Consider the following 226,255-nt stretch of genomic DNA (forward strand, 5'->3'; position numbering starts at 1 on the left):
GCCGCCGACTCCGCGGGCCGCGCCGAGGTCGCGGGCGAACGCGCCCATGTAGCCGCCGCAGGAGCTGGCGACGCGCATGTCCAGCTCGACGAACCCCTCCACCGGGTGGCTCGCCAGGACGGCGAACTCCGAGACGGTCACGGGGCGGGAGGCGAGCACGACCTCCTCGCCGTCGCGGGCGCGGGCGTAGGCGCGGCGGCCGTCCACCTTGATCGCGCTGACCGTGCTCGGGACCTGCTCGATCGCTCCGGTGAGGGCCGCGATCGCGTCGGACACCGACTCCGGGGCGAGGGCCGCGACGAGTGCGGGCTCCGCCGAGGCGAGCACCTCGCCCTCCTGGTCGTCGGTGGTGGTGGAGGAGCCCAGCCGGATCGTCGCCTCGTACTGCTTGTCGAGGCCGACGAGGTAGGTGAGCAGGCGCGTCGAGGGGCCGAGACCGAGGATCATCAGCCCGGTCGCCATCGGATCGAGCGTCCCCGCATGGCCGACCTTGCGGGTCCCCGCGCGGCGGCGGGTCCGCGAGACGAGGTCGTGGCTGGTGATGCCGCCGGGCTTGTCCAGCAGGAGGATCCCGTTCGGAGCCGGGGCGGGGGTCTCGAGCACGGGTGCGAGGATACACGGACGGATCGGGAGTACCCCCGGGGTGGAGCCGGAGCCCTCGCCCGCCCGTCCTAGGCTGTCCGGATGAGGATCGCAGTACTCGGAGCAGGCGCCGTCGGCGGCACCATCGCCGCCCTTCTCGACCGCGCCGGGCACGACGTCGAGGTCACCGCCCGAGGCGACCACCTCACCGCGATCCGCCGGTCGGGGATCCGGCTCGACGGGGCGTGGGGCGAGCACACCGCCTGGGTCCGCTGCGGCGAGTCCCTCGACCTGGTGCCCGATCTCGCCTTCGTCTGCACGAAAGCGCAGGACGCCGAGGACGCGCTGCGCACCAACCGCCGCACGGTCGACGGCACCCTCGTCGTCGTCGTCCAGAACGGACTGGACGGGCTCACCGCGGCGGCCCGGCAGGTGCGCGACGCCCGGCTCGTGGGTGCTCTCGCCCTCTTCGCCGCGAGCCACCTCGAACCCGGCCGCGTCACCGTCACGGCTCCTGCCACGACCACGCTCGGCGTCCCCGGCCGCCCGGCCGACGACGACGTGCGACGGGCCGCCGCCGTGCTCGGCGAAGCGGTCCCCACCGCCGTCACCGACGACTTCACCGGAGCGCAGTGGACGAAGCTGCTGATCAACGAGGTCAACGCCCTGCCCGCGATCACCGGGCTCTCGGTCCAGGAGACGATCGACGATCCGGGGCTGCGGCGCGTCCTCGCCCGGTCGATGCGCGAGGCCGCCCGGACGGGCTTCGCGTCTGGCGTCCGCTTCGGCTCGCTGCAGGGACTCTCGAACACGTCCGTCCGCGCCCTGGCCGCCGCTCCCCTGCCCCTGGTCGAGCTGCTCCCCCGCCGGATGGCCGCGCGGATGGGCGAGGTGCCGAACCCCGGGTCGACGCTTCAGAGCATCCGCCGCGGAGTGCCGAGCGAGATCGACCACCTGGCCGGGGCCGTGGTCCGCACCGCTCACCGCGGCGGGCGCGAGGCACAGGTCAACCAGCTGCTGGTCGACCTGGTGCACGAGGTCGAGGGGGCGGGCGCCTTCGTGCCGCCGGCGGAGGTCGTGCGCCGCGCCGCCCTGGTCTGAGCCCGCGGCCCTGTCGGACGGACGCCGCCCGCGGCGGCGGCCTCCGTCCCGAGGCTCAGCAGGAGTCGGCGAAGAGGCGCCGGGGCTGCTCCGGATCGCGGACGTCGACGAGGATCCCCGCCAGCCGGCGCAGGTCCGTCGTGGCGCGGTACGCCGCGTCCACCGGCGGCTCCTGCGTGTCGAGGCGGATGCTGGTGCTCCACGCTCCGCGCAGCTCCGGCCGGAGGGCGAACTCGCCTTCGACGAGCAGCACCGCGTCGCGGCCGGCGGTCCGCCAGCGCGCCTGCCGCGCCTCGTCGCGCACCGCGTCGAAGCCCGCCAGCACGAACCCGGTGCTGCCGCCGAGGGTGAACGGATCGAGCAGCACGCGGCGCAGGAGCTCGTAGTCGTACCCGGCCGCGTAGGAGCGCTGCTCGTCGGGCACGGCGGGGTCGTCCCGATCGGCGCGGGGACGTCGGAAGTCGGCGAGGTGCGCGACGATCGCGTCCTTGCCGGCCCGGCGGAGCGCCTCCGCGAGGTCGACCGCGAACGCCGCGCTCACCGCGGGGTCGTCGCCGTCGATCCCGACCTTGACCCGTCCGCGCCCGTAGTTGTGCAGCACCTCCGCCGCGAGAGCGTCGAGCACATCGGCCTTCTGCGGAGCCCACCTGGTCATCCGCCCACGATACGCGCCGCCGCCTAGTGTGGGCTGATGCCCTCCGACCCTCTCGTCGACGCGATCACCGCCTGGTTCCGCACGAGCGCCCGCGACCTGCCGTGGCGCCGCGAGGGCTTCCCCGCCTGGGGCACGCTCGTCAGCGAGTTCATGCTGCAGCAGACCCCGGTGGTCCGCGTCGTCCCGCGTCTGGCGGAGTGGCTGGAGCGCTGGCCGACACCCTCCGCGCTCGCCGCCGTCCCGCCCGGCGAGGCGGTGCGCGCCTGGCAGTCCCTGGGCTACCCGCGGCGGGCCCTGCGCCTGCATGCCTGCGCCGTGGCGATCGCCGAGGAGCACGGCGACGTGGTCCCCGACGACGTCGAGACCCTCCTCGCGCTGCCCGGCATCGGCGACTACACCGCCCGCGCCATCGCCGTGTTCGCCTACGGGAGGCGGCACCCCGTGGTCGACACCAACGTCCGCCGGGTCCTCGCGCGCGCGGTCGACGGAGCGGCGGAGCCCGGCCCGCCCCGCGCGAGGGCCGACCTCGCCGCGATGTCGGCGCTGCTGCCCGAGTCGCTCTCCGAGGCGGCGGCCTTCAACGCGGGCGCGATGGAGCTGGGGGCGGTCGTCTGCACCGCCCGCGCTCCGCGCTGCGACGAGTGCCCGATCCGCGACCTCTGCCGCTGGCGGGCGGAGGGGTACCCCGAGCACACCGGTCCCGTGAAGGCGAAGCAGAAGCGGTTCGAGGGCTCGGACCGCCAGGTCCGCGGCCTCATCCTCGCCGAGCTGCGCGCCGCGCACGGCCCGGTCACCGCGGCCGAGGTGGAGTCTCTCTGGCCGGACGCCGACCAGCGCGGTCGCGCCCTGGCCGGGCTCCTCGCCGACGGCCTGGCGACGGGCGGCCCGGAGGACGGCTACCTCCTCCCCGGCTCCTGAGGGCCCGTCGACCGCCGTCCGCGTCGGAGGAGGCGGGTAGGGTCGGCGCCGTGACCGGTCGCCGCCTCCGCCTCCCCCGCCCCGACGCCGCCGTCGAGCGCGCCCTCGACGTCGACCTCGCCCAGGACGTCCAGCGCGCCCTCGCCGCGGTCCGCGTCGAGCACAACCTGCCCGGCCCCTTCCCGCCAGCCGCGCTGGCCGAGGCCCAGCACGCGGACGCCGGAGCGGACGACGAGGACCGCGTCGACCGGACGGACCTCCCCTTCGTGACGATCGACCCGCCCGGCTCGCTCGACCTGGACCAGGCCCTCCACCTGGAGCGCACGTCGGAGGGCGTCGTCCTCCGCTACGCCATCGCGGACGTGCCCGCGGTCGTCCGCACCGGCGGAGCGCTCGACGCCGAGACGCGCCGCCGCGGCCAGACCTACTACCTCCCGGACGGCCGCGTCCCGCTGCACCCCGCGGTCCTCTCCGAGGGGGCCGCGTCGCTCCTGCCGGACGAGACGCGCCGAGCGCTGGTCTGGACGCTGACCCTCGACGAGCGGGCGGAGCCGAGCTCGGTGCACCTCGAGCGGGCGCTCGTGCGCAGCGTGGCCCGGCTCGACTACGAGGGCGTGCAGCGCAGCGTCGACGCGGGCGATCCGCACCCCTCCCTCGCCCTGCTCCCCTGGTTCGGACGCGAGCGCCTGGCGCGCGAGGCCGAGCGCGGAGGAGCGAGCCTGACGCTGCCCGAGGAGGAGATCGTCGCCGTCGACGGCGGCTACCGGGTCGAGCGCCGCGCTCCCCTGGCCGTCGAGGGCTGGAACGCCCAGGTCTCGCTGCTGACCGGTATGGCGGCGGCGACGATGATGCTCGACGCGGGGGTGGGCATCCTCCGGACCATGCCCGAGGCCGACCCCGCCACCGTCGCGGCCTTCCGCTCCCGAGCCGCGGCGCTCGGCGTCCCGTGGCCCGAGGAGGAGGCCTACGGCGCCTACCTGCGCCGCCTCGACACCGACGACCCCGCCCAGCTCGCCATCATGTACGCCGCGGCGACCCTGTTCCGCGGCGCCGACTACACCGCCTTCGACGGCGCCCCGCCGGAGCATCCCGCGCAGGCGGCTCTCGCCGCGCCGTACGCGCACGTCACCGCGCCCCTGCGGCGCCTGGTCGACCGGTTCGGCCTCGCCGTCTGCCTCGCGGTGTCCCGGGGCGGAACGATCCCGTCGCAGCTGCGCGAGGCGCTGCCCCTGCTCCCGCCGCTCCTCGCCGCGAGCGACCGCCGGGCCGGAGCCGCCTCCCGTGCGGCGACCGCGATCGTCGAGGCCGCCGTCCTCCGCGGCCGCGAAGGAGCCTCCTTCAGCGGGATCGTCGTCTCCTCGGCGCGCACCCGCTCCTCGGTCCAGCTGCTCGACCCGGAGATCACCGTCGACCTCCCGGCCCCGCTCGAGCCGGGAGCCCGTGTCGTCGTCGTCCTGGAATCGGTCGACGTCGCCACGGGCTCCGCGGTGTTCGGGCTCGGCGCCTAGTCCTCGTCGTCCTCGCGGGGCTTCACATAGGGGTCGGCCTCGCCGGCGTAGTCCGCCTGAGCGGCGAGCGACTGCACCTGCGAGTCCTGGCTGCGCGCGGCGGCGAGCAGATCCTCGATGTGCTTCGCGTTCTCGGGCACCGCGTCGAGGATGAACTCGAGCGAAGGCGTGAGCCGGGACGTGATGTTCCTGCCCACCTCGGTGCGGAGCATGCCGGTGGCGGCCTTGAGAGCCGCGGCCGAATCGGCGCGCTCCTCATCGGTGCCGTAGACCGTGTAGAACACCGAGGCGTGCTGCAGGTCGCCGGTCACCTGGACATCGGTGATGGTGACGAAGCCGAGGCGCGGGTCGCGGAGACCGCGCTCGAGCCGCTTCGCGACGATCACCTGGATACGTTCGGCGAGCTTCCTCGCCCGGGCCGGATCTGCCATGGCTGGTCCTCACATCTCTCTCGGCGAACCGTTCAGCTCGCCATTCAACCACTCTCCGCCCGGACGACCGGTCGCGTCCGAGGGGGCCTTGCTTCTGGGGCGTGATGCCCCTCGACCGCGCGTCTGCGACGGCGCGGGTGGGGCGCGTCTGCGACGGCGCGGGTGGGGTGCCTCCTCGCGGCTCCCTGATCCTCGGGGATCGGGGGGGCGGGAAGGCTCAGGTGCTGGATCGGGAGCCGGACGTCGCCCGCAGGCTCGCTGCTCGCTCAGCGGGCGCAGTCACCGCTGCAAGAACGTCTGATCGGGGCCGGCCTCCCACGCCCGGAGGTGCGGAAGCGCACGCTGGAGGGTGCGCACCTCCGGGACACGGGCGGCCCCCGATTCCTCCCGCAGGGCGCGAGAGGACGAGAGTCCCCTCCCGATCCCGCACGAACAGCGCCGTGAGACGCCGGAAGGCCCGGGCGGACCCGGGCCTTCCAGTGGAGCGGATCAGCCTCGCGGCTTCTCCTTCATCTCGATCGTCTCGATCTCGTCGCCGATCTGGATGTCGTTGTACTTTCCGAGTCCGATACCGGCCTCGTAGTCCGTACGGACCTCCGTGACGTCGTCCTTGAAGCGACGCAGCGACTCGATGGCCAGGTTGTCCCCGACCACGACGCCGTCACGGATGACGCGCGCCTTCGAGTTGCGGGTGATCGTGCCGGAGCGGACGATGACACCCGCGATGTTGCCGAACTTGGAGGAGCGGAACACCTCGCGGATCTCGGCGACACCGGACTGGACCTCCTCGAACTCGGGCTTGAGCATGCCCGTGAGCGAGTTCTCGACCTCTTCGATCGCGTTGTAGATGACCGAGTAGAAGCGGATGTCCACTCCTTCTCGAGCAGCGCGCTCGCGGGCCTTCGGGTCGGGGCGGACGTTGAAGCCCACGATGATCGCGTTGTCGATCGTCGCGAGGTTGACGTCCGACTCCGTGATCGCACCGACACCGCGGTGGATGATGCGCAGCTGCACCGAGTCGTCGACCTCGATCTTGACGAGCGACTCCTCCAGCGCCTCGACGGCACCGGACACGTCGCCCTTGATGATGAGGTTGAGCGACTCGACCTTGCCCTCCTCGAGAGCACGGGTGAAGTCCTCGAGCGAGATGCGCTTGCGGGCCTTGGCCAGCAGGGCGTTGCGCTGAGCGGCTTCGCGCTTCTCGGCGATCTGACGGGCCGTGCGGTCCTCCTCGGTGACGAGGAAGTTGTCGCCGGCGCGGGGCACGGACGAGAGTCCCTGCACCTGCACCGGACGCGACGGCACGGCTTCGAGGACGGCGTTGCCGTTCTCGTCCGCCATCGCACGGACGCGGCCGTAGGCCGTTCCGGCGACGATCGCGTCTCCGACGCGCAGCGTTCCCGACTGGATGAGCACGGTCGCGACCGCACCGCGTCCCTTGTCGAGCTTCGCCTCGATCGCGACTCCGCGCGCCTCCTTGTTGGGGTTGGCGCGCAGGTCGAGACCGGCGTCCGCGGTGAGCAGCACGGCGTCCAGGAGGTCCTGGATGCCGGTGCCCGCGCGAGCCGACACGTCGACGAACATGACGTCTCCGCCGTACTCCTCGGCGACGAGCCCGAACTCGGTGAGCTGCTGGCGCACCTTGGCCGGGTTGGCGTCGGGCTTGTCCACCTTGTTCACCGCGACCACGATCGGCACGTTGGCCGCCTGGGCGTGGTTCAGCGCCTCGATGGTCTGCGGCATGATGCCGTCGTCCGCCGCGACCACGAGGATCGCGATGTCCGTGACCTGGGCACCGCGGGCTCGCATGGCGGTGAACGCCTCGTGACCCGGGGTGTCGATGAAGGTGATCGGGCGCTCGATGCCCTCGTGCTCCGCGACGACCTGGTACGCACCGATGTGCTGCGTGATGCCGCCCGCCTCGCCGGCGACGACGTTGGCGTTGCGGATCGCGTCGAGCAGGCGCGTCTTTCCGTGGTCGACGTGACCCATGACGGTGACGACGGGGGGACGGATCTCGAGGTCCTCGTCCGTCTCGTCGTCGAGCTCCTGCTCGAGGTCGAGACCGAAGCCCTCGAGGAGCTCCTTGTCCTCGTCCTCGGGCGAGACGACCTGGATCTTGAAGCCGAGCTCGGAGCCGAGCACCTCGAAGGTGGCCTCGTCGAGCGACTCGGTGGCCGTCGCCATCTCGCCGAGGGCGAAGAGGACGGTGACCAGGTTGCCGGGGGGCACCGGCACGCCGGTCATGGCCTCGATCTTGTCGGCGAAGTCCGAGATCGACGCGCCGCGGCGCAGACGGATGACCGTCCTGCCGTCGCCGCGGGGGACGCTGACGCCGCCGAGCGACGGGGCCTCCCTGAGCTCGAACTCCTGACGCTTCGTGCGCTTGGACTTCCGGGCCTTGCTCTTGCCGCCACCGCGACCGAAGGCTCCTGCGGTTCCACCGCCGGGGCCGCGACCGCGACCGCCGCCGCCACCGGGACGCGGGGCGAAGCCGCCACCGGCACCGGGAGCGCCGCCGGGGCGCTGGAAGCCGCCGCCGGCCGGACGACCGGCACCGCCGGGACGTCCTGCTCCGCCGCCGGGTCCGCCGGGACGCTGGCCGAAGCCGGCGGGGCGCTGGCCCATGCCGGGTCCGCCGGGTCGGGGCGCGCCGGGGCGCGGAGCAGCGGGGCGGGGGATGTTGCCCGGGGTCGGACGCGATCCCATGCCCTGCGAGCTGGCGAAGGGGTTGTTGCCGGGGCGCGGGGCGGCGGGACGCTGTCCCATGCCCTGGTTGCTGGCGAACGGGTTGTTGCCCGGGCGCGGGGTGCCGCCGGGGCGGTTGGAGCCGCCCGAGGCGCCGCCGGGGCGCGGGGTGTTCGCGGCGGGAGCCGGACGCGGGGTCACGGGCTTGGGTCCGCCGGGGGTCGCGCCGGACGCCGGCTTCTCGGCGGCGGCCGGAGCCGCGGGGGCCTCGGTCGGAGCCGGAGCGGCGGCCTCGGCGGGCGCGTCCTTGGCTGCCTGGGCGCGCTGAGCGGCCGCGGCCTCCTGGGCTGCCTGAGCCTGGGCCTGGCGCTCGGCGACAGACATCGGCGGTGCCGGCGCCGGAGCGGGCGGCTTGGCCGGGCCGGGCGTGGGCGCGGACGGACGGGCGCCGGAGGGGCGCGGGGCCCCGGGACGGGCGCCGGCGGCGGGGGCGGTCGGGGTCGCCGACGCTCCCGCGGAGGAACCGCCCTGGCCCTGGAGGGCCTGGCGGAGCTTGCGCGCCACCGGGGGTTCGATGCTCGAGGACGGGCCCTTGACGAACTCGCCGAGCTCCTTCAACTTCGCAAGTGCGACCTTGCTATCGACACCCAGTTCGGATGCGATCTCGTGTACGCGTGGTTTTGCCACTTCTCTCCTGTCTTGGGCCTGCACCCAAGACGGGGGCAGGCGTCACGAACGGACGGGTCTCATTTCGAGCCGCTCATCAGTCTTCGCTCATGATCAGTTCACGGGCCGTTCTGCCTGTTCTCTATGGTGTGATCGTGCGCTGCTCCGGCCCCTCCGGTCGAGGGGCCGAGCCGGTCGGATCGTGCGATGTACTGCTCCAGCTCGCTCGCGTCCACGCTCTCGCGTGTCCGGAACGCTCTTCCGAACGCGCGGCGCTTGACCGCGAGCTCGTAGCAGTCGGCTGTGTCGTGGAGCCACGCTCCCCGACCAGGACGGACGGCACGCGGGTCTACCGCGAGGACGTTCGAGTGGAGGACCAGCCTCAGAAGAGAGGCCCGGGGGGCGCGCAGACGGCAGCCGACGCACGTTCTGACGGCTTCCACTCTACTCCCTCCCCTCTGGGACCGCTCCCCCGCACGGCCGATGCTCGGGGATCACTCCCCGTCCATCACCGAATCGGGCTGGATGTCGATCTTCGCGCCGGTCAGCTTGGCGGCGAGGCGGGCGTTCTGGCCCTCCTTGCCGATGGCGAGCGAGAGCTGGTAGTCGGGGACGAGCGCGCGGACGGCCTTGAGGCTCTGGTCGATCACGAACGCGCTGGTCACCTTGGCGGGCGAGAGCGCGCTGGCGACGAAGGTCGGCAGGTCGGAGGAGTAGTCGACGATGTCGATCTTCTCGTTGTTGAGCTCGGCGGTCACCGCGCGCACGCGCTGGCCGAGCTCGCCGATGCAGGCGCCCTTGGCGTTCACGCCGGGCTCGGTCGCGCGCACCGCGATCTTGGTGCGGTGGCCGGCCTCGCGGGCGAGGGAGACGATCTCCACCACGCCGGACGCGATCTCGGGGACCTCGAGGGCGAACAGCTTGCGCACCAGCGACGGGTGGGTGCGGGACACCTGGACCGACGGGCCCTTGGGTCCGCGGCCGACGCTCGTGACGTAGACGCGGATGCGGCGTCCGTGGCTGTAGTCCTCGCCGGGCACCTGCTCCTCGGGCGAGAGGATCGCCTCGATGGAGCCGAGGTCGACGTGGATCATCCGCGGATTGGGGCCCTGCTGGATGACGCCGGCGACGATGTCGCCCTCGCGGCCCTTGAACTCGCCGAGCACGTGCTCGTCGGCGATGTCGCGCAGGCGCTGGTTGATGACCTGCTTCGCGGCGAAGGCGGCGATGCGGCCGAAGTCGCGCGGGGAGTCCTCGGCCTCGCCCACGACGGCGCCCTCCTCGTCGAGCTCGGGCACGAAGACCGAGACGTGACCGGTCTTGCGGTCGAGGTGCACGCGCGCGTCGACGGCGGTGGCCTTGTCGGCGTCGTCGGCCTGGCCGATGTGCTTGAGGTAGGCGGTCAGGATCGCCTGCTCGATGATCTGCACGAGTTCCTCGAAGGGGATCTCGCGCTCGCGCTCCATGAGTCGCAGAACGCTCAGGTCGATGTCCACGGGCGGGCCTTTCTCTCTATTCACTTGGATGCCGCGGTGGTGACCGCGGTCGTTCGCCTGCCGGGCTCTCACCCGGATCAGCCCTCAAGGGTACCCGACGCGGCCCAGGGTTCCACCCGCGGTTCCTGCCGAGGCACGGAGGGCCCCGCCTGCCGCGGGAAGCGGTGGCGGGGCCCTCGGCGTGTCGGGTCTAGGCGCCCAGCCGGGCGAGCGCCTCGGCGACCGGGAGCTGCTCGCGCTCGCCGGACCGGCGGTCCCACAGCTCGACGATCCCGTCTGCCGCTCCTCGCCCCGCGATGACGATCACGGGCACCCCGATCAGCTCGGCGTCGCCGAACTTGACGCCGGGCGAGACCTTCGGGCGGTCGTCGATCAGCACGTCGCGGCCGGCGGCCTCGAGGGAGGCACCGACCGACTCGGCGAGCTCGAGAGCCGCCGCGTCCTTGCCGGTCGCGATGACGTGCACGTCGAACGGCGCGACGTTCGCGGGCCACAGCAGTCCGCGGTCGTCGTGGGTGGCCTCGGCGATGATGGCGAGGATGCGGGTCACGCCGATGCCGTAGGAGCCCATCGTGACGGTGACCAGCTTCCCGTTCTCGTCGAGCACCTTCAGCCCGAGGACGTCGGCGTACTTGCGGCCGAGCTGGAAGACGTGGCCGATCTCCATGCCGCGGGCGGTCTCGATCGGGCCCGAGCCGTCGGGCGCCTCGTCGCCGGTGCGGACGTCCGCGACCTCGACGGTGGCGTCGCCGTGGAAGTCGCGGCCGGCGACCAGGTCGAGGACGTGCTGCCCGGAGACGTTGGCCCCGGTGATCCAGGCGGTGCCGTCGACCACGCGCGGGTCGAGCAGGTAGCGGACGCCGGTCGCCGACTCCTCGCCCAGGACGGCTCCCTCGGCCGACCAGGGTCCGATGTAGCCCTTGACCAGTCCGGGGTGCTTCGCGAAGTCCTCCGCCGTGGCGGCCTCGACCTCGGCCGGGGCGAACGCCACTTCGGCGCGCTTGAGGTCGACGTCGCGGTCGCCGGGCAGGCCGACGATCACGAGCTCGCGGGTGCCGTCGAGCGCGGTGAGCGCGAGGACGACGTTCTTCAGGGTGTCGGCGGCGGTCCAGGCGCGGCCGTCGGGGCGGGGCTGCGTCGCGTTCGCCAGGTCGACCAGGGTCTGGATGGTCGGGGTGTCGGGCGAGTCGAAGACGCGCGCCTCGGGCAGGCCCTCGACGGGCAGCGCCGCGGGGACGGGCGTGCGGTACGCCTCGACGTTCGCCGCGTACCCTCCCGCCGACCGGACGAAGGTGTCCTCGCCGACGGGGGTAGGGTGCAGGAACTCCTCGCTCCGGGAGCCGCCCATCGCTCCGGCCTCGGCCTGCACGATCACCTCCTCCAGGCCCCGACGGGCGAAGATCCGCTCGTAGGCGTCGCGCTGGCGCTGGTAGCTCGCGTCGAGGCCGGCGTCGGTGTAGTCGAAGGAGTACGCGTCCTTCATCGTGAACTCGCGGCCGCGCAGGAGGCCCGCGCGGGGCCGCGCCTCGTCCCGGTACTTGTCCTGGATCTGGTAGATCGACAGGGGCAGGTCCTTGTAGGAGGAGTAGAGGTCCTTCACGAGCAGCGTGAAGAACTCCTCGTGCGTGGGAGCCAGCATGTAGTCGGCGTCCTTGCGGTCCTTCAGGCGGAACACGCCGTCGCCGTACTCGGTCCAGCGGCCCGAGAGCTCGTAGGGCTCGCGGGGCAGGAGCGCGGGGAAGTGCACCTCCTGGGCGCCGGCGGCCTCCATCTCCTCGTGGATGATCCGCTCGATGCGGCGCTTGACGCGCAGTCCCAGCGGCAGCCAGGCGAAGACGCCGGGCGCCTGACGGCGGATGTAGCCCGCGCGGACGAGGAGGCGGTGGCCCGCGACCTCGGCGTCGGCGGGATCCTCCCGGAGCGTGCGGACGAACAGATGCGAGAGACGGGTGACCACGAGGGACGATCCTATCCGCTGCGCTCCCCCGGCTCGCGAGGGCGCCGGGACCCTCAGTCGGGGATCCGCGAGAAGACGACCGCTCCGCCCGTGCCGTCCAGCAGCACGTCGTCGGGGGTGCCGCCGATCGTCATCGGGCCGGAGAGGAGCGCCCGGAGCCGGATGGCCTCGGGGCTCGGCGTGTCGGAGCAGCTGTCGGATCCGGTCACCTCGTCGCCGGGGACCAGCACGCCGTCGTCGATCCGGTAGGCGGCGCTGACCACGAGGCAGCCCGTGCCGACGACCAGGGTCGGCGCACCCCCGACGCTCTCCGAGCGGAGGCGAACGCGGGCGTCCTCGACCCAGGCCGTGTACGGGGTCTCCCCCTCTGCCGCGGTCAGCACCCAGCGGTCGCAGCCGAAGGGGTCCTGCGGGGTGCGGCTGTCGATGCACTCGCCGGCCTCGGAGGACGGGCCGCTGCGGAGCGCGGCGACACCGGAGGCGAGGAGCGCGGCGGCGACGACCACGAGCGCGAGGCGCAGTGCGGGGCGGACCACGTCGATCCGCCCCGCGCCGTCAGTTCGCGCCGACGGTGACGACCGGGGCTCCGGTCGAGGTGTCGTCGGCCGGCATCTCGGCGGCCAGGCGGTTGGCCTCCTCGATGAGGGTCTGGACGATCTCGGCCTCGGGGACGGTCTTGATGACCTCGCCCTTGACGAAGATCTGGCCCTTGCCGTTGCCGGAGGCGACGCCCAGGTCGGCCTCGCGGGCCTCGCCGGGTCCGTTGACGACGCAGCCCATGACGGCGACGCGCAACGGGACGCTCATGCCCTCGAGGCCGGCGGTGACGTCGTTGGCGAGCGTGTAGACGTCGACCTGTGCGCGGCCGCAGCTGGGGCAGGAGACGATCTCGAGCTTGCGCTCGCGGAGGTTCAGCGACTGGAGGATCTGCAGGCCGACCTTGACCTCCTGCGCGGGCGGGGCCGAGAGGGACACGCGGATGGTGTCGCCGATGCCCTCGCCGAGGAGGATGCCGAAGGCGGTGGCGGACTTGATGGTCCCCTGGAACTCGGGGCCGGCCTCGGTGACGCCGAGGTGGAGGGGCCAGTCGCCGCGCTCGGCGAGCTGGCGGTAGGCCTTCACCATGACGACGGGGTCGTTGTGCTTGACCGAGATCTTGAAGTCGTGGAAGTCGTGCTCCTCGAAGAGGCTGGCCTCCCAGACGGCGCTCTCGACGAGGGCCTCGGGGGTGGGCTTGCCGTACTTCTGCAGGATGCTCGGCTCGAGCGAGCCGGCGTTGACGCCGATGCGGATCGACACGCCGGCGGCCTTCGCGGCGGCGGCGATCTTGCCGACCTGGTCGTCGAACTTGCGGATGTTGCCGGGGTTCACGCGGACCGCGGCGCAGCCGGCGTCGATCGCGGCGTAGACGTAGTTGGGCTGGAAGTGGATGTCGGCGATGACCGGGATCTGGCTCTTCTTGGCGATGATCGGCAGCGCCTCCGCGTCGTCGCGGCTCGGCACCGCGACGCGGACGATGTCGCAGCCGGACGCGGTGAGCTCGGCGATCTGCTGGAGGGTCGCGTTGATGTTCGTCGTCGGTGTGGTGCACATCGACTGGACGCTGACCTGCGCGTCACCGCCCACGAGCACCTTGCCCACCTTGATCTGGCGGGACTTGCGGCGGGGGGCGAGGGTCATGGGGACCTTGGGAAGACCCAGATTCACTGCTGGCACGCGCCCCATCGTACGCGCGCCGCGGGACCCCTCGTCCGCTCGCCGCACCTTCCCAGCCGCCGCCCCTCCTGCGCGCCTCGGAACCCGTCCACCGCACCTGCTCTCAGCCCGAGACCGCACGACGATCCGCGGTCGCCTCGCTCCCGAGCCGAACCGCCGATCCCGTCCGAGCGATTAACCGCAGACGCTGCCAGCCCGCTCCCTTCACAGAGCGGACCGCGCCACGCCGGTCAGCGACCGCCCTGCCACCCTCGAGGCGAACGGTGAATCGCGTCCCAGCGATTCGCCCCAGCCGTTCGCACCCCGCTCCACCCACGCCCCACCCCGAGAAGCCGACCGCGCCACGCCGGGCGAGGCCCGGCGTGGAATCCAACTCAGAACAGCGTGATCGGCTTGACGATGTCGGCGTAGATGAGGAGGGCGCTCATGCCGCCGAGGACGAGGACGACGACGTAGGTGAGCGGGAGCAGGCGGGCGATGTCGACGGGGCCGGGGTCGCGACGTCCGAAGAGCTTGGCGATCCGGCGGCGCAGGCCCTCCCAGAGGGCGCCGGCGATGTGGCCGCCGTCCATGGGGAGCAGCGGCACCAGGTTGAAGACGAGGAGGGCGACGTTGAGCGAGGCGAGGACGCCGACCATCGTCTGCACCTTGGACACGACGGGGAGCTGGTCGGAGGCGGCGATCTCGCCCGCGATCCGGCCCACTCCGACGACGCTGATCGGGCCGTTGGCGTCGCGCGCCTCCGAGCCGAACGCCGCCTGGGCGACGTCGATGAGGCGCTGCGACAGGTTGACGATCACATTGGCGACGCTGGCGATGTTCCACTAGACCGTCTCGGCCCCCGCAGTGACCGGCTGCTGCGCGAGGGCCGACGTGGGCGAGATGCCGATGAAGCCGACCGTCTGCGTCTCGATCGCACCGGAGGCGTCGGTGACGGGGGCGCCGTTCGCGTCGGTCACCGCGACCTCGTTCTCGGCCGGGGTGATCGTGAGGGTCAGCGGGGCGCCGTCGCGCTGGACGGACACGCTGAGCGGGACGCCCGCGGAGCGCTGGATGATCGGGGTCAGGTCGTTCCAGGTGCTCACCGGAGTGCCGTCGATCGCCGTGATCGTGTCGCCCGGCAGCAGGCCGGCCGCGGCTCCGGGTGCCAGCGGGTCGTCGGCGGTGCAGGTCGCGGTCGCGCGCTGCGACTCCGGGACCACGCACTGCGAGACCGCGGCGAGGGTGCTGGTGCTCTGCGGGATCCCGATGCCGCAGAGGAGGACGGTGAAGAGGACCGTGGCGATCACGAGGTTCATGAAGGGGCCGCCGGCCATGACGATCACGCGCTTCCACACGGGGAGCCGGTAGAACGCGCGATGGTCCTCGCCGTCGCCGATCGTCTCGGCGCTGGCGGCACGGGCCTCGTCGATCATCGTGGCGTAGGCGCCGCGCCGGGGCTCCTCGAGCTGGGCCTCGGAGGACGCCAGGCCGTTGAAGAAGCCTGTGCTCGACTCCGTGGGCCGGTCCCCCGGGTGCTTCGGCGGGTACATGCCGATCATGGCGATGTAGCCGCCGAGCGGGATCGCCTTGACGCCGTACTCCGTCTCGCCGCGGCGCCGGGAGAAGAGGGTCGGCCCGAACCCGATCATGTACTGCGTGACCTTGACCCCGAACAGCTTGGCGGGGAGCAGGTGCCCGACCTCGTGCAGGGCGATGGAGAGGGCGACGCCGACGGCGATGATGACGACGCCGAGGACGAAGAGCAGCACGGATTCCACCGACACACTGTAGGCCGGGCCCGCCCGTCCACGCTGGGGTGCGCCTGCACGGATCCGATGAACTCCGCGGCCGAGCGGATCAGCGGCGCGACGTCCGCCGACACGGATCCGCGGAGAAGGAGCCCGTTCGGATGACCCCTGGTCAGACTCCGGCGATCCGCTCGTCCGCCGTGCGGCGCGCCCACTCCTCCGCCGCGGCCAGCGACTCGCGGGTCAGCGTGCCGTCGATGCTGTGCGCGTCGACCACCGCTTCCACCGTCGCGAGGATGTCGAGGGAGCCGATCCGCCCCGCGTGGAACGCCTGCACGGCCTGCTCGTTCGCCGCGTTGAACACGGCCGGGTAGGAGGCGCCCGCCTCCCCGACGCGCTTCGCGAGCCGGACCGAGGGGAACGCCTCCTCGTCCAGCGGCTCGAACGTCCAGGAGTCGGAGCGGGTCCAGTCGAGCGGGACGCCGACCCCGGCGACGCGGTGCGGCCAGTCGAGGCCGAGCGAGATCGGGAGCCGCATGTCCGGCGGCGAGGCCTGGGCGATCGTCGAGCCGTCGACGTACTCGACCATCGAGTGGATCACCGACTGCGGGTGCACGGTGACGTCGATCCGGTTGTAGGGGACGTCGAAGAGCAGGTGCGCCTCGATCACCTCGAGCCCCTTGTTGACCAGGGTGGAGGAGTTGGTCGTGACGACCAGGCCCATGTCCCAGGTCGGATGTGCGAGCGCCTGCGCCGGGGTGACGTCGCGGAGGGAGGCGCGGTCGCGTCCCCGGAACGGCCCGCCGGACGCGGTCAGCACCAGGCGGCGGACCTCGCGGTGCTCGCCCGCGAGGAGGGCCTGGGCGATCGCGGAGTGCTCGGAGTCGACCGGCACGATCTGGCCGGGACCGGCGAGCGAGGTGACGAGCTCGCCGCCGACGATCAGCGACTCCTTGTTGGCGAGAGCGAGCGTCCTGCCCTCCTCGAGCGCCGCGAGCGTCGGGCCGAGCCCCACCGAGCCGGTGATCCCGTTCAGCACGACGTCCGCGTCGACCGAGCGGATCAGCTGCTCGGCCTCCTCCGCACCGAACGCCGTGTGCTCGACGCCGAACGCGGACGCCTGCTCGGCGACCGCCGCCCGGTTCGAGCCGGCGGCGAGGCCGACGACCTCGAACCGCTCGCGGTTCGCGCCGATGACGTCGAGAGCCTGCGTGCCGATGGACCCGGTCGAGCCGAGGATGATGACCCTGCGCATCCGCCCATCCTGGCACGGAGCACCCAGCGCCTCCCGGTCAGCTGATGGCGAGGATGTCGACCACGAAGACGAGGGTGTCGGTCCCGCTGATCCCCGCGTTCTGGTTGCCCTGGTCGCCGTAGCCCTTCGACGGCGGGATGGTGACCAGCACCTGCGAGCCGACGGTCTGGCCGACCACGGCCTCCTTGAAGCCCTCGATCACGTCGCCGGTGCCGAAGGCGGCGGGAGCGGGCTTCCCCCAGCTCTGGTCGAACACCTCGCCGGTGCCCCAGACCACGCCCTGGTACTGCACGATCAGCTGGTCGCCGTCGGCCACGGTCGCGCCGCTCCCCTTCTTGAGGACGGCGAGCTGCAGGTCGGCGGGCGGGTCGGTCGAGGGGATGGTGACGGTGGGCGCCCCGTCCTCGGCGAGCGCCACCGTCGGCAGGCCGTCGACCGGGGGCTGCGGCTCGCCGTCGGCGGCGGTCGGCACGATCTGCTCGACGTCGATCACCATGACGATCGAGTCGGTCGCGGCGATGCCGAACTGGCTCTGCCCGGCGTCGCCGAACGCGTCGGCCGGGGGAACGACGGCGACGACGCGCGAGCCGACGGTCGCGCAGTTGACGGCCTTCACGAGACCGGCGAGGTACTGGTCGGTGTCGACCTCGAAGGCCGCGCGGCCACCGGACGCGTAGCTGCTCGCCGAGAACTCGGCACCGCTCGTCCCGTTGTAGAGCGTGTAGTCGACCAGCACGGTGTCGCCCTCGGCGACCTCCTCGCCGGTGACCCCGATCGCCACGGAGCGGTCGGTGGCGTTCACGCTGACCGGGCTGGGGAACACGGTGACCGGCTTGGTGGCGAAGTCGCCGCTGGTCTGCACTGCGGCGGTCGCCTCGCCCTCGGTCGCGCAGCCGAGCGGGGTGGCGGAGGCGGACGGCGCTGCATCCGGCTCCCCGGGGGTGCAGGCCGCCAGGCTCAGGGAGGCGCCGAGGACGGCGAGGATCGCGAGGGTTCTGCGCACAGGGGCACCTTTCGTGACCGGCGGCGGCCGGTGGACGTTCGGGGATCGCCTCCATCCTGCACGGCGCGCCTCGCAACGCGCTGGGTGCGGGTCCTCGAACGGTCCCAGGCCTACCATCGGGGCATGCGTGAATTCTCGGTCCCCCAGTCCCGAGAGCTCGTCACCGAGCTCCCCGGCCCGCGCTCCGTCGCCCTCCAGGAGCGCCGCGTCGCCAGCGTCTCCCGCGGCGCCGGGACGCTCGCGAACATCTACATGGACCACGCGTCGGGCGCGGTCCTGGTCGACGTCGACGGCAACCGCCTGATCGACCTCGGCTGCGGCATCGGAGTGACCACCATCGGCCACGCGCACCCCGCGGTCGCCGCGGCGGCCGCCGCGCAGGCCGAGAAGCTGACGCACACCCTCTTCACCGTCACTCCGTACGAGAACTACGTCCGGGTCGCCGAGAAGCTCGCCGAGATCACCCCCGGGGACTTCGAGAAGCACTCGATCCTGGTCAACTCCGGCGCGGAGGCGGTCGAGAACGCCGTCAAGATCGCGCGGAAGTTCACCGGCCGCCGCGCCATCGCGACGCTCGACCACGCCTTCCACGGCCGCACAAACCTCACGATGGCGATGACCTACCGCCCCTGGCCGGAGCGCGCGGGCATGGGCCCCTTCCCGGGAGAGATCTACAGCCTCCCGATCAGCTACCCGTTCCGCGACCCCGAGGGCATGACGGGCGAGGAGGCGGCCGAGCGCACCATCGACTACATCACCACCCACATCGGCGCGCAGGAGCTGGCCGCGCTCTTCGTCGAGCCGATCCAGGGCGACGGCGGCATCATCATCCCGGCGCCGGGCTACTTCCGCCGCCTGTCCGAGTTCTGCACCGAGAACGGCATCGTCTTCGTCGCGGACGAGATCCAGGCCGGCATCGCCCGCACCGGCACCTGGTACTCCATCGAGCACCACGGCGTGGTCCCGGACCTCATCACGACGGCCAAGGGCATCGCCGGCGGCTTCCCGCTCGCCGCCGTCACCGGCCGCGCCGAGATCATGGACGCCGTGCAGCCCGGCGGCATCGGCGGCACGTTCGGCGGCAACCCCGTCTCCACCGCCGCGGCGCTCGCGACGTTCGAGGCGATCGAGTCCGAGGGCCTGCTGGAGGAGGCGCAGCGGGTCGAGCGCCTGCTGCAGGCGCGGATCGGCGACTGGGCCGAGCGCTTCGCGGTCGTGGGCGAGGTCCGCGGCAAGGGCGCGATGTGGGGCGTCGAGCTCGTCCACCCGGGCACGAAGAAGCAGTACCCGGAGGCGCTCACGGCGATCCTGAAGCACGCCACCACGAACGGCGTGATCGTCCTCGACGCGGGCAGCTGGGACAGCGTGCTGCGGATCATGCCGAGCGTGGTCATCAGCGAGGAGCTCATCGACGACGCCGCGACGGTCATCGAGGAGGCGCTCGCCCAGTTCGGCTGATCCGCCGCATGACCGGAGCGGCATGGACGCCCCGGTAGCTTCGTCGGAATGCGGATCGACGACGACCACGAGAGGCCGACTCCCCCGGGGATCGGCCTCTCCGCGCGTCTGGCGCGCCTGTCCATCGGCGGCGTCGGCCGGCTGGTCTACCGGCCGATCGTGGAGGGGCGCGACAACGTCCCGGCCGAGGGACGCGTGATCCTGGCGGCCAACCACCTCTCGTTCATCGACTCCCCGGTGCTGACGCTGCTCGCCCCGCGGCCGGTGCAGTTCCTGGCCAAGTCGGACTACTTCACGGGGACCGGCGTGCGGGGCGCCCTCTCTCGCGCCTTCTTCACGAGCGTCGGAGCCGTCGCGGTCGAGCGCGGCGCCGGCCAGGCCGCTCAGGAGGCGCTGGACCTCGGCCGGGCGATCCTCGAGCGGGACGAGGCGTTCGCCGTCTACCCCGAGGGCACCCGCTCCCGCGACGGGCGCCTCTACAAGGGCCGCACCGGAGTGGCATGGCTCGCCCTCACCACGGGCGCGCCGGTGGTCCCCGTCGGCATGATCGGCACGCAGGAGCTCCAGCCGGTGGGCACGAGGGTGCCGCGCCTGCACCGGATCACGGTCCGCTTCGGGGCTCCGCTGGACCTCTCGCGGCACGGCTCCGCCGACTCCGGCCGCGCCCGACGCCACGCCACCGACGAGGTGATGGCGGCCGTCCACGCGCTCTCCGGGCAGGAGCTCGCCGGTGCGTACAACGAGTCGCCGCCGACGACCACGGTCGAGCGCATCCGCCGGGCGCTCCCGCACGAGCGCCGCTGAGCCTCAGCGCGCGGACGCCTCCGGCTCGCGGGCGACGGAGAAGTTCACCGAGTTGGCGATGAAGCAGAGCCGGGAGGCCTCGGCGTGCAGCGTCTGGGCGATCGCCACCATCGACTCCTCGGCGACAGTGACGCGGGGCCGGAGGGTCACCGAGGTGAAGCGGCCGCTCTCCCCCTCCTGCAGCATCGAGCCCACCGCGTCGTCCGTGTAGCCGGTGACGACGACTCCGTTCTTGACCGCCACGTGCAGGTAGGAGAGGAGGTGGCACTGCGCGAGCGCCGCGAGGAGCAGCTGCTCCGGGTTCCAGCGGTCGGCGTCGCCCCGGAAGGGCGTGTCGGCCGAGGCGAGGATGGGCGCCGGGCCCTCCGCCGTGACGGTCAGCTGGCGCCCGTACTCGCGATAGCCGCTCGTGCCGGTGCCCCGGTCGCCCTCCCAGACGACGGACACCGCGTACTCGTGCTCGGACTTCATCGGGCTCCTCCTCGACGGCGGTGGATCAGGCCGGTCGCGCCGGTCTGGACCTCTGGACGCGGAACCCCCGCGGGTAGACTCCGAGGACCATGACAGACACGCTCGCCCCCCAGGTTCCCACGTCCGCAGTCCCCCAGGAGCGGCGCGTCGCGACCGAGATCCCCGGGCCGCGATCCCGGGCCCTGCACGAGCGCCGCCTCGCCGTCGTGCCCACCGGCGTCGGCACCGCGCTCCCCGTCTACATCGACCGCGCGCACGGCGCGATCCTGGTCGACGTCGACGGCAACAGCTTCATCGACCTCGGCGCCGGCATCGGCGTGACGACGATCGGGCACACCGACGACTCCGTCGTCGCGGCCGCCGCGGAGCAGCTCGCGCGCCTCACGCACACCCTCTTCACCGTCACTCCGTACGAGCCCTACATCCGCGTCGCGGAGCTGCTGGCCCAGCACACCCCCGGCGACTTCGCCAAGAAGACCGTCCTGGTCAACTCCGGTGCCGAGGCGGTCGAGAACGCCGTCAAGATCGCGCGCAAGCACACCGGCCGCCCCGGCGTCGCGGTGCTCGACCACGCGTACCACGGACGCACGAACCTCACGATGGCCATGAACTTCAAGGCGCTGCCCTACGGCCTGGGCTTCGGACCCTTCGCCAGCGACGTCCACCGTGCGCCGAGCTCGTACCCGTACCACGACGGCCTGTCGGGAGCCGAGGCCGCCCAGCGCGCGATCTCGTACCTCGAGAAGACCGTCGGCGCGTCCGCCCTGGCCTGCCTCGTCGCCGAGCCCATCCAGGGCGAGGGCGGCTTCATGGTCCCCGCCGACGGCTTCCTCCCGGCACTGCAGGAGTGGTGCACGGCCAACGGCATCGTCTTCGTCGCCGACGAGATCCAGTCGGGCATGGCCCGCACCGGCGCCTGGTTCGCCAGCGAGCACCTCGGCCTCGTCCCCGACCTCGTCCTCTCGGCCAAGGGCATCGCCGGCGGCCTGCCGCTCGCGGGCGTGACGGGCCGCGCCGAGATCATGGACTCGGCGCAGGCCGGCGGACTGGGCGGCACCTTCGGCGGGAACCCCGTCGCCGCCGCCGCCGCCGTCGCGGTCTTCGAGCGCATCGAGCGCGAGGGCCTCCTCGCCGAGGCCGATCGGATCGGCGCACGCCTGGGCGCGGCGCTTCGAGGCCTGCAGGAGCGCTACGACATCATCGGCGACGTCCGCGGCATCGGCGCGATGATGGCGATGGAGCTCGTGCAGCCCGGCACCGCCGGCACCACGAAGGAGCCGAACGCCGTCGCGGTCCAGGCGATCATCGACTACGCCGCCCAGCACGGGGTCCTCGTGCTGAGCGCCGGCACCTACGGCAACGTGGTCCGCTTCCTGCCGAGCCTCGCCCTCACCGACGAGCTGCTCGACGACGCCGTGTCGGTCATCGCCGACGCGTTCGCCACCCTCTAGGCGCGATCCTCCGAAGGCCACCGCGGGCGCCGAGGCGCTCCCCGGTGGCCTTCGGCGTCTCGGGGAGCGCGGGACCGGTCCACGCATCGGGCAGGATGGGGGGATGCCAGCAGGAACCTTCACCGTCGCCGAGTCCGTCGAGCTGGCCGTCGTCGAGCGATCCGGGTTCGTCGAGTCGCGCCACGCCGGCTCCGCCGTCCTCCTCGACTCCGAGGGCCGCGTCGCCCGCAGCCTCGGCACCCCGACGGCTCCCGTCTTCCCCCGCTCCTGCCTCAAGCCGTTCCAGGCCCTCGCGGTGATGACCGCCGGAGTCGAGCTGAACGGCGCGGAGGCGGTCATCGCCACCGCGAGCCACGCCGGCATCCCCCAGCACGTGGCGCTGGTGCAGAACCTGCTCTTCCGCGCCGGCCTGGACCACACCGCCCTGCAGTGCCCGGCCGACTGGCCCGGCGACTCCGGGACCCGCGCTCAGCTGCTGCGGGCGGGCGCGACTCCGGACCCGCTCTACATGAACTGCTCGGGCAAGCACGCGGCGATGCTGCTGGCCTGCGTGCAGAACGGCTGGAGCACCGAGGACTACCTCGAGCGGACGCACCCGCTGCAGCAGCACATCGTCGACACGATCGAGCGCCTCACCGGCGAGCGCGTCGTGGCCTCGGGGATCGACGGCTGCGGAGCTCCCGTGCACGCCCTTCCTCTGACCGCGCTGGCGAAGGGCGTCTCACGGATCGTGTCCTCCTCCCCCGCCTCACCGTTCGGCCTCTACCGCCAGGCCGGCGTCCTCACGGCCGCGATCCTCGAGAACGCGTGGGCGATCGACGGCCCGGGCCGGGACAACACCGTCGTGATCGAGCGCCTGGGCCTGGTCGCCAAGCTCGGCGCCGAGGGCGTGCTCGTGATGGCCTCGCCCGACGGCACCACCGTCGCCCTGAAGATCCTCGACGGGAGCCTGCGCGCCGCGACCGTGGTCGCGCTGAAGCTCCTGGTCGAGGCGGACGCGGTGGACCGGACCGCGGCGAACGACGTGCTGGTGCGGCTGAACCCGGTCGTGTCGGGCGGCGGGCGCCCGGTCGGCGCGATCCGCGCCTCCTACGTCTGACCGCACGTCCCGGCACGCCCTGAGCTACTGCTCGCGCGCGAGGCGCTTCGCCCGGGCCGCCGCGGAGACCTGCGTGATCACCACCACGAGGATCGCCAGGACGAACACCGCCGATGCGATGACGTTCGCCTCCGCCGGGATGCCGCGCGCCGCCGCGATGTAGATGAACTTCGGGAACGTGGTGACCGATCCGGAGTTGAAGTTCGTGATGATGAAGTCGTCGAAGCTCAGCGCGAACGAGAGCAGCGCCGCGGCGAGGATGCCGGGCAGCAGCAGCGGGAAGGTGATCCGCCAGAAGACCTGGTTCGGCGACGCGTAGAGGTCGCGTCCCGCCTCCTCCAGCTTCGGGTCCAGGCTCGCCACCCGCGCCTTCACGGTGACCACGACGAAGCTGATGCAGAACATCGTGTGCGCCAGCACGATCGTGACCAGCCCCTTCTCGGCGCCCACGCTGAGGAACTGCGCGGCGAGGCCGGCTCCGAGCACCACCTCCGGAGTCGCCATGGGGAGGAACAGCAGCAGGCTGATCGCCGACCGGAACCGGAAGCGGAACCGCACGAGCGCGATGGCGATCATGGTGCCGAGCGCAGTGGCCAGCACGGTGGCGATCACACCGACCAGCAGGCTGTTCCCGAAGGCGGTCATCACCTCTTCACTGGTCCAGGCCGACACCCACTTGTCGAGGGTGAACCCGCGCCAGGCGAGGTTGCTCTTCCCCGAGTCGTTGAAGGAGAAGACGAAGGTGTACCCGATAGGGATGAGCAGGAAGAGCAGCGCCAGCGCCGTGTAGACGCCGAGCCCGAGGCCCCGGAAGCGGCGGCGGCCCCGGATCGGGGCGGGGGGCGGCGCGCCGAGCGCCTCCTGGGCGCTCGCGAGCGGACGGTCGGCCGTCGCGGTCACAGGAGGTCCTCCGTTCCACTGCGCTTCACGTAGAAGCCGACGATGACCAGGATCACGGCCATCAGCACGATCGAGAGCGCGGCGGCCGCCGGGTAGTTCTCGAGCGTGAGGAAGTTCGCCTCGATCGCGTTGCCCACCATCGAGGTCTGCGACGAGCCGAGGAAGTCCCGGCTCGCGTTGATGTAGTCGCCCGCCGCGGGGATGAACGTCAGCAGCGTGCCGGAGACGATGCCCGGCATCGACAGGGGGACGGTCACGCTCCAGAACACGGAGGCGGGGTGCGCGTAGAGATCCGACCCTGCCTCCAGGAAGCGTACGTCGAGGCGCTCGAGCGTCGTGTACAGCGGCAGCGTCATGAACGGGATGAAGTTGTAGGTGATGCCGAAGATCACGGCGATCGGCGTCCCCGTGAGGTGGCCGTCGCTCGGCAGGACCGCCACGGCCTTGAGCGCCTGCACGAGCGGGCTCTCGTCCGCGAGGATCTGCTTCCACGCCAGCGTCCGGAGCAGGAAGCTGATGAAGAAGGGCGCGATCACCAGCGTGAGGAGCAGGTTCTGCAGCAGCGGCCAGGGCCGCGCCTTCACTCCGATGAAGTAGGCCAGCGGGTAGCTGATCACCAGCGCGAGCACCGTCGCGATCAGCGCGTAGCCGAAGGAGCGGAGCACGTGCGGCCAGTAGTCGCCCATCACCACGAGGTAGTTCTGCCAGGCGAACCCGGGGGCGTACTCGCCGATGTCCCCGTCCGGCACCTCGGCCTGGAAGGACGTGAGCACGAGCGAGATCAGCGGCGCCAGGAAGAACAGCAGCATGTAGGCGATGCCCGGCAGCAGCAGGACGAGCGCGACCGTCGACCGCCGGCGGACCGGAGCGTCCTGAGGATCCGCCTGCCCCGTGGCGAAGGCGGCGAAGGCCATGCCTACGCTCCCCCGCTGCGACCGGCCAGGAGCCCCCGGCGCTGCACGGCGATGGCGCTGGTGGAGTCGTCCGCCTCGAAGCGCGGGACCGAGCCCGGTTCGTCCGCGAGTCCGAAGCCGTGCTCGGTGCTGAAGCCGACCCACACCTCCGCTCCCTCGCCGACGACCGGCCCGAAGACCATGTTCTGCGCGAAGACGACCACCGGGCCCAGGCCCGGCATCCGGATCGTGTACTGGGTGCTGACCCCGCTGAAGGAGACGTCGACCACTCGGCCGGGCCCGAGCACGTTCCGGCCGGAGTCCGCCGGCGGCTCCTGCGTCAGCAGCAGGAGCTTCTCGGGGCGGACGCCGACCGTGATCTCCCCGCTCGTGCGGGCGCAGCGGGCGACGGGCACGACGATCCGGTGCCCGCCCGCGTCGACGGTGAGTGCGCGGTCGGTGCTGCCGACCACCTCGCGCGTGAAGAGGTTGGACTGGCCGGGGAAGTTCGCGACGAACGCGGTGCGCGGGAGCTCGTGGAGCTCCTCCGGCGCGCCCATCTGCTCGATCCTGCCCTTGTTCATCACCGCGACCGTGTCGGCCATCGTCCTGGCCTCCTCCTGGTCGTGCGTGACGTGGAGGAAGGTGAGGCCCACCTCCTCCTGGATCGACTTGAGCTCCAGCTGCATCTGCCGGCGGAGCTTGAGGTCGAGGGCGCCGAGCGGCTCGTCGAGGAGGAGCAGGGCGGGCCGGTTGACGAGGGCGCGCGCGAGGGCGACCCGCTGCTGCTGACCACCGGAGAGCTGCGCGGGGCGGCGCTGGGCGAGGTGGTCGAGCTCGACCAGGCGGAGCGCCTCGTGCGCCTTGCCGACGGGGTCGGCGATCCTCCGCCGCTTCAGGCCGAAGGCGACGTTCTCGAGGATCGACATGTGCGGGAACAGCGCGTACGACTGGAACACGGTGTTGACGGGCCGCTGGTACGTCTTCGTCTCGGTGACGTCCCGCCCGCCGATGAGGATCCGGCCGGCGGAGGGCTCCTCGAGCCCGGCGACCAGGCGCAGCGTCGTCGTCTTGCCGCAGCCCGAGGGGCCCAGCAGGGCGAAGAAGGAGCCCGCCGGGATGGTGAGGTCCAGGGAGTCGATGGCCGTGAAGCCCGGGTACTGCTTGCTGATCCCGACCAGCTGGAGGTCGGCGCCGCTCTCGGCGAAGGTCCCGATCGCCATCAGATGCCCAGGAGCACCTTCTGGAACTCGGCCTGGTACTCCTTCTCCTCCGCGGCGGTCAGGGTCCGGAACACGTGCGCCTGCGCGAGCGTGTCCTCGTCGGGGAAGATCAGCTGGTTCTCGGCCAGCTCCGGATCGATGCTCTCCATGACGTCCTTCGCTCCATCCACGGGGGTGATGTAGTTGACCCAGGCGGCCACCTCGGCGGCGACCTCCGGCTCGTAGTAGTAGTTCATCAGGGCTTCGGCGTTGGCCTTGCGCTCGGAGCCCATCGGGACCACGAAGGTGTCGTTCCAGAGTGCGCCGCCCGAGTCGGGGAAGGCGAACTCCCACTTGTCGCCGGCCTCGGCGTTGATCAGGGTGATGTCGCCGGACCAGCAGATCGCCGCGAGGGTGTCCTCGTTCTGCAGGTCGTTGAGGTACGCGTTCCCCTTGATGTTGCGGATCTGTCCGGCGTCGACCTGCTCGCGGAAGACGTCGATCGCGTTCATGTACTCGTCGTCGCCCCAGGAGCCGGCGATGTCCGTCCCCTGAGCGAGCATGATGAGCCCGATCGTGTCGCGCATCTCGCTCAGCACGCCGACGCGGCCGCGGAGCGACGGATCCCACAGCTCCTCGATGCTCGAGAGGCCCTTCGGCAGCTTCTCCCTGTTCCAGCAGATGCCCGAGAACCCCGCCTGGTACGGGAGGGAGAGCCGGCGGCCCGGATCGAAGTCGGGGTTCGCCAGCGAGGGGGTGAGGTTGGCGATGTTCGGGATGTTCGCGTGGTCGAGCTCCTGCACGTAGCCGCGGCGGACCAGGCGCGAGACCATCCACTCCGTCAGGCAGACCGTGTCGGCGCCGATGTACTGCCCGAGCGCGAGCTGATCCTTCACCTTGCCGTAGTACGAGTTGTTGTCGTCGACGGCGACGTTGTAGGTCACCGCGATGCCCGTCTGCTCCTCGAAGCCCTGGAGCGTGGGGTGGTTCCCGTCGTCGTCCTCGTCCATGTAGGCGGGCCAGTTGTCCCACACCAGGCGCGGGTCGCCGGCCGATCCGTCGGCGGCGGCGGTCGGAGCGGCACGGGTCTGCGGGGCGCAGGCGGCCAGGGCGAGGGTACCCGCTCCGAGGCCGATCCCGCCGAGGACCGCCCGACGCGAGAGGACCGCCCGGCGCTCGCGCTCGTGCGAGCGTGCCGCGGCGACGGCCCGGCGGAGGACGGGATCCCTCGGGAGGGGACGGGTCATGGCGGGGGCTCCTGACTGCGTCGGGGCTCGTGCCTCGAGGGCCGAACGTGGGGAAATACTGGCACAGCGCTCATCCGCCTGTCACGGCGAACGGAGGAGCACGCTCATCCGGAAACATGATCGTCACGAATTCCGCACCCGGCGGCCGTCTCGACCGCCGCTTCGGTCCCCGGAGGCCGTGCCGTCAGCGGGTGAGGGGCGGGCGTCCCGAGCCGCCGGCGGACCCGTCGACGCGCTCGACCGCCATCTCGACCGAGGAGAGCAGGATCCGGCTGCCGAGCTTCGCGCGGTAGCGGCGGCCGGCCTCGAGCGGGAGCGGCGCCTGGGTCGGCGCGACCAGCACGGACCCGTTGGCCGACCAGCGGTCCCTGACCCAGAGCCCGCCCTCGTCGAAGCCGAACTCGAGGTGGGTCTTGGAGAGGGATCGCGACGGATCCGGGATCGCGAGGATGTGCCGGAACGTCTCGTTGGGGTCCGGGAGCGGCTGGCGTCCGATCAGGCCGTTGCCGGTCACGATCGCGTGCTGCCCGGTCGCGAAGCTGAGGCGCACGAGCCCCTGCGAGGGCGGCGCCATCGGTGCGCCGGGGGCGGGACGCCGGTGCCGGCCGGGGGCCAGGCCCGGCAGCCAGGCACGGCGGGACGGGTCGAGGACCGTCGTGTCGCCGGAGGACGAGGGGCGGGACGCACCCGTCGTGGCATGCGCCGCCACCGACGAACCGCACTCGCCGCAGAGGATCGCCCCGGGAGCGAGGTTGGAGCCACACTTGCTGCAGATCACCGAGAACGCCCTTCCGCTCACCATCGTACCCAGCGCCGGCGCGGGGAGCCTCGAGCCGGCCGAACCCGACGCGAACCGGCAGGCGCAGGACCGTCGTACGGCCGTTCGGCGCGTGCGGGCGGTCCGGCGGCACCGCGACCGCGGCCGTCCCGTGCCGGAGCTCTGCTCGTCAGACCGGTGCGCCGGCCTCCTCGTCGCCGGTGACCGCGAGGACGTCGACGACGATCACGGTGACGTTGTCGCGCCCGCCGTTGTCCAGCGCGGCGTCGACCAGGGCGTCGGCCGCCTCCTGAGCGGAGCCGGTGCCGCTGAGCAGGTGGCCGACGCCGGCATCGGTCAGCTCCTTCGTGAGTCCGTCCGAGCAGATCAGCAGACGCGATCCGGCGAGGACGGGCACGAGCCGGTAGTCGGGGACGGGCGCCTCGTGGAAGCCGACCGCGCGGGTGATCACGTTGCTGTGCGGATGCACGTCGGCCTCGTCGCGGGAGATCAGGCCCGCGTCGACCAGCTCCTGGACGATGGAGTGGTCCACGGTGAGCTGCACGAGGGTCCCGGCGACGCTCAGGTACACGCGCGAGTCGCCGATGTTGAAGACGGACCAGTAGGGCTCTCCCCCGACCACCGTGAGCGCGATCCCGGTGACCGTGGTCCCGGTGCCGACGTCGGCCGTGTGCGACTGCCGGGCGATGTCCCCTACCGCCTCCCGAAGCGCCCGGTCGATCTCCTCCGCTCCGACGGTCGCGCCGAGCGCCGCGGTGGACAGGCGCGACACGACCGCGTCGCTGGCGACCTCTCCTGCCGCGTGCCCGCCCATCCCGTCGGCGACAGCGAAGAGCGGGCTCTTGGCGAGGTAGCTGTCCTCGTTCGCGCTGCGCACGTGGCCGGTCTCGGTGCGCGCGGCCCAGCCGAGGGTCACTTCGGCCGAGGGCGCGTCGGAGCTCCAGGCGGAGACGGGGACGGTGACGGACGCGCGGCTGCGGCCGATCTGCGTCATCGCTGCTCCTCGCATCCCCGTGGCCCGCGGCCGTCCGGTCCGACGGCCCGTGACCGCCGGCTCCAGGGGTGCCCTGCCGCCTCCCGATGGTAGTCGCTGACGGCCCTCCGCCGAGCCGGCCGCCATCGCTGTCGCCCGATGTCCGTCGCGCAGACGGGACCACGCTCCGACCACCGGATCCGATGCCGGAGCGAGCTCCGACGTGCGGATCCACTTGCCCGGGCCCCCGTGGACTGCCAGAATCGCCGCATGGCCCCGTCTCGCCCACCCTCTCAGCGTCCTGTCCAGCTCGACGAGGTGTCGAAGGCGATCATCGAGCAGCTGCAGGCCGACGGTCGGCGCTCGTACGCCGAGATCGGCAAGGCCGTGGGCCTGAGCGAGGCGGCCGTCCGGCAGCGGGTGCAGAAGCTCACGGAGTCGGGCGTCATGCAGATCGTCGCGGTGACGGATCCGATGCAGCTCGGCTTCTACCGCCAGGCGATGATCGGTGTGCGCGTCACCGGCGACACCCGCGACGTCGCGGACCGGCTCGCCTCCATCCCCGCCGTCGACTACGTCGTGCTGACAGCCGGCTCCTTCGACATCCTCGCCGAGGTCGTGTGCGAGAACGACGACGATCTGATCGCCCTGCTCAACCAGGAGATCCGGTCGCTTCCCGGCGTGCTCTCGACCGAGACCTTCGTCTATCTGAAGCTCCACAAGCAGTTCTACAACTGGGGAACGCGGTAAAAGATGACCACCGAGACAGCCTTCTCGACCTCCGGCCTCGAGTCGGGCGATCCCGTCCGCGGGACCGACGCGCCAGGGGGGATCGACGACGCCTCCCTGCAGAAGAAGGCGAAGGACCACCTCTGGATGCACTTCACCCGTCAGTCGACGATGGACTCCGGCGCGGGCGTGCCGATCATCACGCGCGGCGAGGGACACCACATCTGGGACAGCACCGGGCGCAAGTACTTCGACGGCCTGTCCGGCCTCTTCGTCGTCAATGCGGGACACGGGCGGCGCCGACTGGCGGAGGCCGCGGCGAAGCAGGCGTCCGAGCTCTCCTTCTTCCCGCTCTGGTCCTACGCGACCCCCTCGGCGATCGAGCTGGCCGACCGGCTCGCCGACCACGCGCCGGGCGACCTCAACCGGGTCTTCTTCTCGACCGGCGGCGGCGAGGCTGTGGAGACGGCTTTCAAGCTCGCCAAGCACTACTGGAAGCTGCAGGGCAAGCCGGGCAAGCACAAGGTCGTCTCGCGCTCGGTCGCGTATCACGGCACTCCCCAGGGAGCGCTCGCGATCACGGGCATCCCCGGGATGAAGTCGATGTTCGAACCGCTGGTGCCGGGCGGCTTCCGTGTCCCCAACACCAACTTCTACCGGGCTCCCGAGCACGGCGACGACCTCGAGGCGTTCGGCCTGTGGGCGGCGAACCGCATCGAGGAGATGATCGAGTTCGAGGGGCCGGACACGGTGGCCGCCGTGTTCCTGGAACCCGTGCAGAACTCGGGCGGCTGCTTCCCGCCCCCTCCCGGGTACTTCCAGAGGGTCCGCGAGATCTGCGACAAGCACGACGTGCTGCTGGTGTCCGATGAGGTGATCTGCGCGTTCGGCCGTATCGGGCACATGTTCGCCTGCGACGAGTACGGCTACGTGCCGGACATGATCACCTGCGCGAAGGGGATGACCAGCGGCTACTCCCCCATCGGCGCGACGATCGTCAGCGATCGGATCTACGAGCCCTTCCGCCACGGTCAGGTCGTCTTCCCGCACGGCTACACCTTCGGCGGCCACCCCGTCTCGGCCGCGGTCGCGCTCGAGAACCTCGACATATTCGAGGAGGAGGGCCTGAACGAGCGCGTGCGCGAGAACTCGCCCGTCTTCCGGTCCACGCTCGAGAAGCTGCTCGACCTGCCGATCGTCGGCGACGTCCGGGGCGACGGCTACTTCTTCGGCATCGAGCTGGTGAAGGACAAGGCGACGAAGGAGACGTTCGACGAGGACGAGTCGGAGCGGCTGCTGCGCGGATTCCTCTCGAAGGGGCTCTTCGACGCGGGGCTGTACTGCCGGGCGGACGACCGAGGCGATCCCGTCGTGCAGCTCGCACCGCCGCTCACCATCGGCCCGCGCGAGTTCGACGAGATCGAGCAGATCCTCCGGAGCGTTCTCACCGAGGCCTGGTCGCGGCTCTAGCGACCTCACGCGGCGCGCTCCCGCCGATCGGCGGCGAGTGCGGCCGCGACCCGGCGCGCACCTGCGTGGTGCGGATCGAGAGCGACGGCCTCGTCGGCGAGCCGTCCGGCCTCGTCGGCACGGCCCTCACCGGCCAGGATCCGCGCGAGGAGGACGAGCACTCCGGCTCGCTCGCTCGCGGGTGCGACGACGGCGGCACGGCGGAGCAGCGGGGCGAGCGCTCCCGCCGCGCAGGGGTCACCGCTCCGCGCCGACCGCAGCACGCGGTCCGCACCGCGGCTGCGCTGCACGGCCACGACGAGCGCAGCCAGGCCCGCAGGCCGGACCTCGGGATCGGGACCGGTGAGAGCTCGCCGGACGAGGTCGTCGACGCCGTGCAACAGCACGTCGGGCAGTTCGGCCCGCGGGTGGCGGTCGAGGAGACGGTCGACCGCGGCGGCCACCGCTCGCGGGTCGTCCCGGTCGCCGGCCTCGAGCCCGTCGTCGCGGCCGGACGACGGGAGCACGGCGACGCGGAGGGCGAGGCCGGGGAGCCGGCGCGCACGCTCCTCGAGGGCGGCGACGAGTCCCTCGCACGACTCCGGACCCGCCTCGCCGGGATGCACCAGCGCGAGTGCTCGCTGCACCCGCCCGAACCGGCCGAGCGCACCGAGGCTGGCCCGCGCGATCAGGGACGGATCCGCCCCCGACAGCTCGAAGCGGAGCGAGCCGCTCGGCGCGCCGGCCCGGAACGGGACGAGCACGAGGCTCGCCTCGGCCGCACACCGCCGGGACCCGTGAGCGGCGTGGAACAGGGCGGCGTCGTCGGGTGAGGCCGGGACACGCGAGGCGGGAGCGGGGCGGAGGAGGAGCGCTGAGGAGGTCATGCTGCGATCCTGCCGACCCTCGCACCCGCCGGGAGCGACGGCCCTCGGGATCATCGGAAGGATCTCGAGATCGCCGCCTGTGGAGGGAGAGGTCCCATCGACACCGAATCGCCGGCGCACGGATGGCGCCCTCCGGCCCCCAGGAATCCCTCCACAGGGACCGATCGGCCGAGTTCTGCACCGGTGTCCGATTCCCGCCGGTCGGTGGGGAGTCCCGCGGATACTCTCGACGCATGAGAACGACTCCCCTTCACGTCCGACGGACGACGAGCCCCCTCGGCCGCATCGAAGTGGGCAGCGACGGCGATGCGATCGTCTCGCTCGCCATCGAGCAGGCCGGTCTGCTCCCGCACGAGCACCTCCCGGAGTCGGACCTCCCGGTGCTCCTGCGGGCCGTCGAGCAGCTGGACGAGTACTTCGACGGGACCCGCCGCTCTTTCGATCTGCCGGTCGCTCTGCGCGGCACGCCCTTCCAGCTCGAGATCTGGCAGCGGCTCCAGGCTCTGGGCTTCGGGGAGATCACCTCCTACGGCGCACTGGGCACGGCCGCCGGTCGCCCCCGGGCGGGCCGGCCGATCGGCGGAGCGGTAGGTGCGAACCCGGTGCCGATCATCGTGGGCTGCCACCGCGTCCTCGCGAGCGACGGACGGATCACCGGCTTCAGCGCGGGCGAGGGCGTCGCCACGAAAGCCTGGCTTCTCGATCACGAGGGGATCCCCCACCGTTGAGCACGGCCGACGGACTCGTCGAGGGAGAGGACGGCCTGGTCCGCTGCGCCTGGAGCGGCGCGGATCCGGAGTACCGCCGCTACCACGACGAGGAATGGGGCACCCCGCTGCACGGAGATCGCCCGCTGTTCGAGAAGATCTCCCTCGAGGCGTTCCAGTCCGGCCTCTCCTGGATCACGATCCTCCGCAAGCGGCCGAGGTTCCGCGAGGCCTTCGACGGCTTCGATCCGGCCCGCGTCGCCCGGTACGACGACACCGATGTCGAGCGGCTGATGGAGGACAGCGGCATCATCCGGAACCGCGCGAAGATCATCGCCACCCGGGACAACGCCCGGGCCGTGCTCGCGCTCCTGGAGCAGAGAGGCGAGGGCGCGCTCGACGAGCTCGTGTGGTCCTTCCACGATCCGGACGTCGAGGACCGGGTGGTCCGAGCCGCCGACGTCCCTGCGACGACGCCCGGGTCGACGGCGCTCGCGCGAGCGCTGAAGGCCGCTGGGCTCCGCTTCGTCGGACCGACCACCGCGTACGCGCTGATGCAGTCGGCCGGAGTCGTCGACGACCACCTCACCGGCTGCTGGCGCCGACGCTGACGCCTACGACTCCGGCACGACGAGGTCGAGCTCTCCCGTGTGCCGGTTCTCGGCGAGCAGGAACCCGCGCCCGGCCGCCCACGCCGAGAGCTCGCCGAGCGACTCCGTCGCCACCCGGTCCTCCGCCAGCGCCCTGACGAAGCGTCCCTTGCCCTGCTTGTTGAAGTGGTTCAGCGACCGGAGTGCGCCGTCGGCCCCGCGCGAGCGGACGCGGACGAAGAACCGCCCCTCGCCCGCGGGAACCGGTCCGAGCGCCGCGTACGCCTCGCTCCGCAGATCGAGGACGAGCCCGTCGAGCGCGCTCAGCACCCGCCCGGCCTCCGCTGCCCACCAGCGCTTGAGCGACCTCCCCGGGACGCGGGAGTCGTGGGACAGACGGTATGCAGGGATCAGGTCGAGGGCGCGGATCGGCCCCCAGAGCGCGGACTGCACGATCGCCGTCCGACCGAGCACCTCCCGTGCACCGGGATCGAGCCTGCGCGCGTCGAGCGCATCGAAGAGCACCCCGTCGAAGCGGTCGACCGCGGGGAGGCCTGCCGCGGTCGCGAGCGCCGCGTTGCGATCGATCTCGCCGAGCTGACGCGGACCGAGCTTCAGCGCCCGGGCCGAGAGCTCGCGGTCCCCGGCCAGCGCGATCAGCGCCTCCGCCAGCTCGCGCCGCTTCGCGTGGAGCTCGGGGAAGGCGAGCGACTCGAGCACGAACGGCTCGTCGCCGCCGTCGCGCTTCGTCTCGGACGGTGGCAGCAGGACGTGCACAGGACTCCTTCGGAGAAGAGGGACGGGCGGCACGACGAAGGGGCCGGACGATCGCGATGATCGTCCGGCCCCTCCGTGCCGCGGTGAGCGGCGGTGTACTAGACCAGCGATGCCTGACGGGCGACCACGGTCACCACGTCGTTCTCGACGGACAGGAAGCCGTCGTCGGCCTGCGCGGTGAGACGCGTGCCGTCCAGGGCCGTGACGCGCACCTCGCCGGTGGCGAGGATCGCGAGCATCGGCTCGTGGCCGGCGAGGATGCCGATCTCGCCCTCGACCGTGCGAGCCGTGAGCTGCTTCGCCTCTCCGGACCACACCTCGGCGTTCGCGGACACGACGCTGACCTTCAGGGTCCCGGCCATGATCAGCCGTTCTCCTTCTGGATCTGGGTCCACTTCTCCTCGACGTCCGAGATCGAGCCGACGTTGAAGAACGCCTGCTCGGCCACGTGGTCGAACTCGCCCTTGGTGATCGCGTCGAACGACTCGATCGTGTCCTTCAGCGGGACGGTCGATCCCTCGACACCGGTGAACTTCTTCGCCATGTAGGTGTTCTGCGAGAGGAACTGCTGGATCCGGCGCGCACGCGACACCGTGATCTTGTCCTCCTCCGACAGCTCGTCGACACCGAGGATCGCGATGATCTCCTGCAGCTCCTTGTTCTTCTGCAGGATCTGCTTCACGTTCGTCGCCACGCGGTAGTGGTCGGCGCCCAGGTAGCGGGGGTCGAGGATTCGCGAGGTGGACGTGAGCGGGTCGACGGCCGGGTAGAGGCCCTTCGACGCGATCTCACGGGAGAGCTCGGTGGTCGCGTCGAGGTGGGCGAAGGTGGTCGCCGGCGCCGGGTCGGTGTAGTCGTCGGCGGGGACGTAGATCGCCTGCAGCGAGGTGATCGAGTGTCCGCGCGTCGAGGTGATGCGCTCCTGGAGCACACCCATCTCGTCGGCGAGGTTCGGCTGGTAGCCCACCGCGGAGGGCATGCGGCCCAGCAGGGTCGACACCTCCGAGCCGGCCTGCGTGAAGCGGAAGATGTTGTCGATGAAGAGCAGCACGTCCTGCTTCTGCACATCGCGGAAGTACTCCGCCATGGTCAGGGCCGACAGGGCGACGCGCAGACGCGTTCCCGGCGGCTCGTCCATCTGGCCGAAGACGAGAGCGGTCTTGTCGAAGACGCCCGCCTCCTCCATCTCGGCGATGAGGTCGTTGCCCTCACGGGTGCGCTCGCCGACGCCGGCGAACACGGACACTCCACCGTGGTCCTGCGCGACGCGCTGGATCATCTCCTGGATGAGGACGGTCTTGCCGACGCCCGCGCCGCCGAACAGGCCGATCTTGCCGCCCTGCACGTACGGAGTGAGCAGGTCGATGACCTTGATGCCGGTCTCGAACAGCTCGGTCTTGGACTCGAGCTGGTCGAACTGCGGGGGCTTGCGGTGGATCGGCCAGCGCTCGGTGATCTCGAACGACTCTCCGTTGATCTTCCCGTCGGCGTCGGCGTTGAGCACCTCGCCGATCACGTTGAAGACCTTGCCCTTGGTCACGTCGCCGACCGGGACCGAGATCGGCAGGCCGGTGTCGTGGACCTCCTGGCCGCGGACGAGTCCGTCGGTGGGGTTCAGGGAGATGGCCCGGACGAGGTCGTCGCCCAGGTGCTGCGCGACCTCGAAGGTCAGCTTGCTCGAGACGCCCTCGACCTCGACGTGCGTGTAGAGCGCGTTGTAGACCTCGGGGATCGCGTCGTGGGGGAACTCGATGTCAACGACGGGGCCGGTGACGCGGGCGATGCGGCCGATGGCCCCGCCCGACGTCCCGGTCGCCGCCTCAGGTGCGGTCAGTGTCATTGCTACTTCCTTCTGTGGTCTCACCGCTCCCGGAGGGCGGAGTCGAAACTGTGTGGAGCGGAGCCCTCTTACTTGGAGGAGGACAGGGCGTCGGCGCCGCCGACGATCTCGGCGATCTGCTGCGTGATCTCGGTCTGGCGGGCGTTGTTGGCGAGACGCGTGTAGGTCTTGATCAGCGTGTCCGCGTTGTCGCTCGCCGACTTCATGGCCTTCTGGCGTGCCGCGTGCTCCGAGGCCGCCGACTGCAGCATCGCGTTGAAGATGCGGCTCTCGACGTACACGGGCAGGAGGCGGTCGAGGACCGTCTCGGGGTCGGGCTCGAACTCGTAGAGCGGGTACAGCTCGCTGTTCTGCTCCTCGGCGCCCTCGACGACCTCGAGCGGCAGCAGCCGGACGACGGTCGGCTGCTGGGTGACCATGCTGACGAAGCGGTTGTAGACGAGGTGGATCTCGTCCACGCCGCCCTCCTCGTCATCGAGGTTGTACGACTCGACGACCGCGTCCGCGATCTCCTTCGCCGTCTCGAACACGGGCTGGTCGGTGCCGCCCGTCCAGACGCGGACGCTGGCCCGCTTCCGGAACGAGAAGTACGCGTTCGCCTTGCGGCCGACCAGGTAGAAGACGACCTCCTTGCCCTCGCTGCGCAGCAGCGCGGCCAGCTCCTCGGCCTCCTTGAGCACGCTCGAGGAGAACGCGCCGGCGAGGCCGCGGTCGGAGGTGAAGATCACGATCGCGGCCGTGTCCAGCTTCTCGCGCTCGGTCGTGAGCGGGTGCTCCACGTTCGAGTAGGTCGCGACAGCGGACACGGCGCGCGTGATCGCGTTCGAGTAAGGCGCCGCGGCAGCGACGCGGTTCTGCGCCTTCTGGATGCGCGAGGCCGAGATCAGCTCCATGGCCCGAGTGATCTTCTTGGTCGTCTGGGCCGAGCGGATCTTCGACCGGTAGACCCGGAGTTGCGCTCCCATGTGTCTCCTGTTGTCCTAAAAGTGGCGAATCGTCGGGGTGCCGCTGGTCAGCGACGGCCCTTGACGATCTTCTCCTGGCCGACCTCGTCGGCCGCGATGGCCTGGTGCTCCTCGCGCCCGACCGAGGCGAGCGGCTTGCCCTCACCGGTCTGGAACTCCAGCTTGAAGCCGTCGACGGCACGGTTGCGCTCGCCGACGGTGTCGTCGGAGAGCACGTTGGTGTCGCGGAGGGTGCTCAGCACCTGGGTGTTGCGGCCCAGGTAGTCCAGCAGCGCGCGCTGGAAGCACAGCACCTCGGGGACCGGGACCTCGTCGAGCTTGCCGTTCGTTCCGGCCCAGATCGAGACGACCTGCTCCTCGACGGGGTACGGCGAGTACTGCGGCTGCTTGAGCAGCTCGGTGAGGCGGGCGCCGCGGGCGAGCTGACGGCGCGAGGCGGCGTCGAGGTCGGAGGCGAACATCGCGAAGGCCTCGAGCGAGCGGTACTGCGCCAGCTCGAGCTTCAGCGTGCCGGAGACCTTCTTGATCGACTTGACCTGCGCGTCGCCGCCGACCCGCGAGACCGAGATGCCCACGTCGACCGCGGGACGCTGGTTGGCGTTGAAGAGGTCGGACTGGAGGAAGATCTGGCCGTCGGTGATCGAGATCACGTTAGTCGGGATGTAGGCCGAGACGTCGTTCGCCTTGGTCTCGATGATCGGGAGACCGGTCATCGAGCCGGCGCCGAGCTCGTCGGACAGCTTCGCGCAGCGCTCCAGCAGACGGGAGTGCAGGTAGAAGACGTCACCCGGGTACGCCTCGCGTCCCGGCGGGCGGCGCAGGAGGAGCGACACGGCGCGGTAGGCCTCGGCCTGCTTCGACAGGTCGTCGAAGATGATCAGGACGTGCTTGCCGCCGTACATCCAGTGCTGGCCGATGGCCGAGCCGGTGTAGGGGGCGAGGTACTTGAAGCCGGCGGGGTCGGAGGCGGGGGACGCGACGATGGTCGTGTACTCCATCGCTCCGGCGTCCTCGAGCGCGCCCTTCACCGAGGCGATGGTCGAGCCCTTCTGGCCGATGGCGACGTAGATGCAGCGGACCTGCTTGTTCGTGTCGCCCGACTCCCAGTTGGCCTTCTGGTTGATGATCGTGTCGATCGCGATGGCCGTCTTGCCGGTCTGGCGGTCGCCGATGATGAGCTGGCGCTGGCCGCGGCCGACCGGGATCATCGCGTCGATGGCCTTGATGCCGGTCTGCAGCGGCTCGTGGACCGACTTGCGCGACATGACGCCGGGAGCCTGGAGCTCGAGGGCGCGGCGGCCCTCGGAGGCGATCTCGCCGAGTCCGTCGATCGGGTTGCCGAGCGGGTCGACGACGCGGCCGAGGTAGCCGTCGCCGACGGGGACCGAGAGGACCTCGCCGGTGCGGGTGACCTCCATGCCCTCCTCGATGCCGGAGAACTCGCCGAGGACGACGACGCCGATCTCGTTCTCGTCGAGGTTCTGGGCCAGGCCCAGGACACCGTTGGAGAAGCGGATGAGCTCGTTGGCCATGACGCCGGGGAGGCCCTCGACGTGGGCGATGCCGTCGGCGGCGTCGATGACGTAGCCGACCTCGGTGGTGGAGGCCTTGCCCGGCTCGTACGACGAGACGAAGTCCTTCAGCGCGTCGCGGATCTCATCCGGGCTGATGGTGATATCTGCCATGGGAATTCCTATTCGTTGGGTCCGTGCGAGCCGAAGAGGTCGTCGGGGCCTGACCTGGATGGTGCGGGGGTCGAGGGCAGTGCCCTCTGAGGATACGTGCGCCCGTCAGGACGCGAGCTGGAGCTTCAGGTCGGACAGCCGTGCGGAGACGGTTCCGTCGATGACCTCGTCGCCGACGTGCAGGCGCATCCCGCCCAGGAGGGAGGGATCGACCACGACGTTGACGGAGACCGGTCGGCTGTACTGGCGCGTGAGCGCCGAGCGGAGCCGGTCGAGCTGCTCGGGGGCGATCGGTGCGGCGACCGAGACCGTGGCGAGGATGAACCCGCCCTGGTCGGCGACCACGCCTGCTGCGAAGCGGACGAGCTCCGGGATGCGGCGACCGCGCGGGTGCGCGATCAGCTGCCGGAGGATCGCCAGCGTCTCGGCCGCGGCCTTGCCCTCGAGGAGGCGCTGCACGAGCGCGACCTTCGAGTCGGCGGCGGCGAGCTTGCTGCCGAGCGCGAGCTCGAGCTGGGCGTCGGAGGCGACGACCTCGCCGAAGGAGTGGAGCTCCTTCTCGAGGTTGACGCCCTCCGGAGCGGACGACGCGATCGCGCGGACCCCGACCTCCTCGACCCCGGCGACCATGTCGCTCGGGCTCGACCAGCGGTGGCCGACGATCACGGTGAGCAGGCGCTTGGCCGGCTCGCCGAAGGGACCGAACACGCGGGCGACGAGAGCCTGCTTGCTGCTCGAGTCGGCGCTCGGGTCGGCGAGGGCCGCGCGCAGCTGCGCCTGGCCGTCGATGACCCGTGCGGCCTCGAAGAGCTGCTGGGCCGTGTCGAGGGACGCCTGACCGGCGAGGGCGGAGAGCTCCGCCTTCGCCGATGCGAGTGCCTGCCTGGACGCGCTGCCCATCAGTTGTTCGCCTTCTCCGAGGCCTCGAGGTCGGCGAGGAAGCGGTCCACGATCGCGGACGCCTTCGCGTCGTCGTTGAGGCTCTCGCCGATCACGCCGGAGGCGAGGTCGATGGCGAGGGTTCCGACTTCGGAGCGGAGCGAGACCACGGCGGCCTGACGGTCCGCCTCGATCTGGGCGTGCGCGTTGTGGAGGATGCGCTCGGCCTCGACCTGCGCCTGCTCCTTCTTCGCCGCCACGATCGCGTTGCCGTCGGCGTTCGCCTTCTCACGGATCACTCCGGCCTCGGCGCGGGCCTCGGCCAGCTGGGCGGTGTACTTCTCGAGGGCGGCCTCGGCCTGTCGCTGGGCCTCGTCGGCCTTCGCGATGTTCCCCTCGATCGCGGCGGAGCGCGCGTCGAGCATCTTCTGCAGGCGCGGCAGGACCAGCCTCCAGAAGAAGAACAGCAGGATGAGGAAGATCACCCCCGACCAGAAGAAGTCGTAGAACTCCGGGATCAGAATGACCGCGGGGACGTCACCTTCTTCCGCAGCGATGTTCACAGCGGTGCTGAACACGACTACGCCGCGAAGATGAAGTAGGTGGCGAGGCCGATGAGCGCGAGCACCTCGGTGAACGCGATGCCGAGGAACATCGTGGTCTGGAGGCGGCCGGCCATCTCGGGCTGGCGCGCCATGGCCTCGACGGTCTTGCCCGCGACGATGCCGACACCGATGCCGGGGCCGATCGCTGCGAGGCCGTAACCGACCGTCGCGATGTTGCCGGTGAGTTCGGCGAGAACGGTGACTGAGTCCACGAGTGGGTCCTTTCAGTGGGGTGATCGTGAGAACGGGCGGGAGCCCGTGAGTAGTGGGGTCAGTGCTCCTCGGCGACGGCCAACTGGATGTAGACCGCAGCGAGGAGGGTGAAGATGTAGGCCTGCAGCACGGCGACGAGGAGCTCGAAGAGCGTGAACGCACCGCCGAAGGCGAAGGTCACGACGCCGAAGAGCTTGAAGCCCGGGTCGATCTGGGAGCTGAAGAGGAAGAACTGCGTGGCCGAGAAGCACAGCACTAGCAGGAGGTGGCCGACGATCATGTTCATCACGAGCCGCAGTGCGAGCGAGAGCGGACGGATGATGAACGTCTGCAGCAGCTCGATCGGCGTGAGGATGAAGTAGATCAGGAACGGCGCTCCGGGCGGGAACAGGGCGTTCTTGAAGAAGCCCATCCCCCGGTCCTTGATGCCCGCGTAGATGAACGTCACGTAGGCGACCAGGCCGAGGAAGAGCGGCATGCCCACCACGGAGGTCCCCGCGATGTTCAGGAACGGGACGATGCCGGTCAGGTTCATCGAGATGATCGCGAAGAAGATCGTCACGAGGATCGGGAGGAACCGGCGCGCGTCCTTCTCGCCGAGGATGTCCTTGGCGATGGTGACGCGGACGAAGTCGAACGCGAGCTCGACGACGTTCTGGAAGCGGCCGGGGACGAGGCGCAGCTTGCGCGTCCCGAGCCAGAAGAACAGCATCAGTGCGATGACCGCGATGAAGCGGACCAGCATGACGCGGTTGATCTCGAAAGGGGTTCCCTCGAAGAGGAAACCGGGCGGGAAGAACTCGGAGATCGACGGGGTGTGGAAGTCACTCTCACCGGTCGAGGACGAGACCAACAGGGTCACAGCGTTAGCAAACAGCGCTAGCTCCTGGAATTCGGGGCGTGGCACGTTGCAGCCGACCGAATCGAATCATTCGGACGCAACGCTCTCGCGACGACGAAAGGTGGGGTTTTCCGCTCGGACGGCGATCGTGCTCGACGACCGCCATCAACGATGAGACGATCTGAGGACACGTTCGCCTGCGGGATTCGTCCCTACTGTAGCAACAGAACGGCCTGAGAGCCGAATCGTGGTCCTCTCAGGAACCGTTCGGCTCGTCCTCATCGAGCGATGTCGCTGACGTTCGGCATGCGCGAGCGCGAGACGACGAGGACGTCGATCACCAGGGACCCCAGGACGGCGACGATGATCGTGACGAACATCGCGGTGCTGTTCAGCCACGGCTGATCGCGCAGGACCAGGGCGGCGATCACGAACAGCACGAACTTGGCGAGCCACGTGCCGAGGACGACGGCGAAGAACCCGCCGATGTCGAGGCGGTTGGCGACGAGGATGCTCGCGGCGGTGAGGAGCACCATCACGCCGCCGACGATCGCGCCGAGGAGGGCTCCGATCGCGCCCTCTCCCCCGGCGGCGATCCCGCCGACGACGGTGCCGAGAACGGCCAGGGCGAGCACGAAGAGGCCGCCCACGACCAGCGCGCGGCGCAGGACGGGGACGGACGCGGGCTGCGGACGGGGGGTGGCCGGGGAGGCTCCGGTCATGATGCTTCCTTCCGCGCCGTGGTCGGCGCTGTCGTGTCCCGGTCGATCGGGAGTCCGGCCGGCGGACGGAGCAGCTCCGTCGAGGACGCGCGGTCGAGGGGGTCGAGGACGGGTGAGGCCTCCGCGGACTGCGCCGCCGCCTCGAGCCGCTTGCGGCGGCTGAGCGGGGCGAGCGTGACGACGGTGCAGACCAGCAGACCGACTCCGAGGAAGACGAGCGGGACCCACAGCACGTCGACCACGAACATCAGCAGGCAGCTGACGGCGACGACGGCGGTCCACGCGTAGAAGATCAGCACGGCGTGCAGATGGGAGTGCCCCATGTCGAGCAGGCGGTGGTGCAGGTGCTTCCGGTCGGCGCTGAACGGCGACTTTCCCGCGCGCAGGCGCCTGATCACAGCGAGGCCGAAGTCCATCAGCGGCACCACGAGTATCGCGAACGGCAGGATGATCGGGATGAACGCGGGCAGGAGCTCCTTCGCCGCGAGCTGGGCCGGGTCGATCTGGCCGGTGACCGCGATCGCGGAGGTGGCCATCAGCATCCCGATCAGCAGTGCGCCGCTGTCGCCCATGAACATCCGCGCCGGACGCCAGTTGATGGGGAGGAATCCGGCGCAGGCGCCGACGAGCAGGACCGCGATGAGCGAGGCCAGGTTGAAGTAGTCGGTGGGCGAGGTCTGCTGCACCAGCAGGTAGCTGTAGAGGAAGAAGACCCCGTTGGCGATCAGGGCGACGCCCGCCACGAGGCCGTCGAGGCCGTCGATGAAGTTGAGAGCGTTGGTGACCAGGACGATCGCGAGCACGGTGATGATCAGCGACATCCACGGCGAGCCGACGGTCAGGCCGCCGATCGGCAGGGAGACGATCTGCACGCCCTTCCAGGCGATCAGGCCGGCGGCGATCAGCTGACCGGCCAGCTTCGTGCTCCAGTCCAGGTCCCAGATGTCGTCGGCGACGCCGATGAGGACGATGAGCAGGCTCGCGCCGAGGATCGCGAGGATCGGCTCGGGATTGGCGAACACCAGCCGGAAGTAGGGCAGCTGGGAGGCGATGCCGAAGCCGACGAGGATCCCGAGGAACATCGCGATGCCGCCCAGGCGGGGGGTCGGCCGCGTGTGCATGTCCCTGACGCGGATCTTCGGGTAGAGCCGGTACTTCAGGCTCAGCTTCCAGATGACCCACGACAGCGCTCCGGTCACGAGCGCGACCGCGAGCGAGACGAGGGCGAAGGTGATCACCGGTTACTCACCCGGAGCGGAGTCGGTGCGGGCGGCGCCGGTGCCGGTGTTGGGCGTCGGCGCGTTCGTGCTCGACGAGCCCGTGTCCGGCGCATCGGCGGAATCGACGGGCGCGGAGTCGCCGGGCGCGGAGTCGTCCTGCAGGCGGGCGCCGGAGGCCCAGTCGGGGCGCGCGGTCGGGGTCCGCTCGAAGGCGTACGGGTCGCTGCCGGTCGCGGTCTCGGCGGGCTCCTGCTGGTACCCGGCCTGCGCCGCGCCGGCCGTGGAGGCGTCGGGCTCCGACGTCTCGGCACGAGGCGCGTCCGGATCCGGCAGCAGGTCTCCGACGACCTCGCGGATCCGCTCGGCCGACACGACGCCCTGGCGCAGGATGCGCAGGGTGCCGCCCTCGAAGCTCAGCGCTGTCGCGTCGACGATCGTCGAGGACTCGCTGGCGCCCGCGGGGCGGTCGCTGTAGCGCGATCCGGCGGCGCCGGCGTCGAGATAGACGTCGACGGAGTCGCCGAGCTGGTCGAACGCCTCCTGTGCGGTCGTGGCCGAGGGCTGCCCCGTGCGATTGGCGGAGGAGACCGCCAGCGGGCCGGTCTCGGCGAGGAGCTCGATCGTCACCGGGTTGTCCGGCATGCGCAGCGCCACGGTCCCGCGCGTCTCGCCCAGGTCCCAGACCAGTGAGGGCTGGGCGTGCAGGACGATGGTGAGCCCGCCGGGCCAGAACTCGCGCGCGAGGTCGCGCACCGCCTCCGGCACGTTCTCGGCGAGGGCGTCGAGGGCGGCCACGTCCCCGATCAGGACGGGCGGCGGCGACTGCCTCGTCCGTCCCTTCGCGTCGAGCAGGCGCTGGACCGCGGCGGCGTCGAACGCGTTGGCCGCGACGCCGTAGACGGTGTCGGTGGGGATCACCACGAGCTCGCCGCGGCCGATGGCCGTCCGCGCGAGACGGGTGCCGGTCAGGAGGTCCGTGTCGACGGAGCAGTCGTAGATGCGTGCCATAACGGGTCGATGATACCGGCGCGGTCCGTGTCCGGACCGGCTGCGGCGCGGCGGTCGCGTCAGCGCCGCCCGAGGCCGGGGCTCGGCGGCCGTCGCAGCGGCGCCCGACCCGCGCCGGCCGAGGCCGCCGGAGCGCTTCCGTGAGGCACTCGGCCCGGCGTGGCGGGCGCCTCCGCCGACAGGACGCCCACGAGCGCCACGGAGACGGCGAGCGTCGCGAGCGAGTGCTGATCGCCGAACCAGGTGGTGTTGTCGGCCATCCCGTGCAGGAACGTCCAGAGGACGGCGACGGCGAGCGCCCCGACGGCGACGGCCTCGTTCCGGGCGACCCGGAGGAGCAGGCGCACGACGGCGACGGTGGCGAGGAGGAGGAACGCGATGACGGGGAGCGCGATCAGGAGCCCGCCGTTGGTCCACGCGGTGACGAGGAGGTTGTGAGGCGGGCGCGGCTCGCTGTGCTGGGTGAACTGCGACCCGCGCGCCAGCCACAGCTCCTGCCATCCGCCGTACCCCAGCCCCAGCAGCCAGTTGTCGGGGAACGCGCTCGCAGCCAGGCGCAGGAAGTCGCCGCGGGCCCCGAGCGTGAGCACGCCCGCCTCCGCCAGCTGCGGGAAGGACACGGCGACGGCGTACACGGCCGTGATCCCGGAGGGGATGGTGATCATCCAGGCGACCGGACCGAGGCTGCGTCCCTTGAGTCCGCGGATCGCGGCGACCAGCAGGGGCAGGACGATCGCGAGGACGATCGCGGTCTTGGACAGCGTGAAGAGGGCGCCGACCAGCCCGGCGACGGCGACGAGCAGGAGGAGACTCCCCCGCTGCCGTCTCCAGACGGCGAAGGCCAGCGCGCCGGTCGTGGCCATGTACATCGAGGCGATGTTGCCGTTGAGGAAGAACCCTCCCGACTTCTCCTGCAGGACGTTGTTGAAGAACGTCGTGAAGATGTCCCGCACGTAGATGTCGGAGAACAGCACCGCTTCCGGCCACCGGAGGTAGGCGGTCTCCTGCACGGGATCGAGCTGGAAGAGGATCGTGAGCGTCACCTGGAGGAGGAACACGGGCGCCGCCCAGTTGAGGGCGCGGCCGACGACACGCCAGGCGCCGTCGCCGAGCCCGCGGACGGCCAGGTACGGAGTGAGGAAGGAGACGACGGAGACCACGTCGCGCAGCGCGGCCGCGCGTGCTCCGGAGTAGGTGAGCGCGAAGAGGGTGCCGGCGATCACGAGCAGGAACATGACCACGAACCGGTCAATCCTCCCGCCAAACAGCCGCGCCACGGAGTACGGGAGGAAGAGCAGGCTCCAGGCGACCGGAGCGGTGACGGGGCCCAGGGTGTAGAGCTGCACGACGCTCAGCGCCAGGAGCACCGCGAGGAAGACGAGGACGATCCGCTCGTGCCGCCGCTGAGCGGGATCCGCCGGCGCGCGCGACGGCCGCCCGCGGGTCTCCGGAGCGTCGGTGACGCGGGTCGCGGCGATGACGGAGGGACGAGAGGCGGTCGGGCGGCGGAGGAGGGCGTCGTCGGCGTGGCGGCCCATGTCAGAGCCGTTCCGCGGAGGTGCTGGTGGCGGCCTCCGTCTGGCGGAGCGGAGGAGCGGCGCGCCGATTCCGGGACGACGGGCCGACCTCTCGCGGCGGGAGGGTCGTCCGCGGGCGCCGGTCCGGGGCGGGAGGCGGATCGAGCAGCACGGGAGAGGCGGTGGCGTCGGCGGACGCGGGCGGGAGAGGGGATGCAGGTGGCATGTCGCGCCGACACTAATCGCGCGGCACGAGCCTCGACGGGCTTGGCGCGGAACGTCGATCCGCGTGCGCGCGGCGGCCCCGCGCCTCAGCCACGGGGGTCTGCCAGCAGCTCGTCCGCGCGGCGGGCGATGCCCGGCCAGCCGAAGTCCGCCGCTCGGCGCCGCGACGCCGCAGCGACCTCCGCGCGTCGCGGGGAATCGCGCAGCGAGGCGATGAGGGCGGGGAGCTCCGCGAGGACGGCGTCCGCGACCTCCTCCTCCGTGCCCGGCGGGACGAGGACGGATCCGTCGACCACTCCGTCGGAGGTGCGCAGGATCTCGGGGAGGCCTCCGCGCTCGACCGTCACGACGGGGATCCCCCGCGAGAGCGCCTCCACCACCACCATCCCGAACGGCTCGTCCCAGCGGCAGGGGTAGAGCAGGAGCGCCGAGGAGCCGAACAGCTCCAGCAGGTCCTCGTGCCGGAGGAACGGGAGCCGGCGCACGACGCCGGGCAGGGCGGCGACCGCCTCGTCGAGCGCTCGGACGTACGGGGTGGGCGTCGCGTCGTCCCCGAGGCCCGATGCGCCGGCGATGACCAGCCGCAGATCGGCGCCGTGCTCGGTCCGCATCCGCCTCACGATCTCGACGGCCTCGCGGGCTCCCTTCTCGGCCACCAGCCTCCCGGCGAAGACCGCCTCCGCAGTACCGCCGAGCGGCGCTGGCGGGACCTCGGGCGGAGGGACGACCCCGTTGTACAGGACGGCTGTGGCGATCAGGCCGTACCGGTCGACCGCCCGGGCGCGCAGGAACTCGCTGCAGAAGATCCACTCGTCGACCGCGTCGAGGTAGCGCCGGGCGGCGGCGGGATCGGGTGGCAGGTGATCGAGCAGGTCGTTGTGCAGGTGTGCGACGATCCGCCCCCGGTAGCCCAGGCGGCGCAGGCGCACGGCGTAGCGGGGGCGGTTGTGGATCCAGACCGTCGGGACACGGCGCAGCGACGGAGCGAGCACCAGCAGCCAGAAGCGGCCACCGAAGGACAGCCGACGCAGCTCGGCGCCCGGGTCGCTGTCGCGCCGACGCGCCAGGAGGAGTGCCGCGCGCCGCTGGACCGCGTAGATCCGCCGGTACAGGCGGTGCGGCCGGACGTCCACGCCCGGTGACGCCGACGACCACGTCGCGAGCACGGCGAACCGGACCGAGACCCGCAACACCGTCTCGCGGACCCAGGTCGCCCTGGCTCCCCCGCTGCCGTCGAAGAGCTCCTCGGCGGCCAGCACAACGGCGACCTCGACCGGGGCGGCGGAGCCGAGCCGGAGCCGGGCGGGCAGTCGCGACAGGACGAGCGATCGCGCCTCGGCGATGTCGCGCCCCGGCGTCAGGAGGGCGGTCGCTCCCAGCACGAGGCCCGCGAGCGCCAGCTCCACCGGGAGCAGCCGCAGGGGCGCGCCCTCGGGGAGCAGGCGGAGCAGGAGCAGCACGATCGCCATCGGTGCGGCGAGCAGCGGCCCCGCGGCGCACGCGCGCAGGAACGCGCCGAGGCGCACTCCGAGCACCACCCGCAGCACGGCGCAGGTGACGGCGAAGCCGAGAGCGCTCGAGAGCAGCAGCCCGCCGATCAAGCCGTCGAGTCCGAACAGCACTCCCCCGCCGACGATCATCGGGATCGTGATCGCGGTCTTCACGATGTTCACGATCAGCCCGAACCGCACCCGGTCCATCGCCATCAGGATGAAGCCGACCGGATTGCCGATCGCCCGCACCGCGCCCACCACCGTCAGCGCGCTCGTCATGCCCGCGATCCAGCCCCAGCCGGGTCCGTAGAACAGTCGCACGATCTCCTCGGAGCGCAGCGCCACCAGCATCAGCGGCGGGATGCTCGCCATGCTGAGCACCGCGGTGACGCGGAGGTGGTTCCGCGCGACGCGCTCACGGTCGTGCTGGATCGAGGAGAACACCGGGAACATCACCCGCGTCACGATCGGGTTGACCCTCGCGGGGAGGTTCACGGCGAGGTTGTATCCCAGGGTGTACCCGCCCAGCTGGGCCGGTCCGAGCAGGCGGCCGATCGCGAGCGAGCCGGCGTTCGAGCCCAGGTAGTTGACGATGCCGTCGAGGGTCTGGAAGACGCCGAAGGAGAGGAAGCGGGCGGTCTCGCGGATCCGGAACCGGAATCGCAGTCGGAACCAGCGCCGAGCCTGCACGAGGGCGAGCACGGAGCGCAGAGCCGCGGTCGCGACGAGCCCCCACGCGTAGGAAAGCGCCCCTGCTCCAGAGACCGCGAGGCAGACCGTCACGGCGAAGCCGCCGACGAGAGCGATCGTCTCGGACACGGCGACCGCTCGGAACCGGATCCCCTTCTCGAGCACCGCTCTCGGCACCTGCCCGGCTGCGCTGCCCACGAACACGAGCGAGGCGACGGTGAGGACCGGCGCCGCGGCGGCGGACCCGAGCAGGGAGGCGATCGGTGCGGCGCCCAGGAGGACGGCGACGGTGACCAGCAGCCCGACGGAGAGGTTGAGCCAGAAGACCGACGAGAGCTCGAAGCTGGTCGCCCGCCGGCGCTGGATGATCGCCTGGGCGACCCCCATTCCGAGGAAGATGTCGACGAACGCGTTGAGCAGCGCGACGATCGCGATGATCCCCATCTCGGAGGGGTCCAGCAGTCTCGCCAGGAGCGCGAACTGCCCGAGCTGCACGACGAGCGCGACGGCGAACGAGACCGCCGTCCAGGCGGTCGCGTCGACGGTGCTCCGGCGCAGGCTCACCTCTCCCGCCCGGCGGAGGCCGGACGGAGGTCCGGTCGTGGATCGTCGGCGCGGTGCTCGGCGCGGCTCATCCGCGATCTCCGTCCGTCGTCGTCGGCATCGATCGGCCGGCCGCCCGGTCGTAGAGGTCCTCGAGGTCGCGGATCCGCTCGGCGAGGTCGAACGAGGCGAGCACGCGCTCCCGCCCCTCCGCGCCCATCCGCTCCGCGCGGTCCGGGTCCCGGAGCAGGGCGGCGAGCGCCCCGGTCAGGCCGGGCACGTCCCCCTCCGGGACGAGCAGCCCGGTGACGCCGTCCTGGACCGCCTCCGGGACGCCGCCGTGGCGGTACGAGACGACAGGGACGCCTGCGAGCGCGGCCTCGAGGAAGACCATGCCGAAGCCCTCGGAGTCGCCTGTCGCCGCGGTCCGCGACGGTGCGCAGAAGACCGCGGCGCCGGCGAGGATGCGGGCGACCTCGGCGGGGGGCAGGGAGCCGGTGAAGGTCACCTGCAGGCCCAGCCGCGCCGCCTGCTCGACGAGCGCCTCCCGCAGGTGGCCGTCGCCGACGACGGTCAGGGGGACGTCGCGGATCGGTCCGGGGAGGGCGGCGACCGCCTCGAGCAGATCCGGAACGCCCTTCTTGTCGGTGAGGCGTCCGACGAAGACGATTCCCGCGCGCTCCGCAGCCGGTGCGGCCTCGGGGCGGGAGGTCGGGACGCCGATGTAGCCCACTCCGGTGCGCCGCGGGTCCGCCCCCAGGCGCAGGAGCCCGTCGGTGATGAAGCGGGAGACCCCGATCACCGCGAGCGCGGTGCGGAAGACGGCGCGGGCCTCGAGGGCGCGGTGAGCTCGGGCGAGGGGGCGGAGCAGGCGCGGAGCTCCGGTCGCGAGCGGCCAGCTGGTCACGTCGTAGCCGTGCCCCGTCACGACGAGCGGGAGGCGCCTCCTCCGTGCGTACCGCGCGATGAAGACGGCGTCGATGAGGAAGTGCGCATGGATGAGGGCGGGCCGGTGCTCATCGACGATCGCGTCGAGCCGTCGTGACACTCCGAGCCACCGCAGGAGGAGGGACCGCCGCCCGCGAGGGGTGATCGGATCGTGCAGGACGATGTCCGTGCGGTCGTGGAGGACGCCCGAGCCGGTGCGCTCGAGGCCCACTCCGAGGGCGCGCCAGCGCTCGAGTCCGTGCATCTGATTGCGGACGAACGTCTCGGAGTCCTGCAGCCACGCGCGCTTCCAGACCAGGACCAGCGGCCTCTCGCCGGCGACGCCGCCCGCGTGCTCAGCGGACGGCACGGCGCACCCGGTAGCGGAGGGCCGCGACCACGCTCGGCAGCACCCGCACGGCGTCGCCCAGATAGCGCCGCCAGAGCCTGCCGGGCTCCCGGCTGAGCCGGTGCGCCCACTCGAGACCGAGGCGCTGCACCACGAGCGGCGCCCGCGGGATCTCGCCGGCGAGGAAGTCCACGGCCGCGCCGACGCCGAGGCAGACCGCTCCCGTGCCGCCGACGGCGAGCAGGCGCTCGCGAACCTCCTCCTGCTTGGGGGAGCCGAGGCAGAGCGCGACGATGCGGACGTCTGCCGTGCGCAGAGTCGAGGAGAGGCGGGCGAGGTAGGCGTCGTCCGCGAGCTCGGCCGGCTCCGGCGAGAGGACGACCGGAACCTGGAGCCCGGCGAAGCGCTGCTGCAGCTCGGCGGCTGCGCGATCGCCGACTCCGGGGCGTCCGCCGATGAGAGCGACCGGCGCACCCTCGAGCGCCGCGCGGCGGCAGACCTCGGTGAAGAGGTCGATGCCCGTCACGCGGCTCGCCGTGCGGTGGCCGTACGAGCGGGCCAGCCAGACCAGAGGCGCCCCGTCGAGCACCACGAGGGACGCCCGGCCGTAGTACCGCCGGAACTCGCCGGAGTGCTTCCAGCGCACGAAGTGGTCGGTGTTCGGCGTGACGACCAGCTCGTCGCGGCCGCTCCGGGACAGCTCGAGCACGGCCTCCGCCGCCTCGTCGAGCGTGGTGATGCTGGCCGGCATCCGCTCGATGCGGCCGGTGATGTAGGAGGTCATGCCGGTGCTCCTCGGGGGTCGGTGCGGGAGGGAGGGAACGGAGCTGGTGTGCGGAAGGGGCCGGTCGCGGCCGCCTGCACGGGGACGGTCACGTCGTCCACCGGGTGCTCCTCCGATCGGAGAGCCGGCGGCGGGTGTCGTGCACGGCGTAGAGGATCCGGCTGAGCGCCGTGAAGGCGGCGGGGACGTGCTTGAGCACCAGCCCCAGGACGAGCAGCCGCGGCGACCGCGCGGAGCGGAGCACGCGGACGTCGCGCAGCGCCTCGGACCCGAGCCGGACGCCGGTCTCGACGAGCGCCGCGTCGGAGTTCTGGCGGATCGGGGTGAGCGCGACGGGGACGGCGTAGAACCAGGTCGTGAACCAGTCCGACAGCGGGCGCGGCACCTCCTCGAACGTACGGGCGAGCGCCGCGCGCATCTCCTCGGCGCAGACCAGGAGGTTCCGGAGGTCCGGGTCGCGCCGACGGGTGATCGAGGACGCCGTGTGGACGTAGGAGTAGAGGATCTCCGGCACGAAGAGCACCCGTTCCGCCGCCTGGACGGCCCGCAGCACGCCGACGAAGTCGGACTGGGAGCTCAAGCGCGGGAAGAGCTCCTCCTGCAGGACGGCGCGGCGGAGGAGCTTGTTCCAGAGGAAGCCGTGCAGGCGCCCGGACGCCATCCGCTCGAGAGCGAGTTCGGACGAGACCAGTTCGCGCCGGTCGAGGCCGTCGATCACACGTCCGGAGGTCGACTGCCGGGTGCGGTAGAGCGCCCGGCAGACGACGACGTCGGCCGCCGTCCGCTCGGCCTCGGCGGTGAGGGTCCGCAGGATCTCCGTGTCCCACTCGTCGTCGACGTCCACGAACCAGACGAACTCGGAGTCGATGCCGTCGAGGGCGCGGTTCCGGGCGGCAGCGACGCCGCCGTTCTGCTCGAGGAGCAGGACCCGGGCGTCCTCGCGTCCCTCGGCCCACTTCTCGAGCACCTCCGCCGTGCCGTCCGAGGACGCGTCGTCGACGAGGACGACCCGCGTCCCCGGTCCGAGAGTGAGTGCGAGCCGCGCGAGGAAGCCGTCGAGCCGGGCGATCGCGTTGTAGCAGGGAGCCACGACGGTCACCGAGTGCACGCCCCCGCTCACCGTCGGCCCCCGAGCTCGCGGTAGGCGGCGACGACGGGGCCGAAGACGGCGTCGGGCGAGGCGGCCTCGTCCACCCACGCCTTCGCGCGGTCGGCCTGCATCAGGAGCCCCTCGGGTCGCTCCAGAGCGGCGGCGAGGAGCTCGGCGATCCGCTCCCCGTCGGCGTCGGCGGGGAGCAGGAGGCCCCGACCGTCGGCGAGCAGCTCACCCACACCGCCGACGTCGGTCGCCACGACCGGGCGACGGCGGGCCATCGCCTCCAGCATCACGAGCGGAGTCCCCTCCCACCGCGAGGTCGACAGGAGGAGATGCGCCGCGTCCAGCGCTCCGGTCACGTCCGCCGACGGACCGGCGAAGTCGACCACTCCGGCTCCCCGGGCGCGCTCGCGCAGCACCGGCAGCATCGGACCGTCGCCGAGCCAGGTGCCGGTGACGGGCCGGACCCGGGCGAGGGCCTCGACGGCCGCGAGGAAGCGGACCGGGTCCTTCTGCTCCGCGAGCCGCCCGATGCCGAGGACGCGGACGACCGGCTCGGCGAGTTCCGGCGCGCTCGCGGGCTCCGCGGTGACGTTCGCCGGGGCGTTGCCGGTGACCACGACGCGATCCTGCGGGCGGCCGTAGCCCTCGACGACCATCCGCCCCACTGAGGCGGAGACGGCGAACACCCGCCGGGAGCGGAAGGAGAGCGCTCGCCTGTCGATCCCGGGCAGCTCGGTGTGCGCGTGCTCGACCACGGGGACACCGAGCGCGGCGCCGACGAGGAGGGCCAGCAGAGCCTCGCGGCGCTGGTGGGCGTGCAGGACGTGCGGGCGGAACCGGCGGACGGCGAGTGCGAGCTCGCGCAGATCGGCCGCGAAGCCCTGTCCGGGTCTCGGCACCACGAAGACGGGCGACTCCTGCGCGGCGCGGTCGCTGAGCGGCCCGGGACGCCCCCAGTAGGCGGTCTCGCAGCCGTGCTCGCGGCTCCACGCACACAGGGAGAGGGCCACACGCTGCGCGCCCCCGTCCTCGAAGGAGTCGAGGACGTGCAGGATCCGCAGGGAACGGGAACGGGCTGCCCTCATGAGAGCGCCCCGTCGGGAACCGCGCCCGGGAAGCGGACGTCGAGTTCGGCCAGGACGGCGTCGACGTCGCGGCCCATCGTCCCGGGGTCGACGTCGTAGTGATCGGCGAGGAGGTCGACGACCTCGTCCCGGGGCCGGCGCTGCCTGATCACGGCCTCGAAGACCGAGGCGGCGCTCAGCGAGAGCACGATCGGGGGCACCGACGGGCGGGACAGGTCGAGCACGTAGACCTGACCGTCCGTGCGCTCGACGGCGAAGCGCTGGGCCGGCGGCGCGCTGCCCCCCTGCGCCTCGGCGGAGGCCTCCACCGGATGCACGGCGCTCGCCGCGGGGTCGGACGAGGCCGGGAGGTCGCTCGCCGGCGCCGTGGCCTCCGCGATCGCCTCGAACGAGGACGCCGGGCCCTGCTCCTCGCTGCGGCCGCTCAGCGCCACCCGGGCGAAACCGGTGAGGGCGGAGGGGAGGCCTCGGAGCGCCCGCAGGGTCCGCTCCCCCCGGAGCCGGAGCCGACGCCGGACCGTCGTCGCCTCAGGATGGCTCGCCTCGAGATCCGCGCGGGTGGGGAAGGCGGCTCTCACCAGCAGGCCTCCCTTCAGGTGCCAGGGAGCGGACGCCACGGCGTGCAGCCAGTTGAAGGTGTGCCGGTCGGAGCTGCGGCGCACGTCCCAGAGCATCTGGGCCTGCCGGTAGCGCTCCTCGGGCGCGGCGGGGACTCCCCAGGAGGTGAGGAGCTCCGTCATCGGCGTCTGCGCGCCGAGCTCGACGGCCGCGTCGCGGATCGCCTCGCGCTCCTCGCTCGGAAGGCCGGCGGCGTGCGCCTTCAGAACCGCCAGCGCCGTGGTCGCCGAGGCGGAGCGCGCGCTGCGCAGCTGGTGCAGGGCGTGCAGCACGAGGTGGTGCGCGCGCCCGGGGATCCGCAGGGTCTCGTCGCTCAGCGGCAGATCCTCGGCGGCCGCCCAGAGACGGTCGAAGACGATCCGCTCCTCCTCGAAGGCACCCGGGAAGGAGCGGTGGACGTCGACGTCACACGGCCACGAGGGGTGGACGAGCGTGATCGAGTGGTCGACGAAGAGCGTCCAGCTGAGAGCCTCGGCGCGGCGGCGCCAGCCCATCGAGGCGAGCAGCCCGAGAGCCTCGTCGAAGCGCTCGGGGTCGACCCAGAGGTCGACGTCGGCCGACGTCATCGGCGCGCGGATCCCCTGGCGGTGCAGACCCTCGCCCTTCACCACGAGGCTGCGGACGCCGTGCGTCCGCAGGCTGTACTGCACCAGCACGGCGGCCAGGCGCAGGGCGACGGCGTTCCGCAGCATCGCGTCGGCGGAGGCGCCGACAGCCGGGACCGGTTCAGGCGACACGGACGCGTCCCTCCGCGAGGGCGAGGATCTCCTTGGCCGCGACGGACCACGGGCGCTCCCGCGCGAGCTCGGCGGCCCCCCGGGAGAGAGCCGTCCACTCGCGTCGGAGCCGGTGGAGGGCGTCCTCGTACTCCTCGCGCGTCGCGTCGTCGGAGAGGACCACGCCCGCCCCCGCCGCGCAGAGATCGGCCAGGACGCTCGACTCGATCGCGAGGACCGGCAGCCCGCTCGCCAGCGCGTCGAGTCCGGCGGCCGCGCCGGTCGTCGACGGCGTCAGATGGGCGTACGTGTGGGAGTGGCGGAGCACCTCGACGACGCCGTCGCGGTCCTGCTCGCCGACGGAGCGCAGCCCCGATGCGAGGTCGTCGGCGATCCCGCCGCCGTCGTCGATCACGGTGACGTACTCGGTGCCGTCCAGCCGGGCGAGGAGATCGAGCCGCTCGGCGCCCCGGTCGAGACCGGAGGCTCCCACGGCGGCGAAGCGGAGGGGCCCGTCGGGGGCGGACGGTGTCGGGAACGACGCGTCCGGCAGGCCCAGGGTCACGACCGTTCCCGCGAGGGCGGACGCGAGCCGCTCCGTCGGGGTGACGACGACAGCACCGCGGCGCTCCTCCTCGAACCGGAGGCGCGGGAGCGCCGGGAGGTCGTCGGCCAGGAGGACGGTCGTCGGAGCGAGCCCGGCGAGCTCCACGGCCGTCCCAGGGAGAGCCACCACGAGGTCGGGCCGCTCCGGGGCGAGCAGTCGGCGGGACCGGCGCGTGACGACGGCGAGCCCGACGGACCCGGCGCCCCTCCGGCCGGCGGGCTCGAGGAAGCGGGCGAGCACGCTGGGGCGGAGCTCCGCCCCGCTGAACCCCTCCGGGTCACCGGTCACCACGACCACGCGGTGTCCCTGGCGGCGCCAGGCGCGCTCGAGCGGAGCCGCGTGCCAGGCATCGAGGGCGACGATCCCGATGGTCAGCACGGGCGGACTCCCCCCGTCAGGGGGGATCGGCGGCAGGGACCGGGAGACGTACGGAGCGCGGAGTCCCGCTGGTCGATGACCTCGTGCACAGGGCGGTACCTCTCTCCGTCGCGGCAGGCGGAGCCGCGGACGTCGGAGAAGTTATCCCCGTGCCCGGCGGCCTCCGAGTGGGAGGCGCGATACGGAGGCGGGGGCGGCGTGCGCGCCGCTCACGGAGTCGGATCGCGTCGGTAGCGGTCGCTCGACCGTCAGTCCCCGCCACGGGTTCCGCGCCCGCCGCACCGGCATGCGGAGGCACCGCGGCGCCGCCGATAGAGTCGGCTCCGTGACCCTCTCCCCGCAGATCTTCACGCTCCCCTCGGCGGTGCAGCGGACCCCCGCCGCAGCTCCTCACCCGGGGCTGCTCCGATGAGGGGCATCGTCCTCGCGGGTGGTTCGGGGTCGCGGTTGTGGCCGATCACCAAGGGCATCTCGAAGCAGCTGATGCCGATCTACGACAAGCCGATGATCTACTACCCGCTGTCGACGCTGATGATGGCCGGGATCGACGAGGTCCTCGTGATCACGACCCCCGAGTACAACGACCAGTTCCGCGCCCTGCTGGGCGACGGGTCGAGCCTGGGCATGCGGATCGAGTACGCCGTGCAGCCCTCCCCCGACGGGCTCGCGCAGGCGTTCCTGATCGGCGAGGAGTTCATCGGCGACGAGTCGGTCGCCCTGGTCCTGGGCGACAACATCTTCCACGGCACCGCCCTGGGCACCGCCCTCGCGGCGAACACCACGATCGAGGGCGCCGTCATCTTCGCCTACCAGGTCGCCGACCCGCGCGCCTACGGGGTCGTCGAGTTCGACGAGCACTTCCGAGCCGTCTCCATCGAGGAGAAGCCCGAGCAGCCGCGCAGCAACTACGCCGTGCCCGGCCTCTACTTCTACGACAACGACGTCGTGGCGATCGCGAAGACGATCACGCCCTCGGCCCGCGGCGAGCTCGAGATCTCGACGATCAACGAGCGCTACCTCGAGGCGGGGCGGCTGAACGTCCAGGTGCTCGACCGGGGAACGGCCTGGCTCGACACCGGGACCTTCGATTCCATGATCGAGGCGACCGAGTTCGTGCGCGTGATCGAGCAGAGGCAGGGGTTCAAGATCGGCTGCATCGAGGAGATCGCCTGGCGCAACTCCTGGATCGACGACACCCGCCTCGCCGAGCTCGCCGCACCGCTGGTCAAGAGCGGCTACGGCGCCTACCTCCACCGCCTGCTCAGCCTCGAAGGCGTGAACGCGGGCCGCTGAGCCCGGCCTCCCCCGACCTTCCCGACCTCCAGGAGAACCCGTGCGGATCCTCGTCACCGGCGGTCCCGGCTTCATCGGCAGCAACTTCGTCCACCTGACGCTGCGCGAGCGTCCCGACGCGCGGATCACCGTGCTCGACAAGCTCACCTATGCGGGCAGCCGCGACTCCCTCGCCCCCGTCGCCGACCGCGTGCGGCTGGTCGAGGGCGACGTCGCAGACGCCGAGCTGGTGGACCGGCTGGTCGCCGATGCGGATCTGGTGGTCCACTTCGCCGCGGAGTCGCACAACGACAACTCGCTGCACGACCCGACGCCCTTCCTCGCGACGAACGTCATCGGCACCTTCGCGCTCCTGCAGGCGGTGCGCGCGCACGACGTGCGGTACCACCACATCTCGACGGACGAGGTGTACGGCGACCTCGAGCTCGAGGACCCCGCGCGCTTCACCGAGCACACCCCCTACAACCCCTCCAGCCCCTACTCCTCGACCAAGGCAGCCAGCGACCTCCTCGTGCGCGCCTGGGTGCGCTCCTTCGGCGTGCGCGCCACGATCTCCAACTGCTCCAACAACTACGGCCCCTACCAGCACGTCGAGAAGTTCATCCCCCGCCAGATCACCAACGCCATCGACGGCATTCGCCCCAAGCTCTACGGCACCGGCGCCAACGTCCGCGACTGGATCCACGTCGACGACCACAACACCGGCGTCTGGGCCATCATCGACCGCGGCGAGATCGGCGAGACCTACCTCATCGGCGCCGACGGCGAGAAGAGCAACCTCGACGTCGTCACCCGCATCCTCACCGCCTTCGGACAACCCGAGGACGCCTTCGACCACGTCACCGACCGCGCCGGACACGACCTCCGCTACGCCATCGACTCCACCCGCCTGCGCACCGAACTCGACTGGCGCCCCCGCTACACCGACTTCGACGCCGGACTCGCCGCCACCATCGACTGGTACCGCGCCAACGAGGACTGGTGGCGCCCCGCGAAGGCCGCCACCGAGGAGAAGTACTCCGCTCAGGCCTGAGGCGGCCCGCCGGCGGGGATCAGTGCGGACCGACTCCGGTCGACACCCGGCCGGAGGGCCGCGGAGAGTCGCACGGGCCGGGCGTCCGCTTCGCGCGGGACCGACCGGACAGGACGATGCGGAGCAGCTGCAGTGGCTCGAGGAGGTAGCGGGCCGCGAGCCGGCGCGGATCGCGCGCCAGGCGGAACAGCCACTCCACGCCCAGGGCGCCCATCCACCGCGGGGCGAGCGACCGCGTGCCTGCGATGTAGTCGAGGCAGCCTCCCCACGATCGCGAACGCCGCCCGCGGGGCGAGGTCCCGGTTCTCCAGGATCCAGCGCTCCTGGCGGGGCATGCCCATCCCGACCAGGACGAGATCGGCACGGGCGAGCGACTCGGCGAGCGGCCGCTCCTCGCCGATGCCGTGCCACTGCTGGTCGAATCCGTCGTACGCGAGCCAGGTCATCCGGGACGTGCGGGCGGCGACCGCCTCCGCCGCTTTGGCCGAGGACTCCGGCGTGCCGCCCACGGCGACCACCACCAGAGGCTCGTCGTTCTCGATCGGCGGGAACAGCCAGTCGGTGCTGTGTAGAAGGCTTCGCCGACGTCCGTCCAGGAGCCCGCGCCGCCCGCGGTGAGAGAGAGGCTCTGATCGCTGGGCCAGCCGACCTCCCCGACCGAGCAGTGCACCCCGTACCGCCGGCACCACTGCCCGAAGGTCGTCACCGCCGCCACGAAGACATGCTCGTCGGTGCCGCCCTGCTTGTCCGAGCGCAGGGTCGTGCCCGTGCCGCCGGGGTAGAAGTGCTGCGAGTACACGGTCCGGTCCAGCGGGTCCTGGATCCACGGCCCGTCGGGTGCGATCGCGGCGACCGTGCCCGTCGTCGCCTCCCGCATCCCCTCGACCCAGATCGTGTGCCGATCGCCGGTTCCCCGGACGGCCGACACCACGGCCTGCGTGTAGGCCTTGTAGGTCTCGACGGGGACCAGCGACCGCTTCACCTCGTTGAAGAGGTCGTAGGCGGCGATGCGTCCGTCGTTCTGGAACTCCGCCGCGAGCAGGGTCCAGACCCTCTGCGCCTGGGATACCGAGAGCCCGGATCCGAACCAGACGGTCCCCTCGGGCAGATCGCCCTGGCTCGCCGGATAAGTGCCGTTGTTGTGCAGGTCGAGCACGACCCGCATGCCGGCGGCGCCGATGGCGGCGATCTCGGTCCGGAGCAGCGCGACCGCCGCCGGATCGAGCCCCTTCGCCAGAGCGTCGTCGGTGCTCTCCCCGTCGGCCTGCGGCTGCAGGAGCGACCAGGGCACCGCGAGCCGGACCAGGGTGAGCCCGCGGTCCGCCAGGAACTCGTAGCTCTCGGCCGGATTCCCGGCGGTGCAGTCGACTCCGACGTCGACGCGCGACTGCAGATCGAACACGTTGACGCCGCGGAGGTAGGACCGGCCGCCCAGGTAGTCGTCGACCGAGCCGATGGCAGGCGCGGGCGACGCGGAAACGGACGACGGCGCGCAGGCCACGGGAGCAGTTCCGTCGCTCCGCTCGAGGAGCCGCACGGCGACTACGACGAGGGCCGCGACCACCACGACGGCCAGGACGATCAGCAGCGGGCGGCGGAGCCGACGGCGCGGCCGATCGCGTGCAGCGGCGATGCGAGCCTCCCGAGCCTGCCTGCCCGGTGCGGCCACCGGATCGCCGCTGAGGCTAGCAGAGCTCCGCGACGCCTCAGCGCACCGCCACCGTCGCGCGGTCGCGGCCGGTGAGGTCGCGCTGCGTGGTCGCTCCGCGCCAGCCGTCGGCAGTGCGCAGGGCGCGGATATCGGCGCCCTGCAGCCCGCCCTGCTCCATCACCAGCACTCCCCCGGAGCGGAGCAGGCGGAGGGCGGTCGCCGAGAGCGAGCGGACGACGTCCAGGCCGTCCTCGCCGCCGTAGAGCGCCGAGGGCGGGTCGAACAGGCGCACCTCCGGGTCGCGCGGGACGGCGGCGGCCGGGATGTAGGGCGGGTTGGAGACGACGACGGAGACGGTGCCGTCCAGCTCGGGAAGTGCCCGGGCGAGGTCGTCGAAGACGATGCGGGCGTTCTCGAGCCCGAGCCGCTCGCGGTTGCCGCGGGCCCAGATGAACGCCTCGGGAGCGTTCTCCACGCCGATCACGCGCGCGTGCGGCACCTCGTGCGCGAGCGCGAGCGCCAGGGCTCCGCTGCCCGTGCCGAGGTCGACGGCGATCGGCTCCGGATCGACGACCGCTCGGAGCGCGTCGATCGCGATCTGCGCGACGCCCTCGGTCTCGGGTCGCGGGACGAACACGCCGGGTCCGACCGCGAGCTCGAGCGAGCGGAACGGCGCGATCCCGGTGATGTGCTGCAGGGGCTCGCGAGCCGACCGGCGCTCGATAGCGCTCGCGAACGCCGCGGCGTGCTCCTCGTCGACGCTCAACCCCGTGATGAGGCGCGCCTGCAGCCGGCCGCGGCCGAGCCCGAGCAGGTGCCCGAGAAGCAGCTCCGCATCGACGTCCGGCGTGGGGACGCGGGCGGCGGCGAGGCGGGCGACCGCATCCGCGAGGAGGGTGCGCGCGTCGACGCCGGTGGTCACGAGGGTCACGCCTCCTCGGAGCCGATGTCGGCCAGGCGGGCCTCCTCGTCGGCCTGGATGGCGCTCTCCACCACCGGGTCGAGCGCGCCGTTCATCACGCCGTCGAGGTTGTACGCCTTGTAGCCGGTGCGGTGGTCGGCGATGCGGTTCTCGGGGAAGTTGTAGGTCCGGATGCGCTCGGAGCGGTCCATCGTGCGGATCTGCGTCTTGCGCGCGTCCGAGGCCGCCGCGGCGATCTCCTCCTGCTGGCGGGCCAGGATGCGAGCGCGGAGCACGCGCATGCCCGCCTCGCGGTTCTGCAGCTGGCTCTTCTCGTTCTGCATCGACACGACGATGCCGGTCGGGAGGTGGGTGATCCGCACGGCGGAGTCGGTCGTGTTGACGGACTGCCCGCCGGGACCGGAGGAGCGGTAGACGTCGATCTTCAGGTCGTTCTGATTGATCGCGACCTCCTCGGGCGCGTCCACCTCGGGGAACACGAGCACGCCCGTGGTCGAGGTGTGGATCCGCCCCTGCGACTCGGTCACGGGGACGCGCTGCACCCGGTGCACGCCGCCCTCGTACTTGAGGTGCGCCCACACGCCCTGCGAGGGATCGGTGGCGTTGCTCTTGATCGCGACCTGCACGTTCTTGTAGCCGCCGAGGTCGGACTCGTCGCGGTCGAGGATCTCCGTCTTCCAGCCCTTCGCCTCGGCGTAGTGGAGGTACATCCGGAGGAGGTCGGCCGCGAACAGCGCGCTCTCGGCTCCGCCCTCGCCGCCCTTGATCTCCATGATGACGTCGCGGCCGTCGTCGGGGTCGCGCGGGATGAGCAGGCGCCGCAGCTTCTCCTGCGCCACCCGCAGCGACTCCTCCAGCTCGGGGACCTCCTCCGCGAAGGCCTCGTCCTCGCGGGCGAGCTCGCGCGCGGCCTCGAGGTCCTCGCCGGCCTGGATCCAGGCGGAGTGGGCCGCCTTGATCTGGCTCAGCTCCGCGTAGCGCCGGTTGACCTTCTTGGCGCGGGCGGCATCGGCGTGGAGTGCCGGGTCGGAGAGCTGCGTCTGCAGGTCCTCGTGCTCGGCGAGGAGGACGCTGACGGATTCGAACATGGGGTCCTGGCTTCCGGAGGTGGTCGGGGTCGGGCTCATCGCCCGGGGACGCGAAAACGTCCGCGGCCGCCCCCGGTGACAGGGGCGACCGCGGACGTCGGGGCGCTAGTGGTGGCCGTTGCCGTGGCCGGCGGTGGCCGGGCCGACGGCCGACTTCGAGACCTGCATGAGGAACTCGACGTTGGACGAGGTCTCCTTCAGGCGCGACAGGATGATCTCGAGCGCCTGCTGCTGGTCGAGCCCGGCGAGGGCGCGGCGCAGCTTCCAGGTGATCTTGACCTCGTCGGCGCTGAGCAGCATCTCCTCGCGGCGCGTGCCGGAGGCGTTCACGTCGACGGCGGGGAAGATCCGCTTGTCGGCGAGGTGACGGGAGAGGCGGAGCTCCATGTTGCCGGTGCCCTTGAACTCCTCGAAGATCACCTCGTCCATCTTCGAGCCGGTCTCGATGAGCGCCGTCGCGAGGATGGTGAGCGAGCCGCCGTTCTCGATGTTGCGCGCCGCTCCGAAGAACTTCTTCGGCGGGTACAGCGCCGAGGCGTCCACGCCGCCCGAGAGCACGCGGCCCGAGGGAGGAGCGGTCACGTTGTAGGCGCGGCCGAGACGGGTGATGGAGTCGAGCAGCACGACCACGTCGTGGCCCAGCTCGACCAGGCGCTTCGCGCGCTCGATCGCGAGCTCGGCAACGGTCGTGTGGTCCTCGGCCGGGCGGTCGAAGGTGGAGGCGACGACCTCGCCGCGCACGGTGCGCTGCATGTCGGTGACCTCCTCCGGACGCTCGTCGACCAGGACGACCATCAGGTGGACCTCGGGGTTGTTCTGCACGATCGCGTTGGCGATCTGCTGCAGGACGATGGTCTTGCCGGCCTTGGGCGGCGCGACGATCAGGCCGCGCTGTCCCTTGCCGATCGGGGCGACCAGGTCGATGATCCGCTGGGTCAGCTTGCCGGGCTCCGTCTCGAGGCGCAGGCGCTCGGTCGGGTAGAGCGGCGTGAGCTTCTGGAACTCGACGCGCGCAGCGGCCTCCTCGACGGTCTGGCCGTTGATCGAGTCGACGCGGACGATCGCGTTGTACTTCTGGCGGCCGCCGCCCTCGCCCTCGCGGGGCTGGCGGATGGCGCCGACGACCGCGTCGCCCTTGCGCAGGTTGTACTTCTTGACCTGGCCGAGGGAGACGTAGACGTCGCTGACGCCGGGCAGGTACCCGGTGGTGCGCACGAAGGCGTAGTTGTCGAGGACGTCGAGGATGCCGGCGACCGGGATGAGGACGTCGTCCTCGCCGATCTCGGGCTCGAAGTCGTCGCCGATCGCTCCGCCGCGGCGCTTGCGGTCGCGGTAGCGGCTGCGGCGGCCGTCCTCGCCCTCGGCCTGCTGGCCGTTCTGGGGCTGTCCGGAGCCGTTCTGCTGAGGAGCCTGCTGGCCCTCGGACTCCGCGGCGCGCGCGCCCTGACCGTTCTGCGGCTGGGACTGCGAGGCGGGGCTCTGCTGAGCGTCGTTCTGGCGGTCGTCCCCTCGGTTGCGGTTCCGGTTGCTGCGCTTGAGACCGCGGCCGGTGCCCTGCTGGTCGCCGTTCTGCTGCTGGTCGCCGCCCTGCTGCTCCTGCTGGTCGCCGGAGTCGGAGGAGTCGGCGTCGTTCTCGGCGGGCGCCTGCTCGGCCTGCTCGCTCTGCTCGGAGGCGCCCCCGCGGCTGCGGCGGCGTCCGCGGCGCTCGCGCTGGCCGCCCTCGCGGGAGGAGTCGTCCGACTCCGGCCCGTTGGGCAGCTCGATGTCGATGACGGGCTTCGCAGCCTGGTCGGCGTCGCGGTCCTGCTCGATGACGGGGAGGTCGGGGATCAGCGACTCGACGCCGGTCCCGCCGGGGATGTTGAGGTGCTCGCCGGCGGCGACGGTGCCGCTGGAGGCGCGGCGCGAGCTGCGTCGGCGGGGCGCGCGCTCGGCGGGCTCGGCGACCGGCTCGGCCGCCGCGGGGAGCTCGAGCTCGACGGGGGCCGACTCGGCGGCCGTCGCGGAGGGCTCGTCGACGGTGGGCGCGGCCTGCTCGAGGACGTCGGCCGTGTCGGCCTCGGTGCTCTCGACGGGCGTCGGCAGCTCCGCCGGCGCCTCGGGCTGCGGAGCGGACTGCTCGGCCACATCGGCCGGCTCGGCCTCGACGCCGGTTGCGTCGACGTCCGGGGCGACCGCTGCGTCGTCCGGACCGACCGCGTCGGCGATCGCGGCGGGCGCGTCCTCGGCGGAGGCGGCGCGCAGGTCCGAGATGGCCTGGACCAGCTCGCCCTTGCGGAGCTTGGAGGCGCCGCCGAGGCCGAGCCGCGTCGCGAGAGCCTGGAGCTCGGCGACGCGCAGACCGGAGAGGTCGGCGGTGAGGTCCACGGTCGAGCCGTGGGTGTTGACGTCTGTCACTGGAGAGGGTTCCTTCCCCCCGGGAACGAGTGCTCACCGGGAGAGCTCATCGACCGTGCGGTGCCATCGCGTGTTCTGATCCACGCGATGCTCTCGGCCGCCGGGACCGACTGCCGCAGAGAGCGAGGAGAGGGCCCGGAGACCAGGCGCCGGTCTGCAAGAGGAGCAGGGGCGCCCTTCACACGATGTGATGGCCGTGGTTGTCGGGACGATCCGTCGGACAGATTCCGCTCGTTACGCGGTTCCTCGGGATGCAGTCCCCACTGTAGCACCCTTGAAGTCGCCGGCCAGCATGTGCGCGCGCCACGGCGTGGGGGCCTCCCGCTCCACCAGATCCGCGGCGGCGAGGCGCTGTGCGGGGTCGCTGCAGAGCACCAGGACGCTCGGTCCGGCACCCGAGACGACGGCCGCGTAGCCGTGCGAGCGCAGCAGCGCGATCAGCGCTGAGGTCTCGGGCATGGCGGCCGCGCGGTAGTTCTGGTGCAGCTTGTCCTCGGTCGCCGCGAACAGCAGCTCCGGGCTCTGGATGAGAGCGGCGATCAGGAGCGAGGAGCGCGAGACGTTGAACACCGCGTCCTCGTGCGGCACGCTCTGCGGCTGCAGCGAGCGTGCCAGCCGCGTCGACATGGTGTGCTCGGGCACGAAGACGACCGGGGACACGCCGCGGTGGACCATGAGCTTCTTGGAGCGCGGGCGCAGCGGCGAGTCGTCGGCGCCGGAGGCGTGCGGCTCGACCCATGCGATGGTGAGGCCGCCGAACAGCGCGGGCGCCACGTTGTCGGGGTGCCCCTCCATCTCGGTGGCGATGCGGAGGAGGTCGTCCGAGTCGAGCTCGACGACGCCCTCGAGCAGGCCCTTCGCGGCCATGATGCCGGAGACGATCGCGGCGCCGGACGAGCCCATCCCGCGGCCGTGCGGGATGATGTTGCGCGCGATCACCTCGATGCCGGGCATCTCCTGCCGCTGGTCGGCGAACGTGTACGCGATGGCCTGCACGACGAGGTTCGTCTCGTCGGTCGCCACCTCTCCCTCGCCGACCCCGTGCACGGTGACCCGCGCACCCGTGGCCGCGACGGCCGTCACGTCGAGCTCGTCGTAGAACGAGAGCGCCAGGCCGAGCGTGTCGAAGCCGGGGCCCAGGTTCGCCGAGGTGGCGGGGACCTTGACGTGGACGGTGCGGCCGACGGGAACCGCCGAGGTCATGCGCCGGCCAGCCCCAGCACATCCGCGATCGCGGCGGTGTCGACCGGGACGACGGTCGGCGTGATGTCCGCGCCGTCGGCCGTGCGGAGCGCCCACTGCGGGTCCTTGAGCCCGTGGCCGGTGACCGTCAGGACGACGGTCGCGTCCCTCGGGATCGCTCCGGCCTCGGCGCGCTCGAGGAGCCCCGCGACGCTGATCGCCGACGCCGGCTCGACGAAGACGCCGACCTCGCCCGCGAGGATGCGGTACGCCTCGAGGATCTTCTCGTCGCTGATCGCGCCGAAGTAGCCGTCGCTGACGGTGCGCGCGTTCAGGGCGAGCTCCCACGAGGCCGGGTTGCCGATCCGGATCGCGCTGGCGATCGTCTCGGGGTGGCGGACCGGGGCGCCGTGCACGATCGGAGCGGAGCCCTCGGCCTGGAAGCCGAACATGCGCGGGAGGCGGGTCGACTCGCCGCGCTCCAGCTCCTCCGAGTAGCCGCGGAAGTAGGCGGTGTAGTTGCCCGCGTTGCCGACCGGGACGATGTGGAAGTCCGGCGCGTCGCCCAGCACCTCGACGACCTCGAAGGCCGCGGTCTTCTGGCCGGCGATGCGGTCCGGGTTCACCGAGTTGACCAGGTGGACCGGGTAGTTCTTCGCGAGGTCGCGGGCGATGTCGAGGCAGTCGTCGAAGTTGCCCTGCACCTGCAGCAGCTGCGCGTTGTGCGCGATCGCCTGGCTGAGCTTGCCCAGGGCGATCTTGCCCTCCGGCACCAGGACGGCCGCGGTGATGCCGGCGTGCGTCGCGTAGGCGGCGGCCGACGCGGAGGTGTTGCCGGTCGAAGCGCAGATGACGGCCTTCGCGCCGTGCTCGACGGCCTTCGAGATCGCCATGGTCATGCCGCGGTCCTTGAAGGAGCCGGTCGGGTTCATGCCCTCGTACTTGACCCACACCTTCGCGCCCGTGCGCGCCGAGAGGGCCGCCGCGGGGATGAGCGGCGTGCCGCCCTCGCCGAGAGTGATGACCGGGGTTGCCTCGGTGACATCGAGGCGGTCCGCGTACTCGTGCAGGACTCCGCGCCACTGCTTGGCCATCTCAGGCTCCTTCAACTCGTAGAACGGACGTCACGGCGCCGACGAAACCATGGGAATGGAGGGCGGTGACGGTGGCCGCCAGATCGGATTCCGCCGCGGCGTGCGTGCCGATGACCAGGGTAGCGGTCGGCTCGCGCCGCTCCGCACCGCCCTGCTCCTCCAGCGGGTCGGCGCCGGGCGGGGTCTGCACCAGGGTCTCGACCGAGACGCCGTGGTCGGCGAAGACGCCCGCGATCTGCGCGAGCACGCCGGGGCGGTCGAGCACCTCGAGGGTGACCTGGTACCGGGTGGTGACGTGGCCGATCGGGAGGACCGCGAGCCCGGAGCTCGCGCTGGTCACCAGGCCGGGGCCGCCGACCACGTGGCGGCGGGCGGCCGACACGACGTCGCCGAGGACGGCGGAGGCCGTCTCGATCCCGCCGGCGCCGGCGCCGTAGAACATCAGGTCGCCGGCCGCCTCCGCCTCGACGAAGACCGCGTTGTTGGCCCCGTGCACGGCCGCGAGCGGGTGGGAGCGGTGCACGAGCGCGGGGTAGACCCGCGCGGACACGCCCTCCACGCCGGTCTTGGCGTCGGTCAGCCGCTCGCAGATCGCGAGCAGCTTGATCACGTAGCCGGAGTCGCGGGCCTGGTCGACCTGCGCCTTCGTGATGCCGGTGATGCCCTCGCGGTGCACCAGGGTGACCGGGACGTCGGTGTGGAACGCGAGGCGGGCGAGGATCGCCGCCTTCTGCGCCGCGTCGTAGCCCTCGATGTCGGCGGTCGGGTCGGACTCGGCGTAGCCGAGCTCGGTCGCGCGGGCGAGCGCGTCCTCGAGGCTCGCGTGCTCGGTGTCCATCCGGTCGAGGATGTAGTTGGTCGTGCCGTTGACGATGCCGAGGATGCGGTGGACCCGGTCGCCGGCGAGGCTGTCGCGCAGCGGCCGGATGATCGGGATCGCGCCGGCGACGGCCGCCTCGTAGTTGAGCTGGGCGCCCACCTGGTCGGCGGCCTCGAAGAGCTCGTTGCCGTGGGCGGCGAGCAGCGCCTTGTTGGCCGTGATCACGTCCGCGCCCGACGAGATCGCCGTGAGGATGTGGCTGCGGGCGGGCTCGAGCCCGCCGATCAGCTCGACCACGATGTCGGCGCCCAGGATCAGCGACTCGGCGTCGGTGGTGAGCAGGTGCTTCGGGATGTCGGCGGTGCGGGGCGCGTCCACGTCCCTGACGGCCACGCCTACGAGCTCCAGCGGCGCCCCCACGCGCTGGGCGAGCTCGTCGCCGTGGTCGAGCAGGAGGCGCGCCACCTGGGCACCGACGGACCCGGCGCCCAGCAGGGCGACGCGGAGGCTGCGGTACTCGATCATCGGGAGGTGGCCTTTCGTTCGATGCCGGCGTCGCGGCGGAGGAGGTCCTCCTCGGTCTCGCCGCGCACGAGGACGCGCGAGCGCCCGTCGCGGACGGCGACCACCGGGGGGCGCCCGAGGTAGTTGTAGTTGCTGGCGAGCGACCAGCAGTAGGCGCCGGTCGCGGCGACGGCGAGCAGGTCGCCCGGCCGCACGTCCGCGGGCAGGAAGTCGTCGTGGACGACGATGTCGCCCGACTCGCAGTGCTTCCCGGCCACCCGCACGAGGGCGGGCTCGGCCGAGGAGGAGCGGTCGGCGATCCGCGCCGTGTAGTCGGCGCCGTAGAGCGCCGGACGGGCGTTGTCGCTCATGCCGCCGTCGACGCTGACGTAGCGGCGGACCGCGGTCGAGCCCTCGGAGCCGACCGTCACGTCCTTCACGGTGCCCACCTCGTAGAGGGTGACGCCGGCGGGCCCGATCAGCGAGCGGCCGGGCTCGATCGCGATGTGCGGCACCGGGACGCCGCGGGCGGAGCACTGCTCGGCGACCGCGTCGGCGACGGCGGCCGCGATCTCGGCGATCGGGGTCGGGTCGTCGGCACTGGTGTACGCGATGCCGAAGCCGCCGCCGAGGTTGAGCTCCGGCACGGGGCCGTCCGCGAGCAGTGCCGCGTGGACGTCGAGCAGGCGCGACGCCGACTCCGCGAACCCGGCGGAGCCGAAGATCTGGGATCCGATGTGGCAGTGCAGCCCGAGGAACCGCAGGGAGGAGAAGGAGCGGATGCGGGCGACCGCGGCCGGGCAGTCGGCGAGTGCGAGGCCGAACTTCTGGTCCTCGTGCGCCGTGGCGAGGAACTCGTGGGTGTGCGCGTGCACTCCGCTGTTGACCCGGAGGCGCACCGCCTGCACGCGGCCGTGCCGCTCGGCCGCGGCTGCGACGCGCTCGATCTCGACGAGGCTGTCGAGCACGATCGTGCCCGCGCCCACCTCGACGGCCCTGTCGATCTCGCGGAGCGACTTGTTGTTGCCGTGGAGGCCGAAGCGCTCGGGCTCGATCCCGGCGGCGAGGGCCACTGCCATCTCGCCGCCGCTGGAGAGGTCGAGGTTCAGGCCCTCGTCGCGCATCCAGCGGGCGACCTCGGTCGAGAGGAACGCCTTGCCCGCGTAGTAGACCGTGACGCCGGTGCCGATCCGGCCGAGCTCGCGGGCGAAGACCTCACGCATCTCGACGGCCCTGCGGCGGGCGTCGGCCTCGTCCACCACGTAGAGAGGAGTGCCGTGCTCGCGCACCAGCTCGGCGACGGGCACTCCGGCGATCCGGATCCCGCCGTCCTCGCCGCGCTCGGCGCTGTCCGGCCACACGCCGTCGGCCAGGGCGTTCGGGTCGGCGGGCGTGTGCAGCCACTCAGGCGCGAGCGGATGCCGGGGGGCGCGGGCGCGGGCGTCGACGGTGTCCACGGGTGAGACCTCACAGGAGAGAGTGGGAGCGTCACTGCGGGGCGAGCGGGTCCGGATTGACCCCTGAAGCCAGCGATGTCAGTGTTCGGCCCGCGGAAGACGCCGGCACAGGGCTCCGATCCTACCGGTCCGGGGCGGCGGCGCCGCGCGGGCTCAGGCGCACGTGCCCGGTTCCTGCTCCGCGGGGTCGCTGAGGAACGTCGGAGAGAGCGCGAAGCTTGCGTTCAGCGACTCGTCGGCGACCTCGACTCCGGTCAGCGTCAGTCCGCGCGGCACCGAGTCCGCGATGCACACGGAGGACGGAGCGAGCAGGTCGCCGGAGACGGCGCCGAAGCGGTCGCGGAAGTCGGTCGCCGAGAAGGTCGCACCGGCGGCGGAGACCTCGGCCGGGGTCAGCCGGATGGCGCCGTCCACGGCCGCGAGCTCCATCCCCACGCCCGCGCCGAGCCGGAGGCCCAGCACCTCGACGGAGGCGGTCACGCGCACGAGCGGAGCGTCCAGGGTCACCTCGTCGACGGGAACGGTGCTGCGCTCGGTGACGAGCCGCGAGACCGAGGCCGCGTCGATCGCGACCGTGGTGCTGCCGGCCTCGTCCGCTCCGACGCCGCTCAACGGCACCCCGACCCGGGTCGCAGCGAAGTCGCCGTCGAGCTCGCCGAACGTCACGTCCGAGCTGCGCAGGTCGAGCCGGTCCAGCCGCCCCGAGACGAGCTGCGGGAGCACGGCCCAGCCGGCGACGTCGACGTCCACCGCCCGGTCCGCGGGCAGTGCGAGCGCCTCGCGGAGGCTCGCGGCGGCGCGGTCCGCGACGGCGCGGCGGGCGAGCGAGTCGCCCACCACCGCCGCGACCACGAGCAGCACCAGCACCACGACGACCACCACGGCCGCGCGTCCCCCGCGCCGGCGCCGCGGCGCAGCCCCCGACGCGCTCACATCCGGTCCGGGGCCGTGACGCCCAGCAGGGAGAGCCCGTTGCGGAGCACCTGCCCGGTCGCCTCGTTCAGGCGCAGCCGGGTCGAGTGCACGGCCTCGACCGGGTCCTCGCCCTGCGGCACGACCCGGCAGTTGTCGTACCAGCGGTGGTAGAGGCCGGCGACCTCCTCGAGGTACCGCGCGACGCGGTGCGGCTCGCGCAGCTCCGCGGCGTGCGCCACGATGCGCGGGAACTCCTGCAGGCCGCCGAGCAGCGCCGACTCGGTCGGATGCACCAGCGTCTCGGGCGCGAACGGCTCGACGGGGACGCCCGACGCCGCGGCCTTCGCCGCGACCTGGCGGGTGCGCGCGTGGGCGTACTGCACGTCGTAGACGGGGTTGTCGTTGCTCCGCTTGGTCAGCAGGTCGAGGTCGATGTCGAGGGTCGAGTCGGCCGAGGAGCGCACCAGCGAATAGCGCGCGGCGTCCACGCCGACGGCCTCCGTGAGGTCCTCCATCGTGACGACGGTCCCCGCCCGCTTGGACATCCGGACCGCCTCGCCGTCGCGGAGCAGGTTGACCAGCTGGCCGATCAGGATCTCGAGGTTCACGCCCGGGGTGTCGCCGAACGCCGCGCACATCGCCATCATCCGGCCGATGTAGCCGTGGTGGTCGGCGCCGAGCATGATGATCGCCCGATCGAAGCCGCGCTCGCGCTTGTCGAGGTAGTAGGCGAGGTCGCCCGCGATGTAGGCCGCCTCCCCGTCGCTCTTGATGATGACGCGGTCGCGGTCGTCGCCGAACGAGGTGGTCCGCAGCCAGGTGGCGCCGTCCGCCTCGAAGATGTGCCCGAGCTCGCGGAGGCGCTCGATCGCGCGGTCGACGGCGCGCGACTCGTGCAGGGAGTTCTCGTGGAAGTACACGTCGAAGTCGACGCCGAACTCGTGCAGGCTCTGCTTGATCTCGCCGAACATCAGCTCGACGCCGATCGAGCGGAAGGTCTCGGCGAGCTCCTCCTCGGGCAGGACGGCGAGGTCGCCCGGGTAGGCGGCCGCGACGCGCTCGGCGATGTCGCCGATGTAGGCGCCGCCGTAGCCGTCCTCCGGGGTCGGCTCGCCGCGGTGGGCGGCGAGGAGGCTCCGCGTGAAGCGGTCGATCTGCGCGCCGTGGTCGTTGAAGTAGTACTCGCGGGTCACCTCGGCGCCCTGCGAGAGGAGCATCCGGGCCAGGCTGTCGCCGACCGCCGCCCAGCGCGTCCCGCCGATGTGGATGGGGCCGGTGGGGTTGGCGGAGACGAACTCGAGGTTCATCCGGACGCCGGCGTAGGCGGACCCGGTGCCGTAGGCCTCGCCCGCCTCGACGATCGCGCCGGCCAGGGCGCCCGCGGCCGCGGCCTCGAGCCGGACGTTGAGGAAGCCGGGACCGGCGACCTCGACCGTGGCGACGCCCTCGACCGCGCCCAGCCCCTCGGCCAGCTCGGCGGCGAGCTCGCGCGGGTTCGCGCCGACCCGCTTCGCGAGCTTCATCGCGATGTTCGAGGCCCAGTCGCCGTGGTCGCGGTTCTTCGGGCGCTCCAGCACGACGTCCGAGAGCTCGACGCCCGCATCGCTCCCCCGTCGCTGCACGGCGTCGAGGACGAGGGCGTGCAGGGAGGCGGCGACTTGTTCGGGAGTCACGGGGAGCGATTCTACCGGCCGCCGCGCCCGCGCCCCCCGTCCCTCCTGCACCGCGGTGCCGCTCGGCAGGGCGGCGTTGCTAGCGTGCGACGCATGCGCCGTCCCGCCGCCCTCCTCCTCGTCGCCCTCGCCACGGCGGCCCTCTCCGGCTGCTCCCCCGCGGCCGACCCGGAGCCGAGCGCGAGCGGCGCCGTCAGCGGCACGCCGATCCCCCTCGCCTGCGAGCAGCTGGTCCCGGCCTCGGCGCTCGCGGGCCTGTGGGGCGGATTCTCCCCGGACGACGGCATCGGGACCACTGCCGTCTCCGAGGAGATCGCCCAGTACGACGGCCTGGTCTGCGGATGGTCCGACGATTCGGGCGCCGAGCTGCAGCTGGCCGTGGCCCACCTCGACCCCGCGGTGATCGAGGCGCTCAAGAACGAGTTCTTCACCACCAGCAAGGCCGTCCCCACTTACGGCAAGCCGCCGGAGATCGAGGGCTACTACCAGGTGGCCGAGGGGCGGGGCGTCGCGGACGCCTTCGTCGGCGAGTACTGGATCGAGGCGTCCAGCGCCTCCTTCGTCGAGCCGGGCGACCCCGAGCCGCTCGTGCGGTCGGCGATCGGCGTCCTCGCCGACTGAGCCCCGGCGTCAGCCCAGGCGCACCGGCGAGACGTGGTCGTCGACGAGCGCCGCGTCGCAGTCGGCCTCCACACTCATCCCGGTCAGGCGCAGGTCCGTCAGGTAGCTGCTGAGGAACGCGGTGTCGGCCGTGTCCCGGCCGGACGAGATGCGCAGCATCGACCCGCGCGGAGCCAGCCGGGTCGCGTCCACGACGTGCCAGGCGCCGCCGACCCAGGCCTCCGTGACCGCGTGGAAGTCGCGCGGCTCGAGGCCCGGCGCGTAGACCGCCGTCACCCGGGCGGGGATGTCGAGGGCGCGGAGCAGCCCGGCGACTGTGTGCGCGAAGTCCCGGCACACGCCCTGGCCGCTCTCGATGACCTGCGCCGCTCCCCCGGTGCCGACCGTCGACCCGTAGACGTACGACAGGTGGCCGTGCACCCATTCCTCGACGGCCGTCAGCGCCTCGAAGCCCCGGGCCCGCCCGAACTCGCGCCGGGCGATCCCGCCGAGCACGTCCGCCTCGGCGTACCGGCTCGGCCGCAGGTACTCGACGAGCTCGAGCTCGCTCGGCTCGTCCGGAGCGCCGTGCCCGGCGACCCGCGCCCGGTACTCGACCCGCAGGTCGCCCTCGTTCCCCGCGACGCGGTGCACGCGGGCGCCGTGCCGCGCCGGGAACTCCCGCACCGGCACGTCCTGCCCGTCGAGCCGGACGGTGAAGGAGTCCTCGAACGAGTCGCCCGTGGGCGTCGCCGCCACCAGGAAGATCAGGTCGGTTGGGCCGTTCAGACGCAGATCCAGCGAGGCGGAGACGGTGCGCAGCATGGCTCCATCGTGGCATGCGCGAGGACCGCTCCCGGCGTCGGGGCCCGCCCCGCCCGGGTGCTAATGTGGTCAGGCACTCCTGGCCCCCATAGCTCAGGGGATAGAGCACTGCCCTCCGGAGGCAGGGGCGTAGGTTCGAATCCTACTGGGGGCACACCCGCGGTCCTCCGCTCTCCTTCCTCGTACACGGGCGCTCAGCTCCGGTGCTCGACGCCCCTCGAGGCGCACCCCTCCATCACGGACCGAGCGGCGTCACCCGGTGGGCGACCGAGTCCGACCGTGGCGCTCCTCACCCGGCGCTCCGACACTGCCGAGACAGCACGAAGGCCCGCGATCGTCGATCACGGGCCTTCGAAACGTTCACCACCGGCACTCGGCCGGTCGGGCTCACTCGTAGAGGTGGAAGGTGCCGGCGCAGTCGGCCGAGCAGAAGCCGTCGCGGCGACGGGCCGAGGCCGCTCCGCAGGCTTCGCAGCGGCGGCGTCCGAGCATCCGCGAGATCAGGCTCTGAGGCGCCGACGCGACCACCGAGACCGGGGTGTCGGGGCGCACGGGGGATCCCGTGGTCGAATCGAGCTGGATCCCAGCGGTGTCGCGCGTGGCGCGAAGCATCCGTGTTCCTTCCGATCGGTGAACCATGTGCGAGCGCTGTATTGCCAGTCCCTGAGATTCTGCGAAGGGCTTGACGCGGCTCGCGATCGAGAGGAGCCGATATCGACATCTGTCGGTCAGTCGGGATCGACCCGGGGAACGACGAACAGCCGCGCCCCCTCCTGGCGGAGAGAGGCACGGCTGTTCGGGCGTCGGGGATCGGTGGGCGGACGACGCCGGAGCTCATGGGAGCGGGGCGTCGAGCCCGGAACGACCGGGAAGTGGGCCTAGTACGCGCCGCTGGTGCTCCGGGTGTCGATCGGAACCGTCGGTGCGGGAACCGGCACCGGTCGCAGGGCGGGGAGCGAGGCGCTCCTGCCCGTGCGGAACGGCAGCAGGACGAGCATGACGGGAAGAACGACGATCCACAGGAGGACCGACAGCGCGAGACGCGCCCAGATGGAAAGAATATTGAGCATTTTTGTGCCGCCTTCGGGTGACGGTAGAGGTGAACTTCGCGAACAGGATCATCGGGCCGACGGGGAGAGAAGAGTAGAAATGCGCCACTGATCGCGCCTCTCCCGCCACGCCCCCGAGCGGTCTGTTGCTCCTCATTCGTCGCCCAGCGCCGATCGGATGGGTCGATCCCGCATCCGATCGACACACGGCCCGCCCAGTGCGTCCTCCTGGGAGCCGGGCCGTAGGGTGAGCGCGTGAAGATCCTTGTCGTCGAAGACGATCCAGCCATGGGTGAGGCCCTCGTCGGCGGCCTCGAAGACGCCGGCTACGAGGCCGTGCTGACCACGAACGGCATCGACGCGCTCGTCGCGTTCAGCAACGCCGAGTTCTCGGCCGCCATCGTGGACGTCATGCTGCCGGCGATGTCGGGCTTCGAGATCTGCCGCCGGATCCGCGAGCTCGGCCGGCCCACGCCGATCATGCTGCTGACCGCGCGGGACGCGATCGAGGACCGCGTCTTCGGGCTCGACGCCGGAGCGGACGACTACCTCACCAAGCCGTTCGCGTTCACCGAGCTCAACGCGCGGCTCCGGGCCCTCCTGCGCCGCAGCCCGTCGCTGATGTCCACCTCGATCGACGTCGGACGCATCACCGTGGACGGATCGAGCATCCGGCGCACCGCCGACGGCTCGCGCATCCACGTCAGCCCCAAGGAGCTCGAGCTCCTCAAGCTCCTCATCACTCCCGTCGGCTCCGTGGTGACCCGCCAGCGGATCCTCTCCGAGATCTGGGGCGGCGGCGAGATCGTCGACAACAACATCGTCGACCAGTACGTCAGCTACCTGCGCAAGAAGCTCCCGACCGAGGACACGGGCGTCAGCATCGTGACCGTCCGCGGCAAGGGCTACTTCCTCCGCCCGGTCGAGTAGCCCGTGTCGCGGATGAGCACGGCACGCCGCCGGGTCGGCGCGCTCTCGATCCGCGCGAGGATCACCGTGGGAACGGTCGCTGTGGCGACCGCCCTCTTCGCGCTCGCGGCGCTGCTCTTCTACCAGGTGGTCACCGGCATCGTCGACCGCAGCGAGCGGACGATCCTGATGTCGATCGAGGACGAGGTGCGCCGCGACATCTCGGCGGGCAACGTCCCGCGCACGCAGGGCTCGTCGACGGGTCAGCTGTTCCTCGCCCTCGCTCCCGACGGGAGCGTCAGCACCTCGACCATGCCCTCGCGCCTGAGCGGCGAGGTGCTCAGCGCTCTGGCGGAGGAGCCGGCCGACACCTCGCCCCGGTACGCCGACGTGACGACGGCGAACGGCAGCTACCTGGTCCGCTTCACGGCCATCGAGAGCGATCGCGGCGTCTGGCAGGTCGCCTCCGCCCGCGATCAGGCCGCGTCGCAGCTCGTCCTCGACGACTTCGCCCACGTGCTCGTCTACGCCGCGATCTTCCTCGTCGTCACGTTCGGGCTCGCCTCGTGGATCCTGACGGGCGCGGCCCTCGCCCCGGTGCGCCGGATGCGGGCGCGCGCGGATCAGATCGCCGCCGAGCCCGGGCAGGGCGACCAGCTCCCGGTCGTCGGCACGCGCGACGAGATCGACGAGCTCGCGGTGACGCTGAACGCGTTCCTGACCAAGCAGACCGCGTCGCTGGCCCGGGAGAAGCAGATGGTGTCGGATGCGAGCCACGAGCTCCGCACTCCCCTCGCCGCGCTCTCCGCGCAGCTCGAGATCGCCCACCACCGCGTCGACGATCCGGTCGCGGTCGACCGGGTCATCCTCGATGCGCAGAAGAGCGTCGACCGGCTCGTGCGCCTCGCGTCCGCCCTGCTCGACATCTCGCGCATCGAGAGCCGCACCGTCCGCCCGACCGCTCCCTTCGCCGAGCTCGTCGACGAGCTGGTGGGCGCCGTCGACCGCACCCGCCTGCTCGCCTCGGAGTCGGGGGTGGAGATCGACTACGAGATCGACGAGCGCGAGCCGGCCCGGCTCTACGCGGTCGCGTCCCAGGACTTCGGCCGGGTGATCGACAACCTCGTGAGGAACGCGATCCAGGCGATGAACGGCGGCGGCATGATCGTCGCCTCCCTCTCGCAGTCGGACGGGCGCCTGATGCTCAGCGTCTCGGACGACGGACCGGGGATGCCCGACGCCTTCATCCCGGTCGCCTTCGACCGCTTCTCCCGCCCGGACGACTCCCGGACCCTCGCCTCCGGCGGCAGCGGTCTCGGACTGGCCCTGGTGCACACCACCGTGCTCTCGGCCGGCGGGACGGTCGCCCTGGTCAACCGCTCCCCCCGGGGTCTCGCGGTCGACATCGTCCTCCCGCCCGTCGGCTCCGCCTGAGCCGCCCCGCCCCGGGAACGACGAAGGCCCCCGGCGGACCGGGGGCCTTCGTGGAGGATCGTCAGCGCGGGTCGTCCTCGGGGCGGACGGGCTGCGGCTGCGGGTCGCCGATCGCAGCGGGCGGCGGAGCCCAGGCCGTCTGCGGCGCCTCCGCCGGGGAGGTGCCGCCGTCGAGCAGGTTGCGCGCGCGGTCGACCACCTCGGGGTCCACGAGCACGGAGTAGCTTGTCGCGATCACCTGCATGGTCGAGGTGAAGTCGCGACGGCGGCGGTTCACGGCGTAGGAGGCGAGCCCGAAGAGCATCCCGAAGCCGGCGCCGAGGAGGACCGCCGCGATGAGGAAGGAGAACTCCGTCGTCGGCGAGAAGATGATGAGCAGGAGGCCCAGGAAGACACCGAGCCAGGCGCCGGAGGCCGCTCCGGCGAGGGCGACGCGGCCCCAGGTGAGCTTGCCGGTCACCCGCTCGACGCTCTTGAGCTCGTTGCCGATGATGGCGAGCTGGCGCACCGGGAAGTCGGCGCGGGCGAGCACGTCGACGGCGGCCTGCGCCTCCTGGTACGTGTCGAACGTGGCGAGGATCTCCCCGCGCGGGATCGTGGGGAAGGCCGGCCCTCGGCCGCTGAACGGCGTCTGCTGAGTCACCCGGACAGAATCGCACAGGCCACTTGAAGGTCTCTGAACGGATTCGGAGAACCGGCCGAGGGCGAGCCGGGAACGCTCGGCGTCCGCCCGGCTGCACGGGACTAGGTTTGTAGCCGTGAGTTCCGCCAGAGTCTTCGTCGCGCGCTTGGCCGGATGCAGTGTCTTCGACCCGGCCGGCGATCGCGTCGGCAAGGTCCGCGACGTGCTCCTGGTCTACCGGCAGAACGACGCCCCGCGGGTGGTCGGCCTGGTGGTCGAGATCCCCGGGCGCCGTCGGGTCTTCGTGTCGATCGGCCGGGTCACCAGCATCGGCAGCGGCCAGATCATCACCACCGGGCTCATCAACGTGCGCCGCTTCGAGCAGCGGGGCGGAGAGGTTCGCGTCATCGCCGAGCTCCTCGGCCGCCGGGTGAGCTTCGTGGACGGCTCCGGTGACGCGGTCGTCGAGGACGTCGCGATCGAGGAGGCCGCTCCCGGCGAGTGGGAGCTCGCGCAGCTCTTCGTCCGCCGGCCCAAGACCAGCCCCTCCCCCTTCGCCAAGGGCGCGACCGCCTTCGCCGGCTGGCGCGAGGTCCGCGAGAGCGTCTCGACCGAGGCGCAGTCCGCCGAGCAGTACGTCGCCAGCCTCTCCGAGCTCAAGCCCGCCGACCTCGCCAGCACGCTCCTCGACCTGCCGCAGCAGCGGATGCTCGAGGTCGCCGGCGAGCTCTCGGACGACCGCCTCGCAGACGTACTCGAGGAGATGCCCGAGAGCGAGCAGGTCGAGATCCTCGGCCGGCTCGACGACGACCGCGCCGCCGACGTCCTCGACCAGATGCAGCCGGACGACGCGGCCGACCTGATCGCCCAGCTCTCGGAGGAGCGCGGCGAGGCGCTCCTGGAGCTGATGGAGCCGGAGGAGGCGGACGACGTCCGCATGCTCCTCACCTACGCCCCGGAGTCCGCCGGCGGTCTGATGACCACGGAGCCGATCATCGTCTCCTCCGAGGCGACCGTCGCCGAGGGTCTCGCCCTCATCCGCCGCCACGAGCTCGCCCCGGCCCTCGGCGCCGCCGTCTGCGTCACGCTGCCGCCCTACGAGCCGCCGACCGGCCGCTTCCTCGGCATGGTGCACTTCCAGCGGATGCTCCGCTACCCGCCGCACGAGCGCCTCGGCACCCTGCTCGACCAGAGCATGGACCCGATCACGCCCGAGACCTCGGCGGCCGAGGTCGCCCGGATCCTGGCCAGCTACAACCTCGTCTCGGTGCCCGTCGTCGACGCGTCCCACCGCCTCGTCGGCGTCGTGACCATCGACGACGTCCTCGACTACCTCCTCCCCGACGACTGGCGCAGCCACGGCGACGACGACGAACCGAGGAAGCCGGTGACGACGGCGACGCAGGGCGTCCCGCTCGTGCCGCCGGCACCCGCGGCGACAGGCAGGACACGACGGGGACGGAGGGGCGCGCGTGGCTAGGGACACCAAGCAGGACCGGCGCCTGGACGCTCCCAAGGGCTTGCGCACCCGGGTCCTCTCGCGGCGGAACCGCCCGAGCAGCGACCGCTTCGGCCGCCTGACCGAGTCGTTCGCCCGCGGCATGGGCACGCCGTGGTTCCTGGTCGGGATGACGATCTTCTGCGTCTTCTGGCTGATGTTCAACACCTACGGGCCCGCGGACGCGCGCTTCGACTCGCAGGCCCTCGGCTTCACGGTGCTGACGCTGATCCTCTCGCTGCAGGCCTCCTACGCCGCGCCGCTGCTGCTGCTCGCGCAGAACCGCCAGGACGACCGCGACCGCGTGCAGATCGAGCAGGACCGTCAGCGGGCCGAGCGCAACCTCGCGGACACCGAGTACCTCGCGCGCGAGGTCGTGGCCCTGCGCCTGGCGATCCGCGACATGGCGAGCAAGGACTTCATCCGCTCGGAGCTGCGCGGCCTGCTCGAGGAGCTCGAGAAGGATCGGGCGCAGGAGCCCGAGCGGCGCGATGCCTGACGTCGACGCCATCGAGACCGCCGTCAGGACGGCGCTGGCCCGGGTCGTCGATCCGGAGATCCGGAAGCCCATCACCGAGCTCGACATGCTCGAGTCGGTCGAGGCGGCCGTCGACGGAGCGGTCCGCGTCGCGATCCGGCTGACCATCGTCGGCTGCCCGGCCGCCTCCGCGATCGAGCGCGACGTACGCGAGGCCGCGGCCTCGGCTCCCGGAGTCACGGCGGTCGACGTCGTGGTCGGAGTCATGACGCCGGCGCAGCGCACCGCCCTCACCGAACGCCTCCAGGGCGGCCGCCGGAGCATGCCCTTCGGCCCGGACTCGCTCACCCGCGTGTACGCGGTCACCAGCGGCAAGGGCGGCGTCGGCAAGTCGACCGTCACCGCCAACCTCGCGGTCGCCCTCGCTCAGCGGGGGCTCGCGGTCGGCCTCGTGGACGCCGACGTGCACGGCTTCTCCATCCCCGGCCTGCTCGGCCTGATGCACGACGGGCGCGTCGCGGGACCCACCCGCGTCGGCGAGCTGATGCTGCCGCCGGTGGCGCACGGCGTGAAGGTCATCTCGATCGGGATGTTCCTCGAGGGCGACACCCGGGGGGCGGCCGTCTCCTGGCGCGGGCCCATGCTGCACCGCACGATCTCCCAGTTCCTCACCGACGTGTACTTCGGCGACCTCGACGTGCTCCTGCTCGACCTGCCTCCCGGTACGGGGGATGTGGCGATCTCCATCGGGCAGCTGCTCCCCCATGCGGAGGTCCTCATCGTCACCACGCCGCAGCCGGCGGCCGCCGACGTGGCCGAGCGCAGCGGCGCGCTCGCCCGCCAGTCGGGTCAGCGCATCGTCGGAGTGGTCGAGAACATGTCGGGGCTTCCGCAACCCGACGGCTCGGTGTTGGAGCTCTTCGGCAGCGGAGGCGGGGCCGAGGTCGCGCGTCGGCTCACCGCGGCGGGCGACGAGGTGCCGCTGCTCGCGTCGCTGCCGATCTCCGTCGCGCTGCGGGCGGGGGGCGACGAGGGCGTGCCCGTCGTCGTCGGCGATCCGGAGGATCCTGCCGCCCGGGCGATCGACGCCCTGGCGGCGACGCTCGCCGCGCGGCCGCGGGGACTGACCGGCCGTCGTCTTCCGCTCGCCGTCGGCTGACGCCTCCGCGCGGCTTCGTGCGGGCGGCGTCGGTCGAGACGCCCGCCCGACGCTCCTCGCGGAGCAGGGCTCAGGTGGCCTCGGAGTCGATCGGCGGCGGCGCGACGCTCGAGAGCGTGCCGGACGAGACGGAGCGCTGCATCGTCGTGTAGTAGCTGTCCTGCGCGGAGCCGGTGCCGCCCGGCACGACCGGAGCGGCGACAGCGGTGGGCGGCTTCACGGTGGGGGCCGGATCGTCCTCGAGCAGGGCGTCGCGGATGATGCGGCGGGGATCGTACTGGCGCGGGTCGAGCTTCTTCCAGTCGACGTCGTTGAACTCGTCGCCCATCTCGTCCTTGACGCGCTCCCGGGCCTGCGTGGCGAATCCGCGCACCTTGCGCACGAGCTGCCCGAGCTGGGCGGCGTAGTGCGGGAGGCGGTCGGGACCCAGCACGAAGACAGCGATGACCCCGATGATGAGGAGCTTGTCGAACGTCAGACCGAACACGAGGACAACACTAACCCGCCGCGCCTCCCTCGCGGAGCCCGCGCGCCACCGTACCCTGACGATGCCCGGGCGCGATCCGCTCGGTGCACCGATCAGAGGAGCGCCCCCGTGTCCGACAAGGATGCCAACTGGAAGTACGCCGAGGACGCGGTCGTCGAGTCGGAGGCCATCGCCTCGGCCCGCCGGCTCTCGGTCGAGCTGGGCATCGACGCCGTCTCCCCCTCGATCGGAGCGCAGGCCGCGCTGGTCGCCGCCGCGGCGCGCGCGACCTCCATCATCGAGATCGGCACCGGCACCGGAGTGAGCGGCCTGTGGCTGCTCGACGGCGCCCCCGAGGCCATGCTCACCTCGATCGACTCCGAGGCGGTGCACCAGCAGCACGCGCGCGCCCAGTTCCACGAGGCGGGCATCTCGCCCAACCGGCTGCGGCTCATCCCGGGCCGCGCCCTCGAGGTGCTGCCCCGGATGAACGAGAACTCCTACGACATCGTCTTCGTCGACGGCGATCCGCTGCAGGTCATCGAGAACGTCGAGCACGCGCTGCGGCTCGTCCGTCCGGGCGGGACGGTCCTCGTCCCCCACGCGCTCTGGCGCGGACGCGTGGCCAACCCCGCGCAGCGCGACGAGATCGCGACGGCGTTCCGCACGCTGGTGGCCGAGGTCTGCGCCTCCCCCGCCGTGGTCAGCGTGCTCTCGCCGATCGGCGACGGCCTGCTGCAGGCCAACAAGCGCCGCGCCTGACGAGCGCGGCCGACCGAGGAAAGACGGAACGCCCGCCGCACGGTGTGCGACGGGCGTTCACGACGGTGCGGATCAGGCGGGAGACACCACCGACGCGAGCGCGTCGTGCAGCTCTTTCGCCTCTGCATCGTTGACCGAGACGACGAGGCGTCCGCCTCCTTCGAGCGGAACGCGCACGACGATGAGTCGGCCCTCCTTAACAGCCTCCATCGGTCCGTCTCCGGTCCTCGGCTTCATGGCCGCCATAGAGTTCCCCTTTCGTGACGTATCCCCCTATTATCGTGCATCCGCGGGGGTGTTCCGAACCGCGCCCGGAAGTCGGGCGTCAGCCGATCACGGCGGGGACCAGTCGCCCGGGGTGAACACCCAGCACAGCAGCACCCAGACGATCTGCCCGACGATCGATGCGGCCACCACGAACACCCTCAGGAGGGTCGACCGCGGCACCGCGAGCGCCCCGGCCAGCGGGAACATCGGCATCAGGATGCGGAACGTGCTCGACTGCGGGTAGAAGAACGCGAAGAGGTAGATCGCGTAGCCGCCGACCCAGAGCCGCGAGAAGACGTCGAGGCTGCGCGTGGCCCGCGAGAACAGGATCGCCAGGAATCCGAGCACCACCACGACGGTGATGCCCATGCCCGTGATCGGCGAGCCGAACCAGAGGCCTCCCCACCAGCCCCCGCCGGCGAACCAGGAGGTGAAGGGGATGAGCTCGCCCTCGCCGATGAAGACGCTGCGCCAGGCGAGCTCGGTGTCGGTGTACGCGGTGAAGGAGCCGGTCACGGCCCAGGCGATGAGCAGCCAGGCGAACCCCACCGCGAGGGACCAGACCGTGAGGGAGACCGTGAAGGCGAACTCCCGGCGGGCGAACGGCTCGGTGCCGCGCACGTGCCGCCAGACGCGGTAGAGGAAGTAGAGGCCCGTCATCGCCGCGATCGCGAGACCGCTCGGGCGCAGGAGCCCCACGACCAGCACGACGGGGAACGTCCAGATCCACTTGCGGCGCACCAGCAGGAGGAGCAGCACGGCCGTCAGGAGGATGCCGCCGGACTCCGCGTAGCCGATCTGCAGGATCGGGGACGTCGGAGCGACGCAGAAGAAGACGATCCCCATCAGCGCCTGGCCCTCGCTGAGCGAGACGCGGAACAGCCGGTAGATCACCAGGCACGCCGCTGCACTGCAGACCAGGGCGACGAGCACCGCCGCGTTCGCCCAGTCGAGCCCGGTGATGTTCATCAGGCCGCGGACGGTGAACGGGTAGACGGGCATGAACGCCCAGGGGTTCTGCTCCACGGCTCCGGACGGCGAGAGCGGCAGGACCGACGGGTACCCCGTCATCCCGATCCGCTCGTACCAGCCGCCGTCCCACGTCGTCGCGAACCGGACGTAGGTGTCGCGGAGTCCCGTCCACTCGACGCCCTGACGCACGGCGCCGACACGGAGCATGATCACGGTCGTGACGACCCGGGACACGGCGAAGACCAGGAGCACCTGGATCCACCACGGGATCCTCCGGAGCAGACCCCAGCGGGAGCGGGACGGAGAGGCGTCCTCCGTCTCCGGCGCGGTCGCGGTGGCGGTGGCGCTCACGCGAGCGGCCCGCGGTCCGTCGAGGAGGCGGAGGGGGTCGTCAGCGGGGAGCGGGCGGGTGTCGCCGCGGCTCGCCGGCGGGTCGGCCGGAGGAGGGGCGACGCGTGTCGCGGCTCACCGGCTGGCGTGAGGGGAGACATTCCGACGAGCATACCCGTGCGGGAGTCGGGAGTCCCCGGAGGAGCACCGCGCCGGGCGGGCGCTCGGCACGATCACGGCGGGGTCCAGTCCGATCCGGCGACGGCCCAGCAGATCGAGATCCAGACGATCTGGCCGCCGATCCCGAGCAGGACCAGCGCGACGCGGAAGACCGGCGAGCGCGGCACCGCCAGCGCTCCGACGAGCGGGAACATCGGGCCCAGCAGCCGGAAGGTGCTCGACTGCGGGAAGAAGAACGCCAGCAGGTAGACGCCGTACCCGGCGACCCAGGCCCGGCTGAAGAGATCCAGCCTCCGTGTCCACGGTGCGGCGAGGATCCCGACGAACGCCGCCAGCAGGAGCACCACCAGGACGATGCCGACGGCCGGAGCCCCGAACCACCACGAGCCCCACCAGGCGCCGCCCTGGAACCACGGGGTCAGCGGGAGCAGCTCCTGGTAGCCGATATAGACCGCACGCCACGCCAGCTCGGTGTCGGTGTACGCGGTCATCGACCCGGTGACGGCCCACGCCACGGCGGGCCAGAGGAAGCCGACCACGAGCCCCCACGCCGTCAGGCCCACGGCCGGCAGCCACTCCGACCGCGGGAACGGCTCCGTGCGGCGCCGGACGAACCGGTAGACGACGTACAGGCCGAGCGCGGCGGCGAAGGCGAGCCCGCTCGGCCGGGTCAGGCCCAGCAGCAGCACGACGGGCACGACCGCGAGCCAGCGCCGCCGCACCAGGAGGAGGAGCGTGACCGCGGTCAGGAGCATCGCCATCGACTCCGCGTAGGCGAGCTGCATCAGCGGCGAGGTCGGCGCCACGCAGAACAGCAGCACCGCCGTCAGCGACTGCGACTCGCCGAGGGAGTGCCGGAAGAGGCGGTACAGGACGAGGCAGGCTCCGGCTCCGCACAGGACGGAGACGGTCACGGCGGCCGGAGCCCAGGTGAGGCCGGTGAGCGCCATCAGCGCCTTCACGACGCCCGGGTAGAGCGGCATGAAGGCCCAGGCGTTCTCCCCCACGTGGCCGTCCTGCGTGATCGGCAGGAAGCCGGGGTACCCGGTGGCCGCGATGATCTCGTACCAGCGGCCGTCCCACATCGACGCGAAGGCCGAGTAGGACGGGGAGGGTCCGGTCCACGGGTTCGCGAGCTGGTGCGCGGCGAACTGCAGCAGGATCACCGTCGTGACCACGCGGGTCGCGATGTACACCAGGAGGACCCGCGCCCACCACGGGACCAGGCGCAGGCGGAGGCGGACGGGGACGGCCGTGGCGCTCGCGCTCACGAGGACGCGGTCAGCCAGCGGCGGAGGCCCTCGGCGCACTCGGTGATCTCGCGCACCGCCACGCGCTCGTCGTCGGCGTGGGCCCGGAGCGGGTCGCCCGGTCCGTAGTTGACAGCCGGGATGCCCATTGCGGAGAACCGCGCGACGTCGGTCCAGCCGTACTTGGGCTTCGCCTCGGCTCCGACGGCCGCGAGGAAGGCCTGGGCCAGAGGTGCGTCCAGCCCCGGGCGGGCGCCCTCGGCCAGATCGTCCACCGTCACCTCGAACCCCTCGAAGAGCTCCTCGAGGTGGGCGAGCGCCTCCTCCCCGGACCGGTCGGGGGCGAAGCGGTAGTTGACCTGCACCGTGCAGAGGTCCGGGATCACGTTGCCCGCGACCCCGCCGGTGACGCGCACGGCGTTGACGCCCTCGCGGTACACGAGGCCCTCGACCTCGACCTCGCGCGGTACGTAGGCGGCGAGGCGGTCGAGGATCGGCGCCGCCGCGTGGATCGCGTTCTCGCCGACCCAGCTGCGGGCGGAGTGGGCGCGGACTCCTCGGGTGACCACGTCGACCCGGAGCGTCCCGTTGCAGCCGCCCTCCACTGCTCCGCTCGTCGGCTCGCCGAGCACCGCGAAGTCGGCGGAGAAGAGGTCGGGGCGGTGCCGGGAGAGGCGGCCGAGGCCGTTGAGGTCCGCTGCGACCTCCTCGTTGTCGTACCACATCCAGGTGATGTCGACGGCCGGATCGGAGAGCTCGGCGGCGAGGACGAGCTGCACCGCCACTCCGGCCTTCATGTCGACGGTCCCGCGGCCGACCAGGTGCTCGACGCCGTCGATCGTCTCGGCGACGACGGGCAGGTTGCCGTTGACCGGCACCGTGTCGAGGTGCCCGGCGATCACGACGCGCTGGGCGAGGCCGAGGTTCGTCCGCGCCACGACGGTGTGGCCGTCGCGGATGACCTCGAGGTGGTCGTACTGCTCGAGCGCCCACTGCACCGCGTCCGCGATCTCGAGCTCGTCGCCCGAGACGGACGGGATGTCGCAGAGGATCCGCGTCAGGGCGACCGGATCGGTGCGCAGATCGAGCGGAGGGGCGGTGGTCGGATCGGCCATGCGCCCCAGGGTAGCGGCCGGACGCTCCGCGCTACCCTGATCGGCATGACCTTCGAGCACTCCGCAGACTCCTCCGCGCCCGCCTCCGCCTGGGGATACGGGCTCGCCACCGTGGCCGCCGACGGCACCGTCCTCGACACCTGGTTCCCGGAGCCGCGCCTCGGCACCATCCCGGCCGGCCGCGACCCCTGGATCGTGCCGGCGGAGTTCGAGGAGCAGGCCGGCGAGGATCCGCGCCGCGAGGTCCGCATCGACGTGGTCACGCTGCAGATCGACGTGCAGGCGCCGCCCGCCTCCACGTCCGACGCCTACCTGCGGCTGCACCTGCTCTCGCACCTCCTGGTCCGCCCGAACGAGGTGAACCTCGACGGCGTCTTCGCCCACCTGCCGAATGTGGTGTGGACGAACGCCGGTCCGGTCTCGCCGGAGTCGTTCACCCGCCTGCGCCCCTCGCTCCGGCGCCACGGCATCCAGGCCACCGGCATCGACAAGTTCCCGCGGCTGACCGACTACGTCACCCCCGCGAAGGTGCGCATCGCAGACACCTCGCGCGTCCGCCTCGGCGCGCACCTGGCACCCGGCACGACGGTGATGCACGAGGGCTTCGTCAACTTCAACGCCGGGACCCTCGGCAGCTCGATGGTCGAGGGGCGCATCTCGCAGGGCGTCGTGGTCGGCGACGGCTCGGACATCGGCGGCGGCGCCTCCATCATGGGCACCCTCTCGGGCGGAGGAGTGCAGCGCGTCTCGATCGGCGCGCGGGCGCTGCTGGGTGCGAACTCGGGCATCGGCATCTCCCTCGGCGACGACACCGTCGTCGAGGCCGGCCTCTACGTGACCGCCGGCACCAAGGTCGTCGTGGTCGGCGGAGCGCCGCGCGCCGACGGCGCCCCGCAGACCGTGAAGGCCGTGCAGCTCTCGGGCGTGCCGAACCTGCTCTTCCGCCGCAACTCCCTCACCGGGGCCGTCGAAGTCCTCCCCCGCACCGGCGCCGGCATCGAGCTGAACGCCGCTCTGCACGCCTGAGGGCGAGCGTCCGGCGCCGCCGGGCCCCGCAGGCGGCACCCCGGGACGACCCGTGCTGATCGAGTCCGCGGCGACCACGCCGCTCTGCGTCCCGCCTCGAAGAAGCGGTTCGAGCCTCGGACGGCTGACGAGAGGCGGGTGCGCCGCACGGCGAGAGCCCGCCCCCGGCGGGGACGGGCTCTCGGGGACCGGTCAGCGGTCGGTCGGCCAGTGGCGCTCGGGCGAGCCCATGTAGAGCTGCTGCGGGCGGCCGATCTTGGTCTGCTTGTCGGTGTTCATCTCGCGCCAGTGGGCGATCCAGCCGGGCAGGCGGCCGATCGCGAAGAGCACGGTGAACATCCGGGTCGGGAAGCCCATCGCCTTGTAGATGACGCCCGTGTAGAAGTCGACGTTCGGGTAGAGGCGCCGCTCCTTGAAGTAGTCGTCCTCGAGAGCGAGGGCCTCGAGCTCCATCGCGATGTCGAGCAGCGGGTCCTTCACGCCGAGGGCCTGCAGGACCTCGGAGGCGCTCTCCTTGACCAGCTTCGCGCGCGGGTCGTAGTTCTTGTACACCCGGTGGCCGAAGCCCATCAGGCGCACGCCCTCCTCCTTGTTCTTCACCCGCTCGACGAACGTCGACACGCTCTCGCCCGACTCGCGGATCCGGCCGAGCATGGTGAGCACCGCCTCGTTCGCTCCGCCGTGCAGAGGGCCGAACAGGGCGTTGATGCCGGCCGAGACGGAGGCGTAGAGGTTCGCCTCGGTGGAGCCGACGAGGCGGACGGTCGACGTCGACGCGTTCTGCTCGTGGTCCTCGTGGAGGATCAGGAGGCGGTCGAGCGCCTTCGAGAGCACCGGGTCGACCTGGTACTGCTCGGCCATCGTTCCGAAGTTGAGGCGGAGGAAGTTGTCGACGAAGCTCAGCGAGTTGTCCGGGTAGAGGAACGCCTGGCCGATCGCCTTCTTGTGGGCGTACGCCGCCATCACGGGCAGCTTCGCCAGGAGGCGGATCGTGGTGAGCTCCACCGCCTCCGGATCCTTCGGGTTGGAGCTGTCCTCGTAGTACGTCGACAGGGCCGAGACCCCGGCCGAGAGCACCGACATGGGGTGCGCGCTGTGCGGGAGCGCGTCGAAGAAGCGCTTGAGGTCCTCGTGGAGGAGCGTGTGGCGGCGGATGCGCTCGTCGAAGCCCGCGAGCTCGTCGGCCGTCGGCAGCTCGCCGTAGATGAGGAGCCAGGCCACCTCGAGGTAGGTCGCGTTGGTGGCCACCTCCTCGATCGGGTAGCCGCGGTAGCGGAGGATCCCCTGGTCGCCGTCGATGTAGGTGATCTGCGACTTGGTCGCCGCCGTGTTCACGAAGCCGTAGTCGAGCGACATGAAGCCGGTCTGCTTCGACAGGGTCGAGAAGTCGATGCTCGAGGAGCCGTCGACGCTGCGCAGGACCGGGAAGTCCGCGGTGCGGTCGCCGAAGGTGAGCGTGACCTTCTCGGGGAGCTCCTGCTCCGCCGGCGCGGGAGGCGGCGTCGTGGCGCTCCCGGTCGCGGGCTCCGTGGAGCCCACCGTCGCGGTTCCGTCGCTCTGCGTGCCGGATTCGGTCACAACGCCTCCCAGGTCGTCGCGGTCGCACCCCGGGAGCGCTCGCGCGGAGCGGGCGGCGCCGGGTCTGGATCGTGGTGCAGCCGGGGCCTCGCGAGGCGCCGTCGACCGAACCACATACAGCCTATGGGCAAAGCGGGGGCACTGTGACATCGCCCAGCGCTGGGGCCGGGTCCTTGTCGGAACCCGCCAGGATCGGCCGGGTCGAGCGCCTCAGAGGCCGCCGGACAGGCGCTCGACGGCCGCGTCGATCCGCTCGTCGGAGGCCGTCAGCGAGAGGCGCACGTGCTCGGGGAAGCCCTCCCCGTAGAAGACGCCGGGGCCCGCGAGGACGCCGAGGCGGGCGAGCCGGTCGATGGACTCCCAGGCCGCGCGGCCCTCGGTCGCCCACAGGTAGAGGCCGGCCTCGCTGCGGTCGATCCGGAAGCCCGCGGACTCGAGGGCGGGCCGGAGGCGGTCGCGGCGGGAACGGTAGCGCTCCTTCTGCGCGGCGACGTGCTCGTCGTCGGCGAGGGCGACGATCATCGCCTCCTGCAGCGGACCGGGCACGATCATGCCCGCGTGCTTGCGGACGGTCACCAGGCGCGCGATCAGGGCCGCGTCCCCGGCGACGAAGGCGGCGCGGTAGCCGGCGAGGTTCGACTGCTTGCTCAGCGAGTAGACGCCGAGGACCCCGGTGCGGTCCTCCCCCACCACGCGCGGGTCGAGGACGCTCGGGATCGGCTCGTCGGCCCAGCGGCCGTCCCAGCCGAGCTCGGCGTAGCACTCGTCCCCCGCGATCACGGCCCCCAGCTCACGGGCACGCGCGACGGCGCGCTGCAGGGCGGGCACGTCGAGCACGGCGCCATCGGGGTTGCCGGGAGAGTTGAGCCAGACCAGGCGGGTCGTCGCGGGCCATTCGGCCGGGTCGTCGGAGGCGAGCGCCTCGGCGCCGGCGATCGCCGCGCCCATCGCGTACGTCGGGTAGGCGGCGCGCGGATGCACGACCACGTCCCCCTCCCCGAGTCCGAGGAGGAAGGGCAGCCAGGCGACGAGCTCCTTGGAGCCGATCGTCGGCAGGACCTCGTCGATCCCGAGGCCCTCGACTCCGCGCCGCCGCGCGTACCAGGCGGCGATCGCCTCGCGCAGAGCGGGGGTGCCCACGGTCGTGGGGTACGCGTGCGAGTCCGTCGCGCGGGCGAGCGCGTCGCGGATCGGGGCGGGCGTCGGGTCCACCGGCGAGCCGATCGACAGGTCGACGATCCCGCCGGGGTGCTCCGCCGCCGTGCGGGCGAAGGGCGCCATCAGGTCCCAGGGGTAGTCGGGCAGCGCGCCGAGGGCCACGGGAGCGGCCTCAGTGGCTCTGCGGAGGCAGCGCCGCGATGACCGGGTGGTCCTTCGCGATCACGCCGACCTTGGCGGCTCCACCCGGGGAGCCGATCTCGTCGAAGAACTCGACGTTGGCCTTGTAGTAGTCGGACCACTCCTCAGGGAGGTCGTCCTCGTAGTAGATCGCCTCGACGGGGCAGACCGGCTCGCAGGCACCGCAGTCCACGCACTCGTCCGGGTGGATGTAGAGCGAGCGCTCGCCTTCGTAGATGCAGTCGACCGGGCACTCGTCGATGCAGGCGCGGTCTTTGACATCGACGCACGGAAGTGCGATCACGTAGGTCACGGTGCTCCAGGTCCCTTCGAACAGTGTCTCTATCGTACGGGGGCCGACGGGGCGTCGGCGTCCGCGGGCCGCGGGGCGGCGGCGGGAGCGGCCGCCCGCAGCCGCGGCCAGGCGATCACGACGAGGGCGATGAGGGCGGGGAGGAAGGTCCAGGCCACGCCGAGGCCGTTCGCCGGGACGAGGACGGATCCGCCGGTGCTGCGCAGGGCGAGCAGCCCGATCATCCCGAGCAGGCCCATCGCGGTGCAGAACGCGACGAACCGGTCGATGAGCACGAGGCGCAGCCCGAGCAGGAGCAGCAGCACGCCGGCGAGGGAGGCGGCGAGGCCGACCGGGAGGACGACACCGCCGACCGACACGGTGCTCTGATGGGCGACGGTCGTGATCGCTCCGACCACCGCGCCGACCAGGACTCCGGCGACGCCCGACAGCACGCGCGATCCCAGCGTCGGACGCTCCTCCGGCAGCGGCGCCGGACGCCCCGCCTGCGCGACCGGGCGGAAGCGCTCGATGCGGCCGATGGGGAACGGCGGACCGCTCGAGAGCCGGGCCTCGTCGCCCTCGACCACCAGCTGCGTCGCGTGCGCCTCGAGGGCCGCGCGCTTGCGGGCGTGGTCCTCGGCGGACAGCTCGATCACGACGTCCCCGGGGAGGGGCGGGGCCGCGTCGGGGAGGACGGCGAGGAAGCGCATGCCCAGGCGCTCGGCGGCGCGCTCGGCGACCCGGGCGGTACGCACGTGATCCGCGTGTCCGTAGCAGCCGACCGCGTCGTAGGACAGCACGACGCCCGCGTCGACCTGCCGGAGGACGGCGACGATCTCCGCCACCTCCTCGTCCTCGGGCGCGGCGGTGAAGGACGCGGGATGCACCGGCTCGAGCGGCACCGGGACGCGGCCTGTGCCCCACTGCATGCCGGAGTCCCGGTAGACGCGCGGAGCGAGGCCGGGTGCGCGGGCGCCCGCCTCGCCGAGGAAGCGGTGGTCGGCGACGCCGAGGGCCGTCAGGGCGACGACGAGCTCGGTCGTCCGGTGCGCGGCCAGCTCGGCCGAGCCCTCGAGCGGAGCGAGGTCCTCGGGGATGACCTCGCCGCACTCGCCCCGCGTGGCGGTGACGACGGTCACGGAGGCGCCCTGTGCCACCAGCCGCGCCAGGGTTCCGCCCATGGTGATCGTCTCGTCGTCGGGGTGGGCGTGCACCGCCACCACCCGCTCCGCTGCTGCGTCCCGGCCCGCGTCCACTCTCCGCCTCTCGTCCTGCGCGGCCTCCGCTGCGGGCGCTTCTGGACAGCGACCGGGCAGCGGACTACAGTCGACCCGGGTTAGGCAAGGCTTACCGAACAACGGAGGCCCGCCGACCGGATCGACTCGGGGCGGGAGTCGCCCCCTCCTCGTCCACCATCGACCAAGAGAACACGCGTGCTCGCAAACTACCTCATCGGCCTCCGCGAAGGCCTCGAAGCCGGCCTCGTCGTCGGCATCCTCGTGGCCTACCTGACCAAGCTCGGCCGGCGCGACGTGCTGCCGCGGCTCTGGACCGGTATCGCCGCCGCGATCGCGATCTCACTCGTCACCGGTGCGATCCTCACCTGGGGCCCCTCGACCCTGTCGTTCCAGGCTCAGGAGCTCATCGGCGGCGGCCTCTCGATCCTCGCGGTCGGCCTGGTCACCTGGATGATCTTCTGGATGGGCGCGAACGCCCGCAGCATGAAGGGCGACCTCGAGTCCCGGCTCGACGGCGCCGTCGCGGGTTCGGCCCTCGGCATCGTGGTCCTCGGCTTCATCAGCGTCGGCCGCGAGGGCATCGAGACGGCGCTCTTCGTCTGGGCGAGCGTGTCCTCGAGCACTGCGGGGTCGGGATCCAGCGCGTGGGTCGGCACGGTCGGCGCGATGCTGGGCATCCTCAGCTCGGTCGTCATCGCGTACCTGATCTTCCGGGGCTTCGTCCGGATCGACCTCGGGCGCTTCTTCACCTGGACGGGCGGCTTCCTCATCCTTGTCGCGGCCGGCGTCCTCTCCTACGGCGTCGGCGACCTGCAGGAGGCGTCGCTCCTGCCCGGCTGGGGCACCCCGCTGTTCTCGCTCGGCCCGATCCTCCCGCCGCCCGTGACCGCCGTGGTCGGCGGCCTCTTCAACTACACGCCCGAGCCGACCGCTCTGCAGTTCGCCGCCTGGCTGCTCTACCTCGTCGTCGTCGGCGCCCTGTTCGTCCGCCAGGTCCGCCTGCGCGGTCCCCGGCGGGGCAGCGCGGCCCCGGTCGCCGCTCCCGCTCCCACCTCCGTCTGACCCGCTCCGGCACCGCCGGCGCACTCGCCCCGATCCAGGAGAAGCATGTCCTCGCGCGCTCGTCCCACCCTCCCCCGCGTCACCCTCGGCCTCGCCGGCGCCGGCGCCCTGGCGCTGATCCTCACGGGCTGCGTGCCGAACACCCCCGCGTCCTCCTCCTCCGCCGCGCTCGACGTCGCGATCAGGGACGACGCCTGCGAGGTGTCGACGGCGACCGCCGAGGCGGGAGCGGTGACGTTCTCACTGACCAACGGCGGCTCGGACGTCAACGAGTTCGAGATCCTGGCCGAGGACAAGCTGCGGATCGTGGGCGAGAAGGAGAACGTGACCCCGGGCCAGAGCGTCTCCTACGTCGCTCAGCTCGAGCCTGGCACCTACTACACCGCCTGCAAGTTCCAGCAGGTCGGCGCCCCGGTCGGGCTGAGCGAGTTCACCGTGACCGGTGAGGCCACCGCGCAGTCGGCGGACGAGAAGGCGGCGACGGAGGCGGCGGTCACCAACTACGTGGCGTACGTGAAGTCGCAGGTGGGCGAGCTGCTCCCCGCGGTCGCCGAGTTCGCGCAGGCCTACGAGGCAGGCGACGACGAGAAGGCGCGCGGCCTCTTCGCGTCGACCCGCGTCTTCTACGAGCGGATCGAGCCGACCGCGGAGGCGTTCGGCGACCTCGACCCGCGCATCGACTACCGCGAGGTCGACGCCGTCGCCGAGGGCCTGGACTGGACCGGCTTCCACCGCATCGAGAAGGACCTGTGGGCCCCCGCGGAGGGTGCGCTCAACTCCGACGGCACGAGCGCGCTCCTCGACTGGGCGCCCTCCACCCCCGAGCAGCGCGCGCAGTTCGGCCAGGGCCTCGTCGACGACGTGCAGAGCCTGGCCGACCTCGTGAACGCGCCCGGCTTCACCGTCTCGGTGGGCGACATCTCCAACGGCGCCATCGGCCTGCTCGACGAGGTCGCGGCCGGCAAGATCACGGGCGAGGAGGACTGGTGGTCGAGCACTGACCTCACCGACTTCGCCGCGAACGTCCAGGGCGCGGAGGTGGCGTTCGGCAACGTCGAGCCGATCGCGACCGCCAGCGGCGACGAGGGCGCCGACCTCACCGGACGGATCACGCAGCGGTTCTCCGAGCTCGACGCCCTGCTCGCGCAGTACGGCTCGATCGACTCCGGCTTCGCTGCGTACTCCACCGACACCGCGGAGCAGAAGAAGGAGCTCTCGGACGCGGTCAACGCTCTCTCCGAGCCGCTCTCGCAGCTGACCCACACGGTGCTGGGCGTCGAGGAGCCGGCCGCCTAGTGGGCGCCGAGCATCACGAGGGAGCCCGGCCGACGGCTTCCCAACGGCCCTCCGACGAGCCCCGCCGCCTCTCGCGGCGCGGGCTTCTCGGCCTCGTCTCGGCGGGGACGGCCGGGCTGGCCGCCGGAGTGGGCGGCACGGTGGCCGTCACATCGTCTGCGAGCGCGACGGCCTCCTCCGCCACGCGCACCGTGCCGTTCTTCGGCGCGAACCAGGCGGGCATCACCACCGCCGCGCAGGACCGTCTGCACTTCGCCGCGTTCGACCTCGCCGCGGGCACCACGCGCGAGGACCTCGTCGAGCTCCTGAAGGACTGGACGCTCGCCGCCTCGCGGATGACCCAGGGCCTCGAGGTCGGCGAGACCGGCGCGGTGGACGGGCCGGACACGGCTCCCCCGGAGGACACCGGGGAGGCGCTCGGGCTCGACGCCGCGTCCCTCACCGTCACGGTCGGCTTCGGACCGACCCTCTTCACGGACGAGTCCGGCGCCGACCGCTTCGGCCTCGCCGACCGCCGGCCTCCGCAGCTGCAGGCCCTGCCCCGCTTCCGCGGCGACGCGCTCGTCCCGTCGGCCGGCGGCGGCGACCTCTGCATCCAGGCCTGCGCCGACGATCCGCAGGTCGCCGTGCACGCCATCCGCAACCTGAGCCGGATCGCGTTCGGCCGGGCCTCGCTCCGCTGGTCGCAGCTCGGCTTCGGCCGCACCTCCTCGACGTCCACCGCCCAGGCGACTCCGCGCAACCTCTTCGGCTTCAAGGACGGCACGGCGAACGTGAAGTCCGAGGAGGCCGACGCCGTAGAAGAGCACGTCTGGGTCCCCTCCTCCGACGGCCCCGCGTGGATGGTCGGCGGCAGCTACCTGGTCGCGCGGAAGATCCGGATGATCATCGAGACGTGGGACCGCAGCCAGCTGGGCGAGCAGGAGCGGGTCATCGGCCGCAGCAAGGGGTCCGGAGCCCCGCTCTCGGGCGGCACGGAGTCCACCGAGCCGGACTTCGCAGCGGCCGGCGCCACGGGTGCCCCGCTGATCGATCAGGAGTCGCACGTGCGCCTCGCGCACCCGAGCGTGAACAACGGAGTGCGGCTCCTGCGCCGCGGCTACAACTTCGTCGACGGCAACGACGAGCTCGGACGCCTGAACGCGGGGCTGTTCTTCCTCTCGTTCCAGCGCTCCCCGGAGCAGTTCGTCACCGTGCAGCGGAACCTCGCGACCGACGCGCTGAACGAGTACGTGAAGCACGTCGGCTCGGCTGTGTTCGCGGTGCCGCCCGGTGCCCGCGACGAGACCGATTTCCTCGGCTCCGGCCTCTTCGCCTGATCCCTGAGAGGACCCGCACTCCGTCCCAGGATCCGGCGGGCGCACTCCACGGCGCGCCGAAGCCTGCGCCCGTAGCGTCGTCGGCGATGTCCGGGAACAGTGCGAGAAGCGGCCTGACCAAGCGCGAGCGCCAGGAGCTCGCCCGAGCGCAGGCGCGGGAGCGCCGCGAAGCCGAGAGGCGCCGGCGGCGCCGGAACCGGCTGCTCGGGCAGGGCGGAGCGGTCGTCGGGCTCCTCGCGGTCGTGGCCCTGGTCTGCTGGAACGTCTGGTCGCAGCAGGAGGTCGCGAGCGCCGGCCCGGCGAACATGCTCAGCGACGGCATCGTCCTCGCGGGCGACGGCTCGGCCGTGACGGCGACGACGACCGCGGCACTCGCTCCGGGAGCCTCCCCCGTCCCGACCGACGAGAGCGCCACACGGGCGGGCGGAGTCGTCGCCGTCGACCTCTACGTCGACTACCTCTGCCCGTACTGCGGGCAGTTCGAGAAGGCGAACGCCGAGCAGCTGCAGTCGTGGCTGACGAAGGAGGCGATCACGCTCGAGATCCACCCGGTGGCGATCCTCGACTCCTCCTCGGCCGGCTCCGAGTACTCCAGCCGGGCCGCGAACGCCGCGGCGTGCGTCGCCGACGAGGATCCGGACCGCTTCCTCGCCGTGAACGCGGCGCTCTTCGCGCAGCAGCCGGCGGAGGGGACGACGGGCCTCGACGACGACGCTCTGCGGGCGCTGGTGACCGGAGCGGGCGTCACCGACGACGACGTCCTCGCCTGCATGACCGCGGGCGAGTTCCGGCCCTGGGTGAAGGCCGCGACCGAGCGGGCCACCTCGCTCCCCCTCGCTAACTCCTCGCTGCCGAAGCTCGGGTCGACGCCCACCGTGCTGGTGAACGGCGAGCAGTACACGGGGAAGCCGGACGACGCGGCGGCGTTCGTCTCCTTCGTCACCTCGACGCTCGAGGCGGAGTCCTCGACCCCCTCTCCCTCTCCGAGTCCGGAGGGCTGATCCGGACCGCGAGGGACGGGATCGGCGCTGCACGCTGCAGCACCGGGCGGAGACGACGAGACCGGCCGGAGCATCGCTCCGGCCGGTCTCGTCGTGGGCGGGCGCCGAGGCGCCCGGGGCTCAGCCCTGCTTCTTGAGGCGGCTCGTCATGCGCGCGCGGGCGTTCGCATCGAGCTCCACCTTGCGGATGCGGACGACCTCGGGGGTGACCTCGACGCACTCGTCCTCGCGGGCGAACTCGAGGCACTCCTCGAGCGTCAGCTGACGCGACGGCGTCATCGACTCGAAGGTGTCGGAGGTGGACTGACGCATGTTGGTCAGCTTCTTCTCCTTGGTGATGTTCACGTCCATGTCGTCGTTGCGCGAGTTCTCGCCGATCACCATGCCCTCGTAGACCTCCTCGGTGGGGTTCACGAAGAAGGTCATCCGCTCCTGGAGCGCGATGATGGCGAACGGGGTCACGACGCCGTTGCGGTCCGCGACGATCGACCCGTTGTTGCGGGTGACGATCGCGCCGGCCCACGGCTCGTAGCCGTGCAGGATCGCGTTCGCGATGCCGGTGCCGCGCGTGGTGGTGAGGAACTCGGTGCGGAAGCCGATCAGGCCGCGCGACGGAACGATGAACTCCATGCGGACCCAGCCGGTGCCGTGGTTCGACATGCCGTCCATGCGGCCCTTGCGGGCGGCGAGGAGCTGCGTGATCGCACCGAGGTACTCCTCCGGGGCGTCGATCGTGAGGTGCTCGAAGGGCTCGTGCGTCTTGCCGTCGACCTGGCGGGTGACCACCTGGGGCTTGCCGACGGTCAGCTCGTAGCCCTCGCGGCGCATCTGCTCGACGAGGATGGCCAGCGCGAGCTCGCCGCGGCCCTGGACCTCCCACGAGTCGGGGCGTCCGATGTCGACGATCTTGAGCGACACGTTTCCGATGAGCTCGCGGTCGAGGCGGTCCTTGACCATGCGCGCCGTGAGCTTGTGGCCCTTCACCTTGCCGACGAGCGGCGAGGTGTTGGTGCCGATCGTCATCGAGATCGCCGGGTCGTCGACCGTGATGGCCGGCAGCGGGCGGATGTCCTCGGGGTCGGCGATGGTCTCGCCGATGGTGATCTCGGGGAAGCCCGCGATCGCGACGATGTCGCCGGGGCCCGCGGACTCGGCCGGGTAGCGGTCGAGCGCCTTGGTGATCAGCAGCTCGGTGATGCGCGCGTTGGTGTGGGTGCCGTCGTGGTGGACCCAGGCGACCGTCTGCCCCTTCTTGATCGTGCCGTTGAAGACGCGGAGGAGGGCGAGGCGGCCGAGGAACGGCGACGCGTCGAGGTTGGTGACGTGGGCCTGGAGGGGCGCGTCGTCGTCGTAGGTCGGCGCGGGGATGTGCTTGAGGATCGCCTCGAACAGCGGCTCCAGGTCCTCGGCGTCCGGCAGCGTGCCGTCCTCGGGCTTGTTCGCCGAGGCGCGGCCGGCCTTGCCGGAGGCGTAGACCACGGGGACGTCGAGGATCGCGTCGAGGTCGAGGTCCGGCACGTCGTCGGCCATGTCGGAGGCGAGGCCGAGGAGCAGGTCCTGGCTCTCGGCGTCGACCTCGTCGATGCGCGCGTCGGGGCGGTCGGTCTTGTTGACCAGGAGGATGACGGGGAGCTTCGCCTCGAGCGCCTTGCGCAGCACGAAGCGGGTCTGGGGCAGCGGGCCCTCGGACGCGTCGACGAGGAGGCAGACGCCGTCGACCATCGACAGGCCGCGCTCGACCTCTCCGCCGAAGTCGGCGTGGCCCGGGGTGTCGATGACGTTGATGGTGATGGGACCGTCGCTCGCGTGCTTGCCGCTGTACGAGACAGCGGTGTTCTTCGCGAGGATCGTGATGCCCTTCTCGCGCTCGAGCTCGTTGGAGTCCATCGCGCGCTCGTCCACGTGGGCGTGCGCGTCGAAGGAGTTCGTCTGCTTGAGCATGGCGTCGACCAGCGTGGTCTTGCCATGGTCGACGTGGGCGACGATCGCGACGTTGCGCAGGTCGGAGCGGGTGGCACTTGCCATGGATACGGACTCGTCTCGTGTTCTCGTGCAAAAGGGGGACCATCCATCGTACCGCAGCGAGGCGTCCGCACGGCGAAGGGCCCCGGATCCCCGCTCCGGAGGGCTCCGAGGAGCGCTCCAGGCGGGGCCGGGGCCCTGGTGACGGTCGGTCAGACCGCGAACTCGATGCCGGCGCCGGGGATGGCGTCGAGCAGCTCGCGGGTGTACTCCTGCTGCGGCGAGTCGAACACGGTGTCCGTCGGGGCGTGCTCGACGATCCTGCCCTTCTGCATCACGCAGACGTCGTCGGCGATCACGCGGACCACCGCCAGGTCGTGCGTGATGAACAGGTAGGTCAGCCCGAGCTCGGCCTGCAGGTCGGCGAGGAGGCGGAGGATCTGCGCCTGGACGAGGACGTCCAGAGCCGACACGGCCTCGTCGAGCACCACGATCTCCGGCTTCAGCGCGAGCGCGCGGGCGATCGCCACGCGCTGGCGCTGGCCGCCGGAGAGCTCGTTCGGGTACCGGCTCGCGATCACGCGCGGGAGGGACACCTGGTCGAGCAGCTCGAGGACGCGCTCGCGCTGCGACGTCCGGTCGCCGACCTTGTGCACTCGCAGCGGCTCCGAGATGGTGTTGCCGATGTTGTGCAGCGGGTCGAGCGAGCCGTACGGGTCCTGGAACACCGGCTGCATGGAGCGCCGGAGCGCCAGCATGTCGCGGCCCTTGAGCTTCTCGGTCCGGCGTCCGGCGATCGAGATCGCTCCGGACGTCGCCGTCTCGAGGCCCAGCACCAGGCGGGCGATCGTCGACTTGCCCGATCCGGACTCGCCCACGAGCGCCGTGGTGGTGCCCTTCGGGATCGAGAACGACACGTTGTCGACGGCGGTGAAGTCCTCGGCCTTCAGGCCGCCGCGGCGGATCTTGAAGACCTTCGTGAGGCCGTCGACCTCGATCATCGGGGCGCCCGAGGCGACCGCGCCGGCGTGGTGCGCGGCGCCCGCGCCGACCAGGCCGACCTCGCGCACGGCCTCCGACTCGCCGGAGACCGACTCCACGGCCCGGCCGGCCGTCGACTGGATGCGGCGCGACGCGAGGCTGGGCGCCGCCGCGATCAGGCGCTGCGTGTAGGGGTGCTGCGGGTTCTGCAGCACCTCCACCGAGGCGCCGGACTCGACGATGCGGCCCTTGTACATGACGATGAGCTTCTCGGCGCGCTCGGCGGCGAGGCCCAGGTCGTGCGTGATGAAGAGCAGCGCGGTGCCGTCGGTCTTCGTCAGCGTCTCGAGGTGGTCGAGGATCCGGCGCTGGACCGTGACGTCGAGCGCCGAGGTGGGCTCGTCGGCGATCAGCAGCTGGGGAGCCGCGGCCAGGCCGATGCCGATCAGCACGCGCTGGCGCATGCCGCCCGAGAACTGGTGCGGGAACTGCTTGAGGCGCTTCTCCGCGTCGGCGAGGCCCGCGCTCTGCAGGACCTCGATCGCCTTGGCGCGCACCTCCTTGCGACCGGTCGCGAGGCCGTTGGCCTTGATGGTCTCCTCGACCTGGAAGCCGACCGACCACACGGGGTTCAGGTTCGACATCGGGTCCTGCGGGACGTAGCCGATCCGGCGGCCGCGGATGTCCTCGAGCTCGGTCCTCGTCGCCTTCGCGAGGTCCTTGCCGTCGAACAGCACGGAGCCGGCGGTGACCTGGCCGGTGCCGGGGAGCAGGCCGATGATCGCGGCGGCGGTCGTCGACTTGCCGGAGCCCGACTCCCCCACGATCGCGACGGTCTGGCCGTGCTCGATCGTGAGGCTCACGCCGCGGAGGGCGGGGACCAGTCCGCTGCCGGTCTGGAAGCCGACCTCGAGGTCGGTGACCTCGAGCAGCGGCCCGTGCGGTGCGTTCGGTGTCGTGGCGGTCATCGGAGGGCCCTCGCCTTCGGGTCGAGCGCGTCGCGGAGCGATTCGCCGAGGAGGATGAAGCTCAGCACCGTGACCGTCAGGGCGATCGACGGGTAGATCAGCGTCTGCGGGTTGGTGCGCAGATCGCGCTGGGCCTGGCTGATGTCGTTGCCCCACGACATGACCGAGCCGGGAAGGCCGACGCCGAGGAACGACAGCGTCGCCTCCGCGGTGATGGCCGCGCCGAGCGAGATCGTCGTGACGACGATGACGGGAGCGATCGAGTTCGGCAGCACGTGTCGGAACAGGATCGCCATGCGGGAGAGGCCGGTCGCGGTGGCGGCGCCGACGAAGTCGGCCTGCTTCACGCGGAGGACCTCGGAGCGCAGGACGCGCGCCGTCGTCGGCCAGGCGAACGCGCCGATCGCCAGGGCGATGACGAACACGTTCCGGTAGGCCGAGAAGACGGACATGATGACGACCGCGGCGAGGATGTAGGGGATCGAGAAGAAGATGTCGCCGAGGCGCATGATCACGGTGTCGACCCAGCCGCCGAAGAAGCCGGCCAGAGCGCCGCCGATGACGCCGGAGACCGTCGTGATCACGATCACGATGAGGCCGACGGTCAGCGACGTGGACGTGCCGTGGATGATCCGCGAGAAGACGTCGCACCCCTGCTTGGTGTAGCCGAGCAGGCTGCCGTCGCCGGGGCCCTGGTTGCTGAACGAGAGCGCGCACTGGCGGGGGTCCACCGAGGTGAACAGGCCCGGGAACAGCGCGACGGCGATGATGACGAGGATCAGGACGCCCGAGATCCAGAACATGGGCCGCTTGCGCAGGTCGCGCCACGCGTCGGTCCAGAGGTTGCTGGGCTTCTCGTCGAGGCTGACGGCGTCGACCGACGCGATCGGCGTCTCCTCGAGCGGGGCCACGAAGTGGTCGATGCGGCGGGCCTTCTGCGCGCCGCCGGTGGACTCATTTGGCATAGCGGATCCTCGGGTCGAGTACGGCGTAGAGCAGGTCGACGAGGATGTTCACCACGAGGTAGAACAGCACCATGACCGTGACGAAGGAGACGACGGTCGGCCGCTCACCTCGGATGATCGCCTGATAGAGCGTGTTCCCGACTCCGGGAACGTTGAAGATGCCCTCGGTCACGGTCGCGCCGACGATCAGGAGGCCGAAGTCGGCTCCGAACTGCGTCGTGACCGGGATGAGCGAGTTGCGCAGGACGTGCACGGGGATGACGCGGCGTCGCGAGAGCCCCTTGCTGTACGCGGTGCGGACGAAGTCCGAGCCGGCCGTCTCGATGACCGAGCCGCGCGTGAGGCGGATGGCCGAGGCGACCACGAACAGGGCGAGCACGATCGCGGGCAGCAGCAGCCTCTGGAACGACGCGTCGGCTCCGACGGTCGGAGGGAACCATCCCAGCTGGATCGCGAAGAAGGACTGCGCGATGAAGCAGAGCACGAAGATCGGCACCGACACGAGCAGGAGGCTGACGACCAGCGCGCTCGCGTCGAAGAAGCTGCCCTTGCGCAGACCGCTGATGAGACCGATGGTCAGCGCGACGACGATCTCGATGACGATCGCCATCATGGCGAGCGTCAGGGTGACCGGGAAGGTGCGGGCGAGGATCTCGTTGACGGACTGGCCGGAGAACGAGATGCCGAAGTCGCCGCGGACGACGCCTCCCAGGTAGTACAGGTACTGGACGAAGAAGGGCTCGTTCAGGTGGTACTGCTCCTCGAGGCGGGCGAGGAGTGCGGGGCTCGGCGTCTTGTCGCCGAAGAGCGACAGGAGCGGGTTCCCCGGCATGGAGAAGACCATGAAGTAGATGAGGAACGTGGTGCCGATGAGCACGGGGACGGCTTGCAGGATGCGTCGGACGATGTAGGCGAGCATGTCAGCCCAGCCGGTTCCGGAGTCGCATGGATGGGGACCTCATTCGATTGTGACCGAAACAGGGCGCTCCGCCCGTGCCGTGACCTGGTGGCCGACGGCACGGGCGAAGCGCCCCAGTGGTTCGAGCTTAGTTCTTGGTGATCTCGTAGTAGAGCGGCACCGAGTTCCAGCCGAACTCGACGTTCGACACGCCCTCGCCGTAGCCGCCGGTCACGTTCGCGTACCACAGGGGCAGCGACGGGAGGTCCTTCAGGAGGATCTCCTGGGCCTGCTGGAACGTCGTGTTCGCAGCGTCGGCGTCGGCGTCCGACAGGCCCTGCTGGAGGAGGGTGTCGAACTCGGGGTTCGAGTAGTCGCCGTCGTTGGACGAGGCGCCGGTCACGTAGAGCGGTCCGAGGAAGTTGTAGAGGCTCGGGTAGTCGGCCTGCCATCCGGTGCGGAACGCGGTCTCGATCGAGCGGTCGACGATCTTGGTGCGCGCCTCGGCGAAGGTCGGGTACGCGTCGCCCTCGGCGTCGATGCCCAGCGTGTTCTTGATCGAGTTGGTCACCGCGTCGACCCAGCCCTGGTGGCCGCCGTCGGCGTTGTAGGCGATCTTGAAGGTGCCGTCCCAGGGGCTGATCGCGTCGGCCTGAGCCCACAGCGCCTTGGCCTCGTCGGGGTTGTACTCGAGCACGTCGGCGCCGGAGAGGGCGTCGCTGTAGCCGTCGATCACCGGGGAGGTGAAGTCGGAGGCCGGGGTGCGGGTGCCCTCGAAGATCACGTCGGTGATCTCCTTGCGGTCGAAGGACATCGAGATCGCCTGGCGGCGGAGCTGGCCCTCCTCGCCGTCGAAGTGCGGGAGACGGCCCGGGATGGTGAAGGACTGGAACACGGCCGAGGGCTGGTTCACGGCGCGGTCGCCGAGGTCGCTCTCGAAGGTGCCGAAGGCGGAGTCCGGGATCTGGTCGATCACGTCGACGTTGCCGCCGAGGAGGTCGGCGTAGGAGGCGTCCTGGGTGGCGTAGAAGACGATCTTCAGGCCGCCGTTCTGGGCCTCGCGGGGGCCGGTGTACTCGTCGTTCTTGACGAGCTCGATCTGAACGTCGTGCTGCCACGCGTCGTCGCCGTCGAGCTTGTACGGGCCGTTGCCGATCGGGTTCTCACCGAAGGCGGCCATGTCGTCGAACGCGGCGGCGGGCAGCGGGTAGTACGCCGAGTAGCCGAGGCTGATCGGGAAGTCCGACTGGGGGGACTTGAGCGCGACGGTGAAGGTGGTGTCGTCCACGGCCTTGAGGCCGGTGAGCTCGCTGTCCTCGGTGTCGCTGAAGCCCTCGAAGTTCGAGAAGAACGACGCGCTGAGCTGGTTGTTCGACAGCTTGGCGCCGTAGTTCCAGGCGTCGATGAACGAGCTGGAGGTGACCGGGTCGCCGTTCGTGAAGGTCAGGCCCGACTTGATTTTGATCGTGTAGTTCTGCGCGTCGTCCGACTCGATGGACTCGGCGACGTCGTTCTCGGGGGCGCCCTTGGCGTCGTAGTAGACCAGGCCCGCGAAGATCTCGTCGAGGATCTTGCCGCCGCCCACCTCGTTGGTGTTCGTCGGGATCAGCGGGTTCTGCGGCTCGGAGCCGTTCGTGGAGATGATCGCGGCGGCGTCGCCTCCCGATGCACCTCCGCCCGAGTCGTTCGAGCTGCTGCAGCCGGCCAGGACCAGCGTGCTCGCGGCGACGAGCGCCAGAGCCCCGAATCCGTAACGTCTGATGTTCACTATTCCTCCAGTGATGTGGGGGCGCGCGAGAAGTGGTTTCCCTGACGCGTGGAGTGCCGTGCGCGTGGCGACGGCGGCGGCGCACGAGACTGGTGGCCGTCGCGCGGATGCCTTCAACGAGACTATGTATTCGCCCGCTATCTGCACAAAAGCATGTGGCAACCGTTACACAGCGGTAACCGGGAGGTGGAATCCTTGCGCTGTTCTGCACGAAACGTGCGTACCGGGCGGCCGTCGCGCAACACATCGACTTCAGAGGAGACGCACGGAGTGTCCACCGACCTGTCAGGATCCGCGCCCGGACGGCGCCGGATCCGCATCGAGATCCTGCTGGTCCTCGGGCTCTCGCTGGGCGCCTCCGCGGTCTACTCGGTGGTCTCCATCGCCAACCGGCTCACCCGCTCGACCGCACTGGCCGACCAGACCGCGACGATCAACGGCGCCCTCAGCGACCGCCCGGGCTTCGACCTCGTCTACCAGCTGCTCGCGCTCTTCTTCGACCTGGTGCCGGTGGCCCTCTGCGCGTTCCTGCTCTGGCAGAGCTCGGGCCGTCCGCTCGGGCGCCTGGGGCTCGACCTGCGCCGGCCGTTCGCGGACCTGGGGACCGGGACCGTCTTCGCGGTGGCGATCGGCGCGCCGGGCATCGCGCTGTACGCCGTCGGACGCGCGCTGGGCATCACCGTGGCGGTGGTGGCCTCGCCGCTGGACGCGTACTGGTGGACGGTGCCGGTGCTCGTGCTCTCCGCGATCCGGGCGGGAGTGCAGGAGGAGGTCGTCGTGATCGGGTACCTCTTCGCCCGCCTGGGCGATCTGGGCTGGGGGCGGTGGCGGATCCTGGTGACCAGTGCGCTGCTCCGGGGCAGCTACCACCTGTACCAGGGCATCGGGCCCTTCATCGGGAACGTGGTCATGGGCCTGGTGTTCGGACTGTTCTACCAGCGCTTCGGACGCACCCTGCCCCTGGTGATCGCCCACTCGATCATCGACATCGTCTCGTTCGTCGGCTACCCGCTGGCCGTCGCCCTCTGGCCCGAGCTGTTCGCGCCGCCGGCTCCGCGGCCGTGACGACGGACCGATCGCATCCGAGGAGCCGCAGGACCGCGCCGCGGCTCTCCACTGCCGCGGCGCGACGCCCGCACGGTGGAGCTGCTCGCTCGTCGCGACTCCGTCGAGCCCTGCCGGCACCTCCACCACGCGTTCCACACGGTCGGGCTCCCTCGTGCATCGGAGTCGCCGTGCGCCGTTCCCCCCGGATCGGGAGGACTGCGCCCCACTCCGCGCCTGTGCGGGACCGACGGTGCCCGCAACCGAGGGTCGGAGAGCCGAGGACGGGCTCGGTGCTCCGTTCCTGCTCTCTCACCCTCGGTTGCAAACGAGCGCGTGCGGGCGGATCAGGCGAAGGCCTCGATGGGCGGGCAGGCGCAGACGAGGTTGCGGTCGCCGTAGGCCTGGTCGATCCGTCGGACCGGCGGCCAGTACTTGCCGCGCACCAGCGAGCGGACCGGGTAGACGGCCTGCTCGCGGCTGTAGGGGTGCGTCCACTCCTCGGCCGTCAGGCACTCCGCGGTGTGCGGGGCGCCGCGCAGCGGGTTGTCGTCCACCGGCCACTCCCCCGCGCCGACGCGGTCGGCCTCGGCCCGGATCCCGATCATCGCGTCGATGAAGCGGTCGATCTCGGCGAGGTCCTCGCTCTCCGTCGGCTCGACCATCAGGGTCCCGGCGACGGGGAAGCTCATGGTCGGGGCGTGGAAGCCGTAGTCGACGAGGCGCTTGGCGACGTCGTCCACGGTCACTCCTGTCGCCGCCGTCAGCGGGCGGATGTCGAGGATGCACTCGTGGGCGACGAGCCCGTTGTCCCCCGTGTAGAGCACCGGGTAGTGCTCGCGGAGGCGCGCGGCGACGTAGTTGGCCGAGAGGACGGCCGCCCCGGTCGCGGCCCGCAGGCCCTCCTCGCCCATCATCCGGGCGTACGCCCACGAGATCGGCAGGATGCCGGGGCTGCCGTAGGGAGCTGCCGACACCGGTGCGCCGCCGTGGACGATCCGCTCGCCCTGCGTGCCCACGCCGTGCTCGAGCCGCTGCGCGAGCGGGTGGCCGGGCAGGAACGGCGCGAGGTGCGCCTTCGCGGCGACGGGACCGACGCCGGGACCGCCTCCGCCGTGCGGGATGCAGAACGTCTTGTGCAGGTTGAGGTGCGAGACGTCGCCGCCGAAGTCTCCGAAGCGGGCGAAGCCGAGGAGTGCGTTGAGGTTCGCGCCGTCCACGTAAACCTGTCCGCCGGCCTCGTGGATGAGGCGGCAGATCTCGTCGACCTCGTGCTCGTAGACGCCGTGGGTCGACGGGTAGGTGATCATCAGCGCGGCGAGGGAGCCCGCGTGCTCGGCGATCATCGCCCGGAGGTCGTCCAGGTCGACGTTGCCGAGCTCGTCGCAGGCCACGACGACGACGCGCATGCCGGCGAGGACCGCGCTCGCGGCGTTGGTGCCGTGGGCGCTCGAGGGGATCAGGCAGACCGTGCGGTCCTCGTCGCCGTTCGACCGGTGCCAGCCGCGGATCGCCAGCAGGCCCGCGAGCTCGCCCTGCGAGCCGGCGTTGGGCTGGAGCGACACGGAGTCGTAGCCGGTGAGGTGGGCGAGCCACCCCTCCAGCTGGTCGATCAGCGCCAGGGAGCCCTGCACGTCCGCCTCGGGGGCGAACGGGTGCAGGTCCGCGAACTGGGGCCAGCTGACCGCCTCCATCTCGGTGGCGGCGTTGAGCTTCATGGTGCAGGAGCCGAGCGGGATCATGCCGCGGTCCAGCGCGTAGTCCGAGTCGGCGAGGCGCTTGAGGTAGCGCATCATCGAGGTCTCGCTGTGGTGGCTGCTGAAGACCGGGTGCACGAGGAACGGCGTGCGGCGGTCGAGCTCGGCGGGGATGCTCCGCGCGGAGCCGCTGAGGAAGCCGAACGACGAGTCCAGCTGCCCGACGGCGGTCGCGACGGCGATCACCTCGAGGTCGGTGACCGTCTCGTCGATCGACACCGAGACCGTGTCGGCGTCGACCAGGCGCACGTCGAAGCCGGCCTGGCGGGCGCGGGCGACCGCCGCCTCCGCGCCGCCGGGCACGACGACCGAGACGGTGTCGAAGAAGTCGGCGTGCCGGAGGGAGTGGCCCCGGTCGAGGAGGAGGCGCGCGAGGAGCGCGGCCCGGCCGTGCACGCGCTCGGCGATCGCGGCGAGCCCGTCCGGCCCGTGGTAGACCGCGTACATCGCCGCCATGACCGCCAGGAGGACCTGCGCGGTGCAGATGTTCGAGGTCGCCTTCTCGCGGCGGATGTGCTGCTCGCGGGCCTGGAGGGACAGGCGGTAGGCGGGGTGGCCGTCCGCGTCCTGGCTGACGCCGACGAGGCGGCCGGGCAGCTGGCGCTCGAGTCCCTTGCGGACGGCGAGGTAGCCGGCGTGCGGTCCTCCGAAGCCCAGCGGGACGCCGAAGCGCTGCGTGGTGCCGACCGCGACGTCCGCGCCGAGCTCGCCCGGCGAGCGCACCAGGGTCAGCGCGAGCAGGTCGGCGGCGACGACGGCCAGGCCGCCGTGGGCCTTCACCGCGGCGAGCACCGCCGACGGGTCCCAGAGGTGCCCGGACGCGCCGGGGTACTGCACGAGGGCGCCGAAGCACTCCGGCACCTCCTCCGCGGCGGTGCGCGAGAGCGGGAGCTCGACGATGCGGATGCCGACGGCCTCCGCGCGGCCGCGCAGCAGCGCGAGGGTCTGCGGGAGAGCGTCGGAGTCGACGACGAAGACGTCGGTGCGCGCCTTCGAGGCGCGGCGCGCGAGCAGCATCGCCTCGACGACGGCCGTACCCTCGTCGAGCATCGACGCGCCGGCCGTGTCGAGGCCGGTGAGGTTGGAGACCATCGTCTGGAAGTTGATCAGCGCCTCCAGGCGCCCCTGCGAGATCTCGGGCTGGTACGGCGTGTAGGCCGTGTACCAGCTGGGGTTCTCGAGCACGTTGCGCTTGATCACGGCGGGGGTGTGCGTGCCGTAGTAGCCGAGGCCGATCATCGGCCGACGCACCGCGTTCCTCGCGGCGAGGGCGCGCAGCTCGGCGAGCGCCTCCGTCTCGGTGGCCGGAGCGGGCAGCACCTGCGGGAGGTCGCGGACGTGGATCGACTCGGGGACGGCGGCGGTGACGAGCTCCTCCACGGAGTCGTAGCCGAGAGCCGCGAGCATGGTGCGCTGCGCGTCGGCGTCGGTCCCGATGTGGCGGGACTCGAAGGCGCCGGGGGTCCTGGTGGCCGCCATCTACTCGCCGACCAGCTCGGTGTAGGCGGCGGAGTCGAGGAGGCCGTCGGGCAGGGCGTCGAAGCGGACCCGGATCAGCCACCCCTCGCCGAACGGGTCGGAGTTGACGAGCTCGGGGCTGTCGACGACGGCCGTGTTGGCCTCGAGGACCTCGCCGTCGACGGGGGCGAACAGCTCGCCCACCGACTTGGTCGACTCGATCTCGCCGACGACGCTGCCGCCCTCGACGCGGGCTCCCGCCTCGGGGAGCTCGACGAAGACGACGTCGCCCAGCTTGTCCGCGGCGTATGCGGTGATGCCGACGGTCGCGACCTCTCCGTCGACCCGGATCCACTCGTGGTCGGAGGTGTACTGCAGCTCGGTGGGCACGGCCATGTCAGTTCTTCTTTCTCGAGTAGAAGGGGAGCTCGGTGACGGTCATCGGGAGGCGCGTGCCGCGGATGTCGACGGCGAGCGCCGTCCCGGGCTGCGCGGAGGCGGGGGCGACGTAGGCCATCGCGATCGGGACGCCCAGGGTCGGCGAGAGGACGCCGCTGGTGACCACTCCGACCTCGTCGTCGCCGGAGAGGACGGTGTAGTCGGCACGGGCGGCGCGGCGGCCCTCGCCGACGAGCCCGACGAGCACGGGAGCGTCTCCGGAGGGACCCTCCTCGCTGGCCGCGCGGCCGACGAAGTCGATCGGCTTCCCGAAGGCGACGACGCGGCCGAGGCCGGCCTGTGCGGGGAAGACGTCGCGGGAGAGTTCGTGGCCGTAGAGCGGCATGCCCGCCTCGAGGCGGAGGGTGTCGCGGGCGGCGAGGCCGGCGGGGACGAGGCCCGCTCCGGCGCCGGTCTCGGCGAGAGCCTGCCAGAGCGTGGGAGCGGAGTCGGGCGAGACGTAGATCTCGAAGCCGTCCTCGCCTGTGTACCCGGTGCGCGCGATCAGGATCGGGTGCGCCTCGAAGGTCGCGGGCACGGCGCGGTAGTAGCGCAGCTCCGCGAGCAGGCGGGCGGCGTCGTCCGTGTCGAGCACCGACTCCGCTCCCCGCTCGGTCTCGACGGCGAGGCCCTGGACGTTCTGCAGGATCTCGAGCGAGCGCGGGCCCTGCAGCGCGATGAGGGCGACGTCGTCGCTCTCGTCGAACAGCTCGCACTCGAACATCGCGGTGCGGTCGCGGAGCGTCTCGACGACGATGTGCCGGTTGGCCGCGTTCGCGACGACCATGAAGCGGTCCTCGCCCGTGCGGTAGACGACGAGGTCGTCGATCACGCCGCCCGTGCGCTCCAGGAGAAGGGTGTACTTCGCGCGGCCGGCGGCGACGGCCGAGATGTCGCTCGCCAGCGCGTAGTCGAGGGCGTCGACCGCCTCGGGGCCGACGACGAGGATCTCGGCCATGTGCGAGAGGTCGAAGAGGCCGGCGGCGGTGCGCACGGCGTGGTGCTCGGCGAGATCGCCGGAGTAGCGGACCGGCATCTGCCACCCGGCGAAGTCGGTGAAGGACGCGCCGGCGGCGACGTGCACCTCGTGCAGGGGCGAGTAGCGGGCTTCGGGGCTGGTCGTCGGGGTCTCGGACATGAGTTCTCCATTTCGTCGCAGTGCTGGACTCGCGCCGCGTTCGCGGCAGAGCACAGCAGTGCCGTGGGAACTCCCCCTCTGTCGTGGAGCCTGAGAGATTCGCGCCGCCCCGAGGGGTCGAGCGCTTTCACCATGGGCGGATCCGAGCGGATCGCTTTCCAGAGTGGCCAGTTCGACGCGGTACAAGACCTGAGAGATTGGCGGGGAGGCTTGCTCCTTCGGTGCCGACCGGAGTCGGCTCTCCCGCGTCGCGTATTGCGGCCCGGTATTCGGTTGTGCGGTCAGCCTAGCGGTGAGGGCGGACCCTGCGCGGCGTGTCGCCTCTTCCGCTAGGTGTTCAGGTGTTCGTGACACTAAGGTGATCTCAGCACTTACAGTCGGTGCGACTCTTAGTAGGGGGCACCGGATGCCGGACGTGCAGCTCGCCGTGTCGACGGTGATCTTCGCCCTGCGGCCGCACCCGGAGACCGGAGCGAGCACCGTCTGGATCCCCGTCGTCCGGCGCATCCGCGAGCCGTTCGAGGGACTCTGGGCACTGCCCGGCGGACCGCTGCATCCGGACGAGGACCTCGCCGAGTCGGCCCGCCGCACTCTCCGCGAGACCACGGGCCTGGCTCCGCGCTACCTCGAGCAGCTCTACGCCGTCGGCGGCACCGACCGCTCCCCCGGCGAGGACCGCGTCGTGTCGATCGTCTACTGGGCGCTCGTGCGCTCCGCCGAGGCCGACGAGGCCATCGTGGGAGAGAACGTCGCCTGGCTCTGCACCGATCTGCCGCTCGAGCTCGCCTTCGACCACGGACTGATCGTCGACTACGCCCTCTGGCGCCTGCGCAACAAGATGGAGTACTCCCGCATCGCGCAGGCCTTCCTCGGCGGCGCCTTCACCCTGTCCCAACTGCGGGAGGTCCACGAGGCCGTCCTGCAGAAGCCCCTCGACCCGGCCAACTTCCGCCGGACGATCGAGAGCTCCGGCACCGTGGTGCCCACCGGGGAGCGCCTGACGGGCACCCGCCACCGTCCCCCGCGCCTCTACCGCTACGACGAGTCGGCGGCGCTCGTCGACAACGGCCCGCTGCCCGTCTGAGCGCGCCGCCCGACTCCCCCACCCGCCTCACGAGGAGAACACCGTGACATCCGTCGACAGCACCATCCGGCTCATCGAGGGCGGCTCTGCGCCCGGCGCCACCTGCGCGCCCGAGCTCGCGGAGGCCCCCTGGTCGTTCGACCTCGGCCTGCCCGCCTACGGGCCCGGCGCCTCCCAGGCCGACCCGATCCCGGCCGACGCCCCGGTCCAGGGACGTCTGCCGGAGGAGTACACGACGGCGAGCGCCAACGAGCTGCACCACCGCATCCTCGCGGCGAAGGAGACGCTCGGCGAGCGGGTCGTCGTGCTCGGGCACTTCTACCAGCGGGACGAGGTGGTGCAGTACGCCGACTACGTGGGCGACTCGTTCCAGCTGGCGAAGGCGGCGACGAGCCGGCCCGACGCCGAGGCGATCGTCTTCTGCGGCGTGCACTTCATGGCGGAGACGGCCGACATCCTCTCCGGTCCGGAGCAGGCCGTGATCCTCCCGAACCTGGCGGCCGGCTGCTCGATGGCGGACATGGCCGACATCGACTCCGTCGAGGACGCCTGGGCCGAGCTCACCGAGCTCTACGGCACCGAGCCGGACGCCGACGGCCGCGTGCCGCTCGTCCCGGTCACGTACATGAACTCCTCCGCCGCGCTGAAGGCGTTCTGCGGCCGCAACGGAGGCGTGGTCTGCACCTCCTCGAACGCGGCGACCGTGCTCGAGGACGCGTTCGCGCGCGGGCAGCGGGTGCTGTTCTTCCCCGACCAGCACCTCGGCCGCAACACCGCCAAGGCGATGGGCGTGCCGCTGGAGCGGATGCCGATGTGGAACCCGCGGAAGCCGCAGGGCGGCTCCGACACCGCGACGCTCCTGGACGCGCAGGTGATCCTCTGGCACGGATTCTGCTCGGTGCACAAGCGCTTCACGACGGCCCAGATCGCGAAGGCGCGCGCCGAGCACCCGGGCGTGCGCGTGATCGTGCACCCGGAGTGCCCGATGGCGGTCGTCGACGCGGCCGACGAGTACGGCTCGACCGACTACATCGTGAAGGCGATCCAGGCGGCACCCGCGGGATCGACCTTCGCGATCGGCACCGAGATCAACCTGGTGCAGCGCCTCGCCGTCCAGTACCCGCAGCACACGATCTTCTGCCTCGACGACGTGGTCTGCCCCTGCTCGACCATGTACCGCATCCACCCCGGCTACCTCGCCTGGGTGCTCGAGGGACTGGTCGCGGGGACGGTGCTCAACCGGATCGAGGTCGCGGAGTCGGTGCAGGCCGAGGCGCGCATCGCCCTCGAGCGGATGCTCGCGGCCGTTCCGCCCGCCGGGCCGGCGGCGGTCTGACATGGCGCGGGTCGTCGTCGTCGGCAGCGGCATCGCCGGGCTGGTCGCCGCGCTGACGGCGCAGCGCCGCCACGAGGTGCTGCTCGTCACCAAGGGCGCGCTGGCGGAGTCGTCGACGCGCGCCGCGCAGGGCGGGATCGCCGCGGTCACGGCGCCGGGCGACTCCGTGGCGCTGCACGTGGAGGACACGCTCACCGCCGGTGCGGGCCTCGCCGTGCGCTCGGCGGTCGAGGTGCTCTGCGCCGAGGGGCCGGAGGCGGTCGCGGTGCTGCAGGAGTGGGGCGTCGGCTTCGACCGCGAGGGCGGCGAGCTGGCGCGGGGACTCGAGGGCGCCCACTCGCGTCCGCGGATCCTGCACGCCGGCGGCGACGCGACGGGCGCCGCGATCGAGGCCGCGCTCGTGGCGGCGGTGCGGGGCTCGTCCGTCGAGGTGCGCGAGCACGCCGCCCTGGTCGACCTGGTGCGGGAGGGCGGCTCGGTCACGGGCGCCGACGTCCTGCACGACGGCGTGCTCGAGCGCCTGACGGCCGACGCGGTCGTGCTGGCCACGGGAGGCGCCGGGCAGCTCTACCGGCACACCACCAATCCGTCCGTCGCGACCGGGGACGGGCTGGCCGCCGCACTGCGGGCGGGAGCGGAGACGGCGGACCTGGAGTTCTACCAGTTCCACCCGACCACGCTCGCGCTGCCGGGCGGCTTCCTCGTCTCGGAGGCGGTGCGCGGCGAGGGCGCGGTGCTGCGCGACGCCGCGGGCGAGCGGTTCCTGGTCGGGGTGCACCCCGAGGCCGAGCTGGCGCCGCGCGACGTCGTGGCGCGCGCGATCGCGGAGCGGATGCGGCTGCAGGGCGGACTGCCCGTGCACCTGGACGCCCGGGCGATCGACCCCGAGGTGCTGGCGAAGAGGTTCCCGACGATCTCGGCGGCCTGCCGCGAGAACGGGCTCTCGCTCGCCGACGACCTGCTGCCCGTGACTCCGGCCGCGCACTACTGGATGGGCGGGATCGCGACCGACCTGGACGGGCGCACCAGCCTCCCCGGGCTGCTCGCAGTGGGCGAGGTCGCCCGCACCGGCGTCCACGGCGCGAACCGCCTCGCCTCCAACAGCCTGCTCGAGGGCGTCGTGTTCGCGCGCCGCGCGGCGCTCGCCCTCGACTCCCTCTCCTGGAGCGGCGGCCCGGTCGCCCCTCCCCGCGCCGTCGTCCCGATGACGCTCGACCGCACCGCTCTCCAGGACGCGATGTGGGCGGGAGCCGGCCTCTCCCGGGACGCGGCGGGGCTCACAGCGGCGCGCGACGCGCTCGTCGCCTCCGCCTCGCCCGCTCCGCTCGGACTGAGGACGCTCGAGGACGCGAACCTGCTGACCTGCGCCCTCGCTCTCATCGACGCCGCGCTCGCGCGCACGCACTCCGTCGGCGCCCACCACCGCACCGACTCCCCCGACCCCGCGACGGCGAGCGCCGCCGCCCCCACCAGAGAGGCGGCCCTTCCGTGCTGACCCGCCAGAGCATCGACCGCGTCGTCACCCTCGCCCTCGAGGAGGACGCGCCCTGGGGCGACCTGACCTCCGACACCCTCCTCCCCGCGGACGCCACCGCGAGCGCAGCCCTCGTGGCCCGCGAGCCCGGCGTCTTCAGCGGCGGCGCCGTCCTCGTCGGCACGATGCGGCAGGTCGACTCCCGGATCCGCTGCTCGGTGCTCGTGGAGGACGGCGCGGTCTTCGAGGCCGGGCAGACCCTCGCCCGGATCGAGGGCCCCGCGGGCGGCGTGCTCCGCGGCGAGCGGGTCGCGCTCAACCTCGTGCAGCGGATGAGCGGCATCGCCACCCTGACGGCGCAGTACGTCGCCGCTGTGGAGGGGACGCGCGCCCGCATCGTCGACACCCGCAAGACCACGCCGGGCCTGCGCGCGCTCGAGAGGCACGCCGTCCGCAGCGGCGGCGGCCGCAACCACCGCTTCTCGCTCTCGGACGCGGTGCTGGCGAAGGACAACCACCTCGCGGTGCTCGCCGCGCGCGGGATCGACCTGACCGCGGCCCTGCGGGCGGCGCGCGCCTCGATCCCGCACACGGCGCACCTCGAGGTCGAGGTCGACCGGCTCGACCAGATCGAGCCCGCGCTGGCGGGAGGCGCGGACACGATCATGCTCGACAACTTCACCCCCGAGCTGCTCCGCCAGGGCGTCGCCCTCATCGGCGGGCGGGCCGTGGTCGAGGCGAGCGGCGGCGTCGACCTCACGACCGTGCGCGCGATCGCGGAGGCGGGGGTCGACGTGATCTCCGTCGGCGCGCTCACCCACAGCGTCCGCTCGCTCGACCTCGGCCTGGACATCGCGGTCGAGTGATCTACCTCGACCACGCCGCGACCTCGCCCGTGCGCCGCGAGGTGCTGGAGGCCATGTGGCCGTTCCTCACCGCCGAGTACGGCAATCCGTCGAGCAGCCACTCGCTCGGCGACGCCGCGGCGCGCGCGCTGGAGGCGGCGCGCGCTCACGTGGCCCGCTTCCTCGGCGGCCGCGCCTCCGAGACGCTCTTCACCTCCGGCGGCACGGAGTCGATCAACACGGCGGTCAAGGGCCTCGCGCTGGGGTCGCCGCGCGGACGGCACCTGGTGATCTCGGCGCTCGAGCACGAGGCGACCGTCGAGTCGGCCGACCACCTCCGGCGCCTGCACGGCTTCGAGGTGTCGACGGCCCCCGTCGACGCGACCGGCCTGCTCGACCTCGACGCGCTCGCCGCGCTGGTCCGGCCGGACACCGCGCTGGTCTCGGTGCTCGCGGCGAGCAACGAGATCGGGACGGTGCAGGACGTTCCGGCGATAGCGGCGCTCTGCCGATCGCGCGGCGTGCCGCTGCACGTGGACGCCGTCCAGGCCGCCGGCTGGCTGGACGTCGCGGGCTGGGGCGCCGACGCGGTCTCGGTCTCGGGGCACAAGCTCGGGGCGCCGAAGGGCGTGGGGGCGCTGCTGCTGCGCAGCCGGCTCCCGTTCGAGCCCCTGCTGCACGGCGGCGGCCAGGAGCGGGAGCGGCGCTCGGGCACCGAGAACGTGGCCTTCGCGGTCGCGCTCGGCACCGCGGTGCGCCTGCTCGATCCGGACCGCGCGGCGCGGGTCGGAGCGGTCCGGGACGCGTTCGCCGAGCGGGTCGCGGCCCTGGCGCCCCGGGCCGTGCCGCTGGGCTCCGCGGCGCACCGGCTCCCCTCGATCGCCGCGTACGCCGTCCCCGGGCGCAGCGGCGAGTCGACGCTCCTCGAGCTGGAGGAGCGCGGCGTCGTCGTCTCGAGCGGCTCGGCGTGCGCCGCCGGGCGCGACGAGCCCTCGCCCGCGCTGCTGGCCCTCGGCCTCGACCCCGACGTCGCCCGGACCGCCGTGCGGTTCAGCTTCGGCGAGGGCGCCACGCTCGAGGAGGCCGAGGCCGCGTCCTCCGCGCTCTCCACGGTCCTCACCTGAGACCTCTCGCAGCGGATCCCCGTCGATCGGGAATGTCCGGGGCGTCCGCCGCTGTTCTCCCTCCGTACGCCGCATCCGCGCCCGCGCGTCGAGCGGTCGATGCGCCCTTCACACCGATCCACTAACGATCGGAGAACAGCTGTGACCGAGCGCGGAACCCTTCCCGCCGCGCGGCCCGCCGCACCCGCCGCCGCCACGACCCTCGAGCCGCGCAGCCGCCTGGTCATCAGCCTCCTGCTGGTGTCGGCGTTCGTCGTGATCCTCAACGAGACGATCATGAGCGTGGCGCTGCCCGACCTCATGCGCGACTTCGACGTCGAGGCGCACGTGGGCCAGTGGCTCTCGACCGCCTTCATGCTCACGATGGCCGTCGTCATCCCGATCACGGGCTACCTGATCCAGCGGCTGCACACCCGCACGCTCTTCGCCGCCGCGATGATCCTCTTCAGCCTCGGCACGCTCACCGCCGCGCTCGCCCCGACCTTCGCGGTCCTCCTGGCGGCCCGCGTGGTGCAGGCCGGCGGCACGGCCATCATGATGCCGCTGCTGATGACGACCGTGATGACGCTGGTGCCCCCGGCGATCCGCGGCCGGATGATGGGCAACATCTCGATCGTCATCTCGGTGGCTCCGGCCGTCGGACCGACGATCTCGGGCGTCATCCTCAACTTCCTCGGCTGGCGCTGGATGTTCTGGATCGTGCTGCCGATCGCGATCGGCGCGCTGCTCCTGGGCCTGCGCAAGGTCGAGAACGTCACCGAGCCCCGCTCCATCCCGATCGACTCGCTCTCGGTCGTCCTCTCGGTCTTCGGCTTCGGCGGCCTCGTCTACGGCCTGTCGAGCCTCGGCGAGGGCGGAGCCGCGGTCGTCGCGCCGTGGATCCCGTTCGTCGTCGCGGGTCTCGGCCTCGCGGGCTTCATCGCGCGCCAGCTGCTGCTGCAGCGCACCGACCGGGCCCTGCTGGACCTCCGGACCTTCTCCTCCGCGAACTTCACCATCGTCATCGCGATGATGGCGGTCAGCATGTCGGCGCTCTTCGGCACGCTGATCCTGCTGCCCCTCTACACGCAGAACGTGCTGGGCCTCACTCCGCTGGAGACCGGGCTGCTCCTGCTCCCCGGCGGCCTGCTGATGGGCCTGCTCGCGCCGTTCGTCGGCCGCGGCTACGACCGCTTCGGCCCGCGCGTGCTGCTCGTGCCCGGCTCGATCGTCGTCGCCGGCGCACTGTGGGGGTACACCCTGCTCGCGGCGGACTCGTCGCCCTGGTTCGTCCTCTCGCTGCACGTCACCCTCAGCCTGGGCCTCGCCTTCGTCTTCACGCCGCTGTTCACCGCCGGCCTCGGCTCGGTGCGGCCCTCGCTCTACTCCCACGGCAGCGCCATCATCGGCACCGTGCAGCAGCTGGGCGGCGCGGCAGGCACGGCGCTGTTCGTCACCGTACTCTCGATCCGGTCGGCGGGGCTCGCGCAGGGCGGCGCCGACGAGGTCGCCTCCTACGCCGGCGGCATCCACTCCGCGTTCCTGTGGGGCGCGTCGATCGCGACGGTCGCGATCGTGGCCGCGTTCTTCGTCCGCCGCCCGGCGGAGTCGGACGCGCCGCTCCCGATGGCGCACTGAGCCGGGCGGGCCGACCCCGCCTGTTCACCTCCGCGTCACCCCGCCTCCCTACGGTGTCGCCCCGGCCGCCGCGCTCCCGATCGCGCGGCCGGGACGGAGACGAGACGTGACCGAGACGGCCGGCCCCCAGGACGTGCTCGACGCCGGAGCAGCCACCCCTCCTCCTCGCACGCTGGTCGACGTCCTCCGCGACACCGCGGAGCGCCACCCGGACGCCTCCGCGCTGGAGGACCCGGCCGGAGCGCTCAGCTACCGGGAGCTGCTGGCCCGCACGGTGCAGCTCGCGGGCGAGCTCACCACCGCAGGGGTCCGACGCGGCGACCGCGTCGGGATCCGCATGCCCAGCGGCTCCCGCGAGCTCTACCTCGCGATCCTGGCCGTCCTCGCCGCGGGAGCCGCGTACGTCCCGGTGGACGCGGACGACCCCGAGGAGCGGGCGCGCCTCGTCTTCGGCGAGGCCGCCGTCCGCGGCGTGATCACCGGCTCCGGCCGCTTCGAGCGCACCGGCGCCGACGAGCCGGCCGCGCGCCTGTTCACCGCGAGCGCGCCGCACCCGAGCACGGCGTCGATCCCGCTGCTGCAGCCGCCCTCGCTCGAGGACGACGCCTGGATCATCTTCACCTCCGGCTCCACCGGAACCCCCAAGGGAGTGGCGGTCAGCCACCGCTCCGCCGCCGCCTTCGTCGACGCCGAGGCGCGCCTGTTCCTCCAGGCGGAGCCGCTCGGCCCCGGGGACCGGGTGCTGGCCGGTCTCTCGGTCGCGTTCGACGCGTCCTGCGAGGAGATGTGGCTCGCCTGGCGGCACGGCGCCTGCCTCGTCCCCGCTCCCCGCTCGCTGGTCCGCAGCGGCATGGACCTCGGCCCCTGGCTGACCACGCACGGCATCACCGTGGTCTCGACCGTGCCGACCCTCGCGGCGCTCTGGCCCGCGGAGTCGCTCGAGAACGTCCGCCTGCTGATCTTCGGTGGCGAGGCGTGCCCGCCGGAGCTCGGCGAGCGCCTGGCCGTCGAGGGTCGCGAGGTCTGGAACACCTACGGGCCGACCGAGGCCACCGTCGTCGCCTGCGCCGCGCCCCTGGGCGGGCCTCCCCCGGTGCGGATCGGGCTGCTGCTGGACGGCTGGCGGCTCGCCGTCGTGGACGCGGACGGGCAGCGGGTCGGCGAGGGCGAGGTCGGCGAGCTGGTCATCGGCGGGGTCGGGCTCGCGCGCTACCTCGACCCGGTCAAGGACGCCGAGAAGTACGCGCCGGCACCGCTCCTGGGCTGGGAGCGGGCCTACCGCTCCGGCGACCTGGTGCGCTTCGAGAGCGCCGGCCTCGTCTTCCAGGGGCGCGCGGACGACCAGGTGAAGCTCGGCGGTCGGCGGATCGAGCTCGGCGAGGTCGAGGCGGCGCTGCAGGCGCTCCCCGGAGTCTCGGGGGCGGCGGCCTCGGTCCGCACCACGGCGGCCGGCAACCAGGTCCTCGTCGGCTACCTGGCCCTCGCCGGCGGCCGGGAGCTCGACCGCGACGCGGCGCTCGCCCGCCTGCGTGAGGAGCTGCCCGCATCCCTCGTGCCGCTGCTGGCCGTGGTCGAGGAGCTGCCGACCCGCGTCTCCGGCAAGGTCGACCGCGCCGCACTCCCCTGGCCGCTCGCCGTGGGCACGACCGAGGACGCCTCCCTCGACCCCGAGGAGGCGTGGCTCGCCGCCCTCTGGCGCGACGTGCTCGGCGTGCCGGTCGACGAGCGGGCGAACTTCTTCGACCTCGGCGGCGGCTCCCTCGCCGCCGCCCAGCTGGTCGCGCGGATCCGCGAGCGCGACCCCGAGTTCACGGTCGCCGACGTCTACGCCCACCCGCGTCTCGCGGCGATGGCCGCCGAGATCCAGAGCCGCTCGACGGGCACCGCGGAGGTGTCCGCTCACCGCATCGCGCCGGTCCCCCTCCGGATGCGCGTCCTGCAGACCCTCCTCGGCGCACCGCTGCTCGTGCTCGGCAGCGCCCGCTGGATCACCGCGATCCTCACCGTCACCGCGGTGCTCGACCTGGTGCCGGGGTTCGGCTGGCTGCCCACCGCTCCGCTCGCCGCGCTGATCCCCGCGTTCGCGCTCTTCCTCACGCCGTTCGGGCGGATGGGGCTCACCGTCCTCGCCGCGCGCACCCTGCTGCGCGGGATCCGGGCCGGAGACCACCCGCGCGGCGGGAGCGTGCACCTCCGGCTCTGGCTGGCCGAGCAGATCGCGTTCCAGCTCAAGGCCGTGAGCCTGGCGGGTGCGCCCTGGGTCGCCTACTACGCCCGCGCGCTCGGCGCCCGCATCGCCGACGACGTCGACCTGCACTCCCTCCCTCCGCTGACCGGGATGCTCACGCTCGGGCGCGGCGCCGCGATCGAGCCCGAGGTCGACCTCTCCGGCTACTGGATCGACGGCGACGTCTTGCGCGTCGGCGCCGTCCGGGTCGGCGCCGGCAGCACGGTGGGCGCGCGCAGCACGCTCCTCCCCGGCGCCCGGATCGGCAAGCACGCGCAGATCGAGCCGGGATCGGCCGTCTTCGGGCGAGTGCCGGCCGGGCAGCGCTGGGGAGGATCCCCCGCCCAGCGGCTCGGCAGGGCGAACGCCGGGTTCCCCTCGGAGCGCCCGGCGCGCCGCCCGGGCTGGGTCTGGGCGTACGGAGCGTCCGCGGTCGGCCTCGCGGCGGTCCCGGTCCTCGCCCTCGCGGCCGGGCTCGCCGTCGTGGCCGCCGCCGTGCGCGGGTCGGCGGGCGTCGGCGCCGCGCTCGTGCCCGCTCTCGTCGCCCTCGTGCCCGCCATCGCCGTCTCCGGAGTCGTCCTCGCCGCCCTCGTCGTCGTCCTGGTGCGCCTGCTCGGCCGGGGCGTCGAGCCCGGCACCCACCCCGTGCGCGGTCGGATCGGCTGGCAGGTCTGGTCGACGGAGCGGCTGCTCGACTCCGCGCGAGTCCTGCTCTTCCCGCTCTACTCGGGCCTGTTCACCCCGGTCTGGCTGCGGCTCCTCGGCGCGAAGGTCGGACGCGACGTCGAGGCCTCGACGGTGCTGCTCCTGCCCGCGATGACGACCATCCGCGACGGCGCGTTCCTCGCCGACGACACGCTCGTCGCCTCCTACGCGCTCGGCGGCGGCTGGATGCGGCTCGCCCGCGCGGAGATCGGCGAGCGCGCGTTCCTCGGCAACTCCGGCATGGCCGCGCCCGGCCACACCGTGCCCGCCGGCGGACTCGTCGCCGTCCTCTCCTCCGCGCCCCGCAAGTCGAAGGCGGGCTCGTCGTGGCTGGGCTCACCTCCCGTGCGGCTGCGGCGCACCGTCGTCGAGGCGGAGTCGGCGCGCACCTTCCGCCCGGCCCGCCGACTCCGTGCGGCCCGCATCGCGTGGGAGCTCGGCCGCTTCGTCCCGGTGGTCGTCTCGGTCGCGATCGGCCTCGGCGTGGTCGCCGGACTGCTCGCGCTGATCCAGACGCTCGGGGCGGTGCTCGCCGCGCTCGTGGGAGGCGTCGTGCTGCTGGCCGCCGGGGCGGTCGCCGCGGCCGTCTCCACCGCCGCGAAGTGGATCCTGATCCAGCGGGTCGAGCCGAGCGAGCAGCCGCTGTGGTCCTCGTTCGTCTGGCGGAGCGAGCTGGCCGACGCCTTCACCGAGATGGTCGCTGCGCCCTGGTTCGCCCACGCCGCCGCGGGCACTCCGGCGCTGGTCTGGTGGCTGCGGAGCCTCGGCGCCCGGATCGGACGCGGCGTCTGGTGCGAGAGCTACTGGCTCCCCGAGGCCGATCTGATCTCGCTCGGCGACGGAGCGACCGTGAACCGGGGCTGCGTCGTGCAGACGCACCTGTTCCATGATCGAATCATGAGCATGGATCTCGTGAGCCTCGACGCCGGCGCCACCCTGGGCCCGCACAGCGTGATCCTCCCCGCCGCGCGGATCGCCGAGCACGGCACGGTCGGCCCGGCCTCGCTCGTGATGCGGGGGGAGCTCGTGCCCGCGGGCAGCCGCTGGAGCGGCCACCCGATCGGCTCGTCGCGCGAGGTGCGCGTCGCCGACTACCACGCGCCCGTCGCGTGAGCCCCGCGCTGACCGGGCTCGAGACCGCCGGCGACCCCTACGTCCCCGGCATCGGGAACACCGGCTACCGCGTCGAGTCCTACGACCTCGACCTCGACTACCGCGTCGCCTCGAACCGCCTGGCCGGCCGGGCCGTGCTGCGGATCGTCGCGCTGCAGCCGCTCCGGCGGTTCTCCCTCGACCTCTCCCGGCTCCGCGTGGCCCGCGTCCGGATCGACGGACGCCGCGCCCGCCACGAGCAGGCCCCCCACAAGCTGCGGGCGTCCCCCGCCGAGCCGCTCGCCGCCGGCGAGAGCGTCGACGTCGAGATCGAGTACAGCGGCCACCCCGCCCCCCGCGCCACCCACTGGGGCGAGCTCGGCTGGGAGGAGCTGGAGGACGGGGTGCTCGTCGCCTCGCAGCCCTCCGGCTCCTCCACCTGGTTCCCCTGCAACGACGACGTCGCCGAGAAGGCTCCGTACCGCCTGCGCGTCACCGCCGAGGAGGGCTACGCCGTGCTCGCGAACGGGGTGCTCATCGACTCGAGCGCCCGCTCCGGCCGCCGCACCTGGCTCTACGAGCAGCGCGAGCCCAGCGCCGCGTACCTCGCCTCGGTGCAGATCGGCCGCTACGCGATCGAGGAGTGCGTGCTCGCCGACGTCGCGGTGACCCTCGCCCGCCCCGCCGCCCTGGCCGCTCGGGTCGCGCACGACTTCGCTCCGCTCGAGCGCATGCTCGCCCTGTTCACGCGGCTGTTCGGGCCCTACCCCTTCGCCCGCTACTGCGTCGTCGTCACGGCGGACGAGCTGGAGATCCCGCTCGAGGCGCAGGCGATGGCGGTGTTCGGCGCCAACCACGCCGACGGCCGCGGCGGCTCGGAGCGCCTCATCGCGCACGAGCTCGCGCACCAGTGGTTCGGCAACAGCGTGGGCATCGCCCGGTGGCGCCACATCTGGCTCAACGATGGGTTCGCCTGCTACGCGGAGTGGCTGTGGTCGGAGGAGTCGGGCCGCGCCACCGCCGACGCCTGCGCCCGCCGCCACCACGCGGTGCTGCGGGCTGCGGCGCAGGATCTCGTGCTCGCCGATCCGGGGCCGGTCGCACTCTTCGACGACCGCGTCTACAAGCGCGGCGCGCTCACCCTGCACGCGCTGCGGCTCACCGTCGGCGACGAGCCCTTCCTCCGGCTGCTGCGGGAGTGGACGTCCCGCTACGCCTCCGCCGCCGTCACCGACGAGGAGTTCCGCGAGCTCTGCACCGAGGTCCTCGGCGAGGGCGTGGACGACCTGCTCGACGCCTGGCTCCTCGACGAGGAGCTGCCGCCGCTACCGTCCGGGCGCTGACACCAGCGAGTCCGCGAGCGCGTCGCCGTGCTCGCGCCGCCAGCCGATGATGGGCCCGGCGCCCGCGTCCCCCATCGGCCCGAGGGCGACGCTGACCCGCAGCGCGGGGTCCAGCTGCGGCTCGGCCAGCCGGAAGCGGACGGCGTCGATCCGCGCCTCCGCCGCGTGGTGCGACTCGTGCACGTGCACCCGGCGCGGGTCGAGCTCGAGCCCGCGGCCGTCCGCCTTCAGTGCGGCCTCGATCCGGGTCCAGTGCAGGACGGGGTCGGCGGGGCGCATCCCGCCCGTGGCGAAGGGCGCCCCGGCGATGCGCGTGATCCGCTCCCCGCGCTCGGGCGTGCCCAGCGTCGGCTCCACATCGACGCCGACCGCACCGGCGCTGCTCGCCGCGACCACGACGGCGCCCGCGCAGTGCGCGATGCTCACCGACAGCAGCTCGAGCGCGATCCCGCGTCCCTCCAGCCGCGGCCGGCCGTGCGCGCCCCCGCAGCGCGGGCAGCACCCAACGACCCGGACCTCCGACGCGCGCGTCCCCGTGAGCTCGGCCGCGAGCATCCGCAGGAGCACCCGCCCGAAGACGAATCGCTCGGCCGCCGACCCGCCGACCGTCCCGGCGTAGCGCTCGCGCTCCTCGTCGCTCAACAGCGGCAGCAGCCGCTCGGCGTCCAGCGTCTGCTCGTCGAGCGCCAGCCAGCGCAGGTGCACCCCCGGCAGCTCCGCGCCGATCCCCGACTCCCCCATGTCCGTCCCCCCGGTCAGCTCGTCGCGGCGTGCTCGCCGCGCTCATACACGTCCGCGGCCGATCCGACGATCAGCGGGTCCGGACCCAGCGGGCCCACGACCTCCTCGTCGCGTCCGTCGTAGTCGTAGAGGCTCAGGACGTAGCGCATGGCCTCGAGCCGGGCGCGCTTCTTGTCGTTGCTCTTCACGATGGTCCAGGGAGCGTCGGCGGTGTCGGTCGCCGCCATCATCGCCTCCTTGGCCGCGGTGTAGTCGCCCCACTTGTCGAGCGAGGCGAGGTCCATCGGCGAGAGCTTCCACTGGCGCACGGGGTCGATCATGCGGATCGTGAACCGGGTGCGCTGCTCCTCCGCCGAGACCGAGAACCACAGCTTCACCAGGTCGATGCCGTCGCCGACGAGCATCCGCTCGAACAGCGGCGTCTGGCGGATGAACTCGTCGTACTGCGCCGGCGTGCAGAAGCCCATCACGCGCTCCACGCCGGCCCGGTTGTACCAGGAGCGGTCGAAGAGGACGATCTCGCCGGCGGCCGGCAGGTGCGAGACGTAGCGCTGGAAGTACCACTGACCGGCCTCGCGCTCGGTCGGCTTCTCGCGCGCCACCACGCGGGCTCCGCGCGGGTTGAGGTGCTCGGTGAAGCGCTTGATGGTGCCGCCCTTGCCCGCGGCGTCGCGCCCCTCGAACACGACCACGAGTCGGCGCCCGTGCTTCTTGATCCAGTTCTGCAGCTTCAGCAGCTCGATCTGGAGGAGGCGCTTGCCCGCCTCGTACTCCTCGCGCGACATCCGCTCGTCGTAGGGGTAGCCCTCGCGCCAGGTGTCGATCTGCGTGCCGTCGCGGCGCAGGAGCACCGGATCGTCGTCGTCCTCGTCCAGCACGACGAGGTCCCGCGCGTCGGCGGGCGTGAGCGTGCGGAGCAGCTCGGGAGTGGGACGGAGGGCGTCATCGGCGGTGTCGGGCACGGAGGGACGCTAGTGCGCCCGTGCGACGCTCCGGTGAACGGCGGGTATCCCCGCGTCTGCGGGGAGGACGGTCGGACGGGCTGCCGCGCCGATCGCGGTCCCGGCCGCCGCATGCGCAGGCTGATCACAAAGGCTGTACGCGACCGAGGCTGCAGTGCTCGATCCGGTGCGTTCCCGCGAGGATCGACCGGCTCCGCCTCGTCTCGGGACGGCGTCAGCCGGTGAACGCCGCAGGAGGCAGGTCGGTCTCGCCCTCCTCGACCGCGTCGAGCAGCCGGTCGACCACGTCCTGCGGCGCCAGACCCGCGCCGAAGCGGGGCGCGTCTCCCGCGAGCGGGTGCCGGGACAGGTCGGTCTCGGTGTGGCCGGGACGCGCGTCGAGCAGGAGGACGCCCGCCCGCTTGTACTCGCGGGCCGAGGCCTTCACGAAGGAGTGCAGTGCCGCCTTCGAGGCGGAGTACGCGGCGAGTCCCGCGGTCGGAGCCTCCGCCACCACGCCGCTGATGGTCAGCGCGAACGGCTCGCGCCCCTCGCCCGCCGACGCGACGAGCGACGGCAGCGCGGCGGTCAGCACCCGGATCGGCGCCAGCGCGTTCACCTCGACGAGCTCCTCCAGAACGGCCGGATCGAGCTCGGCGGAGGGCCCGAAGGCCACGACGCCCGCGGCCACGACGACGCCGTCGAGGCGCCCGTGCCGCTCGAGCACCTCGGCGACCACGCGCCGGGGCTCGTCCTCCCCGCGCAGGTCGGCGACCAGGGGTGCCTCGCCGAGCGCCGCGGAGTCGCGCCCCGAGCGCACCGCGACGGCACCGCGCGCCTCCAGCGAATCGGCCAGGAGGCGGCCGAGGCCGCCCGAGGCTCCGAGGACGAGGACGACGGCACCGTCGAGACGAGTCATGTGGCGAGCCTAGACGGGTGCGCTGTCGCGGATCGGCACTACCGTCCGAGCGACCGGCCCCCTACCGTGAGGCCCATGACACGACTGCAGAGCCGTGCCGTGCTGCACCGCCTGCTCGAGGTCCTCGAGGATCCCGCCCCCGTCACCATCGGCCACGCGCGTCACGTCCGGATGCTCGTCCGCGAGGCTCTGGAGTGGATCGCCGGCCCTCGGGCGCACGAGTCCGGTGCGTGGAGCGGCCCCGCCTCGGGAGAGCTCGCGGCCGCGCTCGCCCCCGAGGATCCCGCCGCCACGGACCCGGGTCTCTGACGCTCCCGCCCTCCTCGTAGACTCGTTCGCCGGAGGAACGGGGTGTCGATGGACGAGGGTGCGCCGGCGGGCTGGTACCGCGACGAGGCCGATGCGGCCGAGATGCGCTGGTGGGACGGCAGGCGGTTCACCGGAGCGCGCCGCTCCGCGCAGGACAGTGACGCGGTGGTGCGGGACGCACCCGTCACCTCCGCCATGGAGCTCGTCGTCTACCGCGTACCGAATGCCGACGGCACCTCGAGCGTGGAAGCCATCGCCGAGACCGAGCGGATAGAGGAGATCGCCGATCTGATAGGCCGCTCGCTCGAGCAGGGCGTGATGGACGAGCGGACACTCAAGGTCGACCTGATCCCCGAGCCCGACCACCCCACCGGCCTCGACGCCGTCTCGGTCCGGGTCGGCGGCCGCGTCCTCGGCTACCTGCCGAACGCCTCCGCCCACCGGGCCGCTCTCGACCGGGTCGTGGCGAGCGGAGCCGTCCCGGTCACGACCGCGCGCCTCCGGGTCGAGAACGGCGAGGAGGGCCTGCGGGCCGTCCTCCGCGTCGCCCTTGTCGCCCCCGAGCTGCTCGTGCCGCTCAACGAGCCGCCCGTCGAGCGCCACTCGATCCTCCCCTGGTCGCGGGGCCTGCCGGTCCTGCGCGAGGACGAGCACTTCGCCCGCCTCTCGACGGTCGTTCCGGCGAGCGGCCGCGGCCTGCTGCTGGTGACCCTGCACCCGGCCGGCGACCTCGTCGAGCTCCGTCTCGACGGCGAGCGGGTGGGCGAGCTCTCCCCGACCCTCTCGGCGGATTTCGCCCCGACCCTCCGCCACCTCGCGAGCCTCGGCCTCACCGCCGCCGCCTACGCCTCCCTCCGCGGATCCCCGCTGAAGGTCGAGCTCACGCTGCAGGCCGCGAAGGCCGTGGAGCTGCCCGCCGAGTGGGTCGACGGCCGTCCGGTCACTCTCCCCCGACTCCTCCCGCCGGCCCGGACCTACTCCGTCCCGCCCGCGTACACGCCGCCGCTGCGTCCCACTCCCCGCAGCTCGGAGGCGGTCTCCCGCTCGCTCCGCCGGACCGTCGCCTGGGTGGTCGTCGGCGTCTGCACCCTCGTCGGGCTGTCGAGCTGGCTGATCGGGGACGTGCTGAACTGACGGGCGGAGCGGACGTCCGCGGACGTGACCGGCCTCGTGTCGGACTCCCGGGGTCGGCGATCCCGCACCTCCGTGCAGAAGCGCCCGGCTCGCGGATCCGGGGATCCGAGCGAACCGGGCGCCTCGAGCCGAGCGCGGCCGTCTTACACGTTGAAGCGGAACTCCACGACGTCGCCGTCTTGCATCACGTAGTCCTTGCCCTCGATGCGGGCCTTGCCCTTCGCGCGGGCCTCGGCGATCGAGCCGGTCTCGACGAGGTCGTCGAACGAGATGATCTCGGCCTTGATGAAGCCCTTCTGGAAGTCGGTGTGGATGACACCGGCGGCCTGGGGCGCGGTCCAGCCCTTCCCGATGGTCCAGGCGCGCGTCTCCTTCGGGCCGGCCGTGAGGTACGTCTGCAGGCCCAGGGTGTCGAAGCCGATGGTCGCGAGCTGGTTGAGGCCCGACTCCGTCTGGCCGGTCGACTCGAGCATCTCGGCCGCGTCGGCCTCGTCGAGGTCGATCAGCTCGGACTCGATCTTCGCGTCGAGGAAGATCGCCTCCGCCGGCGCGACCAGGGCCGCGAGCTCGGCCTTCCGGGCGTCGTCGGTCAGCACGGCCTCGTCGACGTTGAAGACGTAGATGAAGGGCTTGGCGGTCAGCAGGCCCAGCTCGCGGATCGGCTCCAGATCGATCGAGGAGGCCGACAGCGGCTTGCCCTGGTCGAGGAACTCGCGCGCCTTCTTCGCGGTCTCGACCACGATCGGCTCGATCTTCCTCCCCTTGAGCTCCTTCTCGTAGCGGGCCTCGGCCTTCTCGAGGGTCTGGAGATCGGCGAGGACCAGCTCGGTGTTGATCGTCTCCATGTCGCTGGCGGCGTCGACCTTGCCGTCGACGTGGACGACGTCTGAGTCCTCGAAGCCGCGGATGACCTGCGCGATCGCGTCGGCCTCGCGGATGTTCGCGAGGAACTTGTTGCCCAGGCCCTCGCCCTCGGACGCGCCGCGCACGATGCCGGCGATGTCGACGAAGGAGACGGGCGCCGGGAGGATGCGCTCGGAGCCGAAGATCCCGGCGAGCACCTCGAGGCGGGAATCGGGCAGGTTCACCACACCCACGTTCGGCTCGATCGTCGCGAACGGGTAGTTCGCCGCGAGCACCGTGTTCTTGGTCAGTGCGTTGAAGAGCGTCGACTTGCCGACGTTGGGGAGACCGACGATTGCGATAGTGAGAGCCACGGGCATCCATCCTACGGCGTGGCGGCGGAAGGGCCGGGCGGGCGGGGCGCGGAGGAACGGGAGGCGCCCGCCCGCGGCCGGCGGGTGCTCCCGCCCGCTCGGGGCGACGCGCGCGCGACGCTCCCTGCGGCGTCGGAGGTGCGTGAGAGGCTGGAGCGTGCCCATCGACTTCACCGCCATCGACTTCGAGACCGCCAACTCGCATGGGGCCTCCGCCTGCTCCGTCGGGCTCGTGAAGGTCCGCGACGGCCGCGTCGTCGACCGCGCCGGCTGGCTCATCCGCCCGCCGCTGGGGTACGACGACTTCCTCGAATGGAACACGCGGATCCACGGCATCCGCAAGCACGACGTGCACGCCGCCGCCTCCTGGGTCGACCAGTTCGCCGACCTGGCGGCCTTCGCCGGCGAGGACGTGTTCGTCGCGCACAACGCCGGCTTCGACATGGGCGTCATCCGCGCCGTCTTCGCGGCGACCTCCGTCGACCACCCCCCGTACGACTCCCTCTCCTCGCTGCAGCTCGCCCGCAAGACGTACGAGCTCGACTCCTACCGCCTCCCCGTCGTCGCCATGGCCGCGGGCTTCGAGGACTTCCGCCACCACGACGCGTCGGCCGATGCCGAGGCGTGCGCCGCGATCGTCGTGCACGCGGCCCGGCGGCACGGCGCCGCGAGCATGGCCGAGCTCGGCGAGCTGGCCGGCGTCTCCGTGAAGCGCCTGCGCCCGAAGGCTCCCGCCGCCGCCTGACGTCCGTCATGCCGAGTCTGCTCGAGACGATCGGCTCAGCCGCGGGGGTCGCCGAACCAGGTGCTGAAGATGCGCCAGAAGTTCCGGTTCCCGTAGGCCGAGCAGTCGTCGCCCTCGCCGTAGAGGTTCGCGAGCGCCGCCGCGTTCGGCTGGTACGGCGTGTAGTAGTAGAGACCCGCCGTGGCCGCGTTGGCGATCGTCACCGGGGCGGTGCCGCAGGACTCGTCCGGGGAGTAGCGGACGTCGCTGGCCGCGCCGACCGGGTACCAGTCGAAGCTCGAGTCCGGATTCCGGTAGCGCTGGAACTGCCACGCCGCTCCGTACACCTGCGCGGCGAAGCCGTAGGAGTCCGTGTCGCAGTCCGCGGTGTCCGGGCAGCCGTAGCCCGTGGCGCTGCGGAACTGCCGCTCGCTCGGCTCCGGATCGGTCACGAGCGACTGCTCCTTCTGCAGCAGCACCAGGAGGACGGCCGGATTCACGTCGCACGCGCCGGCGACCGAGGTGATGATCTCCGCGGCCGGGACGTCGCGTCCGGCGGGCAGCGCGTCGCACTGCTCGTCGGCCGTGATCGCCGCGGTGTCCTCGGCGTAGTCCCGCAGGCACGGCACCGGCCCGCCCGCGCAGTCGGGGACGCGGGCGTCGAGGAACGCCTGCACCGTGAGCGGTCCGAGCCCGTCGCCGTCGAAGAAGACCTCGTCGGAGATCAGGTCGCCCGGGTCGAAGTCGGCCGCGACGGGGCCCGGCTGGAGGAAGGTCCACAGCCGGACGGTCTGCGGCTCGGACGGCACCGCGGCGAGGCGCGTGCCGTCGACGGAGCCTCCCAGCAGGAGCGCCACCAGCGCCGCGACGACGACGACCGCACCGCCCCGCCGGCGTCGGAGGCCGGTCGGGGACGGTGCGGTCGGGGTCATCCCTCCACGCTAGTGGCGGGGTCGCGGGCGATCAGCCGCAGGGGGTGAGCCGCGCGACGTCCTCCGAGAGGGTGGTGGGACCGCCGAGGAGGACGACCCGCTGAGCTCCCGACTTCGCGATGTCGGTCAGGACGGCGCGGGGCACGCAGTTCGTCGGCACGGCGAACAGCGGGCTGTTCGAGTAGCCCGCCGCCGTGGCTCCGGCGAGGGCGTCGGGGAAATTCTCGCCCGTCGCCAGGAACACGGTCTTGGCCCTCGAGAAGGCGGCCCGGTTCAGCTGCTCCGAGGTGTCGTAGCGGTCGACTCCGCCGATGCGGGTGATCGTCGGCACCGGAAGCGAGTTCTTGATCCCCTCGCTCACCGACAGGGGACTGCCCGCGATGGTGAGGTTCTGCACCTTGAGCTTCGAGAGGATGCCCTTCGTCACGGCGTCGGCCGTGCTGCCGGTGCCGTTCACGAGGACGACGGGAGCGTTCACCGAGCCGGCTGCGGCGCTCGCGCCGAGCGCGTCGGGGAACTTCTCGCCCGTGGCGAGCCAGGCGCGCGACGAGCCGCTCGGGAACGCGCTCTGGATGATGAGCCTGGACGTGTCGTAGCGGTCCTTCCCTCCGATGCGGTCCACCGCCGGCGAGTAGGACCTCAGCTGGTTCAGCAGGCCGTCGCCGACGCTCAGTGGGGAGCCGACCACGACGATCCTCGCCGGCTTATGCCGGCTCGGCTCGTCGCGAACGGGCTGCGACTTCGAGTGGCGGTCGTTCAGGGGCGGCGCACGCTTCTGCTTGGTCGCGCCCCGGTCGGCGCGCCGCCCGTCTGGGATGTGCGGGCCTGTCCCGATGTAGACGACGGGGACGTTCGGGCCGAAGACGGCCTTCGAGATCGCGACGGCGGTGCCCTGGCGGTCGGTGCCGGCCAGACGCAAGACGTCGATCCCGGCCGACGTGCTCACGGACGAGCAGCCGAGATCCTTCCGGCCGGGGCCCCGGGAGTCGCCCGTGCCGACCCAGCGGTTCCAGTCGACGGAGTCGGCGGAGACGCAGACCTGGTAGGTGCCGGGTGCCGAGACGGGCGTGGTGGCGCCGAAGCCGTGGGCGCGGCCGGCGACGGAGTACTCGCCCGGGATGTCGCCGCGGTCGCCGTTCGCGGTCTGCGTGCGGACCGTGCGGGTGCCGTCGGGGCCGGTCACCGTGACCGTCGTGGTCAGCGCGGCCTGCTGCGTCGTCGGGTCGACGGCCCAGCCGGACACGCTCAGCGTGCTGCCCGAGATGCGCGGGGCGTCGACGCGTCCCGCGGGGGCGATCCCGGCGTTGGCCAGGGTGCCGTTCGGGTTCCAGTCGCTGAAGAGGTACCAGAAGTTGATGTTGCCGTAGGTCGCGCAGGCCGCGTTGCCGGAGCCGGTGAGCGCGTAGTCGTTGGGCTGGTACGGCGTGTAGTAGTAGAGGTCGGCCGTGGCCTGGTTGCGGATGGTGACCGGCGAGGAGCCGCACGCGGTGCTCGGGTAGTAGGCGACGTTCGGCGTCGTGCCCGGAGCGTAGGTGGTGAAGTTCGAGCCGGAGCCGGGCGGGTTGGCGTAGCGCTTGAACTGGCGGGCCGCGCTGTAGACCTGCGTGAAGAAGCCCGCCGAGCCGGGGTCGCACGCCGCGGTGTCCGGGCAGTTGTAGCCGGTCGCCTTGGCGTAGTCCTCGGGGCTCGGCGTCGTGTCGGTGACGAGGCTCCGCTCCTTCTGCACGAGCACGACCAGGGCGAGCGGGTTGATGCCGCAGGCCAGGCCGACGCGCGTGAAGATCGAGGCCGACGACTCGCTGCCGGAGCCCTGGTAGGCGCCGCACATCGCGTCCGCCGCCTTGGACGGCGTCGCCTGCGAGAAGTTCTTGAGGCAGGGGGCGGTGCCGGCGGTGGAGCACCGGCTGCCCTTCTCGTTCAGGAGCGACTGCACCTGACCGGTGCTCAGCGCGTCGCCGTCGAAGAACTGGGCGTCGCTGACGATGAAGCCGGCGCGGAAGCTCTTCGTCTCCTCGGCGCTGTACTGCGTCGACTGGTCCGGGACGCCGAGGTCGGCGCGGTCGAGGGACGCGTCGAGAGCGCCGGTCTCGACCGAGACGGTCGACGGCGCGTCCTCGGCGGCCGAGGCGGAGGTGATCGGGACGAGGGCGGTGCCGAGCCCGACGGCGAGAGCGAGCGCGACCGTGAGCAGGCGCGATGAGCGGTGGTGATTCCCCATGATCGCGAAGTCTACGAGGCGGTCGCAGGGCGTCCTGGCCCTCGTTCGGTGGTCGTGGCGCGTCGATCGATCGATGTCGGAAGTGCGTGGTGTCATCGGCGGCATGGATCTCTCCTTCGCCCTCGGCCTGGTGGTCGGCGCGCTCCTCGCGGGAGTCGTGGCCGTCCTCCTCGCCCGCTCCCGCACGCCCGACGCCGCCCTCGCCCTCGACCTCGCGACAGCCCGCGCCCGCGCTGAGGGCCTGGAGGAGCGGCACGAGGCCGTCGTCGAGCAGCACCGCGAGCACCTCGGCTCCGCCCGCGACCAGATCCGCGAGCTCCAGGAGCAGCTGCGCGTCGTCGCCGAGCGCGAGCGGCACGACGCGCGCATCCTGCAGACCCTCTCCCCCGTCGCCGAGAGCCTGCGCGGCATGCAGGAGGCGGTCGGCCGGCTCGAACGCGAGCGCGCCGCCCAGTTCGGGGCGATCACCGAGCAGCTCGAGGGGCAGCGGGCGGCGGGCGAGCAGCTGCGCTCGACGACCGAGACCCTCGCGTCCGCGCTCCGCTCCACCACGAGCCGCGGCGCCTGGGGCGAGACGCAGCTGCGGAACGTCGTCGAGGCCGCCGGGCTCACCCAGCGGGTCGACTTCGACGTGCAGTTCGGCCTCGAGGGCGAGGCGGGCCGCGGCCGCGCCGACATGGTGGTCCGCCTGCCCGGCGGCAAGGCGATCGCGGTGGACGCCAAAGTGCCGTTCGACGCGTACCTGGAGGCGAGCGCGATCCCCGCGGGCGCCGGCGGAGAGGAGGAGGCGCGGCGTGCGGGGCTCCTGCGCGCGCACGTCCGCGCCCTCCGCGGCCACGTGGACGCGCTGGCCGCCCGCTCCTACTGGACCGGCCTCCCGGCGAGCCCCGAGTTCGTCATCGCGTTCGTGCCGAGCGAGCCGCTGCTCGCGAGCGCGCTCGACGCCGACCCGAGCCTGCTCGAGTACGCGTTCCGCAAGCGCGTCGCCCTCGCCTCGCCGGTGACCCTGTGGTCGGTGCTGAAGACCGTCGCCTACACCTGGCAGCAGGACGTGCTCACCGACGACGCCAAGCGCCTGCTCGACCTCGGCAAGACGCTCTACGCCCGTCTCGGCACCCTCGCCGACCACGCCGAGGGCCTGCGCCGCTCGCTCGAGAAGACGGTCGACTCCTACAACGCCTTCGCCGGCTCGCTCGAGAGCCGCGTGCTGGTCACCGCGCGCCAGTTCGACTCCCTCGACGAGTCGCGCGTCATCGCCCCGGTCGGAGGAGTCGCCTCCTCGCCGCGCCGCCTCACCGCCGTCGAGCTGCTCGCCGCGGAGGACGAGTCCGAGCGGAGCGCGTAGGGCCCCGGGTCCCCGCTGAGCGAGCATCGGGCGTGCAGGCCGCGCGCGAGCGGCGCCGTCCATCCGGCTCGACACCCGGACGACCGCAGCTCGCGCCGGCGCTCCGCCTCCGCGGCTCGGCGGAGGAGCGCCCGCGAGGCGTCTCGAGACCCGCCGCGGCCCCGCCCGCTCGCCTCGGTGACCGAGGCCGGTGTCCTTCAACGTTCTGCACGCCGTGTCGCCGCCGCACTCGACGAGTGCGCCGTCACTGGTGTGGTGCCTCGGCAGCACTGCGGCGTCTCTGAGAGAGCGTGACGGCCTAGACCCACTTCTCCGCGAGGTGCTGGGCGGTCACGCGGCGGATGGTGCCCGAGCGGGAGCGCAGCACGATGGACTCCGTCGTGATGACGTGGCCCTCCTTGCGCACGCCCTTCACGAGTCCGCCGTTCGTCACTCCGGTCGCGACGAAGTAGGTGTTGTCGCTGCGGACGAGGTCGTTGGCGTGGAGCACGCGGTCGAGGTCGTGCCCGGCGTCGATGGCACGCTGGCGCTCGTCGTCGTCCTTCGGGCGGAGGATGCCCTGGATGACTCCCCCGAGCGCGCGGATGGCGCAGGCCGTGATGATGCCCTCGGGCGTGCCTCCGGTGCCGACGCACATGTCGAGTCGGGAGTCGTGGCGAGCGGCGTTGATGCCGCCCGCGACGTCGCCGTCGAGCAGGAGGCGCGTGCCGGCTCCGGCCGCGCGGATGTCCTCGATCAGCTGAGCGTGGCGCGGGCGGTCCAGCACCGCGATGCGCATCTCCTCGACGGGCTTGCGCTTGGCGCGGGCCAGGGCGCGGATGTTCTCGCCGATCGGGCGCTGGATGTCGATGATCCCGACGCCCTCGGGCCCGGTGACGATCTTCTCCATGTAGAACACGGCGGAGGGGTCGAACATCGCGCCGCGGTCGGCGACGGCGATCATCGAGAGCGCGTTCTGGCGCCCGGCGGCGGTCAGCGAGGTGCCGTCGATCGGGTCGACGGCGATGTCGGCGGCGGGCCCCGAGCCGTTGCCGACGTGCTCGCCGTTGAAGAGCATGGGCGCGTTGTCCTTCTCGCCCTCGCCGATCACGACGACTCCGTCGAAGTTCACGGTCCCGAGGAAGGTGCGCATGGCATCGACCGCTGCGCCGTCGGCGGCGTTCTTGTCGCCCTTGCCGATGAAGGGCACGGCGCGGATCGCGGCGGCCTCGGTGGCGCGGACGAGCTCCATGCCGAGGTTGCGGTCGGGGTGGAGGTAGAGCGAGTCGTTGTCGATCACAGAGCGGAGTCCTTCGTCGTCGAGTTCGTGCACGTCGTCGCAGGACCCGCGGAGCGGATCCCCATCCCTGCCCGAAGCCTAGTCCAGGGCCCTCCACGGGCGGAGGGACCGCGGAGGGGCGCCTCGCTAGACTCGTCCGCGACGCGGGCCTCGCCCGACCCCCCTTCGTTCATCCGTCAAAGGAGATGCCATGCCCGTCGCTACCCCGGACCAGTACGCAGAGATGCTCGACAAGGCGAAGGCGGGCGGCTTCGCCTACCCGGCGTTCAACGTCTCGTCGTCGCAGACGATCAACGCGGTCCTCCAGGGCCTCACCGAGGCGGGCTCGGACGGCATCATCCAGGTCACCACCGGAGGCGCGGACTACTTCGCCGGCCACACCGTGAAGAACCGCGCGGCCGGCGCGATCGCCTTCGCGAGGTTCGCGACCGAGGTCGCCAAGAACTACCCGGTCACGGTCGCGCTCCACACCGACCACTGCCCGCAGAACGCGCTCGAGGGCTTCGTCTACCCGCTGATCGCCGCCTCCGAGGAGGAGGTCAAGGCCGGTCGCGAGCCGCTCTTCCAGTCGCACATGTGGGACGGCTCCGCGATCCCGCTCGACGAGAACCTCGCCATCGCGAAGGAGATCCTCCCGCGCGTCAAGAACATCAACGCCATCCTCGAGGTCGAGATCGGCGTCGTCGGCGGCGAGGAGGACGGCGTCTCGCACGACATCAACGAGCACCTCTACACCACGCTCGACGACGCGATCGCGACCGTCGAGGCCCTCGGCTTCGGCGAGCAGGGCCGCTACATGGCCGCCCTCACCTTCGGCAACGTCCACGGCGTCTACAAGCCGGGCAACGTCCGCCTGCGCCCGGAGCTGCTCCGCGAGATCCAGGACGGCCTGCAGGCGAAGTACGGCACCGGCGCGCTCCCCCTCGACCTCGTCTTCCACGGCGGCTCGGGCTCGACCGACGAGGAGATCGCCGAGGCGGTCCGCAACGGCGTCGTCAAGATGAACATCGACACCGACACGCAGTACGCGTTCAGCCGCTCCGTCGCGGACACCGTGCTGAAGAACTACGACGGCTTCCTCAAGGTCGACGGCGAGGTCGGCAACAAGAAGGTCTACGACCCGCGCTCGTGGGGCAAGATCGCCGAGACCGCGATGGCCGCGCGCGTCGCCGAGGCGACCCGTCAGCTCGGCTCGGCCGGGAACTCCGGGAAGTAGGGCACCGCTCCGTGACGAACGCACACGATCAGCCGGGCGACAGGCGTCCGGAGCCGCAGTACGGCGAGTACGCGCCGCCCGGCTGGTCGTGGCAGCCGCCGGAGGACGCCGTGGTCGTCCCCGACCCGCGGGGGTCGGAGACCGATCCGAGGCCCGCGACCGCTCCGGCCGCGAAGCCGGTCGCGCATCCCGTCGACCGCCTGCTCACGATCGTGCTGCTCGCGCTCGGCGTGTTCTTCGCCGTGCCGACGCTGCTCGATCCCTCGAGCTTCGCGACGACCCTCCAGGAGCTCTACCGCTCCCAGGGCATCGGCACCTACGCGTCGCCGGAGCTCGCACGGATCCTCGGCGTCGTGGTGGCGCTCGCGCAGTCGCTGATCGTCGCCTTCGCGGTGTGGATCTCGATCCGGCGGCTCCGCGCCGGCAAGCGCGCCGTGCTCGTCCCGATCCTCGGGATCGCGGCGACCGTGCTGCTCTCCCTGATCGTCGCGGCGATCGCCATCCTGGGCGACCCGACGTTCGCGGAGTACGTCACGCGCATGTCGGGCTCGCAGGGCGGCGCCGGCACCGACGTCTAGCGTCGATCCCCGTTCCACCGCACACGGAAGAGGCCGCCGCTCCCGAGGGAGGGCGGCCTCTTCCGTGTCCGGGCCGGAACGCTCTAGGCGCCCGCTCCCGCGCTGATGCGTCCACCGACGCCGCGGGCGTCGCGCTTGCCGGCGACGTCCTTGCGCAGCTCCTTGGGGAGCGAGAACATCAGGTCCTCCTCCGCCGTCTTGACCTCCTCGACATCGCCGTACCCGGCGGCGGCGAGGTCGTCGAGGACCTCCTGCACGAGCACCTCGGGCACCGAGGCGCCGCTGGTGACGCCGACGGTGCGGATGCCCTCGAGCCACTCCTGCTTGATCTCGCTCGCGTAGTCGACCCGGTAGGCGGCCTTCGCGCCGTACTCGAGGGCGACCTCGACGAGGCGCACGGAGTTGGAGGAGTTCGCGGAGCCGACGACGATGACCAGCTCGGCGCCCGCGGCGACCTTCTTGATCGCGACCTGGCGGTTCTGCGTGGCGTAGCAGATGTCGTCGCTCGGCGGGTCCTGCAGGTTGGGGAAGCGCTCGCGGAGACGGCGCACCGTCTCCATCGTCTCGTCGACCGAGAGCGTCGTCTGCGAGAGCCAGACGACCTTGTCCGGGTCCTTCACGACGATGTTCGGCACGTCGTCGGGGCTGCCGACGAGGGTGACGTGATCGGGAGCCTCGCCCGCGGTGCCCTCGACCTCTTCGTGGCCCTCGTGGCCGATGAGGAGGATCTCGAAGTCGTCGCGCGCGAAGCGGACGGCCTCGCGGTGCACCTTCGTCACCAGGGGGCAGGTCGCGTCGATCGCCTGGAGATTGCGGTCTGCCGCGCCCTGGACGACCGCCGGTGAGACGCCGTGCGCGCTGAAGACGATGTGCGATCCCTCGGGCACCTCGTCGACCTCGTCGACGAAGATGGCGCCCTGGCTCTCGAGCGTGGAGACGACGTGCACGTTGTGCACGATCTGCTTGCGCACGTAGACCGGGGCACCGTAGTGCTCGATGGCCTTCTCGACGGCGACGACCGCGCGGTCGACTCCGGCGCAGTAGCCGCGGGGCGCGGCGAGGAGGACGCGCTTGCGGCCCTCGACTGGGACGTCGCGCAGACGCCCTGTGGCGCGGGGCATGCGCGGCATGGGCAGGCTGATCGGGACTTGGCTCACCCCCTGATTCTACGTGGTGCATCCTGTGCCCGGGCCGTCCCGGTGTCGGACCCGTCCCGTACCGTTGTCGTCGCGGGAGGGCACTCCCGCTCCCCCCCGTCCCTCCGAGCAGAGGCAGCGATGACCGACGCCCCACCCACCGCCGACGCACCCTGGCCGGTCGGCCTGCTCGCCAGCAAGATCAAGGGCTGGATCGAGCGCCTCGGGACCGCGTGGGTCGAGGGCGAGATCACCCAGTGGGGCGCGTCCGGCGGCAACGTCTACGGGAAGCTGAAGGACCTGTCCGGAGACGCGACGGTCGGCTTCACCGTCTGGTCGTCGGTGCGGAGCCGCCTCCCGGCCGACCTCAAGCAGGGCGATCGGGTCATCGCGCTGGTGAAGCCCAACTACTGGGTCAAGGGCGGCACGCTCTCGATGCAGGTCTTCGAGATGCGCCACGTCGGCCTGGGCGATCTGCTCGAGAAGCTCGAGCGGCTCCGCCGGCAGCTCGCGTCGGAGGGGCTGTTCGACGCCTCCCGCAAGAAGCCGCTGCCGTTCCTCCCGCACGGCGTGGGCCTCATCACCGGCAAGGACTCGGACGCCGAGAAGGACGTGCTGCGGAACGCGCAGCTGCGCTGGCCGGCCGTGCGCTTCCGGGTGGTCCACTCGGCCGTGCAGGGCGACCGGACGGTCCCGGAGGTGCTCTCGGCCCTGCGGACCCTCGAGGCCGACGACAGCATCGACGTGATCGTGATCGCCCGCGGAGGCGGCGACTTCCAGAACCTGCTCGGCTTCAGCGACGAGGCGCTCGTGCGCGCCGTCGCCGCCTGCTCCACTCCGGTCGTCAGCGCGATCGGCCACGAGGCCGACCGCCCGCTGCTCGACGACGTCGCCGACCTGCGCGCCTCCACTCCCACCGACGCCGCGAAGAGGGTCGTGCCCGACGTCTCCGACGAGCTGCTGCGCGTGCAGCAGGCCCGGCTGCGGATGACCGGCCGCGTGAGCGGGCTCGTCTCGCACGAGATCGACCGGCTCTCGCAGCTGCGCTCGCGGCCGGTGCTCGCCCAGCCGCACGTGCTGGTCGACCGGCACGCCGAGGAGCTGACCCGCTGGGTCGCGCGCGGCGCCGAGCTGGTGGACCGCCGCCTCGAGCGCGCGCACCTCGAGGTCGAGCGCCTGCACGGCCACCTGCGCGCCCTCTCCCCCCAGCACACCCTCGACCGCGGCTACGCGATCGTCCAGAACGCGGCCGGGCACGTCGTCCGGGCACCCGGCGACGCACCGGCCGGCGGCGCACTCGTCCTCACGCTCGCGGAGGGGGCCGTCGGCGCCCGCTCCGAGGGGCCCACCGGCGATCCCGCCGGCCGGTCCTGAGCCCGCCGCGCCACCCGTCCCCCCTCAGCCCCGATCGATAGGATCAGACCCATGCCCGACTCCCCCGACGCCCCGGCGACCGACTCCGACGTCTCGGGATTCTCCTACGAGCAGGCGCGCGACGAGCTCGTCCGCGTCGTGTCCGAGCTCGAGCAGGGCAGCTCCACCCTCGAGCGCTCGCTCGCCCTGTGGGAGCGCGGCGAGGCCCTCGCCGCCCGCTGCGAGGAGTGGCTGATCGGAGCACGCGCCCGGCTGGACGCGGCCCGCTCCGGAGGGGCGGCCGCCGGATGAGCCGCGCGAAGGCCGCGCGGGTCGTCGCCGAGCTCGGGCGCCCGGAGACGGCGGCCGAGACGGCCGCACGCAAGGCCGAGAACTCCCGGCTCTACCGTCAGCGCAAGACGGTCAACAACCTCGTCTTCTCGCTGCTCGCGACCGTCGGCGCCGTAGCGCTCATCGTCCTGCTCGTCCCCCGCGGCGACACCGTGGAGCTCTCCTCGGTCGACGTCCCCCGCGTCGCCGCACAGGTCCAGCTGGGCGAGGAGCAGACGCTCGCCGTGCCCTCCCTGCCCGACGGCTGGAAGGCCAACGCGGCCGAGCTCCGCCGCGAGAACGGCACCGACTACTGGTACGTCGGCCTGATCACCCCGAAGGCGGGCTACATCGGCCTGAGCCAGGGGCTCGACGCGGACGCGGCCTGGGTCGCGACGCAGCTCGACCGCCGGGCGGCGACCGGCGTCGAGACGATCGACGGCCGCGACTGGACCGTCTACGACCACCGCGACTCCGGCGACGACACCGGCAACACGCCCTACGCACTCGAGACGACGGAGGGCTCCAGCACCTACCTCGTCTACGGCACGGCCCCGACGGACGAGATCCGCCTGGTCGTCGACGCCATCACCCCGCAGATCGGCCAGGAGGAGTCCCGATGAGCCTCGGAACCAGCAGCACCGTCCCCCGCGAGTCCCGCCCGCCGGCGTGGGTCTGGAAGGAGATGCTCCGCGGCAACCAGCGCTTCGTCGCCGGCGAGCCCCGCCACCCCCGCCAGGACGTCGAGCGCCGCGCCGAGCTCGCCGCCGCGCAGGCCCCGCTCGCTGCGCTCTTCGGCTGCAGCGACTCCCGCCTCGCGGCCGAGATCATCTTCGACCTGGGGCTCGGCGACCTCTTCGTCGTCCGCAACGCCGGCCAGGTGATCGCGGACTCCATCATCGGCTCGCTGGAGTACGGTGTCGCCGTCCTCGGCGTGAAGGTGCTGCTCGTGCTCGGCCACGACGAGTGCGGAGCGGTCCGGGCGGCGATCCAGTCGCAGGCGCCCGGCGCCGAGCGGCTCCCCCCGCACATCGAGCACCTGATCGAGCCGATCATCCCCGCGGTGCGCCGCCTCGTGGGCGCCCAGCCGGACGGCCGCGTGCTCGTCGACCCGTCGGCGACCGACGCGCTGGCCGTCGGCCGCGAGCACCTGCGCGACACGGTCGCCGAGCTGCTCCAGCGCTCCCCGCTGATCGCCGACGCTGTCGCGACCGGGCGGCTCGCTCTCGTCGGCGCCAACTACCGGCTCTCGGACGGCACCGTGATGTCCGATGTCGTGCTCGGCATCGATCCGCCCGAGCTCAGCCCCTACGTCTCCGAGCTGGAGCGCGACTCCGGCTCGGCCTCCTCCGCCGCCGCTCCGAGCGCGGTGGGATCGGATCCCGCGTGAGCGGCTCCGGACAGCACAGCACCAACCGATCAGACAAGGACGAACACAGCGTGGTGGATCACTCCCCGACCGACGACTCCGGCGACTTCCGCATCGAGCACGACACGATGGGCGAGGTGCGGGTCCCCCGCGACGCCCTCTACGCCGCGCAGACCCAGCGGGCGGTCGAGAACTTCCCGATCTCCGGTGCGGGCCTCGAGCCTGCCCAGATCGCGGCCCTCGCCCGCATCAAGAAGGCGGCGGCGCTGGCCAACGCCGAGCTGGGCGTGCTCGACGCCGACATCGCCACGGCGATCGCCGACGCGGCCGACCTCGTCGTCGGGGGCGGCTACGACGCGCACTTCCCGATCGACGTGTACCAGACCGGCTCGGGCACGTCCTCGAACATGAACATGAACGAGGTGCTGGGCTCGCTGGCGACCACGGCCCTCGGCCGCACCGTGCACCCGAACGACCACGTCAACGCCTCGCAGTCCTCCAACGACGTGTTCCCCACCTCGGTCCACGTCGCCGTCACCGGCGCGCTCATCGAGTCGCTGATCCCCTCGCTCGAGCAGCTCGCCGAGTCGCTCGAGGTCAAGGCGGAGCAGTGGGCCGAGGTCGTCAAGGCCGGCCGCACCCACCTGATGGACGCCACCCCCGTCACGCTCGGCCAGGAGTTCGGCGGCTACGCCGCGCAGATCCGCCTCGGCATCGAGCGCGTGCAGTCGGCGCTCCCCCGCGTCGCCGAGGTCCCGCTCGGCGGCACCGCGGTCGGCACCGGGATCAACACCCCCGCCGGCTTCCCGCAGAAGGTCATCGCGCGCCTCGCGGAGGAGACGGGCCTTCCCGTCACCGAGGCCCGCAACCACTTCGAGGCCCAGGGCGCGCGGGACTCGCTGGTCGAGGCCTCCGGAGCGCTGCGCGTGCTCGCGGTGAGCCTGACCAAGATCAACAACGACCTCCGCTGGATGGGCTCCGGCCCCAACACCGGCCTCGGAGAGCTGCGGATCCCCGACCTCCAGCCCGGATCCTCGATCATGCCCGGCAAGGTGAACCCGGTGATCCCGGAGGCCGTCCTCATGGTCTGCGCGCGCGTGATCGGCAACGACGCCACCATCGCCTGGGCAGGCGCCTCGGGTGCCTTCGAGCTCAACGTCGCGATCCCCGTCATGGGGACGGCGCTGCTGGAGTCGATCCGCCTGCTCGCGAACTCCGCCGTGCTGCTCGCCGACAAGACCGTCGACGGCCTCGAGGCCGACGTCGAGCACGCCCGCGCCCTCGCCGAGTCCTCCCCCTCGATCGTCACCCCGCTCAACAAGGTGATCGGCTACGAGGCCGCCGCCAAGGTCGCGAAGAACTCGGTCGCCAAGGGGATCACCGTCCGCGAGTCGGTCGTGGACCTCGGCTTCGTCGAGCGCGGCGAGGTGACGGAGGAGCAGCTCGACAGCGCCCTCGACGTCATGTCGATGACCCACCCCGGCTGAGCCCGGCCCTCCGACGGCCCGTCCCTGCGCTCGGCGCGGAGGCGGGCCGTCAGAGCACCAGCCAGAACCCCGTGAGCAGGAACGGTCCGAACGCGACCCGTCCGCGGACGCGCAGCACGAGCACCCACAGCCCTGCCACCGCGAAGCCGACAGCGGGCGCGGCGACGACCTGCTCGGGTCCGAGAGCCGCGAGCGGCGGTGCGAGGGCCGCCTGGAGCTTCACGTCGCCGAGGCCCAGCCCGCCCGCCGCATGCAGCACGCCCAGGCACAGCACCGTCGCGAGCACGGCGAGAAGCGTCCCCGCCGTGGGCGCGAGGACGGCTCCGACCACCAGCAGCGGGAGCGTGACCGCGTTCGGGAGCCGGTGCCCGCGCACGTCCGCCAGCACCAGCGGCACGCTCACGAGCGCCACCGGGACGAGGCCGGGCGCCCGACCGAGGTGCGGGGCCCCGATCAGGAGGAGCACCAGGGCGCCGAGGAGCAGGGCGGCCCGGTCGAGCAGAGATCCGCGGAGCATCCGCCGAGACTAGGGGGCGACGCCCTCGGGGCGTCGGAGTTCTCCACAGGGCGGCCCGCCGGCGTGCTCGGGCGGCGGCGGTTCCCATCCCGGCCTCAGTCGTGCGGCGGCAGCGGTCCCAGCAGGAGCGACGCACAGGCGCCGTGCGCCGACGCGTCGTCGGAGGGGTGGAACTGCCCGGCGAGCACGTCGCGGTAGAGGCGGCCGAGCTGCGACCTGCGCTGGTACGCCGACCCGCCCGCGATCCGGACGGCGCTCTCGACCACGCGGAGCGCTCCCTCCGTGGTGCGGATCTTCACCCCGACCAGCGAGGGGAACCAGCGCGCACCGCGGTCGACGAGCGCGTCCACGTCGGCCGCCGCCGTGCGCAGGGGCGCCTCGAGCCCGTCGAGCAGCATCCCGGCCTCAGCCACCCGGTGCCGCACCTCGGGGTCCTCCGCCAGTGGCCGCCCTCCCGCCCGGAGGGAGGTCCGTCGGCGGACGGAGGCGACGGCGAGCTCGAGCGCGCGCTGCGCGACACCGAGGTAGACCGAGGAGATCAGCAGCTCGAAGGCCGCGAAGACGGCGAAGACGAAGGGGTCGGCGGTCGGTCCGACGGGCAGCGAGCGGATCATCCGCTCGGCCGGTACGACGACGCCGTCGAGCACCGTCGTGCGGCTCTGGGTCGCCCGCATGCCGAGCGTGTCCCAGTCGTCGCGGACCTCGAGCCCGGCGACCGGAGACTCCGGGCTCTCACGGTGCACGAAGCCGTGCACGAGCCGTGGCTCCGACCCGCTGTCGTCGCGGCCGAACACGCCGAGCCGCGTCCAGGCGGGCGCGAGGGAGGTGAAGACCTTCGTTCCGGTGAAGCGGTAGCCGCCGTCCCCGAGCGGCTCCGCCCGCGTCAGTGAGTCCGAGAGCACCAGGTCGTTGCCCGCCTCGCTGTTGCCGAAGGCGAAGACGTGACCCGCCGCGGCGTCGACGAGGACCGAGCGGAGGGAGTCGTCGCCCCGCTCGAGCAGGATTCGCGCGATCCCGGTCCAGACCAGGTGCATGTTGACGGCGAGCGCGGTCGCGGGAGCGGCCGTCGCGAGGCGCGTCTGCTCGGCGGCCGCCTGCTCCAGGCCGAGGCCGGCACCGCCGAGCTCCTCGGGGACGAGCAGCGCCAGGTACCCGATCGAGCGCAGCTCCTCCAGGTCGTCCGCGCAGAACGCGTTGCGCTCGTCGTAGTCGGCCGCGCGGGTGCGGAAGCGCTCGAGGAGCGCGTCGTCGAGGATGCTCACCCGTCCACGCTACGCCCCGGTGCCCTGAAGGAACGCGCCAGGCCCGGGGATCCTCGGATCCCACGGACCGGACGCACAGCGAGCACGTCAGGCGAGCTCGTTAGATTCCAGCATCTCGGTGACCAGAGCGGCGATCGCCGAGCGCTCGGAGCGGGTCAGCGTGACGTGCGCGAACAGCGGGTGGCCCTTCAGCGTCTCGATCACGGAGGCGACCCCGTCGTGCCGGCCGACCCGGAGGTTGTCGCGCTGCGCCACGTCGTGGGTCAGCACCACCCGGGAGTTCTGCCCGACGCGCGAGAGCACCGTGAGCAGGACGTTCCGCTCCAGCGACTGCGCCTCGTCGACGATCACGAACGCGTCGTGCAGCGAGCGCCCGCGGATGTGCGTGAGCGGCAGCACCTCGAGCATCCCGCGCTCGATCACCTCGTCGAGCACGTTCTGCGACACCAGCGCCCCGAGCGTGTCGAAGACCGCCTGCGCCCAGGGGTTCATCTTCTCGGCCGCGTCGCCGGGCAGGAAGCCGAGGTCCTGGCCGCCCACCGCATAGAGCGGCCGGAAGACCATGATCTTCTTGTGCTGGCGCTTCTCCAGCACCGCCTCCAGGCCCGCGCAGAGCGCCAGCGCCGACTTGCCGGTGCCGGCCCGGCCGCCGAGCGAGACGATGCCGACCTCCGGGTCGAGCAGCAGGTCGATCGCGAGCCGCTGCTCCGCCGACCGCCCGTGCAGGCCGAACACGTCCTTGTCGCCGCGGACCAGCGTGATCTGCCGCTTGCCGGTGACCCTCGCGAGAGCGGAGCCGCGGTCGGAGTGGACGACGAGTCCGGTGTTGACCGGGATGTCGGCCACGACGTCCGTGAAGAGCCGCTCGCGGTCGTAGAGCTCGCTCATCGCGTCGCCGCCGAGCGTCACGTCGTCCATGCCGGTCCAACCGGACTCGGGGGCCTGCTCGGCCAGGTACTCCTCGGCCGCGAGGCCGATGGAGGCGGCCTTCACGCGCATCGGCATGTCCTTGGACACGACGGTGACCGCGGCGCCCTCGCTCTGCAGGTTGAGCGCGACGGCGAGGATCCTCGCGTCGTTATCGCCCATCTGGAGCCCGCTCGGCAGCACCGACATGTTCGAGTGGTTGAGCTCGACGCGGAGCGTGCCGCCGCGGCCGACGGCGATGGGGAAGTCGAGGCGCTCGTGCTGCACGCGCAGCTCGTCGAGGCGGCGCAGGGCCTGCCGGGCGAAGTAGCCGATCTCGGGATCGTTGCGCTTGCCCTCGAGCTCGCTGATGACGACGATCGGCAGCACGACGGCGTGCTCCGCGAACCGGAACATCGAGGACGGATCCGACAGCAGCACCGAGGTGTCCAGGACGTAGGTGCGAAGGAGCTGATCGGCCGGATCCGAGGAGCCGTGCTGGACACGGCGGTGGACGCCGCCCTGCGTCCCGGTCTGCGGATCCATGCCCTGGGGAACTGTCACGACGACTCTCCACACTCCGGGGGCCGGAGCCCCCGGCTCATGTCCTCGAGCCGGTCTCATCGGTGCGTGTCGTGCACCGCGCAGTGTCCCTTCGGCGTCTGCGCGATGTCGAGCCGTACTTCTGTGGCCGTCTCGACCAGGCGCTGTACCTGATGACTCGAACCTAACCCGGCGAATGACATCCGTGTGCTTCTCACCGCTACGAATGTGTAACCAGTGTGTGAACGCGCGGAATCCGGCCTAGTAGTCGATGCTCGTGGCCGACGAGATCAGGGCGGCGCGGAGCAGCGCGAGGGTCGCGTCGGTGGTGCCGGCGTGCGCGCTGAAGCGGACGGTGCTCGGACGCACGCGCGCGGTGACGCCGTGCGCGGCGAGGGAGGCTGCCAGCGGGGCCAGCTCCTCCGGCTCCGGCTCGACGACCACGATGCCGGCGCGCTCGTGCTCGCCGCGGGAGCCCACGACCGCCAGTCCGAACTCGTCCGCGAGGTCGACGATCGCGCTGACCCGCTCCGCCACGAGCGCGGCGATCGTCGACTGCCCGACCGCGGCGACCTCCTCCAGCGCCGACGCGAGCCGGGCCTGGGCGATCGGGTCCGGGTTGCTGATGCTGAAGGCGCGGGCGTCGCCGCGCGGCGGAGCCACCTCGTCCCACGGCTCCGCCCGCTCCGATCCCGTCCAGCCGGAGAGCACCGGGGTCAGCCGCGACAGCGCCCGCTCGCTGAGCGCGAGGAAGCCCGTCCCCCAGCCGGCGCGGAGCCACTTCTGGCCGCCGGTGACGACCACGTCCGCCAGCTCGTAGGGCGCGTCGACGATGCCGAAGCCCTGGATCGCGTCGAGGACGAGCATCCGGTCGCCGATCACGTCGCGGATCGCCGCGACGTCCGCGAGGTAGCCGGTGCGGGAGTCGACCAGGCTCACCGCGACGGTCGTCACGTCGTCCGTGAGCTGCTCGCGGACCGCCTCCGGCGTCACCCGTCCCTGCTCGGTCCGCAGCCAGCGGGGCTCCACCGAGCCGAGAGCCTGCGCCGAGCGCACCGCCGCGAACGGCAGGCTCGGGAACTCCGCGGCCGACAGCAGCACCGCGCCCGAGGCGCCGAACAGCGCGTGCAGGAGGCCGGTCGAGGTGTTGGGCTGGAAGACGACGCGGTCGGCGGGAACGTGCACGAGCGCCGCCGCCGCCTCCCGGACGCGCTCGTCCTGCCGGAACAGCTCGTCGAGGGTGCCGCTGCGCGCGCGCACCAGCAGCTCGACGGCCGCCTCCTGCTCGGCGGCGACGGTCGCCGAGAGCGGGCCCACCCGGCCGAAGTCGAGGTACCCGGTCTCCTCGCCGAAACCGGCGAGGTAGTCCTCGGTCGTGGTGGAGGTGGCCTCGTTCGAGCTCATGCCGGCCCTTCCGGTCGGTGGTGCGGCAGGAGCCGCGAGGTCAGCTGCCGAAGCGGCGGTGCCGTCCGGCGTAGTCGCGGAGCGCGCGGAGGAAGTCGACCTCGCGGATGTCGGGGCCGAGCGCCTCCATGAAGTAGAACTCGCTGTGCGCGCTCTGCCAGAGCATGAAGTCGGAGAGGCGCTGCTCCCCCGAGGTGCGGATGACCAGATCGGGGTCGGGCTGCCCGCTGGTGTACAGGTGCTCGCCGATGAGCTCCGGGGTCAGCAGGCCCGCGACGTCCTCGATGGAGGAGCCGCGCTTGCCGTGCTCCTCCAGGATGCTCCGCACGGCCTGGGCGATCTCGTGCCGCCCGCCGTAGCCGACCGCGAGGTTGACGTGCAGGCCCGTGTGGGAGGCGGTGCGCGCCTCCGCCGTGTCGAGCGCGGCCACGAGCGAGGGCGGGAGGCCCTCGTCGGAGCCGACGTGCTGCACGCGCCAGTCGGGCTGCTGCGAGACCTCCTCGGCCAGGTCGGCGATGATCGCGATCAGCTCGGTCAGCTCGCTGCTGTCCCTGTGGCGGTGGTTATGCTGTGAGAGCAGGTAGAGGGTGACGTCGCGCACGCCGAGCTCGTCACACCACTGCAGGCACTCGTGCACCTTGGCGGCGCCGGCCCGGTGGCCGTGCGCGGCGGTCTCGAGGGCCCGCTGCCGCGCCCAGCGCCGGTTGCCGTCGATGATCATCGCGACGTGGTTCGGCAGGGAGTCGGGGGGAAGGCTCGAGCGGAGGCGCTTCTTGTAGACGCCGTAGAGGAGGTCCCTTCCCACAGGCAGTCTCGGCTTCGGCACAGTGACACGGTAGTCGACCCGGGGCGCTCCTCGAAGCCCGGCGGCGCTCGGCGTCGGCCCGGGACGGCGTCGTAGTCTGTCCGGCATGAGCCAGCGGCCGACGCCTCCCCCGTCCGATCCCCGCGCCCGCACCGACCGCGGCAGAGACGCCGTCGGAGCGGACGGCCCGGACCTGCCCGCCCTCCCCCTCGTCGAGGACGCGATCGAGCACGACTCCTCGGCGGAGGTCCGGCCCACCTGGCGCGGTCGGATCCACGCCGGCCTCTTCCCGCTCGCGATCGTCGCCGGAGTGGTGCTGATCGTGGTCGCGGAGGGGACCGCGGCGAAGTGGGCGGCCGCGGTGTTCGCGACCACGTCGCTCCTGCTCTTCGGGAACTCCGCTCTGTACCACCGCTTCGACTGGAAGCCGCGGACGAAGATGATCCTCAAGCGGATCGACCACGCCAACATCTTCCTGCTGATCGCCGGCACCTACACGCCGCTGGCCGTGCTCGCCCTGCCGCCCGCGCAGGGCACGCTCCTGCTGGTCCTGGTCTGGGCGGGGGCGCTGCTCGGGATCGGCTTCCGCGTCTTCTGGATCGGGGCGCCGCGCTGGCTCTACGTGCCGCTCTACCTGCTGCTGGGCTGGGCGGCCGTGATGTACCTCGGTCCGCTCTTCGAGGCCAGCGCGACGATGATGGTGCTCGTCCTCGTCGGCGGGCTCTGCTACTCCGCCGGAGCCGTGATCTACGGGATCAAGAAGCCCAACCCGGTCCCGGGCGTCTTCGGCTTCCACGAGATCTTCCACGCGCTCACGGCCGTGGCGTTCCTCTGCCACTGGACGGCGGCGCTGATCGTCTCGCTCCACCCCGCCTACAACGCCTAGCGGGGCCCGGGCCCACCGGTGCGGGCCGGGCTCAGCCCTCGCTGCGCTCCGCCTCCTCGGCGTCGAGCCGCTCCTTCACCTGGGCGGTGTAGGTGGTGCGCCGCACGCGCCGGACCATGTCGAGCGCGAGGAGGACGGCGGCCAGAGCGATCACGAGCATCGTGATGAAGCCGAAGAGGCCCGGCGTGACCGTGTCCTCGTTGAACTCGGGACCCGGGGTCGGCACCGTCGTGGAGGCGAGGACGACGGCGCGCTGGGCGCCCTCGAGCAGCCCGGCGATCACGCGCGCACCTCGTCGGCGACGACGACGCCGGAGCCGTCGGGCTCCGGGGACACCGGGGCGTCCCCCGAGGGCTCGGGGTCGGGAGCGATCGGCGGGACGACCGCGGTCGGGCCCGGGGCGAGCTCGGCCAGGTCGAGACCGGCGAAGAGATCCGTCTCGGGCGTCGGCGCGTCGACCCGGCTCTCGACGAGCTGGAAGTCGTCGGTCGGCCAGGCGGCGTCGATCGCCTCGTGCGGGAGGAAGAAGAAGGCGTTGTCCGGAGCGACCTGGCTGGCGTGGGCCAGCAGGGCCGCATCGCGCCGATCGTGGAAGCCGGAGATCACGACCCGCGTCGTCGCGAGGTACGGGGTGTCCTCGTTCCAGCGCTTCATCTCCTCGAAGACCGACAGGCGCGGGTCCTCCGGGTCGATCGAGCGCAGGTGCTCGGCGATCGCCCGCAGCTTCTGGCCACTGAAGACGCGGTCGTAGTACAGCTTCGAGATCGACCACGGAGCGCCCGTGCCCCGGTACTCCTCGGCGAGGCCCGCCGCGCGGTACGCCTCGACGGCGACCTGGTGGGCGCGGATGTGGTCGGGGTGCGGGTAGCCGCCGTTCTCGTCGTAGCTGATGATCACGTGCGGCCGGAACCGGCGGACCAGGCGCACGAGCGGAGCGGCGGCCGTGGCGAGCGGCAGACCCGCGAACGAGGCGGCGTCGACCTTCCCGTCCTCGGGCATGCCGGAGTCGACGAAGCCGAGCCAGGCGTGCTCGACGCCGAGCGCCTCGCGAGCGGCCGCCATCTCGTACCGGCGGAGGCCGCCGATGTCGCGCTCGGCGTGCGCGCGGGCCTCGAGGCCCTCGTTCAGCACGGAGCCGGCCTCGCCTCCGGTGCAGGAGACGACCATGACCTCGGCGCCCCGCGAGGCGTAGGCGGCCAGCGTCGCCGCGCCCTTGCTCGACTCGTCGTCAGGATGGGCGTGCACGGCGAGGAGGCGCGGAGTGTCCCGCACCTCCGAATCGACGGAGACCTCGACGGCCTGGGACACGATCGCTCGATTCCTCGGGGTTTAATGGGATCGGCGCTCCTGTCCGCGAAGGACGCGCGCCACCCGTCCAGAGTAGACGCATCACCCAGGGAGTTCCGTGGCCGCACGCACGTCCGAGAGCGTCGAGGGAGCCGCCTCGCCCGCGCATGATCCGGACGCGGTCCGCGCCGCCGGACCCCTCGCCACCCGCTACGGCCGCACGACGCGCACCCGCCGCGGCAACCGCTGGCTCTTCGGCGGCGTCGCGCTCGCCTTCGTCGCCGTCTTCGCCGCCTGGGTCGTCTGGGCCGGACTCGACGGAGCACGCGGCGGGGTGGACGTCCAGGACACCGCGCACCAGGTCGTCGACGACCGCACCGTCACCGTCTCCTTCGACCTCACCGCGCCCGTCGGCCGCGAGGTCGCCTGCGCGGTCCAGGCCCTCAACGAGCAGTCCGCCGTGGTCGGCTGGCTGGTCGTGGAGTACCCCGCCTCGACGGAGCGCTTCCGCTCCTACACGGAGACGGTCCGCACCACCGAGCTCGCGAACACAGGTTTGATCTCCTCCTGCTGGCTCCCGTAGGCTTGCCCGAAGCCCTGACGGACTCGTCGGGGCCTCGCCATTCCCACCGCCGCCTGACGCCGGCCGTCCCCACCGCCGGACGCGGACACCTCCGCACGGTGCTGCCGGGCGCCGCGAGCGCGGCCCGCAGAGCAGGAGCCCACCATGGCCGACCAGTCACAGGTGACCTGGATGACCCAGGAGTCGTACGACCGCCTCGAGGCGGAGCTCACCGAGCTGTCCACCAACGGACGCGAGGAGATCGCCAAGCGCATCGAGGTCGCCCGCGAGGAGGGCGACCTGAAGGAGAACGGCGGCTACCACGCCGCGAAGGACGAGCAGGGCAAGATCGAGGCCCGCATCCGCCAGCTGACCTCGCTCCTCCGCGAAGCCGAGATCGGCACGCCCCCCGAGAGCCACGGAGTCGTCGAGGCCGGCACCATCATCACCGCCGAGATCGCCGGCGACGAGTCCCGCTTCCTCCTCGGCAACCGCGAGATGGCGGGCGAGAGCGACCTCGACGTCTACAGCCCCCAGAGCCCCCTCGGATCGGCGATCATGGGCCTGAACGTCGGCGACACCGCCCGCTTCACGGCACCCAACGGGCGGGAGATCGAGGTCCGCGTCGCCAACGTCGAGACCTGGTCCGGCCACTGATCGCACGTCGCGGCGCTCTCCGCGGCGTTGTCGTCGGGCGCGATACCGCCGGTATCGCTTCCTCCTCCGCCTTGCGGAGAACGCCGCGACGCACGATCAGCCCTCTCCAGACGGGGGGCGCCGGCTTCGCGGCGAGAGCGTCGGGCGCGATACCGCCGGTACCGCTTCCTCCTCCGCCTTGCGGAGAACGCCGCGACGCACGATCAGCCCTCTCCAGACGGGGGGCGCCGGCTTCGCGGCGACAGCGTCGGGCGCGATACCGCCGGTACCGCTTCCTCCTCCGCCTTGCGGAGAACGCGGCGACGCACGATCAGCCCTCTCCGAACGGGCGCGCCGCGCCGGCTTCGCGGCGACGGCGAGGGCGCGAGATCGCCGGTACCGGCTTTGTCCTCCGCTCTGCGGAGAACACCGCGGCGCCCTCGAGCGGTCAGTTGCGGGAGATGCGGGGGGCGTAGCCGGCGTCGGTGAGGACCTGGATGACGCGGTCGGCGTGCTCGGGGCCGCGGGTCTCGACGCTGATCTCGATCTCGACCTCGCTGATCTGCAGGCCCCGGCCGTGCCGGGTGTGCAGCACCTCGACCACGTTCGCGTTCGCCTCCGAGATGAGCTCCGCGATGCGCGACAGCTGCCCCGGACGATCCGGCAGCCCGATGCTCATCTTGAGGTAGCGCTCCGACGCGGCCAGGCCCCGGCTGATCACCCGCTCCATCATCAGCGGATCGATGTTGCCGCCCGACAGGATGACCGCGGTCGCTCCGGCGTTGCGGATCTTCCCCGTCAGGATCGCCGCGATGCCCACCGCGCCCGCTGGCTCCACCACGAGCTTCGCCCGCTCCAGCAGCACCAGCAGGGCCCGGGCGATGTCGTCGTCCTCGACGGTGACGACCTCGTCCACCATCTCGCGGACGATCGCGAAGTTCAGCTGCCCCGGCTTCGCCACGGCGATGCCGTCGGCGATCGTCGGAGAGATCGTGATCGCGGTCGGCTCGCCGCTCGCGAGCGAGAGCGGGTACGGCGCCGCGTTGGCCGCCTGCACGCCGATGACGCGGAGCGTGCGCCCCTCCTCGGCCGCCTTCTGCTTGGCCGCCGAGGCGACCCCGGCGATGAGGCCGCCCCCGCCGATGGGCACCACGATGGTCTCGACGGCGGGGGCCTGCTCGAGGATCTCGAGGCCGACCGTGCCCTGGCCGGTGATCACGTCGGGGTGGTCGTAGGGAGGAACGAAGACCGCGCCGGTGCGCTCGGCGAACTCCGCCGCCGCCGCGAGCGCCTCGTTGAAGATGTGCCCGCTCAGCACCACGTCAGCGCCGTAGTCACGGGTGGCCGCGAGCTTGGGCAGCGCGACGCCGATCGGCATGAAGATCGTGGCCTTGATCCCCAGCTCCCGCGCCGCGTAGGCGACGCCCTGCGCGTGGTTGCCGGCCGAGGCCGCCACGACTCCGCGGGCCCGCTCCTCCGGGGTGAGCCGCGACATCCGGAACACGGCTCCGCGGATCTTGTAGGAGCCGGTGCGCTGGAGGTTCTCGCACTTGAGGAACACGGGCGAGCCGAGGACCTGCGCGAGGAAGGTGCTCGTCTCCATGGGGGTGGCGGCGATGACGGGGGCGAGGACGGCGCGGGCCGCCTCGAACTCGTGGAGGGCGGGTCCGACGACGCGGCTAGTCTGCATGCTCTGCGGCAACTCTCTCGGGGGTTCGGGTCGGCGAGCGCCAGGCTCCGCTCGCGACGTACTTGACCATGACGTTGAGTGTGGCCACGACGGGCACCGCGAAGAAGGCGCCGGCGATGCCGCCGATGATCGAGCCTCCGGCCACAGCGAGCACGACGGCCAACGGGTGGACCTTGACCGCCGACCCCATGATCAGCGGCTGGAGGATGTGGCCCTCGAGCTGCTGCACCGCGAGGACGACGATCAGCAGGAAGAGCGCGATCAGCGGTCCGTTGTAGACCAGCGCGATGAAGACGGCCAGCGCCCCCGTCACCACGGCGCCGATGACCGGCACGAAGGAGCCGAGGAAGACGAGCACGCCGATCGGGATGGCCAGCGGGACGCCGAGGAGGAAGGAGCCGAGGCCGATGCCGACCGCATCGACGAAGGCGACCAGGATCTGCACCTTCACGAAGTTGGTCAGCGTCACCCACCCTGCGCGACCGGCGCCGTCGACGGCTCCGCGGGCGCGGCGCGGGAAGAGGCGGACGACCCAGCTCCAGATGTTCGGCCCGTCGATGAGGATGAACAGCGTCGAGAAGAGGGTGAGCAGCACGCCCGTCAGCAGGTGGCCGACGGTCGAGCCGACGCTGAGCGCGCCGCTGACCAGCATCCCCGAGTCCTGCTGCAGGGCCGTGAGCGCCTGCTGCGCGTACTGGTTGATGTCGGTCTCGGTGAGGTGGAGCGGCGACTCGAGGAGGAAGGCCTTGAAGTCGTCGTAGGACTGCACCGTCTGCCGGCTGAGATCGTCGAAGCCGGAGTAGACCTGGGTGACGACGAGGAAGAGGAGCCCGCCGATCACCACGACGATCCCCAGCTCCGCCAGGACGACGGCGGCCCACTTGGGCCAGCGGTGGCGCTGGAGGAAGCTCGAGAACGGCACGAGCAGGGCGGCGATCACGATCGCGAGCAGGAGCGGGATGACGATCAGCCGCAGCTCGATGACGAGCAGCACCAGCACCGCGAGCGCCGCGACCACGACGAGGACGCGCCAGGCCCAGGCGCCGGCGATGCGCATCCCGTCGCTCACGAAGGCCGAATCGGCGACGGGAGCGGGCCGGGAGGGGGCGGCCGGGGCGGCGGGCGCGGCGGGCTGGACGGCGCGCGGGCCGGAGGTGCGGCGGGACCTGCCGAGTCTCATCTGCCCAGACTAGGCCCCGGCGCATACCCCGCGCGGTATCCCCGGGGAGTGCTCATGCGGCGGCGCCGACCGCCGCCTGCTCCGGTGCCGGACCGACGGCGACCGGGCGCCGCGCGGGCAGCACGCCGACCCGCTCCCCCGGCTCGAGGCGGTGCCCCGACGCGTGCTGGACGGTGACCTCCTCGCCCGTCGACAGCCGGACTGTCGAGCGCCGCACCGGCCCCAGGAAGCTCGAGGCGAGGACGACTCCGGGCAGGGAGTCGGGAGCGCCGTCGGCCACGACGGCGAGGTCCTCGGGGCGGAGGAACACCGACACGGGCCCGTCGGCCGCCGCCGCGTCGACGAGCGGCAGGCGCACACCGAGCGCGTGGACCGATCCCGACGAGACCGTCCCCGCGACCACCGTCGAGAGGCCGACGAAGCGGGCCGTGAAGGCGGTCGCCGGGCGCGCGTAGAGGTCCTCCGGTGCACCCAGCTGCTCGATCCGCCCGGCGTTCATCACCGCGACGCGGTCGGCGACGGCGAGCGCCTCCTCCTGATCGTGCGTGACGAAGAACGTGGTGATGCCGATCTCGGACTGCAGGCGCTTGATCTCGTCGCGCAGCTGGACGCGGACCTTCGCGTCCAGTGCCGACAGAGGCTCGTCCAGCAGCAGCACCCGCGGCCGCGTGACGAGGGCGCGCGCGAGCGCCACCCGCTGCTGCTGGCCGCCGGAGAGCTCGTGCGCGTAGCGGTCGCCGAGGGCGCCGAGGCCCACGACTTCCAGCGCCTCCCCCGCGGCCGCCCGGCGCTCGCGCGCCCCGACTCCCCGGGTGCGCAGCCCGAACTCGACGTTCTCGCGCGCCCGCAGGTGCGGGAAGAGCGAGTACGACTGGAAGACCATGCCCATGTCGCGCTTCGCGACGGGGACGTGGGCGACGTCCTCCTCGTCGACGAGGATCCGCCCCGCGTCGATCCGCTCGAGACCGCTGAGGGCGCGCAGGGCTGTGGTCTTGCCGCAGCCGGAGGGGCCGAGCAGCGCGATGAACTCACCCGGGGCCACGTCGAACGAGACGCCGTCGAGCGCTCGCGCGGAGCCGTAGTGCCGCTCCACGTCGACGAAGCGCACGCGGGCGCCGGGGAGGGTGGGAGCGGTCACGAGGAGCCTTTCGAGGAGCGCGCCCGGCCCGTCGGCAGGCCGATCCGCGCGAGGCGGCCGATCCCGAGCAGGAGGGCGAAGGCGAAGAGGAGGGAGAGCAGCGAGAAGATCACGGCGACGTAGGCGTCGGACTTCGACACCTGCACCAGGCCGGTCTGGAGGGTGGTGCGGCTGAGGAGCGAGGCGATCGTGTACTCGCCGAGAACGACTGCGACGGTGATCAGCGCGGCCGCGACCAGGCCCCGGCGCAGGTTCGGCAGGAGGACCCTCCCGAGCACCGCGAGCGGGCCCGCGCCGAGTGAGCGGGCCGCCTCCGAGAGCGTCACGGCGTCGAGACCGGCGAGGTCCGCCGCCACGGCGCGGTAGGCGTAGGGCAGGACCAGCACCCCGTAGGCGAGAGCGAGCGTCCACGGCGCGGAGCCGGCGAGCTCGGTGACCACGGAGTAGACCGGCGCGAGGCCGACGACGATGACGATGGCGGGCACGGTCAGCGGGAGCAGGCAGACCAGCTCCAGAGCCCGGCGCAGGCGCGGGAGCCGGATCTCGACGAGCAGCATCGTCGGCACCAGCAGGACCAGGACGATGAGGGCGGTGACGACGGCGAGGACCAGCGAGTTTCCGATCCCCTGGAACAGCGAGCGGTAGGCGCGCTCGTTCTCCGGGTCGAGGATCGCCGTCCAGTGCGAGAGGTCGTGGCCGCCGGCGCCGCGGAGCGTGAACTCCGCCATCGCGACGATCGGGACGGCGAACACCAGCCCGGTGATCACGAGCACCGCCCCGGACAGGAGCCGCGCGGGCCTCATCGCTGCCACCGCCGGGCCCGGCGCTGCAGCAGCGCGTACCCGGACATCAGGACCACCATCACCGCGAGCATCCCGAGCGCGAGGGCGCCCGCGAGGTTCTCACGGCCCAGCACCGTCTCGCTGACCAGCGCGGCGCGGATCTGCAGCGGGACGATCTGCGCGCCCTGGCTGATCAGCGCCGCCGCGGTGGCGAAGGAGGAGAACGCGTTCGCGAACAGCAGCAGCACGCAGCCGAGGAACGACGGCGCCAGCACCGGGAGGGCCACGTGCAGCCAGTAGCCGAGCCGGCCCCCGCCGAGCACCGCGTTCGCCTCGGCCCACTCCGGGCGCAGACCCTCGAGCGCGGGCAGGAACGTGAGCACCATCAGGGGCACCTGGAAGTAGAGGTAGGGCAGGACGAGCCCGGGAAGCTGGTAGAGCCACACGCCGTCGGCGTAGAGGTCGACGCCCGCTCCCGCGAGGAGGGTGGTCACCAGCCCCTGCACGCCGATCGTCGCGATGAAGGCGAACGCGAGCATCACACCGCCGAACTGCGCGAGGACGCTCGCCGCCGCATCGACGACGGTCCGGAGCGCCCCGCGCGGATCGGAGCCGAGCAGGGCCAGGCACACGACCGCGCCCCGCACCGCGCCGACGACGGCGGTCACGGCCGAGAGCCCGAGCGACGCGCCGAAGGCGGACAGCACGACGGGATCCCCGAGCGCCAGCACGTTCGCCGTGGTGAAGCGGCCGTCTCCGTCCGTGAATCCGGTCGCCACCGCGAGGACCGTGGGGACGGCCAGGAACAGCAGGACGTAGAGCGCGAAGGGGGCGACGCCCAGCACGGCCGGGGTGCCGCGCCGTCCCCGGGGCGCGGACGCCGCGGAGACGGCCTCGGCGGGAGCGGTGGTCACTGGATCGCCGCGGCCCACTTCTCGGCGAGGAGCGACGAGGCCGCCTCGGTCTGCTCCTCCGTGAACTGGACGAGGTCGGAGGGAGCGGCGCCGACGGCGTCGAGCGCGTCCTGGTCGACCGTGCCGGCCTCGGTCATCGCGGCCAGGCGCACCGGGTAGGCGCCGGCGGCGAGGAAGAGGTTCTGCGCGGCGTCGGAGTAGAGGTACTCCTGCCAGAGCCGCGCGGCCGCGGGGTGCGGAGCGTCGGCGTTGACCGCCTGGTTGTAGTAGCTGCCGACGGCGGAGCCCGGGAGGACGGTCGTCGTCCACTCGCGGGTGCCCTCGTTCGCCTTCCCGGCGGCGAGGTTGTTGTAGCTCCAGTCGAAGACGACAGGGGTCTCGCCCGAGGCGATGGTGGCGTCGGTCGGGTCCAGCGGCAGGAAGTTGCCGGCGTCGTTCAGCTTCTCGAAGAAGTCGATCCCCGCCTGGACGTCGTCGGCGGAGCCGCCGGACTGGAGAGCCGCGAGCTGCACTGCGGCCGCGGCGGCTCCCGCCTGGGTCGGGTCGCCGTTGATCGCGACCGAGCCGCGGTAGTCGGCGCCGAGGAGGTCCTCGAGCGACGTGGGCGCAGGCACCGCGGCCGCGTCGAACCCGATCGACATCAGGCCGGTGTAGTCGTTCACCCAGAGGCCCGACTCCTCCTTGTTCCCCTCGGGGATGTCGTCCCAGGACTCGACCTTGTACGGCGCGAACACGTCCGTGTTCGCCAGAGCGACGGCCGGCCCGAGGTCGAACACGTCGGGAGCGGTGTCCTGCCCGGCGAGGTTCTCCGCCGTGCTGATCTCCTCCGCGGAGGAGACGTCGGGGTCGGCGGAGTTCACGGTGATGCCGTACTCGTCCTCGAAGCCCCTGATCAGCTCGCCGTAGTTCGCCCAGGTGTCGGGCAGGGCGATGACGTTGAGCTCGCCCTCGGCCTTCGCGGCCTCGACCAGGGCGTCCAGCCCGCCGAGGTCCGCGGCGGACGTGGCGGACGCCGCGTCCGCGCCGCCGCCGTCGGACGAGGCGGTGGCGCCGCCGGAGCAGGCCGAGAGCGTGAAGACGAGGGTGGTGCCGGCGGCGGCGACCGCGGCGGTGCGCGACAGGCGCTGAATGGTCAAGGGTCCTCCAGTAGTCGGGTGGGCCGCCCCGGTGGGACGGCCTCGGGCACGGTAGGAGCGCCGCGAGTCGGCGAGGGAGCGCGGCGGTGAATGCCGGGCGAACGCCGGGGGCCGAATCGGGGACGGCGATGTCGGGGGCGTTCGCTAGCGTGGGCGGACCATGACCGAGCAGCTCTCCCCCGCGCTGGCGCGCCGCATCGCCCTGGCGGCGCAGCGGTTCGGCCCCCGTCCGTCCCGGGTCGACGCGCGCCGGGTGCGCGCCGCCGTGGACCGGATCCGCCCGCTCCAGCTCGACTCGGTGAACGTCTTCGAGCGGAGCCACTACCTGCCGCTGCTCGCGCGGCTCGGCCCGTACGATCGCTCCCTCCTCCACGCAGCGGCCTTCTCCCCCGACGGCCCCTACGTCGAGTACTGGGCCCACGAGGCCGCCCTCGTCCGCCGCGAGGACCTCCCGCTCTACCGCTGGCGGATGGAGCACTACCGCCGGGTCCGCCTGCCCGAGCACGAGGGCTGGGCCCACGAGAACCGCGCCACCCTCGACTGGCTCCGCGCCGCGCTCGCCGACGGTCCCCTCCGCGCCTCCGAGATCGAGCACGAGGCCAACGTCCGCACGGGCCCCTGGTGGGGCTGGTCCGACATCAAGCGCGGCCTCGAGGTCCTGTTCCGCTGGGGCGAGGTGGTGACGGCGGGGCGCACGCGCTTCGAGCGCTCCTACGGTCTCGCCGAGCGGCTCCTCCCGAGCGCGGTGCTCGACGCCGACGTGCCCCTCCCCGACGCCGTCCGCGAGCTCGTGCGCCGGGCGGCCCGGGCCCACGGGATCGGCACCCTCGGCGACCTGGCCGACTACCACCGGCTGCTCCAGTCCCCCACGCGCGTCGCGATCGACGAGCTGGTCGAGGCGGGCGAGCTCGAGCGCGTCGAGGTGCTCGGCTGGGAGCGGGGCGGGCGACCCGTGCCGCTCTGGCGGCACGTCGACGCCCGACGCCCCCGCACGCTCCGGGCGGACGCGCTCCTCTCGCCGTTCGACCCCGTGGTCTGGCACCGGCCGAGGGCCGAGCTGTTCTTCGGCTTCCACTACCGGATCGAGATCTACACCCCGGCCGATCAGCGGGTGCACGGCTACTACGTCCTCCCCGTGCTCCTCGACGACGTGATCGCTGCACGGGTCGACCTCAAGAGCGAGCGCAAGCGCCGTGTCCTCCTCGTGCAGGCTGCCTGGCTCGAGCCGGGGGCCCCGGCCGACACGCCGGAGCGGCTCGCCGCGCTGCTGGTCGAGGCGGCGGCCTGGCAGGGCCTCGACGCCGTCGAGGTCGTCGGTCGCGGCGACCTCGCGGCCGCCCTCGCCGCAGCACTGAGGAGGATCGCGTGAGCGCGCCCGGCGGCGTCCTGGCGCTGGCGCTGTCGGAGCGCTGCGTCGCCCGTCTGCTCGAGCGCGGGAGCGTCGTCGGGGTCGGCACGGGCGAGCTCGCCCACGCGGCCGGCGTCTCCCTCCGGACCTTCCACCGGTACCTCGGCGGGAAGGAGGACTGCGTGCGTCCGGTGCTCGCCGCCGCGATCGCCGCGATGGGACGCGCCCTCCTCGAGCGCCCGGCCGCCGAGCCGCTGAACGCGGCGCTCGGTCACGCCTTCGCCGCGGCGGCCTCCGGTCCCCAGCTCGACCGCACCCTCCGGCTGATCCCCCTGCTCACCGAGACCTCGGCGATGCGCGCGGTCTGGGCGCAGTCGCTGCACGACGGCGAGGAGGCGCTGACGCCGTTCCTCGCGGAGCGGATGGGGCTCGGCCGCACGTCCCCGCCCCGGCCGGCCGACCTCGCCAACGTCGTCCTCGCCCTTGTCCGGCGGGCGCTGGTCGACGCGGCCGCGAGCGGCATCGACCCGGCGCCGGTCTTCGCCGAGTACCTGACGACCGTCGACGGCGGTCCGCTCGCGGCTCCGACCGGATGACGTCCCGTCCGGCGCGGTGGCGGGCGCGCCTCTGACCGAAGCGGGATGCGGTGCGGGGCGGCGATCGTCGACGGGGCGTCGGCCGGATCGGCCTGCTAGAAGCGCGATCCCATCTCGGAGAGGCGGGCGACGCGGTCCGCGATCGGCGGGTGGGTCGCGAAGAGGCGCGCGACCACTCCCGGCTTCGACGGGTCGGCGATCCAGAGGTGCGCCATCGAGCTGTTCTGCCGCTGCATCGGCCGGCCCGCGGACTCGAGCTTGAGCAGGGCGCGGGCGAGGGCGTCGGGGTGGCGGGTCGTCAGCGCACCGGTGGCATCGGCGAGGTACTCGCGCTGACGGGAGATCGAGAGCTGCACGACCGAGGCGACGATCGGCGCGAGGACCATCGACACCAGCCCGACGATCAGGAGCGCCGGGTTGCCCCCGCCGTTGCCGTTGCCGCCCCGCCCGAAGAAGGCCAGGCGGAGGAAGGCGTCCGAGAGGAAGCCCACCGCGACGACGAGACCGAAGACGATCATCGAGACGCGGATGTCGTAGTTGCGGACGTGGCCCAGCTCGTGGGCCATCACGCCCTCCAGCTCGGCGTCGTCCATGATCGCGAGCAGGCCCGTCGTCGCAGCGACGACGGCGTGCTCGGGGTCGCGGCCGGTCGCGAACGCGTTCGGCGCCGGGTCGTCGATCAGGTACACCTTCGGCATCGGCGTACCCGTCGCGATCGAGAGGTTCTCGACGATGCGGTACAGCCTCGGCTCGTCCGCCTTCTCCACCGCCACGCCGCCGCTGAGCGCGACCGCCTGGCGAGCGGCGAAGAAGTACTGGAAGAACGCGTACCCGGCGGCGATCACGAGCACCACCACGACGATCGTCGTGCTGCGGTAGACCGCTGCCGCCAGGGCGCCCAGGCCGCCGATGATCACCAGGAACAGGACGAGGATCAGGACCGTGTTGCGCTTGTTTCGGGCGATCGCGCTGTACACGGCGGCTGCCTAGAACTGGACGCGCGGGGGCTCCGAGATCGCGGCGAGATCGCCGACCTCGAAGAACTCGCGCTCCGAGAAGCCGAGCCGACGCGAGAAGAGCGTGTTCGGGAAGACCTTCACCTTGGTGTTCATCTCGCGCACACCGCCGTTGTAGAAGCGCCGGGCCGACTGGATCTTGTCCTCGGTGTCGACCAGCTCGCCCTGCAGCTGGAGGAAGTTCTGGCTCGCCTGCAGCTGGGGGTACGCCTCCGCGACCGCGAAGATCGACTTCAGCGCGCTCTGCATGTGGTCCTCGGCGACCGACGCCTCCGCCGGGCCCTGGGCCTGGAGCGTCTCGGCGCGAGCCTGCGTCACCGACTCGAAGACCTGGCGCTCGTGCGAGGCGTAGCCCTTCACGGAGTCGATCACGTTGGGGATCAGATCCGCACGGCGCTTCAGCTGGACGGTGATGTCGCTCCACGCCTCGTCCACGCGGACGTTGAGGGTGACCAGCGAGTTGTACGTCGCCCAGAGGTAGACCCCGAGGATGACGACGAGCGCGACGACGACGATGAGCGGGACGAGCCATTCCATGCCGTCCAGTGTAGGGACGGCGCGCTCCCCGGCACCTGTCGATGAGGCGCATTCGCAGGGGCGGGTCGGCCCTACTTGAGGGTCTTCTGCAGCAGGACGGTGCTGAGCCAGCGCTCGAACTTGAAGCCGACGCGGCCCATCCGGCCGACCTCGACGAATCCGAACTGCGCGTGCATCGCCAGCGCCGCCTCCGCGCCCTTGTCGGCGATGACGGCCATGATCTGACGGATCCCCACGGCCTTCGCGCGCTCGAGGAGCTCGGCCATCAGCGCCCGGCCGAGCCCCTTGCCGGTGGAGGCCGCCCGCAGGTAGATCGAGTTCTCCACGGTGAAGCGGTACGCCCGCTTGGAGGACCACGGCGACACCATCGCGTAGCCGAGGATCTGGCCCGACGGCGAGACGGCCACGATGAAGGGCAGCCCGAGCTTCTGGTTGCGGGAGAACTTCGTGCGCCACTCCTTCAGCGTCGAGTCGTCCTCGTCGAAGGTCACCACCGTGTTGCGCACGTAGTGGTTGTAGATCTCGCGGATGTCCGGGAGGTCGGCGTCGCGGGCGTCGCGGATCTCGAACGAGAAGCCGGGCTCGGGAGGCGGCGCCTTCCGCAGGTGCGGCGGCAGGACGCGCCGGCTCTCGTACTCTTCCTCAAGCATCCGGCTCTCCTTCGGCTCCGCCCATCGATCCGGGCCAGCGTAGCCGCCCCGCGGGCGAGCGCCCGGTCACGCGAGAGCGCTCCAGTCGACCGGCTCCGCGCCGCGCTCCTCCAGGAGGGCGTTGGCGCGGCTGAACGGCCGGGAGCCGAAGAAGCCGCGCGAGGCCGACAGCGGGCTGGGGTGCGCGCTCTCGATCACTCCGGCCTCCCCCAGCATCGGGCGGAGCGACGCGGCGTCGCGGCCCCAGAGGATCGCGACGAGAGGCGCGTCCCGGGCGGCCAGCGTGCGGATCGCGTGCTCGGTGACCACCTCCCAGCCCTTCCCGCGGTGCGAGGCGGGAGCGCCGGGGGCGACGGTGAGGACCCGGTTGAGCAGCATCACGCCGCTCGAGGTCCAGCCGCTGAGGTCGCCGTGCTCGGGCGGCTCGACGCCGAGATCGTCCCGGAGCTCGCGGTGGATGTTCTGCAGGCTCCCCGGCAGCGGGCGCACGTGGCGCTCGACCGCGAAGGACAGCCCGATCGGGTGCCCGGGCGTCGGGTACGGGTCCTGTCCGACGATGAGGACGCGCACGTCCGCGAGCGGGGCGGCGAAGGCGCGGAGCACGTCGCGGCCCGCGGGGAGGTAGGGCCGACCGGCCGCGACCTCGCCGCGGAGGAAGTCGCCCATCGCGGCGATGTCCCCGGCGACGGGGGCGAGCGCCTCCGCCCAGCCCCGGTCGATCAGTCCCGAGGCCGCGAGCTCAGCGAGGTCCACCGGGTCAGCCCGCCGCGAGCGTCGCGACGACGACTCCGGCGTCGCTGCCGCTCACGCGCCACACCGAGCCGGCGCCGCCGACGCGGAGCGCGCCGGTGCCGACGATCAGCACGGTGGACTCGTCGAGCGCGACGCCGCCGTCGACCAGGCCCGCCTCGACGGCCGCGACCAGGCGGCCGAGGGTCCCCCACTGCGCCGCGTGCACGTCGACCGTCACGTCGATGAGGCCGATGCCCTCGAGCACCGTGACCTCGTCGAGCTCCTCCGCCGCGCCCTCCGGGACGACGGCGACGCCGCCGATCCGGTGGCCGCCGACGAGGGCGCGATCGGCCGCGACGGCGGCCCCCGCCGAGTAGCCGGCGTACGGCACTCCGGAGGAGACGACATCGCGCAGCCGCGGGAAGCAGGCCTCGAGCGCGTCGCGGTAGGCCGGGGTCAGCCCTCCGCCGACGAAGATCCCGTCGACGTCGTCGAAGACCGCGGGATCGATCCGGCCGCCCTCCGGCTTCATCACGGCGAACGCGTCGAGCGGGCCGACCGTCGCGAGCAGTGCCGCGTAGCCGGCGTAGGCCTCCGGGCCGAGCCCGTCGTGGACGACGACGATCGCGATGCGCGGGCCCTCGATCCGGCCGGCGTCGACCGCGTGGGCGCGCGCCTCCGCGAGGAACGCCCCGTACAGCTGCTGGTCGTGCTCGACGCCGCCTCCGCCGCCGATCAGGTGGACGCTCACTCGTCGTCCTCGGCGAGGGCTCCGTCCACCGGGGGCAGAGCCGACCAGGGGAAGACGATCCAGCGCGGGGTGCGGCGCCAGAAGAAATCGGGCTCGAGCACCGTGCGCGGCTTCGTGTACAGGGTCACAGTGCGCACCTCGGCACCCATCGCGCGGATGAGCTTCACCGAGAGGGCGAGGGTGTGGCCGGAGTCGGAGACGTCGTCGACCAGGAGGATGCGCTTGCCGCGCACGGACGCCTCGTCGAGCAGCGGCGGCAGCACCACGGGCTCCGCCAGGCGCGCCTCGACGCCGGTGTAGAACTCGACGTTCAGCGCGCCGCAGCTCTTGATGCCGAGCGCGTAGGCCACGGCGCCCGCGAGGAGCAGACCGCCGCGCGCGATGGCGACGACCAGCTCCGGCCGGTAGCCCGACGCGACCACGTCGTCGGCCAGGTGCCGAGCGGCGTCGCCGAACTCGAGCCAGCCGAGCACCTCCTTCTCCGTGGCGGCGAGGAGGGCGGCGGAGTCGTCGGCGTCGGAAACCATGAGGGACAGCCCAGCCCGTCGCGGCCCTCCTCGTCCCCGCCGTCAGGCGCGCGGGGCCAGGGGTCCCTTCGCGACCTTGTGCGGGGCCGCCTGCGCGACCGGCTTGATGGTCACCAGGTCGAGGTTGACGTGGGCGGGGAGCTCCACCGAGGAGACGATCGCGGCGGCGACGTCCTCCGCGACCAGCGGGTCGGGGACCTCGGCGTAGACCGCGTCGGCGCGCTCCCGGTCGCCGCCGAAGCGGACCAGCGAGAACTCGTCCGTGTGCACCATCCCCGGCGCGATCTCGATCGCTCGGATCGGCTCGCCCGCCAGCTCGAGCCGCAGCACGGCGACCAGCGCGTGCGCGGCGTGCTTGGCGGCGTTGTACCCGCCTCCGCCCTCGTAGGCGACGTGGCCGGCGATCGAGGTGACGGTCACGATGTCCGCGGAGGTCCCGCTCCCCCGGATCCCGGCCCGCAGCAGCGGGAGCAGCGCGCTGGTCACGAGCTTCACCGAGAGCACGTTGATCTCGAACATGCGGCGCCAGTCCTCGGGGTCGGACTTCTCGACCGAGTCGAGTCCGAGCGCACCGCCCGCGTTGTTCACGAGCGCGTGCACGGGCCCGGAGGAGGCGAGGTGGTCGCGCAGAGCGTCGACCTGGGCGGCGTCGGTGAGGTCGGCGGCGAAGTACCCGGCGCCGGTCTCGGCGGCGAGCGCCTCCAGCCGGTCGCGCCGGCGCGCGACGGCGACGACCTCCCAGCCGTGCTCGCGGAACAGGCGGACCGTGGCCGCCCCGATCCCTGAACTCGCTCCTGTCACGACAACGCGTCGATCCACGCCCGTCCCCTTCCGTCAAGCCTCGGACACCCTCGACTCCGTCGTCGCAGCCCAACGCTAGTCTGGCCGCGTGCCGCCCGCCGACCCGGTTCCCGCGACTGCCGGGACAGCCGTCACCCCGAAGCGCCGCGTGCCCCTCTGGGACAACGCGCGCTTCGTCTGCGTGACCCTCGTCGTGATCGGGCACGGCGTCCAGAGGCTGACGGCCAACTCCGACACCTCGCTCATCGTCTACCTGACGATCTACGCCTTCCACATGCCGGCCTTCGCGATCATCTCGGGCTACTTCTCCAAGAGCGGCGCACCGAGCGGGCGCGCGATGCGGCGGGTGCTGACCGACATCCTCCTGCCCTACCTGATCATGGAGACGATCTGGACCCTGGTGCAGTTCCTGGTCGAGGGGAAGCAGGAGTTCAACCCGACGAAGCCGAGCTGGACGCTGTGGTTCCTGCTCGCGCTGGGCATCTTCCGCCTCGTCCTCCCCTACCTGGCGCTGCTGCGCTGGCCGCTGCTGATCAGCGTGGTGCTCGCGGTCGGGGTCAGCTACTACGACAACATCGACTCGACCTTCTCGCTCGCACGCGCGATCGGGATCCTGCCGTTCTTCGTGTTCGGCTGGCGCCTGCGCGGCTTCGCCCCCGGCGGCCGCTCCGCCGTCGACCGCTGGCTCGATCAGCCGCCGTCGCGGGTGCTCCTCGCCCGGATCCTCGCCGTCGTCCTCTTCGCGGTCACGGCGGTCGTCATGACCGTCAACATCGAGGCGTTCCGAGCGGCGGACCTGCGCTACTGGTTCTTCTACGACCGCCCCTACGACGCCCTCGGCGAGACCCAGTGGTGGGCCGGGCTGGTGCGGCTGGCCCTGATGGCCGGAGCGGTCGTGCTCTCGCTCGCGCTCTTCGCGATGGTGCCCCGCCGCCGCACCCCGCTCACCGCCTGGGGGCAGTCGACGATGTACGTCTACCTCCTCCACAGCTTCGTCCTCTATCCGCTGCGGGAGTCCGGGATCCTCTCGCGGACGGAGAGCACGCTCGCCCTCGTGCTGATGATCGTGTTCTGCGTCGCGGTCTCGGTCGCGCTCTCGCTGGGCTGGACCCGCACCGTCTTCCACCGGCTGGTCGAGCCCCGCGCGGCCTGGCTCTTCGCCCCGGTGGCCGACGAGAGGCCTCCGCGCCCGGACCGCGCAGACCCTACGGGCGCCAAGCGCGACCGGCAGCCCGAGCGGCGCTGACGGCCGTTACCCCGTGTGTCGGCGGTCCTGGCCGCCCGGGGGGCCCCCGCGTACGCTCGTCGCGACGGAGAACGGCCCCGTCACCGACCCCGACGATCCGATGGGAAGCACCATGACCGACTCCGAGAAGTGGCAGTTCGAGACCAAGCAGATCCACTCGGGCGCCGCGCCGGACCCGGTGACCAAGGCCCGCGCGACGCCGATCTACCAGACCACCTCCTACGTCTTCGACAACGCGGAGCACGCCCAGAACCTGTTCGCGCTGGCCGAGTTCGGGAACATCTACACCCGCATCCAGAACCCGACCCAGGCGGTCGTGGAGGAGCGGCTCACCGCCCTCGAGGGCGGCTCCGGCGCCCTGCTGCTCGCCTCGGGCCAGGCCGCCGAGACCGCGGCCGTGCTGAACATCGCCCAGGCCGGCGACCACATCGTCTCGTCGTCCTCGATCTACGGCGGCACCTACAACCTCTTCAAGTACACCCTCGCCAAGCTCGGCATCGAGACGACCTTCGTCGAGAACCAGGACGACCGCGAGGAGTGGCGCCGCGCCGTCCGTCCGAACACGAAGCTGTTCTTCGCCGAGACCGTCGGCAACCCCAAGATCAACATCCTCGACATCCGCACCGTGGCCGATGTCGCGCACGACGCCGGCGTGCCCCTGATCGTGGACAACACCATCGCGACGCCCTACCTGATCCGCCCCTTCGAGCACGGCGCGGACATCATCGTGCACTCGGCGACGAAGTTCCTCGGCGGCCACGGCACGGTCATCGGCGGAGCGATCGTCGACGGCGGCCGCTTCTCGTGGACCGCGAACGCTGAGCGCTTCCCCGGCCTCACCACGCCGGACGAGTCGTACCACGGCGCCGTCTACACCGCCGCGGTCGGCGACTCCCTCGCCTACATCATCAAGGCCCGCGTGCAGCTGCTGCGCGACCTCGGCGCCTCGATCGCCCCGGCGAGCGCCTGGCAGCTCATCCAGGGCATCGAGACCCTCTCGCTCCGGATCGAGCGCCACGTGCAGAACGCGCAGGAGATCGCGGAGTACCTCGAGAACCACTCCGACATCGCCTCGGTGAACTACTCGGGCCTGCCCACCTCGCCCTGGTACGCCGCGGCCAACCGCTACGCGCCGAAGGGCGTGGGCGCGGTGCTCTCGTTCGAGCTCAAGGGCGGAGTGGACGCCGGCCGGGCCTTCGTCGACTCGCTGGAGCTGTTCTCGCACCTGGCCAACATCGGCGACGTCCGCTCGCTCGTCATCCACCCCGCGTCGACCACGCACTCGCAGCTCTCGCCCGAGCAGCAGCTGACCGCCGGCGTCACTCCGGGCCTGGTGCGCCTGTCGGTGGGACTCGAGAACGTCGACGACCTCCGCGCCGACCTCGACCAGGCCCTCCGCGCCGCGCGCGCCGTCGTCGAGGCCTCCCGCGCGAACGCCTGAGGCCCCTCGGCGCCCTGACGGGGTCCCCGTCCTCGGGGATCGCGTCGGGGCGCTCCGCGCGCGGGCGGAGGAGCGCGGGAGCAGGGCGTAACAAACGGCTCCGCCCCGCGGCGCTCTGACACGATGGACAGCGCTATGGACTGGCAGCAGACACTCGAGGACACGGTCCCATCGGCGCTCGTCACCGAGCGCCAGCTCCTCTCGGTCATCGGCAAGCCGCCCGCCACCGGAGCCTGGCGCGACGGCGACCACCCGGGCGGACGCCGCTTCGTCGACCTCGGCCCGTTCGACTTCGAGGCGGGCGGCCGCCTCCCCCACGCCCGCATCGCCTACGAGAGCTGGGGCGCGCTGAACGAGCGCAGGGACAAAGCCGTCCTCGTCCTGCACGCGCTGACCGGCGACTCCCACCTGCTCGGCCGCGGCGATCCCGGCCACGCGACGGACGGCTGGTGGTCGGGACTCGTCGGCCCCGGCCTCGTGATCGACACCGACCGCTTCTTCGTGGTCGCCCCGAACATGCTCGGCGGCTGCCAGGGCTCCAGCGGTCCCGCGTCCCTCGCCCCCGACGGCCACGAGTGGGGCGCACGGTTCCCGTACACGAGCATCCGCGACCAGGTGCGGGCGCAGGTGCAGTTCAGCGACCTGCTCGGCGTCGAGCGCTGGCACACCGTCATCGGCGGCTCGATGGGCGGGATGCAGGCGCTGGAGTGGGGGATCGACCACGCGGAGCGGGTCGCGCGCCTCGCGGTCCTCGCAGCTCCCCCGCGGGCCACGGCCGACCAGATCGCCCTCAACTTCGTGCAGCTCGAGGCGATCCGCAACGACGCGGCCTTCGCGGGCGGCTCCTACTACGACGCCGGCGACGGCCAGGGCCCGTACCACGGCCTCGCGCTCGCCCGCCGGATGGCACTGCTCAACTACCGCAGCCCCTCCGAGCTCAACGACCGCTTCGAGCGCAGCTGGCAGTCGGGGCTCAGCCCGCTCGGCGGCGGCGGCCGCTTCGCCGTGGAGTCGTACCTCGACTTCCACGGCAACAAGTTCACGCGCCGCTTCGACGCGAACAGCTACATCACGCTCGTCGAGGCGATGAACTCGCACGACGTCGGCCGCGGCCGGGGCGGCGAGGCGGCCGCCCTCTCCCGGATCACCAGCCCGACCCTCGTCCTCGGCATCGACAGCGACCGGCTCTTCCCGGTCGAGGGCCAGCGGATCATCGCGGCGCACGCTCCCGGCGCTCTCGACGGCGGAGAGGTCGCGGTGATCACCTCGACGTTCGGCCACGACGGGTTCCTCATCGAGGACGACGCGGTCGGCGCGCACCTCGCCCGGCTGCTGGCGCATCCCGCGACGGCCTGACCCGCCCGACTCCGGCGCGGTTCGACGCCCCGAACCGCGCCGACCGGCCCGGCCAGTGGCTATCGTGAGACGGGGGCCAGCCCCGCGCCACGACCGGAGGGGGCCAGAGCGTGCCGATGATCCGCAGCGCCCGCGAGCGCGATCGGCTGCTGCGCCACTCCGCCTGCGGGATCGGCCTGCTCACGGAGGCGGGGGCGCTCGGCATGGCCCTCATCCCCGGGACACTCCAGCCCGCCGCCGTGCCGTTCGCCGTCGCGCTGCTCCTGGGCATGATGGCCGCCCACGTCGAGCTCGCACGGACGGGGCGCCGCAGCCGAGTGATCGCCGTCGCCGTCGGCGGCCTGCTGCTGGGCTGGGGCCTCGCGCTGGGGCTCGCTCCGGGCGCCGACTTCGCCGGGTTCGTCCTGGTCAACACCGCGAACGCCGTGACCGCGAGCATCGCCGTGGTCGTGACGACGTCCGCGCGCCGACTGCTCCTGCTGCTGCCGGTGCTCCTCCCGAGCCTCATCCCGTCGGTGCTCGTCTCGAGCGGCACCATGATCCCCACCGTGGTCGTCCAGAGCCTGCTGCCCTGGGGCACGCTCTGCGGCTTCGCCCTCTGGATCGGCACAGCGGTCCCGCGGGTGGTGCGGCGGATCGACAGCATCGGCAACGCCCACCGCGTGGAGCGCCTCGCCAGCGAGACGGAGGCGCAGCGCCGGCAGGGCGCGCGGCTCCTGCACGACACTGTGCTGGCCACCCTCACGCTCCTCGCGCACTCGGGCCGCGGAGTGTCGGTCGACGCGCTCCGGCAGCAGGCGGCGCAGGACGCGCAGCTCCTGCGCCAGCTCCGGCTCGGCGGGACCCCCACCCCGAGCGCGTCCGGCTCCTACCAGCTGACCAGCGTCACCTCCGCCCCCGCGGCCAACACCCTCGAGACCGTCCGCAACCGCTTCGGCCGGATGGGGCTCGACGTGATCTGGCACGGCTCCGGCCAGGTGGCGCTCACCGGCGCGGCCCTCGACTCCTTCGTGCTCGCCCTGGCGGAGTGCCTCGAGAACGTGCGCCGCCACTCCGGCGTCGCCTCGGCCGACGTGACGATCACCGAGGACGAGACGACCGTCCGCGCGATGGTCACGGACGCGGGCGCGGGCTTCGACATCGCGACCGTCCCCGACACGAAGCTCGGCTTCAAGGAGTCGGTGATCGCCCGGCTCGGCGACGTCGGCGGCCGCACCAGACTGTTCAGCGCCCCCGGATCGGGGACGACCGTGGTGCTGGAGGTCCCCAAGTGAGCCCCGCGCCGGAGTCGCGGGCCCCGCTGCTGGGACGCGTGCCCGCGACGCACGGCCGCTCCTCCCGGTCCGCCCGCTCGGTCCGCCGCCAGCAGGAGGGGCTCGGCACCAACTACCTCGGCAGCGGCCTCAACGGCATCGCCGCCGCGATCCTCGCCTACGAGCTGCTGATCTTCCTCTCGACCTCCGCCCGCTACAGCGACCTCGCACCCGCGGCGATCGCCTGGGTCCTCGTCGTCCTGGCCTTCGGGTCCACCGTCCTCGCGATCCACCTCGGCGGACGCCGCCTGCCGCTCCCGGTCTACCTCTGCTTCCTCGTCGCCGTCGGAGCCGCCGTCGTGCTCGACCTGGTGGCCGTGACCGACTCCGGCGCGGCCCGCACCGTCCCCACCGCCGCGGTCGCGGGCGCCGTCGCGCACGCCGCGCTGATCGTCCACCGGCGCGGGATCGAGATCCTCGCGGTGAGCGCCCTCGTCGCGATCGCCGAGGTGATCGCGTTCCTCTCGATGGAGTCGGGCGGCGCAGGCGCGCTCTCGGTGCGCATCAGCGCCCTCGTGGTGACGATCGCGCCGGCCGTCGTCGTGGTCGTGATGATGCGCGGATTCCGCCGGATGGTCCAGCTCGAGATCGACCGCGCCCTCGTGCAGAGCACCACGCTCGGCCCGCGCTACGCGGTCGGGATGCTCGCCTCGGAGGAGCTCGCACGGCTCGACCTCGCCGCCGAGCGCCTCCTCGCCGAGGTGGGCGACGGCTCGGTCCGCCTGCCCCTCGACGCCCAGCGCGCCGCCCACGCGACCTCGCTCGCCACCCAGCTCCGCCTCCACCTCATCGAGGGGCGGCGCGAGACCTGGCTGCACCATGCCGTGCTCGAGTCCGAGCTGCTCGCGCCGCTCGTCGAGCTCGACGACCCGGACGGCACCGCCGGACTCCTCGGGCACCAGCAGCGCGACGGGCTCCTCTCGGCGATCTGGCTGATGGCCGACAGCGCGACCGGACTCGCCGTGGTCCTCCACGTCGAGTCGGGCAGCCCCCGCGATCCCGGAGCCGGGACGGCCGCCCGAGGACTGCTCGTGCCGATCACGCTCCGCTCCTCAGGCGCGCCCTTGCGCGGCGTCGATCCTGCGACGTGGGAGGCTATCGCTCAGGTCGGCGTCTTCCGCGACACCTCACGCGACGGGGAGCTCCGGATCGAGATCGACTGCCTGGTCGAGAATCCCGCCGACCGGTGAGCAGCCGCCGAGAGACCGCCGACGACCGCCGACCGAAGGACACCGATGACACCCACCGCTGACGCGAAGATCACTCTCGCGGTCGTGGACGACCACAAGATGCTCCTCGGAGCGCTCACGGAGTGGATCCGCGGAGCCGCCTCCGACATCCAGCTGGTGGCCGCGGTCGCCTCCTGGCCCGAGCTGCTCACGCACCCCGAGTTCCCCGTCGACGTCGTGCTCCTCGACCTCGACCTCAAGGACAACATCCCGATCTCGGTGAAGCTCTCGACCCTCAAGACCACCGGGGTGAAGACCGTGCTGATGAGCACCTACTCCGAGCCCGCCGTGGTCCGCGAGGCACTCGCCTCCGGAGCCCTCGGCTACCTCGTGAAGACCGAGGACGCGGACATGATCGTCGAGGCGATCCGCGCGGCCAAGGACGGCCACTCCTACATCTCGCACGAGCTCGACATGGCGCTCTCCACCGGCGACTCCGACGGAGCGCCGAAGCTCAGCGCGCAGGAGCGCCGCGTGATGGCCCTCTACGGCGGCGGCGAGCCGGTCGCGTCGGTCGTGTTCGAGCCGGACATTTCGGAGGACCCGGCGAAGACATACCTCAATCGGATCCGCGAGAAGTACCGCGTCGTCGGCATCGACGTCGGCACGAAAGTGGCGCTCCGCAAGCGCGCCATCCACGACGGGATCCTCATCGAGACGGACTGAGTCCTCTTCCGTGGCGGTCCCTGCCCACCACGGCGCGGTCGGCTTCACGACGTGGTGCGTTCCGCGGAGCGAGGTGCGTCGCCCGGCATCGATCCGCTGGCACGCGCATCGCTGTCGGCGGGCTCCACGAGGGCGCGGCGGTCCCCGCCCGCCGCGGCGCGGTCGACTTCAGGACGCGGCGCGCTCCGCGGAGCGAGGTGCGTCGCCCGGCATCGATCCGCTGGCACGCGCATCGCTGTCGGCGGGCTCCACGAGGGCGCGGCGGTCCCCGCCCGCCGCGGCGCGGTCGACTTCAGGACGCGGCGCGCTCCGCGGAGCGAGGTGCGTCGCCCGGCATCGATCCGCTGACACGCGGATCACTGTCGGCGGGCTCCACGAAGGCGCGGCGGTCCCCGCCCGCCGCGGCGCGGTCGACTTCACGACGTAGTGCGTTCCGCAGAGCGGGGCGCGTCGCCCGGCATCGATCCGCTGACACGCGGATCACTGTCGGCGGGCTCCACCTCGTCGAGCGGCGGCCACCTGCTCCTGCGATCGAGCAGGGCGGGCGTGCCCGAGTCGTGCCGGTCAAGTAGCCGCGGGACGCGGCCTATCGAGAACCGCCAGGCACGGACAACGGGTCGCTGCTGGTCGAGAGGCCGCGGGACGCGGGGCATCGAGACCCACCGGACCGGGACTGCGAGTGCTCCTGCGGGCCCGCGTCAGGGGGCCAGGACGGCGACCGTCATGCCGGGCGTCGCGGCGGGGGCGTCCATCGCGGCGAGAGCGGCGGGCAGGTCCTCGAAGGCGATGGTGCGGCCGACGGAGTCGGCGGGGCGCAGACGGCCGGCGACGACGTCGTCGAGGAGGGCCGTGTAGCCGCTCCGGGCGATGCCGTGGCTGCCCAGCAGCTCCAGCTCCTGGGCGATGACCCGGCCGAGCGGGATCGCCGGTGCGGCGTCGGGCCCGAGGAGCAGACCCACCTGCACGTGCCGGCCGCGCGGACGCAGGGCGGCGATCGACGCCTCCGCGGTGACCCTGCTGCCGACGGCGTCGACCGCCAGATGCGCCCCTCCTCCGGTCGCCGCCCGGATCGCCTCGGCGGCACCCTCGCCTCCGGGGACGGTCACCGCCCCGAGCGCGGCCGCGGCCTCCCGCGCCGGGGCGGAGACGTCCGACGCCACCACGCGGGCCCCGGCCGCGAGCGCGACGATCACCGCGGAGAGGCCGACTCCGCCGCAGCCCAGCACCGCGACCCACTCCCCCGGGGCGACCCGGCCGCGCTCGTGCAGGGCGTGGTACGCGGTCCCGAAGCGGCAGCCGAGACCGGCCGCCTCGACGAAGCCGACGGAGTCGGGCAGGCGCACCAGGTTCAGGTCCGCACCCGGCACGGCCACCGCCTCGGCGAACGACCCGTCGAGGGTGAATCCCGGCTGCTGCTGGCGGAGGCACCCCTGCGTCGCCCCCTCCCGGCACTGCTCGCAGTCGCCGCAGGCGAACACGAACGGCGCCGTGACCCGGTCACCGACCGCGAAGAGCGACACCTGGGCTCCCGTCGCGATCACCGTCCCGGCGAACTCGTGCCCGGGGATCTGCGGCAGGACGACCGAGTCGTCGTGCCCCTTCCACGCGTGCCAGTCGCTCCGGCACACCCCGGTCGCCGCGACGCGGACGACGACGCCGTCGACGGGGCAGACGGGCTCCGGGACCTCGACGATCAGGGGGAGGGCGGAGAAGGACGAGTAGCTCACGGCGCGCATGCCCAGCGTCTTCCAGATGCCCTAGCCGCGCTCTGCTTACAGCGCGTCGACCGGGATGCCGCCGGTGCCCGGCTGGGCGGGCTCGCGGTGGACCGGGTAGACCGTGCCCCGGGCGCGGTCGATCGCGATGCTGCCGAAGGCGAGCACGATTCCGGCCGCGGTCAGGCCCACGCCGACCCAGATGGGCGACAGGTAGCCCAGTCCGGCGGCGATCGTCAGGCCGCCGAGCGCGGCACCCACCGAGTTGCCGATGTTGAGGGCGGAGTGGTTGAGCGCGGCCGCGATCGTCTGGCTGTCGCGCGCCACGTCCATCAGCCGGGTCTGGATCGCGGGCGACGCGGCCGCCGAGAAGCCCGCCGAGAGGAACGCGAACACCACCAGCCCGACGACCGACGAGGCCGACAGCGCGAGCCCGATCAGCGAGACGCCGACGCCGGCGAAGAACACCACCAGCGCCCGCCGCACGTCGCGGTCGGCGGCCCAGCCGCCGACGAGGTTGCCGACGGTCATCCCGAGGCCGATGACGACCAGGATCCACGGGACCGCGCCGAGCGGCAGGCCCGTCACCTCGGTCGCGAGCGGCGAGATGTAGCTGTACATCGCGAAGAGTCCGCCGAAGCCGATGGCGCCGACGAGCAGGGTCATCCAGACCTGCAGGCGCCCGAACGCCCGCAGCTCGTTGCGGACGGTCGCCGCCGGATTCCCGGGTTGCGCGGGCACCAGCAGCTGGACGGCCACGACGGTCAGCGCGAAGAGCACCGCGACCACGAGGTAGGCGCTGCGCCAGCCGGCCACCTGCCCGACCCAGGTGATCGCGGGCACGCCGATGACGTTCGCGATCGTGAGCCCGGAGAGGACGAACGCGACTCCCTTGCCGCGCTTGCCGGGACCCATCAGGTCGGCGGCGACCAGGGAGGCGATGCCGAAGTAGGCGCCGTGCGGAAGCGCGGCGACGAAGCGCGCGGCGAGGACGAGCGGGAAGCTCGGGAGCAGCGCCGAGCCGATCGTCCCGACGGTGAAGGCGACGAGGAGGGTCAGGAGGAGCCTCTTGCGCGGCCAGCGCGCCGCTGCGGCGGCGATGGTGGGGGCGCCGACCACGACACCGAGCGCGTATGCCGAGATCAGCATCCCCGCCTGCGAGACGGCCTGCTCCTGGCTCGCGGCCCAGACCCCGGGGAGGAGGTCGGCGGCGAGCTGCGGGAGGAGCCCCATCGCGACGAACTCGGTCGAGCCGATGCCGAAGCCCCCCATCGCGAGGGCGAGCAGGGCGAGGCGGGTCCGAGCGGGCGAGAGCGTCACCGGTCAAGGCTACTCAGGATCGGACGGATGTCGAATCGATTCGAGCACGCCCGGACACGAGAGGTCGTGGCGGGGACCCGCTACTCCCCCAGCGCGTCGTTCAGCCGGGCGATCTTGCCGTCGATCTCGCCCGAGTAGCCGGGGCGGATGTCCGCCTTCAGGACGAGCGACACGCGCGTCCCGAACGCTCCGACGGCCTCCGTCGCGCGCTTGACGACGTCGAAGACCTCGTCCCACTCCCCCTCGATCTCGGTGAACATCGAGGTCGTCCGCGACGGCAGGCCGCTCTCGCGGACGATGCGGACGGCGGCGGCGACGGCGTCATGGACGGACGCGTCGGGCGCCTCGCCCCCGGACGGTGCGACCGAGAATGCGACGAGCATGGGTGCCTCCTTGACTGCGCGCACCGCGTGCCGGCCCCGCGCCCTCCGAGCCTACGAGCCCTGGGGCGCCAGGCGGGTCTCGCCGGTCAGCGACGACGCGGAAGTCGTGGCGCCGGGTGCGACGACCCGCGCCGTCCCCATCCTCCACAGCTCGCGCAGCAGCCAGCCGAGCAGCACCACGAGGAGGATGTTCCGCACGGTCAGCACGAGCACCATCCACCAGTGCGACCAGAGGAGGAAGAGGTAGAGGTACGGGTAGACCACCTGGGTCAGAGCCGCAGTGACGAGCGTCAGCTTCGCGGGCCGGTCGAACGCGCCGTCGCGGCACGCGATCAGCCCGGCGATCACCGGCGGCGCGAGCCAGACGATGTACTGCGGCGAGAGCACCTTGTTGGTGTCGATGAACACGACCACGAAGGTCAGCGCGAGCAGCGGGAACAACCTGGCGGGGTCGGCCCGGCGGGCGAGAGCACGGGCACCCAGCAGGGCCACGCCGAGCATGGCCAGAGCGAGCAGCGGGGTCATCAGGCTCGCCGCGAACTCGGTGCCGGGCCCGTGCATCTCGAAGGTGTTGATGTCGGCGGCGTAGTAGACGTAGCTCCCCGATCCCGGGAGTACCGACAGCCACATCCAGGGAGTGCTCACGACGGCCTCGATCTGGAGGCCCCGATCGGTCTGGTCGGTGACGAAGCTGAAGACCTGGTCCCCGCCGCCGACGAGGACGACCGCGAGCACGATGATCACGGAGGCGACCGCGGGGACGAGGATCATCCGCAGCCGTCCGCGCAGGACCAGCACGGCAGCGGCGAGGATCGCGGCCGGCCACACCTTGATCCAGGTAGCCACGGTCAGCAGCAGCGCCGCGACGCCCGGACGGGTCGCCGCCCAGAGCATCCCGGCGATGGCCGGCGGCGCGGTGAAGGCGTCGATGCGGCCGATGGCGATCGGCCCGAGGAGGACGAGGAACAGCAGCCACCAGCGCGCCGCCGCGAGGCGCGGTGCCGACCGGCCGCGCAGCAGCAGGGCGAAGGCGGCGGCGTCGGCGAGCGCGACGAGGACGAGCCACATCAGGTCGTAGCCCGCCGAGCCGAAGAGCCAGGAGGCGGCGATCGGGCCCCAGGCGAGGATCGGGTAGACCCAGCCCGTGTCGATCCCGGCGATGCCGCCGCCCTCGACGGCGGTCCTCATCCACTCCTTGTAGACGATGCTGACGTCGCCCATCGGCAGACCCGGAGCGAACAGCGCCAGGAGGGAGAGCACCACGTGCACCAGCGCGAAGGCGCCCCAGAGCACGGCGACGGAGTCGCGGTTCTCGCGCAGCCGGGCGAGGGGGCGGGAGGACGCTCGAGGAGGGGAGGACGGCACCGCGTCATTGTAGAGGGGCCGCTGAACGGGACCCTGGCAGCACCTGAGCCCGCCTGAGAGCGCCGCTCCCGCCGGGCATCGGTCCCCGGCGGCGTCGGTCGCCGCCGGGCGTCAGCAGACGGCGTCGCGACCCGACGAACTCAGTAGCCGGCGAACGCGTCGGTGCGGATCCGCTTCGCCCCGGCACCGCGCAGGGCGCCGCGGACCGAGTCGACGAACGACGGCGACCCGGAGACGTAGCCCACGCGGCGGCCGGCGTCCGGCACCGCGTCCGCGAGCAGCTCGGCGGTCAGTCGGCCTGTGACGTGCGACCACCGTGCGGGCAGGTCGGTCGGCGTCTCCTTCGAGCAGAGCACGACCCGGGCCCCCGACTCCTGCAGCAGGTCGCGGTACGCGACCTCGGCGAGGCTCGGCACGGCGACCACGACGACGACGTCCCGCCGCGGACCATCCGCGAGCGAGCGGAGCTGACTGGCGAACGGGGTGATCCCGATGCCGCCCGCCACAAGCAGCAGCGGCACGGTGGGATCGGCCGGCAGGACGAAGTCACCGCCGACGCTCGTCGCCCGGAGCGAGTCGCCGGGCTCCAGCGCGGCGAGGGCGCGCTTGAAGCTGCTCGCCTTCTCCGGCATCCGCAGGGCGATCGCGATCTCGCCGTCGGACGGAGCGGAGGAGACCGAGAAGGTGCGCCGGCTGCCCCGGCTGTCGGCGCGGTGCGGCAGGTCGAGCTCGAGCCACTGGCCCGGCTCGAAGGTCAGCGGCGAGCGGGAGCGGAAGCGGTACTCCGCGATGCCCGGCGCCAGCACGCGGGTAGAGGCGAGCTCGAGCGTGTGCCGCCGACGCTGGCGGAATGCGAAGGCGAACGCGAGGGCGTTGCCGACCACGAGGCCCAGCTCCGGAGTGGCGGAGACGACGCCGATGTGGAAGGGGACGCTCGCCACGAGCGCTGCGACGACCGCGATGATCAGCTGCTGCGAGCGGCGCGGCGCGAGCGTGAGCGGCTCCGTCAGCATGAAGGCGCCGGCGAAGACGAAGGGGTAGGCCGTGAGGACCAGAGCCGCCGCGGCGCCGAGGTCCTGGCCGTTCTGCACCGCCTGCTGCACGGAAACCCCGCCGGCGACGACGACGAAGACGGCGAAGACGGCGAAGCGGCGGACCCGCGCGACGATCAGGAGGGAACCCACGACGACGAACGGCCAGATCGCGCCACTGGCGATCCACCAGGCTCCGGCGTTGAGCCCGGTGAAGCCGATGATCAGCACGGCGACCGCGGCCGGGTTGAAGAGGTGGCGGCCCCGCCAGGCCAGGACGTACTTGGACGCGGTGGCGATCGCACTGACTAGCGCGATAACAGCGAGCCCACGAAGATCGGCCGTCTAGAAGAACAGGTAGGCGATCAGCAGACCCGTTACGAGCGAGGAATCCAGATGCGCGCGGCTGCGGAACAGCCGCGCGAGGACCGCGCTGACCAGGGCCGTCGAGGCGACGGCGACGAGCGTCGTGCCGAGGATCTCGAGCGGCGTCGAGAAGATCAGGCCGGCTGCGGCGTAGCCGACGGCGACGAGCAGGAGCGCGGCGAGCGTCATCCAGACCAGCCGGTAGGTGGTGACGCGGCCGAAGGCGCGGTCGAAGGCGCGGTCGAAGGTGCCGATCATCGGAAGACCTCTCCGGGGAAGGAAGACGAGTAGTGGAGGGTGCCGTCGCTGCGGACGCGGACGAACTCGAAGTCGAAGCGCTCGGCGAGGGCCTCGGGCGGACAGACGAACAGCGCGGTCGCGAGCCCGTCGGCGACGAGGGCCGTGTCGGCCACCGCCCAGGCGGCGACGATGCTCTCGACCGGAGCTCCGGTCCGCCCGTCGAGGACGTGGTGGAGGCCGCTACCCCAGGCGCGGCGGTTGCTCGCCGAGCCGCAGAGCGCGCGGTCGCCGGGCACCGCCACTCCCAGTGCGCTGCTCGGGTCCCACGGGTGCTCGAGGCCGACCCGGACGGGTCCGGCTCCGATGCCCCGGAGGTCGCCGCTCGCGTCGACGACGGCGGGCCCGACTCCGTCGAGCTCCTCGAGGACGAGGTCGACGAGCTGGCCCTTGCCCGCGGCGCCGACGTCGACGACGGTCCCGGGCTCGACCCGCAGTCCCGCCGCCCCGCGTCGGGCGGCGGCCCAGGAGGGAGCGGGGACGGCGGGTCCGCGCGGGACGAGGGTGTACGCGGAGTCGTAGCCGAGCTGCTCGAGAGAGCCGCCGACGAAGGGGGTGACCGCCCCGCCGGTCAGCTCGTCGAGCACGTCGTACAGTGCGAAGAGGTCGGCCGCCTCGTCGGGGAAGACGTGCTCGCCTCCGACCCGCAGCTGCGAGACGGCGGAGTCGTCACGGAACCGCGACCAGGTGCGGTCGTACTCCGCGATGCGCGCCTCGACCCGCGAGCGGTGGGAGGGCTCGAGCGGCTCGGCGGTGTCGATCTGCCAGCCGGTGCCGATCGCGTCGAACCGCCACGCGTGGCCGAGGACCGTCGGGGCGTCAGGCCGTGGCATCGGCCTTGATGGTCTCGACGGCGTCGTTGAAGCCGCCGGAGGTGAGGGAGGACCCCGACACCTTGGAGACCTTCAGCTCGTCGAGCTGCTTGCCGACGACCTCGCCCGCGATACCGCCCGCGAAGCGCGACTGGTACTGCTGGCCGGTGGGGTTCTCCGACTCCGGGGTCACGGTCACGTCGGTGACGACGCCGTCGGCGAGGGTCAGCGAGACGCCCACCTTCTCGTTCCCTCCGGGCGAGGTGTAGGCGCCCTCGGCCTCGTAGGTGCCGTCGGCGTAGCTGCTGCCGCTCGCGGCGGAGGACGCGGCGCCGGTCGCCTCGGGGGCGGAGCTGGTGGCGGTGCTCGGAGCGGTGGTGGTCGCCGCGTCGGCGGCGTCGCTCCCGGTCGTGGTGGTGCTGGAGCAGGCGGCGAGCGCGGCGAGGGTGCCGGCGCCGGCGAGGAGGGTCAGGGCGTAGCGGGCGGGAGTCGTGGTCTTCGCGGTCATGTCTGTTCTCCTGGTCAAGGCGGACGCGGCGGATCCGACGGTAGAGGTGCTCGCTTCGAGCACCCGATGAGGCGGCGGTGCGGAGCCGGTGAGCCGGGCCGCGGGCGTCGCTTCCTCCAGGACAACGGCGGCGGTCCCGGTTCGGTTCAGCGCTCGTCCAACGGGCGTGTCAGCGCAGGAGTGCGGCGACCACTCCGGGCAGGTGCTCCGCGATGTCGAGCGCGGCGATCGGGCCGCCGGCGGAGGCGCTCCGTCCGGCCTCCGCGTGCAGGACGGCGGCCGCGGCGGCCACGGGGGCGAGGTCCTCCGCGGTCAGAGTCGCCCCGGCCGCCTCGGCGTCCGCGGCCCGACCGGCGAGGAGTGCGCCGAGCACGCCGCCGAGGACGTCGCCGCTGCCCGCGGTCGCCAGCCAGGGCGTGGATCCGGAGACCTCGAGCTCGACGCCGCCCGCGACGACGTGGGTGGTGCCGCCCTTGAGGAGCACGCAGACTCCGAGGCCGTCCGCCGCCCGGCGCGCCCACTCCCCCGGGGCCTCGGCGATCGTCGCGGCGTCCGCGTCCAGACCCGCTCGGCCGAGCACTCCGGCGAGCTCGCGGTAGTGCGGCGTGATGACGACCGGGCCTGCGGCCTCGTCGATCAGGTCGAGCGCGCCCGCGTCGAGCACCACCGGGACTCCCGAGTGCAGCTGCTCGATCAGGGTGCGCCGCTCCTCGTCGCTGCGGTCCTCGGCGGCGTGCTCGGCGCACTCCTCGCCGGTCGGGCCGCGGACGCCGAGGCGGCCGGGGCGACTCTGACCGCGGAGGACCTCGCCCCCGTGGCCGCCGCGGCCGCCGTCCTGCACGCGGAGGCCGGACGGAGCGCCTCCGCCGGCGGCCCGATCGCCGCGCTCGACATCGCGGAGCACCTGCCCGGAGTGGTCGCCGCACTCCTGCGCTGACACGCCCGTTGGACGAGCGCTGAACCGAACCGGGACCGCCGCCGTTGTCCTGGAGGAAGCGACGCCCGCGGCCCGGCTCACCGGCTCCGCACCGCCGCCTCATCGGGTGCTCGAAGCGAGCACCTCTACCGTCGGATCCGCCGCGTCCGCCTTGACCAGGAGAACAGACATGACCGCGAAGACCACGACTCCCGCCCGCTACGCCCTGACCCTCCTCGCCGGCGCCGGCACCCTCGCCGCGCTCGCCGCCTGCTCCAGCACCACCACGACCGGGAGCGACGCCGCCGACGCGGCGACCACCACCGCTCCGAGCACCGCCACCAGCTCCGCCCCCGAGGCGACCGGCGCCGCGTCCTCCGCCGCGAGCGGCAGCAGCTACGCCGACGGCACCTACGAGGCCGAGGGCGCCTACACCTCGCCCGGAGGGAACGAGAAGGTGGGCGTCTCGCTGACCCTCGCCGACGGCGTCGTCACCGACGTGACCGTGACCCCGGAGTCGGAGAACCCCACCGGCCAGCAGTACCAGTCGCGCTTCGCGGGCGGTATCGCGGGCGAGGTCGTCGGCAAGCAGCTCGACGAGCTGAAGGTCTCCAAGGTGTCGGGGTCCTCCCTCACCTCCGGCGGCTTCAACGACGCCGTCGAGACCATCAAGGCCGATGCCACGGCCTGACGCCCCGACGGTCCTCGTCCACGCGTGGCGGTTCGACGCGATCGGCACCGGCTGGCATATCGACACCGCCGAGCCGCTCGAGCCCTCCCACCGCTCGCGGGTCGAGGCGCGCATCGCGGAGTACGACCGCACCTGGTCGCGGTTCCGTGACGACTCCGCCGTCTCGCAGCTGCGGGTCGGAGGCGAGCACGTCTTCCCCGACGAGGCGGCCGACCTCTTCGCACTGTACGACGTGCTCGACGAGCTGACCGGCGGGGCGGTCACCCCCTTCGTCGGCGGCTCTCTCGAGCAGCTCGGCTACGACTCCGCGTACACCCTCGTCCCGCGCGGACCCGCCGTCCCCGCTCCCTCCTGGGCCGCCGCCCGACGCGGGGCGGCGGGACTGCGGGTCGAGCCCGGGACCGTCGTCGACGTCGGCGCCGCGGGCAAGGGCCAGCTCGTCGACCTCGTCCTCGAGGAGCTCGACGGAGTCGGGCCCGCCGTCGTCGACGCGAGCGGCGACCTCCGGGGCATCGGAGCCGGACCCGTCCGGGTCGGCCTCGAGCACCCGTGGGACCCGAGCAGCGCACTGGGAGTGGCGGTGCCCGGCGACCGCGCGCTCTGCGGCTCGGCGAGCAACCGCCGCGCCTGGGGTAGCGGCCTCCACCACGTCCTCGACGGGCGGACCGGAGCTCCGGTCGAGAGCATCGTCGCCGCCTGGGCGGTGGCCGACACGGCCCTCGTCGCCGACGGGCTCGCGACCGCGCTGTTCGTCTGTCCGCCCGAGGCCCTCGCCGAGCGCTTCGACTTCGAGTTCGTCCGCGTCCGCAGCGACGGCACCCTCCACTACTCGTCTTCCTTCCCCGGAGAGGTCTTCCGATGATCGGCACCTTCGACCGCGCCTTCGACCGCGCCTTCGGCCGCGTCACCACCTACCGGCTGGTCTGGATGACGCTCGCCGCGCTCCTGCTCGTCGCCGTCGGCTACGCCGCAGCCGGCCTGATCTTCTCGACGCCGCTCGAGATCCTCGGCACGACGCTCGTCGCCGTCGCCTCGACGGCCCTGGTCAGCGCGGTCCTCGCGCGGCTGTTCCGCAGCCGCGCGCACCTGGAGTCCTCGCTCGTCACCGGTCTGCTGATCGCCTGCCTGCTCTTCCCGACGGCCGATCCTCGCGGGCTCGCCGTGATCGCGCTCGTCGGCGCGATCGCCGCCGCGTCCAAGTACGTCCTGGCCTGGCGGGGCCGCCACCTCTTCAACCCGGCCGCGGTCGCCGTGCTGATCATCGGCTTCACCGGGCTCAACGCCGGAGCCTGGTGGATCGCCAGTGGCGCGATCTGGCCGTTCGTCGTCGTGGGTTCCCTCCTGATCGTCGCGCGGGTCCGCCGCTTCGCCGTCTTCGCCGTCTTCGTCGTCGTCGCCGGCGGGGTTTCCGTGCAGCAGGCGGTGCAGAACGGCCAGGACCTCGGCGCCGCGGCGGCTCTGGTCCTCACGGCCTACCCCTTCGTCTTCGCCGGCGCCTTCATGCTGACGGAGCCGCTCACGCTCGCGCCGCGCCGCTCGCAGCAGCTGATCATCGCGGTCGTCGCAGCGCTCGTGGCGAGCGTCCCCTTCCACATCGGCGTCGTCTCCGCCACTCCGGAGCTGGGCCTCGTGGTCGGCAACGCCCTCGCGTTCGCCTTCGCATTCCGCCAGCGTCGGCGGCACACGCTCGAGCTCGCCTCTACCCGCGTGCTGGCGCCGGGCATCGCGGAGTACCGCTTCCGCTCCCGCTCGCCGCTGACCTTCGAGCCGGGCCAGTGGCTCGAGCTCGACCTGCCGCACCGCGCCGACAGCCGGGGCAGCCGGCGCACCTTCTCGGTCTCCTCCGCTCCGTCCGACGGCGAGATCGCGATCGCCCTGCGGATGCCGGAGAAGGCGAGCAGCTTCAAGCGCGCCCTCGCCGCGCTGGAGCCCGGCGACTCGCTCCGGGCGACGAGCGTCGGCGGTGACTTCGTCCTGCCGGCCGATCCCACCGTGCCGCTGCTGCTTGTGGCGGGCGGCATCGGGATCACCCCGTTCGCCAGTCAGCTCCGCTCGCTCGCGGATGGTCCGCGGCGGGACGTCGTCGTCGTGGTCGCCGTGCCGAGCCTCGCCGAGGTCGCGTACCGCGACCTGCTGCAGGAGTCGGGGGCCCGGGTCGTGCTCTGCTCGAAGGAGACGCCGACCGACCTGCCCGCACGGTGGTCGCACGTCACAGGCCGACTGACCGCCGAGCTGCTCGCGGACGCGGTGCCGGACGCCGGCCGCCGCGTGGGCTACGTCTCCGGGTCGCCGTCGTTCGTCGACTCGGTCCGCGGCGCCCTGCGCGGTGCCGGGGCGAAGCGGATCCGCACCGACGCGTTCGCCGGCTACTGAGTTCGTCGGGTCGCGACGCCGTCTGCTGACGCCCGGCGGCGACCGACGCCGCCGGGGACCGATGCCCGGCGGGAGCGGCGCTCTCAGGCGGGCTCAGGTGCTGCCAGGGTCCCGTTCAGCGGCCCCTCTACAATGACGCGGTGCCGTCCTCCCCTCCTCGAGCGTCCTCCCGCCCCCTCGCCCGGCTGCGCGAGAACCGCGACTCCGTCGCCGTGCTCTGGGGCGCCTTCGCGCTGGTGCACGTGGTGCTCTCCCTCCTGGCGCTGTTCGCTCCGGGTCTGCCGATGGGCGACGTCAGCATCGTCTACAAGGAGTGGATGAGGACCGCCGTCGAGGGCGGCGGCATCGCCGGGATCGACACGGGCTGGGTCTACCCGATCCTCGCCTGGGGCCCGATCGCCGCCTCCTGGCTCTTCGGCTCGGCGGGCTACGACCTGATGTGGCTCGTCCTCGTCGCGCTCGCCGACGCCGCCGCCTTCGCCCTGCTGCTGCGCGGCCGGTCGGCACCGCGCCTCGCGGCGGCGCGCTGGTGGCTGCTGTTCCTCGTCCTCCTCGGGCCGATCGCCATCGGCCGCATCGACGCCTTCACCGCGCCGCCGGCCATCGCCGGGATGCTCTGGGCGGCGACCCGTCCGGGCGTCGCGGCGCTGCTGCTGACCGTGGCTACCTGGATCAAGGTGTGGCCGGCCGCGATCCTCGCCGCTGCCGTGCTGGTCCTGCGCGGACGGCTGCGGATGATCCTCGTCCCCGCGGTCGCCTCCGTGATCATCGTGCTCGCGGTCGTCCTCGTCGGCGGCGGGGACCAGGTCTTCAGCTTCGTCACCGACCAGACCGATCGGGGCCTCCAGATCGAGGCCGTCGTGAGCACTCCCTGGATGTGGCTGTCGGTACTCCCGGGATCGGGGAGCTACGTCTACTACGCCGCCGACATCAACACCTTCGAGATGCACGGGCCCGGCACCGAGTTCGCGGCGAGCCTGATGACCCCGCTGCTCGCTCTGGCCATGCTCGGCGTGGCCCTGCTGGGTGCCCGTGCTCTCGCCCGCCGGGCCGACCCCGCCAGGTTGTTCCCGCTGCTCGCGCTGACCTTCGTGGTCGTGTTCATCGACACCAACAAGGTGCTCTCGCCGCAGTACATCGTCTGGCTCGCGCCGCCGGTGATCGCCGGGCTGATCGCGTGCCGCGACGGCGCGTTCGACCGGCCCGCGAAGCTGACGCTCGTCACTGCGGCTCTGACCCAGGTGGTCTACCCGTACCTCTACCTCTTCCTCCTCTGGTCGCACTGGTGGATGGTGCTCGTGCTGACCGTGCGGAACATCCTCCTCGTGGTGCTGCTCGGCTGGCTGCTGCGCGAGCTGTGGAGGATGGGGACGGCGCGGGTCGTCGCACCCGGCGCCACGACTTCCGCGTCGTCGCTGACCGGCGAGACCCGCCTGGCGCCCCAGGGCTCGTAGGCTCGGAGGGCGCGGGGCCGGCACGCGGTGCGCGCAGTCAAGGAGGCACCCATGCTCGTCGCATTCTCGGTCGCACCGTCCGGGGGCGAGGCGCCCGACGCGTCCGTCCATGACGCCGTCGCCGCCGCCGTCCGCATCGTCCGCGAGAGCGGCCTGCCGTCGCGGACGACCTCGATGTTCACCGAGATCGAGGGGGAGTGGGACGAGGTCTTCGACGTCGTCAAGCGCGCGACGGAGGCCGTCGGAGCGTTCGGGACGCGCGTGTCGCTCGTCCTGAAGGCGGACATCCGCCCCGGCTACTCGGGCGAGATCGACGGCAAGATCGCCCGGCTGAACGACGCGCTGGGGGAGTAGCGGGTCCCCGCCACGACCTCTCGTGTCCGGGCGTGCTCGAATCGATTCGACATCCGTCCGATCCTGAGTAGCCTTGACCGGTGACGCTCTCGCCCGCTCGGACCCGCCTCGCCCTGCTCGCCCTCGCGATGGGGGGCTTCGGCATCGGCTCGACCGAGTTCGTCGCGATGGGGCTCCTCCCGCAGCTCGCCGCCGACCTCCTCCCCGGGGTCTGGGCCGCGAGCCAGGAGCAGGCCGTCTCGCAGGCGGGGATGCTGATCTCGGCATACGCGCTCGGTGTCGTGGTCGGCGCCCCCACCATCGCCGCCGCAGCGGCGCGCTGGCCGCGCAAGAGGCTCCTCCTGACCCTCCTCGTCGCCTTCACCGTCGGGACGATCGGCTCGGCGCTGCTCCCGAGCTTCCCGCTCGTCCTCGCCGCGCGCTTCGTCGCCGCGCTTCCGCACGGCGCCTACTTCGGCATCGCCTCCCTGGTCGCCGCCGACCTGATGGGTCCCGGCAAGCGCGGCAAGGGAGTCGCGTTCGTCCTCTCCGGGCTCACGATCGCGAACGTCATCGGCGTGCCCGCGATCACCTGGGTCGGGCAGGTGGCCGGCTGGCGCAGCGCCTACCTCGTGGTCGCGGTGCTCTTCGCGCTGACCGTCGTGGCCGTCCAGCTGCTGGTGCCCGCGCAACCCGGGAATCCGGCGGCGACCGTCCGCAACGAGCTGCGGGCGTTCGGGCGCCTGCAGGTCTGGATGACCCTGCTCGTCGGCGCCATCGGCTTCGGCGGACTCTTCGCGATGTACAGCTACATCTCGCCGCTCGCGACCGAGGTGACGGGCCTGCCGCTCGGCGCGGTCCCGTGGATCCTGGTCGTCATCGGCCTCGGGATGACCGTCGGCAACCTCGTCGGCGGCTGGGCCGCCGACCGCGACGTGCGGCGGGCGCTGGTGGTGTTCTTCGCCGGCGTCGGCGTCTTGCTGATGGGGCTCGCGCTGTCGGCCTGCTCTGTCGTCGGGCTGGTGGTGTTCGCGTTCCTCTCGGCGGGCTTCTCGGCGGCCGCGTCGCCCGCGATCCAGACCCGGCTGATGGACGTGGCGCGCGACAGCCAGACGATCGCGGCCGCGCTCAACCACTCCGCCCTCAACATCGGCAACTCGGTGGGTGCCGCGCTCGGCGGCCTGACGATCGCCGCCGGACTGGGCTACCTGTCGCCCATCTGGGTCGGCGTGGGCCTGACCGCGGCCGGAATCGTGCTCGCCTTCGGCAGCATCGCGATCGACCGCGCCCGGGGCACGGTCTACCCGGTCCACCGCGAGCCCGCCCAGCCGGGCACCGGCGGCATCCCGGTCGACGCGCTGTAAGCAGAGCGCGGCCAGGGCCTCTGGAAGACTCTCGGCATGCGCGCCGTGAGCTACTCGTCCTTCTCCGCCCTCCCCCTGATCGTCGAGGTCCCGGAGCCCGTCTGCCCCGTCGACGGCGTCGTCGTCCGCGTCGCGGCGACCGGGGTGTGCCGGAGCGACTGGCACGCGTGGAAGGGGCACGACGACTCGGTCGTCCTGCCGCAGATCCCCGGGCACGAGTTCGCCGGGACGGTGATCGCGACGGGAGCCCAGGTGTCGCTCTTCGCGGTCGGTGACCGGGTCACGGCGCCGTTCGTGTTCGCCTGCGGCGACTGCGAGCAGTGCCGGGAGGGGGCGACGCAGGTGTGCCTCCGCCAGCAGCAGCCGGGATTCACCCTCGACGGGTCGTTCGCCGAGGCGGTGGCCGTGCCGGGTGCGGACCTGAACCTGGTGCGCCTGCCCGACTCCGTCGGCTTCGTCGAGGCGGCCGGTCTCGGCTGCCGCTTCGGGACCGCGTACCACGCCCTGCACGAGCGCGGCCGGGTCGCCCCGGGGGAGTGGGTCGCGGTGCTGGGCTGCGGCGGAGTCGGCCTCTCCGCGGTGATCGTCGCGCTCGCGGCCGGGGCCCGCGTGGTGGCGTCGGACGTCTCCGCCCCGGCGCGGGAGGCCGCGGCCGCGCTCGGGGCGGTGACCGTCCCCGGAGGCGAGGGTGCCGCCGAGGCGATCCGGGCGGCGACCGGAGGAGGGGCGCATCTGGCGGTCGACGCCGTCGGCAGCAGGGTCACCGCGGAGGCGTCGATCGCCGCCCTGCGTCCGCGCGGCCGGCACGTGCAGGTGGGTCTGCTCCTCGGGCCCGACGCCGCACCGGCGATCCCGCTCGGCCGGGTCATCGCCCAGGAGCTGGAGCTGCTGGGCAGCCACGGCATCGCCCGGAGCGGCTACACGGCCCTCCTCGACGACGTCGTCGCCGGCCGTCTGCGCCCCGCCGACTCCGTCGGCCGCACCATCGCCTTCGAGGACCTGCCCGCCGCTCTCGCCGCGATGGACGCCCCCGCCGCGACGCCCGGCATGACGGTCGCCGTCCTGGCCCCCTGACGCGGGCCCGCAGGAGCACTCGCAGTCCCGGTCCGGTGGGTCTCGATGCCCCGCGTCCCGCGGCCTCTCGACCAGCAGCGACCCGTTGTCCGTGCCTGGCGGTTCTCGATAGGCCGCGTCCCGCGGCTACTTGACCGGCACGACTCGGGCACGCCCGCCCTGCTCGATCGCAGGAGCAGGTGGCCGCCGCTCGACGAGGTGGAGCCCGCCGACAGTGATCCGCGTGTCAGCGGATCGATGCCGGGCGACGCGCCCCGCTCTGCGGAACGCACTACGTCGTGAAGTCGACCGCGCCGCGGCGGGCGGGGACCGCCGCGCCTTCGTGGAGCCCGCCGACAGTGATCCGCGTGTCAGCGGATCGATGCCGGGCGACGCACCTCGCTCCGCGGAGCGCGCCGCGTCCTGAAGTCGACCGCGCCGCGGCGGGCGGGGACCGCCGCGCCCTCGTGGAGCCCGCCGACAGCGATGCGCGTGCCAGCGGATCGATGCCGGGCGACGCACCTCGCTCCGCGGAGCGCGCCGCGTCCTGAAGTCGACCGCGCCGCGGCGGGCGGGGACCGCCGCGCCCTCGTGGAGCCCGCCGACAGCGATGCGCGTGCCAGCGGATCGATGCCGGGCGACGCACCTCGCTCCGCGGAACGCACCACGTCGTGAAGCCGACCGCGCCGTGGTGGGCAGGGACCGCCACGGAAGAGGACTCAGTCCGTCTCGATGAGGATCCCGTCGTGGATGGCGCGCTTGCGGAGCGCCACTTTCGTGCCGACGTCGATGCCGACGACGCGGTACTTCTCGCGGATCCGCTTGAGGTACGACTTCGCCGTCTCCTCCGAGATGCCCAGCTCGAACGCGACCGACTTGACCGGCTCGCCGCCGCCGTAGAGGGCCATCACGCGGCGCTCCTGCGCGCTGAGCTTCGGCGCTCCGTCGGAGTCGCCGGTGGAGAGCGCCATGTCGAGCTCGTGCGAGATGTAGGAGTGGCCGTCCTTGGCCGCGCGGATCGCCTCGACGATCATGTCCGCGTCCTCGGTCTTCACGAGGTAGCCGAGGGCTCCGGAGGCGAGTGCCTCGCGGACCACGGCGGGCTCGGAGTAGGTGCTCATCAGCACGGTCTTCACCCCGGTGGTCTTGAGGGTCGAGAGCTTCACCGAGATCGGGATGTTGTCCTTGAGGTCGAGGTCGAGGAGCACGACGTCGACGGGGAACTCGGGGTGCGTGAGCAGCTCGGGCCAGGAGGCGACCGCGGCCACCAGCTGGATGTCGGAGGCGGCTCCGCGGATCCACTCCGTGAGCGCTCCGAGGAGCATCTTGTGGTCGTCCACGACCGCGAGAGTGATCTTCGCGTCAGCGGTGGGTGTCATCGGTGTCCTTCGGTCGGCGGTCGTCGGCGGTCTCTCGGCGGCTGCTCACCGGTCGGCGGGATTCTCGACCAGGCAGTCGATCTCGATCCGGAGCTCCCCGTCGCGTGAGGTGTCGCGGAAGACGCCGACCTGAGCGATAGCCTCCCACGTCGCAGGATCGACGCCGCGCAAGGGCGCGCCTGAGGAGCGGAGCGTGATCGGCACGAGCAGTCCTCGGGCGGCCGTCCCGGCTCCGGGATCGCGGGGGCTGCCCGACTCGACGTGGAGGACCACGGCGAGTCCGGTCGCGCTGTCGGCCATCAGCCAGATCGCCGAGAGGAGCCCGTCGCGCTGCTGGTGCCCGAGGAGTCCGGCGGTGCCGTCCGGGTCGTCGAGCTCGACGAGCGGCGCGAGCAGCTCGGACTCGAGCACGGCATGGTGCAGCCAGGTCTCGCGCCGCCCCTCGATGAGGTGGAGGCGGAGCTGGGTGGCGAGCGAGGTCGCGTGGGCGGCGCGCTGGGCGTCGAGGGGCAGGCGGACCGAGCCGTCGCCCACCTCGGCGAGGAGGCGCTCGGCGGCGAGGTCGAGCCGTGCGAGCTCCTCCGAGGCGAGCATCCCGACCGCGTAGCGCGGGCCGAGCGTGGTGCTCTGCACGAGGGCGCGGTCGATCTCGAGCTGGACCATCCGGCGGAATCCGCGCATCATCACGACCACGACGACGGCCGGCGCGATCGTCACCACGAGGGCGCTGATGCGCACCGAGAGCGCGCCTGCGCCGCCCGACTCCATCGAGAGGAACGCGATCACCTCGGCGATCGCGACGAGGGCGCTCACCGCGAGGATCTCGATCCCGCGCCGGTGGACGATCAGCGCGGCGTGCGCGACGGCGCCCGCGACCGCGGCGGTGGGGACGGTGCGGGCCGCGCCGGAGTCGGTCACGGCCACCAGGTCGAGCACGACGGCGGCTCCGACGGCGACGAGGAAGCAGAGGTAGACCGGGAGCGGCAGGCGGCGTCCGCCGAGGTGGATCGCGAGGACGGTGGACCCGAAGGCCAGGACGACGAGGACCCAGGCGATCGCCGCGGGTGCGAGGTCGCTGTAGCGGGCGGAGGTCGAGAGGAAGATCAGCAGCTCGTAGGCGAGGATCGCGGCGGCGATGCCGTTGAGGCCGCTGCCGAGGTAGTTGGTGCCGAGCCCCTCCTGCTGGCGGCGGACCGAGCGGGCGGACCGGGAGGAGCGGCCGTGCGTCGCGGGCACGCGTCCCAGCAGCGGGGCCCGCGACTCCGGCGCGGGGCTCACTTGGGGACCTCCAGCACCACGGTCGTCCCCGATCCGGGGGCGCTGAACAGTCTGGTGCGGCCGCCGACGTCGCCGAGCCGGGCGATCACCGACTCCTTGAAGCCGAGCTTCGTGTCGGGGACGGTCGCGATGTCGAAGCCCGCGCCCGCGTCCGTGACCATCGCGCGGACGGTCGTCTCGTCCTCGGTGATCGTCACGTCGGCCGAGGCGACGCCGGAGTGGCGGCGCACGTTCTCGAGGCACTCCGCCAGGGCGAGCACGAAGGAGTCGAGGGCCGCGCCGGTGAGCGCCACCTGGCCGGAGCCGTGCCAGATCACGTCGAGCCCCATCCGGCCGAAGCGGTTGCGGACGGTCTCGAGGGTGTTGGCCGCGGGGGCGGAGGTGACGCTGGTCAGCTGGTAGGAGCCGGACGCGCTCGGGGTGGGGGTCCCGCCGAGCCGGAGCTGGCGCAGGAGCTGCGCGTCCTGCGCCGCCTGCTGCCGGAGCGCGTCGACCGACACTCCGCGGCCCGAGTGCGCGAGGAGCGTGAGGGTGGCCAGCACAGTGTCGTGCAGGAGCCGCGCGCCCTGCCGGCGCTGCGCCTCCGTCTCGCTGGCGAGGCGCTCCACGCGGTGGGCGTTGCCGATGCTGTCGATCCGCCGCACCACCCGCGGGACCGCTGTGCCGATCCAGAGGGCGAAGCCGCAGAGCGTGCCCCAGGGCAGCAGGCTCTGGACGACCACGGTGGGGATCATGGTGCCGCTCGAGACGAGCACCGACGGGATGAGGCTCGGGAGGAGCACCGGCAGCAGCAGGAGCAGTCGGCGCGCGGACGTCGTCACGACCACGGCGATGCTCGCGGTCACGGCGTTCGCGGTGTTGACCAGGACGAACCCGGCGAAGTCGGCGCCCGGAGCGAGCCCCAGCGCGAGGCCCCAGCCCAGCAGCAGGCCGCCGACGGCGACGGCGATCACTCGGCTGCGGCGCCCCGTCCGTGCGAGCTCGACGTGGGCGGCCATCATGCCCAGGAGCAGCGCGACGGCGAACGGCACGGCGGCGGGCTGGAGTGTCCCGGGGATGAGGGCCATGCCGAGCGCCCCCGCCTCCGTGAGCAGGCCGATCCCGCAGGCGGAGTGGCGCAGCAGCCGATCGCGCTCGCGGGCGCTGCGGATCATCGGCACGCTCTGGCCCCCTCCGGTCGTGGCGCGGGGCTGGCCCCCGTCTCACGATAGCCACTGGCCGGGCCGGTCGGCGCGGTTCGGGGCGTCGAACCGCGCCGGAGTCGGGCGGGTCAGGCCGTCGCGGGATGCGCCAGCAGCCGGGCGAGGTGCGCGCCGACCGCGTCGTCCTCGATGAGGAACCCGTCGTGGCCGAACGTCGAGGTGATCACCGCGACCTCTCCGCCGTCGAGAGCGCCGGGAGCGTGCGCCGCGATGATCCGCTGGCCCTCGACCGGGAAGAGCCGGTCGCTGTCGATGCCGAGGACGAGGGTCGGGCTGGTGATCCGGGAGAGGGCGGCCGCCTCGCCGCCCCGGCCGCGGCCGACGTCGTGCGAGTTCATCGCCTCGACGAGCGTGATGTAGCTGTTCGCGTCGAAGCGGCGCGTGAACTTGTTGCCGTGGAAGTCGAGGTACGACTCCACGGCGAAGCGGCCGCCGCCGCCGAGCGGGCTGAGCCCCGACTGCCAGCTGCGCTCGAAGCGGTCGTTGAGCTCGGAGGGGCTGCGGTAGTTGAGCAGTGCCATCCGGCGGGCGAGCGCGAGGCCGTGGTACGGGCCCTGGCCGTCGCCGGCGTCGTAGTAGGAGCCGCCCGCGAAGGCCGCGTCGTTGCGGATCGCCTCGAGCTGCACGAAGTTGAGGGCGATCTGGTCGGCCGTGGCCCGCGGGGGAGCTGCGAGGACCGCGAGGCGCGCGACCCGCTCCGCGTGGTCGATCCCCCACTCCAGCGCCTGCATCCCGCCCATCGAGCCGCCGATGACGGTGTGCCAGCGCTCGACGCCGAGCAGGTCGCTGAACTGCACCTGCGCCCGCACCTGGTCGCGGATGCTCGTGTACGGGAACCGTGCGCCCCACTCGTGGCCGTCGGGGGCGAGGGACGCGGGACCGCTGGAGCCCTGGCAGCCGCCGAGCATGTTCGGGGCGACCACGAAGAAGCGGTCGGTGTCGATCACGAGGCCGGGGCCGACGAGTCCCGACCACCAGCCGTCCGTCGCGTGGCCGGGATCGCCGCGGCCGAGCAGGTGGGAGTCGCCGGTCAGCGCGTGCAGGACGAGGACGGCGTTGTCGCGGCGCTCGTTCAGCGCGCCCCAGCTCTCGTAGGCGATGCGGGCGTGGGGGAGGCGGCCGCCCGCCTCGAAGTCGAACGGGCCGAGGTCGACGAAGCGGCGTCCGCCCGGGTGGTCGCCGTCGCGCCAGGCTCCGGTGGCGGGCGGCTTGCCGATGACCGAGAGGAGCTGGCGCTCGGTGACGAACGCCGACGGGACCGTGTCCTCGAGTGTCTGCTGCCAGTCCATAGCGCTGTCCATCGTGTCAGAGCGCCGCGGGGCGGAGCCGTTTGTTACGCCCTGCTCCCGCGCTCCTCCGCCCGCGCGCGGAGCGCCCCGACGCGATCCCCGAGGACGGGGACCCCGTCAGGGCGCCGAGGGGCCTCAGGCGTTCGCGCGGGAGGCCTCGACGACGGCGCGCGCGGCGCGGAGGGCCTGGTCGAGGTCGGCGCGGAGGTCGTCGACGTTCTCGAGTCCCACCGACAGGCGCACCAGGCCCGGAGTGACGCCGGCGGTCAGCTGCTGCTCGGGCGAGAGCTGCGAGTGCGTGGTCGACGCGGGGTGGATGACGAGCGAGCGGACGTCGCCGATGTTGGCCAGGTGCGAGAACAGCTCCAGCGAGTCGACGAAGGCCCGGCCGGCGTCCACTCCGCCCTTGAGCTCGAACGAGAGCACCGCGCCCACGCCCTTCGGCGCGTAGCGGTTGGCCGCGGCGTACCAGGGCGAGGTGGGCAGGCCCGAGTAGTTCACCGAGGCGATGTCGGAGTGGTTCTCGAGGTACTCCGCGATCTCCTGCGCGTTCTGCACGTGGCGCTCGATCCGGAGCGAGAGGGTCTCGATGCCCTGGATGAGCTGCCAGGCGCTCGCCGGGGCGATCGAGGCGCCGAGGTCGCGCAGCAGCTGCACGCGGGCCTTGATGATGTAGGCGAGGGAGTCGCCGACCGCGGCGGTGTAGACGGCGCCGTGGTACGACTCGTCCGGCGTGGTGAGGCCGGGGAAGCGCTCAGCGTTCGCGGTCCACGAGAAGCGGCCGCCGTCGACGATCGCTCCGCCGATGACCGTGCCGTGGCCGCCGAGGAACTTCGTCGCCGAGTGCACGATGATGTCCGCGCCGTGCTCGAAGGGGCGGATCAGGTAGGGCGTCGCGATGGTGTTGTCCACGATCAGGGGCACGCCGGCGTCGTGCGCGACATCGGCCACGGTGCGGATGTCGAGGATGTTGATCTTGGGGTTGCCGACGGTCTCGGCGAAGAACAGCTTCGTGTTCGGACGGACGGCGCGGCGCCACTCCTCGCGGTCGTCCTGGTTCTCGACGAAGGTCGTCTCGATGCCGAGCTTGGCGAGGGTGTACTTGAAGAGGTTGTAGGTGCCGCCGTAGATCGAGGACGACGAGACGATGTGGTCGCCGGCCTGGGCGATGTTCAGCACGGCCGCGGTCTCGGCGGCCTGGCCCGAGGCGAGCAGCAGGGCGCCGGAGCCGCCCTCGAGGGCGGTGAGCCGCTCCTCCACGACCGCCTGGGTCGGGTTCTGGATGCGGGTGTAGATGTTCCCGAACTCGGCCAGCGCGAACAGGTTCTGGGCGTGCTCCGCGTTGTCGAAGACGTAGGAGGTGGTCTGGTAGATCGGCGTCGCGCGGGCCTTGGTCACCGGGTCCGGCGCGGCGCCCGAGTGGATCTGCTTGGTCTCGAACTGCCACTTCTCGGAGTCGGTCATGGTGCTTCCCATCGGATCGTCGGGGTCGGTGACGGGGCCGTTCTCCGTCGCGACGAGCGTACGCGGGGGCCCCCCGGGCGGCCAGGACCGCCGACACACGGGGTAACGGCCGTCAGCGCCGCTCGGGCTGCCGGTCGCGCTTGGCGCCCGTAGGGTCTGCGCGGTCCGGGCGCGGAGGCCTCTCGTCGGCCACCGGGGCGAAGAGCCAGGCCGCGCGGGGCTCGACCAGCCGGTGGAAGACGGTGCGGGTCCAGCCCAGCGAGAGCGCGACCGAGACCGCGACGCAGAACACGATCATCAGCACGAGGGCGAGCGTGCTCTCCGTCCGCGAGAGGATCCCGGACTCCCGCAGCGGATAGAGGACGAAGCTGTGGAGGAGGTAGACGTACATCGTCGACTGCCCCCAGGCGGTGAGCGGGGTGCGGCGGCGGGGCACCATCGCGAAGAGCGCGAGCGAGAGCACTACCGCTCCGGCCATCAGGGCCAGCCGCACCAGCCCGGCCCACCACTGGGTCTCGCCGAGGGCGTCGTAGGGGCGGTCGTAGAAGAACCAGTAGCGCAGGTCCGCCGCTCGGAACGCCTCGATGTTGACGGTCATGACGACCGCCGTGACCGCGAAGAGGACGACGGCGAGGATCCGGGCGAGGAGCACCCGCGACGGCGGCTGATCGAGCCAGCGGTCGACGGCGGAGCGGCCGCCGGGGGCGAAGCCGCGCAGGCGCCAGCCGAACACGAAGAACGGCAGGATCCCGATCGCGCGTGCGAGCGAGAAGGTCGAGTCGATGTTGTCGTAGTAGCTGACCCCGACCGCGAGCACCACGCTGATCAGCAGCGGCCAGCGCAGCAGCGCCAGGTAGGGGAGGACGAGGCGGAAGATGCCCAGCGCGAGCAGGAACCACAGCGTCCAGCTCGGCTTCGTCGGGTTGAACTCCTGCTTCCCCTCGACCAGGAACTGCACCAGGGTCCAGATCGTCTCCATGATCAGGTAGGGCAGGAGGATGTCGGTCAGCACCCGCCGCATCGCGCGCCCGCTCGGTGCGCCGCTCTTGGAGAAGTAGCCCGAGATGATCGCGAAGGCCGGCATGTGGAAGGCGTAGATCGTCAGGTAGACGATGAGCGAGGTGTCGGAGTTGGCCGTCAGCCTCTGGACGCCGTGCCCGATCACGACGAGGGTCACGCAGACGAAGCGCGCGTTGTCCCAGAGGGGCACGCGGCGCTTCGGGGTGACGGCTGTCCCGGCAGTCGCGGGAACCGGGTCGGCGGGCGGCACGCGGCCAGACTAGCGTTGGGCTGCGACGACGGAGTCGAGGGTGTCCGAGGCTTGACGGAAGGGGACGGGCGTGGATCGACGCGTTGTCGTGACAGGAGCGAGTTCAGGGATCGGGGCGGCCACGGTCCGCCTGTTCCGCGAGCACGGCTGGGAGGTCGTCGCCGTCGCGCGCCGGCGCGACCGGCTGGAGGCGCTCGCCGCCGAGACCGGCGCCGGGTACTTCGCCGCCGACCTCACCGACGCCGCCCAGGTCGACGCTCTGCGCGACCACCTCGCCTCCTCCGGGCCCGTGCACGCGCTCGTGAACAACGCGGGCGGTGCGCTCGGACTCGACTCGGTCGAGAAGTCCGACCCCGAGGACTGGCGCCGCATGTTCGAGATCAACGTGCTCTCGGTGAAGCTCGTGACCAGCGCGCTGCTCCCGCTGCTGCGGGCCGGGATCCGGGGGAGCGGGACCTCCGCGGACATCGTGACCGTCACCTCGATCGCCGGCCACGTCGCCTACGAGGGCGGAGGCGGGTACAACGCCGCCAAGCACGCCGCGCACGCGCTGGTCGCCGTGCTGCGGCTCGAGCTGGCGGGCGAGCCGATCCGAGCGATCGAGATCGCGCCGGGGATGGTGCACACGGACGAGTTCTCGCTGGTCCGCTTCGGCGGCGACCGGGAGCGCGCCGACGCGGTCTACGCCGAGGTCCCCGACCCGCTGGTCGCGGAGGACGTCGCCGCCGCGATCGTCTCCTCGGTGGAGCTCCCCGCCCACGTCAACCTCGACCTGGTGACCATCAAGCCGGTCGCGCAGGCGGCCCCGCACAAGGTCGCGAAGGGACCCCTGGCCCCGCGCGCCTGACCGATGTGACGCGGAGGCCCGCGACGGCCTAGCCTGTCCCTCATGGTTTCCGACGCCGACGACTCCGCCGCCCTCCTCGCCGCCACGGAGAAGGAGGTGCTCGGCTGGCTCGAGTTCGGCGACGCCGCTCGGCACCTGGCCGACGACGTGGTCGCGTCGGGCTACCGGCCGGAGCTGGTCGTCGCCATCGCGCGCGGCGGTCTGCTCCTCGCGGGCGCCGTGGCCTACGCGCTCGGCATCAAGAGCTGCGGCGCGCTGAACGTCGAGTTCTACACCGGCGTCGAGGCGCGCCTGGCGGAGCCCGTGGTGCTGCCGCCGCTGCTCGACGAGGCGTCCGTGCGCGGCAAGCGCATCCTCCTGGTCGACGACGTCTCCGACTCCGGCCACACCCTCGCCCTCTCGGTGAAGCTCATCCGCGCGATGGGTGCCGAGGTGCGCACTGTGACCCTGTACACGAAGCCGCGCACGGTGCTCGAGCCCGATTTCTTCTGGCGCCGCACCCCGCGCTGGATCGTCTTCCCCTGGTCGGCTCTGCCCCCGGTGGACGGAGCCCTCGCCGAGGACGACGAGTGAGCGTCCACCTGATCGGCGGCGGAGGCGGCGTCGAGCACGACCAGCAGCTGTACGGGGCGTTCCTCGCGGAGGCGCGCGCCCACGCGGTCGACGCCGGCCGGATCGAGGGCCCGCGCATCGCGATCGTCGTCGTCCACGACGGGCTCGGCCCGGAGGCCTACGCCGGCTACGCGGCACTGCTCGCGACGGTCGGCCCGCTCGACGCGTTCGCCGTGATGAAGCCGGAGGGCGGCCGGATCGATCCCGCGGTCTTCGACGACGTCGACGGGATCTTCGTCGGCGGAGGGCTGACCCCGGCCTACCGCGACGCGCTCGAGGCCTGCTTCCCGCGGCTGCGCGATGTCGTCTCCTCCGGAGTGCCGTACGCCGGCTACTCGGCGGGGGCCGCCGTCGCGGCCGATCGCGCCCTCGTCGGCGGCCACCGGATCGGCGGCGTCGCCGTCGTCCCGGAGGGCGCGGCGGAGGAGCTCGACGAGGTCACGGTGCTCGAGGGCATCGGCCTCATCGACGTGACGGTCGACGTGCACGCGGCGCAGTGGGGGACCCTCGGCCGCCTGGTCGCGGCCGTCGAGGCGGGCCTGGTCGACGGCGGCGTCGCGCTCGACGAGTCCACCGTGCTGATCGTCGGCACCGGCGCGCTCCGCGTCGGCGGCGCCGGCTCGGTGTGGCGCGTGAGCGGCAGCGACGCCGGAGTCGTCGTCGCGACGCTCGCGGCGGGCTGACCCGGTGGACCTCGCTGAGCTCGCGGCCTCGGGACTGATCGACCGGGGCTGGGCGGAGGCGCTCGCCCAAGTCGCAGGGGACATCGCCGCGATGGCCACCTTCCTCCCCGACGCGCTCGCGGCCCGTCGGACCTATCCCCCCACGGGCCGCGACGTGCTCCGCGCCTTCGCCGCCCCGCTCGCGGACGTGCGCGTCCTCATCGTCGGACAGGACCCGTACCCGACGCCCGGGCACCCGATCGGGCTGTCCTTCGCGGTCGAGCGCCACGTGCGCCCGCTGCCGGGGAGCCTGCAGAACATCCACCGCGAGCTCCGGGACGATCTCGGCGTCGAGCCGCCCGAGCACGGCGACCTCAGCGGCTGGACCTCGAGCGGCGTGATGCTGCTCAACCGGGTCCTCACCGTCGCCCCCGGCGCTCCCGCCTCGCACCGCGGGAAGGGCTGGGAGGTGGTCACCGAGCACGCGATCCGCACGCTGGCCGCCCGGGACGCGCCTCTCGTCGCGATCCTCTGGGGCCGCGACGCCGCGTCGCTCCGCCCGATGCTGGGGGAGGCCGGAGTGATCGAGAGCGCGCACCCCAGCCCGCTGTCGGCCTCGCGCGGCTTCTTCGGCTCCCGGCCGTTCAGCCGCGCCAACGCCCTCCTGGAGGAGCGCGGCGCGGAGCCGGTCGACTGGAGCGCTCTCGCGTGACCGGGCGCTCGCCCGCGGGGCGGCTACGCTGGCCCGGATCGATGGGCGGAGCCGAAGGAGAGCCGGATGCTTGAGGAAGAGTACGAGAGCCGGCGCGTCCTGCCGCCGCACCTGCGGAAGGCGCCGCCTCCCGAGCCCGGCTTCTCGTTCGAGATCCGCGACGCCCGCGACGCCGACCTCCCGGACATCCGCGAGATCTACAACCACTACGTGCGCAACACGGTGGTGACCTTCGACGAGGACGACTCGACGCTGAAGGAGTGCCGCACGAACTTCTCCCGCAACCACAAGCTCTGCCTGCCCTTCATCGTGGCCGTCTCGCCTTCAGGCCAGACCCTCGTCTACGCGATGGTGTCGCCGTGGTCCTCCAAGCGGGCGTACCGCTTCACCGTGGAGAACTCGATCTACCTGCGGGCGGCCTCCACCGGCAAGGGCCTCGGCCGGGCGCTGATGGCCGAGCTCCTCGAGCGCGCGAAGGCCGTGGGGATCCGTCAGATCATGGCCGTCATCGCCGACAAGGGCGCGGAGGCGTCGCTGGCGATGCACGCGCAGTTCGGATTCGTCGAGGTCGGCCGGATGGGCCGCGTCGGCTTCAAGTTCGAGCGCTGGCTCAGCACCGTCCTGCTGCAGAAGACCCTCAAGTAGGGCCGACCCGCCCCTGCGAATGCGCCTCATCGACAGGTGCCGGGGAGCGCGCCGTCCCTACACTGGACGGCATGGAATGGCTCGTCCCGCTCATCGTCGTCGTCGCGCTCGTCGTCATCCTCGGGGTCTACCTCTGGGCGACGTACAACTCGCTGGTCACCCTCAACGTCCGCGTGGACGAGGCGTGGAGCGACATCACCGTCCAGCTGAAGCGCCGTGCGGATCTGATCCCCAACGTGATCGACTCCGTGAAGGGCTACGCCTCGCACGAGCGCCAGGTCTTCGAGTCGGTGACGCAGGCTCGCGCCGAGACGCTCCAGGCCCAGGGCCCGGCGGAGGCGTCGGTCGCCGAGGACCACATGCAGAGCGCGCTGAAGTCGATCTTCGCGGTCGCGGAGGCGTACCCCCAGCTGCAGGCGAGCCAGAACTTCCTCCAGCTGCAGGGCGAGCTGGTCGACACCGAGGACAAGATCCAGTCGGCCCGGCGCTTCTACAACGGCGGTGTGCGCGAGATGAACACCAAGGTGAAGGTCTTCCCGAACACGCTCTTCTCGCGTCGGCTCGGCTTCTCGGAGCGCGAGTTCTTCGAGGTCGGCGATCTCGCCGCGATCTCGGAGCCCCCGCGCGTCCAGTTCTAGGCAGCCGCCGTGTACAGCGCGATCGCCCGAAACAAGCGCAACACGGTCCTGATCCTCGTCCTGTTCCTGGTGATCATCGGCGGCCTGGGCGCCCTGGCGGCAGCGGTCTACCGCAGCACGACGATCGTCGTGGTGGTGCTCGTGATCGCCGCCGGGTACGCGTTCTTCCAGTACTTCTTCGCCGCTCGCCAGGCGGTCGCGCTCAGCGGCGGCGTGGCGGTGGAGAAGGCGGACGAGCCGAGGCTGTACCGCATCGTCGAGAACCTCTCGATCGCGACGGGTACGCCGATGCCGAAGGTGTACCTGATCGACGACCCGGCGCCGAACGCGTTCGCGACCGGCCGCGACCCCGAGCACGCCGTCGTCGCTGCGACGACGGGCCTGCTCGCGATCATGGACGACGCCGAGCTGGAGGGCGTGATGGCCCACGAGCTGGGCCACGTCCGCAACTACGACATCCGCGTCTCGATGATCGTCTTCGGTCTCGTCGTCGCGGTGGGCTTCCTCTCGGACGCCTTCCTCCGCCTGGCCTTCTTCGGGCGGGGCGGCAACGGCAACGGCGGGGGCAACCCGGCGCTCCTGATCGTCGGGCTGGTGTCGATGGTCCTCGCGCCGATCGTCGCCTCGGTCGTGCAGCTCTCGATCTCCCGTCAGCGCGAGTACCTCGCCGATGCCACCGGTGCGCTGACGACCCGCCACCCCGACGCCCTCGCCCGCGCCCTGCTCAAGCTCGAGTCCGCGGGCCGGCCGATGCAGCGGCAGAACAGCTCGATGGCGCACCTCTGGATCGCCGACCCGTCGAAGCCGGGAGTGGTCGCGCGCCTCTTCGCGACCCACCCGCCGATCGCGGACCGCGTCGCCCGCCTCTCCGAGATGGGATCGCGCTTCTAGCAGGCCGATCCGGCCGACGCCCCGTCGACGATCGCCGCCCCGCACCGCATCCCGCTTCGGTCAGAGGCGCGCCCGCCACCGCGCCGGACGGGACGTCATCCGGTCGGAGCCGCGAGCGGACCGCCGTCGACGGTCGTCAGGTACTCGGCGAAGACCGGCGCCGGGTCGATGCCGCTCGCGGCCGCGTCGACCAGCGCCCGCCGGACCAGGGCGAGGACGACGGTGGCCAGGACGGCCGCCCGGTGCGGGGACGTGCGGCCGAGCCCCATCCGCTCCGCGAGGAACGGCGTCAGCGCCTCCTCGCCGTCGTGCAGCGACTGCGCCCAGACCGCGCGCATCGCCGAGGTCTCGGTGAGCAGGGGGATCAGCCGGAGGGTGCGGTCGAGCTGGGGACCGGAGGCCGCCGCGGCGAAGGCGTGACCGAGCGCCGCGTTCAGCGGCTCGGCGGCCGGGCGCTCGAGGAGGGCGCGTCCCATCGCGGCGATCGCGGCGGCGAGCACCGGACGCACGCAGTCCTCCTTCCCGCCGAGGTACCGGTGGAAGGTCCGGAGGGAGACGCCGGCCGCGTGGGCGAGCTCGCCCGTGCCGACCCCGACGACGCTCCCGCGCTCGAGCAGACGGGCGACGCAGCGCTCCGACAGCGCCAGCGCCAGGACGCCGCCGGGCGCGCTCACGCGATCCTCCTCAGTGCTGCGGCGAGGGCGGCCGCGAGGTCGCCGCGACCGACGACCTCGACGGCGTCGAGGCCCTGCCAGGCCGCCGCCTCGACCAGCAGCGCGGCGAGCCGCTCCGGCGTGTCGGCCGGGGCCCCCGGCTCGAGCCAGGCAGCCTGCACGAGGAGGACACGGCGCTTGCGCTCGCTCTTGAGGTCGACCCGTGCAGCGATCACGTCGTCGAGGAGCACGGGGAGGACGTAGTAGCCGTGCACCCGCTGATCGGCCGGGGTGTAGATCTCGATCCGGTAGTGGAAGCCGAAGAACAGCTCGGCCCTCGGCCGGTGCCAGACCACGGGGTCGAACGGCGAGAGGAGCGCGTCCGCCCGGAGCGTGCGGGGGCGTCGGGCGTCGACGTGCCGCCAGAGCGGCACGGGTCGCCCGCCCCGCTCCCAGCCGAGCACCTCGACGCGCTCGAGCTCGCCCGCCTCGACCAGCTCGTCGATCGCGACGCGCGTGGGGGACTGGAGCAGCCGGTGGTAGTCGGCCAGGTCGCCGAGGGTGCCGATCCCGTGGGCCCGGGCCGCCCGGCGCACGAGCTCGCGGACGGCGTCGGGGAGGGGCACGTCGGCGTCGAGCACCGCGCTCGGGAGGAGCCGCTCGGCGAGACCGTAGGAGCGCTCGAAGCGCGTGCGCCCCGCCGTCACCACCTCGCCCCAGCGGAACAGGACCTCGAGGCCGCGCTTGATGTCGGACCAGCCCCACCAGGGGCCCGTGCGGACGTTGGCCTCGTGCTCGATCTCGGAGGCGCGGAGGGGACCGTCGGCGAGCGCGGCGCGGAGCCAGTCGAGGGTGGCGCGGTTCTCGTGGGCCCAGCCCTCGTGCTCGGGCAGGCGGACCCGGCGGTAGTGCTCCATCCGCCAGCGGTAGAGCGGGAGGTCCTCGCGGCGGACGAGGGCGGCCTCGTGGGCCCAGTACTCGACGTAGGGGCCGTCGGGGGAGAAGGCCGCTGCGTCGAGGAGGGAGCGATCGTACGGGCCGAGCCGCGCGAGCAGCGGCAGGTAGTGGCTCCGCTCGAAGACGTTCACCGAGTCGAGCTGGAGCGGGCGGATCCGGTCCACGGCGGCGCGCACCCGGCGCGCGTCGACCCGGGACGGACGGGGGCCGAACCCCTGCGCCGCCAGGGCGATGCGGCGCGCCAGCGCGGGGGAGAGCTGCTCGGTCATGGTCCGCCCACGCTAGCGAACGCCCCCGACATCGCCGTCCCCGATTCGGCCCCCGGCGTTCGCCCGGCATTCACCGCCGCGCTCCCTCGCCGACTCGCGGCGCTCCTACCGTGCCCGAGGCCGTCCCACCGGGGCGGCCCACCCGACTACTGGAGGACCCTTGACCATTCAGCGCCTGTCGCGCACCGCCGCGGTCGCCGCCGCCGGCACCACCCTCGTCTTCACGCTCTCGGCCTGCTCCGGCGGCGCCACCGCCTCGTCCGACGGCGGCGGCGCGGACGCGGCGTCCGCCACGTCCGCCGCGGACCTCGGCGGGCTGGACGCCCTGGTCGAGGCCGCGAAGGCCGAGGGCGAGCTCAACGTCATCGCCCTGCCCGACACCTGGGCGAACTACGGCGAGCTGATCAGGGGCTTCGAGGACGAGTACGGCATCACCGTGAACTCCGCCGACCCCGACGTCTCCTCCGCGGAGGAGATCAGCACGGCGGAGAACCTCGCCGGGCAGGACACCGCTCCCGACGTGTTCGACCTCGGGCCGGCCGTCGCTCTGGCGAACACGGACGTGTTCGCGCCGTACATGGTTGAGTCCTGGGACGACATCCCCGATGGGAACAAGGAGTAGTCAGTACTCTGTGTGCACGACTACACCGGCCTGATGTCGATCGGGTTCGACGCGGCCGCGGTGCCTGCGCCCACGTCGCTCGAGGACCTCCTCGGCGCCGACTACCGCGGCTCGGTCGCGATCAACGGCGACCCGACCCAGGCGGGAGCCGCCGCGGCCGCAGTGCAGCTCGCGGCTCTCCAGTCCGGCGGCTCCGCCGACGACGTCCAGGCGGGGATCGACTTCTTCGAGAAGCTGAACGACGCCGGCAACTTCCTGCCGCTGGACCCGACCGACGCCACCATCGCCTCGGGCGAGACCCCTGTCGTCTTCGACTGGAGCTACAACAACCTCGCCGCCGGGAAGGCGAACGAGGGCACCCGCGAGTGGACGACGACCGTCCTCCCGGGCTCCGCCGTCGGCAGCTACTACAACCAGGCGGTCAACGCCGACGCTCCGCACCCCGCGGCCGCGCGGCTCTGGCAGGAGTACCTCTACTCCGACGCCGCGCAGAACCTCTTCCTCGCCGCCGGCGCCTACCCGGTGCGCCTGGCCGCGATGACCGAGGCCGGCACGGTCGACCAGGACGCGCTCGACGCCGTCGGCGCCGCTCCCTCCGACCTCGTCCAGTTCACGGAGGAGCAGACCGAGGCGGCCTCGTCGCTCCTCGCCGAGAAGTGGGCCGCGGCGATCCAGTGACCACCGCTCCCGCCGAGGCCGTCTCCGCGGCGTCCGCGCCCCGGGGACGGCGCGGCACCCCGGCCGTGCTGGGCGTCGCCCCCTTCGCGCTCTACGTCCTGCTGTTCCTGGCCGTCCCCACGGTCCTCGCGGTGGCGACCGGATTCACGGACGGAGACGGCCGCTTCACCACGGCGAACGTGCTGGCGCTCGGGGATCCCGTCGTGCTGTCCGCCTTCGGCGCGTCGCTCGGGCTCTCGGCCGTGACCGCCGTCGTCGGCGCGGTGCTGGGCGCGGTCGTGTGCCTGGCCCTGCTCGGCTCCGATCCGCGCGGGGCGCTCCGGACCGTCGTCGATGCGGCGGCGAGCGTCCTCGCGCAGTTCGGCGGTGTGATGCTCGCGTTCGCCTTCATCGCGACGATCGGCGTGCAGGGGCTGGTGACCACCCTCCTCGCGGGAGCGGGCGTCGACCTCTACGCCGACGGCGTGTGGCTCTACCAGCTTCCCGGGCTCGTCCTGCCCTACCTCTACTTCCAGGTGCCCCTGATGGTGCTCACGTTCCTGCCCGCGCTCGAGGGTCTGCGCCCGGAGTGGGCCGAGGCGAACGCGGTGCTCGGCGGGGGCCGGCTCGGCTACTGGCTGCACGTGGCCCTCCCGGTGCTGGCGCCGTCGTTCCTCGGCTGCGTGCTGCTGCTGTTCGCGAACGCGTTCTCCTCCTTCGCCACCGCGGCGGCGCTGATCAGCCAGGGCGCGCAGATCGTCCCGCTGCAGATCCGCGCCGCGCTGGTCAGCGAGACGGTGCTGGGCCGTGAGAACCTCGCGGGCGCCCTCGCGCTCGGGATGCTCGCGGTGATGGTGGTCCTGATGTCCGGGTACGCGCTGCTGCAGCGCCGGGCCCGGCGGTGGCAGCGATGAGGCCCGCGCGGCTCCTGTCCGGGGCGGTGCTCGTGATCACCGGGCTGGTGTTCGCCGTCCCGATCGTCGCGATGGCGGAGTTCACGCTCCGCGGCGCCGGCGGCCACGACCTCTCGCACTGGACGGCGATCCTCGACCCGGAGAACGAGCGCGCCTACCGCTCGCTGTTCCAGGGGATCGGAAACTCGCTGGTCCTCGCCGTCGTCACCGCCCTCATCGTCCTGGTCCTGCTGGTGCCGACGATGCTGCTCGTCGAGATCCGGCTCCCGCGCCTGCGCCGGGCTCTGGAGCTGGTCTGCCTGCTCCCGCTGACCGTGCCCGCCATCGTCATCGTCGTCGGCCTCGCGCCGGTCTACTCCGTGGTCACCGAGCTCGCCGGCTCCGCGCCGTGGACGCTCGCTCTCGCCTACGGGGTGCTGGTCCTGCCCTACGCCTACCGCGCCGTGGCGGCGGACCTCGCCGGTCTCGACGCCGTGACGCTCTCGGAGGCGGCCCGCTCACTCGGCGCGGGCCCGCTCGCGGTGCTCGGGAGGGTCCTCCTGCCGAACCTGCGCCGGGGCCTGGTCGCGGCCGCGCTGATCACCGTCGCAGTCGTTCTCGGCGAGTACACGATCGCCTCGCTCCTCAGCCGCACCACCCTCCAGACCGGCCTGGTGCAGGTGTCGAAGTCCGACGCCTACGTCGCCGTGATCTTCTCGCTGCTCTCCCTCCTCTTCGCCTTCGCCCTCCTGCTCGGGATCGGCCGCCTCGCGCGGATCGGCCTGCCGACGGGCCGGGCGCGCTCCTCGAAAGGCTCCTCGTGACCGCTCCCACCCTCCCCGGCGCCCGCGTGCGCTTCGTCGACGTGGAGCGGCACTACGGCTCCGCGCGAGCGCTCGACGGCGTCTCGTTCGACGTGGCCCCGGGTGAGTTCATCGCGCTGCTCGGCCCCTCCGGCTGCGGCAAGACCACAGCCCTGCGCGCCCTCAGCGGTCTCGAGCGGATCGACGCGGGGCGGATCCTCGTCGACGAGGAGGACGTCGCCCACGTCCCCGTCGCGAAGCGCGACATGGGCATGGTCTTCCAGTCGTACTCGCTCTTCCCGCACCTGCGGGCGCGCGAGAACGTCGAGTTCGGGCTGCGCACCCGGGGAGTCGGGGCGCGCGAGCGCCGGGCGGCCGCGGGGGAGGCGCTGGAAGTCGTGGGCCTCGGCGCCCTCGGCGACCGCTACGCGCACGAGCTCTCCGGCGGCCAGCAGCAGCGGGTGGCGCTCGCGCGCGCCCTCGTCACGCGGCCGCGGGTGCTGCTGCTGGACGAGCCTCTGTCGGCACTGGACGCGAAGGTCCGCGTCCAGCTGCGCGACGAGATCAAGCGCCTGCAGTCCGAGATCGGCATCACCACGTTCTTCGTCACGCACGATCAGGAGGAGGCGCTCGCCGTCGCCGACCGCGTCGCGGTGATGAACGCCGGGCGGATCGAGCAGCTGGGTGCACCGGAGGACCTCTACGCGCGCCCGGCGACCGCCTTCACGGCCCGCTTCGTCGGCCTCTCGACGGTGGTCGCGGGGACGGTCTCGTCGGGATCGGTCCACGCGCTCGGTGTGCGCCTGCCGCTCGTCGACGCGGCGGCGGCCGACGGGCCCGTGTCGGTGTTCCTCCGCCCCGAGGACCTCGCCGTCGTGGCCGACGGCGCTCCCGACTCCCTGCCCGGAGTCGTCCTCGCCTCGAGCTTCCTGGGGCCGGTGCGGCGCTCGACAGTCCGGCTGTCGACGGGCGAGGAGGTCACCGTCCAGCACGCGTCGGGGCACCGCCTCGAGCCGGGGGAGCGGGTCGGCGTGCTGCCCGCGCGGCGCCCGGTCGCCGTCGGTCCGGCACCGGAGCAGGCGGCGGTCGGCGCCGCCGCATGAGCACTCCCCGGGGATACCGCGCGGGGTATGCGCCGGGGCCTAGTCTGGGCAGATGAGACTCGGCAGGTCCCGCCGCACCTCCGGCCCGCGCGCCGTCCAGCCCGCCGCGCCCGCCGCCCCGGCCGCCCCCTCCCGGCCCGCTCCCGTCGCCGATTCGGCCTTCGTGAGCGACGGGATGCGCATCGCCGGCGCCTGGGCCTGGCGCGTCCTCGTCGTGGTCGCGGCGCTCGCGGTGCTGGTGCTGCTCGTCATCGAGCTGCGGCTGATCGTCATCCCGCTCCTGCTCGCGATCGTGATCGCCGCCCTGCTCGTGCCGTTCTCGAGCTTCCTCCAGCGCCACCGCTGGCCCAAGTGGGCCGCCGTCGTCCTGGCGGAGCTGGGGATCGTCGTGGTGATCGGCGGGCTCCTCTTCCTCGTCGTCACCCAGGTCTACTCCGGCTTCGACGATCTCAGCCGGCAGACGGTGCAGTCCTACGACGACTTCAAGGCCTTCCTCCTCGAGTCGCCGCTCCACCTCACCGAGACCGACATCAACCAGTACGCGCAGCAGGCGCTCACGGCCCTGCAGCAGGACTCGGGGATGCTGGTCAGCGGCGCGCTCAGCGTCGGCTCGACCGTCGGCCACCTGCTGACGGGCGTGCTGCTCACCCTCTTCTCGACGCTGTTCATCCTCATCGACGGGCCGAACATCTGGAGCTGGGTCGTCCGCCTCTTCCCGCGCCGCGCCCGCGGAGCCGTCGACGGCGCCGGTCGCGCAGGGTGGGTGACGCTGACCAACTTCGTGAAGGTGCAGATCCTGGTCGCCTTCGTCGATGCGGTCGGCATCGGCCTCGGCTCCTTCCTCCTCGGCGTCCCGCTGGCCATCCCGATCGGCGTGCTCGTCTTCCTCGGCTCCTTCGTGCCGGTCATCGGCGCCGTGGTGACGGGGGCGCTGGCCGTCTTCATCGCGCTGGTCTACAACGGACCGCTGATCGCGCTCTTCCTGCTGATCGTCGTCCTCGCGGTGCAGCAGCTCGAGGGCCACATCCTCCAGCCGCTGATCATGGGGTCGGCGGTCAAGGTCCACCCGTTGGCCGTCGTGCTCGCTGTGGCCGGAGGCTCGATCATCGGCGGCATCGCCGGCGCCTTCTTCGCGGTGCCCGTCGTGGCCACACTCAACGTCATGGTCAAGTACGTCGCGAGCGGAGCCTGGCGCTCGCCGACCCGAACCCCCGAGAGAGTTGCCGCAGAGCATGCAGACTAGCCGCGTCGTCGGACCCGCCCTCCACGAGTTCGAGGCGGCCCGCGCCGTCCTCGCCCCCGTCATCGCCGCCACCCCCATGGAGACGAGCACCTTCCTCGCGCAGGTCCTCGGCTCGCCCGTGTTCCTCAAGTGCGAGAACCTCCAGCGCACCGGCTCCTACAAGATCCGCGGAGCCGTGTTCCGGATGTCGCGGCTCACCCCGGAGGAGCGGGCCCGCGGAGTCGTGGCGGCCTCGGCCGGCAACCACGCGCAGGGCGTCGCCTACGCGGCGCGGGAGCTGGGGATCAAGGCCACGATCTTCATGCCGATCGGCGTCGCGCTGCCCAAGCTCGCGGCCACCCGTGACTACGGCGCTGACGTGGTGCTGAGCGGGCACATCTTCAACGAGGCGCTCGCGGCGGCGGCGGAGTTCGCCGAGCGCACCGGCGCGGTCTTCGTTCCTCCCTACGACCACCCCGACGTGATCACCGGCCAGGGCACGGTCGGCCTCGAGATCCTCGAGCAGGCCCCCGCCGTCGAGACCATCGTGGTGCCCATCGGCGGGGGCGGCCTCATCGCCGGGGTCGCCTCGGCGGCCAAGCAGAAGGCGGCCGAGGAGGGGCGCACGCTCCGCGTCATCGGCGTGCAGGCGGCCAACGCGGCGCCGTACCCGCTCTCGCTCGCGAGCGGCGAGCCGACCGCGATCACGATCTCTCCGACGATCGCCGACGGCATCGCCGTGGCGAAGCCGGGGCAGCTGAACTTCGCGATCGTCCGCGAGATGGTGGACGAGGTCGTCACCGTCGAGGACGACGACATCGCCCGGGCCCTGCTGGTGCTGCTGGAGCGGGCGAAGCTCGTGGTGGAGCCAGCGGGCGCGGTGGGCATCGCGGCGATCCTGACGGGGAAGATCCGCAACGCCGGAGCGACCGCGGTCATCCTGTCGGGCGGCAACATCGATCCGCTGATGATGGAGCGGGTGATCAGCCGGGGCCTGGCCGCGACGGAGCGCTACCTCAAGATGAGCATCGGGCTGCCGGATCGTCCGGGGCAGCTGTCGCGCATCGCGGAGCTCATCTCGGAGGCGAACGCGAACGTGGTCGAGGTGCTGCACACCCGGCACGGCCGGGGCCTGCAGATCAGCGAGGTCGAGATCGAGATCAGCGTCGAGACCCGCGGCCCCGAGCACGCCGACCGCGTCATCCAGGTCCTCACCGACGCCGGCTACGCCCCCCGCATCTCCCGCAACTGACCGCTCGAGGGCGCCGCGGTGTTCTCCGCAGAGCGGAGGACAAAGCCGGTACCGGCGATCTCGCGCCCTCGCCGTCGCCGCGAAGCCGGCGCGGCGCGCCCGTTCGGAGAGGGCTGATCGTGCGTCGCCGCGTTCTCCGCAAGGCGGAGGAGGAAGCGGTACCGGCGGTATCGCGCCCGACGCTGTCGCCGCGAAGCCGGCGCCCCCCGTCTGGAGAGGGCTGATCGTGCGTCGCGGCGTTCTCCGCAAGGCGGAGGAGGAAGCGGTACCGGCGGTATCGCGCCCGACGCTCTCGCCGCGAAGCCGGCGCCCCCCGTCTGGAGAGGGCTGATCGTGCGTCGCGGCGTTCTCCGCAAGGCGGAGGAGGAAGCGATACCGGCGGTATCGCGCCCGACGACAACGCCGCGGAGAGCGCCGCGACGTGCGATCAGTGGCCGGACCAGGTCTCGACGTTGGCGACGCGGACCTCGATCTCCCGCCCGTTGGGTGCCGTGAAGCGGGCGGTGTCGCCGACGTTCAGGCCCATGATCGCCGATCCGAGGGGGCTCTGGGGGCTGTAGACGTCGAGGTCGCTCTCGCCCGCCATCTCGCGGTTGCCGAGGAGGAAGCGGGACTCGTCGCCGGCGATCTCGGCGGTGATGATGGTGCCGGCCTCGACGACTCCGTGGCTCTCGGGGGGCGTGCCGATCTCGGCTTCGCGGAGGAGCGAGGTCAGCTGGCGGATGCGGGCCTCGATCTTGCCCTGCTCGTCCTTCGCGGCGTGGTAGCCGCCGTTCTCCTTCAGGTCGCCCTCCTCGCGGGCGACCTCGATGCGCTTGGCGATCTCCTCGCGTCCGTTGGTGGACAGCTCGGTGAGCTCCGCCTCGAGGCGGTCGTACGACTCCTGGGTCATCCAGGTCACCTGTGACTGGTCGGCCATGGTGGGCTCCTGCTCTGCGGGCCGCGCTCGCGGCGCCCGGCAGCACCGTGCGGAGGTGTCCGCGTCCGGCGGTGGGGACGGCCGGCGTCAGGCGGCGGTGGGAATGGCGAGGCCCCGACGAGTCCGTCAGGGCTTCGGGCAAGCCTACGGGAGCCAGCAGGAGGAGATCAAACCTGTGTTCGCGAGCTCGGTGGTGCGGACCGTCTCCGTGTAGGAGCGGAAGCGCTCCGTCGAGGCGGGGTACTCCACGACCAGCCAGCCGACCACGGCGGACTGCTCGTTGAGGGCCTGGACCGCGCAGGCGACCTCGCGGCCGACGGGCGCGGTGAGGTCGAAGGAGACGGTGACGGTGCGGTCGTCGACGACCTGGTGCGCGGTGTCCTGGACGTCCACCCCGCCGCGTGCTCCGTCGAGTCCGGCCCAGACGACCCAGGCGGCGAAGACGGCGACGAAGGCGAGCGCGACGCCGCCGAAGAGCCAGCGGTTGCCGCGGCGGGTGCGCGTCGTGCGGCCGTAGCGGGTGGCGAGGGGTCCGGCGGCGCGGACCGCGTCCGGATCATGCGCGGGCGAGGCGGCTCCCTCGACGCTCTCGGACGTGCGTGCGGCCACGGAACTCCCTGGGTGATGCGTCTACTCTGGACGGGTGGCGCGCGTCCTTCGCGGACAGGAGCGCCGATCCCATTAAACCCCGAGGAATCGAGCGATCGTGTCCCAGGCCGTCGAGGTCTCCGTCGATTCGGAGGTGCGGGACACTCCGCGCCTCCTCGCCGTGCACGCCCATCCTGACGACGAGTCGAGCAAGGGCGCGGCGACGCTGGCCGCCTACGCCTCGCGGGGCGCCGAGGTCATGGTCGTCTCCTGCACCGGAGGCGAGGCCGGCTCCGTGCTGAACGAGGGCCTCGAGGCCCGCGCGCACGCCGAGCGCGACATCGGCGGCCTCCGCCGGTACGAGATGGCGGCCGCTCGCGAGGCGCTCGGCGTCGAGCACGCCTGGCTCGGCTTCGTCGACTCCGGCATGCCCGAGGACGGGAAGGTCGACGCCGCCTCGTTCGCGGGTCTGCCGCTCGCCACGGCCGCCGCTCCGCTCGTGCGCCTGGTCCGCCGGTTCCGGCCGCACGTGATCATCAGCTACGACGAGAACGGCGGCTACCCGCACCCCGACCACATCCGCGCCCACCAGGTCGCCGTCGAGGCGTACCGCGCGGCGGGCCTCGCCGAGGAGTACCGGGGCACGGGCGCTCCGTGGTCGATCTCGAAGCTGTACTACGACCGCGTCTTCAGTGGCCAGAAGCTGCGGGCGATCGCCGAGCACCTGCGCTCGATCGACCCGGAGGACCCGCGCCTGTCGGTCTTCGAGGAGATGAAGCGCTGGAACGAGGACACCCCGTACCTCGCGACGACGCGGGTCGTGATCTCCGGCTTCCACGATCGGCGCGATGCGGCCCTGCTGGCCCACGCCAGCCAGGTCGCTCCGGACAACGCCTTCTTCTTCCTCCCGCACGAGGCGATCGACGCCGCCTGGCCGACCGACGACTTCCAGCTCGTCGAGAGCCGGGTCGACGCGCCGACGCCCGAGACGGATCTCTTCGCCGGTCTCGACCTGGCCGAGCTCGCCCCGGGCCCGACCGCGGTCGTCCCGCCGATCGCTCCCGACCCCGAGCCCTCGGGGGACGCCCCGGTGTCCCCGGAGCCCGACGGCTCCGGCGTCGTCGTCGCCGACGAGGTGCGCGCGTGATCGCCGGGCTGCTCGAGGGCGCCCAGCGCGCCGTCGTCCTCGCCTCCACGACGGTGCCGACCCCGGGTCCCGAGTTCAACGAGGACACGGTCACGCCGGGCCTCTTCGGCTTCATCACGATGCTCGTGATCGCTCTGGCCGCCGTCCTCCTCGCGCTCGACATGGTCCGGCGCGTGCGGCGCACCACCTACACCGCCCAGGTGAAGGAGCGGCTCGACGCCGAGGAGGCGGAGCGCAGCGAGGGCTGAGCCCGGCCCGCACCGGTGGGCCCGGGCCCCGCTAGGCGTTGTAGGCGGGGTGGAGCGAGACGATCAGCGCCGCCGTCCAGTGGCAGAGGAACGCCACGGCCGTGAGCGCGTGGAAGATCTCGTGGAAGCCGAAGACGCCCGGGACCGGGTTGGGCTTCTTGATCCCGTAGATCACGGCTCCGGCGGAGTAGCAGAGCCCGCCGACGAGGACGAGCACCATCATCGTCGCGCTGGCCTCGAAGAGCGGACCGAGGTACATCACGGCCGCCCAGCCCAGCAGCAGGTAGAGCGGCACGTAGAGCCAGCGCGGCGCCCCGATCCAGAAGACGCGGAAGCCGATCCCGAGCAGCGCCCCCGCCCAGACCAGGACCAGCAGGAGCGTGCCCTGCGCGGGCGGCAGGGCGAGCACGGCCAGCGGCGTGTAGGTGCCGGCGATCAGCAGGAAGATGTTGGCGTGGTCGATCCGCTTGAGGATCATCTTCGTCCGCGGCTTCCAGTCGAAGCGGTGGTACAGAGCGGAGTTCCCGAAGAGCAGGAGCGACGTGGTCGCGAACACCGCGGCCGCCCACTTCGCCGCGGTCCCCTCCGCGACCACGATCAGCACCACTCCGGCGACGATCGCGAGCGGGAAGAGGCCGGCGTGGATCCGACCGCGCCAGGTGGGCCGGACCTCCGCCGAGGAGTCGTGCTCGATCGCGTCCTCGACGAGGGGGAGGGCGGGCAGGTCCGGGCCGTCCGCTCCGACGGCGTCTCTGCCGCGGTCGGTGCGGGCGCGGGGATCGGACGGGGGAGGCGTCGGCCGCTGGCTCATGCCGGACAGACTACGACGCCGTCCCGGGCCGACGCCGAGCGCCGCCGGGCTTCGAGGAGCGCCCCGGGTCGACTACCGTGTCACTGTGCCGAAGCCGAGACTGCCTGTGGGAAGGGACCTCCTCTACGGCGTCTACAAGAAGCGCCTCCGCTCGAGCCTTCCCCCCGACTCCCTGCCGAACCACGTCGCGATGATCATCGACGGCAACCGGCGCTGGGCGCGGCAGCGGGCCCTCGAGACCGCCGCGCACGGCCACCGGGCCGGCGCCGCCAAGGTGCACGAGTTCCTGCAGTGGTGCGACGAGCTCGGCGTGCGCCACGTCACCCTCTACCTGCTCTCGCAGGACAACCTCGTCGGCCGCGACAGCAGCGAGCTGACCGAGCTGATCGCGATCATCGCCGACCTCGCCGAGGAGGTCTCGCAGCAGCCCGACTGGCGCGTGCAGCACGTCGGCTCCGACGAGGGCCTCCCGCCCTCGCTCGTGGCCGCGCTCGACACGGCGGAGGCGCGCACCGCCTCCCACACGGGCCTGCACGTCAACCTCGCGGTCGGCTACGGCGGGCGGCACGAGATCGCCCAGGCCGTGCGGAGCATCCTGGAGGAGCACGGCAAGCGCGGCTCCTCCATCGAGGACGTCGCGGGCCTGCTGACCCCGGAGCTCATCGGCGAGCACCTGTACACCAGCGGGCAGCCCGACCCCGATCTGGTCATCCGCACCTCGGGGGAGCAGCGCCTCTCCGACTTCATGCTCTGGCAGAGCGCGCACAGCGAGTTCTACTTCATGGAGGCGCTCGGCCCCGACATCCGCGAGGTCGACTTCCTCCGCGCGCTCCGCGACTACGCCGGACGGCACCGCCGCTTCGGCAGCTGACCTCGCGGCTCCTGCCGCACCACCGACCGGAAGGGCCGGCATGAGCTCGAACGAGGCCACCTCCACCACGACCGAGGACTACCTCGCCGGTTTCGGCGAGGAGACCGGGTACCTCGACTTCGGCCGGGTGGGCCCGCTCTCGGCGACCGTCGCCGCCGAGCAGGAGGCGGCCGTCGAGCTGCTGGTGCGCGCGCGCAGCGGCACCCTCGACGAGCTGTTCCGGCAGGACGAGCGCGTCCGGGAGGCGGCGGCGGCGCTCGTGCACGTTCCCGCCGACCGCGTCGTCTTCCAGCCCAACACCTCGACCGGCCTCCTGCACGCGCTGTTCGGCGCCTCGGGCGCGGTGCTGCTGTCGGCCGCGGAGTTCCCGAGCCTGCCGTTCGCGGCGGTGCGCTCGGCGCAGGCTCTCGGCTCGGTGGAGCCCCGCTGGCTGCGGACCGAGCAGGGACGGGTGACGCCGGAGGCGGTCCGCGAGCAGCTCACGGACGACGTGACGACCGTCGCGGTGAGCCTGGTCGACTCCCGCACCGGCTACCTCGCGGACGTCGCGGCGATCCGCGACGTGATCGGCGACCGGATGCTCGTCCTCGACGCGATCCAGGGCTTCGGCATCGTCGACGCGCCCTACGAGCTGGCGGACGTGGTCGTCACCGGCGGCCAGAAGTGGCTCCGCGCCGGCTGGGGGACGGGCTTCCTCGCGCTCAGCGAGCGGGCGCTGTCGCGGCTGACCCCGGTGCTCTCCGGCTGGACGGGATCGGAGCGGGCGGAGCCGTGGGACGAGGTGGCTCCGCCGCGCGGCGACGCCCGCGCCTTCAGCATCAGCAACCCGGACCCGATCGCCCAGGCCCGGCTCGCGTCGGCGCTGGAGGAGGTCGCCGCGGTCGGGCAGTCGACGATCGCCGCGCTCGTGGCGGAGCGGGTCAGCGCGATCGTCGACCTCGCGGACGAGTTCGGACTGGCGGTCGTGGGCTCCCGCGGCGAGCACGAGCGCGCCGGCATCGTGGTCGTCGAGCCGGAGCCGGAGGAGCTGGCCCCGCTGGCAGCCTCCCTCGCCGCGCACGGCGTCACCGCGCGCGTGCGTCCGAGCACCGTCCGCTTCAGCGCGCACGCCGGCACCACCGACGCGACCCTCGCGCTGCTCCGCGCCGCCCTGATCTCGTCGGCCACGAGCATCGACTACTAGGCCGGATTCCGCGCGTTCACACACTGGTTACACATTCGTAGCGGTGAGAAGCACACGGATGTCATTCGCCGGGTTAGGTTCGAGTCATCAGGTACAGCGCCTGGTCGAGACGGCCACAGAAGTACGGCTCGACATCGCGCAGACGCCGAAGGGACACTGCGCGGTGCACGACACGCACCGATGAGACCGGCTCGAGGACATGAGCCGGGGGCTCCGGCCCCCGGAGTGTGGAGAGTCGTCGTGACAGTTCCCCAGGGCATGGATCCGCAGACCGGGACGCAGGGCGGCGTCCACCGCCGTGTCCAGCACGGCTCCTCGGATCCGGCCGATCAGCTCCTTCGCACCTACGTCCTGGACACCTCGGTGCTGCTGTCGGATCCGTCCTCGATGTTCCGGTTCGCGGAGCACGCCGTCGTGCTGCCGATCGTCGTCATCAGCGAGCTCGAGGGCAAGCGCAACGATCCCGAGATCGGCTACTTCGCCCGGCAGGCCCTGCGCCGCCTCGACGAGCTGCGCGTGCAGCACGAGCGCCTCGACTTCCCCATCGCCGTCGGCCGCGGCGGCACGCTCCGCGTCGAGCTCAACCACTCGAACATGTCGGTGCTGCCGAGCGGGCTCCAGATGGGCGATAACGACGCGAGGATCCTCGCCGTCGCGCTCAACCTGCAGAGCGAGGGCGCCGCGGTCACCGTCGTGTCCAAGGACATGCCGATGCGCGTGAAGGCCGCCTCCATCGGCCTCGCGGCCGAGGAGTACCTGGCCGAGCAGGCCCCCGAGTCCGGTTGGACCGGCATGGACGACGTGACGCTCGGCGGCGACGCGATGAGCGAGCTCTACGACCGCGAGCGGCTCTTCACGGACGTCGTGGCCGACATCCCGGTCAACACCGGACTCGTCGTCCACTCCGACCGCGGCTCCGCTCTCGCGAGGGTCACCGGCAAGCGGCAGATCACGCTGGTCCGCGGCGACAAGGACGTGTTCGGCCTGCACGGGCGGTCGGCGGAGCAGCGGCTCGCGATCGACCTGCTGCTCGACCCGGAGGTCGGCATCGTCTCGCTCGGCGGCCGGGCCGGCACCGGCAAGTCGGCGCTGGCGCTCTGCGCGGGCCTGGAGGCGGTGCTGGAGAAGCGCCAGCACAAGAAGATCATGGTCTTCCGGCCGCTCTATGCGGTGGGCGGCCAGGACCTCGGCTTCCTGCCCGGCGACGCGGCCGAGAAGATGAACCCCTGGGCGCAGGCGGTCTTCGACACGCTCGGGGCGCTGGTGTCGCAGAACGTGCTCGACGAGGTGATCGAGCGCGGGATGCTCGAGGTGCTGCCGCTCACGCACATCCGCGGGCGCTCGCTGCACGACGCGTTCGTGATCGTCGACGAGGCGCAGTCGCTGGAGCGGAACGTCCTGCTCACGGTGCTCTCGCGCGTCGGGCAGAACTCCCGGGTGGTGCTGACCCACGACGTGGCGCAGCGCGACAACCTCCGGGTCGGCCGGCACGACGGGGTCGCCTCCGTGATCGAGACGCTGAAGGGCCACCCGCTGTTCGCGCACGTCACGCTGACCCGCTCCGAGCGCTCGGCGATCGCCGCTCTGGTCACCGAGATGCTGGAATCGAACGAGCTCGCCTGACGGGCTCGCTGTGCGTCCGGTCCGTGGGATCCGAGGATCCCCGGGCCGGGCGCGTCCCTGCAGGGCACCGGGGCGTAGCGTGGACGGGTGAGCATCCTCGACGACGCGCTCCTCGAGCGCTTCCGCACCCGCGCGGCCGACTACGACGAGCGCAACGCGTTCTGCGCGGACGACCTGGAGGAGCTGCGCTCGATCGGGTACCTGGCGCTGCTCGTCCCCGAGGAGCTCGGCGGTGCCGGCCTCGGCCTGGAGCAGGCGGCCGCCGAGCAGACGCGCCTCGCGACGGCCGCTCCCGCGACCGCGCTCGCCGTCAACATGCACCTGGTCTGGACCGGGATCGCGCGAATCCTGCTCGAGCGGGGCGACGACTCCCTCCGCTCGGTCCTCGTCGACGCCGCGGCGGGTCACGTCTTCGCCTTCGGCAACAGCGAGGCGGGCAACGACCTGGTGCTCTCGGACTCACTGACGCGGGCGGAGCCGCTCGGGGACGGCGGCTACCGCTTCACCGGAACGAAGGTCTTCACCTCCCTCGCGCCCGCCTGGACGCGGCTCGGCGTGTTCGGCCGCGACGACAGCGGGTCGGAGCCACGGCTCGTGCACGGCTTCGTGCACCGTGAGAGCCCGGAGTCTCCGGTCGCCGGGCTCGAGGTCCGCGACGACTGGGACACGCTCGGCATGCGGGCGACCCAGAGCCGCACGACGGTGCTCGACGGCGTCGTCGTACCGGCCGAGCGGATGATCCGCTCGCTGCCCGTCGGACCGACCGCCGACCCCTTCGTCTTCGCCGTCTTCGCGGCCTTCGAGCTGCTGATCTCCTCGGTCTACCTCGGTGTCGCGCAGCGCGCGCTCGAGCTCGCCGTCGCCTCCGTCCGCCGACGGACCTCCCTCCGGGCGGGAGGGCGGCCACTGGCGGAGGACCCCGAGGTGCGGCACCGGGTGGCTGAGGCCGGGATGCTGCTCGACGGGCTCGAGGCGCCCCTGCGCACGGCGGCGGCCGACGTGGACGCGCTCGTCGACCGCGGTGCGCGCTGGTTCCCCTCGCTGGTCGGGGTGAAGATCCGCACCACGGAGGGAGCGCTCCGCGTGGTCGAGAGCGCCGTCCGGATCGCGGGCGGGTCGGCGTACCAGCGCAGGTCGGAGCTCGGCCGCCTCTACCGCGACGTGCTCGCCGGGCAGTTCCACCCCTCCGACGACGCGTCGGCGCACGGCGCCTGGGCGTCGCTCCTGCTGGGACCGCTGCCGCCGCACGACTGAGGCCGGGATGGGAACCGCCGCCGCCCGAGCACGCCGGCGGGCCGCCCTGTGGAGAACTCCGACGCCCCGAGGGCGTCGCCCCCTAGTCTCGGCGGATGCTCCGCGGATCTCTGCTCGACCGGGCCGCCCTGCTCCTCGGCGCCCTGGTGCTCCTCCTGATCGGGGCCCCGCACCTCGGTCGGGCGCCCGGCCTCGTCCCGGTGGCGATCGTGAGCGTGCCGCTGGTGCTTGCAGACGTGCGAGGGCACAGGCTCCCGAACGATGTTACGCTCCCGCTGCTGGTGGTCGGAGCCGTCTTTGCGCCCACTGAGGCGACGCTTGACGCCGTGCTCGCGACGGTGCTGTGCCTGGGCGTGCTGCATGCGGCGGGCGGGCTGGGCCTCGGCGACGTGAAGCTCCAGGCGGCCCTCGCACCGCCGCTCGCGGCTCTCGGACCCGAGCAGGTCGTCGCCGCGCCCGCTGTCGGCTTCGCGGTGGCAGGGCTGTGGGTGCTCGTGCTGCGCGTCCGCGGACGGGTCGCGTTCGGACCGTTCCTGCTCACGGGGTTCTGGCTGGTGCTCTGACGGCCCGCCTCCGCGCCGAGCGCAGGGACGGGCCGTCGGAGGGCCGGGCTCAGCCGGGGTGGGTCATCGACATGACGTCGAGGGCGCTGTCGAGCTGCTCCTCCGTCACCTCGCCGCGCTCGACGAAGCCGAGGTCCACGACCGACTCGCGGACGGTGATCCCCTTGGCGACCGAGTTCTTCGCGACCTTGGCGGCGGCCTCGTAGCCGATCACCTTGTTGAGCGGGGTGACGATCGAGGGGGAGGACTCGGCGAGGGCGCGGGCGTGCTCGACGTCGGCCTCGAGGCCGTCGACGGTCTTGTCGGCGAGCCGCACGGCGGAGTTCGCGAGCAGGCGGATCGACTCCAGCAGCGCCGTCCCCATGACGGGGATCGCGACGTTGAGCTCGAAGGCACCCGAGGCGCCTGCCCAGGCGATGGTGGCGTCGTTGCCGATCACGCGCGCGCAGACCATGAGGACGGCCTCCGGGATCACCGGGTTCACCTTGCCGGGCATGATCGAGGATCCGGGCTGGAGGTCGGGGATCCGCAGCTCTCCGAGGCCGGTGTTGGGGCCGGAGCCCATCCAGCGGAGGTCGTTGTTGATCTTGGTCAGGCTCACCGCGAGCACGCGCAGCGCTCCGGAGGCCTCGACCAGCGAGTCCCGCGCGCCCTGGGCCTCGAAGTGGTTGCGGGCCTCGGTGACGGGAAGGCCCGTCTCCTCCGCGAGGCGCGCGATGACCTTCTGCGGGAAGCCGGCGGGGGTGTTGATCCCGGTGCCGACCGCGGTGCCGCCGAGCGGGACCTCGGCGACGCGGGGGAGCGCCGACTGCACGCGCTCGATGCCGAGGCGGATCTGCGCGGCGTAGCCGCCGAACTCCTGGCCGAGCGTGACGGGGGTGGCGTCCATCAGGTGGGTGCGGCCGGCCTTGACGACCTCGGCCCACTGCTCCGCCTTGACCTCGAGCGACTCGGCGAGCTGCTCGAGAGAGGGGATCAGCGACTCGATGAGCGCGCCGGTGACGGCGACGTGGACCGAGGTGGGGAACACGTCGTTGGAGGACTGCGAGGCGTTAACGTGGTAGTTCGGGTGCAAGGTGCGGCCGAGGGCCGTGGTCGCCAGCGAGCCCAGCACCTCGTTCATGTTCATGTTCGAGGACGTGCCCGAGCCGGTCTGGTACACGTCGATCGGGAAGTGCGCGTCGTAGCCGCCCCCGACGACGAGGTCGGCCGCGTCGGCGATCGCCGTGGCGATGTCGGCGTCGAGCACGCCCAGCTCGGCGTTGGCCAGCGCCGCCGCCTTCTTGATGCGGGCGAGGGCCGCGATCTGGGCAGGCTCGAGGCCCGCACCGGAGATCGGGAAGTTCTCGACCGCCCGCTGGGTCTGCGCGGCGTAGAGGGCGTCGCGGGGGACCCGCACCTCGCCCATCGTGTCGTGCTCGATGCGGAAGTCGCCGGAGTCGTCGGTCGGGGAGTGATCCACCACGCTGTGTTCGTCCTTGTCTGATCGGTTGGTGCTGTGCTGTCCGGAGCCGCTCACGCGGGATCCGATCCCACCGCGCTCGGAGCGGCGGCGGAGGAGGCCGAGCCGGAGTCGCGCTCCAGCTCGGAGACGTAGGGGCTGAGCTCGGGCGGATCGATGCCGAGCACGACATCGGACATCACGGTGCCGTCCGAGAGCCGGTAGTTGGCGCCGACGAGAGCGAGCCGCCCGGTCGCGACAGCGTCGGCGATCAGCGGGGAGCGCTGGAGCAGCTCGGCGACCGTGTCGCGCAGGTGCTCGCGGCCGACGGCCAGCGCGTCGGTCGCCGACGGGTCGACGAGCACGCGGCCGTCCGGCTGGGCGCCCACGAGGCGGCGCACCGCGGGGATGATCGGCTCGATCAGGTGCTCGATGTGCGGGGGGAGCCGCTCGGCGCCGGGCGCCTGCGACTGGATCGCCGCCCGGACCGCTCCGCACTCGTCGTGGCCGAGCACGAGCAGCACCTTCACGCCGAGGACGGCGACACCGTACTCCAGCGAGCCGATGATGGAGTCCGCGATCACCTGGCCGGCGTTGCGGACGACGAAGAGGTCGCCGAGCCCCAGGTCGAAGATGATCTCGGCCGCGAGGCGGGAGTCGCTGCAGCCGAAGAGCGCAGCGAGCGGGGCCTGCGCGGCGGCGAGCTCGGCGCGGCGCTCGACGTCCTGGCGGGGGTGGCGGGGCTCGCCGGCGACGAAGCGCTGGTTGCCGCGGAGCATCTCCTTCCAGACCCACGCCGGCGGGCGGGACTCGCGGGGGACGGTGCTGCTGGTTCCGAGGCTCATCGGGACTCCTCCTGGCCGATCTGCGGGGTGATGGCGTCGACGACCAGGCGGATCTCGTCCGTCGGGGCCGTGCCGTAGACGAGGTAGGTGCTGGAGCCCTCCGTCGTCTCGAGTGCGTAGGGCGTGTTGCCGGTGTCGTCGCCGGAGTCGCGGTGGTCGTAGACGGTCCAGTCGCGGCCGTCGATCGTCTCGACGCCGGTCGCCGCCCGGCGGTCGAGCTGCGTCGCGACCCAGGCCGCGTCCGCGTCGAGCCCCTGGCTCAGGCCGATGTAGCCCGCCTTCGGGGTGATCAGGCCGACGTACCAGTAGTCGGTGCCGTTCTCGCGGCGGAGCTCGGCCGCGTTGGCCTTCCAGCCGTCGGGCAGGGAGGGCACGGCGAGCGTCTGCTCCTCGCCCAGCTGGACCTGTGCGGCGACGCGGGGGACGTCGACCGAGGAGAGCTCCACGGTGTCGCCGCGGGGGACGAGCAGGACGATGAGCGCTACGGCGCCGACGGTCGCGAGCAGCGAGAAGACGAGGTTGTTGACCGTCTTGCGCTGACGGTAGAGCCGGGAGTTCTCGGCCTTGCGTGCGGCCGTCTCGGCCGCCGTCTCCGGGCGCCCGAGCTCGGCGACGACCCGCGCGGCCTTCGCGCGGCTCATCCGGCGGCCGCCCCTCCGGAGCGGGCCGCGTCCAGCCGGGCGCGTGCTCCGATCAGCCACTCCTCGCAGCGGGCGGCGAGGGCCTCGCCGCGCTCCCACAGGGCGAGCGAGCGCTCGAGGGTGGAGCTGCCCTGCTCGAGCTCGGACACGACGCGGACGAGCTCGTCGCGCGCCTGCTCGTAGGAGAATCCCGAGACGTCGGAGTCGGTCGCCGGGGCGTCGGGGGAGTCGGGCATGGGTCTGATCCTATCGATCGGGGCTGAGGGGGGACGGGTGGCGCGGCGGGCTCAGGACCGGCCGGCGGGATCGCCGGTGGGCCCCTCGGAGCGGGCGCCGACGGCCCCCTCCGCGAGCGTGAGGACGAGTGCGCCGCCGGCCGGTGCGTCGCCGGGTGCCCGGACGACGTGCCCGGCCGCGTTCTGGACGATCGCGTAGCCGCGGTCGAGGGTGTGCTGGGGGGAGAGGGCGCGCAGGTGGCCGTGCAGGCGCTCGACCTCGAGGTGCGCGCGCTCGAGGCGGCGGTCCACCAGCTCGGCGCCGCGCGCGACCCAGCGGGTCAGCTCCTCGGCGTGCCGGTCGACCAGCACGTGCGGCTGGGCGAGCACCGGCCGCGAGCGCAGCTGCGAGAGCCGGTCGATCTCGTGCGAGACGAGCCCGCTCACGCGGCCGGTCATCCGCAGCCGGGCCTGCTGCACGCGCAGCAGCTCGTCGGAGACGTCGGGCACGACCCTCTTCGCGGCGTCGGTGGGAGTGGAGGCGCGCAGGTCGGCGACGTCGTCGAGCAGCGGGCGGTCGGCCTCGTGGCCGATCGCGCTGACGACCGGAGTGGAGCAGGCGGCGACGGCGCGCACGAGCGCCTCGTCGCTGAAGCCGAGCAGGTTCTGGAAGTCGCCGCCTCCGCGGGCGATCACGATCACGTCGATGCTGTCGTCGGCCTCGAGGGTCCGCAGGGCCGAGAGCACCTCCGGGACCGTCCGGTCGCCCTGCACGGCCGAGTGGACCACCCGGAAGCGCACGGCCGGCCAGCGCAGCTGCGCGTTCCGCAGCACGTCCTTCTCGGCGTCCGAGTCCTTGCCGGTGATGAGGCCCACGCCGTGCGGGAGGAACGGCAGCGGCTTCTTGCGGGAGGCGTCGAACAGCCCCTCCGACGCGAGCTGCCGGCGGAGCCGCTCGAGCTTCTCGAGCAGATCGCCCAGGCCGACGTGGCGCATCTCGAAGACCTGCATCGAGAGCGTGCCGCCCTTGACCCAGTAGTTGGGCTTCACCAGCGCGATGACCCGATCGCCCTGCTTGAGGTCGGCCGGGAGGCGGCTCCGCACCGACGACCAGACGGTGAAGCCGACCGTCGCGTCTCCGGACAGGTCCTTCAGCTTCCCGTAGACGTTGCCGCCGGACGCGCCCCACTGGGTGATCTCGCCCTCGACCCACGCGGTCCCGAGGCGCTCGATCCAGCCCTTGATCTTGCTGGCGAGCAGGCCGACCGGCCAGGGTGCGTCGGCGGTGGGTGGGGCGTCGGTCATCGCTGCCTCTGCTCGGAGGGACGGGGGGGAGCGGGAGTGCCCTCCCGCGACGACAACGGTACGGGACGGGTCCGACACCGGGACGGCCCGGGCACAGGATGCACCACGTAGAATCAGGGGGTGAGCCAAGTCCCGATCAGCCTGCCCATGCCGCGCATGCCCCGCGCCACAGGGCGTCTGCGCGACGTCCCAGTCGAGGGCCGCAAGCGCGTCCTCCTCGCCGCGCCCCGCGGCTACTGCGCCGGAGTCGACCGCGCGGTCGTCGCCGTCGAGAAGGCCATCGAGCACTACGGTGCCCCGGTCTACGTGCGCAAGCAGATCGTGCACAACGTGCACGTCGTCTCCACGCTCGAGAGCCAGGGCGCCATCTTCGTCGACGAGGTCGACGAGGTGCCCGAGGGATCGCACATCGTCTTCAGCGCGCACGGCGTCTCACCGGCGGTCGTCCAGGGCGCGGCAGACCGCAATCTCCAGGCGATCGACGCGACCTGCCCCCTGGTGACGAAGGTGCACCGCGAGGCCGTCCGCTTCGCGCGCGACGACTTCGAGATCCTCCTCATCGGCCACGAGGGCCACGAAGAGGTCGAGGGCACCGCGGGCGAGGCTCCCGATCACGTCACCCTCGTCGGCAGCCCCGACGACGTGCCGAACATCGTCGTGAAGGACCCGGACAAGGTCGTCTGGCTCTCGCAGACGACGCTCTCGGTCGACGAGACGATGGAGACGGTGCGCCGTCTCCGCGAGCGCTTCCCCAACCTGCAGGACCCGCCGAGCGACGACATCTGCTACGCCACGCAGAACCGCCAGGTCGCGATCAAGAAGGTCGCCGCGGGCGCCGAGCTGGTCATCGTCGTCGGCTCCGCGAACTCCTCCAACTCCGTGCGCCTCGTCGAGGTCGCCCTCGAGTACGGCGCGAAGGCCGCCTACCGGGTCGACTACGCGAGCGAGATCAAGCAGGAGTGGCTCGAGGGCATCCGCACCGTCGGCGTCACCAGCGGCGCCTCGGTGCCCGAGGTGCTCGTGCAGGAGGTCCTCGACGACCTCGCCGCCGCCGGGTACGGCGATGTCGAGGAGGTCAAGACGGCGGAGGAGGACCTGATGTTCTCGCTCCCCAAGGAGCTGCGCAAGGACGTCGCCGGCAAGCGCGACGCCCGCGGCGTCGGTGGACGCATCAGCGCGGGAGCGGGCGCCTAGAGCGTTCCGGCCCGGACACGGAAGAGGCCGCCCTCCCTCGGGAGCGGCGGCCTCTTCCGTGTGCGGTGGAACGGGGATCGACGCTAGACGTCGGTGCCGGCGCCGCCCTGCGAGCCCGACATGCGCGTGACGTACTCCGCGAACGTCGGGTCGCCCAGGATGGCGATCGCCGCGACGATCAGGGAGAGCAGCACGGTCGCCGCGATCCCGAGGATCGGGACGAGCACGGCGCGCTTGCCGGCGCGGAGCCGCCGGATCGAGATCCACACCGCGAAGGCGACGATCAGCGACTGCGCGAGCGCCACCACGACGCCGAGGATCCGTGCGAGCTCCGGCGACGCGTAGGTGCCGATGCCCTGGGAGCGGTAGAGCTCCTGGAGGGTCGTCGCGAAGCTCGAGGGATCGAGCAGCGTCGGCACGGCGAAGAACACGCCGAGCGCGAGCAGCACGATCGTGAGCAGGCGGTCGACGGGATGCGCGACCGGCTTCGCGGCCGGAGCGGTCGCGGGCCTCGGATCGGTCTCCGACCCCCGCGGGTCGGGGACGACCACGGCGTCCTCCGGCGGCTGCCACGACCAGCCGGGCGGCGCGTACTCGCCGTACTGCGGCTCCGGACGCCTGTCGCCCGGCTGATCGTGTGCGTTCGTCACGGAGCGGTGCCCTACTTCCCGGAGTTCCCGGCCGAGCCGAGCTGACGGGTCGCCTCGGCGACGCGCGCGGCCATCGCGGTCTCGGCGATCTTGCCCCACGAGCGCGGGTCGTAGACCTTCTTGTTGCCGACCTCGCCGTCGACCTTGAGGAAGCCGTCGTAGTTCTTCAGCACGGTGTCCGCGACGGAGCGGCTGAACGCGTACTGCGTGTCGGTGTCGATGTTCATCTTGACGACGCCGTTGCGGACCGCCTCGGCGATCTCCTCGTCGGTCGAGCCCGAGCCGCCGTGGAAGACGAGGTCGAGGGGGAGCGCGCCGGTGCCGTACTTCGCCTGCAGGCCGTCCTGGATCTCGCGGAGCAGCTCCGGGCGCAGGCGGACGTTGCCCGGCTTGTAGACGCCGTGGACGTTGCCGAAGGTGAGGGCGGCCATGTAGCGGCCCTGCTCGCCGAAGCCGAGGGCCTCGACGGTCGCGATCGCGTCGTCGAGCGTGGTGTAGAGGTGCTCGTTGATGTCGTGCGAGACGCCGTCCTCCTCGCCGCCGACGACGCCGATCTCGACCTCGAGGATGGCGTTGATGTTCTTGACGCGCGGGAGGATCTCCTTCGCGATGGCGAGGTTCTCGTCGAGCGGGATCGCGGAGCCGTCCCACATGTGCGACTGGAAGAGCGGCTCGCGACCGGCCTTGACCTCCTCCTCGGAGGCGGCGATCAGCGGGTAGACGAAGCCCTCGAGCGCGTTCTGCGGGCAGTGGTCGGTGTGGAGCGCGACCGTGACCGGGTAGTTCTTGGCGACCTCGGTCGCGAACCTCGCGAAGGCGATCGCGCCGGCCGCGCGGTTCTTCACGGTGTGGCCGGCGAAGTAGTCCGCGCCTCCGGTGGTGACCTGGATGATGCCGTCCGAGCCCGCCTCGGTGAGGCCCTGGAGGACCGCGTTGATCGTCTGCGACGACGAGACGTTGAACGCCGGGTAGGCGAAGCCGCCCGCCTTCGCCTTGTCGAGCATCTCTGCGTACTGGTCCGGGGTAGCGACGGGCATGGCATCTCCTTTGACGGATGAACGAAGGGGGGTCGGGCGAGGCCCGCGTCGCGGACGAGTCTAGCGAGGCGCCCCTCCGCGGTCCCTCCGCCCGTGGAGGGCCCTGGACTAGGCTTCGGGCAGGGATGGGGATCCGCTCCGCGGGTCCTGCGACGACGTGCACGAACTCGACGACGAAGGACTCCGCTCTGTGACCGACAACGCCTCGCTCTACCTCCACCCCGACCGCAACCTCGGCATGGAGCTCGTCCGCGCCACCGAGGCCGCCGCGATCCGCGCCGTGCCCTTCATCGGCAAGGGCGACAAGAACGCCGCCGACGGCGCAGCGGTCGATGCCATGCGCACCTTCCTCGGGACCGTGAACTTCGACGGAGTCGTCGTGATCGGCGAGGGCGAGAAGGACAACGCGCCCATGCTCTTCAACGGCGAGCACGTCGGCAACGGCTCGGGGCCCGCCGCCGACATCGCCGTCGACCCGATCGACGGCACCTCGCTGACCGCCGCCGGGCGCCAGAACGCGCTCTCGATGATCGCCGTCGCCGACCGCGGCGCGATGTTCGACCCCTCCGCCGTGTTCTACATGGAGAAGATCGTCACCGGGCCCGAGGGCGTCGGGATCATCGACATCCAGCGCCCGATCGGCGAGAACATCCGCGCCCTGGCCCGCGCCAAGCGCAAGCCCGTCGAGGAGATGCGCATCGCGGTGCTGGACCGCCCGCGCCACGCTCAGCTGATCGAGGACATCCGCGCGGCCGGAGCCGGCACGCGCCTCCTGCTCGACGGCGACGTCGCGGGCGGCATCAACGCCGCTCGCCACGACTCCCGACTCGACATGTGCGTCGGCACCGGAGGCACGCCCGAGGGCATCATCACGGCCTGCGCCATCCGCGCGCTCGGGGGAGTCATCCAGGGCATCCTCCGCCCGAAGGACGACGACGAGCGCCAGCGTGCCATCGACGCCGGGCACGACCTCGACCGCGTGCTCCACCCCAACGACCTCGTCCCCAGCGACAACACCTACTTCGTCGCGACCGGAGTGACGAACGGCGGACTCGTGAAGGGCGTGCGCAAGGAGGGCCACGTCATCACGACGGAGTCCATCGTGCTGCGCTCCCGCTCGGGCACCATCCGCCGCGTGACCGCCCAGCACCTCGCGGAGAAGTGGGTCTAGGCCGTCACGCTCTCTCAGAGACGCCGCACTGCTGCCGAGGCGCCGCACCGCTGACGGCGCACTCGTCGAGTGCGGCGGCGTCTCGGCGTGCAGGACGCGGAAGGACACCGGCCTCGGTCACCGAGGCGAGCGGGCGGGGCCGCGGCGGGTCTCGAGACGCCTCGCGGGCGCTCCTCCGCCGAGCCGCGGAGGCGGAGCGCCGGCGCGAGCTGCGGTCGTCCGGGTGTCGAGCCGGATGGACGGCGCCGCTCGCGCGCGGCCTGCACGCCCGATGCTCGCTCAGCGGGGACCCGGGGCCCTACGCGCTCCGCTCGGACTCGTCCTCCGCGGCGAGCAGCTCGACGGCGGTGAGGCGGCGCGGCGAGGAGGCGACTCCTCCGACCGGGGCGATGACGCGCGACTCGTCGAGGGAGTCGAACTGGCGCGCGGTGACCAGCACGCGGCTCTCGAGCGAGCCGGCGAAGGCGTTGTAGGAGTCGACCGTCTTCTCGAGCGAGCGGCGCAGGCCCTCGGCGTGGTCGGCGAGGGTGCCGAGACGGGCGTAGAGCGTCTTGCCGAGGTCGAGCAGGCGCTTGGCGTCGTCGGTGAGCACGTCCTGCTGCCAGGTGTAGGCGACGGTCTTCAGCACCGACCACCGGGTCACCGGCGAGGCGAGGGCGACGCGCTTGCGGAACGCGTACTCGAGCAGGCTCGGGTCGGCGTCGAGCGCGC

General features: G+C 72.5%; 212 protein-coding genes, 1 tRNA gene, 3 pseudogenes and 1 riboswitch (1 of these 217 cut by a window edge). Of the genes and pseudogenes, 87 read left to right on the plus strand and 129 right to left on the minus strand.

Translation table 11 applies throughout. The features are described 5' to 3' along the window. The coding region (gene truB / locus C5C33_RS00005) for a tRNA pseudouridine(55) synthase TruB (protein WP_104260086.1) at positions 1–603 on the minus strand (603 nt) is incomplete at its 3' end. An 81-nt stretch (positions 604–684) separates the two neighbouring features. On the opposite strand from truB, the gene C5C33_RS00010 reads away from it, so the two are divergent. Next, on the plus strand, positions 685–1,683 hold the full coding sequence (locus C5C33_RS00010) for a ketopantoate reductase family protein (RefSeq protein ID WP_104260087.1): 999 nt from the start codon (positions 685–687) through the stop codon (positions 1,681–1,683). A gap of 55 nt (positions 1,684–1,738) precedes the next feature. Here the strand turns inward: C5C33_RS00010 and C5C33_RS00015 are convergent, their stop codons facing one another. Beyond that, positions 1,739–2,338: a hypothetical protein gene (locus tag C5C33_RS00015; RefSeq protein ID WP_146085721.1), complete on the minus strand. Its 600-nt coding sequence runs from the start codon at positions 2,336–2,338 to the stop codon at positions 1,739–1,741. 36 nt (positions 2,339–2,374) lie between these two features. On the opposite strand from C5C33_RS00015, the gene C5C33_RS00020 reads away from it, so the two are divergent. Both C5C33_RS00020 and C5C33_RS00025 read left to right on the plus strand, forming a co-directional pair. Beyond that, on the plus strand, positions 2,375–3,256 hold the full coding sequence (locus C5C33_RS00020; RefSeq protein WP_104260089.1) for an A/G-specific adenine glycosylase: 882 nt from the start codon (positions 2,375–2,377) through the stop codon (positions 3,254–3,256). 50 nt (positions 3,257–3,306) lie between these two features. Further along, the gene (locus tag C5C33_RS00025; protein ID WP_104260090.1) at positions 3,307–4,764 is read left to right on the plus strand and encodes a ribonuclease catalytic domain-containing protein; all 1,458 of its coding nucleotides are present in this window, start codon (positions 3,307–3,309) and stop codon (positions 4,762–4,764) included. Here the strand turns inward: C5C33_RS00025 and rbfA are convergent. The 10 genes and pseudogenes from rbfA to C5C33_RS00075 all read right to left on the minus strand — a co-directional run bounded on the left by rbfA (position 4,761) and on the right by C5C33_RS00075 (position 17,706). Further along, positions 4,761–5,195 (minus strand): 30S ribosome-binding factor RbfA, encoded by a 435-nt coding sequence (rbfA, locus tag C5C33_RS00030; protein ID WP_104223052.1) that lies wholly within the window; start codon positions 5,193–5,195, stop codon positions 4,761–4,763. The genes C5C33_RS00025 and rbfA overlap by 4 nt on opposite strands. 489 nt (positions 5,196–5,684) lie before the next feature. After that, a complete protein-coding gene (gene infB, locus C5C33_RS00035) occupies positions 5,685–8,570 on the minus strand; it encodes a translation initiation factor IF-2 (protein WP_104260091.1) in 2,886 nt (961 codons plus the stop codon). 98 nt (positions 8,571–8,668) lie between these two features. Beyond that, positions 8,669–8,992: a YlxR family protein gene (locus C5C33_RS00040; protein WP_104225593.1), complete on the minus strand. Its 324-nt coding sequence runs from the start codon at positions 8,990–8,992 to the stop codon at positions 8,669–8,671. 51 nt (positions 8,993–9,043) lie between these two features. Then, positions 9,044–10,045 carry a transcription termination factor NusA gene (gene nusA, locus C5C33_RS00045; protein WP_104225180.1) on the minus strand — a complete coding sequence of 334 codons (1,002 nt, stop codon included), beginning with the start codon at positions 10,043–10,045 and terminating at the stop codon, positions 9,044–9,046. A gap of 190 nt (positions 10,046–10,235) precedes the next feature. Next, complete coding sequence (locus tag C5C33_RS00050; RefSeq protein WP_104260092.1) at positions 10,236–12,002, minus strand: proline--tRNA ligase; 1,767 nt, start codon at positions 12,000–12,002, stop codon at positions 10,236–10,238. A gap of 53 nt (positions 12,003–12,055) precedes the next feature. Further along, positions 12,056–12,538: a hypothetical protein gene (locus tag C5C33_RS00055; protein WP_104246574.1), complete on the minus strand. Its 483-nt coding sequence runs from the start codon at positions 12,536–12,538 to the stop codon at positions 12,056–12,058. A 19-nt stretch (positions 12,539–12,557) separates the two neighbouring features. Continuing rightward, positions 12,558–13,718 carry a flavodoxin-dependent (E)-4-hydroxy-3-methylbut-2-enyl-diphosphate synthase gene (gene ispG / locus C5C33_RS00060; protein WP_173244694.1) on the minus strand — a complete coding sequence of 387 codons (1,161 nt, stop codon included), beginning with the start codon at positions 13,716–13,718 and terminating at the stop codon, positions 12,558–12,560. A 374-nt stretch (positions 13,719–14,092) separates the two neighbouring features. Next, positions 14,093–15,478, minus strand: a pseudogene (locus C5C33_RS00065) (RIP metalloprotease). A gap of 142 nt (positions 15,479–15,620) precedes the next feature. Further along, a complete protein-coding gene (locus C5C33_RS00070; RefSeq protein WP_104260093.1) occupies positions 15,621–16,703 on the minus strand; it encodes a 1-deoxy-D-xylulose-5-phosphate reductoisomerase in 1,083 nt (360 codons plus the stop codon). Positions 16,704–16,740: 37 nt separating this feature from the next. Next, positions 16,741–17,706: an FKBP-type peptidyl-prolyl cis-trans isomerase gene (locus C5C33_RS00075; RefSeq protein ID WP_104260094.1), complete on the minus strand. Its 966-nt coding sequence runs from the start codon at positions 17,704–17,706 to the stop codon at positions 16,741–16,743. Positions 17,707–17,829: 123 nt separating this feature from the next. On the opposite strand from C5C33_RS00075, the gene C5C33_RS00080 reads away from it, so the two are divergent. Next, a complete protein-coding gene (locus tag C5C33_RS00080; RefSeq protein WP_104223043.1) occupies positions 17,830–19,164 on the plus strand; it encodes an aminotransferase class III-fold pyridoxal phosphate-dependent enzyme in 1,335 nt (444 codons plus the stop codon). Positions 19,165–19,212: 48 nt separating this feature from the next. Next, positions 19,213–19,968 (plus strand): 1-acyl-sn-glycerol-3-phosphate acyltransferase, encoded by a 756-nt coding sequence (locus C5C33_RS00085; protein ID WP_104223042.1) that lies wholly within the window; start codon positions 19,213–19,215, stop codon positions 19,966–19,968. A 3-nt stretch (positions 19,969–19,971) separates the two neighbouring features. Here C5C33_RS00085 and C5C33_RS00090 read toward each other — a convergent pair whose 3' ends face one another. Next, positions 19,972–20,439 (minus strand): OsmC family protein, encoded by a 468-nt coding sequence (locus tag C5C33_RS00090; RefSeq protein WP_104260095.1) that lies wholly within the window; start codon positions 20,437–20,439, stop codon positions 19,972–19,974. Between the two features lie 89 nt (positions 20,440–20,528). Here C5C33_RS00090 and gabT point away from each other — a divergent pair, with 89 nt between their 5' ends. Together gabT and C5C33_RS00100 are read left to right on the plus strand one after the other, a co-directional pair. Continuing rightward, positions 20,529–21,890 (plus strand): 4-aminobutyrate--2-oxoglutarate transaminase, encoded by a 1,362-nt coding sequence (gene gabT / locus C5C33_RS00095; protein ID WP_104223040.1) that lies wholly within the window; start codon positions 20,529–20,531, stop codon positions 21,888–21,890. A gap of 103 nt (positions 21,891–21,993) precedes the next feature. After that, entirely contained in the window at positions 21,994–22,989 is a 996-nt protein-coding gene (locus C5C33_RS00100) for an asparaginase (protein WP_104223039.1), read from the plus strand. A gap of 24 nt (positions 22,990–23,013) precedes the next feature. On the opposite strand, the gene C5C33_RS00105 is transcribed toward C5C33_RS00100, so the two are convergent. The 6 genes from C5C33_RS00105 to C5C33_RS00130 all read right to left on the minus strand — a co-directional run bounded on the left by C5C33_RS00105 (position 23,014) and on the right by C5C33_RS00130 (position 29,003). Next, positions 23,014–23,820: an ABC transporter permease gene (locus C5C33_RS00105; protein WP_181136168.1), complete on the minus strand. Its 807-nt coding sequence runs from the start codon at positions 23,818–23,820 to the stop codon at positions 23,014–23,016. Between the two features lie 65 nt (positions 23,821–23,885). After that, positions 23,886–24,803: an ABC transporter permease gene (locus C5C33_RS00110; RefSeq protein ID WP_104260097.1), complete on the minus strand. Its 918-nt coding sequence runs from the start codon at positions 24,801–24,803 to the stop codon at positions 23,886–23,888. A 2-nt stretch (positions 24,804–24,805) separates the two neighbouring features. Beyond that, a complete protein-coding gene (locus tag C5C33_RS00115) occupies positions 24,806–26,005 on the minus strand; it encodes an ABC transporter ATP-binding protein (protein ID WP_104260098.1) in 1,200 nt (399 codons plus the stop codon). Continuing rightward, a complete protein-coding gene (locus C5C33_RS00120; protein ID WP_104260099.1) occupies positions 26,005–27,231 on the minus strand; it encodes a PotD/PotF family extracellular solute-binding protein in 1,227 nt (408 codons plus the stop codon). Before C5C33_RS00120 ends, C5C33_RS00115 begins: the two co-directional genes overlap by 1 nt. A gap of 184 nt (positions 27,232–27,415) precedes the next feature. Continuing rightward, the gene (locus C5C33_RS00125) at positions 27,416–28,009 is read right to left on the minus strand and encodes a hypothetical protein (RefSeq protein WP_146085722.1); all 594 of its coding nucleotides are present in this window, start codon (positions 28,007–28,009) and stop codon (positions 27,416–27,418) included. Positions 28,010–28,178: 169 nt separating this feature from the next. Beyond that, positions 28,179–29,003 carry a PP2C family serine/threonine-protein phosphatase gene (locus C5C33_RS00130; protein WP_104225583.1) on the minus strand — a complete coding sequence of 275 codons (825 nt, stop codon included), beginning with the start codon at positions 29,001–29,003 and terminating at the stop codon, positions 28,179–28,181. 249 nt (positions 29,004–29,252) lie between these two features. On the opposite strand from C5C33_RS00130, the gene C5C33_RS00135 reads away from it, so the two are divergent. Together C5C33_RS00135 and C5C33_RS00140 are read left to right on the plus strand one after the other, a co-directional pair. After that, positions 29,253–29,732 (plus strand): Lrp/AsnC family transcriptional regulator, encoded by a 480-nt coding sequence (locus C5C33_RS00135; protein WP_104223032.1) that lies wholly within the window; start codon positions 29,253–29,255, stop codon positions 29,730–29,732. 3 nt (positions 29,733–29,735) lie between these two features. Continuing rightward, complete coding sequence (locus C5C33_RS00140) at positions 29,736–31,181, plus strand: aspartate aminotransferase family protein (RefSeq protein WP_104223031.1); 1,446 nt, start codon at positions 29,736–29,738, stop codon at positions 31,179–31,181. 5 nt (positions 31,182–31,186) lie between these two features. Here the strand turns inward: C5C33_RS00140 and C5C33_RS00145 are convergent, their stop codons facing one another. Further along, positions 31,187–32,047, minus strand: a complete 861-nt coding sequence (locus C5C33_RS00145; RefSeq protein ID WP_104260100.1) for a hypothetical protein — start codon at positions 32,045–32,047, stop codon at positions 31,187–31,189. A 233-nt stretch (positions 32,048–32,280) separates the two neighbouring features. Here C5C33_RS00145 and C5C33_RS18755 point away from each other — a divergent pair, with 233 nt between their 5' ends. Both C5C33_RS18755 and C5C33_RS18760 read left to right on the plus strand, forming a co-directional pair. After that, positions 32,281–32,775 carry a methylated-DNA--[protein]-cysteine S-methyltransferase gene (locus C5C33_RS18755; protein ID WP_104223029.1) on the plus strand — a complete coding sequence of 165 codons (495 nt, stop codon included), beginning with the start codon at positions 32,281–32,283 and terminating at the stop codon, positions 32,773–32,775. Continuing rightward, positions 32,772–33,365, plus strand: a complete 594-nt coding sequence (locus C5C33_RS18760) for a DNA-3-methyladenine glycosylase I (RefSeq protein WP_104260210.1) — start codon at positions 32,772–32,774, stop codon at positions 33,363–33,365. Before C5C33_RS18755 ends, C5C33_RS18760 begins: the two co-directional genes overlap by 4 nt. 3 nt (positions 33,366–33,368) lie before the next feature. Here C5C33_RS18760 and C5C33_RS00155 read toward each other — a convergent pair whose 3' ends face one another. The 20 genes from C5C33_RS00155 to C5C33_RS00250 form a co-directional block, all read right to left on the minus strand. Continuing rightward, on the minus strand, positions 33,369–34,121 hold the full coding sequence (locus C5C33_RS00155; RefSeq protein WP_104260101.1) for a YaaA family protein: 753 nt from the start codon (positions 34,119–34,121) through the stop codon (positions 33,369–33,371). Positions 34,122–34,219: 98 nt separating this feature from the next. Next, positions 34,220–34,483 (minus strand): F0F1 ATP synthase subunit epsilon, encoded by a 264-nt coding sequence (locus C5C33_RS00160; protein ID WP_104223026.1) that lies wholly within the window; start codon positions 34,481–34,483, stop codon positions 34,220–34,222. A gap of 2 nt (positions 34,484–34,485) precedes the next feature. Then, positions 34,486–35,961: a F0F1 ATP synthase subunit beta gene (atpD, locus tag C5C33_RS00165; protein ID WP_104223025.1), complete on the minus strand. Its 1,476-nt coding sequence runs from the start codon at positions 35,959–35,961 to the stop codon at positions 34,486–34,488. Positions 35,962–36,029: 68 nt separating this feature from the next. Then, on the minus strand, positions 36,030–36,926 hold the full coding sequence (locus C5C33_RS00170; RefSeq protein ID WP_104223024.1) for a F0F1 ATP synthase subunit gamma: 897 nt from the start codon (positions 36,924–36,926) through the stop codon (positions 36,030–36,032). 47 nt (positions 36,927–36,973) lie between these two features. After that, the gene (gene atpA, locus C5C33_RS00175; protein WP_104260102.1) at positions 36,974–38,611 is read right to left on the minus strand and encodes a F0F1 ATP synthase subunit alpha; all 1,638 of its coding nucleotides are present in this window, start codon (positions 38,609–38,611) and stop codon (positions 36,974–36,976) included. 105 nt (positions 38,612–38,716) lie between these two features. Next, positions 38,717–39,511 carry a F0F1 ATP synthase subunit delta gene (locus tag C5C33_RS00180; RefSeq protein WP_104232703.1) on the minus strand — a complete coding sequence of 265 codons (795 nt, stop codon included), beginning with the start codon at positions 39,509–39,511 and terminating at the stop codon, positions 38,717–38,719. Next, positions 39,511–40,068 (minus strand): F0F1 ATP synthase subunit B, encoded by a 558-nt coding sequence (locus C5C33_RS00185; RefSeq protein WP_244229449.1) that lies wholly within the window; start codon positions 40,066–40,068, stop codon positions 39,511–39,513. The genes C5C33_RS00180 and C5C33_RS00185 overlap by 1 nt, the downstream gene beginning before the upstream one ends. 2 nt (positions 40,069–40,070) lie before the next feature. After that, entirely contained in the window at positions 40,071–40,307 is a 237-nt protein-coding gene (locus C5C33_RS00190; protein ID WP_055794702.1) for an ATP synthase F0 subunit C, read from the minus strand. Positions 40,308–40,366: 59 nt separating this feature from the next. Beyond that, a complete protein-coding gene (gene atpB / locus C5C33_RS00195; RefSeq protein WP_068254016.1) occupies positions 40,367–41,170 on the minus strand; it encodes a F0F1 ATP synthase subunit A in 804 nt (267 codons plus the stop codon). 257 nt (positions 41,171–41,427) lie between these two features. Then, positions 41,428–41,871 (minus strand): hypothetical protein, encoded by a 444-nt coding sequence (locus C5C33_RS00200; RefSeq protein ID WP_104223021.1) that lies wholly within the window; start codon positions 41,869–41,871, stop codon positions 41,428–41,430. Further along, entirely contained in the window at positions 41,868–43,109 is a 1,242-nt protein-coding gene (locus C5C33_RS00205; RefSeq protein WP_181136160.1) for an MraY family glycosyltransferase, read from the minus strand. The genes C5C33_RS00200 and C5C33_RS00205 overlap by 4 nt, the downstream gene beginning before the upstream one ends. Positions 43,110–43,112: 3 nt before the next feature. Further along, positions 43,113–44,099, minus strand: coding sequence for an L-threonylcarbamoyladenylate synthase (locus C5C33_RS00210; protein WP_104260103.1), 987 nt, complete (start codon positions 44,097–44,099; stop codon positions 43,113–43,115). A gap of 59 nt (positions 44,100–44,158) precedes the next feature. Then, positions 44,159–45,637: an O-antigen ligase gene (locus C5C33_RS00215; protein WP_104260104.1), complete on the minus strand. Its 1,479-nt coding sequence runs from the start codon at positions 45,635–45,637 to the stop codon at positions 44,159–44,161. A 290-nt stretch (positions 45,638–45,927) separates the two neighbouring features. Further along, on the minus strand, positions 45,928–48,588 hold the full coding sequence (locus tag C5C33_RS00220; protein WP_104260105.1) for an MOP flippase family protein: 2,661 nt from the start codon (positions 48,586–48,588) through the stop codon (positions 45,928–45,930). Positions 48,589–48,655: 67 nt separating this feature from the next. Next, on the minus strand, positions 48,656–49,864 hold the full coding sequence (locus tag C5C33_RS00225) for a glycosyltransferase (RefSeq protein ID WP_104260106.1): 1,209 nt from the start codon (positions 49,862–49,864) through the stop codon (positions 48,656–48,658). Then, positions 49,851–50,627 (minus strand): WecB/TagA/CpsF family glycosyltransferase, encoded by a 777-nt coding sequence (locus C5C33_RS00230; protein WP_104260107.1) that lies wholly within the window; start codon positions 50,625–50,627, stop codon positions 49,851–49,853. The genes C5C33_RS00225 and C5C33_RS00230 overlap by 14 nt, the downstream gene beginning before the upstream one ends. A gap of 88 nt (positions 50,628–50,715) precedes the next feature. After that, positions 50,716–51,735 carry a glycosyltransferase family 2 protein gene (locus tag C5C33_RS00235; RefSeq protein WP_181136161.1) on the minus strand — a complete coding sequence of 340 codons (1,020 nt, stop codon included), beginning with the start codon at positions 51,733–51,735 and terminating at the stop codon, positions 50,716–50,718. An 8-nt stretch (positions 51,736–51,743) separates the two neighbouring features. Beyond that, positions 51,744–52,811: a glycosyltransferase family 4 protein gene (locus C5C33_RS00240; RefSeq protein WP_104260109.1), complete on the minus strand. Its 1,068-nt coding sequence runs from the start codon at positions 52,809–52,811 to the stop codon at positions 51,744–51,746. Then, positions 52,808–54,166, minus strand: coding sequence for a PqqD family peptide modification chaperone (locus C5C33_RS00245; protein WP_104260110.1), 1,359 nt, complete (start codon positions 54,164–54,166; stop codon positions 52,808–52,810). Before C5C33_RS00245 ends, C5C33_RS00240 begins: the two co-directional genes overlap by 4 nt. After that, complete coding sequence (locus C5C33_RS00250; protein ID WP_104260111.1) at positions 54,156–55,130, minus strand: hypothetical protein; 975 nt, start codon at positions 55,128–55,130, stop codon at positions 54,156–54,158. The genes C5C33_RS00245 and C5C33_RS00250 overlap by 11 nt, the downstream gene beginning before the upstream one ends. Positions 55,131–55,538: 408 nt before the next feature. Between C5C33_RS00250 and rfbA the strand changes: the two genes are divergently transcribed. Together rfbA and rfbB are read left to right on the plus strand one after the other, a co-directional pair. Next, positions 55,539–56,423 (plus strand): glucose-1-phosphate thymidylyltransferase RfbA, encoded by an 885-nt coding sequence (gene rfbA, locus C5C33_RS00255; protein ID WP_104232713.1) that lies wholly within the window; start codon positions 55,539–55,541, stop codon positions 56,421–56,423. A 40-nt stretch (positions 56,424–56,463) separates the two neighbouring features. Further along, complete coding sequence (gene rfbB / locus C5C33_RS00260) at positions 56,464–57,456, plus strand: dTDP-glucose 4,6-dehydratase (RefSeq protein WP_104260112.1); 993 nt, start codon at positions 56,464–56,466, stop codon at positions 57,454–57,456. A 19-nt stretch (positions 57,457–57,475) separates the two neighbouring features. On the opposite strand, the gene C5C33_RS19165 is transcribed toward rfbB, so the two are convergent. From C5C33_RS19165 to argS, 12 genes and pseudogenes are all read right to left on the minus strand, one after another. Next, positions 57,476–57,820 carry a WecB/TagA/CpsF family glycosyltransferase gene (locus C5C33_RS19165; RefSeq protein WP_219814925.1) on the minus strand — a complete coding sequence of 115 codons (345 nt, stop codon included), beginning with the start codon at positions 57,818–57,820 and terminating at the stop codon, positions 57,476–57,478. Continuing rightward, positions 57,777–57,977 (minus strand): annotated as a pseudogene (locus tag C5C33_RS19170) (WecB/TagA/CpsF family glycosyltransferase); the annotation flags it as partial. The gene C5C33_RS19165 and the pseudogene C5C33_RS19170, both read right to left, overlap by 44 nt. Further along, entirely contained in the window at positions 57,899–59,125 is a 1,227-nt protein-coding gene (locus C5C33_RS00270; RefSeq protein ID WP_181136162.1) for a glycoside hydrolase family 5 protein, read from the minus strand. The gene C5C33_RS00270 and the pseudogene C5C33_RS19170, both read right to left, overlap by 79 nt. Before the next feature lie 37 nt (positions 59,126–59,162). Further along, entirely contained in the window at positions 59,163–60,038 is an 876-nt protein-coding gene (gene prmC, locus C5C33_RS00275; protein ID WP_104260114.1) for a peptide chain release factor N(5)-glutamine methyltransferase, read from the minus strand. After that, a complete protein-coding gene (prfA, locus tag C5C33_RS00280; protein ID WP_104232724.1) occupies positions 60,035–61,117 on the minus strand; it encodes a peptide chain release factor 1 in 1,083 nt (360 codons plus the stop codon). The genes prmC and prfA overlap by 4 nt, the downstream gene beginning before the upstream one ends. Before the next feature lie 105 nt (positions 61,118–61,222). Then, entirely contained in the window at positions 61,223–63,514 is a 2,292-nt protein-coding gene (gene rho / locus C5C33_RS00285) for a transcription termination factor Rho (protein WP_104260115.1), read from the minus strand. Between the two features lie 234 nt (positions 63,515–63,748). Continuing rightward, complete coding sequence (thrB, locus tag C5C33_RS00290) at positions 63,749–64,717, minus strand: homoserine kinase (protein WP_104260116.1); 969 nt, start codon at positions 64,715–64,717, stop codon at positions 63,749–63,751. After that, positions 64,714–65,790: a threonine synthase gene (gene thrC, locus C5C33_RS00295; protein ID WP_104260117.1), complete on the minus strand. Its 1,077-nt coding sequence runs from the start codon at positions 65,788–65,790 to the stop codon at positions 64,714–64,716. The genes thrB and thrC overlap by 4 nt, the downstream gene beginning before the upstream one ends. A 1-nt stretch (position 65,791) precedes the next feature. After that, positions 65,792–67,135: a homoserine dehydrogenase gene (locus tag C5C33_RS00300; protein ID WP_104223002.1), complete on the minus strand. Its 1,344-nt coding sequence runs from the start codon at positions 67,133–67,135 to the stop codon at positions 65,792–65,794. After that, positions 67,132–68,571, minus strand: a complete 1,440-nt coding sequence (gene lysA / locus C5C33_RS00305) for a diaminopimelate decarboxylase (protein ID WP_104225560.1) — start codon at positions 68,569–68,571, stop codon at positions 67,132–67,134. The genes C5C33_RS00300 and lysA overlap by 4 nt, the downstream gene beginning before the upstream one ends. 153 nt (positions 68,572–68,724) lie before the next feature. Beyond that, positions 68,725–69,453, minus strand: a complete 729-nt coding sequence (locus C5C33_RS00310; RefSeq protein WP_104260118.1) for an LmeA family phospholipid-binding protein — start codon at positions 69,451–69,453, stop codon at positions 68,725–68,727. A gap of 47 nt (positions 69,454–69,500) precedes the next feature. Beyond that, positions 69,501–71,159, minus strand: coding sequence for an arginine--tRNA ligase (gene argS, locus C5C33_RS00315; protein ID WP_104260119.1), 1,659 nt, complete (start codon positions 71,157–71,159; stop codon positions 69,501–69,503). 93 nt (positions 71,160–71,252) lie between these two features. Between argS and C5C33_RS00320 the strand changes: the two genes are divergently transcribed. After that, positions 71,253–71,780, plus strand: coding sequence for a hypothetical protein (locus C5C33_RS00320; RefSeq protein ID WP_104260120.1), 528 nt, complete (start codon positions 71,253–71,255; stop codon positions 71,778–71,780). Between the two features lie 9 nt (positions 71,781–71,789). Here C5C33_RS00320 and C5C33_RS00325 read toward each other — a convergent pair whose 3' ends face one another. Further along, entirely contained in the window at positions 71,790–72,584 is a 795-nt protein-coding gene (locus C5C33_RS00325) for a transglutaminase family protein (RefSeq protein WP_104232730.1), read from the minus strand. An 82-nt stretch (positions 72,585–72,666) separates the two neighbouring features. On the opposite strand from C5C33_RS00325, the gene C5C33_RS00330 reads away from it, so the two are divergent. Next, a tRNA-Arg gene (locus tag C5C33_RS00330) sits at positions 72,667–72,738 on the plus strand. Positions 72,739–72,971: 233 nt separating this feature from the next. Here C5C33_RS00330 and C5C33_RS00335 read toward each other — a convergent pair. Next, complete coding sequence (locus C5C33_RS00335; RefSeq protein ID WP_104246599.1) at positions 72,972–73,196, minus strand: hypothetical protein; 225 nt, start codon at positions 73,194–73,196, stop codon at positions 72,972–72,974. Positions 73,197–73,462: 266 nt separating this feature from the next. Beyond that, positions 73,463–73,654, minus strand: coding sequence for a hypothetical protein (locus tag C5C33_RS00340; RefSeq protein ID WP_104260121.1), 192 nt, complete (start codon positions 73,652–73,654; stop codon positions 73,463–73,465). 234 nt (positions 73,655–73,888) lie between these two features. Here C5C33_RS00340 and C5C33_RS00345 point away from each other — a divergent pair, with 234 nt between their 5' ends. Both C5C33_RS00345 and C5C33_RS00350 read left to right on the plus strand, forming a co-directional pair. Continuing rightward, positions 73,889–74,563: a response regulator transcription factor gene (locus tag C5C33_RS00345; protein WP_258059273.1), complete on the plus strand. Its 675-nt coding sequence runs from the start codon at positions 73,889–73,891 to the stop codon at positions 74,561–74,563. Positions 74,564–74,575: 12 nt separating this feature from the next. After that, complete coding sequence (locus C5C33_RS00350; RefSeq protein WP_146076469.1) at positions 74,576–75,976, plus strand: cell wall metabolism sensor histidine kinase WalK; 1,401 nt, start codon at positions 74,576–74,578, stop codon at positions 75,974–75,976. Between the two features lie 61 nt (positions 75,977–76,037). On the opposite strand, the gene C5C33_RS00355 is transcribed toward C5C33_RS00350, so the two are convergent. Beyond that, positions 76,038–76,619 (minus strand): general stress protein, encoded by a 582-nt coding sequence (locus C5C33_RS00355; protein WP_258069142.1) that lies wholly within the window; start codon positions 76,617–76,619, stop codon positions 76,038–76,040. 115 nt (positions 76,620–76,734) lie between these two features. Here C5C33_RS00355 and C5C33_RS00360 point away from each other — a divergent pair, with 115 nt between their 5' ends. Genes C5C33_RS00360 through C5C33_RS00370 form a run of 3 tightly spaced genes read left to right on the plus strand, consistent with a single transcriptional unit; the run spans position 76,735 to position 79,733 of the window. Then, positions 76,735–78,078, plus strand: coding sequence for a magnesium transporter MgtE N-terminal domain-containing protein (locus C5C33_RS00360; protein WP_104225554.1), 1,344 nt, complete (start codon positions 76,735–76,737; stop codon positions 78,076–78,078). Next, on the plus strand, positions 78,071–78,595 hold the full coding sequence (locus C5C33_RS00365) for a DUF1003 domain-containing protein (protein ID WP_104222991.1): 525 nt from the start codon (positions 78,071–78,073) through the stop codon (positions 78,593–78,595). Before C5C33_RS00360 ends, C5C33_RS00365 begins: the two co-directional genes overlap by 8 nt. Further along, positions 78,588–79,733 (plus strand): Mrp/NBP35 family ATP-binding protein, encoded by a 1,146-nt coding sequence (locus C5C33_RS00370; RefSeq protein ID WP_104260122.1) that lies wholly within the window; start codon positions 78,588–78,590, stop codon positions 79,731–79,733. Before C5C33_RS00365 ends, C5C33_RS00370 begins: the two co-directional genes overlap by 8 nt. A 70-nt stretch (positions 79,734–79,803) precedes the next feature. Here the strand turns inward: C5C33_RS00370 and C5C33_RS00375 are convergent, their stop codons facing one another. Further along, on the minus strand, positions 79,804–80,220 hold the full coding sequence (locus C5C33_RS00375; protein WP_146076468.1) for a twin-arginine translocase TatA/TatE family subunit: 417 nt from the start codon (positions 80,218–80,220) through the stop codon (positions 79,804–79,806). A 108-nt stretch (positions 80,221–80,328) separates the two neighbouring features. Here C5C33_RS00375 and C5C33_RS00380 point away from each other — a divergent pair, with 108 nt between their 5' ends. After that, on the plus strand, positions 80,329–80,961 hold the full coding sequence (locus tag C5C33_RS00380; protein WP_104222989.1) for an O-methyltransferase: 633 nt from the start codon (positions 80,329–80,331) through the stop codon (positions 80,959–80,961). Between the two features lie 72 nt (positions 80,962–81,033). Here the strand turns inward: C5C33_RS00380 and C5C33_RS00385 are convergent, their stop codons facing one another. The 4 genes from C5C33_RS00385 to dapE form a co-directional block, all read right to left on the minus strand. After that, positions 81,034–81,207, minus strand: a complete 174-nt coding sequence (locus C5C33_RS00385; protein ID WP_068208299.1) for a DUF3117 domain-containing protein — start codon at positions 81,205–81,207, stop codon at positions 81,034–81,036. 87 nt (positions 81,208–81,294) lie between these two features. Continuing rightward, positions 81,295–82,551, minus strand: a complete 1,257-nt coding sequence (locus C5C33_RS00390; RefSeq protein ID WP_104260123.1) for a hypothetical protein — start codon at positions 82,549–82,551, stop codon at positions 81,295–81,297. Between the two features lie 212 nt (positions 82,552–82,763). After that, a complete protein-coding gene (locus C5C33_RS00395; RefSeq protein ID WP_258069143.1) occupies positions 82,764–83,981 on the minus strand; it encodes a hypothetical protein in 1,218 nt (405 codons plus the stop codon). Then, entirely contained in the window at positions 83,978–85,075 is a 1,098-nt protein-coding gene (gene dapE, locus C5C33_RS00400; RefSeq protein ID WP_104225552.1) for a succinyl-diaminopimelate desuccinylase, read from the minus strand. The genes C5C33_RS00395 and dapE overlap by 4 nt, the downstream gene beginning before the upstream one ends. Before the next feature lie 45 nt (positions 85,076–85,120). Here dapE and dapD point away from each other — a divergent pair, with 45 nt between their 5' ends. Further along, positions 85,121–86,101, plus strand: a complete 981-nt coding sequence (gene dapD, locus C5C33_RS00405) for a 2,3,4,5-tetrahydropyridine-2,6-dicarboxylate N-succinyltransferase (RefSeq protein ID WP_104260124.1) — start codon at positions 85,121–85,123, stop codon at positions 86,099–86,101. Positions 86,102–86,293: 192 nt separating this feature from the next. Here the strand turns inward: dapD and C5C33_RS00410 are convergent, their stop codons facing one another. From C5C33_RS00410 to C5C33_RS00425, 4 genes are all read right to left on the minus strand, one after another. Further along, positions 86,294–87,679: a citrate synthase gene (locus C5C33_RS00410; RefSeq protein ID WP_258059270.1), complete on the minus strand. Its 1,386-nt coding sequence runs from the start codon at positions 87,677–87,679 to the stop codon at positions 86,294–86,296. Between the two features lie 210 nt (positions 87,680–87,889). After that, positions 87,890–88,999, minus strand: coding sequence for a succinyldiaminopimelate transaminase (dapC, locus tag C5C33_RS00415; protein ID WP_104246606.1), 1,110 nt, complete (start codon positions 88,997–88,999; stop codon positions 87,890–87,892). A 10-nt stretch (positions 89,000–89,009) separates the two neighbouring features. Then, complete coding sequence (gene fdxA / locus C5C33_RS00420) at positions 89,010–89,330, minus strand: ferredoxin (RefSeq protein WP_104222984.1); 321 nt, start codon at positions 89,328–89,330, stop codon at positions 89,010–89,012. Between the two features lie 29 nt (positions 89,331–89,359). Next, a complete protein-coding gene (locus C5C33_RS00425) occupies positions 89,360–90,568 on the minus strand; it encodes a PIG-L family deacetylase (protein ID WP_146085724.1) in 1,209 nt (402 codons plus the stop codon). A gap of 177 nt (positions 90,569–90,745) precedes the next feature. On the opposite strand from C5C33_RS00425, the gene efeU reads away from it, so the two are divergent. From efeU to C5C33_RS00445, 4 genes are all read left to right on the plus strand, one after another. Next, positions 90,746–91,612, plus strand: coding sequence for an iron uptake transporter permease EfeU (gene efeU, locus C5C33_RS00430; RefSeq protein ID WP_104225548.1), 867 nt, complete (start codon positions 90,746–90,748; stop codon positions 91,610–91,612). A 45-nt stretch (positions 91,613–91,657) separates the two neighbouring features. Continuing rightward, positions 91,658–92,908, plus strand: a complete 1,251-nt coding sequence (gene efeO / locus C5C33_RS00435) for an iron uptake system protein EfeO (RefSeq protein WP_104260126.1) — start codon at positions 91,658–91,660, stop codon at positions 92,906–92,908. Then, positions 92,908–94,227: an iron uptake transporter deferrochelatase/peroxidase subunit gene (gene efeB, locus C5C33_RS00440; protein WP_104260127.1), complete on the plus strand. Its 1,320-nt coding sequence runs from the start codon at positions 92,908–92,910 to the stop codon at positions 94,225–94,227. Before efeO ends, efeB begins: the two co-directional genes overlap by 1 nt. 86 nt (positions 94,228–94,313) lie before the next feature. Further along, complete coding sequence (locus C5C33_RS00445) at positions 94,314–95,228, plus strand: thioredoxin domain-containing protein (RefSeq protein WP_104260128.1); 915 nt, start codon at positions 94,314–94,316, stop codon at positions 95,226–95,228. Positions 95,229–95,348: 120 nt separating this feature from the next. Here the strand turns inward: C5C33_RS00445 and typA are convergent, their stop codons facing one another. The 5 genes from typA to C5C33_RS00470 form a co-directional block, all read right to left on the minus strand. After that, complete coding sequence (typA, locus tag C5C33_RS00450) at positions 95,349–97,253, minus strand: translational GTPase TypA (protein ID WP_104260129.1); 1,905 nt, start codon at positions 97,251–97,253, stop codon at positions 95,349–95,351. Positions 97,254–97,402: 149 nt separating this feature from the next. Next, positions 97,403–99,139 carry an ABC transporter ATP-binding protein gene (locus C5C33_RS00455; RefSeq protein WP_104260130.1) on the minus strand — a complete coding sequence of 579 codons (1,737 nt, stop codon included), beginning with the start codon at positions 99,137–99,139 and terminating at the stop codon, positions 97,403–97,405. Further along, entirely contained in the window at positions 99,136–100,104 is a 969-nt protein-coding gene (locus C5C33_RS00460) for an ABC transporter permease (RefSeq protein ID WP_104222976.1), read from the minus strand. Before C5C33_RS00460 ends, C5C33_RS00455 begins: the two co-directional genes overlap by 4 nt. Further along, entirely contained in the window at positions 100,094–101,023 is a 930-nt protein-coding gene (locus tag C5C33_RS00465; RefSeq protein WP_104222975.1) for an ABC transporter permease, read from the minus strand. Before C5C33_RS00465 ends, C5C33_RS00460 begins: the two co-directional genes overlap by 11 nt. 127 nt (positions 101,024–101,150) lie before the next feature. Further along, positions 101,151–102,770 (minus strand): ABC transporter substrate-binding protein, encoded by a 1,620-nt coding sequence (locus C5C33_RS00470; protein ID WP_104260131.1) that lies wholly within the window; start codon positions 102,768–102,770, stop codon positions 101,151–101,153. A gap of 270 nt (positions 102,771–103,040) precedes the next feature. On the opposite strand from C5C33_RS00470, the gene C5C33_RS00475 reads away from it, so the two are divergent. Beyond that, positions 103,041–103,835, plus strand: a complete 795-nt coding sequence (locus tag C5C33_RS00475; protein ID WP_258063660.1) for a CPBP family intramembrane glutamic endopeptidase — start codon at positions 103,041–103,043, stop codon at positions 103,833–103,835. A 326-nt stretch (positions 103,836–104,161) separates the two neighbouring features. Here C5C33_RS00475 and gcvP read toward each other — a convergent pair whose 3' ends face one another. From gcvP to gcvT, 3 genes are read right to left on the minus strand one after another with little or no spacing between them, the layout of a single operon-like run. After that, on the minus strand, positions 104,162–107,050 hold the full coding sequence (gcvP, locus tag C5C33_RS00480; RefSeq protein WP_104260133.1) for an aminomethyl-transferring glycine dehydrogenase: 2,889 nt from the start codon (positions 107,048–107,050) through the stop codon (positions 104,162–104,164). Next, the gene (gene gcvH / locus C5C33_RS00485; protein WP_104237541.1) at positions 107,051–107,425 is read right to left on the minus strand and encodes a glycine cleavage system protein GcvH; all 375 of its coding nucleotides are present in this window, start codon (positions 107,423–107,425) and stop codon (positions 107,051–107,053) included. Between the two features lies 1 nt (position 107,426). Next, positions 107,427–108,605, minus strand: coding sequence for a glycine cleavage system aminomethyltransferase GcvT (gene gcvT / locus C5C33_RS00490; protein ID WP_104222970.1), 1,179 nt, complete (start codon positions 108,603–108,605; stop codon positions 107,427–107,429). Positions 108,606–108,773: 168 nt separating this feature from the next. Beyond that, a riboswitch (glycine riboswitch) is annotated at positions 108,774–108,861 on the minus strand. A gap of 150 nt (positions 108,862–109,011) precedes the next feature. Here gcvT and C5C33_RS00495 point away from each other — a divergent pair. The 8 genes from C5C33_RS00495 to C5C33_RS00530 all read left to right on the plus strand — a co-directional run bounded on the left by C5C33_RS00495 (position 109,012) and on the right by C5C33_RS00530 (position 121,452). After that, positions 109,012–109,689 (plus strand): NUDIX domain-containing protein, encoded by a 678-nt coding sequence (locus tag C5C33_RS00495; RefSeq protein ID WP_104222969.1) that lies wholly within the window; start codon positions 109,012–109,014, stop codon positions 109,687–109,689. A 43-nt stretch (positions 109,690–109,732) separates the two neighbouring features. Beyond that, positions 109,733–111,025 carry a quinolinate synthase NadA gene (gene nadA, locus C5C33_RS00500; protein ID WP_104260134.1) on the plus strand — a complete coding sequence of 431 codons (1,293 nt, stop codon included), beginning with the start codon at positions 109,733–109,735 and terminating at the stop codon, positions 111,023–111,025. A 1-nt stretch (position 111,026) separates the two neighbouring features. Next, a complete protein-coding gene (nadB, locus tag C5C33_RS00505) occupies positions 111,027–112,520 on the plus strand; it encodes an L-aspartate oxidase (RefSeq protein WP_104260135.1) in 1,494 nt (497 codons plus the stop codon). Then, complete coding sequence (gene nadC / locus C5C33_RS00510) at positions 112,514–113,365, plus strand: carboxylating nicotinate-nucleotide diphosphorylase (RefSeq protein ID WP_104237538.1); 852 nt, start codon at positions 112,514–112,516, stop codon at positions 113,363–113,365. The genes nadB and nadC overlap by 7 nt, the downstream gene beginning before the upstream one ends. Beyond that, the gene (locus C5C33_RS00515) at positions 113,362–114,468 is read left to right on the plus strand and encodes a cysteine desulfurase family protein (RefSeq protein ID WP_104246615.1); all 1,107 of its coding nucleotides are present in this window, start codon (positions 113,362–113,364) and stop codon (positions 114,466–114,468) included. Before nadC ends, C5C33_RS00515 begins: the two co-directional genes overlap by 4 nt. A gap of 99 nt (positions 114,469–114,567) precedes the next feature. Continuing rightward, positions 114,568–116,085, plus strand: a complete 1,518-nt coding sequence (locus C5C33_RS00520; protein WP_104260136.1) for a DHA2 family efflux MFS transporter permease subunit — start codon at positions 114,568–114,570, stop codon at positions 116,083–116,085. Between the two features lie 106 nt (positions 116,086–116,191). After that, entirely contained in the window at positions 116,192–120,130 is a 3,939-nt protein-coding gene (locus C5C33_RS00525; protein WP_181136163.1) for a Pls/PosA family non-ribosomal peptide synthetase, read from the plus strand. Next, positions 120,127–121,452 carry a M1 family metallopeptidase gene (locus tag C5C33_RS00530; RefSeq protein WP_258069145.1) on the plus strand — a complete coding sequence of 442 codons (1,326 nt, stop codon included), beginning with the start codon at positions 120,127–120,129 and terminating at the stop codon, positions 121,450–121,452. The genes C5C33_RS00525 and C5C33_RS00530 overlap by 4 nt, the downstream gene beginning before the upstream one ends. Here the strand turns inward: C5C33_RS00530 and C5C33_RS00535 are convergent. The 3 genes from C5C33_RS00535 to C5C33_RS00545 all read right to left on the minus strand — a co-directional run bounded on the left by C5C33_RS00535 (position 121,435) and on the right by C5C33_RS00545 (position 124,053). Then, on the minus strand, positions 121,435–122,193 hold the full coding sequence (locus tag C5C33_RS00535) for a 4'-phosphopantetheinyl transferase superfamily protein (protein ID WP_104260138.1): 759 nt from the start codon (positions 122,191–122,193) through the stop codon (positions 121,435–121,437). The genes C5C33_RS00530 and C5C33_RS00535 overlap by 18 nt on opposite strands. Positions 122,194–122,207: 14 nt before the next feature. Then, positions 122,208–123,068 (minus strand): polyphosphate kinase 2, encoded by an 861-nt coding sequence (gene ppk2, locus C5C33_RS00540; protein ID WP_258069150.1) that lies wholly within the window; start codon positions 123,066–123,068, stop codon positions 122,208–122,210. 301 nt (positions 123,069–123,369) lie between these two features. After that, a complete protein-coding gene (locus C5C33_RS00545; protein ID WP_104260139.1) occupies positions 123,370–124,053 on the minus strand; it encodes an SDR family oxidoreductase in 684 nt (227 codons plus the stop codon). Between the two features lie 75 nt (positions 124,054–124,128). Here C5C33_RS00545 and C5C33_RS00550 point away from each other — a divergent pair, with 75 nt between their 5' ends. Both C5C33_RS00550 and C5C33_RS00555 read left to right on the plus strand, forming a co-directional pair. Continuing rightward, entirely contained in the window at positions 124,129–124,362 is a 234-nt protein-coding gene (locus C5C33_RS00550; RefSeq protein ID WP_104325343.1) for a hypothetical protein, read from the plus strand. A 48-nt stretch (positions 124,363–124,410) separates the two neighbouring features. Further along, complete coding sequence (locus tag C5C33_RS00555; protein WP_258069151.1) at positions 124,411–125,496, plus strand: DUF2510 domain-containing protein; 1,086 nt, start codon at positions 124,411–124,413, stop codon at positions 125,494–125,496. Positions 125,497–125,639: 143 nt separating this feature from the next. Here C5C33_RS00555 and ychF read toward each other — a convergent pair whose 3' ends face one another. After that, positions 125,640–126,713 (minus strand): redox-regulated ATPase YchF, encoded by a 1,074-nt coding sequence (gene ychF, locus C5C33_RS00560; RefSeq protein ID WP_104260229.1) that lies wholly within the window; start codon positions 126,711–126,713, stop codon positions 125,640–125,642. A 157-nt stretch (positions 126,714–126,870) separates the two neighbouring features. On the opposite strand from ychF, the gene C5C33_RS00565 reads away from it, so the two are divergent. Then, on the plus strand, positions 126,871–127,458 hold the full coding sequence (locus C5C33_RS00565) for an exonuclease domain-containing protein (protein ID WP_104260142.1): 588 nt from the start codon (positions 126,871–126,873) through the stop codon (positions 127,456–127,458). Between the two features lie 35 nt (positions 127,459–127,493). Here C5C33_RS00565 and C5C33_RS00570 read toward each other — a convergent pair whose 3' ends face one another. Both C5C33_RS00570 and C5C33_RS00575 read right to left on the minus strand, forming a co-directional pair. Then, a complete protein-coding gene (locus tag C5C33_RS00570) occupies positions 127,494–128,369 on the minus strand; it encodes a hemagglutinin (RefSeq protein WP_104260143.1) in 876 nt (291 codons plus the stop codon). Positions 128,370–128,400: 31 nt separating this feature from the next. After that, positions 128,401–130,587: a cell wall-binding repeat-containing protein gene (locus tag C5C33_RS00575; protein ID WP_104260144.1), complete on the minus strand. Its 2,187-nt coding sequence runs from the start codon at positions 130,585–130,587 to the stop codon at positions 128,401–128,403. Between the two features lie 103 nt (positions 130,588–130,690). Here C5C33_RS00575 and C5C33_RS00580 point away from each other — a divergent pair, with 103 nt between their 5' ends. Next, positions 130,691–131,932, plus strand: a complete 1,242-nt coding sequence (locus C5C33_RS00580) for a DNA recombination protein RmuC (protein ID WP_219812625.1) — start codon at positions 130,691–130,693, stop codon at positions 131,930–131,932. A 298-nt stretch (positions 131,933–132,230) separates the two neighbouring features. Here C5C33_RS00580 and glpX (C5C33_RS00585) read toward each other — a convergent pair whose 3' ends face one another. Continuing rightward, positions 132,231–133,163 carry a class II fructose-bisphosphatase gene (gene glpX, locus C5C33_RS00585; protein WP_097165697.1) on the minus strand — a complete coding sequence of 311 codons (933 nt, stop codon included), beginning with the start codon at positions 133,161–133,163 and terminating at the stop codon, positions 132,231–132,233. 238 nt (positions 133,164–133,401) lie between these two features. On the opposite strand from glpX (C5C33_RS00585), the gene fbaA (C5C33_RS00590) reads away from it, so the two are divergent. Together fbaA (C5C33_RS00590) and C5C33_RS00595 are read left to right on the plus strand one after the other, a co-directional pair. Further along, a complete protein-coding gene (fbaA, locus tag C5C33_RS00590) occupies positions 133,402–134,427 on the plus strand; it encodes a class II fructose-bisphosphate aldolase (protein ID WP_104224414.1) in 1,026 nt (341 codons plus the stop codon). An 11-nt stretch (positions 134,428–134,438) separates the two neighbouring features. Further along, positions 134,439–135,005, plus strand: a complete 567-nt coding sequence (locus C5C33_RS00595; RefSeq protein ID WP_104224415.1) for a DUF6264 family protein — start codon at positions 134,439–134,441, stop codon at positions 135,003–135,005. 83 nt (positions 135,006–135,088) lie between these two features. Here the strand turns inward: C5C33_RS00595 and C5C33_RS00600 are convergent, their stop codons facing one another. Next, positions 135,089–136,135, minus strand: coding sequence for a 4-hydroxy-3-methylbut-2-enyl diphosphate reductase (locus C5C33_RS00600; RefSeq protein ID WP_104224416.1), 1,047 nt, complete (start codon positions 136,133–136,135; stop codon positions 135,089–135,091). Between the two features lie 147 nt (positions 136,136–136,282). Here C5C33_RS00600 and xseA (C5C33_RS00605) point away from each other — a divergent pair, with 147 nt between their 5' ends. From xseA (C5C33_RS00605) to C5C33_RS00625, 5 genes are read left to right on the plus strand one after another with little or no spacing between them, the layout of a single operon-like run. Then, positions 136,283–137,515: an exodeoxyribonuclease VII large subunit gene (xseA, locus tag C5C33_RS00605; RefSeq protein WP_104260146.1), complete on the plus strand. Its 1,233-nt coding sequence runs from the start codon at positions 136,283–136,285 to the stop codon at positions 137,513–137,515. Positions 137,516–137,566: 51 nt separating this feature from the next. Then, entirely contained in the window at positions 137,567–137,806 is a 240-nt protein-coding gene (locus C5C33_RS00610) for an exodeoxyribonuclease VII small subunit (protein ID WP_104224418.1), read from the plus strand. After that, positions 137,803–138,447 carry a DUF4245 domain-containing protein gene (locus C5C33_RS00615; protein WP_104260147.1) on the plus strand — a complete coding sequence of 215 codons (645 nt, stop codon included), beginning with the start codon at positions 137,803–137,805 and terminating at the stop codon, positions 138,445–138,447. Before C5C33_RS00610 ends, C5C33_RS00615 begins: the two co-directional genes overlap by 4 nt. After that, complete coding sequence (locus C5C33_RS00620; protein WP_208543312.1) at positions 138,444–139,214, plus strand: carbonic anhydrase; 771 nt, start codon at positions 138,444–138,446, stop codon at positions 139,212–139,214. The genes C5C33_RS00615 and C5C33_RS00620 overlap by 4 nt, the downstream gene beginning before the upstream one ends. 50 nt (positions 139,215–139,264) lie before the next feature. Further along, on the plus strand, positions 139,265–140,680 hold the full coding sequence (locus C5C33_RS00625) for an aspartate ammonia-lyase (RefSeq protein ID WP_104224420.1): 1,416 nt from the start codon (positions 139,265–139,267) through the stop codon (positions 140,678–140,680). A gap of 49 nt (positions 140,681–140,729) precedes the next feature. Here C5C33_RS00625 and C5C33_RS00630 read toward each other — a convergent pair whose 3' ends face one another. From C5C33_RS00630 to C5C33_RS00650, 5 genes are all read right to left on the minus strand, one after another. Beyond that, positions 140,730–141,197: a prepilin peptidase gene (locus C5C33_RS00630; protein ID WP_104260148.1), complete on the minus strand. Its 468-nt coding sequence runs from the start codon at positions 141,195–141,197 to the stop codon at positions 140,730–140,732. A 95-nt stretch (positions 141,198–141,292) separates the two neighbouring features. Beyond that, a complete protein-coding gene (locus C5C33_RS00635) occupies positions 141,293–142,459 on the minus strand; it encodes an acyl-CoA dehydrogenase family protein (protein ID WP_104260149.1) in 1,167 nt (388 codons plus the stop codon). Positions 142,460–142,546: 87 nt separating this feature from the next. Continuing rightward, on the minus strand, positions 142,547–143,911 hold the full coding sequence (locus tag C5C33_RS00640) for a PhoH family protein (protein WP_104224423.1): 1,365 nt from the start codon (positions 143,909–143,911) through the stop codon (positions 142,547–142,549). Positions 143,912–144,169: 258 nt separating this feature from the next. Beyond that, positions 144,170–145,312 carry an aminotransferase class V-fold PLP-dependent enzyme gene (locus C5C33_RS00645; protein WP_104260150.1) on the minus strand — a complete coding sequence of 381 codons (1,143 nt, stop codon included), beginning with the start codon at positions 145,310–145,312 and terminating at the stop codon, positions 144,170–144,172. A gap of 40 nt (positions 145,313–145,352) precedes the next feature. Beyond that, a complete protein-coding gene (locus C5C33_RS00650) occupies positions 145,353–146,117 on the minus strand; it encodes an isoprenyl transferase (protein ID WP_258069146.1) in 765 nt (254 codons plus the stop codon). Between the two features lie 106 nt (positions 146,118–146,223). On the opposite strand from C5C33_RS00650, the gene C5C33_RS00655 reads away from it, so the two are divergent. Continuing rightward, on the plus strand, positions 146,224–147,003 hold the full coding sequence (locus C5C33_RS00655; RefSeq protein WP_104260151.1) for a hemolysin III family protein: 780 nt from the start codon (positions 146,224–146,226) through the stop codon (positions 147,001–147,003). A 31-nt stretch (positions 147,004–147,034) separates the two neighbouring features. Here C5C33_RS00655 and C5C33_RS00660 read toward each other — a convergent pair whose 3' ends face one another. Together C5C33_RS00660 and mca (C5C33_RS00665) are read right to left on the minus strand one after the other, a co-directional pair. After that, complete coding sequence (locus C5C33_RS00660; protein WP_244230611.1) at positions 147,035–147,286, minus strand: hypothetical protein; 252 nt, start codon at positions 147,284–147,286, stop codon at positions 147,035–147,037. Further along, entirely contained in the window at positions 147,283–148,311 is a 1,029-nt protein-coding gene (gene mca / locus C5C33_RS00665; RefSeq protein WP_244229458.1) for a mycothiol conjugate amidase Mca, read from the minus strand. The genes C5C33_RS00660 and mca (C5C33_RS00665) overlap by 4 nt, the downstream gene beginning before the upstream one ends. 97 nt (positions 148,312–148,408) lie before the next feature. Here mca (C5C33_RS00665) and C5C33_RS00670 point away from each other — a divergent pair, with 97 nt between their 5' ends. Together C5C33_RS00670 and greA (C5C33_RS00675) are read left to right on the plus strand one after the other, a co-directional pair. After that, positions 148,409–148,873 (plus strand): DUF4307 domain-containing protein, encoded by a 465-nt coding sequence (locus C5C33_RS00670; protein WP_104260152.1) that lies wholly within the window; start codon positions 148,409–148,411, stop codon positions 148,871–148,873. A 144-nt stretch (positions 148,874–149,017) separates the two neighbouring features. Then, complete coding sequence (gene greA / locus C5C33_RS00675) at positions 149,018–149,509, plus strand: transcription elongation factor GreA (protein ID WP_104225519.1); 492 nt, start codon at positions 149,018–149,020, stop codon at positions 149,507–149,509. 427 nt (positions 149,510–149,936) lie between these two features. Here the strand turns inward: greA (C5C33_RS00675) and ilvA (C5C33_RS00680) are convergent, their stop codons facing one another. From ilvA (C5C33_RS00680) to C5C33_RS00705, 6 genes are read right to left on the minus strand one after another with little or no spacing between them, the layout of a single operon-like run. Further along, positions 149,937–151,178 carry a threonine ammonia-lyase gene (gene ilvA / locus C5C33_RS00680; RefSeq protein ID WP_104225518.1) on the minus strand — a complete coding sequence of 414 codons (1,242 nt, stop codon included), beginning with the start codon at positions 151,176–151,178 and terminating at the stop codon, positions 149,937–149,939. Beyond that, positions 151,168–152,358 (minus strand): AI-2E family transporter, encoded by a 1,191-nt coding sequence (locus C5C33_RS00685; protein ID WP_104246634.1) that lies wholly within the window; start codon positions 152,356–152,358, stop codon positions 151,168–151,170. The genes ilvA (C5C33_RS00680) and C5C33_RS00685 overlap by 11 nt, the downstream gene beginning before the upstream one ends. Positions 152,359–152,410: 52 nt before the next feature. After that, on the minus strand, positions 152,411–153,496 hold the full coding sequence (locus C5C33_RS00690) for an ABC transporter ATP-binding protein (RefSeq protein ID WP_104260153.1): 1,086 nt from the start codon (positions 153,494–153,496) through the stop codon (positions 152,411–152,413). After that, entirely contained in the window at positions 153,493–154,299 is an 807-nt protein-coding gene (locus C5C33_RS00695) for an ABC transporter permease (protein ID WP_104260154.1), read from the minus strand. Before C5C33_RS00695 ends, C5C33_RS00690 begins: the two co-directional genes overlap by 4 nt. After that, complete coding sequence (locus tag C5C33_RS00700; protein ID WP_104260232.1) at positions 154,296–155,192, minus strand: ABC transporter permease subunit; 897 nt, start codon at positions 155,190–155,192, stop codon at positions 154,296–154,298. The genes C5C33_RS00695 and C5C33_RS00700 overlap by 4 nt, the downstream gene beginning before the upstream one ends. Then, positions 155,189–156,328, minus strand: coding sequence for an ABC transporter substrate-binding protein (locus C5C33_RS00705; RefSeq protein WP_104260155.1), 1,140 nt, complete (start codon positions 156,326–156,328; stop codon positions 155,189–155,191). The genes C5C33_RS00700 and C5C33_RS00705 overlap by 4 nt, the downstream gene beginning before the upstream one ends. A gap of 160 nt (positions 156,329–156,488) precedes the next feature. On the opposite strand from C5C33_RS00705, the gene C5C33_RS00710 reads away from it, so the two are divergent. Then, a complete protein-coding gene (locus tag C5C33_RS00710) occupies positions 156,489–157,697 on the plus strand; it encodes a winged helix-turn-helix domain-containing protein (protein WP_104260156.1) in 1,209 nt (402 codons plus the stop codon). Next, on the plus strand, positions 157,694–158,272 hold the full coding sequence (locus C5C33_RS00715; protein WP_104260157.1) for a TetR/AcrR family transcriptional regulator: 579 nt from the start codon (positions 157,694–157,696) through the stop codon (positions 158,270–158,272). Before C5C33_RS00710 ends, C5C33_RS00715 begins: the two co-directional genes overlap by 4 nt. Positions 158,273–158,367: 95 nt before the next feature. Here the strand turns inward: C5C33_RS00715 and C5C33_RS00720 are convergent, their stop codons facing one another. The 7 genes from C5C33_RS00720 to C5C33_RS00750 all read right to left on the minus strand — a co-directional run bounded on the left by C5C33_RS00720 (position 158,368) and on the right by C5C33_RS00750 (position 163,304). After that, positions 158,368–159,249 (minus strand): M48 family metalloprotease, encoded by an 882-nt coding sequence (locus C5C33_RS00720; RefSeq protein ID WP_104260158.1) that lies wholly within the window; start codon positions 159,247–159,249, stop codon positions 158,368–158,370. Positions 159,250–159,258: 9 nt separating this feature from the next. Then, positions 159,259–159,825: a LemA family protein gene (locus C5C33_RS00725; RefSeq protein WP_104225511.1), complete on the minus strand. Its 567-nt coding sequence runs from the start codon at positions 159,823–159,825 to the stop codon at positions 159,259–159,261. A gap of 71 nt (positions 159,826–159,896) precedes the next feature. Beyond that, positions 159,897–160,475 (minus strand): GNAT family N-acetyltransferase, encoded by a 579-nt coding sequence (locus C5C33_RS00730; RefSeq protein ID WP_104260159.1) that lies wholly within the window; start codon positions 160,473–160,475, stop codon positions 159,897–159,899. A gap of 66 nt (positions 160,476–160,541) precedes the next feature. Beyond that, positions 160,542–161,228, minus strand: coding sequence for a uracil-DNA glycosylase (locus tag C5C33_RS00735; RefSeq protein WP_104260160.1), 687 nt, complete (start codon positions 161,226–161,228; stop codon positions 160,542–160,544). A gap of 4 nt (positions 161,229–161,232) precedes the next feature. Next, entirely contained in the window at positions 161,233–161,958 is a 726-nt protein-coding gene (locus C5C33_RS00740) for a peptidase S51 (RefSeq protein WP_104260161.1), read from the minus strand. Continuing rightward, positions 161,955–162,485 carry a phosphoribosyltransferase gene (locus tag C5C33_RS00745; protein WP_104224441.1) on the minus strand — a complete coding sequence of 177 codons (531 nt, stop codon included), beginning with the start codon at positions 162,483–162,485 and terminating at the stop codon, positions 161,955–161,957. Before C5C33_RS00745 ends, C5C33_RS00740 begins: the two co-directional genes overlap by 4 nt. A gap of 42 nt (positions 162,486–162,527) precedes the next feature. Then, the gene (locus tag C5C33_RS00750) at positions 162,528–163,304 is read right to left on the minus strand and encodes an SDR family NAD(P)-dependent oxidoreductase (protein WP_258069147.1); all 777 of its coding nucleotides are present in this window, start codon (positions 163,302–163,304) and stop codon (positions 162,528–162,530) included. 70 nt (positions 163,305–163,374) lie between these two features. Here C5C33_RS00750 and C5C33_RS00755 point away from each other — a divergent pair, with 70 nt between their 5' ends. From C5C33_RS00755 to C5C33_RS00780, 6 genes are all read left to right on the plus strand, one after another. Then, complete coding sequence (locus tag C5C33_RS00755) at positions 163,375–164,532, plus strand: acyltransferase family protein (RefSeq protein ID WP_104315117.1); 1,158 nt, start codon at positions 163,375–163,377, stop codon at positions 164,530–164,532. A gap of 112 nt (positions 164,533–164,644) precedes the next feature. Further along, on the plus strand, positions 164,645–165,973 hold the full coding sequence (locus C5C33_RS00760) for a bifunctional o-acetylhomoserine/o-acetylserine sulfhydrylase (protein ID WP_104225507.1): 1,329 nt from the start codon (positions 164,645–164,647) through the stop codon (positions 165,971–165,973). 135 nt (positions 165,974–166,108) lie between these two features. Continuing rightward, complete coding sequence (locus tag C5C33_RS00765) at positions 166,109–167,329, plus strand: homoserine O-acetyltransferase (RefSeq protein ID WP_104260164.1); 1,221 nt, start codon at positions 166,109–166,111, stop codon at positions 167,327–167,329. 116 nt (positions 167,330–167,445) lie between these two features. Beyond that, positions 167,446–168,603, plus strand: coding sequence for a sensor histidine kinase (locus tag C5C33_RS00770; protein ID WP_104224445.1), 1,158 nt, complete (start codon positions 167,446–167,448; stop codon positions 168,601–168,603). A gap of 38 nt (positions 168,604–168,641) precedes the next feature. Next, positions 168,642–169,832 carry a hypothetical protein gene (locus C5C33_RS00775; protein ID WP_146085725.1) on the plus strand — a complete coding sequence of 397 codons (1,191 nt, stop codon included), beginning with the start codon at positions 168,642–168,644 and terminating at the stop codon, positions 169,830–169,832. 45 nt (positions 169,833–169,877) lie between these two features. Next, positions 169,878–170,537 carry a response regulator gene (locus C5C33_RS00780; RefSeq protein WP_104260165.1) on the plus strand — a complete coding sequence of 220 codons (660 nt, stop codon included), beginning with the start codon at positions 169,878–169,880 and terminating at the stop codon, positions 170,535–170,537. Positions 170,538–171,235: 698 nt separating this feature from the next. Here C5C33_RS00780 and C5C33_RS00785 read toward each other — a convergent pair. The 9 genes from C5C33_RS00785 to C5C33_RS00825 all read right to left on the minus strand — a co-directional run bounded on the left by C5C33_RS00785 (position 171,236) and on the right by C5C33_RS00825 (position 179,001). Next, positions 171,236–172,273 carry an alcohol dehydrogenase catalytic domain-containing protein gene (locus C5C33_RS00785; protein ID WP_104260166.1) on the minus strand — a complete coding sequence of 346 codons (1,038 nt, stop codon included), beginning with the start codon at positions 172,271–172,273 and terminating at the stop codon, positions 171,236–171,238. Between the two features lie 36 nt (positions 172,274–172,309). Beyond that, positions 172,310–173,524, minus strand: coding sequence for an MFS transporter (locus C5C33_RS00790; RefSeq protein WP_104260233.1), 1,215 nt, complete (start codon positions 173,522–173,524; stop codon positions 172,310–172,312). A gap of 128 nt (positions 173,525–173,652) precedes the next feature. After that, positions 173,653–173,955, minus strand: a complete 303-nt coding sequence (locus C5C33_RS00795; RefSeq protein WP_104224449.1) for a thiamine-binding protein — start codon at positions 173,953–173,955, stop codon at positions 173,653–173,655. 51 nt (positions 173,956–174,006) lie between these two features. Next, entirely contained in the window at positions 174,007–175,320 is a 1,314-nt protein-coding gene (locus tag C5C33_RS00800; protein ID WP_104225503.1) for a glycosyltransferase 87 family protein, read from the minus strand. A gap of 140 nt (positions 175,321–175,460) precedes the next feature. Continuing rightward, positions 175,461–176,582, minus strand: a complete 1,122-nt coding sequence (locus C5C33_RS00805; protein ID WP_104260167.1) for a ferredoxin--NADP reductase — start codon at positions 176,580–176,582, stop codon at positions 175,461–175,463. A 114-nt stretch (positions 176,583–176,696) separates the two neighbouring features. Beyond that, positions 176,697–176,975 carry a hypothetical protein gene (locus C5C33_RS00810; protein WP_104260168.1) on the minus strand — a complete coding sequence of 93 codons (279 nt, stop codon included), beginning with the start codon at positions 176,973–176,975 and terminating at the stop codon, positions 176,697–176,699. Then, on the minus strand, positions 176,972–177,847 hold the full coding sequence (locus tag C5C33_RS00815) for an FAD:protein FMN transferase (protein WP_104260169.1): 876 nt from the start codon (positions 177,845–177,847) through the stop codon (positions 176,972–176,974). Before C5C33_RS00815 ends, C5C33_RS00810 begins: the two co-directional genes overlap by 4 nt. Next, positions 177,834–178,334 (minus strand): FMN-binding protein, encoded by a 501-nt coding sequence (locus C5C33_RS00820; protein ID WP_104224453.1) that lies wholly within the window; start codon positions 178,332–178,334, stop codon positions 177,834–177,836. Before C5C33_RS00820 ends, C5C33_RS00815 begins: the two co-directional genes overlap by 14 nt. A 169-nt stretch (positions 178,335–178,503) precedes the next feature. Beyond that, positions 178,504–179,001 carry an NAD(P)H-hydrate dehydratase gene (locus C5C33_RS00825; protein ID WP_258069148.1) on the minus strand — a complete coding sequence of 166 codons (498 nt, stop codon included), beginning with the start codon at positions 178,999–179,001 and terminating at the stop codon, positions 178,504–178,506. A 12-nt stretch (positions 179,002–179,013) separates the two neighbouring features. Here C5C33_RS00825 and C5C33_RS18855 point away from each other — a divergent pair, with 12 nt between their 5' ends. The 8 genes from C5C33_RS18855 to C5C33_RS00860 all read left to right on the plus strand — a co-directional run bounded on the left by C5C33_RS18855 (position 179,014) and on the right by C5C33_RS00860 (position 186,539). Further along, positions 179,014–179,271 carry a hypothetical protein gene (locus tag C5C33_RS18855; RefSeq protein ID WP_258066414.1) on the plus strand — a complete coding sequence of 86 codons (258 nt, stop codon included), beginning with the start codon at positions 179,014–179,016 and terminating at the stop codon, positions 179,269–179,271. 169 nt (positions 179,272–179,440) lie between these two features. Next, a complete protein-coding gene (locus C5C33_RS00830) occupies positions 179,441–179,941 on the plus strand; it encodes an FMN-binding protein (RefSeq protein WP_104224453.1) in 501 nt (166 codons plus the stop codon). Continuing rightward, the gene (locus C5C33_RS00835) at positions 179,928–180,803 is read left to right on the plus strand and encodes an FAD:protein FMN transferase (RefSeq protein ID WP_104260170.1); all 876 of its coding nucleotides are present in this window, start codon (positions 179,928–179,930) and stop codon (positions 180,801–180,803) included. The genes C5C33_RS00830 and C5C33_RS00835 overlap by 14 nt, the downstream gene beginning before the upstream one ends. After that, positions 180,800–182,314, plus strand: a complete 1,515-nt coding sequence (locus C5C33_RS00840; protein WP_104260171.1) for an oxidoreductase — start codon at positions 180,800–180,802, stop codon at positions 182,312–182,314. The genes C5C33_RS00835 and C5C33_RS00840 overlap by 4 nt, the downstream gene beginning before the upstream one ends. A 140-nt stretch (positions 182,315–182,454) precedes the next feature. Further along, positions 182,455–183,768 carry a glycosyltransferase 87 family protein gene (locus C5C33_RS00845; RefSeq protein WP_104225503.1) on the plus strand — a complete coding sequence of 438 codons (1,314 nt, stop codon included), beginning with the start codon at positions 182,455–182,457 and terminating at the stop codon, positions 183,766–183,768. Between the two features lie 51 nt (positions 183,769–183,819). After that, positions 183,820–184,122: a thiamine-binding protein gene (locus C5C33_RS00850; protein ID WP_104224449.1), complete on the plus strand. Its 303-nt coding sequence runs from the start codon at positions 183,820–183,822 to the stop codon at positions 184,120–184,122. 128 nt (positions 184,123–184,250) lie between these two features. Continuing rightward, positions 184,251–185,465 (plus strand): MFS transporter, encoded by a 1,215-nt coding sequence (locus tag C5C33_RS00855; RefSeq protein WP_104260235.1) that lies wholly within the window; start codon positions 184,251–184,253, stop codon positions 185,463–185,465. 36 nt (positions 185,466–185,501) lie between these two features. Then, positions 185,502–186,539: an alcohol dehydrogenase catalytic domain-containing protein gene (locus tag C5C33_RS00860; RefSeq protein ID WP_104260172.1), complete on the plus strand. Its 1,038-nt coding sequence runs from the start codon at positions 185,502–185,504 to the stop codon at positions 186,537–186,539. Between the two features lie 698 nt (positions 186,540–187,237). On the opposite strand, the gene C5C33_RS00865 is transcribed toward C5C33_RS00860, so the two are convergent. The 6 genes from C5C33_RS00865 to C5C33_RS00890 all read right to left on the minus strand — a co-directional run bounded on the left by C5C33_RS00865 (position 187,238) and on the right by C5C33_RS00890 (position 194,400). Next, positions 187,238–187,897, minus strand: coding sequence for a response regulator (locus tag C5C33_RS00865; protein WP_104224447.1), 660 nt, complete (start codon positions 187,895–187,897; stop codon positions 187,238–187,240). Between the two features lie 45 nt (positions 187,898–187,942). Beyond that, on the minus strand, positions 187,943–189,133 hold the full coding sequence (locus tag C5C33_RS00870) for a hypothetical protein (protein WP_146085725.1): 1,191 nt from the start codon (positions 189,131–189,133) through the stop codon (positions 187,943–187,945). 38 nt (positions 189,134–189,171) lie between these two features. Next, positions 189,172–190,329 (minus strand): sensor histidine kinase, encoded by a 1,158-nt coding sequence (locus C5C33_RS00875; protein WP_104224445.1) that lies wholly within the window; start codon positions 190,327–190,329, stop codon positions 189,172–189,174. Between the two features lie 116 nt (positions 190,330–190,445). After that, positions 190,446–191,666 (minus strand): homoserine O-acetyltransferase, encoded by a 1,221-nt coding sequence (locus C5C33_RS00880; RefSeq protein WP_104232776.1) that lies wholly within the window; start codon positions 191,664–191,666, stop codon positions 190,446–190,448. A gap of 135 nt (positions 191,667–191,801) precedes the next feature. Continuing rightward, positions 191,802–193,130 (minus strand): bifunctional o-acetylhomoserine/o-acetylserine sulfhydrylase, encoded by a 1,329-nt coding sequence (locus tag C5C33_RS00885; RefSeq protein ID WP_104225507.1) that lies wholly within the window; start codon positions 193,128–193,130, stop codon positions 191,802–191,804. A 112-nt stretch (positions 193,131–193,242) separates the two neighbouring features. Then, positions 193,243–194,400 carry an acyltransferase family protein gene (locus C5C33_RS00890; protein ID WP_104315117.1) on the minus strand — a complete coding sequence of 386 codons (1,158 nt, stop codon included), beginning with the start codon at positions 194,398–194,400 and terminating at the stop codon, positions 193,243–193,245. 70 nt (positions 194,401–194,470) lie between these two features. On the opposite strand from C5C33_RS00890, the gene C5C33_RS00895 reads away from it, so the two are divergent. The 7 genes from C5C33_RS00895 to C5C33_RS00925 all read left to right on the plus strand — a co-directional run bounded on the left by C5C33_RS00895 (position 194,471) and on the right by C5C33_RS00925 (position 199,407). Then, positions 194,471–195,247, plus strand: a complete 777-nt coding sequence (locus tag C5C33_RS00895) for an SDR family NAD(P)-dependent oxidoreductase (RefSeq protein ID WP_258069147.1) — start codon at positions 194,471–194,473, stop codon at positions 195,245–195,247. A gap of 42 nt (positions 195,248–195,289) precedes the next feature. Then, positions 195,290–195,820, plus strand: a complete 531-nt coding sequence (locus tag C5C33_RS00900; protein WP_104224441.1) for a phosphoribosyltransferase — start codon at positions 195,290–195,292, stop codon at positions 195,818–195,820. After that, entirely contained in the window at positions 195,817–196,542 is a 726-nt protein-coding gene (locus C5C33_RS00905; RefSeq protein ID WP_104260161.1) for a peptidase S51, read from the plus strand. Before C5C33_RS00900 ends, C5C33_RS00905 begins: the two co-directional genes overlap by 4 nt. Positions 196,543–196,546: 4 nt before the next feature. Beyond that, positions 196,547–197,233 carry a uracil-DNA glycosylase gene (locus C5C33_RS00910; RefSeq protein WP_104260173.1) on the plus strand — a complete coding sequence of 229 codons (687 nt, stop codon included), beginning with the start codon at positions 196,547–196,549 and terminating at the stop codon, positions 197,231–197,233. Between the two features lie 66 nt (positions 197,234–197,299). Further along, on the plus strand, positions 197,300–197,878 hold the full coding sequence (locus C5C33_RS00915) for a GNAT family N-acetyltransferase (protein ID WP_104260174.1): 579 nt from the start codon (positions 197,300–197,302) through the stop codon (positions 197,876–197,878). 71 nt (positions 197,879–197,949) lie between these two features. Continuing rightward, positions 197,950–198,516 (plus strand): LemA family protein, encoded by a 567-nt coding sequence (locus tag C5C33_RS00920; RefSeq protein WP_104225511.1) that lies wholly within the window; start codon positions 197,950–197,952, stop codon positions 198,514–198,516. Between the two features lie 9 nt (positions 198,517–198,525). Beyond that, positions 198,526–199,407, plus strand: coding sequence for a M48 family metalloprotease (locus C5C33_RS00925; protein WP_104260158.1), 882 nt, complete (start codon positions 198,526–198,528; stop codon positions 199,405–199,407). A gap of 95 nt (positions 199,408–199,502) precedes the next feature. On the opposite strand, the gene C5C33_RS00930 is transcribed toward C5C33_RS00925, so the two are convergent. Both C5C33_RS00930 and C5C33_RS00935 read right to left on the minus strand, forming a co-directional pair. Next, a complete protein-coding gene (locus tag C5C33_RS00930; RefSeq protein ID WP_104224435.1) occupies positions 199,503–200,081 on the minus strand; it encodes a TetR/AcrR family transcriptional regulator in 579 nt (192 codons plus the stop codon). Then, positions 200,078–201,286 (minus strand): winged helix-turn-helix domain-containing protein, encoded by a 1,209-nt coding sequence (locus tag C5C33_RS00935; protein ID WP_104260175.1) that lies wholly within the window; start codon positions 201,284–201,286, stop codon positions 200,078–200,080. The genes C5C33_RS00930 and C5C33_RS00935 overlap by 4 nt, the downstream gene beginning before the upstream one ends. A 160-nt stretch (positions 201,287–201,446) precedes the next feature. Here C5C33_RS00935 and C5C33_RS00940 point away from each other — a divergent pair. The 6 genes and pseudogenes from C5C33_RS00940 to ilvA (C5C33_RS00965) all read left to right on the plus strand — a co-directional run bounded on the left by C5C33_RS00940 (position 201,447) and on the right by ilvA (C5C33_RS00965) (position 207,838). After that, positions 201,447–202,586: pseudogene (locus tag C5C33_RS00940) on the plus strand (ABC transporter substrate-binding protein). Continuing rightward, positions 202,583–203,479, plus strand: a complete 897-nt coding sequence (locus C5C33_RS00945; protein WP_104260236.1) for an ABC transporter permease subunit — start codon at positions 202,583–202,585, stop codon at positions 203,477–203,479. Before C5C33_RS00940 ends, C5C33_RS00945 begins: the two are co-directional and overlap by 4 nt. Next, entirely contained in the window at positions 203,476–204,282 is an 807-nt protein-coding gene (locus C5C33_RS00950) for an ABC transporter permease (RefSeq protein WP_104260154.1), read from the plus strand. The genes C5C33_RS00945 and C5C33_RS00950 overlap by 4 nt, the downstream gene beginning before the upstream one ends. Next, positions 204,279–205,364: an ABC transporter ATP-binding protein gene (locus tag C5C33_RS00955; RefSeq protein ID WP_104260153.1), complete on the plus strand. Its 1,086-nt coding sequence runs from the start codon at positions 204,279–204,281 to the stop codon at positions 205,362–205,364. Before C5C33_RS00950 ends, C5C33_RS00955 begins: the two co-directional genes overlap by 4 nt. 52 nt (positions 205,365–205,416) lie before the next feature. Then, positions 205,417–206,607, plus strand: coding sequence for an AI-2E family transporter (locus C5C33_RS00960; RefSeq protein ID WP_104246634.1), 1,191 nt, complete (start codon positions 205,417–205,419; stop codon positions 206,605–206,607). Further along, entirely contained in the window at positions 206,597–207,838 is a 1,242-nt protein-coding gene (ilvA, locus tag C5C33_RS00965; RefSeq protein ID WP_104260176.1) for a threonine ammonia-lyase, read from the plus strand. The genes C5C33_RS00960 and ilvA (C5C33_RS00965) overlap by 11 nt, the downstream gene beginning before the upstream one ends. A gap of 427 nt (positions 207,839–208,265) precedes the next feature. Here the strand turns inward: ilvA (C5C33_RS00965) and greA (C5C33_RS00970) are convergent, their stop codons facing one another. Next, positions 208,266–208,757, minus strand: coding sequence for a transcription elongation factor GreA (gene greA, locus C5C33_RS00970; RefSeq protein ID WP_104225519.1), 492 nt, complete (start codon positions 208,755–208,757; stop codon positions 208,266–208,268). Between the two features lie 144 nt (positions 208,758–208,901). Beyond that, positions 208,902–209,366, minus strand: a complete 465-nt coding sequence (locus C5C33_RS00975; protein WP_104260152.1) for a DUF4307 domain-containing protein — start codon at positions 209,364–209,366, stop codon at positions 208,902–208,904. Between the two features lie 97 nt (positions 209,367–209,463). Between C5C33_RS00975 and mca (C5C33_RS00980) the strand changes: the two genes are divergently transcribed. Further along, on the plus strand, positions 209,464–210,492 hold the full coding sequence (gene mca / locus C5C33_RS00980) for a mycothiol conjugate amidase Mca (RefSeq protein ID WP_244229458.1): 1,029 nt from the start codon (positions 209,464–209,466) through the stop codon (positions 210,490–210,492). Then, positions 210,489–210,740, plus strand: a complete 252-nt coding sequence (locus C5C33_RS00985; protein ID WP_244230611.1) for a hypothetical protein — start codon at positions 210,489–210,491, stop codon at positions 210,738–210,740. Before mca (C5C33_RS00980) ends, C5C33_RS00985 begins: the two co-directional genes overlap by 4 nt. A gap of 31 nt (positions 210,741–210,771) precedes the next feature. Here C5C33_RS00985 and C5C33_RS00990 read toward each other — a convergent pair whose 3' ends face one another. Beyond that, positions 210,772–211,551: a hemolysin III family protein gene (locus C5C33_RS00990; protein WP_104260151.1), complete on the minus strand. Its 780-nt coding sequence runs from the start codon at positions 211,549–211,551 to the stop codon at positions 210,772–210,774. Between the two features lie 106 nt (positions 211,552–211,657). Between C5C33_RS00990 and C5C33_RS00995 the strand changes: the two genes are divergently transcribed. The 5 genes from C5C33_RS00995 (at position 211,658) to C5C33_RS01015 (ending at position 217,045) form a co-directional block, all read left to right on the plus strand. Further along, positions 211,658–212,422: an isoprenyl transferase gene (locus C5C33_RS00995; RefSeq protein WP_279630826.1), complete on the plus strand. Its 765-nt coding sequence runs from the start codon at positions 211,658–211,660 to the stop codon at positions 212,420–212,422. Between the two features lie 40 nt (positions 212,423–212,462). Beyond that, positions 212,463–213,605: an aminotransferase class V-fold PLP-dependent enzyme gene (locus C5C33_RS01000; protein ID WP_104260150.1), complete on the plus strand. Its 1,143-nt coding sequence runs from the start codon at positions 212,463–212,465 to the stop codon at positions 213,603–213,605. A gap of 258 nt (positions 213,606–213,863) precedes the next feature. Continuing rightward, a complete protein-coding gene (locus C5C33_RS01005) occupies positions 213,864–215,228 on the plus strand; it encodes a PhoH family protein (RefSeq protein ID WP_104224423.1) in 1,365 nt (454 codons plus the stop codon). An 87-nt stretch (positions 215,229–215,315) separates the two neighbouring features. Next, entirely contained in the window at positions 215,316–216,482 is a 1,167-nt protein-coding gene (locus C5C33_RS01010) for an acyl-CoA dehydrogenase family protein (protein ID WP_104260177.1), read from the plus strand. A 95-nt stretch (positions 216,483–216,577) separates the two neighbouring features. Continuing rightward, entirely contained in the window at positions 216,578–217,045 is a 468-nt protein-coding gene (locus C5C33_RS01015) for a prepilin peptidase (RefSeq protein ID WP_104260178.1), read from the plus strand. Between the two features lie 49 nt (positions 217,046–217,094). Here C5C33_RS01015 and C5C33_RS01020 read toward each other — a convergent pair whose 3' ends face one another. From C5C33_RS01020 to xseA (C5C33_RS01040), 5 genes are read right to left on the minus strand one after another with little or no spacing between them, the layout of a single operon-like run. Next, on the minus strand, positions 217,095–218,510 hold the full coding sequence (locus C5C33_RS01020) for an aspartate ammonia-lyase (protein WP_104260179.1): 1,416 nt from the start codon (positions 218,508–218,510) through the stop codon (positions 217,095–217,097). Between the two features lie 50 nt (positions 218,511–218,560). Then, the gene (locus C5C33_RS01025) at positions 218,561–219,331 is read right to left on the minus strand and encodes a carbonic anhydrase (protein ID WP_208543312.1); all 771 of its coding nucleotides are present in this window, start codon (positions 219,329–219,331) and stop codon (positions 218,561–218,563) included. Beyond that, positions 219,328–219,972, minus strand: a complete 645-nt coding sequence (locus C5C33_RS01030) for a DUF4245 domain-containing protein (RefSeq protein ID WP_104260147.1) — start codon at positions 219,970–219,972, stop codon at positions 219,328–219,330. The genes C5C33_RS01025 and C5C33_RS01030 overlap by 4 nt, the downstream gene beginning before the upstream one ends. Next, positions 219,969–220,208 carry an exodeoxyribonuclease VII small subunit gene (locus C5C33_RS01035; RefSeq protein ID WP_104224418.1) on the minus strand — a complete coding sequence of 80 codons (240 nt, stop codon included), beginning with the start codon at positions 220,206–220,208 and terminating at the stop codon, positions 219,969–219,971. Before C5C33_RS01035 ends, C5C33_RS01030 begins: the two co-directional genes overlap by 4 nt. Positions 220,209–220,259: 51 nt before the next feature. Then, positions 220,260–221,492 carry an exodeoxyribonuclease VII large subunit gene (gene xseA / locus C5C33_RS01040; RefSeq protein ID WP_104260146.1) on the minus strand — a complete coding sequence of 411 codons (1,233 nt, stop codon included), beginning with the start codon at positions 221,490–221,492 and terminating at the stop codon, positions 220,260–220,262. Positions 221,493–221,639: 147 nt separating this feature from the next. On the opposite strand from xseA (C5C33_RS01040), the gene C5C33_RS01045 reads away from it, so the two are divergent. Next, positions 221,640–222,686: a 4-hydroxy-3-methylbut-2-enyl diphosphate reductase gene (locus tag C5C33_RS01045; protein WP_104224416.1), complete on the plus strand. Its 1,047-nt coding sequence runs from the start codon at positions 221,640–221,642 to the stop codon at positions 222,684–222,686. 83 nt (positions 222,687–222,769) lie between these two features. On the opposite strand, the gene C5C33_RS01050 is transcribed toward C5C33_RS01045, so the two are convergent. After that, positions 222,770–223,336 (minus strand): DUF6264 family protein, encoded by a 567-nt coding sequence (locus C5C33_RS01050; protein ID WP_104224415.1) that lies wholly within the window; start codon positions 223,334–223,336, stop codon positions 222,770–222,772. An 11-nt stretch (positions 223,337–223,347) separates the two neighbouring features. Next, a complete protein-coding gene (fbaA, locus tag C5C33_RS01055) occupies positions 223,348–224,373 on the minus strand; it encodes a class II fructose-bisphosphate aldolase (RefSeq protein ID WP_104224414.1) in 1,026 nt (341 codons plus the stop codon). Between the two features lie 238 nt (positions 224,374–224,611). Between fbaA (C5C33_RS01055) and glpX (C5C33_RS01060) the strand changes: the two genes are divergently transcribed. Further along, a complete protein-coding gene (gene glpX / locus C5C33_RS01060) occupies positions 224,612–225,544 on the plus strand; it encodes a class II fructose-bisphosphatase (protein ID WP_104260237.1) in 933 nt (310 codons plus the stop codon). A gap of 298 nt (positions 225,545–225,842) precedes the next feature. Here glpX (C5C33_RS01060) and C5C33_RS01065 read toward each other — a convergent pair whose 3' ends face one another. Beyond that, positions 225,843–226,255, minus strand: partial view of a DNA recombination protein RmuC gene (locus C5C33_RS01065; RefSeq protein WP_219814926.1) — the final stretch only. The gene runs 829 nt beyond the window's last position; only the last 413 of its 1,242 coding nucleotides appear in the window; its start codon lies off the right edge, out of view; its stop codon occupies positions 225,843–225,845.

This window comes from Rathayibacter sp. AY1H3 (assembly GCF_002932015.1).

What these genes read in the sequence shown, in the direction of transcription:
- C5C33_RS01035 (WP_104224418.1), bottom strand. Translation starts at nt 220,208, where the DNA reads ATGCCCGACTCCCCCGACGCCCCGGCGACCGACTCCGACGTCTCGGGA.
- C5C33_RS00630 (WP_104260148.1), bottom strand. Translation starts at nt 141,197, where the DNA reads ATGCTCCGCGGATCTCTGCTCGACCGGGCCGCCCTGCTCCTCGGCGCC.
- greA (WP_104225519.1), bottom strand. Translation starts at nt 208,757, where the DNA reads ATGGCCGACCAGTCACAGGTGACCTGGATGACCCAGGAGTCGTACGAC.
- C5C33_RS00455 (WP_104260130.1), bottom strand. Translation starts at nt 99,139, where the DNA reads ATGACCGCCACGACACCGAACGCACCGCACGGGCCGCTGCTCGAGGTC.
- C5C33_RS00785 (WP_104260166.1), bottom strand. Translation starts at nt 172,273, where the DNA reads ATGCGCGCCGTGAGCTACTCGTCCTTCTCCGCCCTCCCCCTGATCGTC.
- C5C33_RS00780 (WP_104260165.1), top strand. Translation starts at nt 169,878, where the DNA reads ATGACACCCACCGCTGACGCGAAGATCACTCTCGCGGTCGTGGACGAC.
- C5C33_RS00340 (WP_104260121.1), bottom strand. Translation starts at nt 73,654, where the DNA reads ATGCTCAATATTCTTTCCATCTGGGCGCGTCTCGCGCTGTCGGTCCTC.
- C5C33_RS00200 (WP_104223021.1), bottom strand. Translation starts at nt 41,871, where the DNA reads ATGACCGGAGCCTCCCCGGCCACCCCCCGTCCGCAGCCCGCGTCCGTC.
- C5C33_RS00140 (WP_104223031.1), top strand. Translation starts at nt 29,736, where the DNA reads ATGACCACCGAGACAGCCTTCTCGACCTCCGGCCTCGAGTCGGGCGAT.
- C5C33_RS01030 (WP_104260147.1), bottom strand. Translation starts at nt 219,972, where the DNA reads ATGAGCCGCGCGAAGGCCGCGCGGGTCGTCGCCGAGCTCGGGCGCCCG.
- ilvA (WP_104225518.1), bottom strand. Translation starts at nt 151,178, where the DNA reads ATGCAGACTAGCCGCGTCGTCGGACCCGCCCTCCACGAGTTCGAGGCG.
- C5C33_RS00550 (WP_104325343.1), top strand. Translation starts at nt 124,129, where the DNA reads ATGACACGACTGCAGAGCCGTGCCGTGCTGCACCGCCTGCTCGAGGTC.
- C5C33_RS00015 (WP_146085721.1), bottom strand. Translation starts at nt 2,338, where the DNA reads ATGACCAGGTGGGCTCCGCAGAAGGCCGATGTGCTCGACGCTCTCGCG.
- C5C33_RS00120 (WP_104260099.1), bottom strand. Translation starts at nt 27,231, where the DNA reads ATGACCCGTCCCCTCCCGAGGGATCCCGTCCTCCGCCGGGCCGTCGCC.
- C5C33_RS00770 (WP_104224445.1), top strand. Translation starts at nt 167,446, where the DNA reads ATGATCCGCAGCGCCCGCGAGCGCGATCGGCTGCTGCGCCACTCCGCC.
- C5C33_RS00535 (WP_104260138.1), bottom strand. Translation starts at nt 122,193, where the DNA reads ATGGGGGAGTCGGGGATCGGCGCGGAGCTGCCGGGGGTGCACCTGCGC.
- dapD (WP_104260124.1), top strand. Translation starts at nt 85,121, where the DNA reads ATGACCTTCGAGCACTCCGCAGACTCCTCCGCGCCCGCCTCCGCCTGG.
- gcvP (WP_104260133.1), bottom strand. Translation starts at nt 107,050, where the DNA reads ATGGCGGCCACCAGGACCCCCGGCGCCTTCGAGTCCCGCCACATCGGG.
- C5C33_RS00350 (WP_146076469.1), top strand. Translation starts at nt 74,576, where the DNA reads ATGAGCACGGCACGCCGCCGGGTCGGCGCGCTCTCGATCCGCGCGAGG.
- C5C33_RS00385 (WP_068208299.1), bottom strand. Translation starts at nt 81,207, where the DNA reads ATGGCGGCCATGAAGCCGAGGACCGGAGACGGACCGATGGAGGCTGTT.
- C5C33_RS00135 (WP_104223032.1), top strand. Translation starts at nt 29,253, where the DNA reads ATGGCCCCGTCTCGCCCACCCTCTCAGCGTCCTGTCCAGCTCGACGAG.
- C5C33_RS00725 (WP_104225511.1), bottom strand. Translation starts at nt 159,825, where the DNA reads ATGGAATGGCTCGTCCCGCTCATCGTCGTCGTCGCGCTCGTCGTCATC.
- C5C33_RS00610 (WP_104224418.1), top strand. Translation starts at nt 137,567, where the DNA reads ATGCCCGACTCCCCCGACGCCCCGGCGACCGACTCCGACGTCTCGGGA.
- efeO (WP_104260126.1), top strand. Translation starts at nt 91,658, where the DNA reads ATGTCCTCGCGCGCTCGTCCCACCCTCCCCCGCGTCACCCTCGGCCTC.
- C5C33_RS00820 (WP_104224453.1), bottom strand. Translation starts at nt 178,334, where the DNA reads ATGACCGCGAAGACCACGACTCCCGCCCGCTACGCCCTGACCCTCCTC.
- C5C33_RS01045 (WP_104224416.1), top strand. Translation starts at nt 221,640, where the DNA reads ATGCCGCGCATGCCCCGCGCCACAGGGCGTCTGCGCGACGTCCCAGTC.
- prfA (WP_104232724.1), bottom strand. Translation starts at nt 61,117, where the DNA reads ATGTTCGAATCCGTCAGCGTCCTCCTCGCCGAGCACGAGGACCTGCAG.
- C5C33_RS00885 (WP_104225507.1), bottom strand. Translation starts at nt 193,130, where the DNA reads ATGACCGACTCCGAGAAGTGGCAGTTCGAGACCAAGCAGATCCACTCG.
- xseA (WP_104260146.1), bottom strand. Translation starts at nt 221,492, where the DNA reads ATGACCGACGCCCCACCCACCGCCGACGCACCCTGGCCGGTCGGCCTG.
- C5C33_RS00865 (WP_104224447.1), bottom strand. Translation starts at nt 187,897, where the DNA reads ATGACACCCACCGCTGACGCGAAGATCACTCTCGCGGTCGTGGACGAC.
- fbaA (WP_104224414.1), top strand. Translation starts at nt 133,402, where the DNA reads ATGCCCGTCGCTACCCCGGACCAGTACGCAGAGATGCTCGACAAGGCG.
- C5C33_RS00875 (WP_104224445.1), bottom strand. Translation starts at nt 190,329, where the DNA reads ATGATCCGCAGCGCCCGCGAGCGCGATCGGCTGCTGCGCCACTCCGCC.
- rbfA (WP_104223052.1), bottom strand. Translation starts at nt 5,195, where the DNA reads ATGGCAGATCCGGCCCGGGCGAGGAAGCTCGCCGAACGTATCCAGGTG.
- C5C33_RS00600 (WP_104224416.1), bottom strand. Translation starts at nt 136,135, where the DNA reads ATGCCGCGCATGCCCCGCGCCACAGGGCGTCTGCGCGACGTCCCAGTC.
- thrB (WP_104260116.1), bottom strand. Translation starts at nt 64,717, where the DNA reads ATGACCTCGGCGGTTCCCGTCGGCCGCACCGTCCACGTCAAGGTCCCC.
- C5C33_RS00210 (WP_104260103.1), bottom strand. Translation starts at nt 44,099, where the DNA reads ATGGCACGCATCTACGACTGCTCCGTCGACACGGACCTCCTGACCGGC.
- dapE (WP_104225552.1), bottom strand. Translation starts at nt 85,075, where the DNA reads ATGGCCGATCCGACCACCGCCCCTCCGCTCGATCTGCGCACCGATCCG.
- C5C33_RS00115 (WP_104260098.1), bottom strand. Translation starts at nt 26,005, where the DNA reads ATGGCGATCGGGACCTTCGCCGAGAGCGGCGCCGACCTCCAGCTGGTC.
- gcvH (WP_104237541.1), bottom strand. Translation starts at nt 107,425, where the DNA reads ATGGCCGTGCCCACCGAGCTGCAGTACACCTCCGACCACGAGTGGATC.
- C5C33_RS00460 (WP_104222976.1), bottom strand. Translation starts at nt 100,104, where the DNA reads ATGCCAAATGAGTCCACCGGCGGCGCGCAGAAGGCCCGCCGCATCGAC.
- C5C33_RS00465 (WP_104222975.1), bottom strand. Translation starts at nt 101,023, where the DNA reads ATGCTCGCCTACATCGTCCGACGCATCCTGCAAGCCGTCCCCGTGCTC.
- C5C33_RS00810 (WP_104260168.1), bottom strand. Translation starts at nt 176,975, where the DNA reads ATGATCGGCACCTTCGACCGCGCCTTCGACCGCGCCTTCGGCCGCGTC.
- thrC (WP_104260117.1), bottom strand. Translation starts at nt 65,790, where the DNA reads ATGGCCAAGCAGTGGCGCGGAGTCCTGCACGAGTACGCGGACCGCCTC.
- C5C33_RS18755 (WP_104223029.1), top strand. Translation starts at nt 32,281, where the DNA reads ATGAGAACGACTCCCCTTCACGTCCGACGGACGACGAGCCCCCTCGGC.
- C5C33_RS00090 (WP_104260095.1), bottom strand. Translation starts at nt 20,439, where the DNA reads ATGAAGTCCGAGCACGAGTACGCGGTGTCCGTCGTCTGGGAGGGCGAC.
- atpA (WP_104260102.1), bottom strand. Translation starts at nt 38,611, where the DNA reads ATGGCAGATATCACCATCAGCCCGGATGAGATCCGCGACGCGCTGAAG.
- C5C33_RS00830 (WP_104224453.1), top strand. Translation starts at nt 179,441, where the DNA reads ATGACCGCGAAGACCACGACTCCCGCCCGCTACGCCCTGACCCTCCTC.
- C5C33_RS00960 (WP_104246634.1), top strand. Translation starts at nt 205,417, where the DNA reads ATGAGACTCGGCAGGTCCCGCCGCACCTCCGGCCCGCGCGCCGTCCAG.
- C5C33_RS00520 (WP_104260136.1), top strand. Translation starts at nt 114,568, where the DNA reads ATGCGCCCTTCACACCGATCCACTAACGATCGGAGAACAGCTGTGACC.
- C5C33_RS01015 (WP_104260178.1), top strand. Translation starts at nt 216,578, where the DNA reads ATGCTCCGCGGATCTCTGCTCGACCGGGCCGCCCTGCTCCTCGGCGCC.
- C5C33_RS00020 (WP_104260089.1), top strand. Translation starts at nt 2,375, where the DNA reads ATGCCCTCCGACCCTCTCGTCGACGCGATCACCGCCTGGTTCCGCACG.
- C5C33_RS00950 (WP_104260154.1), top strand. Translation starts at nt 203,476, where the DNA reads ATGAGGCCCGCGCGGCTCCTGTCCGGGGCGGTGCTCGTGATCACCGGG.
- C5C33_RS00695 (WP_104260154.1), bottom strand. Translation starts at nt 154,299, where the DNA reads ATGAGGCCCGCGCGGCTCCTGTCCGGGGCGGTGCTCGTGATCACCGGG.
- C5C33_RS00085 (WP_104223042.1), top strand. Translation starts at nt 19,213, where the DNA reads ATGCGGATCGACGACGACCACGAGAGGCCGACTCCCCCGGGGATCGGC.
- C5C33_RS00145 (WP_104260100.1), bottom strand. Translation starts at nt 32,047, where the DNA reads ATGACCTCCTCAGCGCTCCTCCTCCGCCCCGCTCCCGCCTCGCGTGTC.
- C5C33_RS00130 (WP_104225583.1), bottom strand. Translation starts at nt 29,003, where the DNA reads ATGACGCAGATCGGCCGCAGCCGCGCGTCCGTCACCGTCCCCGTCTCC.
- C5C33_RS00320 (WP_104260120.1), top strand. Translation starts at nt 71,253, where the DNA reads ATGCGCCGTCCCGCCGCCCTCCTCCTCGTCGCCCTCGCCACGGCGGCC.
- C5C33_RS00790 (WP_104260233.1), bottom strand. Translation starts at nt 173,524, where the DNA reads ATGGGGGGCTTCGGCATCGGCTCGACCGAGTTCGTCGCGATGGGGCTC.
- C5C33_RS00325 (WP_104232730.1), bottom strand. Translation starts at nt 72,584, where the DNA reads ATGCTGCGCACCGTCTCCGCCTCGCTGGATCTGCGTCTGAACGGCCCA.
- nadB (WP_104260135.1), top strand. Translation starts at nt 111,027, where the DNA reads ATGGCGCGGGTCGTCGTCGTCGGCAGCGGCATCGCCGGGCTGGTCGCC.
- C5C33_RS00915 (WP_104260174.1), top strand. Translation starts at nt 197,300, where the DNA reads ATGCTTGAGGAAGAGTACGAGAGCCGGCGCGTCCTGCCGCCGCACCTG.
- C5C33_RS00645 (WP_104260150.1), bottom strand. Translation starts at nt 145,312, where the DNA reads ATGAGCTCGAACGAGGCCACCTCCACCACGACCGAGGACTACCTCGCC.
- C5C33_RS00070 (WP_104260093.1), bottom strand. Translation starts at nt 16,703, where the DNA reads ATGCGCAGGGTCATCATCCTCGGCTCGACCGGGTCCATCGGCACGCAG.
- C5C33_RS00850 (WP_104224449.1), top strand. Translation starts at nt 183,820, where the DNA reads ATGCTCGTCGCATTCTCGGTCGCACCGTCCGGGGGCGAGGCGCCCGAC.
- C5C33_RS00855 (WP_104260235.1), top strand. Translation starts at nt 184,251, where the DNA reads ATGGGGGGCTTCGGCATCGGCTCGACCGAGTTCGTCGCGATGGGGCTC.
- C5C33_RS00860 (WP_104260172.1), top strand. Translation starts at nt 185,502, where the DNA reads ATGCGCGCCGTGAGCTACTCGTCCTTCTCCGCCCTCCCCCTGATCGTC.
- C5C33_RS01005 (WP_104224423.1), top strand. Translation starts at nt 213,864, where the DNA reads ATGGATCCGCAGACCGGGACGCAGGGCGGCGTCCACCGCCGTGTCCAG.
- C5C33_RS00655 (WP_104260151.1), top strand. Translation starts at nt 146,224, where the DNA reads ATGAGCCAGCGGCCGACGCCTCCCCCGTCCGATCCCCGCGCCCGCACC.
- C5C33_RS00575 (WP_104260144.1), bottom strand. Translation starts at nt 130,587, where the DNA reads ATGGGGAATCACCACCGCTCATCGCGCCTGCTCACGGTCGCGCTCGCT.
- C5C33_RS00840 (WP_104260171.1), top strand. Translation starts at nt 180,800, where the DNA reads ATGATCGGCACCTTCGACCGCGCCTTCGACCGCGCCTTCGGCCGCGTC.
- gcvT (WP_104222970.1), bottom strand. Translation starts at nt 108,605, where the DNA reads ATGTCCGAGACCCCGACGACCAGCCCCGAAGCCCGCTACTCGCCCCTG.
- C5C33_RS00110 (WP_104260097.1), bottom strand. Translation starts at nt 24,803, where the DNA reads ATGGCCTTCGCCGCCTTCGCCACGGGGCAGGCGGATCCTCAGGACGCT.
- C5C33_RS00580 (WP_219812625.1), top strand. Translation starts at nt 130,691, where the DNA reads ATGGATCTCTCCTTCGCCCTCGGCCTGGTGGTCGGCGCGCTCCTCGCG.
- C5C33_RS00835 (WP_104260170.1), top strand. Translation starts at nt 179,928, where the DNA reads ATGCCACGGCCTGACGCCCCGACGGTCCTCGTCCACGCGTGGCGGTTC.
- C5C33_RS00880 (WP_104232776.1), bottom strand. Translation starts at nt 191,666, where the DNA reads ATGGACTGGCAGCAGACACTCGAGGACACGGTCCCGTCGGCGTTCGTC.
- C5C33_RS00760 (WP_104225507.1), top strand. Translation starts at nt 164,645, where the DNA reads ATGACCGACTCCGAGAAGTGGCAGTTCGAGACCAAGCAGATCCACTCG.
- C5C33_RS00010 (WP_104260087.1), top strand. Translation starts at nt 685, where the DNA reads ATGAGGATCGCAGTACTCGGAGCAGGCGCCGTCGGCGGCACCATCGCC.
- C5C33_RS00570 (WP_104260143.1), bottom strand. Translation starts at nt 128,369, where the DNA reads ATGACCCCGACCGCACCGTCCCCGACCGGCCTCCGACGCCGGCGGGGC.
- C5C33_RS00240 (WP_104260109.1), bottom strand. Translation starts at nt 52,811, where the DNA reads ATGAGGGCAGCCCGTTCCCGTTCCCTGCGGATCCTGCACGTCCTCGAC.
- C5C33_RS00795 (WP_104224449.1), bottom strand. Translation starts at nt 173,955, where the DNA reads ATGCTCGTCGCATTCTCGGTCGCACCGTCCGGGGGCGAGGCGCCCGAC.
- C5C33_RS00335 (WP_104246599.1), bottom strand. Translation starts at nt 73,196, where the DNA reads ATGCTTCGCGCCACGCGCGACACCGCTGGGATCCAGCTCGATTCGACC.
- C5C33_RS00730 (WP_104260159.1), bottom strand. Translation starts at nt 160,475, where the DNA reads ATGCTTGAGGAAGAGTACGAGAGCCGGCGCGTCCTGCCGCCGCACCTG.
- C5C33_RS00765 (WP_104260164.1), top strand. Translation starts at nt 166,109, where the DNA reads ATGGACTGGCAGCAGACACTCGAGGACACGGTCCCATCGGCGCTCGTC.
- C5C33_RS00160 (WP_104223026.1), bottom strand. Translation starts at nt 34,483, where the DNA reads ATGGCCGGGACCCTGAAGGTCAGCGTCGTGTCCGCGAACGCCGAGGTG.
- fbaA (WP_104224414.1), bottom strand. Translation starts at nt 224,373, where the DNA reads ATGCCCGTCGCTACCCCGGACCAGTACGCAGAGATGCTCGACAAGGCG.
- gabT (WP_104223040.1), top strand. Translation starts at nt 20,529, where the DNA reads ATGACAGACACGCTCGCCCCCCAGGTTCCCACGTCCGCAGTCCCCCAG.
- C5C33_RS00495 (WP_104222969.1), top strand. Translation starts at nt 109,012, where the DNA reads ATGCCGGACGTGCAGCTCGCCGTGTCGACGGTGATCTTCGCCCTGCGG.
- C5C33_RS00615 (WP_104260147.1), top strand. Translation starts at nt 137,803, where the DNA reads ATGAGCCGCGCGAAGGCCGCGCGGGTCGTCGCCGAGCTCGGGCGCCCG.
- C5C33_RS00935 (WP_104260175.1), bottom strand. Translation starts at nt 201,286, where the DNA reads ATGACCGAGCAGCTCTCCCCCGCGCTGGCGCGCCGCATCGCCCTGGCG.
- C5C33_RS00370 (WP_104260122.1), top strand. Translation starts at nt 78,588, where the DNA reads ATGCCTGACGTCGACGCCATCGAGACCGCCGTCAGGACGGCGCTGGCC.
- C5C33_RS00300 (WP_104223002.1), bottom strand. Translation starts at nt 67,135, where the DNA reads ATGATCGAGTACCGCAGCCTCCGCGTCGCCCTGCTGGGCGCCGGGTCC.
- C5C33_RS00080 (WP_104223043.1), top strand. Translation starts at nt 17,830, where the DNA reads ATGCGTGAATTCTCGGTCCCCCAGTCCCGAGAGCTCGTCACCGAGCTC.
- C5C33_RS00900 (WP_104224441.1), top strand. Translation starts at nt 195,290, where the DNA reads ATGGTTTCCGACGCCGACGACTCCGCCGCCCTCCTCGCCGCCACGGAG.
- C5C33_RS00215 (WP_104260104.1), bottom strand. Translation starts at nt 45,637, where the DNA reads ATGGGCCGCCACGCCGACGACGCCCTCCTCCGCCGCCCGACCGCCTCT.
- C5C33_RS01000 (WP_104260150.1), top strand. Translation starts at nt 212,463, where the DNA reads ATGAGCTCGAACGAGGCCACCTCCACCACGACCGAGGACTACCTCGCC.
- C5C33_RS00100 (WP_104223039.1), top strand. Translation starts at nt 21,994, where the DNA reads ATGCCAGCAGGAACCTTCACCGTCGCCGAGTCCGTCGAGCTGGCCGTC.
- atpD (WP_104223025.1), bottom strand. Translation starts at nt 35,961, where the DNA reads ATGACACTGACCGCACCTGAGGCGGCGACCGGGACGTCGGGCGGGGCC.
- C5C33_RS00545 (WP_104260139.1), bottom strand. Translation starts at nt 124,053, where the DNA reads ATGACTCGTCTCGACGGTGCCGTCGTCCTCGTCCTCGGAGCCTCGGGC.
- C5C33_RS00180 (WP_104232703.1), bottom strand. Translation starts at nt 39,511, where the DNA reads ATGGGCAGCGCGTCCAGGCAGGCACTCGCATCGGCGAAGGCGGAGCTC.
- typA (WP_104260129.1), bottom strand. Translation starts at nt 97,253, where the DNA reads ATGGCAAGTGCCACCCGCTCCGACCTGCGCAACGTCGCGATCGTCGCC.
- C5C33_RS00710 (WP_104260156.1), top strand. Translation starts at nt 156,489, where the DNA reads ATGACCGAGCAGCTCTCCCCCGCGCTGGCGCGCCGCATCGCCCTGGCG.
- glpX (WP_097165697.1), bottom strand. Translation starts at nt 133,163, where the DNA reads ATGGAGCTCGTCCGCGCCACCGAGGCCGCCGCGATCCGCGCCGTGCCC.
- C5C33_RS00685 (WP_104246634.1), bottom strand. Translation starts at nt 152,358, where the DNA reads ATGAGACTCGGCAGGTCCCGCCGCACCTCCGGCCCGCGCGCCGTCCAG.
- C5C33_RS00815 (WP_104260169.1), bottom strand. Translation starts at nt 177,847, where the DNA reads ATGCCACGGCCTGACGCCCCGACGGTCCTCGGCCACGCGTGGCGGTTC.
- C5C33_RS00745 (WP_104224441.1), bottom strand. Translation starts at nt 162,485, where the DNA reads ATGGTTTCCGACGCCGACGACTCCGCCGCCCTCCTCGCCGCCACGGAG.
- C5C33_RS00990 (WP_104260151.1), bottom strand. Translation starts at nt 211,551, where the DNA reads ATGAGCCAGCGGCCGACGCCTCCCCCGTCCGATCCCCGCGCCCGCACC.
- C5C33_RS00640 (WP_104224423.1), bottom strand. Translation starts at nt 143,911, where the DNA reads ATGGATCCGCAGACCGGGACGCAGGGCGGCGTCCACCGCCGTGTCCAG.
- C5C33_RS01025 (WP_208543312.1), bottom strand. Translation starts at nt 219,331, where the DNA reads ATGAGCCTCGGAACCAGCAGCACCGTCCCCCGCGAGTCCCGCCCGCCG.
- C5C33_RS00445 (WP_104260128.1), top strand. Translation starts at nt 94,314, where the DNA reads ATGTCCGGGAACAGTGCGAGAAGCGGCCTGACCAAGCGCGAGCGCCAG.
- ilvA (WP_104260176.1), top strand. Translation starts at nt 206,597, where the DNA reads ATGCAGACTAGCCGCGTCGTCGGACCCGCCCTCCACGAGTTCGAGGCG.
- C5C33_RS00230 (WP_104260107.1), bottom strand. Translation starts at nt 50,627, where the DNA reads ATGACCTCCTACATCACCGGCCGCATCGAGCGGATGCCGGCCAGCATC.
- rfbA (WP_104232713.1), top strand. Translation starts at nt 55,539, where the DNA reads ATGAGGGGCATCGTCCTCGCGGGTGGTTCGGGGTCGCGGTTGTGGCCG.
- C5C33_RS00620 (WP_208543312.1), top strand. Translation starts at nt 138,444, where the DNA reads ATGAGCCTCGGAACCAGCAGCACCGTCCCCCGCGAGTCCCGCCCGCCG.
- C5C33_RS00555 (WP_258069151.1), top strand. Translation starts at nt 124,411, where the DNA reads ATGGACGAGGGTGCGCCGGCGGGCTGGTACCGCGACGAGGCCGATGCG.
- xseA (WP_104260146.1), top strand. Translation starts at nt 136,283, where the DNA reads ATGACCGACGCCCCACCCACCGCCGACGCACCCTGGCCGGTCGGCCTG.
- C5C33_RS00170 (WP_104223024.1), bottom strand. Translation starts at nt 36,926, where the DNA reads ATGGGAGCGCAACTCCGGGTCTACCGGTCGAAGATCCGCTCGGCCCAG.
- C5C33_RS00920 (WP_104225511.1), top strand. Translation starts at nt 197,950, where the DNA reads ATGGAATGGCTCGTCCCGCTCATCGTCGTCGTCGCGCTCGTCGTCATC.
- greA (WP_104225519.1), top strand. Translation starts at nt 149,018, where the DNA reads ATGGCCGACCAGTCACAGGTGACCTGGATGACCCAGGAGTCGTACGAC.
- glpX (WP_104260237.1), top strand. Translation starts at nt 224,612, where the DNA reads ATGGAGCTCGTCCGCGCCACCGAGGCCGCCGCGATCCGCGCCGTGCCC.